Origin of the sequence: Pseudomonas sp. 37 R 15 (genome assembly GCF_900004865.1) — a bacterium.
Classification (GTDB): Bacteria; Pseudomonadota; Gammaproteobacteria; order Pseudomonadales; family Pseudomonadaceae; genus Aquipseudomonas; species Aquipseudomonas fluorescens_AM.
Window position 1 is genome coordinate 1 of record NZ_CVTV01000046.1, and the last position, 228,652, is coordinate 228,652.

The following is a 228,652-nucleotide window of genomic DNA, read 5'->3' on the forward strand; positions in this document are numbered from 1 at the left end:
AAGATTATCAGCATCACAAGTTACTCCGCGAGAAATCAAAGATGTAACCAACGATTGCTGAGCCAAGTTTAGGGTTTCTTAAAAACCCAAAGATGTTTGAACTGAAGAGTTTGATCATGGCTCAGATTGAACGCTGGCGGCAGGCCTAACACATGCAAGTCGAGCGGTAGAGAGAAGCTTGCTTCTCTTGAGAGCGGCGGACGGGTGAGTAAAGCCTAGGAATCTGCCTGGTAGTGGGGGATAACGTTCGGAAACGGACGCTAATACCGCATACGTCCTACGGGAGAAAGCAGGGGACCTTCGGGCCTTGCGCTATCAGATGAGCCTAGGTCGGATTAGCTAGTTGGTGAGGTAATGGCTCACCAAGGCGACGATCCGTAACTGGTCTGAGAGGATGATCAGTCACACTGGAACTGAGACACGGTCCAGACTCCTACGGGAGGCAGCAGTGGGGAATATTGGACAATGGGCGAAAGCCTGATCCAGCCATGCCGCGTGTGTGAAGAAGGTCTTCGGATTGTAAAGCACTTTAAGTTGGGAGGAAGGGCAGTTACCTAATACGTGATTGTTTTGACGTTACCGACAGAATAAGCACCGGCTAACTCTGTGCCAGCAGCCGCGGTAATACAGAGGGTGCAAGCGTTAATCGGAATTACTGGGCGTAAAGCGCGCGTAGGTGGTTTGTTAAGTTGGATGTGAAATCCCCGGGCTCAACCTGGGAACTGCATTCAAAACTGACTGACTAGAGTGTGGTAGAGGGTGGTGGAATTTCCTGTGTAGCGGTGAAATGCGTAGATATAGGAAGGAACACCAGTGGCGAAGGCGACCACCTGGACCAACACTGACACTGAGGTGCGAAAGCGTGGGGAGCAAACAGGATTAGATACCCTGGTAGTCCACGCCGTAAACGATGTCAACTAGCCGTTGGGAGCCTTGAGCTCTTAGTGGCGCAGCTAACGCATTAAGTTGACCGCCTGGGGAGTACGGCCGCAAGGTTAAAACTCAAATGAATTGACGGGGGCCCGCACAAGCGGTGGAGCATGTGGTTTAATTCGAAGCAACGCGAAGAACCTTACCAGGCCTTGACATCCAATGAACTTTCTAGAGATAGATTGGTGCCTTCGGGAACATTGAGACAGGTGCTGCATGGCTGTCGTCAGCTCGTGTCGTGAGATGTTGGGTTAAGTCCCGTAACGAGCGCAACCCTTGTCCTTAGTTACCAGCACGTTATGGTGGGCACTCTAAGGAGACTGCCGGTGACAAACCGGAGGAAGGTGGGGATGACGTCAAGTCATCATGGCCCTTACGGCCTGGGCTACACACGTGCTACAATGGTCGGTACAGAGGGTTGCCAAGCCGCGAGGTGGAGCTAATCCCACAAAACCGATCGTAGTCCGGATCGCAGTCTGCAACTCGACTGCGTGAAGTCGGAATCGCTAGTAATCGCGAATCAGAATGTCGCGGTGAATACGTTCCCGGGCCTTGTACACACCGCCCGTCACACCATGGGAGTGGGTTGCACCAGAAGTAGCTAGTCTAACCTTCGGGAGGACGGTTACCACGGTGTGATTCATGACTGGGGTGAAGTCGTAACAAGGTAGCCGTAGGGGAACCTGCGGCTGGATCACCTCCTTAATCGACGACATCAGCTGCTCCATAAGTTCCCACACGAATTGCTTGATTCATTGAAGAAGACGATAGAAGCAGCTTCAAGCTTTGAGCTACAAGCTTCAAGTTTGATTGCGTAACGCATCAAAATTGGGTCTGTAGCTCAGTTGGTTAGAGCGCACCCCTGATAAGGGTGAGGTCGGCAGTTCGAATCTGCCCAGACCCACCAATTTTAGTGTCGCAACCCGTTTAAAAGCGGGGCCATAGCTCAGCTGGGAGAGCGCCTGCCTTGCACGCAGGAGGTCAACGGTTCGATCCCGTTTGGCTCCACCATTAACTGCTTCTGCTGTTAGAGTTTAGAAATGAATATTCTGAAGTGAATATTGATTTCTAGTCTTTGATTAGATCGTTCTTTAAAAATTTGGGTATGTGATAGAAAGATAGACTGAACGTTACTTTCACTGGTAACGGATCAGGCTAAGGTAAAATTTGTGAGTTCTCTTAACGAGAAATTCGAATTTTCGGCGAATGTTGTCTTCACAGTATAACCAGATTGCTTGGGGTTATATGGTCAAGTGAAGAAGCGCATACGGTGGATGCCTTGGCAGTCAGAGGCGATGAAAGACGTGGTAGCCTGCGAAAAGCTTCGGGGAGTCGGCAAACAGACTTTGATCCGGAGATGTCTGAATGGGGGAACCCAGCCATCATAAGATGGTTATCTTACGCTGAATACATAGGCGTAAGAGGCGAACCAGGGGAACTGAAACATCTAAGTACCCTGAGGAAAAGAAATCAACCGAGATTCCCTTAGTAGTGGCGAGCGAACGGGGACTAGCCCTTAAGTGGCTTTGAGATTAGCGGAACGCTCTGGAAAGTGCGGCCATAGTGGGTGATAGCCCTGTACGCGAAAATCTCTTAGTCATGAAATCGAGTAGGACGGAGCACGAGAAACTTTGTCTGAATATGGGGGGACCATCCTCCAAGGCTAAATACTACTGACTGACCGATAGTGAACTAGTACCGTGAGGGAAAGGCGAAAAGAACCCCGGAGAGGGGAGTGAAATAGATCCTGAAACCGTATGCGTACAAGCAGTGGGAGCCCACTTTGTTGGGTGACTGCGTACCTTTTGTATAATGGGTCAGCGACTTATTTTCAGTGGCGAGCTTAACCGAATAGGGGAGGCGTAGCGAAAGCGAGTCTTAATAGGGCGTCTAGTCGCTGGGAATAGACCCGAAACCGGGCGATCTATCCATGGGCAGGTTGAAGGTTGGGTAACACTAACTGGAGGACCGAACCGACTACCGTTGAAAAGTTAGCGGATGACCTGTGGATCGGAGTGAAAGGCTAATCAAGCTCGGAGATAGCTGGTTCTCCTCGAAAGCTATTTAGGTAGCGCCTCATGTATCACTGTAGGGGGTAGAGCACTGTTTCGGCTAGGGGGTCATCCCGACTTACCAAACCGATGCAAACTCCGAATACCTACAAGTGCCGAGCATGGGAGACACACGGCGGGTGCTAACGTCCGTCGTGAAAAGGGAAACAACCCAGACCGTCAGCTAAGGTCCCAAAGTTATGGTTAAGTGGGAAACGATGTGGGAAGGCTTAGACAGCTAGGAGGTTGGCTTAGAAGCAGCCACCCTTTAAAGAAAGCGTAATAGCTCACTAGTCGAGTCGGCCTGCGCGGAAGATGTAACGGGGCTCAAACCATACACCGAAGCTACGGGTATCACGTAAGTGATGCGGTAGAGGAGCGTTCTGTAAGCCTGTGAAGGTGAGTTGAGAAGCTTGCTGGAGGTATCAGAAGTGCGAATGCTGACATGAGTAACGACAATGGGTGTGAAAAACACCCACGCCGAAAGACCAAGGTTTCCTGCGCAACGTTAATCGACGCAGGGTTAGTCGGTCCCTAAGGCGAGGCTGAAAAGCGTAGTCGATGGAAAACAGGTTAATATTCCTGTACTTCTGGTTATTGCGATGGAGGGACGGAGAAGGCTAGGCCAGCTTGGCGTTGGTTGTCCAAGTTTAAGGTGGTAGGCTGAGATCTTAGGTAAATCCGGGATCTTAAGGCCGAGAGCTGATGACGAGTTATCTTTTAGATGACGAAGTGGTTGATGCCATGCTTCCAAGAAAAGCTTCTAAGCTTCAGGTAACCAGGAACCGTACCCCAAACCGACACAGGTGGTTGGGTAGAGAATACCAAGGCGCTTGAGAGAACTCGGGTGAAGGAACTAGGCAAAATGGCACCGTAACTTCGGGAGAAGGTGCGCCGGTGAGGGTGAAGGACTTGCTCCGTAAGCTCATGCCGGTCGAAGATACCAGGCCGCTGCGACTGTTTATTAAAAACACAGCACTCTGCAAACACGAAAGTGGACGTATAGGGTGTGACGCCTGCCCGGTGCCGGAAGGTTAATTGATGGGGTTAGCTAACGCGAAGCTCTTGATCGAAGCCCCGGTAAACGGCGGCCGTAACTATAACGGTCCTAAGGTAGCGAAATTCCTTGTCGGGTAAGTTCCGACCTGCACGAATGGCGTAACGATGGCGGCGCTGTCTCCACCCGAGACTCAGTGAAATTGAAATCGCTGTGAAGATGCAGTGTATCCGCGGCTAGACGGAAAGACCCCGTGAACCTTTACTATAGCTTTGCACTGGACTTTGAATTTGCTTGTGTAGGATAGGTGGGAGGCTTTGAAGCGTGGACGCCAGTCTGCGTGGAGCCAACCTTGAAATACCACCCTGGCAACTTTGAGGTTCTAACTCAGGTCCGTTATCCGGATCGAGGACAGTGTATGGTGGGTAGTTTGACTGGGGCGGTCTCCTCCTAAAGAGTAACGGAGGAGTACGAAGGTGCGCTCAGACCGGTCGGAAATCGGTCGTAGAGTATAAAGGCAAAAGCGCGCTTGACTGCGAGACAGACACGTCGAGCAGGTACGAAAGTAGGTCTTAGTGATCCGGTGGTTCTGTATGGAAGGGCCATCGCTCAACGGATAAAAGGTACTCCGGGGATAACAGGCTGATACCGCCCAAGAGTTCATATCGACGGCGGTGTTTGGCACCTCGATGTCGGCTCATCACATCCTGGGGCTGAAGCCGGTCCCAAGGGTATGGCTGTTCGCCATTTAAAGTGGTACGCGAGCTGGGTTTAGAACGTCGTGAGACAGTTCGGTCCCTATCTGCCGTGGACGTTTGAGATTTGAGAGGGGCTGCTCCTAGTACGAGAGGACCGGAGTGGACGAACCTCTGGTGTTCCGGTTGTCACGCCAGTGGCATTGCCGGGTAGCTATGTTCGGAATAGATAACCGCTGAAAGCATCTAAGCGGGAAACTAGCCTCAAGATGAGATCTCACTGGAACCTTGAGTTCCCTGAAGGGCCGTCGAAGACTACGACGTTGATAGGTTGGGTGTGTAAGCGCTGTGAGGCGTTGAGCTAACCAATACTAATTGCCCGTGAGGCTTGACCATATAACACCCAAGCAATTTGACTACTCTAACGAGCATCAGATTGCGGTGTGTGAAGACGAGATGAACCGAAAGTTCGAAGACTCACAAAACACCGACAGCTGTCACATACCCAATTTGCTGAAGCGAGGCCATCAGGCCACGACTCAGTACCCGAATTTCTTGACGACCATAGAGCATTGGAACCACCTGATCCCATCCCGAACTCAGCAGTGAAACGATGCATCGCCGATGGTAGTGTGGGGTTTCCCCATGTGAGAGTAGGTCATCGTCAAGATTAAATTCCGAAACCCCAATTGCGAAAGCAGTTGGGGTTTTGTTTTGGGCGCTCGAAAAGTACCAAGGCGCTCATAGCCATGGTCTTCAGTGCTAAAGTCCACGCCTCGATTTTTGCTTTTCCAAGGAAGCCGTTATGCCGGGTGCAACGTCCCTCAGCGCAGGATTCATGGTGGTTCACGGTAACCGCCTGGACGAGCTGCGCAGCCTGGTAGTCAGCTGGATGCGTCGTTATCCCCTGGCGCCTTTGGAGAATGAAATTGCTCTGGTCCAAAGCAATGGCATCGCCCAATGGCTCAAGCTTGCCCTGGCCGAAGATCCCCAGGCAGACGATATGGGGGGCTGTGGCATCGCAGCGGCAATCGATGTGCAATTGCCCGGCAGTTTCATGTGGCAGCTCTATCGCATGGTGCTGGGGCGTGACGAAATCCCCCCCAAGTCTCTGCTTGATAAGGCCCCGCTGACGTGGCGACTCATGCGTCTGCTCCCGGAGCTTATTGATCAGCCCCATTTTGAGCCGTTGCAACGCTTCCTGACCCACGACACCGACCTGCGCAAACGCTACCAGCTCGCCGAGCGCCTGGCCGACTTGTTCGACCAATACCAGGTGTATCGCGCCGATTGGCTGGAAGATTGGGCTGCAGGGCGCCATCAGTTACGCAACGGGCGCGGCGAATCCAAACCCCTTAACCCTGCCAACTGCTGGCAAGCTGAGTTATGGCGCGCGCTGTTGCTTGACGTGGGAGCGCAGGGCATGGCCGAGAGCCGTGCCGGCGTTCACCAACGCTTTATCGAACGCATCAACACGCTTGAGCAAGCGCCGCCTGGCTTACCGTCCCGAGTGATCGTCTTCGGCATTTCATCGCTGCCCGCCCAGGCGCTCGAAGCACTGGCAGGCCTGGCCCGTTTTAGCCAAGTGTTGCTGTGCGTGCACAACCCTTGCCGCCATCATTGGTCGGACATCGTGGCCGACAAGGACCTGCTGCGTAACGAGTACAAGCGCCAGGCGCGCAAAGCAGGCATGCCCGTCACCATAGACCCACACACCTTGCACCAGCACGCTCATCCGCTGCTCGCCGCCTGGGGCAAGCAAGGCCGTGACTACATCAGCCTGTTGGACAGTTATGACGACCCCAACAGCTACCGCGCCGCCTTCCGTGATGGTCGTATCGACCTGTTCAGCGACAGCCAACCCACCACGCTGCTCAACCAGCTTCAGGACGACATCCTCGAACTGCGCCCACTCGATGAGACCCGTGAGTTCTGGCCGGCGGTCGATCTGACACGCGACGCATCCATTCGCTTTCACATCGCCCACAGCGCCCAACGCGAAGTGGAGATTCTCCACGACCAATTACTCCAACGTTTCAGCGCCGACCCCACTTTGCGCCCTCGGGACATCATCGTCATGGTCCCCGACGTCGACAGCTACGCGCCGCACATTCGCGCGGTTTTCGGTCAACTGGAAAGAAACGACCCACGCTTCATTCCGTTCACCCTGACAGACCAGGGGCAACGCGGTCGTGACCCGCTGTTGATCGCGGTCGAGCACCTGCTCAAACTCCCCGACAGCCGTTTTCCAGTCAGCGAAATTCTCGACCTGCTGGATGTCCCCGCCCTGCGCGAACGTTTCGCCATCAATGAGCGCGACCTGCCTACACTGCATCGCTGGATTGAAGGCGCGGGCATCCGCTGGGGGCTCAACGCCGAACAGCGTGCGGGCCTGGGGCTGCCCGCAGAACTTGAGCAGAACAGCTGGCGATTCGGCCTGCGGCGGATGCTGCTGGGCTACGCCGTCGGTACGGGTGTGGCGTGCGAAGGCATCGAGCCTTACGACGAGATCGGAGGGCTTGATGCGGCGCTGATTGGTCCACTGGTCGCCTTGCTCGACGCCTTAAACGACGCGCACCAGGCGCTGTCGCAACCGGCACCTCCCCACGTGTGGGGCGAGCGTCTGCAACGCTTGATGCAGCTGTTTTTCCTGCCCGGCAGCGAGCACGATGACTACCTGCTTGGCCAGCTTGAACAGTTAAGAGAGACCTGGCTGGAAACCTGCGAATCCGTCGGCCTGCAAGACGAATTACCCCTCACCGTGGTCCGTGAGGCGTGGTTGGCGGGGCTTGACCAAGGCCGCCTGTCCCAACGCTTCCTTGCGGGCGCGGTCAATTTTTGTACCTTGATGCCCATGCGCGCGATCCCGTTCAAGCTGGTCTGTCTGCTCGGCATGAATGACGGTGACTACCCGCGTGCCCAGCCGCCGCTTGACTTTGACCTGATGGGCAGCGACTACCGTCCCGGCGATCGTTCGCGCCGTGAAGACGATCGCTACCTGCTGCTCGAAGCCCTGCTTTCCGCGCGCGACCAGCTCTACATCAGTTGGGTCGGCCGCAGCATCCGCGACAACAGCGATCGCCCGGCCTCGGTGCTGATCGGCCAACTGCGCGACCACCTCGCCAGCGGCTGGCATAACGCCCAGAGCGATCACTCCCTGATCGACGCAATGACCCAGGAACACCCGCTCCAACCGTTCAGCGCCCGCTACTTCCATGAAGGCGACCCGCTGTTCAGTTATGCCCGCGAATGGCAATTGCTGCATCAAGCCCCTGCTGCAATCGCACATGACCAGGCGTTGGCACCGCACCACCAGGAAGAGCCCCTGAGTCTCGGCCAGTTACAGGATTTCCTGCGCAATCCGGTCAAACATTTCTTCAGTCAACGCCTGAAAGTGTTCTTTGAAGCCGCCGAAGTACCGCTGGCCGACGAAGAACCCTTCGTCCTCGACGCACTGCAACGCTACACCCTCAGCGACAGCCTGCTCAACGCTGCACTGGCCCGGCCCGACCAGCTTGATCAGGCGCTCAACGCCCAAGCCTTGCGCCTGCAAGGCAGCGGCCTGCTGCCGATGGTCGGCTTCGGCGAATGCCTGCGCCACGAGCTGATCGAGCCGTTGCCGGACCTGCTGCAACGCTACCAACACCTCCTGGCGCTCTGGCCAACCCCGCACATTGGCGCGCAACCGATCAGTTTCGCGTACCAGGGCATTCAGCTCGAAGGCTGGATCAGCGGCCTGCACCGGCGCAGTGATGGCGGCCTGTTAAGCGTGACCACCCTCCCCAACAGCATCGGCTCGATCAAAACGCGCAAGTGGCACCGCCTGATTCGCCCCTGGGTCAATCATGTGGTCGCCTGTGCCTGTGGCGTGCCGTTGAGTACCGGCTTGGTGGCCAGTGACGACACCTTGCTGCTCGCCCCGTTGGACACGGCCATCGCGCAGAACCTCCTCGGTGACTTGCTGCTCGCCTGGCACACCGGCATGAGTAAACCGCTGCCCGTCGCGGTAAAAACCGCCTTTGCCTGGCTCGGCCAGACCGATCCGGCCAAAGCCCAGGCCGCTGCCAGCAAGGCCTACGAGGGCGACGGTATCACCACCGACGGCGAACGCCGCGAAACGCCCGCGCTGACCCGCCAGTTCCCCGACTACACCACGCTGGTCGCCAGCGAAGAGTTCGAAGGCTGGTGCGAAACCTTGTATCGCCCGCTGATCAACGCGCCTTGGCGTTCATTGTCCAGCGAGGAGGCCGGCGCATGACCAGCAAACCCTTGGCCCTGGCCTTTCCGCTCAAAGGCAGCCAGCTGATTGAAGCCAGCGCCGGCACCGGCAAAACCTTCACGATTTCGGCCCTGTACCTGCGCCTGGTGCTCGGCAACGGTGGCGATGAGTCCGGTTTCGGCCGTGAACTGCTACCGCCGCAAATCCTCGTGGTGACCTTCACCGACGCCGCCACCAAGGAGCTGCGTGAACGTATCCGTATCCGTCTGGCAGAGGCCGCGCGGTTTTTCCGCGACGAAATCGAGCAGCCCGACGCCTTGATCGCCGACCTGCGTCACCAATACCCCGTGGAACAGTGGCCCGCCTGCGCCAATCGGCTGGACATTGCCGCGCAGTGGATGGACGAAGCCGCCGTCTCGACGATTCACAGTTGGTGCCAGCGCATGCTGCGCGAACACGCTTTCGACAGCGGCAGCCTGTTTACCCAGACCCTGGAAACCGACCACAGCGACTTGCTCGGTGAAGTGCTGCGCGACTACTGGCGCCTGTTCTGCTACCCGATGCGTGACGACGCGCTCAACTGGGTGCGTAACAACTGGGGCGGACCGGCCGCCTTGATGCCACGGGTGCGCGCGTTGTTCGGCAGTGAGCGGCCCGCCGAAGACAGCCGCGAGCCCGCCGAAATAATCTCTGCCTGCCTGCAAGAGCGTCGCGAGGCATTGGCCAGCATCAAGGCGCCTTGGCAACAATGGGCCGTCGAGCTGCGTGATCTGTGCCTGCAAGCCGTGGCCGCCAAAGCGGTCGATGGACGCAAAATGCAGGCGCGTTATTTCGAGCCCTGGTTTGAAAAAATCAGTGCCTGGGCCGCCGACGAAACCCTGGAGCAACTGGATATTGGCACCGGCTTTACCCGGCTGACCCCCGAGGGTATGGCCGAAGCCTGGAAAGGCGAGCCGCCACGGCATCCCGGCATCGACGCCATGGCCGGTCTGAAAGCGGCCCTTGACGCACTGCCGACCCCGGACGCCACGGTGTTGCAACACGCCGCCGCCTGGGTGGGCAAGCGCTTCGAAGAAGAGAAGCGGCGTCGCGCTGAAATGGGCTTCGACGACATGCTGATCCGCCTCAACGCCGCGCTCCAGGCTGACGGCGGCGAGCGCCTCGCCAGCGTGATCCGCGAGCAATTCCCGGTGGCCTTGATCGATGAATTCCAGGACACCGATCCGGTGCAATACAGCATCTTCGACAGTATTTACCGCATCGAAGAAAACCACCTGGACAGCGGCCTGTTCCTGATCGGCGACCCCAAGCAGGCGATCTACGCCTTTCGGGGCGCGGACATCTACACCTACCTGCGCGCCCGGCAGTCCACCACCGGTCGCCACCATACGTTGGGCACCAACTTCCGCTCCAGCCACGCAATGGTCGAAGCGGTAAACCACCTGTTCCAGCGCGCGGAAACCGGCCGCGGCGCGTTCCTGTTTCGTGAGCTCGACGGCCGTAACCCGGTGCCGTTCCACTCGGTGCTGTCCCAAGGCCGCAAAGAGCAGCTGCAGGTCGACGGCCAGACGCTGCCGGCAATGAACCTTTGGCATTTAGCCACCGACCAACCGATTTCCAATGTGCTGTATCGCCAACAACTGGCCGCCGCTTGCGCCACGCACATTGTCGAGTTGCTCAAGGGTGGCCAGCAGGGCACCGCAGGCTTTGCAACGGATGACACCTTCACAGGCGTGCTGCCGGCAGACATCGCCATCCTCGTGCGAGACGGCAAGGAAGCCCAGGCCGTGCGCGCCGAGTTGGCGGCACGGGGCGTGCGCAGCGTGTACCTGTCGGACAAGGACTCGGTCTTCGCCGCCCAGGAAGCCCACGACCTGCTGGCCTGGCTCAAGGCCTGCGCCGAGCCGGACGTCGAGCGCCCGCTGCGAGCGGCCCTGGCCTGCGTCACCTTGAACCTGTCACTGACGGAACTGGAGCGTCTGAACCAGGATGAACTGGCGTGGGAAAGCCGCGTGATGCAGTTCCGGGGCTACCGCTCGATCTGGCGCGCCCAAGGCGTGCTGCCGATGCTGCGTCGCCTGCTGCATGACTTCAAGCTGCCGCAAACCCTGATCGCCCGGAGCGATGGCGAGCGTGTGCTGACCAACCTGCTGCACCTCAGTGAGCTGCTGCAACAGGCCGGGTCGGAACTGGACGGCGAGCAGGCGCTGATTCGCCACCTTGCCGAGCACCTGGCGCTGTCGGGCCAGGCCGGTGAAGAGCAGATCCTGCGCCTGGAAAGTGACGAGCAGTTGGTCAAGGTGGTGACGATCCACAAATCCAAGGGCCTGGAATACGACCTGGTGTTCCTGCCCTTCATCTGCTCGACCAAACCGGTGGACGGCACGCGCTTGCCGCTGCACTACCACGACGCGCAGGGCAAATCCCACGTCAGCCTGCGGCCTACCGCTGAGTTGATCGCCCAGGCCGACGATGAGCGCTTGGCCGAAGACCTGCGCTTGCTGTACGTCGCCCTGACCCGCGCCAAACATGCCTGCTGGCTGGGCATCGCCGACCTCAAGCGGGGCAATAGCAGCAGCTCCGTGCTGCACCTGTCGGCGTTGGGCTATCTGCTGGGTGCCGGTGCGCTGTTGGGTGAGTCCGCCGGCCTGGCGCGCTGGTTGCTGGATGTGCAGCAGGGTTGCCCGGCCATCAGCTATGCCCAGGTGCCCGCAGCGCAAGACATCGTGTTCCACCCTCCGCGCAACGAAGCGACCTTGCTGGCTGCGCTGTTGCCCAAACGCAAGGCGGCGGAGAACTGGTGGATTGCGTCCTACAGCGCCTTGCGCATTGGCGACAGCATGAGCGCCGCCAGTCTCGAGGCGCCTGAAAGCCCGCAGGCGCAGAAACTGTTCGATGACGAACGCCTGGATCCCGACGCACCGCGTGAAGTGGTGGCGTCCGGCGGTGATATTCATCGATTCCCACGCGGTCCGAATCCAGGCACTTTCCTTCACGGCTTGTTGGAGTGGGCCGGTGAAGAGGCTTTCAACGTCAGCCCCGAGGCCATTGAAAAGGCCGTCGGAGCGCGTTGCAATCGGCGCAATTGGGAAGGCTGGATCGTCACCCTCAGCGCCTGGCTTGGCCACTTGTTGCACGCGCCGCTGCCCCTGTACGCCGACCGGGTCAGCCTCAGCGCGCTGCAGCACTACCAGATCGAAATGGAATTCTGGTTCGCCAGCCATAAAGTCGACGTGCTCGCCCTCGACAAATTGGTGTGCCAGTACACCCACCACGGCGTCTCACGCGTGGCGGCCGAGCCGGTGTTGCTCAACGGCATGTTCAAAGGCTTTATCGACCTGACCTTCGAGCACGATGGCCGTTATTACGTGGCTGACTACAAATCCAACTGGCTCGGGCCTGACGATTCGGCCTACACCATGGAAGCCATGGAACAGTCGATCCTCGAGCATCGGTACGACCTGCAATACGTACTTTACCTGCTGGCCCTGCATCGCCAACTCAAGGCGCGCCTGCCGGATTACGACTACGAACGCCACGTCGGCGGCGCCCTCTACCTGTTCCTGCGCGGAACGCAGTCGGCGACCCAGGGCGCGTACTTCACCCGGCCGCCGCGTGAGCTGATCGAAGGGCTGGACCTGTTGTTCCAGGGCAAGCCTATCCCGCCAAAAGCCGAGCCCGCCTGGGAACAAGGAGTGCTGCTATGAGCCTGTCGCCGCTGCTGCTGGAGGAACTGTCGCCGCTCAGTCGCGCCGCCGACCTGGTGCAACTGCTGGAGCGCTGGGTCGACCGTGGCTGGTTGCGGGCCCTGGACAAAGCGTTCGTTGGCTTCCTGCACGAGCTTGACCCACAGGCCGATCCCCTGGTGCTGCTGGCGGCGGCATTGACCAGCCACCAATTGGGTCACGGTCATGTATGCCTCGACCTGTTCGAAACCCTGCAGGCGCCGGATTTTGCCCTGTCGCTGCCGCCCGAGGGCGACCTGCAGACCGGCGCGATGCTGCTGCCGTCGCAATTGCTCGCGGGGCTGGACGGCGCCCACTGGTGTCATGCCCTGGCCACCAGCCGTTTGGTCGCGCTGGCGTTCGATAGCACTGAGTCGGCCCGGAGCCGCCCGTTGGTCCTGTCCGGAAAACGCCTCTATCTGCGCCGCTACTGGGCTTATGAACGGCGCATCGACAGTGCCTTGCGCCTGCGGCTGGCCAGCCACGAGAGCGTCGCCGCCGATTTGCCGCAGCGCCTGAATGGTTTATTCGATCAACCGGCGCCCGATGGCGCGATCGACTGGCAAAAACTGGCCTGCGCCCTGGCCACCCGGGGTGCATTCAGCATCGTCACCGGCGGCCCCGGCACCGGCAAGACCACCACCGTGGTGCGCCTGCTCGCGCTGTTGCAGGCGCCTGCCGTGGAAAGCGGCAATCCCTTGCGCATTCGCCTGGCCGCGCCCACCGGTAAAGCCGCCGCACGTCTCACCGAGTCCATCAGTCAGCAAGTGCTGTCGCTGAAAGTGCCCGATAGCGTGCGCGAAAAAATCCCGACCCAGGTCACCACCGTTCACCGTTTGCTGGGCAGCCGACCGGGCACTCGGCACTTCCGTCATCACATCGGCAACCCGTTACCGCTGGATGTGCTGGTGGTGGACGAAGCGTCGATGATCGATCTGGAAATGATGGCCAATCTGCTTGACGCTTTGCCACCCCATGCTCGCCTGGTGCTGCTGGGTGACAAGGACCAGCTTGCGTCGGTGGAGGCGGGCGCGGTGCTCGGTGATCTGTGTCGCGATGCCGAGGCTGGCTGGTACAGCCCGGCCACGCGCCAATGGCTGCAAGCGGTCAGCGCCGAAGACCTCAGCAACAGCGGCTTGCTTGAAGACCTCGACGGCAGTCATCCGCTGGCCCAGCAGGTGGTGATGCTGCGCCACTCGCGGCGCTTCGGCGAGGGCAGCGGCATCGGCCAGCTGGCGCGCTGGGTCAACCAGCAGAACGCTGAACAGGCGCGCACGCTGTTGGCCGCGCGCAGTCATGACGACCTGTTCTGTCTCAGCCTCAAGGGCGAGCAAGATCACGCGCTTGAGCGCCTGGTACTGGACGGGCAGGGCGAAGGTGCCCAAGGCTATCGCTTTTACCTGAACCTGCTGCAGTCGGCGCGCCCTGCACCGCAGACCCCGCGTGACGATCACGCCTGGACCCATTGGGCGCAGCAACTGCTGCAAGCCTTCGACGCGTTTCAGTTGCTCTGCGCCGTGCGCAAAGGTCCTTGGGGCGTTGAAGGATTGAACCTGCGCATTACCGCGGCCTTGCGCAAGGTGCGGCTGATCGAGGGCGACGAGCAGTGGTATGAAGGGCGTCCGGTGCTGATGACCCGTAACGACTATGGCCTGGGCCTGATGAACGGGGACATCGGTATCGCCTTGAAATTGCCCGAGAGCGACGGCGGCCCTCAGGTGCTGCGCGTGGCCTTCCCGCGCAATGACGGCCAGGGGGGCGTGCGCTTCGTGCTGCCCAGCCGGCTCAACGATGTGGAAACCGTCTATGCCATGACCGTGCACAAATCCCAGGGGTCGGAGTTCACCCATACCGCGCTGATCCTGCCGGACGCGTTGAATCCGGTGCTGACCAAAGAACTGATCTACACCGGTATCACCCGCGCCAAACGCTGGTTCAGCCTGATCGAACCGCGTGCCGGCGTCTTTGAGGAAGCGGTACGGCGGCGGGTCAAACGCTTGAGCGGGCTGATGCTGGAGCTGGACGCTTCACCCGAAGAAACTGACTGAACGGTCATGCGATATTTTTGATTCAGATGTCTGATTTTTCTGAAAAAATACTCAGCACTGAGAAAAGCCTCGCGTCATGGGGTTTTCCGCTGCTGTGCTATCGTTGCGGCATCACCCTGAAATTTCTTGAGAGAATTGCTGCATGAACGTGGCTGTCTCGCTCACAGAGCGTAGTTTGAGCTGGAGACGCCTGTTGCAGGTGGCGTTGCTATGCCTGCTCGCTCCGCAAGCCTGGGCTCAAACGCCCAGCCTGGCCGAGCAGCGCGCCCAGGCGGTGACCCAGGTCGTGCTCGGGATTCTCAGTTATGCCCGTTGGCCGGTGGAGCCTGCGCAACTGCGCTTGTGCATCGTCGGGCCCACCCAGTACACCGACGACCTGATCAAAGGCACTACCCAGGCCACCGGCCGACCGGTGGCAGTGCGACGCCTGCTGGCCAATCATCCGGACATCGTCAGCGCCTGCGACGCCGTCTACATCGGCAAACTCAGCGCTGACGAACGCACCGCGTTGTTTGCTTCATTGATCGGCCATCCGGTGCTCAGCATCAGCGAAGGCGGCGACCAATGCACCGTGGGCAGCCTGTTCTGCCTGCGGGTGAGTGATGCGCAAGTGTCGTTCGAGGTGAACCTGGACTCCGTCGCCCGCAGCGGCGTACGTATTCACCCCAGCGTGCTGCAACTGTCGCGCCGTCGAGCGCCGGCGCCATGAAGCGGGCCAAGGCGCGACCGACCCTGAGGTCGGTCATCGGCAGAGGGCACATGATCCTGGCCCTGGTGGCGGTGGCGCTGGCCAGTGTGTCCCTGACCCTGCTCGGCGTGCTGGCGCTGCGGGTGTATGCCGAACACAACCTGCACCTGATCGCACGCTCGATCAATTACACCGTGGAAGCGGCCGTGGTGTTCGACGACAGCGCCGCCGCCACTGAAGCCTTGAGCCTGATTGCTTCAACCGAAGAGGTGGCCCAGGCCGAAGTCTTCGATGCCAGTGGCAAGCTGCTGGCGCAATGGGTGCGGCCGAACACCGGGATGTTGTCGCAGGTTGAACTCAAACTGGCGCATGCGTTGCTCGAGCAACCCATCAGCCAGCCGATCCTTCACCAGGGGCAAACGGTGGGCAGCATCCACCTGACCGGTCATGGCGGCAGCCTGTTGCGCTTCCTGCTCAGCGGCCTGGCGGGCATTGTGATCTGCACCGCGCTCAGCGCCTGGGTGGCGCTGCATCTGGCGCGGCGTCTGTTGAACGGCATCACCGGGCCGCTGCAAAGCCTTGCTGCCGTGGCCCACGCCGCCCGCAGCGAACGCGACTTCGACCGCCGCGTGCCCCCGGCCCAGATTGCCGAACTCGACAGCCTGGGCAGTGACTTCAATGCCCTGCTGGGCGAGATGGAGGCCTGGCAAAATCATCTGCAAAGCGAAAACGAAACCCTCGCGCACCAGGCCAGCCACGACAGCCTCACCGGCCTGCCCAACCGTGCGTTCTTTGAAGGCCGGTTGATTCGTGCCTTGCGCAGCGCCGCCAAGGTCAACGAACGGGTGGGGGTGTTGTTTCTCGACAGCGATCGTTTCAAAGACATCAACGACAACTTCGGCCACGCCGCTGGCGATGCCGTACTGGTGGCCGTTGCCGAGCGCGTGCGTGCACAGCTGCGCGAAGATGACCTGGTGGCCCGCCTGGGCGGTGATGAATTCGCCGTCCTGCTGGCGCCGCTGCACAAAGTCGACGATGCGCAACGCATTGCCGACAAGATCATTGCCAGCATGGACCAACCGATCCCGCTGCCCGGCAACACCCAGGTCTTGACCTCCCTCAGTATCGGCATCGCCATTTATCCCGATCATGGCGCCACGCCCGGCACCCTGCTCAATGCCGCCGATGTGGCGATGTACCAAGCTAAACGGCTGTCGTCGGGCAGTCAGCAAACGGCGGAGCCTGCCCACCCTGTCGTCAACGTCCAGCACAGGAGTTAACCCTTTGTTCTCTAACTCACGCGTTCTATTCATCAGCTTGCTTCTCGCCTGCCTGGCCCTCGGCGGCTGCCAGACCGCACCGCCCAAAGGCCTGAGCGCGGCACAAGTGGCCGTGCTCAAGCAGCAGGGTTTCGAGCTGACTGACGAAGGCTGGGCCTTCGGCTTGTCTGGCAAAGTGCTGTTTGGCAGCGACGTCGAAACCCTCAACAAGCCCAGCACCGACATCGTCGAACGCATCGGCAAGGCCTTGGTGGGCGCCGGCATCGAACGCGTGCGCGTCGACGGCCACACCGACGCTTCCGGCAAGGAACTCTACAACCAGGCCTTGTCCCTGCGCCGTGCTGAAAGTGTGGGCAAGGTGCTGACCAGCGTGGGCATGAAAGAACAAAACATCCAACTGCGCGGCCTGGGCAGCAGCGAGCCGGTGGCCGCGAACACAACGGCGGCGGGGCGCACCGAAAATCGACGCGTGTCGATTGTGGTCATCGCGGACTAAGTGCCTTCACCGTCCTCAATCTGAAACCCATTCAAATGTGGGAGGGGGCTTGCCCCCGATAGCAGTGTCTCAGCCAATACATCTGGCAACTGACACACCGCCATCGGGGGCAAGCCCCCTCCCACATTGGTGCAGCGGTGTGCTTAAGACTGTGTTCGCTTAACGGCTCGGCGTCATCGCCTGCGTCAAGTCATCCACTACCGCCTTGCCCATCTCACACAGATAATGCGCGGCCCACGCGTATTGCTCGCCACGCACATCCATGGCGGCTTCCATTGCGAGTTTCTTGGAGTAAAAAAGCAGGGTAGAGGCGTGTTCCAGGGCTTCCTCAATCGGCATGTCGGCGTTGACGCGGAACAACGGTTTTTGGTTTTCGCCGTAGTCGCCGAAGGTGACTACGCCGAGGGTGATGATGGAGGAAAGCGGTGGATCAGGGATGATTTTGCTCATGGTGATTGCTTTCTGATGAATTAGAGCCGCCACATCACATCGCTAAACATGAAGAGGGTGGCAGCTGTGTGCAGGTTAGCGATCCGGGCCAGAGCGCATCCCGGGTAGACTCGAAAGTCTCCCGCACACAGCCGCCATAAAACGCTAAAAGCTGACTGACGCCAGCTAATACTGTTGGGGGCAGTGCCACGCTTGGAACCCGGATCGCTAAACCCGATCGCTGATATGCAGCGACCCAGGGAGGCTAGTGACCCAAACGTTACAGCGCAATAGGCCATGGATTCTCTAGGAAACGTCCTGCAATTTAAAGGGAATCGTCGTTGATGGCCCTTTAATCCGCGAGCGATCAAGAGAACAAAACATCCAGCTGCGCGGCCTGGGCAGCAGCGAGCCGGTAGCGGCGAATACAGCCACGGCGGGGCGCACCGACAATCGGCGCGTGTCAATTGTGGTCATCGCGGACTAAGGCCTCAACTTGAAATGCGATCCAAGTGTGGGAGGGGGCAAGCCCCCTCCCACATTTATCCGCGCGGCGCATTCAGTCTGCAAACCGCATCTCCCGCGTCTCCCCCATCAACAACCCCTGATTCTGCTCTGTCACTTCCCGGATGTAATCCCACAGCAACGTAATCCGCTTGAGCTTCCTCAAATCCTCCCGGCAATACATCCAGAACTGCCGCGTAATCGCGATCTGCTCCTCCAGCACCGGCAGCAGTCGCGGGTCCTGCGCCGCCAGAAAGCACGGCAATATCGCCATCGAACGCCCCTGCTGCGCCGCCACATACTGCGCGATGACACTGGTACTGCGCAGGCTGGCGCTGGCGCCCGGCACTACGTTCGCCAGGTACAGCAGCTCCGAGCTGAACGCCAGGTCGTCCACGTAGCTGATAAACGGATGCTCGGCCAGGTCCGTCGGGCGTTGGATCGGCGGGTGTTGGTCGAGGTAGTCCTGTGTGGCGTACAACTGCAGTTTGTAATCGCACAGCTTGCAGCATACGTACGGGCCGTGTTCCGGGCGTTCCAGGGCGATGACGATGTCGGCTTCGCGCTTGGACAGGCTGATGAAGTGCGGCAGGGGCAGGATGTCCACCGAGATCGCCGGATAGGTGTCGACGAAGTGGCTCAGTTGCGGGGTGACGAAAAAGCTGCCGAAGCCTTCGGTACAGCCCATGCGCACATGCCCGGACAGCGCCACGCCGGAGCCGGAGACTTGTTCGCACGCCATGTGCAGGGTGCTTTCGATGGACTCGGCGTAACCCAGCAAACGCTGGCCCTCGGCGGTGAGGACAAAACCGTTGGTCCGGGATTTTTCGAACAGCAGGGTGCCAAGCGACACTTCCAGTGAGCTGATGCGCCGTGACACGGTGGTGTAGTCAACCGCCAGGCGCTTGGCGGCGACACTGGCCTTGCGGGTGCGGGCCACTTCGAGAAAAAACTTCAGGTCATCCCAGTTCAGGGAGCCCAGTGATGTGATGTTTTTTTGCATATTGGACCGGCTTTTATGTGCGTTCTTATTAGAGATTTGCACATCTATACTCCAAAAACAGCCCGAACGCCTCCTTCTTCAAGGCGATTCACTCTCTGCATAACAACAAGATTCCGGAGACCCTCATGAACGCATCTGCCGATATTTCCATACAACAGGTCAAGTTGCTGATCAACGGCGAGTGGGTCGAGTCCAAGACCACCGAATGGCAAGACATCGTCAACCCGGCTACCCAGCAAGTGTTGGCCAGGGTCCCGTTCGCCACGGCCGATGAGGTCAACGCGGCCATCGACGCGGCCCAGCGCGCCTTCCAGACCTGGAAGCTGACGCCGATTGGCGCGCGCATGCGCATCATGCTCAAGCTGCAAGCCTTGATCCGCGAACATTCCAAGCGCATTGCCGTGGTCCTCAGCAACGAGCAGGGTAAAACCATTGCCGATGCCGAGGGCGATATTTTCCGTGGCCTGGAAGTGGTCGAGCACGCCTGTTCCATCGGCACCCTGCAAATGGGCGAGTTCGCCGAGAACGTCGCGGGTGGCGTGGATACCTACACCCTGCGCCAGCCCATCGGCGTCTGCGCCGGCATCACGCCGTTCAACTTCCCGGCAATGATTCCGCTGTGGATGTTCCCGATGGCCATCGCCTGCGGTAACACCTTCGTGCTCAAGCCGTCCGAGCAGGACCCGCTGTCGACCATGCTGCTGGTGGAGCTGGCGCTGGAAGCTGGCGTACCGGCTGGCGTACTCAACGTGGTGCACGGTGGCAAGGACGTGGTGGATGCGCTGTGCACCCACAAAGATATCAAGGCGGTGTCTTTCGTCGGCTCAACCGCTGTGGGCACTCACGTTTATGACCTGGCCGGCAAACACGGCAAGCGTGTGCAATCGATGATGGGCGCCAAGAACCATGCGGTGGTGCTGCCGGATGCTAACCGTGAGCACACTCTGAATGCCCTGGTCGGTGCCGGTTTTGGCGCGGCAGGCCAGCGTTGCATGGCCACCTCGGTGGTGGTGCTGGTGGGCGCGTCCAAGCAATGGCTGCCGGATCTCAAGGCGCTGGCGCAAAAACTCAAGGTCAACGCGGGCAGCGAGGCGGGTACGGATGTCGGCCCGGTGATCTCCAAACGTGCCAAGGCACGCATCCTGGAGCTGATCGAAAGCGGCGTGAAAGAAGGTGCCACGCTGGAGCTGGACGGGCGCGACATCAAGGTGCCGGGCTTCGAGCAAGGTAACTTCGTTGGCCCGACGCTGTTCTCGGGCGTGACCACCGACATGCAAATCTACACCCAGGAAATCTTCGGCCCGGTGCTGGTGGTGCTGGAGGTCGACACCCTCGATCAAGCCATTGCACTGGTCAACGCCAACCCGTTCGGCAACGGCACCGGCCTGTTCACCCAGAGCGGCGCGGCGGCGCGTAAGTTCCAGAGTGAAATCGATGTAGGCCAGGTCGGTATCAACATTCCGATCCCGGTGCCGGTACCGTTCTTCAGCTTCACCGGCTCCCGTGGTTCCAAGCTGGGTGACCTGGGCCCGTACGGCAAGCAGGTGGTGCAGTTCTACACCCAGACCAAGACCGTCACCAGCCGCTGGTTCGATGACGACACGGTCAACGATGGCGTCAACACCACCATCAACCTGCGCTGAAACCTGGGAGACGACCATGAAGATTGCATTTATCGGCCTGGGCAACATGGGCGCGCCCATGGCCCGCAACCTGATCAAGGCCGGGCACGCACTGAACCTGTTCGACCTGAACCAGACCGTGCTCAAGGAGTTGGCTGAACTGGGCGGCACCATCAGCAGTTCGCCCCGTGATGCGGCGACAGACGCTGAACTGGTGATTACCATGCTGCCGGCCGCCCCCCATGTGCGCAGCGTCTGGTTGAATGAAGATGGCGTTTTGGCCGGTATCGGCAAAGGCGTGCCCGCGGTGGATTGCAGCACCATCGACCCACAGACCATCCGCGATGTAGCAGTAGCGGCGGCAAAACAGGGCGTGGCAGTGGCCGATGCGCCGGTCTCCGGTGGCACCGGCGGCGCGCAAGCCGGGACGCTGACCTTTATGGTCGGCGCCAACCCGGAACTGTTCGCCACCCTGCAACCGGTACTGGCGCAGATGGGCCGCAACATCGTGCACTGCGGCGATGTGGGCACCGGGCAAATCGCCAAGATCTGCAACAACCTGCTGCTCGGGATCAGCATGGTCGGCGTCAGTGAGGCCATGGCCCTGGGCGATGCCTTGGGCATCGATACCCAAGTGCTGGCGGGCATCATCAACAGCTCTACCGGGCGTTGCTGGAGTTCCGACACCTACAACCCGTGGCCGGGTGTGATTGAAACGGCGCCGTCATCGCGCGGCTATACCGGTGGTTTCGGTGCCGACCTGATGCTCAAGGATTTGGGGCTTGCCACTGAAGCGGCGCGCCAGGCACACCAGCCGGTGATCCTCGGTGCGGTGGCCCAGCAGTTGTATCAATCGATGAGCCAGCGAGGGGAAGGGGGCAAGGACTTCTCGGCGATCATCAACAGTTATCGAAAGCTCAAATAAAGACGGTGGCGAGGGAGCAATCTCCCTCGCCTCAGGTTTGGCAGTTCAGGCAAACACAAAATACTTACGCACCGTCTCGACCACCTCCCACGTGCCCTTCATCCCGGGTTCCACCACGAAGATATCCCCAGCACGCAGATGGATCGGCGCCATGCCTTCGGCTGTGATCACGCAATAGCCTTCCTGGAAGTGGCAGTATTCCCATTTCACGTATTCCACGTACCACTTGCCCGGCGTGCAGATCCAGGTGCCCATGATCTTGCTGCCGTCATCACTGGTGTAGGCGTTGAGGTTGACGGTGTGCGGGTCGCCTTCGAGCTTTTCCCATTTGCAGGCATCCAGGACCGGCAAGGGATGGGTGTCGCGCAGTACGGTGATGGGTTTGGACATGATGACTCCGAGGCATGGGAATAAGAGTCGAACCCTATAGCGTCACAGCGGGGGCTGGTGGTCTGGACTCGACATCGGTATGCCCAGAAGCGCAGCCCAGTGCGAAGCGCGGTCAATGTGGGAGGGGCAAGCCCCCTCCCACATTGATTGCTGGTGGCCGCACCCCTGTGTTGAGAGGTGTTTCTGCGCGCAAACCAAGCGTTTTCTCGCAGTAACTGCGAAAGAATTCCCTTGCGGCGCCAGAATTCGCAAGAAAATTCACGTGCTGCCCTCGTATCATTCACCCAGGATGAGTGAGAGCCTTGAAAATGAACCCAATAACAACGTGGTGGGACATCAGCCCGCCCTTGAGTGCGGCGACCCCGACCTGGCCGGGCGATACGCCGTTCCAGGAAGAGCGCGTGTGGCAGTTCGGGCCGGAGTGCCCGGTGAATGTGGGGCGCGTGACGCTGTCGCCACATACCGGCGCCCATGTGGATGCACCGCTGCATTACAGCGCCGACGGCGCGCCGATTGGCGAGGTGTCGTTGGACGTGTACATGGGCCCGTGCCGCGTGTTGCACTGCCTGGGCAGTGGCGCCCTGGTGCAACCGCATCAACTGCAAGGGCGTGTGGATAACCTGCCCGAGCGCGTGCTGCTGCGCACTTATCCACAAGCGCCACTGACGCAATGGGATTCAGATTTCACCGCCATCGCCCCGCAAACCATCGAGCTGCTCGCCAGCCTCGGCGTGCGCCTGATCGGTATCGACACGCCCTCCCTGGACCCGCAACAGTCCAAGACCATGGACTCGCACAACGCCGTGGCGCGCCATGGCATGGCGATCCTTGAAGGCATCGTGCTCGACGATGTACCGGAGGGCGACTATGAGCTGATCGCGCTGCCGCTGCGTTTTGCCAACCTGGACGCCAGCCCTGTCCGCGCAATTCTGCGCCCGCTCAAGGAGCCCACGCGATGAGCCAGTGTCCCTTCTCGCCAGAATATAAGCCTGCCGACCACCAGTCCCCGGAAGAATGGCACAACGCCGAGCTGAATTTTTCCGAGTCCATGAGCTACGGCGACTACCTGGACCTGGGCAAAGTCCTCAGCGCCCAGCACCCGCTGTCGCCGGACCATAACGAAATGCTGTTCATCATCCAGCACCAGACCTCGGAGCTGTGGATGAAACTGATGCTGCACGAACTCAAGGCGGCCCGCGAACACGTGCGCCTCGGTGAGTTGCCGCCAGCCTTCAAGATGCTGGCGCGGGTCTCGAGGATCTTCGACCAGTTGGTACACGCCTGGGCGGTGCTGGCGACCATGACACCGTCGGAATACAAGGCGATCCGCCCGTTCCTCGGGCAGTCGTCGGGGTTCCAGTCGTTCCAGTACCGCGAGATTGAATTTATCCTCGGCAACAAGAGCCCGGCGCTGTTGCGGCCCCATGCCCATCGCCCGGCGTTGCTGGAGCAATTGCAGGTGGCGATTGCCACGCCGTCGCTGTATGACGAAGCGATCAACCTGATGGTCAAGGCCGGTCTGGCGATAGATCCGAAACGGGCCGAGCGCGACCCGACGGCGGCAACGGTTCACGATGAATCGGTGGAGGCTGCGTGGCGTGAGGTATACCGCGACCCGAGCCGTTATTGGGACTTGTATCAGTTGGCCGAGAAGTTCATCGACCTGGAGGATTCGTTCCGCCAGTGGCGCTTCCGGCATGTGACCACGGTGGAACGGATCATCGGCTTCCAGCCGGGAACCGGCGGCACTGAAGGTGTGGGGTATCTGCGCAAGATGCTCGACACGGTGCTGTTCCCCGAGTTGTGGCGGGTGCGTTCTACCCTCTGAACAAAAAAGCCCCGGACTACCGGGGCTGTTCATTTGGAATGCAGTTAAAAATGTGGGAGGGGGCTTGCCCCCGATAGCGGTGGGCCAGTAGACATATCAGTGGCTGACCCACTGCAATCGGGGGCAAGCCCCCTCCCACATGGGTTACTGCGCTGTCACGACTTTCGCGTTTCGGACGCGCAACCGATACGCCACATAGATAATCCCCACCCACACCGGCATCGCATACACCGACTCGCGAATCCCTGGAATCGCCAGCATCACGCTGATGATCATCAGCATGAACGCCAGGCACAGGTAGTTGCTGAACGGGAACCAGAAGGTCTTGAACGACGGCGTCACGCCTTGCTCGCCCATGGCCTTGCGGAACTTGATGTGGGTGATGCTGATCAGCGCCCAGTTGATCATCAGCGAGGCAACCACCAGCGCGAACAGCAACTCCAGGGCACTCTGCGGCGCGACGTAGTTGACCACCACGCACAGCATCGTCACCAGCGCCGAAATCGCCAGCGCCCGCAACGGCACGCCTTGCTTGTTGAGCTTCATCAACGCCTTGGGCGCGTCGCCTTGCTCGGCCAGGCCGAACAGCATGCGGCTGTTGCAGTACACGCCGCTGTTGTATACCGACAACGCCGCGGTCAGCACCACGAAGTTGAGGATGTGCGCAGCGGTGTCATTGCCGATCAGCGAGAAAATCTGCACGAACGGGCTACCGCTGTAGGGATCGCCCGACGCGCCGAGGGTTTGCAGCAGTTGATCCCATGGGTACAGCGACAGCAGCACGGTGAGGGCGCCGACGTAGAAAATCAGGATCCGGTACACCACCTGGTTGATCGCCTTCGGGATCACCTTGCGCGGCTCGCTGGCCTCGGCGGCGGTGATGCCCACCAGCTCCAGGCCACCGAACGAGAACATGATGAACGCCATCGACATCAACAGCCCCATGCCACCGTTGGGGAAGAAACCGCCGTGGCTCCACAGGTTGCTGACCGACGCCTGCGGGCCGCCGGTACCGCTGAACAGCAGGTAGCAGCCGAGCACGATCATGCCGACAATCGCCACCACCTTGATGATCGCAAACCAGAATTCGGCTTCACCGAAGAACTTCACGTTCAGGGTGTTGATCAGGTTGACCGCGACGAAAAACACCAGCGCGCTGACCCAGGTCGGGATTTGTGGCCACCAGAACTGGATGTATTTGCCCACCGCCGTCAGTTCGGCCATGCCCACCAGCACGTACAGCACCCAGTAGTTCCAGCCTGCGAGAAAGCCCGCGTAACCGCCCCAGTATTTATGCGCAAAGTGGCTGAAGGAGCCGGCCACCGGCTCTTCGACAATCATCTCGCCGAGCTGGCGCATGATCAGGAAGGCGATGAAACCGGCTATCGCGTAACCCAGGATCATCGACGGCCCCGCCGACTTGAGCACCCCGGCCGAGCCGAGGAACAGTCCCGTGCCAATCGCCCCTCCCAAGGCGATCAGTTGAATGTGCCGGTTCTTCAGGCCGCGCTTGAGGCCCACCGGGTTTACCATGTCATCCGCCATTAACGTTCCCTTCTACTTGTTTTTCTTAAGGGTGAGTGCAGGCGCATCAGCCCCTCAGAAGTGCTGAGGGTCAGATATTACTCTGCGTAAACTTTTCGTAATACAGCTGGACGCCATCAAGTGCCTGATCCGCCAGCCATTGTTGGATCGATTCGACCATCGGCGGGGGACCACAGACATACATGTCCACCGATCTGTCACGCAAGTGGGCCAGGTCGAAATGCTCGGTGAGGTAGCCGCGCTTGCCCGTCCATTGCGCTGAGGCGTCGCTGAGGACTTCGGTGTAGCGAAAATCGGCGATCTTCGCCGCGTAGCTGCGGATGCGCGCCGCTTCGCACAAGTCTTCTGCACCGCGCACGCCGTAGTAGAGGTGCACAGGGTGGTCGCAGCCGCCAGCTGCCAACTGATCGAGCATGCCCAGCAGTGCCGACAACCCGGTACCGCCGGCGACCAGCACCAGCGGTTGGCTGACGTGCCGCAGGTAGAACGCCCCCAGCGGCGCCTCCATCACGACCTCGTCACCCACCTGGCAGCGCTCGCGCACGTAGTTGCTCATCACCCCGTCGGGCAGCAGGCGCACCAGAAACTGCAACTGATTGCCTGGCAGGTTGGCGAAGGAATAGGAACGCCAGCTGTCAGTGCCGGGGACCGATAACCGCGCATATTGGCCGGGCAGAAAATCCAGCGGTGCGTCCATTTTAAGCTGCAGGATTGCCGTACTGGCCGACACCAACCGTAGCTCGCTCACCGTACCGCGCACCTGCACCGGCCCCGGCGCGTTGCACAGGCTTGAATCGAAGTCGAAGTAGAAGGTCGCATCGGACTTCACCCGCGTCTGGCAACTGAGCATTTTGCGCTGTTGCAGGTCGAGGCTCGACAGCGCTTCTTCGTCGACATAGTCCTGGGTGTAAGCGCCGGATTCGCAACGCCCCTGACAGGTACCGCACACGCCTTCGCGACAGTCCAGCGGGATCTTGATGCCATTGCGCAGGGCGGCATCCAGCAGGATTTCATGGGCGCCCACCGGGAAGAACAGGGTCTTGCCGTCGGCAAAACTGAAGGCCACTTTGTGGTTCATTCACATGACTCCGTGGATAGGTATGAACCTTGTAGGAGCGAGCTTGCTCGCGAAGAACGTCAACGATGACGCCATCCAGCCTGGATGCACGCGGTGTACTTGAGTTTTTCGCGAGCACGCTCGCTCCTACAGGGCGATGCGCCACCGTTACAGGTGGTAGAAGTCCAGCACCGAGTTGATGGTGTCGTTGAGCAGCAGCGCGTGCTTGCGGGTGATCAACCAGCTGTCGCCATCCGGCTTGAGACGGTAGGTCGCGTGCCCATAAAACTGCTCGGACGTCGCCAGCCGATAGAACAATGTGTGCCAGTTCAGCTTCACCGCCAGCGTGCCGTCGGCCTGTTCGGCGACGCGCACGTTATTGATCAAGTGCAGCGTGCGCGGCATCGGCGTGGCCGAGGCCGCCTTGCCGGTGCGCAGGCGGAATACGCGGTCCTCCAGCCCCGAGCGGTTGGCGTAATAGATCAACGACATTTCGCGCTTGGGGTCCTGGGTGTAGACATGTTCCGAGTCCCATTGCGGCAGGTGGAACTCGCTCTGCGGGTCGAATAACTGCACATAGGCATCCCAGTCCTGGGCGTCGCACAGTTCGGATTTACGGTAGAAGAATTGCTCGATCCGGTACTGCAATTGCGCATTCATCACTTCACCTCCCGCAGTTGCAGCGCCTGCCGGTCCAGGCCCTTGAGCAAAAACTGCTGCCAGTTGCGGTGTTGGTTGACGTAAAGGCCTTCGTGGGTGAATTCGGTGCCGGTCATGGCGGGCTGAATGCCGATGGCTTCGCTGTTCGGTGTCGGCCCGGTCTCCCAGCGATGGCTGCCGCGTGAGATATCGCTCCAGCGCTCCAGGCGGCCCTGGAAGCCGCGCTGGGCCTCGCGAAACTCCACCAGGTCATCCGGCGTGCCCATGCCTGAGACATTAAAGAAATCTTCGAACTGGCGAATACGGTTTTCGCGGTCGGCGTCGGACTCGTTCTTCACCCCCAGGCACTGGCTGATGATCTCGGTCTTGTTCCATGCCAGCGGGCGAATGATGCGCAGTTGGGAACTGATCTGGTCGAGAAAGAACAGGCTCGGGTAGATATTCAGGTTGCGCAGGCGGTGCATCATCCATTCGGCTTTCTGCTGGCCGTGTTCTGCCACCAGGCGCGGCATGATGGTGGCGTAGCCGGAGCGCACGCTGGGGTTGGGCATGTCGCTGAACAACAGGCTGTGGCCGTTGTTGAAGGCAAACCAGCCGTCATCGGTGTTGGCGTCGCCGGCGCCGAGCTTGCTGTAGTCCAGGGTAGTGCCGGCACTTGCGCCATTTTCGCTATTGACCTGCTGGCGATGCTGCACCGTGGCCACGTAGTTGTAGTGCACGGTGCTGACGTGATAACCGTCCAGGCCGTTTTCGTTTTGCAGTTTCCAGTTGCCGTCGTAGGTGTAGGCGGACTTGCCCGGCAGCACCTCCAGCTCGCCGGTTGCCGACTGCGCCACCATCATGTCGAAGAACACTTTGGCGTCGCCCAGGAAGTCCTCCAGGCTGTCGGTGCCGTTCACGTCGAGGCTGATAAACACAAAGCCCTTGTAGCTGTCGATGCGCGCCTTTTTCAGACCCCGCGTGGCTTTGTCGAAACCTTCCGGGTATTCCCCCGGCGCCTTGACCTTCACCAGCCGGCCATCGCTTTTGTAACACCAGGCATGGAACGGGCAGGTGAACGTGGATTGGTTGCCCTTGCCCACGCGGGTGAGGGTGGTGCCGCGATGCTGGCAGGCATTGATCAGCGCGTTGAGCCGGCCTTCGCCGTCGCGGGTGATGATCATCGGCTGGCGCCCGGCGCGCATCGTCACGAAGTCGTGGTGATTGGCCAATTCGCTTTCGTGACAGGCGTAGATCCAATTCTTCTCGAAGATCAGTTCCATCTCCAGGTCGAACAGTTCGGGTTCGGTGAACATGTCGCGGGCGATGCGGAACACTTCATCCGCCGGGCGAAAGTCCAGGCAACTGTCGATAAAGGTTTTCCACTGTTCGACGTTTCTTGCACCACTCATGGGAGGCACCTTTTTGATGGGGGCTGATCGGTGATGCATTAGAGGCAGTGGGGCAGGGCGTGGGCTATCCGCTTAATGGGGGAAGGCAGGCCGGATAATTGGGCAGCAAATACCCAACCCGGTGCGGGGCGGTGACGGGATGCGCTACTGTCTTGCAGGGCATCGGGCGAAAACCCCGGCTGCTTATCCACTTAGTCGGCGATTGCTATCCACCCGGTAGCCATTTCGCCGGCATGGCGCATTACTTGCTGTCCAACCCTAACGACGCGCCGTCAGAGCGCGCAAACGCCTAACCGCCGTGGGTGCACCTGATGAGCAGCCAAACGATTCAACGCTTCGACCTGGAAGGCGCACGTAGCTGGATGTCCGGCATCTGCGGGCCCCATCGCCTGGTCACCGCCACACCCGAACGCCTGCGTTTTCACCACAGTGCCAATAGCTTCAAGTCCCGCGCGACCACCCTGGGAGTGATCGAATACGGCACGGACGTGACCATCGACATCGAAGATGCCGAGCACTTCAGCAGTTACAGCCTGAGCCTGCCCCTGGTGGGCGAGCAGGAGCTGAGCAAGAACGGAGAACGGCTGCGCTCCAATCGCGAGCAGGGCGTCATCATCTCGCCCAACGAGCATCAGGTGCTGGCGATTTCCGGCGACTGCCGCAAGTTGCAGGTAGTGATTACCCGCGCAGCAATGAGTGAGTCACTGGAAGGTTTACTGCAGCGCCCCATCGAGGCGCCGTTGCGCTTTGAGTCGGTGATGGACGCGGTGGACGGCGCTTCGGCGTCGTGGTGGCGCATGGCGCGTTACTTCATTGCCGAACTGGAGCACGGCAGTGAGTTGTACGAGCAGGCCGCGTTTACCCGTGACCTGGAAAGCTCGTTGATCAAGGGGCTGATCCTGGCTCAGCCGAACAATTACTCCGAAGAACTGCGCGATGTACTGGGCGTGAAACTGCCCCACTATTTGATCCGTGCACGCCAGTACATCCACGAAAACGCCCGCGAAGCCGTGCACCTGGAAGACCTGGAAGCGGCCGCAGGGGTGTCGCGGTTCAAACTGTTCGATGCCTTTCGCAAATATTTTGCACTGTCGCCGATGGCCTATCTGAAGAAGTACCGGCTGAGCGCCGTGCGCCAGGAAATGCTTGAGCATGGCGCCCCGCGGACCATCTCCGAGATCGCCCTGGGCTGGGGCTTTACTCACTTGGGGCGGTTTTCGGCGGAGTATCGCAAGTCATTTGATGAGACGCCGAGCCAGACCTTACAGCGCAAGCGCCTGCGCAGTCTTTGAATCCATGGCGATTAAAATGTGGGGGGGGCTTGTTCCCGATAGCGGTGTGTCAGTCAATGAATAAGTTGCCTGATCCACAGCTATCGGGAGCAAGCCCCCTCCCACAAGGGAGTTGCAGTGTTTAAGAGCATTCAGATCAGTTCTTCAACCAGTTGCAGGCAATGAATCAGCCCCGGCGACTGATCATTCACCCGCCGGCTGAGAATGATCGGCGAGGTCGCGGTGGCTTCCACCACCGGCGCGTAACCGATATCCGCCCGATGCAGCACCTGCACCGACGCCGGCACCAGTGTCACGCCCATGCCTGCGCCCACCAGGCCCAGGGCGGTCTGCAATTCGTTGGTCCACTGCGCGACTTTGAGGCTCAAGCCGTGGGCGTCGAACAAGGCGATGACATGGTCGGCATAACTGGGGCGTGGATTGCCCGGATACAGCACAAAGGGCTCGGCGGCCAACTGCGCAAGGCTGGCGGGTGCGCCCAGCAACGGGTGACCGCTGGGCAACACCGCTACCAGGCGGTCTTGCACCAGTACGCGCTGGACGATGGCCGGGTCGTCGATGGGAATTCGCCCGAAACCCACATCAATGCGCCCGGCCTTGAGGGCTTCGACCTGCTGCAAGGTGGTCATCTCCGACAACCCCAGCTCCAACTCCAGCGCCTCATGGGTGCGCAGTCGCCGAATCAGTTCCGGCAGCACGCCGTACAAGGTCGACGGCGCAAAGCCGATGCCCAGCCAGGTCTTCTGGCCCAGGCCGATGCGCCGGGTGTTGTCGCAGACCTTGCCCAACTGCTCGAGCAGCCCATTGGCGTGCTCATAGAAAAATCGCCCGGCCTCGGTCAGCCGCAGCGGTCGACCGCGCTCGAGCAGCACCACGCCCAATTCGTCTTCCAGTTGTTGAATCTGCCGGCTCAACGGCGGCTGGGCGATGTGCAGGCGTTCGGCAGCGCGGGTGAAGTTGAGGGTTTGGCCCAGAACCTGGAAATAGCGCAGGTGACGCAGTTCCATGTTGCCTCCTTTAATACCTTCAAGGTATCGAACCAGACCAATTCTATATTGGAACCCACCAGCCACGCAGCACAGAATCGACGCAAACCTATAAAGAACCCAACGGGTATTGCCATGATTTGCCCCATCGAGTCGATCGAGACCATCATCGTCGACCTTCCCACCATTCGCCCGCACACGCTGGCGATGCATACGATGCAACACCAGACCCTGGTGATCATCCGCCTGCGTTGCGCCGATGGCATCGAAGGCCTCGGTGAATCCACCACCATCGGTGGCCTGAGTTACGGCAACGAAAGCCCCGAGAGCATCAAAGTCAACATCGACCGGCACTTCGCACCGCTGCTGATCGGCCAGGACGCAAGCAATATCAACGCCGCCATGGTGCGCCTGGAACGCTGCATCCGCGGCAATACGTTTGCCAAATCGGGTATCGAGAGCGCGTTGCTCGACGCCCTCGGCAAGCGCTTGAACCTGCCGGTCAGCGAACTGCTCGGCGGCCGTGTGCGCGATGCCTTGCCGGTGGCCTGGACCCTGGCCAGCGGCAATACCGCACAGGACATTGCCGAGGCCGAGAAGATGCTCGACCTGCGCCGCCATCGCCTTTTCAAACTGAAGATCGGCGCCGGTGAAGTCGACCGTGACCTGGCCCACGTGATCGCGATCAAGCGCGCGCTGGGTGATCGCGCCAGCGTGCGTGTCGATGTCAATCAGGCCTGGGACGAGGCCGTGGCCCTGCGCGCCTGCCGGGTGCTGGCGGACAACGGAATCGACCTGATCGAACAGCCGATCTCGCGCAACAATCGAGGCGGCATGGCGCGGCTGAACCTGTCGAGCCCGGCGCCGATCATGGCCGATGAATCGATTGAATGCGTCGAGGATGCCTTCAACCTGGCTCGCGAAGGCGCGGCCTCGGTGTTTGCCCTGAAAATCGCCAAGAACGGCGGCCCGCGTGCGGTGCTGCGGACGGCGGCGATTGCTCAAGCGGCGGGCATCGGCCTCTACGGCGGCACCATGCTCGAAGGCGGCATCGGCACCCTGGCTTCGGCACATGCCTTTGTCACGCTGAACACGCTGGCGTGGGGCACCGAACTGTTCGGTCCGTTGCTGCTCACCGAAGACATCCTCACCGAGCCGCCTGTGTACCGTGATTTCCACCTGCATGTCTCCACCGCACCGGGCCTGGGCCTGGCGATCGACGAAGAGCGCCTGGCGTTCCTGCGTCGTGACAAACACTAAGAGGCGCCTGCCATGTTGTTCCACGTAAAGATGACCGTGAACCTGCCGCTCGACATGCCCGCCGAGCGCGCCGCCAGTCTCAAGGCCGAAGAGAAGGCCCTGGCGCAGCGCCTGCAACAAGAGGGGAAATGGCGCCACCTGTGGCGCATTGCCGGGCACTACGCCAACTACAGCGTGTTCGATGTCGAGAGTGTGCAGGCGCTGCACGACCTGCTGATGCAACTGCCGTTGTTCCCCTATATGGCCATCGAAGTCAATGCGCTGTGTCGGCATCCGTCGTCGATCCACGCGGACGACCGCTGAGCCTGTTTTGCACCCAATAATTACAAGATGAGGATTGCACCATGTCCATCCGACTGTCCCAGACTGCTCACGCCCAGCAGTTTCTCGAAGAAGCCAGCGGTCACCGCAGTGAAGGCGGCAACCCGCGCACCAAGGCGCTGATCTATCGGATCCTGCGCGACACCGTGAATATCATCGAAGACCTGGACGTGACCCCGCAAGAGTTCTGGGCGGCGGTCAACTACCTCAACGAACTGGGGAAAAACCAGGAAGCCGGCTTGCTCGCCGCCGGGTTGGGCCTGGAGCATTATCTGGACCTGTTGATGGATGCCGCCGACATCGAGGCCGGCAAATCCGGTGGCACGCCGCGCACCATCGAAGGCCCGCTGTATGTGGCCGGTGCTCCGCTGTGCAAATACGAAGCGCGCCTGGATGATGGCAACGACGACGCCGTGCCGCTGTTCATGCGCGGGCAGGTGCGCGACACCCAGGGCAAACCGCTGGCGGGGGCGATTGTCGATGTGTGGCAGGCCAATACCGGCGGCACCTATTCGTGGTTTGACCCGACGCAATCGGAGTTCAACCTGCGCCGCCGCATCGAGACCGACGCCCAGGGCCACTATCGTTTTCGCAGCATCGTGCCGTCGGGCTACGGCTGCCCGCCGACCGGGCCGACCCAGCAGTTGCTCGATCAGTTGGGGCGCCACGGGCAGCGTCCGGCGCACATTCACTTCTTCATCTCGGCGCCCGGCCATCGGCACCTGACCACGCAGATCAACCTGTCGGATGATCCGTACCTGCACGATGATTTTGCCTATGCCACACGTGATGAGTTGATCGCCCAGATCCGCTTCAGTGACGATCCGCAGCTGGCACAGGAGTTCGGCGTGCAGGGGCGGTTTGCGCAGATTGATTTTGACTTTGAGTTGCAGGTGGCTGTTGCCCCCGCGGAGCAGCAGCGCATGCAGCGCGTACGCGCGCTCGAAGACTGAACACGGTTAAAAAATGTGTGAGGGGGCAAGCCCCCTCCCACATTGCACCGGTGTTGGATTTGGTTATTTGCGCACCACCAGATCCAGCACCTCATCCCGATCCTTGATTTTCTGCAGCACAATCTCCGAACGTATATCCATGACCCCCGCCGTGCGGTTGAGTTGGTTCACGATAAAGTCCGAAAAATGCTTGAGGTTGCGCGCCTGTACCCGCAGCACATAGTTGCTGGCGCCGGTGACCACATAGGCACTGGCCACCTCCGGCCAACCCTGCACTTTCTCGATGAATGTCTCATGCCAGTCTTGCACATCCTGGCGCAAGGACAGGTGCACGATGGCCTCAAGCTCAATGCCCAACTGCTCGGCATTGAGCACCGCCCGATAGCCGCTGATGACGCCTTCGCTTTCCAGCAGGCGCAAACGGCGCAGGCACGCCGAGGGCGACAGAGCGACTTTTTCCGCCAGTTCCTGGTTGCTGATACGGCCATCCTGTTGCAGGAAATGCAGGAGGCGCAGGTCGGTGGCGTCAAGAATCATGGGTTGAATAAATCCGCGTGTTTGGGAGTTAAATTCGAATTTCCTACAGCTTAAATAGCGCTTCACCTACCACTTTGCACGAAAATTCTCTAAAGCTTCGTTCATTATTTGCTCCATCTTCTCTTATAAAAACCAGGACAGACCATGACCACCCTAAGCCATTGCCAAGCCCTCGACGCCCAGGACCCGCTGGCGCCTTTGCGCGCTCAGTTCGCCCTGCCTGAGGGCGTCATCTACCTTGACGGCAACTCCCTCGGCGCGCGTCCGGTGGCCTCGCTGGCGCGGGCGCAACAGGTGATCGCCCAAGAGTGGGGCAACGGCCTGATTCGCAGCTGGAACAGCGCCGGTTGGGCGGACCTGTCCCTGCGCCTGGGCAATCGCCTGGCACCGCTGATCGGCGCAGGCGAGGGCGAAGTGGCGGTTACCGACACCACGTCCATCAACCTGTTCAAGGTGCTCAGCGCCGCGCTGAGCGTACAGCGCGAGCGTGTACCGGCGCGCAAAGTGATCGTCAGCGAAGCGAGCAATTTTCCCACCGACCTGTACATCGCCGAGGGCCTCGCCGAGCTGCTGCAACAGGGTTACACCCTGCGCTTGGTCAACAGCCCGGACGAACTGCCCCGCGCCATCGACCAGGATGTGGCGGTGGTGATGCTCACCCATGTCAACTACAAGACCGGCTATATGTATGACATGCACGCACTCACCGCCTTGAGCCATGAGTGCGGCGCGTTGAGCCTCTGGGACCTGGCGCATTCGGCCGGTGCGGTGCCCATCGACCTGCACGCGGCCGGGGCCGATTATGCGATTGGCTGCACCTACAAATACCTCAATGGCGGCCCGGGCTCCCAGGCGTTCGTGTGGGTCAGCCCGGCGTTGGTGGACCTGGTGCGCCAGCCGCTGTCGGGCTGGTTCGGGCATACCCGTCAATTTGCGATGGAATCGAACTACGCGCCGAGCGCCGGCATCGCCCGCTACCTGTGCGGCACCCAGCCGATCACCTCGCTGGCCATGGTGGAATGCGGGCTGGAGATATTTGAACAGACGGATATGGCCAGCCTGCGCGCTAAATCCCTGGCGTTGACCGATCTGTTTATCGAGCGGGTCGAAGCACGCTGCGCCGTCCATGGCTTGAAGCTGATCACCCCCCGTGAACACGCCAGGCGCGGCAGTCATGTGAGTTTCGAACACCCTGAAGGGTATGCGGTGATCCAGGCGCTGATCGCCCGGGGCGTGATCGGTGACTACCGTGAGCCGCGCATCATGCGATTCGGTTTTACCCCGCTGTACACCAGCTTCACCGACGTCTGGGACGCGGTGGAAATCCTCGGTGACATTCTCGACAACACCACCTGGGACCAGCCGCAATTCAAGGTGCGTAACAGCGTGACCTGATAGCACCACAAAACCAATGTGGGAGGGGGCTTGCCCCCGATAGCAGGGTGTCAGTGTTTTATCTGTTACTGATACACCGCCATCGGGGGCAAGCCCCCTCCCACAGGGGATCTGTGACAACAGCAGCAATCACAATAATAAAGGGGCACGCCACGTGACCACGCCAGACAACGGCTTTGCAGAAATCACCCACCGCGAACTGGGCCTCAAACGCCAGCTCACTTCCGCGCAAATGAGCATGATCGCCATCGGCGGCGCCATTGGTACCGGGCTGTTCATGGGCAGCGCCTACGCGATTGGCTATGCCGGGCCCAGTGTGTTGCTCAGCTACGCCATCGGTGCGTTGATTACGCTGATATTGATGGGGTGCCTGGCAGAGATGACGGTGGCCCATTCCACCTCCGGCTCTTTTGGCGCCTATGCCGAGTTTTACATCGGCCCGCTGGCCGGTTTCCTGGTGCGTTATGCCTACTGGGCGGCGATCGTGCTGGCAGTCGGGGCCGAGGTGACGGCGGTGGCGATGTACATGAAGTACTGGTTCGCCAACGTGCCGGAATGGATATGGATCGTGTCGTTCTCCAGCGTGTTGATCCTGCTCAATGCGATCAGCGTGAAGACGTTTGGCAACTTCGAATACGGGTTCTCCACCCTCAAGATCAGCGCGATTGTCGGCTTCATCATCCTGGCGGTGTACGTGGTGTTCGGCTCGGGCAACCCGGAGTATGGCGTGCAGAACTACACCGCTCATGAGGGGTTTTTTCCCCATGGGGTGAGCGGTATGTGGATCGCGGTGATCGTGTCGATCTTCAGCTACTTGAGTGTGGAGATGATCGCAGTGGCTGCCGGTGAAGCAGCCGATCCGGAGCGGGCAGTGAAGAAAGCCTTTCGCGCGACCATTGTGCGCCTGGTGGTCTTCTACCTGCTGACCCTGGCATTGATGCTCGCCATCGTGCCGTGGAACCAGGCGGGTCAGGCCCAGAGCCCGTTCGTCACGGTGATGCAGACCATCGGTATTCCCGGCGCCACCGGGGTGATGAATTTCGTGATTCTGATCGCGGCGCTGTCGGCGATGAACAGCCAGCTCTACATCACCACGCGCATGATGTTCAGCCTGTCCCGCGCAGGTTTTGCGCCCAGGTCCATGGGCGCGTTGAGCAACAGCGGCATCCCGCTCAATGCTTTGCTGCTGTCCAGCTCCGGTATCGCATTGGCGACCCTGCTCAACGTGGTGTACCCGGAAAGTTCGTTCACGCTGATGATGGCGATCTCGATGTTCGGGGCGATTTTCACCTGGTTCATGATCTTCCTCACGCACCTGTTTTTCCGGCGCTACCGCAAGCGTCATGGCGGGCCGAAGCTGTCCTTCGAGCTGCGCCTGTTTCCGTACAGCACCTTGCTGGGGCTGGTGCTGATGGGCGCGGTGATGATCACCACGTATTTCACTGACGCGTTCAAGATGACCCTGGTGTTTGGCGTGCCGTTCCTGCTGATCCTGAGCGCGGTGTATTACGGGTTTTTCCGCAAGGGCAGGGCCAAGGCATCGAACAAGGCCCTGGCATAACCCGGCAGGTGTTCGAACGAGCGCGCGCAGAGCAACAGTTGGCGACAGGCCCAGTCCTCCTTGAGGGGCCGGGCCTTGATGCGACCTTCCTGCGGCCTGCGGTCCAGGGCGGCCTGGGGCACGATGCCCAGGCCCGCGCCACGGGCGACCATGCGGATCACCCCATCGAAACCCTCGGCGCGGATGCGCGTTTGCAGGCGATAGCCTGCGTGCAAGGCCTGTTCCTCCAGGTACACCGCCAGCGCGCTATTGGCTGGCAGACCTACGTAGTCGTATTGCAGGCTGTCGATGAAATTCGCGGTTTTCAACGGATGGTCGAGGGGCATGATCAGCACCAACGGATCGTCGCGAAATGCCAGTTTCTGCAAGCCGTGGGTATCCACTGCATCGGAGATAATTCCCAGGTCGGCTGTGCCTTGGCGCAAGGCCTGGATAATGCGCAGGCTGGGCAACTCCTGCAGGTCGATATCGAGGTTGGGATGTTCGCGCAGAAAGTCGGCCAGCAGCTCCGGCAAATATTCGCTCAGCGCGGTGGTATTGCACAGCAGGCGCACCTGGCCTTTGACGCCCTTGGCGTATTCCGCCAGGTCTTGTTGCAGATGCTCGGCCTGTTGCAGCAGCAGGCGGGCGTGTCGGCCCAGGGCTTTGCCGGCAGGTGTCGGAGCGACGCCACGGCGGCCACGCTCCAGGAGTTCGATGCCCATCGAGGCCTCCATCGCCCGAATGCGCGCACTGGCGGCGGCCAGGGATAAATGGCTGCGGGCGGCGCCGGCGGTGATGTTGCCGGTGTCGAGGATGTGCAGGTAGAGGCGCAGGTCGATCAGGTCAAAGTGCATGGCTCAAGATTTCCTCAGCCTCATCCAAAACAAGAGGCTGCCTCAGTATATGGCGAATTTTCAACCGCTCGGCAAAACTGCACACTTTCGGCATGATGACTGTCCTGACGTTCTACCAAACCCTCGGCCCAGCCCTGACATTGCTGGTGATCGCCACGTTCCTGCTGGCCGGCACGGTCAAGGGCGTGATTGGTCTCGGCCTGCCCACGGTGGCCATGGGCATGCTCGGCCTGGCTATGTTGCCGGCACAGGCTGCGGCGTTACTGATCATCCCTTCGACGGTCACCAATCTCTGGCAACTGGCGTTGGGCGGTCACCTGAGTACCTTGCTCAAGCGCCTGTGGCCGATGTTGCTGCTGATTGTCTTCGGCGCCGGGCTGGGCACGCTGTGGCTGGGCATGGACGGTGGGCCGTGGGTGGTACGCGCGTTGGGCGCGGCGTTACTGGTGTATGCGCTGAGTGGATTATTCCTGCCGACCTTCACGGTGCAACCCCGAACCGAGCGCTGGCTGGGCCCGTTGTGCGGGGTTGTCACAGGCGTCATCACTGCAGCTACCGGCGTGTTCGTGATTCCCGCAGTGCCCTACCTGCAGGCATTAAGCTTGAGCCGCGATCAACTGGTGCAGGCGCTGGGGCTGTCGTTCAGCGTATCGACCCTGGCCCTGGCCGGCGGGCTGGCCTGGCGCGGCGCGCTCGGTGGCGGTGAAATCGGCGCATCGTTGTTGGCGCTGGTGCCGGCATTGCTGGGGATGTGGTTGGGCCAGGTGGTGCGCCAGCGCATCAGCGCGCTGTGGTTCAAGCGGGGATTTTTCGGCGGGATGGCGCTATTGGGAGGCCATTTGTTGCTCAGTGGTCAATAATGAGCCCGAGCCGATAACCAGGACAGCCCGTGAAAGCCCGATCCGATGAACTCCAGATCTTTGTCAGCGTAATCGAGTGCGGCTCGATTTCCGCCGCCGCCGAGCAGGTCGGGCAGACGCCGTCGGCGGTCAGCCGTACCTTGTCGCGCCTGGAGGCCAAGCTCGACACCACCCTGATCAACCGCACCACGCGGCGCATGGACCTGACCGAGGAGGGCCGGTACTTCTTCGAGCAGGCCAAGGTGATCCTGGCGCAAATGGAGGCGCTGGAAGAGCGTCTGTCGTCACGCCAGAAAAAACCGGCCGGGCGACTGCGTATCAATGCGGCGGTGCCGTTCATGCTGCACGCAATCATGCCCTATATTGGCGAATTTCGTCGTCTGTACCCGGACATCCAATTGGAGCTGAACAGCGACGACCTGATCATCGACCTGCTTGAGCAAAGCACCGACATTGCGATTCGTATCGGCACCCTGGCCGACTCCACCCTGCATGCCCGTGCGCTGGGCAGCACGCCGCTGCACATCCTGGCCAGCGCCGAATACCTCAGGCAACATGGCACGCCGACCACGGTCGCCGAATTGGCCGAGCACACGCTGCTGGGTTTCAGCCACACCGACACCCTCAACCATTGGCCGCTGCGCCATGCCGAAGGTGACCGCTGGCTGATCCAGCCGGGCGTTGCCGCGTCCAGTGGTGAAACCGTGCGCCACCTGGCATTGCAGGGGCAGGGCATTTGCTGCCTGTCCAACTTCATGACCCATCAAGACATCGATGCCGGGCGCCTGGTCCCACTCCTGGACACCTTCAACAGTGGCTACCGCCAGCCGATCCATGCGGTGTACTACCGCAACTCCCAACTGGCGTTGCGTATCCAATGCTTCCTGGACTTTATCCAGACCAAGCTGGCACGTTACGCCGGCTGATTCGTGACTGCCGCGCAAGAGTGAATTGGGCAACACGGGGTTATTCGCCGCCGGGGGCTGCTGGATACTGGGCTCATCCCTTACCCAGCCAGGAGCACTCTCCATGAATGTATTCGTTACCGGCGCCGCCGGTTTTATCGGCGGCTCCATCGCCACCGGTCTGGTCAAGGCCGGGCACGCCGTCACCGGTCTGGTGCGCAGCGCCGAGCAAGCCGCTGAAATGACGGCACTGGGCATTACCCCAGTGATCGGCACCCTCGATGACGCGGTGATATTGACCGAACAGGCGCAGCACGCCGATGCAGTGATCAATGCCGCCAGCAGCGACCACCGCGCTGGCGTCGAAACCCTGCTGGCTGCCTTGAAAGGCTCCCACAAGCCGTTCCTGCACACCAGCGGCTCGAGCATCGTCGGCGACGCGTCGGGCGGCAAGGCCAGTGATGTCATTTACTTCGAGGACCATCTGCCGGAGCCGACCGCCGACAAGGCCGCTCGCGTGGCGATCGATAACCTGATCCTGGCCGCCGCCAGGGAGGGTGTGAATTCGGCGGTGATCTGTAACACCCTGATCTACGGTCACAGCCTGGGCGTGAAGCGTGACAGCGTGCAATTGCCGCGCTTGCTCAAGCAGGCCCGCAAAAGTGGTGTGGTACGCCATGTGGGGCCGGGGCAGAACATCTGGTCCAACGTGCATATCGAAGACGTGGTTGCGCTGTACCTGCTGGCGCTGACGAAGAATGTGCCGGGCACGTTCTACTTCGTGGAAAGCAGCGAAGCGGCCTTTATCGACATGACCACTGCGATTGCCCAGGCGCTGAACCTCGGTGAGCCGCAGGATTGGCCATTGGCTGAGGCTGAGGCCGAGTGGGGGTATGAAATGGCCAACTACGGGCTGGGCTCCAACAGCCGGGTACGCGGCAAACAGGCCCGTGAACGGCTGGGCTGGGTGCCCAAGCGTACGTCGGTGGTGGAGTGGATTCGCAACGAGATGGTGTGATGTTCGCTTGATACCGAGGTGAGGCCACTCGGGGGCAAGCCCCCTCCCACCTTTGAACTGTGAATACATTCAGAGTGTGGGAGGGGGCTTGCCCCCGATGGCCGCGCCTCGGTCCCAAAGGCTAGCCCCGCGCCGCTCAATTCCGTACCATTCCCCGCCTTATCCCCCGCAACTCCCTGGTACTCCATGAACCTCACCCGTCTGCGCGCCGACGCCCTGGCCGGCCTCACCACGTCATTTGCATTGCTGCCCGAATGCATCGCCTTCGCCCTGGTGGCCCATCTCAACCCGTTGATGGGGCTCTACGGCGCTTTTATCATTTGCACCCTCACCGCGTTGTTCGGCGGCCGGCCCGGCATGGTGTCCGGTGCGGCCGGTTCCATGGCGGTGGTGATCGTGGCGCTGGTGGTGCAACACGGCGTGGAGTATCTGCTGGCGACCGTGTTGCTGGGCGGGTTGATCATGGTCGCCTTCGGCCTGCTGCGCCTGGGCAAGCTGGTGCGCATGGTGCCCCACCCGGTGATGCTGGGGTTCGTCAACGGCCTGGCGATTATCATTGCGCTGGCGCAGTTGGAGCACTTCAAAAGCGGTGAAGCCTGGCTCAGCGGTACACCGCTGTACGTGATGGTCGGGCTGGTCGCGGTCACCATGGCCATCGTCTACCTGCTGCCACGCCTGACCCGCGCCGTGCCGCCCGCCCTGGTGGCGATCCTCGGCGTAGGCCTGGCCGTGTACCTGCTCGGCTTGCCCACCCGCACCCTCGGCGATATGGCGCACATCGCAGGCGGCCTGCCGACCTTCGCGCTGCCGCAGCTCCCCTGGACCCTGGAAACCCTTGGGATCATCGCGCCGTATGCGTTCCTGATGGCAATGGTCGGCCTGCTGGAAACCCTGCTGACCCTCAACCTCACCGACGAAATCACCGAAACCCGTGGCTACCCCGACCGCGAAAGCGTGGCCCTGGGCGCTGCGAATATGGTCTCGGGCCTGTTCGGCGGCATGGGCGGTTGCGCGATGATCGGGCAAACCGTGATCAACCTCAGTTCCGGCGGACGTGGGCGATTCTCCGGCGTGTTTGCCGGGGTGATGATCCTGCTGTTCATTCTGTTTCTGTCGCCGCTGATCGAGCGGATTCCGCTGGCGGCCCTGGTGGGGGTGATGTTCGTGGTGTCCCAGCAGACGTTCGCCTGGGCGTCGTTGCGGGTGATCAACAAGGTGCCGCTCAATGACGTGCTGGTGATCATCGCGGTGACGGTCATCACCGTGTTCACCGACCTGGCGACCGCTGTGCTGTGCGGTATCGTGATCGCTGCGCTGAATTTCGCCTGGCAACAGGCCCGCGAGCTGTATGCCGATGAACACCTGGAAGCCGACGGCAGCAAACTGTATCGCCTGCACGGCACCTTGTTCTTTGCCTCGACCACGCCGTTCCTGAATCAATTCGACCCGGCCAACGACCCGGCCCAGGTGACGCTCGATTGCCGTCACCTGAGCTTCGTCGATTATTCAGCGATTGCCGCGCTGATGACCCTGCGCGAGCGCTACAGCAAAGCGGGCAAGCATTTGCGCGTGCTGCACCTCTCGGAGCGCTGCAAGAAACTGCTCAAGCGCGCCAGGGTTCAGCACGACTGACCTGCAGCAGCCTATGGCCCGACCAGGTTTTCGAGTTCCTGCGCACGGGTCTGGGTCATGTCCAGCACACAGCCGGAACCGTTGACCTGATCAATGGTGCCGCCGGTGGCGCTGCCCGCAAAGGCGCAATTGGCGTCGCGGTATTTGATCCACAGTCGTTGCAGATCCTGCAGTTGCTGCTTGCGGTTGCCTTCCTGGGCGGCCAGCGCGGTCTTGTAAGCCTTATTCAGCCGCGCATCCTGCACCTTGGCCTCCTTGACGTTGCAGCCGACCATGTCGGCGGTGGTGTCTGCGCTGTCCATGCATTTATTCAGCGCCGGGTTATCGGCGGCGGCAGCAGTGCCGCAGAGGGCAAGAAGCAGGGCGCCGGCGGCGAGTGTCGTGCGAATCATCAGTGTGTTCCTGGCATCGATGGGTGTGCAGTGTATGACTCGACCGTGCACGTTGAGTTTCCAGCCTTTATCCGAAGGTCATGTAAGAACACCCCCTGAATTTTCATGCGGCCGCGTCGGGCATATCCCACTGCGACAGCGCTTATCCCTGCGCGGTAATTACTTTCATAAAAATTGAAAACTCACCTTGGTAATGATTTATGAGTTTCACAACCTATTCGACGTGACCCTTTCCGAGGAGTACCGCATGGCCGCATCACCGGGCTTCGGGCTATTGGCATACGCCGCCATCGCCATCATTGCTTTGATCGTGCTGATTGCACGTTACCGGCTCAATCCGTTTATCGTCATCACCCTGGTGTCCATTGGCCTGGCGCTGATGGCCGGGATGCCGGCGGACACCATCATGGGCTCTTACGAGGCGGGCGTCGGCAAGACCCTGGGGCATATCGCCCTGGTCGTGGCGCTGGGCACCATGCTCGGCAAGATGATGGCCGAGTCCGGTGGCGCGGAGCAGGTGGCACGTACGTTGATCAACCGTTTCGGCGAGCGCAACGCCCACTGGGCCATGGTCTGCATCGCGTTCCTGGTGGGGCTGCCGCTGTTTTTCGAGGTGGGATTCGTTTTGCTGGTGCCGATCGCCTTTACCGTGGCGCGGCGCGTGGGCGTGTCGATCCTGATGGTCGGCCTGCCGATGGTCGCCGGCCTGTCGGTGGTGCATGCGCTGGTGCCGCCGCACCCGGCGGCGATGATGGCGGTGCTGGCGTATAACGCCTCGGTCGGGCAGACCGTGCTGTATGCGATCCTGATCGGTATTCCTACGGCGATCATCGCCGGCCCGGTCTATGCCAGGTTCATCGTGCCGCACATTCACCTGCCGGCGGAAAACCCGCTGGAACGCCAGTTTATCGAGCGCGAACCGCGTACCCGTTTGCCGAGCTTCGCGCTGACCATGGGCACCATCCTGTTGCCGGTCGTGCTGATGATGATTGGCGGTTGGGCCAATGTGATTTCCACGCCAGGCACCGGCTTCAACCAGTTCCTGTTATTTATCGGCAACTCAGTGATCGCACTGCTGGTGGCGACCCTGGTAAGTTTCTGGACGCTGGGCCTGGCCCAGGGCTTCAACCGTGAGTCGATCCTCAAGTTCACCAATGAATGCCTGGCGCCCACGGCAAGCATCACGCTGCTGGTGGGGGCGGGCGGTGGCTTGAATCGCATCCTGGTGGATGCCGGCGTCACAAACGAAATCCTCGGCCTGGCCCATGCATTCCAGCTGTCGCCACTGGTGATGGGCTGGTTGTTCGCCGCGCTGATGCGTATCGCCACGGGCTCGGCCACGGTGGCGATGACCACGGCGTCCGGTGTTGTGGCCCCGGTCGCCCTGGGCATGGGTTATCCACACCCTGAATTGCTGGTATTGGCGACCGGTGCGGGTTCGGTGATCTTTTCCCACGTCAACGACGGCGGCTTCTGGCTGATCAAGGAATACTTCAATATGACGGTGATCCAGACCTTCAAGACCTGGACCGTGCTGGAAACCCTGATTTCGGTGGTGGCCTTCGGTCTGACCTACGGTCTGTCCTGCCTTTTGTAACCGGGAACCGCCATGGACATCCTCTACCAGATCCGCGCCCGCCAGGATTCCTTCAGCGCCGGCGAAGGGCGTATCGCCAGGCTGATGCTCGACGACGTGGGCTTTGCCGCGTCGGCCAGCCTGGAAGAACTGTCGCAACGGGCTGAGGTCAGTACCGCCACCTTGTCGCGCTTTGCCCGCAGTGTCGGTTGTCGCGATTTGCGTGACCTGCGGCTGCAGTTGGCCCAGGCCAGCGGGGTTGGCAGCCGCTTCCTGGACCCGGCCGGGCTGCCGGAACAGTCGGCGTTTCATCGGCAGATTCTCGGTGATATCGAAGCGACGTTGCGCCAGCACCTGGCTGGCTTCAATCAGCACAGCTTTGTCGATGCGGTGAGCCTGCTGGGCAAGGCGCGGATGATCCACGCGTTCGGCATGGGCGGCCCGTCGAGCCTGTGCAGCGATGAATTGCAGGTGCGGCTGGTGCGCCTGGGCTATCCGATTGCGGCCTGCCACGACCCGGTGATGATGCGGGTGACGGCCGCGACCCTGGGGCCGGAACAGGCGCTGATCGTCTGCTCGCTGAGCGGACTTACCCCCGAACTGTTGGATGTGGTGACACTGGCGCGCAACTACGACGCGCGCGTTGTCGCCATCACCCTGGCCGATTCGCCGCTGGCCGGGCTGGCGGACGTGCTGCTGCCGCTGCAACCGGCTGAAACCCATTTTATCTACAAGCCTACGGCTGCGCGCTACGGCATGCTGCTGGCCATCGACCTGCTGGCCACCGAGCTGGCGCTGGCCATGCCCGACGCCAACCAGGAACGCCTGCGCCGGATCAAACTCGCCCTGGACGATTATCGCGGCGGCCCTGACAGCCTGCCGCTTGGAGACTGAAATGACGTACGACACGCTGATTCGCCAGGCGCTGATCATTGATGGCGGTGACACGCCTGGGTACCTCGCCGACGTGGGGTTGCGCAACGGGCGTATCGAGACGATCGGCGACCTGTCGGCGGCGACGGCCGTGCATGAAGTTGACGCCACCGGCTATGTACTGGCGCCGGGCTTTGTCGATGTGCACACCCACGACGACACCGTGGTGATCCGCCACCCGCAGATGCTGCCCAAGCTCAGCCAGGGCGTGACCACGGTGATTGTCGGCAACTGTGGCATCAGCGCTTCACCTGTGAGCCTGCGTGGCAATCCACCCGATCCGATGAACCTGTTGGGCAATGCCGAGGCTTTTGCCTACCCGCGCTTTATCGATTATCGCGCGGCGGTTGAACGCGCCCACCCCGCAGTCAATGTCGCCGCACTGATCGGCCACACGGCACTGCGCAGTAATCATATGGACGACCTGCACCGCACGGCCACAGCGCATGAAATCGCGGCCATGCGCATGCAGTTGCAGGAGAGTCTCGACGCCGGTGCCCTGGGTTTATCCACTGGCCTTGCCTACGCCAGCGCAGTCAATGCAGAGACCGATGAGGTGCTGCAACTGAGCGAAGAGCTGACGGCTTATGGCGCGGTGTACACCACGCATTTGCGCAGTGAGTTCGAGCCGGTACTGGACGCGATGGACGAAGCGTTTCTGATCGGCCGACGTGCCAGGGCGCCCGTGATTATTTCTCACCTCAAGTGCGCCGGTGCGGGGAACTGGGGGCGCAGCCCGCAATTGTTGGCGTCGCTTGAGGCCGCGGCGAAAACCCATCCGGTGGGCTGTGATTGTTATCCCTATGCCGCCAGTTCGTCGACGCTGGACCTCAAGCAGGTCACTGACGCGTTCCGCATCACCATCACCTGGTCCACACCCCATCCTGAAATGGGTGGACGTGACTTGCAGGACATTGCCGCCGAGTGGGGCATTGCGCTGATGGACGCCGCTCGCCGCCTGCAACCAGCCGGTGCGGTGTATTACGGAATGGATGAGGCGGATGTGCGCCGTATCCTTGCGCATCCGCTGTCAATGGTGGGTTCCGACGGGTTGCCGGAAGACCCGTTTCCCCATCCCCGATTGTGGGGCGCGTTCCCGCGGGTGCTGGGACATTTCAGTCGCGATGTCGGATTGTTCCCGTTGCACACCGCAGTGCACAAAATGACCGGGCTCTCTGCGGCACGCTTCGGCCTGGCAGAACGCGGCGAAATCCGTGAAGGGCACTGGGCCGACCTGGTGTTGTTCGACCCGTTGCGGGTGCGCGATATGGCGGATTTCAAGACGCCGCAGCGTGCAGCCGAAGGGATAGAGGGGGTGTGGGTCAACGGGGTGTTGAGCTACAGCGCAGGGCAGGCGAACGGCCAACGAGCGGGCCGGTTCCTGGCGCGTAACGGGGATTTGCGTCGGGGCTTTTCACCACTATAGTGGCTGCTTTCGAACATGGAGCGATTGCGATGCACTTAGGAAAAGTCACCCCCATTCTGCGGATGTTCGACGAGGCCAAGGCGCTGGAATTCTATGTCGGCTTCCTGGGGTTCAAGGTCGATTGGCAGCATCGCTTCGAGGCCAATTTTCCGTTGTACCTGCAGGTGTCGCTGGGTGAGTGCGTATTGCATCTGTCCGAGCATCATGGCGATGCGTCGCCGGGCGCTGCGGTGCGGATCCAGGCCCAAGGAATAGACGCTTACCAGCAGCAATTGCAGGCCAAGGACTACCGTTACGCAAAGCCTGATGTAGAGGACACGCCTTGGGGCTCGCGGGAGATGAGCATCAAGGACCCGTTTGGGAATCGGGTGGTGTTTGTCGAGGAAGGGGAGGATTGAATGAATGGCAGCCCCAGTCAGTGACTGGGGCTGCGTCCGGGGCGAGCTTTTCTGTTGTTTACACCCGGAAATGGCTGACCATCTGTTGCAACTGGCTACCCAGCCGCGCCAGCTCTACGCTCGACTTGGCCGTCTCATCACTGGCCGTAGCGGTCTGCTCGGACACATCACGCACATTCACGATGCTGCGGCTGATCTCTTCGGCCACGGCGCTCTGCTGTTCGGCGGCCGCTGCAATCTGCTGGTTCATCGACTGGATGTTCGACACCGTTCGGGTGATGTTTTCCAGCGACACACCGGCCTTGCGCGTGAGGTCCACGCTGCTGTCGGTGAGGCTGCGGCTATTGTTCATCACGTTGGCCACTTGCTGGGTGCCGTTCTGCAAACCGGCAACCAGGCCTTCGATTTCCTCGGTGGATTTTTGCGTACGCTGGGCCAGCCCGCGCACTTCGTCGGCCACCACGGCAAACCCGCGACCGGCTTCACCGGCCCGTGCCGCTTCAATCGCAGCGTTAAGGGCCAGCAGGTTGGTTTGCTCGGCGACGGCCTTGATCACGTCCATTACGCTGCCGATCTTGTTGCTCTCTTGCTGCAAGTGAGCCATGGCGTCAGTGGAGCGTGCCACTTCGGCGGCCAGGCGCTCGATCTGAGCGATGGCTTCTGCCACCACCTTGTCGCCCGCGCGGGCTTGCCCATCGGCCTCGGCTGCTGCAAGGGAAGCCTGTTCGGCGTTACGCGCCACTTCCTGCACGGTGGCGGTCATTTCGTGCATCGCCGTGGCGACCTGGTCGGTCTCGATCTTCTGGCTGTTGACCCCGGCGCTGGTCTGCTCGGTAACGGCTGACAGCTCCTCGGCAGCGCTGGCGATCTGGGTCACGCCGTCACGAATCCCGCTGATCAGTTCACGCAAGGTGGTGCCCATGCGCTGGATGCCTTGTTGCAGCACGCCCAGTTCATCACGGCGGGTAACCTGGATATTGTGGCTCAGGTCGCCGGAGGCAATGCGCTCGACGACAGCCAGGGTGTCTTGCAGCGGGCGGGTGATCTGGCGGGTGATGACCAGGGCCGCGATGATGCCCACCAGCAGGGCCAGCAACGTGCTGATCAATTGCAGGCTGCGGGCCTGGGCGCTTTCGGCGTCGCGGCGTTCCAGCTGGATGTCGTAGAGCTTGTCGCTGATGGTGACGATGTCGGCGCCTTGGGTGGTCATTTCGGCGCGGGCGGTCACGATGTTGGCGTTGGCGGCTTTATAGCTTTGTACAGCGCTGCGATAGGCACCCAGTGCGGTTTCCAGCGAGCCCAGCGCGGTCTGTTGGCTGCTGCCGAAGACGGCAGTGAGGCTTTTCAAGCCGGCGATGGCTTTCTCGATTTGTGCGGCGGCACGGGCTTCGTTTTCTGCGTTGACGTTGTTGGTGTAACCACGGACGTCGTAACGCGCCAGCAGGAACTCTTCCTTGGCATTGGTCACGGCCTGGAACTGTACGAAACGCTCCGGGCTGTCGGGCATCTGCTGCACGCTGGCGTCCAGTGCGTTGATCTGCGCGTTGGCGATGTCGGCCTTGTCGCCCATGACCTCGCGCGCAGCGTTGCCGTTGCGGTAGGCCTCGCGCATTTTGTTCAGGGACTGCTGATAGGCCGTGATGACCGCTTTCTGCTCATTGAGCAGCTTGAGGTTTTCCGGGCTCTTGAAACTGTCCAGCAGTTTTTGTTGCTGGGCAGCGAAGGCGTCGAGACTGGTTTGCACGTTCTGCGCCACGGCTTCATCGCCGTTGGCCAGCATGTATTGCAGGCGCACGATGCGCAGTTTGGTCAACGACGCATTGAGCTGGGTGATGTCGCTCATCCAGTTGCTGCGGTCGATCAAGCCGCCCAGGCTGGTCCAGCCGGTGAGTGCCAGGATCGAGGTGAGAACGAGCACCAGGCCGAAGCCCAGGCCGAGTTTGAGATTGACGCTGATGTTACCGAACCAGCTGTTCATCGAAAGCTCCTTGAAGAGTGATGTCTGTCTGCTGGACGGTGTGTTGTTGTTTGAGCCAGCCAAGATGTGTAGGGCTGTATCGGCGGCAAGGGAAAATTCTGAAGTGCTTTTCTTGCTCGGCGACGTGGGGGCGCCATCACCCTTGGGCAATGGCGACTCAGTGGGCTCAGGACAGCGCGGTGTTGGGCACCACGGTAAGCCGGAGGCAGGAGGCGGCGGCGTGGCTCAGATGCACACTATTGTGGGCAATCCGAGGGTGGCTGGCCTGGCCAGAAGGCTCGCCGCTGTTGGGGTTGACGTCAAAACGCGGAAAGTTGCTGCTGGCGATATCCAGGCGCAACCGATGGCCGCGCTTGAATAGGTTGCAGGTGGCGAACGGCTCGATCAGCACCTTTACTCGCTCACCCGGCGTCAGGGCCGTCGGCTGTTCCCATGAGTCGCGATAACGGCAGCGGCGGATGCCGTCGGTGATGTTCATCGCAAAGCCCTCGGGGTAGTCGGCACTGGGCGGATACACGTCCACCAGCTTGGCGGTGAAATCAGTGTCGGGCGTGTCGCTGTCGATCCACAGTTCGATCTGCACGTCACCGGCGACGATCAGGTCGTCGTCGAGGGGATCGGTCTGGAACACCAGCACGTCATCACGCTGGGCCAGGGGACGGTTATCCCCCAGGGTGCCGAAAAAGTCGGGACGCTCCCGTTGGTCGAAGGCACCGCCGGCAAACACAGGGGCGCCGGAGGTCAGCGCGCCGCCGATGGTCGGGACCGGATGGGCCGGGTCGGCACGGTAACTCAAGTGGGCGTCAGCCTCGACAGGTGCCGTGCGGCTCAACTGCCTGTGTGCATTCAGGTAGAGAGTCAATGTCTGGCTGCCGGGCAGTGGCCATTGCGTGGTGTGCAGCCAGCGGCCCCCATGGTGCAGGCGCCCGTTTTCGTCGCGATGGCCGCTGCCGCCGCCCATCACAAACACCTGCACGCAGGCCGTTGCGGTGCGGGGCGAAGGCTTCAGGGATTGCTCGAACCAGGCCAGGCGGCAACTGAGCCAGTCCTGATCGATCTGCCCGTCAAAGGCAGCTTGCGGGCCGAATTCCACATCGCCGCTGTGGCTGATATTGCGGTCGCCATGCAGCCACGGGCCCATCACCAGGCGTTGGCGGGCCGTACGGTTGTGTGTGAAGGCGCGGTAGTTGGCCAGGGTCGAGCTGACGTAGGCGTCGTACCAGCTGGACATGAACAGCACGGGGATATCGGGCAGTTGCGCGTAGTGGCCTTCGGCGTAAATTCCCGACTGTCGCCAATATTCGCTGAAGGTGCCCTGGGCCCACTGCTCCAGCACGTAGGCTTCATATTCCTGCACATGGCGCAGGGGCGATTGCCCGGGTTGCCACGGCATACGTGTGAACCATTGATGAATATCTTCCTGCTCCAACGCTTCGCGAATCAGCGGGTCGTCCAGGGCTGCCGGGCTTTCCTTGGCCTGGCGATAGGCCCACGTCGCCTGTTTGAGCTCGAAGGCGCCGCCCTGGCGAATCCCGCACTGGTAGGCGTTGGCGAAGCCGCCGCTGTCCAGCACCATGCTGCTCAGGCCCGGTGGGTGCAGGCAGGCCATCGCCAGTTGCGTGTGGGCCGCGTAGGACAGGCCCATGCTGCCGACCTTGCCGTTGCACCAGGGCTGTTGGACGATCCAGGCCAGGGTGTCGAAACCGTCTTCGCCCTCGGCGGTGTACTTGATGAACCTACCTTCGGAGGCGTAGCGGCCACGGCAGTCCTGGAAGATCGCGACAAAGCCTTGCTCGGTAAACCGTGCGGCCATTTGCTCGCGGGAGAGGTGGTGGCCGTCGAGCTGTTTTTCCGAGCGCGAGGGTTTGCTCTTGTCGTAAGGCGTGCGCTCGATCACCACCGGAAACGGTCCACCGCCTGCCGCCGGCAAGTAGATGTCGGTGGCCAGGTGGATGCCGTCACGCATCGGGATCATTTGGTTACGCAGGATGTGCATGGGGATAACACTCATCGATTCAGTACCCGCTCGTCACCGCAATGGCTAGCAACGCCATCGCCAGCACGGCGTAGATCAGGAACAGCGGCAGGATGTAGCGCGCCCATTGGCCCCAGCCGACATTGGCGGTGGCCAATAGAACCAGCAGGCCGCTGGAGGTAGGGGTGATCATGTTGGTCAGGCCATTGCCCATCAAGAATGCGAACACCGTGGTCTGTGGGCTGACGCCGGACAGCTGGCCCAAGGGCCCGAAGATCGGCATGGTCACCGCCGCCTGGCCTGAGGTGGACGGGATCAGCACATCCAGCCCCAACTGCGCGAAGAACATGCCGTAGGCCGACACAATCGGACCGTGGTCACCCACCAGGTTGGCCAGGCTGTTGACGATTGTGTCCAGTACCTGGCCGGTACTGAGGATGATTTCCACCGCGGTGGCCAGGCCGATCAGGACGCCGGCGATCAGCACCTTCTTCATGCCATCGACAAAGGCGCTGGCAGCAGCGCTCGCACCGAGCCCGGCGATCACACTGAAGGCCACCGTCAGCAGCAGGTAGAACGCCGACAGCTCATGGTATTTCCAGCCCCAGCGGTTGGAGGCGTAGACCAGCAAAGCGATACCCGTCAGCAGCACGATCAGGTTGATCAGATGGCGCAGGGGCAACGGTGTACTTTCGAACGTGATCTGCGCCGTCGCATCGAAACCGTGCTTGCGAATGCTCCACAGCACGAAGGCGATTCCCACCAGCAGGACGCTGCAGTAGGCAAGCACGCGCATGCTCAGGCCACTGAAGATCGGTAGCCCGACCATTGGCTGGGCGACGGATAGCGCTACCGGATTGGAGATTGAGGCCAGGTAGCCGATCTTCACCGAGATCGTGACGATGGCCAGCCCGATCAGGTTCGACAGCCCCAGCCGGTTGGCCATGGCGACCATCAACGGCACGATCAGGATAAATTCCTTGGCCAGTCCCATGAAGGTACTGCCGGCGGAAAACACCAGCATCAGGCACGGCACCAGCACATAGATATTGCCCCGTGTCAGACCCAGCATGCGCTCCAGCCCGGCGTCGATCACCCCGGCCTTGTTCAGCACGCCGAACATGCCGCCGATGAACAGCACCATGAAAATCAGCGCAGCACGCTTCTCGATGCCTTGGGGAATGGCCATGAAACCTTCCACCAGGGACACCGGGCGGGCCACGCTATCGCCGGCTTTGCGCGGCTCCAGGGCGAACAGTTGGCCCAGGGAATCGTGCTTTTCCAGGACCTGGTAAGAGCCCGGTATCACCAGGCCATTCTGGCGCTGGAACGTGCCCGAGTTCACCGCGTAGGTAAACGCCACTGCGAGCAGGACGATGCTCAGCAGGATGATGGCGGGATTGATCTGCTTGCGTTGCGTGGTATTTCCCACCGCTGCTTGGGTAGGGATGCTCTGGGATTCGCTCATGCTGGTGGCCCCGGCGTGCGCCGTTATTGTTATAGGGGTGACACGTGTGGGGCGGACACTAGGGCAAAGTTTTTACGACGACAATGTTATGCGTGAGGTGGGTTGGGCTATGCGTTTTGTGCGGTCAGACGCTGCTTGAGGTGTTCGGCAAACGCGTTCACCCGTTGCGACCTGGGCTCATTGGCGCGAAACGCCAGGCCGAATGCGTAGGGCAGCGCCGGGCGAAACGGACGGGTGACGATGGGCAAATGCAGGAAGTGGCTGGCCAGCAGACCATTGACGATCGACACCCCGAGGCCCTCGGCCACGAAGCTGCACGCAGCCCCGACCGAGTGCACCTCGACCCGCACCTGCGGCGTGAGGTTGGCGGCACGAAACACCTGGTTCAGCTCGGCCCGCAGCGCCCGTTGCCGGCCGAGCATCACCAGCGGCACGTTGCGCAGGTGCTGCACTTCGATGCAGGCGTGACGGGTCAACGGATGCTCGGCGGGCATTACACAGACACCTTCGGTTTGCAGCACCGGCTCGACATCGAAATCAGGGATTTGCGTGGGCAGGCGCACAAAACCCAGGTCGGCCGAACGGTCCAGCACTGCACGCTCGATCATGTCGTAGGAGCCGGTCAACAACTCAACGACAGTGTCGTCATGGCCCTTGAGAAACTGCGCCACGATGCGCGGCAACAGTTCCTGGGTCATGCTGGTGGGCACTGCGACCTTGAGCAGGCTTTTGCGTGAGCGCCCTACGCGCATTTCATCGGCCAGGCGCTGGATGCGCTGCATGCCATCCACCAGTCCGGCGACTTCGGCGAGCAATTCCTCGGCTTCCGGTGTGGCCATCAGGCGGCCCTTCTTGCGCAGGAACAACGCAAAACCCAAGTGCTCTTCCAGCTGGCTCAGCAAGCGGCTGACCGCCGATTGCGAGAGGCCCATGCGCGTCGCGGCGCCGATGGTCGAGCCCGTGGACATGATCGCCTTGAAGGCTTCGAGTTGCTTGAGATTCACCGTGTTTTTCCTGTCGGTTGGGAAGGGCGGCCGGTGCTTCACGCATAGCCTGATGCGCTTCTCGCATAACGTTGTGGGGCTGTCGACGAGCCGTTAGTGTCCTCTCCAACGCGACATGCCGTCCAGCCTGGCGCGCGGTGCAACTGCCCATAAAAAAACACAACATGGCATTGAGGAAGAGTGTATGCGTGAGTTTTTCACGAAGGGAGGAATGGTCTCGGCGGGGCTGCTGACGAGCCTGTCACCGGCCTTGATGGCCCAGGGTTTCTGGGAGGATTCCCATGGCCGATTGACCTTGCGTAACGTCTATTTCAACGACGGTTACCGCGACGGTGGTGAAGACCGCAAGGAATGGGCCCAGGGTTTTCTGCTCAACCTCCAGTCAGGCTATACCGAGGGTGCCGTGGGCTTTGGCCTGGATGCCTTGGGGCTGGCGGGCCTGCGTCTGGACTCCAGCCCGACGCATGCCGGTACTGGCTTGTTACCCGTGCACGACGACGGTCATGCGGCCAGTGAATTTTCCAGCCTGGGTGTCACGGCCAAAATGCGCTGGGGCGATGCGGTGGTGAAAACCGGCACGTTACTGCCGAAAATTCCGCTGCTGGTGCACAACGATGGCCGCCTGTTGCCGCAGACCTTCCAGGGCACCCAGGTGCAATACACCGGCCTTCGCGACCTGTACCTGCACGCCGGGCACCTGGACAAATTCAAGTTGCGTAACTCCACTGACAGTGTGGATATTTATCCCCAGGGCTACAGCGGAAAAAAGGGGAGTGATTTCGATTTTGCCGGCGCTAGCTACGCGTTTACGCCGAAGCTCAGCGGCACCTGGTACTACGGTGAAATGCGCCAATTCTATCGCCAGCAATTCTTTGGCCTGGTGCATAAGCAGCCGCTGGGTAGCGGCACGCTGACCAGTGACTTGCGCTACTTCATCAGCAACCAAGCGGGTGAAGCGCGTAACGGCGAGGTCGACAGTGATATGTTCAGCGGTCTGTTCACTTACCGCCTGGGCGCGCAGGCGCTGGGTGTTGGCTATCAGAAAGTCAGCGGCGAGACGGCGTTGCCGTATGCCAGCGTCTCGACCGTGTATTCCTTCAGTAACGCCGGCGTGGGCAAGTTCATTCAGGCCGGGGAACACACCTGGATGCTGCGCTACGACTATGACTTCGCGGCGGTACTGCCGGGCTTGAGTTTCATGACCCGTTACTACAAAGGGCAAAACGGCGAGTTCAAGGGACGGGAGGCGCGGGAATGGGAGTCCGACACGAATCTGCGCTACGTGGTCCAGGACAGCACCTTCAAAGGCCTGGGTGTGGAGTTGCGCAAGGCCACTTATCGCTCGACTTATGCCAGTGACCGGGACAACTACCGGTTGTACCTGACCTACGACCTGGCGCTCTGGTAGCCGGGGAGGGGGCTGATCATGGGCCGGTCTTGTGTGCTAGTCTGCGGGCCCTTTTAGTTCTGGATGGCGCAGTAAACAGCGTTGTCCTACAGCGGAGCCTCTTCATGTCCGAAGTTAATCTGTCCACCGACGAAACCCGCGTCAGCTACGGTATCGGCCGTCAGTTGGGCGACCAACTGCGCGACAACCCACCGCCGGGCGTCAGCCTCGATGCGATCCTGGCCGGCCTGACCGACGCGTTCGGCGGCAAGCCAAGCCGTGTTGACCAGGAACAGATGGCGGCCAGCTTCAAAGTGATCCGCGAAATCATGCAGGCCGAAGCCGCTGCCAAGGCTGAAGCCGCAGCAGGCGCGGGCCTGGCATTCCTGGCTGAAAACGCCAAGCGTGACGGCATCACCACACTGGCTTCCGGCCTGCAATTTGAAGTATTGACTGCCGGTGATGGCGCCAAGCCAACCCGTGAAGATCAAGTGCGCACTCACTACCACGGCACGCTGATCGACGGCACTGTGTTCGACAGCTCCTACGAGCGCGGTCAGCCTGCAGAATTCCCGGTCGGCGGCGTGATCGCCGGCTGGACCGAAGCCCTGCAACTGATGAATGCCGGCAGCAAATGGCGCCTGTACGTGCCGAGCGAACTGGCTTACGGCGCGCAAGGTGTTGGCAGCATTCCTCCGCACAGTGTTCTGGTATTCGACGTCGAGCTGCTCGACGTTCTGTAAGACCTGTTGTTGATTACCTGTTGGGGCGAACACGTTCGCCCCAACAGGGATTTGCCGGTTTCTTCATGGATGGAACTTGCCATTAAGCTCCGTCGCCGGGCGCAACGCTCGGGCATAGCAGAACAAAAACAGATTCCTTACCACTTCCTTCAGCACACCAGGCTCACTGGAGCTCAGGCCATTCACGTCCAGGTCGCCCTGGTCCTGCAGTTCATTCAGCGCTTCTTCTTCAAGCACCGCACAGACTTCGCCGGTTTCCCGATGCAGGATCCGCAGGTAAGGATGGGGGCGGTCCAGCCAGGCATCTATCAAATAAGTCATGGTCGTTCTCCTTGATGGGTTTCAATGAGAATAATTCTTATTCGTAGAATAGCAAGTATCTATTGGCGGTTTGCGATTTTTTTGTGTGGGTATTTGAGACAGGTCAACAGGAGGGCCAAGCGCCATCCCGCGGCGGGCGCGGGATGGATGCAGCAGATTCAGACTTTGCGCACGAACTCGGACTTGAGCTTCATCGGACCGATGCCGTCAATCTTGCAGTCGATATCGTGGTCGCCGTCGCACAGGCGGATATTCTTGACCTTGGTGCCGACCTTGACCACCAGGGAGGTGCCCTTGACCTTGAGGTCCTTGATCACGGTGATGGTGTCGCCGTCCTGCAGGACGTTGCCCACAGAGTCTTTCTTCACGGTTTCATCGCCCGCGACTTCGGCCTCGCCATTGGCGGACCATTCATGGGCGCATTCCGGGCAGACCAACTGGGTGCCGTCTTCGTAGGTGTATTCGGAATTGCATTTCGGGCAGGGTGGCAACGTGCTCACTAAAGCTCCTTGGGAGTCAGGATGGCTAAAAGTCGCACATTATATAGGGTTTTGTGGTCTTGCAGGCTGTATGACATCCAAATGTGGGAGGGGGCTTGCCCCCGATTGCGGCGTGTCAGCCACCTTATACGTTGGCTGACCTGCTGCTATCGGGGGCGAGCCCCCTCCCACATTGTCCTGCGTCGCTGGTGATTTTAGTGAGTGCGGGCGACCGCAAACTCACTCAGCTCAACCAGGGCATCCCGGTATTCGCTGGCGGGCAAGGCTTCCAGGCACTTGATCGCACGGGCCACGTAGTCACGCGCCAGTTGTGCGGTGTATTCCAGCGAGCCCGACGCCTCCACGGCGGCACGGATAGCCTCCAGGTCTTCGATCCCGCCTTTCTGGATCGCCTTGCGCACCAGTGCAGCCTGCTCCGGCGTGCCTTCGCGCATGGTGTAGATCAGCGGCAGGGTCGGCTTGCCCTCGGCCAGGTCGTCACCGACGTTCTTGCCCAGGGTCTCGGCGTCGCCCTTGTAGTCGAGCAGGTCGTCCACCAGTTGGAACGCCACGCCCAGGTGGTCGCCAAAGGTGCGCAGGGCTTCGGCCTGTTCGGCGGTGGCGCCGCACAGTGCCGCGGCGCTGTGGGTGGAGGCTTCGAAGAGCATCGCGGTCTTGCCGCGAATCACTTCCATGTAGGTTTCTTCGGTGGTGCTGGCGTCGCGGACCTTCGACAGCTGCAGCACTTCGCCTTCGGCGATGATGCGCGTGGCCTGTGAAAGAATCTTCATCACCGGCATCGAGCCCAGTTCAACCATCATTTCGAACGAGCGCGAGTACAGGAAGTCGCCCACCAGTACACTCGGCGCGTTGCCCCACATGGCATTGGCGGTCTCGCGGCCACGGCGCATGCCGGACATGTCGACCACGTCGTCATGCAGCAGGGTGGCGGTGTGCAGGAATTCGATGGTGGCGGCCAGCAGGCGCAGGTCATCGCCTTCGCGGCCCAGGGCCTTGCCGCACAGCAACACTAATAAAGGACGCAGACGCTTACCGCCGGCCGACGTAATGTAGTCGCCAATTTTGGAGACCAGCGGCACTTTTGACGTCAGCTGCTGCTTGATGATGCCGTCGACGGCGCTAAAATCGTCCGCGACCGCGCGGTAGAAAGCTTGGGGTTGCATCAGCGACAGTCGCTCCAGAAGGGTTGCGCGGCATGCTAGGACCCTGACCCCGCAGTGTCAAGGCGCGATAGACGGCCCCTTGCAACACCCCTTTACCTTGCGTACAATCGCGCACCCTGAACTTCCTGGGCAGCACCTGCCTTACGCAATTGCATTCGGGACGTCCATCCCATGCAGCCATGCCAGCCAATACCTCTTCTTATAAAGCGCTGGGTGAGCAGGATTATCGGAGAAATACCATGTCGTACGCAGTAATTGTTACTGGTGGCAAGCAATACAAAGTCGCCCCAGGTGAATACCTGAAGATCGAAAAACTGGAAATCGCCACTGGCGAATCCGTGACGTTTGATCGCGTTCTGTTGGTCGCCAATGGCGATGACGTGAACATCGGCGCTCCAGTTGTTGCTGGCGCTACCGTTGTGGCTGAAGTGATCTCCCAAGGTCGTCACGATAAAGTCCGCATCATCAAGTTCCGTCGTCGTAAGCACCACATGAAGCGTATGGGCCACCGCCAGTGGTACACCGAGATCAAAATCACCGGTATTCAGGCTTAATTTCAGCCTAATTCCTCACTAGGAGAATTGACTCATGGCACACAAAAAAGCTGGTGGTAGTACCCGTAACGGTCGCGACTCAGAAGCCAAACGCCTTGGCGTGAAGATGTATGGCGGCCAGAAAATCATTCCGGGCAACATCATCGTGCGTCAGCGCGGCACCCAATTCCACGCCGGTTACGGTGTTGGCATGGGTAAGGATCACACCCTCTTCGCTAAAATCGAAGGCGTGATCAAGTTTGAAGTAAAAGGCGCGTTCAACCGCCGTTACGTGAGCGTTGTCGCCGCTTAATTGCGCGATCGCTGGAAAAGCCCTGTCTCGCGACGGGGCTTTTTCGTTTATGGGGTGAGTCTCTTGCAAAGCTGTTTGTGATGGGCTCCGGGGCTGGATTTGCGGTCGCTGATTGAGGTCGCTGCGCTCATTTTTGCAAGAGTCTTATGTCTTGGTTTCTTAAGCTCGTCCGTGCGGCGAGAGGCGTTTTGTTATGAAGTTCGTTGATGAAGTTTCCATCCGAGTAAAAGCAGGCGACGGCGGTAACGGTTGCATGAGTTTCCGTCGCGAGAAGTTCATTGAAAACGGTGGCCCAAACGGCGGTGACGGCGGTGACGGCGGTTCCATCTACATGATGGCCGACGAAAACCTCAACACCCTGGTCGACTACCGTTACACCCGGCACTTTGATGCCGAGCGTGGCTCCAACGGCGGCAGCACCGACTGCACCGGTAAAAAAGGCGAAGACCTGGTACTGCGCGTACCGGTCGGTACCACGATTATCGACTCCGCTACCCAGGAAGTGATCGGCGACCTGACCAAGGCCGGCCAGAAGCTGATGGTGGTGCAGGGCGGCTGGCACGGTCTGGGTAACACCCGATTCAAGTCCAGCACCAACCGTGCACCGCGCCAGACCACCCCAGGCAAGCCGGGCGAGCAGCGCGACCTCAAGCTGGAAATGAAAGTACTCGCCGACGTAGGCCTGCTGGGCCTGCCGAACGCCGGCAAAAGTACCTTCATTCGCTCGGTCTCGGCCGCCAAGCCGAAAGTTGCCGACTACCCGTTCACCACCCTGGTGCCGAACCTGGGCGTGGTCAGCGTCGACCGCTGGAAGAGCTTTGTGATCGCCGACATCCCAGGCCTGATCGAAGGTGCTTCCGACGGCGCAGGCCTGGGGATTCGCTTCCTCAAGCACTTGTCGCGCACCCGTTTGCTGCTGCACCTCGTCGACATGGCGCCACTGGATGACACCAGTGCAGCCGACGCCGCCGAAGTGATCGTCAGCGAGCTGACCAAGTTCAGCCCGGCCCTGGCCGAGCGTGACCGTTGGCTGGTGCTGAACAAGTGCGACCAGATCCTTGAAGAAGAGCACGAAGAGCGCGTCAAGGAAATCGTCGACCGCCTGGAGTGGGAAGGTCCGGTCTATGTGATCTCGGCCATCGCCAAAGAAGGCACCGAGCGCCTGACCCGCGACATCATGCGCTACCTGGAAGACCGCGCCGACCGCCTGGCGGCCGACCCGGTGTTCAAGGCCGAGCTGGCCGAACTCGACCAGCAGATCGAAGACGAAGCCCGCGCCCAGCTGCAAGCCCTGGACGACCAGCGCGCCCTGCGCCGCAGCGGCGTGAAGTCGGTGCACGACATCGGTGACGATGATTGGGACGAAGAAGACGTGGATGACGAAGACGGTCCGGAAATCATTTACGTGCGCGACTGATTCGTTGCGATAAACTTGAACGCCGCTCCTTATAGAGCGGCGTTTTGGTATCCGGGTATAACGTTATGGGCGGCGCTGGGTCGCGCGGCCCTCACTCTAAGGTTGAAGATGATGCGGAGCAAAGTGACAGGTGCGCAGCGCTGGGTCGTGAAGATCGGCAGTGCGTTGCTGACAGCGGATGGCAAGGGGCTGGACCGTGCAGCCATGAGCGTCTGGGTCGAGCAGATGGTGGCCTTGCATGAGGCCGGTGTCGAGTTGGTGCTGGTCTCGTCCGGGGCGGTTGCCGCCGGGATGAGCCGCCTCGGCTGGACCGCGCGACCCAGCGCGATGCACGAACTGCAAGCCGCCGCCGCCATCGGCCAGATGGGCCTGGTGCAAGCCTGGGAGTCCAGCTTTGCCGAGCACGGCCGCCACACGGCGCAGATCCTGCTGACCCATGACGACCTGTCCGACCGCAAGCGCTACCTCAACGCCCGCAGTACCTTGCGTGCGTTGGTGGAGCTCAAGGTCATCCCGGTGATCAACGAGAACGACACCGTGGTCACCGACGAAATCCGTTTCGGCGACAACGACACCCTCGCGGCGCTGGTAGCCAACCTGGTGGAAGCCGACCTGCTGGTGATCCTCACCGACCGCGACGGCATGTTCGACGCTGACCCGCGCAACAATCCCGACGCCCAGCTTATCTACGAAGCCCGGGCCGATGACCCGGCGCTGGACGCCGTGGCCGGCAGCGTCGGCGGTGCCCTGGGCCGTGGCGGCATGCAGACCAAGTTGCGCGCCGCGCGCCTGGCCGCGCGTTCCGGCGCCCACACCATCATCGTCGGTGGGCGCCTGGAGCGCGTGCTGGATCGCCTCAAGGCGGGCGAGCGCATCGGTACGCTGCTGTCGCCGGAGCGTGGCATGCTGGCGGCGCGCAAGCAGTGGCTGGCCGGGCACCTGCAAACCCGTGGCACCCTGGTGCTGGACGAAGGCGCGGTATCGGCGCTGTCCCAGGGTAACAAGAGCTTGCTGCCGGTGGGCGTCAAGCGGGTGCAAGGCAGCTTCCGCCGAGGCGAGATGGTGGTCTGCGTGGCGCCGGACGGTCGTGAGATCGCCCGCGGCCTGGCGAACTACAGTGCCCTGGAAGCGCAGAAGATTATTGGACAATCGTCCGACGCGATTGTCGGACTCTTGGGTTACATGGCCGAGCCGGAACTGGTTCACCGCGACAACCTGATCCTGGTTTAACCAAAGGAATACACGATGCGTTTAGTGAAGGGATTACTCGGCCTGCTGTTGGCCATGCCACTGCTGGCCTCGGCCGAAGAAGTTGGCCAGGTGTCGACGGTGTTCAAGATTGTCGGCCCCAATGACCGGATCGTCGTCGAAGCATTCGATGACCCCAAGGTCGACGGCGTGACGTGTTACCTGTCGCGCGCCAAGACCGGCGGCGTGAAAGGTGGCCTGGGCCTGGCCGAAGACCGCGCCGAAGCCTCGATCGCCTGTCGCCAGGTGGGCCCGATCCACTTCAAGGGCGAGCTCAAGGACGGCGACGAAGTGTTCAAGGAGCGCACCTCGCTGGTGTTCAAGACCATGCAGGTGGTGCGTTTCCTCGACAAGAAGCGCAATACCCTGGTGTATCTGGTCTACAGCGACCGCCTGATCGAAGGCAGCCCGCAGAACGCGGTGACGGCGATCCCGATTTTGCCATGGCCAACCGCTCAGTAACCGGCGGGCGAGTTTTTCAATAGGCATCTATGATTGCAGGCCTGTGGTCTGTAATCTCGAACGGCCGCAATGCGAAGAACATGGGATATCTGGAGTTCGTCATGAGTGCTTTCCACGACCTGAAACTCAAAGCGTTGGACGGACAAGAGCTGCCGCTGGCGCCCTTGAAGGGCCACGTCGTACTGGTGGTCAACGTCGCCTCCAAATGCGGTCTGACCCCGCAGTATGCGGCCCTGGAAAACCTCTACCAGCAATACAAGGATCAGGGTTTCACCGTGCTGGGCCTTCCCTGCAATCAGTTTGCAGGCCAGGAGCCGGGTACCGAGCAGGAGATCCAGGCATTCTGCAGCCTCAATTACGGGGTGACGTTCCCCCTGGGCAGCAAGCTTGAGGTGAATGGCCCTGATCGTCACCAGCTGTACCGCCTGCTGGCGGGCGAGGGCGCCGAATTTCCCGGGGATATCACCTGGAATTTCGAGAAGTTCCTGCTCGGCAAAGATGGCCGTGTGCTTGCGCGCTTCTCGCCGCGTACGCCGCCGGAAGATCCTTCAATCGTTCAGGCCATCGAAAAAGCCCTGGCCTGAATCCCCCCTCTGTAGGAGCGAGCCTGCTCGCGAAAATCGCCAACGGTGACGCGTACACTCTGGATTTACGCGCTGCCCTCCGGCTCTTCGCGAGCAAGCTCGCTCCTACAGGTATTCGGTTGTTTTTATCGCCTTAATCACTCAGATCAATAGTGCTACCCAGCAAGCTTTGGCGTGCATATTATCCACATCATAAATTCGCCTCATGTGGAGTGCTCCATGCCCGCCCAAGCCTTGTTCAAACCTTTTCAGCTCGGTGCACTGCAACTGTCGACCCGCGTGGTGATGGCGCCCATGACGCGTTCGTTTTCACCCGGCGGTGTACCCAATTCCAAGGTTATCGAGTACTACCGCCGCCGCGCCGCCGCCGGTGTGGGGCTGATCATCACCGAAGGCACAGTGGTGGGGCATCAAGCCTCCAACGGCTACCCCAACGTTCCACACTTCTACGGCGAAGCGGCGTTGGCCGGCTGGAAGAAAGTGGTGGATGCGGTGCACGCCGAAGGCGGCAAGATTGTTCCGCAGTTGTGGCATGTGGGCAGTGTGCGCCGTATCGGGACCGAACCTGACGCCAGCGTGCCTGCCTATGGCCCGATGGAAAAACTCAAGGAGGGCAGCGTCGTTGTCCACGGCATGACCACCCAGGACATCCAGGACGTGATCAATGCCTTCGCCCAGGCGGCCAGAGATGCCCAGCGCATCGGCATGGACGGTGTGGAAATCCACGGCGCCCACGGCTATCTGGTCGACCAGTTCTTCTGGGAAGGCAGCAACCAGCGCACCGACGAATACGGCGGCAGCCTGGCCAATCGGTCACGTTTCGCCATCGAACTGATCCAGGCTACCCGCGCGGCGGTTGGCCCGGATTTTCCGATCATCTTGCGTTTTTCCCAGTGGAAGCAGCAGGACTACACGGCGCGCCTGGTGCAAACGCCCGAGGCGTTGGGTGAATTCCTCAAGCCGTTGTCCGACGCCGGCGTGGATATTTTCCACTGCTCCACGCGCCGGTTCTGGGAACCGGAGTTCGAAGGTTCCGACCTCAACCTGGCCGGCTGGACCCGCCAGTTGACGGGCAAGCCGACGATTACCGTGGGCAGTGTCGGCCTGGACGGCGAATTCCTGCAGTTCATGGTCAATACCGACAAAGTCGCGCAGCCGGCCAGCCTCGAGAAACTGCTGGAACGCTTGAATAACGATGAGTTCGATCTGGTCGCCGTGGGCCGTGCGCTGCTGGTGGACCCGGATTGGGCAGTGAAGGTACGCGAGGGGCGTGAGGCGGATATTCTGCCCTTCAGTCGTGAGGCGTTGACGAGCCTGGTGTAAGCGGCGACAAGACGGGGGCCGGTTGCCCGTCATTGCACGCACCGCGTAACTGACGCTCGAACTGCTCGATGATGGCCGGCCACCCCTGACGGCTGGCATGTTGTCGGGCATTCAAACGTGCTCGGCGTAAGGTCTCGCGTTCCTCCAGCAGCCACACGGCCGCATCGCAAAATGCGTTCTCATCCCCAGGCATCGCCAGTACCCCATTGTAGCCGTGGCGAACATGCTGGGTGGCGGCCGCCTGGTCGTACGCCACCACACCCAGCCCGGACGCCATGGCTTCCAGCACCACATTGCCGAACGTTTCGGTCAGGCTGGGAAACAGGAACAGATCGCCCGAGGCGTAATGCCGTGCCAGCTCCTCGCCGCGCTGGGCGCCGCAGAACACTGCTTCGGGCAAGTCGCGCTGCAAGAGGCCGCGCTGCGGGCCGTCGCCGACAATGACCAGCTTCAGCCGCCGCGAGGGGTAAGTGCTCTGCAAAGCATCGAAACAGCGTTTGAGCAGCCCCAGATTTTTCTCTTGGGCGAGGCGTCCTACGTGCAGCACCACAATATCGTCGCTCTCCAACCCCCAACTTTCGCGCAGGCTGTAGTCGCGTTTCGCCGGGTGGAACAGGCGGCTATCGACTCCCCGGGACAGCAGCCCAAGACGCTCGAAATGCCGACGTTCCAACTCAAGGCGTTGACTCGCGCTGGGAACCAGCGTCAAGGTCGACCGGTTATGAAACCAGCGCAGATAATGGGTGACCAGGCGACTCAACAGGCTCAAGCCGTACTGGTTCGAATACTGTTGAAAGTTGGTGTGGAAGCCGCTGACCACACTGATTCCCAGGCGTCGCGCGGCGCGTAACGCCGACAGGCCCAGCGGCCCCTCGGTTGCGATGTACAACACATCCGGACGCTGACGGGTCCAGCGTCGCAGCAGCTTGTGCATCGACGATTGGCCCCATTGCAGGCCTGGATACCCGGGCAGCGGCCAGCCACGGCACAGCAGCAACTCATCGTCACTCGGCCGGCTCTGGTCGGCACCCTGGCGCGGGCGCACCAGTTCGATTTGATGGCCGCGCGCGCGCAAACCGTCGCACAGGCGGCCAAGGGTGTTGGCCACCCCGTTGATTTCCGGCGGGAAGGTTTCGGTGATCAGGGTGATGTGAAGCGAGGCTGTCGTCATGACCCACAGTGTCGCTGCGGGCCATGTCGTCATTGTGTCACCGGGATGATGGATTTATGACCGGGCTACCTGCTGGCCCGCCATTGCCTCGGCACCTTGCTCGCGCACCCAGAACAACGTGGCCCCGGCGACCGCCGCCGGCATCATCAGCAGGTTGACCACCGGCACCAGCAGCACCAGGTAGACGATGCCGCCGAAGCTCATGCTCTGCCAGCGTTTCTGGCGCAGCCAGGCGAGCATTTCGTTCCAGCCCAGCTTGTGGTTGTCGGCCGGGTAGTCGATGTATTGGATCGCCATCATCCACACGCCGAACAGCAGCCACAACGGCGCGGCAATCAGGTTGACCACTGGAATGAACGACAGGATGAACAGGCCGACAGCCCGCGGCAGGAAATAGCCCAGCTTGCGCATTTCCCGGGCCAGGGTGCGCGGGACCATGGCGATCAATTCGGCCCAGCTGAACGCGGGGAAGTCGTCGGTGCCACGCACCACCACTTCGACTTTCTCCGATAGAAAGCCATTGAACGGCGCCGCGATGATGTTGGCGAGCATGGTGAAGGTGAAGAACACCATCAGCACCACCAGAGCGACAAATAAAGGCCATAACAGGTAATTCAGAAAGCTCAGCCAACTCGGCAGGGTGGGCATCAGGTGGTCAACCCATAAGCTGAACTGGTGCCCGGCAAAATAGATCAATCCCACAAACAGCAGCAGGTTGATCGCCAGCGGCAGCAGCACAAACAGGCGCAGGCCGGGGCTCAGCACCAGTTTGAGGCCTTCGCGCAGGTATTGCGGGCCGGAAAGAGCGGGGGCGGGCATGGAAAACTCCGAGCATAGTGACGAACGGGCCGACCTTACCGGCTTTGTATTCCGGGGGAAAGCGGCGACATCAGCGGTAACAATCACCTCGATTGGCCGAGCCGACTGCATAGAGACCACCTATGAGCTGGATTGTTATTGCGTATTTCCTTAATCTTGCCCCCCTCGATACGCTGCACCCATTATTTTCAGGGCCTGCGAGTTCAAGCCTTCCCCAAGTGCTTCGTGGTCCCTTTTTTATTCCAGCCGTCTTGTTGTGCGGACGGTCGATAGGAGTGAGTCATGTCTGATACCCGTCATTCGCGAGTGATTATTCTCGGTTCCGGCCCTGCCGGTTACAGCGCTGCCGTCTACGCTGCCCGGGCCAACCTCAAGCCGCTGCTGATCACCGGCATGCAGGCGGGCGGTCAGTTGACCACCACCACTGAAGTCGACAACTGGCCGGGCGATGTCCATGGCCTGACCGGCCCGGTGCTGATGGAGCGTATGAAAGAACACGCCGAGCGCTTTGAAACCGAGATCGTGTTCGACCACATCAACAAGGTCGATTTCTCCAAGAAGCCTTACAGCCTGACGGGCGACAGCGGCGTGTACACCTGTGACGCCTTGATCATCGCCACCGGCGCCAGCGCTCGTTACCTGGGCCTGCCCTCGGAAGAGGCGTTCATGGGCAAGGGCGTTTCCGCCTGCGCGACCTGCGACGGTTTCTTCTATCGCAACAAGCCGGTGGCGGTGGTCGGTGGCGGCAACACCGCTGTGGAAGAGGCGCTGTACCTGGCCAACATCGCCAGCACCGTGACCCTGGTGCACCGCCGCGAAACCTTCCGCGCCGAGAAGATCCTGATCGACAAGCTGCACGCCCGTGTCGCTGAAGGCAAGATCATCCTCAAGCTCAACGCCACGCTGGACGAAGTCCTGGGTGACAACATGGGCGTGACCGGCGCTCGCCTGAAGAACAACGACGGCAGCTTCGACGAGTTGAAAGTCGACGGTGTATTCATTGCCATCGGCCACACCCCGAACACGTCGTTGTTCGAAGGCGTGCTGGAAGCCAAAGACGGTTACCTGGTGGTGCAGGGCGGCCGTGAAGGCAATGCAACGGCTACCAACATCGAAGGTATCTTCGCTGCCGGTGACGTGGCTGACCACGTGTACCGCCAGGCCATCACCTCGGCCGGCGCCGGTTGCATGGCGGCCCTGGATGCCGAGCGTTACCTCGACGGTTTGAAAGACGCCTCGTTCTAAGCAACCCTGCAAAACAAATGTGGGAGGGGGCTTGCCCCCGATTGCGGTGGTTCAGTACCAGATGTACTGACTGACACACTGCTATCGGGGGCAAGCCCCCTCCCACATTTTGATCCGCGTCTGACTCAGGATTTGCGGGTCAGTGGCTGTGCGGTGAATTTCACGCCTGCCAGACCATGGGCGATCAACGCGCGGATATTCCCATGGTCACTGCCTTCAGGCGTCGCCACCCGCGCACGGTAATGCTCGCCAAACGCCAGCAACCCTTCCTGCAACGCCAATCTCAGGCTCTTGCACGAACTAAGCAACGCGGCAAAACAAATGTGGGAGGGGGCAAGCCCCCTCCCACATTTTGATCCGCGTCTGACTCAGGATTTGCGGGTCAGTGGCTGTGCGGTGAATTTCACACCGGCCAGACCATGGGCAATCAACGCGCGGATATTCCCGTGGTCACTGCCTTCAGGCGTCGCCATCACCGCACGGTAATGCTCGCCAAACGCCAGCAACGCTTCCTGATCGCTCAACCCTTCCAGCAACGCCAACCCCAGGGTCTTGCACGACCCTTCGTTCTGGCCGGCGGCATTTTCCACATCGCCGTTGGTGAAGGCTTGCGGCTGATAGTCGTAACCTTCGGCAACAAAGGCCAGGGTATCGGCAAAAGCGTGCTCGCCGCTGTTGAGGCGGGCGCGCAGGGTGTTCAGGTCAGTCATGGGGTTTTCCTTTGGCAAACGCCGCTTGCTGGTCGGCACTGGCTTCTTGCTGGTATTGGGCTTTCCACTGTGCGTACGGCATGCCGTACACCACTTCACGGGCGTCATCGAGGCTCAACTCGATCCGGCGCTCATCGGCCTCGGCCTTGTACCACTTGGACAGGCAGTTGCGGCAGAAGCCGGCCAGGTTCATCAGGTCGATGTTCTGTACATCCTTGCGGCTGTCCAGGTGTGCTACCAGCCGACGGAAGGCGGCGGCTTCGAGTTCGAGACGTTGTTGGTCGGTCATGGAATCTCTCTGAGATAGTTTCAAGCGGGTAAGCTTCAAGCTGCAAGTTGGAACGCGTCTAGCTTCTAGCTTGAAGCTTGCAGCTTGAAGCTTGAAGCTAACGACTTACAGCTAACGACTTACAGCTAACGACTTGCAGCTAACGTAATCGACACCGACTCGGCAAAGCGCAGCGCGTGGGGCTTGTCCACTTCGACTTCGGCATACAGCACCGATTCGTTGCTCATCACCAGGTCCAGCAGTTCCTGGGTCAGGCGCTCGAGCAGGGCAAAACGATTGCCTTCGACGTGGGCGATGATCGCCTTGGTGATGGTGCGGTAATTCAAGGCATGGTCGATGTCATTATCGCGCACGGCTTCCTGGGCCGCATACAGGACCGTGAGGTTGATCAGCACATCCTGCTTGTTGAGGATTTCGTCCTCGTTGATGCCGATAAAGGTGCGCAGGCGCAGGTCCTTGACGCGGATGCGCGCCATGCCTGGTTGAAGTTGTGGCATTGCTACTTGCTCCGTCCAATCAGTTGCAGGAACTCCATGCGCGTGGTGTTCGATTCGCGAAACGCGCCGAGCATCACCGAGGTGTTCATGGTTGAATTCTGTTTTTCCACGCCGCGCATCATCATGCACATATGCCTGGCTTCGATCACCACCGCCACGCCGGCGGCCTGGGTCACGTCCTGGATGGCGTCGGCGATCTGCCGGGTGAGGTTTTCCTGGATCTGCAGGCGCCGCGCGAACATGTCGACGATGCGCGCCAGTTTCGACAGGCCCAGCACCTTGCCGGTCGGAATATAGGCCACATGGGCCTTGCCGATAAAGGGCAGCAGGTGGTGCTCGCACAGCGAGTACAACTCGATGTCCTTTAGGATCACCATCTCGTCATTGTCAGAGGCGAACAATGCGCCGTTGACGATTTCCTGCAGGTTCTGCTCGTAGCCATGACACAGATACTGCATCGCCTTGGCGGCGCGCTTGGGCGTATCGAGCAGGCCTTCGCGCCCAGGGTCTTCACCCAGGCCCTTGAGGATCTCGCGGTAATGGTGGGGCAGGGACAAAGTCATACAACATCCTCACAAACGGCTTACTTGATGTGCCGCCCGCCGTTGACGGTCAGGGTGGTCCCGGTGACATAGGGGTTGTCCAGCAGGTAACGCACGCTCTGGTAGATCACCTGCGGCCCGGGCTCGATACCCAGTGCCGACTTGGCCAGAACCCTGGCGCGATAGGCCGCGTCGTCGCCTTCATTGAACATCACCATGGCCGGCGCGATGCCGTTGACCTTGATCAAAGGCGCGAACTGCGCGGCAAACGACAGCGTGAGGCTGTCGAGCCCGGCCTTGGTGGCGCAATAGGCGATGTGCTGACGGCTGCCCTTGCGCACCACATCGTCGCTGATATGTACGATGTCGGCCGGCGTCGAGCGCTGCAGCAGGGGTGAACAATGCAGGTTGATCAGGTACGGCGCAAGCATGTGCACGCTGAACATGTCGATAAAGGCACGGCTTTCGTCGCCCGGGGTTTCCTCGACCCAGGCCGAGGCATTGTGGATGATCGCGCGCAGCGCGTTGGTCTGCGTCTTCAGCTCAGCGATAAACGCCAGAATACCCGTCTCGCTGGAGAAATCGGCAAATACACCGACCGCGCCGCGTTCGCGCAGTTGCTGCACACCTGGACGTTCGCTGCGGTAGCTGAAGATCACCGGTTGCCCTTCGTCCAGCAGGCGCTCGGCGCAATACAGGCCGACACGCTGGCCGGCACCGGTGATCAGGATCGGGGCATTGGTTGCAGTCATGGGAGGCTCGAGTCGCTGGCAGATGCAAACTATACCAGCGACCCGTCTCCCCTGTACTCAGGCGGCGGCTTCGCCGGTCTTGCGCGACGGCGTCGGATGCAGCCAGTTCGCCAGCAGATGAGTCGATAACGGGATAAAGAAGTAAACCATCAGCGGTGTGAGCGCCAAGGTGCTGACCAGCACCCGGCTGAACAGGTCCAGCTCGCCGAGCAAGGGGGCCAGGCCGAAGTTGAACAACAGTGACACCGGAAAAAACGCCAGCCAGATCGCCACCGCCTGTTTCCAGCGCGGCGGACGTGCGCCCACGGCACCGAACCAGCCATCGATGCCGCTCACGCGATGTTCGGACGGGTCGGCGAACAGCTCGCTGCCACGGCTCAGCCAGGCACTGCGCGACGCGGAAAACTCCCAGGCATGCAGGGTCTTTTCATCGGCGAAGCGGAAGATGATCTGGAATTCATCATCATGGGGGGGCGGTGCGAGCACGCCCGAGCCCAGGTAACCGGGAAAGTCCGTGGCCAATTGCTCGCCTTCGCGCAGCCAGGCCATCAGTTCTTCGTAGCGACCTTTGGCCACACGGCGCGCAACCATCAAGGTGACGGGGGAGGTAGACATTGTGTATCTCCAGATAAACGGATGCGCTTGACCGGGTAGGCGGCGCACGAGCGCAGTGGCGGGTATTGCCACTGCGCTGAAAAAACAGGCAAGGATTATTCCTGTTTTGCGAAAATACGCCAGTGACGTTGGTCCGAAGTCCGAGGGCCTTGAAAAAGACAGGTTTAAGTGCGTTAAATGGGATCCCATTTCCGTTGTCTTTTTGTCAGAACCCCGTGATTACTGCACCGACTGATAGCACTTTGCAGCTGGAATCGATTGATTCGGAGCAACGCTTCCCCATTCGGGAAGTGGCGAGATTGACAGGCGTCAATCCCGTCACTCTGCGGGCGTGGGAGCGGCGTTACGGGCTGATCCTGCCCGTACGCACCGAAAGTGGGCACCGCCTGTACTCCAGGGCCGATATCGAGACAGTCAGTCGTATTATCGAGTGGACTGAACGTGGCGTCGCGGTGAGCAAGGTAGGCAGGCTTCTGGCCCGTGACGCTCAACAGGCCGACGCGATTCGTGCCGAGCGCGACGCGGTTGAAGACAGCGAGTGGCCGCAGTGGCGGGCTCGACTGCTGCAGGCCATCAGTGCTTTCGACGATCGCCAGTTGGAAAACGTTTATGGCCAGATTTTCTCGGCCTATCCCCTGAACGTCGCGTTCCAGGACATCCTGATGCCGCTGTGGAACGACTTGCTGCGCCATCAGGGCCGTTTCGGTCAGGCCAGTGAGTGGCTGTTTTTCGACGCCTTCCTTCGGGTGCAGACGTTCCTGCGCCTGCAGATAGCGAGCGCGTCGCCGGCGCCCCGCGTGTTACTCAGCGCTATGCCTGGTGAGTGCCGAAAACTGGAGCTGTTGGTGGCGGCGCTGCTGATGAGCGGGGAGGGTTTGACCGTGAAGGTACTGGGCCTGGGCCAGCCGGTCGATGAGTTGACCCTGGTCTGTGAAAAGATCCGCCCCCAGGCGTTGGTGATTTTCTCCAACCATTCACACAAGCAGGACCTGAAAGCGCGTTTGAACCGCCTGGCATTGACCCTCAATTGCCCGCTGTTTCTCGCAGGCGCTGCATCGCAGCTGTTGCAGGCCGATCTGGCCGGTACTCCCATCGGTTGCCTGGGCAGCGAAGGGCGCCAGATGCGCCAGCGTCTGCAGCAGTTTCTCAGTGGCGGCCTGCATACCTGATCTCAGGCATGTACATGCGGATGCACCAGACGATGCTGGTGCAGGATGAACTGGCGCAGGCGCTCGATTTCATCCGCGTCACTCTGATTCAGGCGGTAGGCGAACAATCCCCGGGCGGTTTCCCGCTCCAGCGTGCCGCGCAGCGCAATGCGTTCGTAACCGGACGGGCTGAACCACAACGAGAAGGATTTCGGCGGCCTGGCTCGGCCACGCCCTTCTACGAGCACACCTTTGAATGACACTTCATGCACCCACAGCGCGCTGGCGGAGCCCTTGATGTTCTCCAGGGCCACCGGCGCTTCAAGGGCCAGGCGCCATGGGCGAATCATCGGTCCGTCTTCAAAAATACTCGGCACGCCCAGCCGAAGATGCACCGCATGAAACTCATCCTCGACCAGGTGCAGAGGGAAGGTGAGCTGCTGATTGTCGAACTGCGCCTGGATGGTGACTTGATCATGAGCGGCCAACCGGGTCAGCAGATCGCGAATCTGTGCACCGCCATTAACCGTCAGGCTCGACCATGCGTCCCGCAGGTTGAGCTGCGGGTTGTGCTGCATGTTCTGGATAAAATCCAGCTCGTCCTGAGTCAATAGAGCATCGCGGCGCATTGATATAGCTCAAAGGTTGGGCATTAAAAGGCCATTATCGCTCTAAAGAACGCATTTGTTACAGCTTGTTAACTTGGCTGTTCGACTTGAGCGCCGCCAGCTCGGCTTTAAGCTCGGCTACCTGGGTTTCCAACTGAGCCACGCGTTGCTGTGCTTTGACCTGAAGGGTGACGTCTTTTTGCACGCCGACGAAATACGTCTGCTGGTCGGCCGCGTTGTACACCGTCGACACCGAGAGCTCGTTCCAGAAGTGCGTGCCGTCTTTGCGGTAGTTGCGCACGATCTCTCGGCAGGCGCCGCCACTGTCAAGCGCCTCGCGGATCGCCATCAGGGCCGGCTGGTCACGATCGCCCGACTGCAGGAAGCGGCAATCCTGATAGAGAATCTCGTCCAGGGTATAGCCGGTCAGCCGTTCGAACGCGGGGTTGACGTAGATCAGCGGCTTCTCTTCGCCCTCGCGTTCGGCAACGACGATGCCGTCGTTGGACGCATTGACAACCATCTGCAGCAACTTGGCGTTAATCATTGAGCGTTCCATGGCTTGTTCTGATGGTGCAAGTTTATGGCAAATCCTGAATGTTGCACGGCTCGCCCTGAAACCACGGTGCAACTGCTAATATTCTACGCTTTCGTTCAATGACAGGATCAGATTGATGAAAGTCGCCATCCTTTCCGGCTCGGTCTACGGCACGGCAGAAGAAGTCGCCCGCCACGCCCGGGACATCCTCAAAGCTGCGGGTTTTGACGCCTGGCACGATCCGCGCGCCACGCTGGCGGACGTGCAGGCCTTCGCCCCCGAGGCGTTCCTGGCGGTCACATCGACCACCGGCATGGGCGAGTTACCCGACAACCTGCAGCCGCTGTATTCGAGTATTCGCGACCAACTGCCGGCCGCCTGGCGCGGCCTGCCCGGTGCGGTCATTGGCCTGGGCGACGCCAGCTACGGCGACACCTTCTGCGGCGGCGGCGAGCAACTGCGCGAATTGTTCGGTGAGTTAGGCGTTCGCGAAGTGCTGCCGATGCTGCGCCTGGACGCCAGCGAAAGCGTGACCCCGGAGAGCGACGCCGAGCCGTGGTTGGCCGAGTTTGTGACGGCCCTGCAACCGTAGCAAGTGGGCGCGGCAACTGCGGGCACACTGTCCAGCGTGCTTTTATTGACGGCGCTTCTCTGACACCGATTTGTACTATTCTCTAGACTGACTCGTTCAGTCATCAAGCTGGCTGCGAAGGCAACTCCGCAAGCCAGGGCGTCTGACTAGACTGGCCCATCACTTAAAAAACAATAATAAGTGCGCCAAGGAGGTCAACATCGTGAGTCTAGCCCCGGTTTCATCGCCACAGAATGTCAAAGACCAGGTCAGTGCGGCCGAATGGCAGACGCGTATCGACCTGGCGGCCTGCTATCGCCTGGTGGCGATGCATGGCTGGGACGATCTGATTTTCACGCATATTTCGGCCAAGGTGCCGGGCACCGATGATTTCCTGATCAACCCCTATGGGCTGATGTTCCACGAGATCACCGCCTCGAGCCTGGTCAAGGTGGACCAGGCCGGCAACAAACGCATGGCCAGTCCCTACGAGATCAACCCCGCGGGCTACACCATCCACAGCGCCATCCACGAAATACGCCACGACGTGAGCTGTGTGCTGCACACCCACACCGCCGCCGGCGTCGCGGTGTCTGCGCAACGGCAGGGCGTGCTGCCGATCAGCCAGCAATCGCTGTTTGTGCTGTCCAGCCTTGCCTATCACGCCTATGAAGGTGTGGCCCTCAATCACGATGAAAAGGCACGCCTGCAGGCGGACCTGGGTGAAAACAATTTTCTGATGCTGCACAACCATGGCTTGCTGACGTGCGGCGCCACCATCGCCGATACCTTTCTGATGATGTTCACGTTCCAGCGTGCCTGTGACATCCAGGTGCTGGCGCAGAACGGCGCGGCCGAGTTGATTGCCATCGAGCCGCAGATTCTGGCCGGCGCCAAGGCGATGGTGGCGGCTGTCACAAAAAGTGCCCAAGGTATGGGCGGTGCGCTGGCCTGGCCGGCGCTGCTGCGCAGATTGGATCACCAGGACCCCGGGTATAAAAGCTGATGCCACTTGCCGAAATACCACTCAGCGTCTGGCGCAAACGCGGCCAGGACTTCGTCTTCCGCGGTCACACCATTCGTTATTGGGTGGCCGGGCAAGGCGAGCCGCTGCTGTTGATTCACGGCTTTCCCACGGCCAGTTGGGATTGGCATTACCTGTGGCAGCCGCTGGCCCAGCGCAATCTGGTGATTGCCTGCGACATGCTCGGTTTTGGCGACTCGGCCAAACCGCTGGATCATGGGTACTGCCTGCTGGAGCAAGCGGACCTGCAGCAGGCGCTGCTTGAACACCTGCAGGTCGTCAAGCCGGTGCATGTATTGGCCCACGACTATGGCGACAGCGTGGCCCAGGAACTGCTGGCCCGACATTATGAAGGCCGGTTTCAGATGGCCAGTTGTGTGTTTCTCAACGGTGGGCTGTTCCCCGAAACCCATCGTGCAACGTTGGTGCAGAAGTTATTGCTCAGCCCTTTGGGCTGGATGATCGGCCGAGCCTCTGGGAGAAGCGGCCTGGCCAACAGTTTCAACCAGATCTTTGGCCCACGGACGCGGCCCAGCGAAAGCGCCCTGGATGATTTCTGGAGCCTGATTGAACGCAATGATGGCACGCGCATCCTGCACAAGTTGATCAGCTATATCCCTCAGCGCCGTCGCCTGCGCGACCGCTGGGTGGCAGCGATGCAACGCGACGACGTGCCGTTGCGCGTCATCGACGGTGAGGTCGATCCCATTTCCGGCGCGCATATGGTGGAGCGCTACCACCAGCTGGTGCCGCATGCCGATACGGTATCGCTGGCCGGCATCGGCCATTACCCGCAGATCGAGGTGCCGGTCCAGGTGCTCAGGCATTACCAGGCGTTTCGTGAGCGTATTGGCCAGCAGTCGACGCGTGCGGCTTACTCCTGAGTCTGGTGTCTGCGTAACGCATCATCCCGCTGCCTTATCGAGCACCATTCAGCGTTGCCCGTATTTATTGTGACCCAAGGTGCTGTGCCCGACACTCTGGCCATTGCCATTTTCGCCAGAGGAGTTGGGTATGAATCAGTCAGTGCAGTTGCAGGATAAGGTCGTGATCGTCACCGGTGCCGGCGGTGGATTGGGCCGGGCCCATGCGCTGCTGTTCGCCCGGCACGGGGCCAAAGTACTGGTCAATGACCTCGGTGGTTCGACCCAGGGCGAAGGCGCCAATGCCTCGGCGGCCGACCGGGTGGTGGCCGAAATCCGCGACGCCGGCGGCACTGCCGAAGCCAACCATGATTCCGTCACCGACGGCGACAAAATCGTGCAGAACGCGTTGGACGCGTTCGGCCGTATCGATGTGGTGGTGAACAATGCCGGCATCCTGCGTGACAAGACTTTCCACAAAATGGACGACAGCGATTGGGACCTGGTTTACCGGGTGCATGTCGAAGGCGCCTACAAAGTCACCCGCGCCGCCTGGCCGCATCTGCGCGAGCAGGGTTATGGCCGGGTGATCTTCACCGCGTCCACCTCGGGCATCTACGGCAACTTCGGCCAGTCCAACTACGGCATGGCCAAGCTCGGCCTGTATGGCTTGACCCGAACCCTGGCGCTGGAAGGGCGCAAGCACAACATCCTGGTCAACGCGATTGCGCCCACCGGCGGCACGCGCATGACTGAAGGGCTGATCCCGCCGCAGGTGTTCGAGCGCCTCAAGCCGGAACTGGTCAGCCCGTTGGTGGTGTACCTGGGCAGCGAAGCCTGTCAGGAAACCTCCGGCCTGTTCGAGGTGGGCGGCGGCTGGATCGGCAAGACCCGCTGGGAGCGCAGCCTGGGCATGGGCTTCGATCCCGAAGCGGGCTTTTCGCCGGATGACGTGGCGGCACACTGGCAGCAAATCTGCGACTTCGACGGCGCGGCGCACCCCGGGGACAATATCGAGGCGCTGAAAGAGATGATGGCCAACTTACAGAAGTTCAGCCTCTGATCGTTGCCATAAAAATGGTGAATCCCACGGGGCGTCGACGACGCCCCGTTTTTATTCGAGGCATAAAAAAGGCCGCTGCATAGGCAGCGGCCGAAGTAAGACGTTGGATCAAGGAGCGATAAATCAACGTCAGTGAACACGGGTAACAGATTGAAAGTAGTCACAATCGGTTGAATTCGAGCTTTTCTCCCCCACTCGGGAGCGGGCTGTTTGCCCTGAGAGCGAGGTAAGAATAGTCGGTTGTAACAGAATGAGTAATAGCAGTTCAGGACAAGGACTGTTACCAAAACGACAATAATGACCTGGTCGTCATCGATTCCTCTGATACGCCACCATCCATCCAATCCATGACCGCGCCGAAACCTTGGTCGGCGCGGCTCGTCATCCTTTCGAGCGACAACACGAATACCTCCTTGGTGCGCTTATCGCTCTTCATGGGCGGCAGTAGGGTGGGGCCTTCTGTCACTCACCGGGGAAGACGCATGACAAAAACAACAATGCGCGCCATCTTCACGCCACAGGCGCTGGCCGCTGCGGTTGCCGTGGGCTGCTGTGCCCAGGCACAGGCTGTTTCGTTCAACATTGGCGAGATCGAAGGGCAATTCGATTCCTCGCTGTCGGTCGGTGCAAGCTGGGGCACGCGGGATGCCGACACAAGCCTGGTCGGCGCCGTCAACGGCGGCACAGGTCAGGCGTCCACCGGCGATGACGGACGTCTGAACTTCAAGAAAGGCGAAACCTTCTCCAAAATCTTCAAGGGCCTGCACGACCTTGAACTGAAATACGGCGACACCGGTGTGTTCGTGCGTGGCAAGTACTGGTACGACTTCGAGCTCAAGGACGAGGACCGCGAGTTCAAGCCGATCAGCGATCACAACCGCAAGGAAGGCGCCAAATCCAGCGGTGCGCAGATCCTCGATGCGTTCGTGTACCACAACTATTCCCTGGGCGACCTGCCCGGCACCGTACGCGCCGGCAAGCAGGTGGTCAGTTGGGGCGAAAGTACCTTCATCGGCAACTCCATCAACAGCATCAACCCTATCGACGTGTCGGCGTTCCGTCGTCCAGGCGCCGAGATCAAGGAAGGCCTGATCCCGGTAAACATGCTGTTCGCCTCCCAGAGCCTGACCAATCAGTTGACCGTGGAAGGTTTCTACCAGTTGGAGTGGGACCAGACCGTGCTGGACAACTGCGGCACCTTCTTCGGCGGGGACGTGGCGGCGGACGGCTGCACCGGTAACTACACGGTCGGCAGCCCGGGGATTGCGCCGCTGCAACCCATCGCGGCGGCACGCGGCCAGGGTTTTGTGGTGACCCGCGAAGGCGTGGTGGTGCAGCGCGCCGCGGACCGTGATGCGCGCGACTCCGGCCAGTTTGGCGCCGCCTTGCGCTGGCTGGGCGATGACACCGAATACGGCCTGTACTTCATGAACTACCACAGCCGCACCCCGACCGTGGGCACGATTACCGCCAATACCAACCTGGCGACCATCGGCGCCATTGGCGCCGCCGCCCCGGCGGGCTTTGGTGGGGCGCTGGCCCAGAGCACCATGCTCGGTCGCGGCCAGTACTACCTGGACTACCCGGAAGATATCCGCTTGTTCGGCGCCAGCTTCTCCACCACCTTGCCCACCGGCACGGCGTGGACCGGCGAGATCAGCTATCGGCCCAATGCGCCCGTGCAACTCAACACCACCGACCTGACCCTGGCGCTGGTCAACCCGATTGCCGGCAATACCGCGTCGCCTATCCGCAGCTCATTCGGCGCCGACAACAAAGGCTACCGCCGCAAGGAAATCACCCAGATTCAAAGCACCATGACCCAGTTCTTCGACCAGGTGCTGGGCGCCGAGCGCCTGACACTGGTGGGCGAAGCGGCCGTGGTGCACGTCGCCGGCCTGGAAGACAAAACCAGACTGCGTTATGGCCGCGACTCGGTGTACGGCGCCTATGGGTTCCAGGGTGACACCGACGGTTTCGTCACCTCCACCTCCTGGGGCTACCGCGCACGGGCAATCCTTGACTACAACAACGCAATTGCCGGGGTGAACCTCAAGCCCAACCTGTCCTGGTCCCATGACGTCGCCGGCTACGGCCCCAACGGGATTTTCAACAAAGGCGCCAAGGCCATCAGCGTCGGCGTGGACGCGGACTACCGCAGCACCTACACCGCCAGTCTCAGCTACACCGACTTCTTTGGCGGCGACTACAACACCCTGACCGACCGCGACTTCCTCGCCCTCAGCTTCGGCGTGAACTTCTGATTTGGCTTAAAGAAGGACAAGAACCTATGCGTAAGACAATTGCAGTGCTGGCCCTGAGCCTGTTGGCCGCCCACGTGATGGCAGCGGTATCGCCGCAAGAAGCCGACAGGCTTGGCACCACCCTGACCCCGGTCGGCGCCGAAAAAGCCGGCAACGCCGATGGCTCGATCCCGGCCTGGACCGGCGGCATCCCGAAAAACGCCGGCGCGGTGGACAGCAAGGGCTTTCTCGCCGACCCGTTCGCCGGTGAAAAACCGCTGTTCGTGATCACCGCCGCCACCGTCGACAAGTACAAGGACAAGCTCTCCGACGGCCAGGTGGCGATGTTCAAGCGCTACCCCGAGACCTACAAGATCCCGGTGTACCCGAGCCACCGTACGGTCAACCTGCCGGCGGATATCTACGCGTCGATCAAGCGCAGCGCACTCAACGTCAAGGCGATCAACGACGGCAACGGTCTGGAGAACTTCACGGGTAACCGTTACTACGCGTTCCCGATCCCCAAGAACGGCGTGGAAGTACTGTGGAATCACATCACTCGCTACCACGGCGGCAACCTGCGCCGCATCATCACCCAGGCTACGCCCCAGACCAACGGCAGTTACACGCCGATCCGCTTCGAGGAAGAAGTCGCGGTGCCACAGGCTATCCCCGATATCGACCCGGCCAAGGCGGCCAACGTGCTGAGTTATTTCAAGCAGTCGGTCACGGCGCCGGCGCGGCTGGCCGGCAACGTGCTGCTGGTGCACGAAACCCTCGACCAGGTGAAGGAGCCGCGCCTGGCCTGGATCTACAACGCCGGCCAGCGCCGTGTGCGGCGGGCACCGCAGGTGTCGTATGACGGGCCGGGCACCGCCTCCGACGGCCTGCGCACCACGGATAACTTCGACATGTTCTCTGGCGCGCCCGACCGCTATGACTGGAAACTGGTGGGCAAGAAGGAGCTGTACATCCCGTACAACAGCTACAAGCTCGATTCGCCCACCCTCAAGTACGACGACATCATCAAGGCCGGGCATATCAACCAGGACCTGACCCGCTATGAGCTGCATCGCGTCTGGGAAGTGGTCGGCACCGTCAAACCGAGCGAGCGGCACATCTACGCCAAGCGCCACATGTACATCGACGAAGACAGCTGGCAGGTCGCCCTGGTGGACCACTACGACGGTCGCGGCCAACTGTGGCGTGTCGCCGAAGGCCATGCACAGTTCTATTACGACCACCAGGTGCCGGCCTACACCGTGGAAACCCTGTACGACCTGATCGCCGGGCGCTACCTCGCGCTGGGCATGAAGAACGAGGAGAAGAGCAGCTTCGTGTTCGGCTTCGCGGCCAAGGCGGCGGATTACACCCCGGCGGCGCTCAGGTCCGAAGGCGTGCGCTGATCTCAACTGACACTGCAATCAACTTGTGGGAGGGGGCAAGCCCTCTCCCACATCGGGCTGTGTACACATCGGGTTCTGTGCATGGTCCTTAATCACCCCGCTGAATACTTCTTCAACAACCGCCCACCACAGGACTAGGGTTGCATCACAATAAAAAAGCAGGATGCAGCAATGACCGCCCTGACACGCTGCCTGGACCGTCCTGGATTCATGCCTCGGCTGTCCGCCCACCATGTGCTGCGCCCGCGTCTGGCCGCAGCGTTGCTCGCGGCGCCGGCACGTGTGAAGTTGTTGTGCGCGCCGGGCGGCAGTGGCAAGAGCGCGTTGCTCGCCGAATGTGCACTGCAGGCGCCGCCCGGGTGCCAGGTGTACTGGTTGGCGCTCAATGGTGGCGTGGCGTGCCCTGGTGATTTTTCCCGGCGCCTGGCGCACAGCCTGGGCCTGTCTTATACCGATGAAGCCACGTTATTGCTGGATCTTGGGCGCTGGCAACACCCGGCGTGGGTGTGCCTGGACGATTTCTGCCGCATGCCCGCTGCCGAGCTGGACGCCTTGCTGGATCGGTTGCTCACCGTCAGCAGCCCGGCGCTGACCTGGTGGCTGGGTGCGCGGCGCCGGCCATCGTGCAATTGGCCGCGGCTGTTGCTCGATGACGAATTGTTGGAGTGCGGCAGCAGCGAACTGGCCTTCAACGCTACGGAAATCCAGGCGTTGCTTGGGCCAGGGCAGAGTGTCGAGAGCGTCATGCAGTTCAGCGCGGGCTGGTGTGCCGGGGTGCGCATCGCGTTACTCAATGACGGCCATGCCGATAAAACCTTGCTCGATTATCTGCAACACGAAGTGTTCAACAGCTTGCCGGCGGAGTTGGCCGAAGCCTGGCGGGTGCTGGCCAACCTGCCGCGCTTCAATGCGGGCCTGTGTGAACATCTATTCGGCTTTGGTGACGGTGCTCAGTACCTGCGCGAGCTTCAAGCGCTCGGTGCGTTTATCCAGCCCTGGGAAGGCAGCACCGATTGGCTGCAGATATTTGCACCCCTGGCGCGCCTGCTGCGCGAAGAACCCTGGCCGGCCAAGCGCGCCTGGCACCGGCGCGCCTGCCAGTGGTTCAGTGCCGAGCAGGACTGGCAGGCCGCCTTCGAGCAGGCACTGCTGGCGCAGGAATACGAGGCGGCGGTGAGCCTGTTGCAGCACTTCAGTTTCGAAGACTTGTTTCGCGGGCAAAATGCCGTGCTGCTGTTGCGCCTGCATGAGCAGCAGGGCGATGAATTGATGCTCGGCTCGGCGCAATTGGTCGGGCTGGTCACGGCTGCACTGCTGTTTGCCGGGCGCTTCGAGCAGGCGGCGGTGTGCATCGACCAGTTGGCTCGATTCGCACCGCGACCCACGGCGGTGGCGCAGCGTCATCTGGTGGCGCGCTGGCAGGCGCAAGCCGGCTGGCTGCTGCACCTGAGCGGCGATGCCGAGGGGTCCCGCGCGCATTTCCTCGAGGCGCTGCAAGCCTTGCCCGAAGATGCCTGGACATCGCGCCTGATGTGCCTGTCGGGCCTGACCCAGCAAGCCCTGCTGCGCGGTGAACTGGATGTCGCCCAGACCTTCAATCGTGAAGCGCTGTGCCTGGCCCGCGCCCACGGTTCACTGGTGTTGGAGGCCTTGCTGGAGCTGGATCACGCCCAATTGCTGGAACAGCGCGGCGCGCCGTACCGGGCACAAAGCCTGTTGGAAAGCGTGCAGGCGATGCTGGCCGAGCAGCGCTTGCAGGCGGGGCCATTGATGGGGCGTATCGCCCTGCGACGCGGGCATCTGGCGTTGCGTCAAGGGCAGGATGCCCTGGCGGGCGAATGTTTCGAGGCCGGCATGAGCATCTGCCTGCACAGCCAGGACAAGCGCGTGCTCTACGGGTTTCTCGGGCTGGCGCTGCTGGCGGCCAATCGCGGTGATTACGCCCAGGCGTTCATCCAGCTGCGCGATGCCGAGCGGCTGATGCAGCAGCGCCACGTTCCCGTGCTGGTGTACCGCGCGGTACTGTTGTTGGTCAGCGGGCATTTCTGGTTGCAGCAGGGGCGCGCGGAATTGACGGTCGAAGCGGTGCGCCGCGTGCTGCGTCACTTTCACGGCCCCTGCGCCAAGCAGGCGCCGCCGGCCACACTGGAATTGATCCCGCGTCTTGAGTACCTGCTGGTGCTGGCCGAGGTCAGGCTGGGCTGCGCCGAACAGCCGCTCGAGCGCCTCGGCGCCTTGCTCGACAGCACTCGGCAACGCGGCATGCTGTGCCTGGAAACCGAATTGCAGTTGGTGCTGGGGGAGGTGGCCTGGCGCCTGGCAGAGCCGGCCCGGGCGCGCCTGGCCCTGCAAGCCGGCCTGGCATTGGCGGCGCGTTGCCAGGTGCAGCAGGCGGTGCGCGAGTTGCGTCTACGCGCACCGGGCTTACTGAGTGAGTTGGGGCTCGAACCGCAAGCGTCGCCCGTCGGCGTCACGCACAACCCGCTGAGCCAGCGCGAACTGGAAGTGTTGCAGTTGATCGCCCTGGGCAACTCCAATCTGCAAATTGCCGACCGCCTGTATATCTCCCTGCACACGGTCAAGACCCATGCGCGGCGTATCCACAGCAAACTCGGGGTGGAGCGGCGCACCCAGGCGGTGGCCAAGGCCAAGACGCTGGGCCTGATGGGCTAAGCGCGCAATGCCTGGCGATAGTCCCCAGGCGCCGCGCCCGTGGCTTGGCGAAAGCGCTGGTTGAAATGACTGGCGCTGGAGAAACCGCACCTCAACGCGATCTCCCCCACGGCCAGGGTGCTACCGCGCAGCAGGCTCTGCGCGCGGGCCAGCCGGCGCGCCAGCAGGTACTGGTGGGGCGGCAGGCCGAAGCTTTGGCGGAACATGCGCGCGAAATGGTACTCCGACAGTGCGCACATGCCGGCCAGTTGGCCGAGGCTGATGGCGTCCTGCAGGTGCTGGTCGATGTACTCCACCAACCGCCGCCGCTGGTGCGCGGCCAGCCCACCTTTTACCCGCAGCCCGTCGCGGGCGCCGACCTGGCTGAGCAGAGTGTGACTGAGCATTTCGTGGGCCAGGCTGCTGGTCAGCAGACGCTCGCCGGGCTCGTGCCAGTTGAGGGCAATCAACTGGTGAAAGCATCCGGACAGATGGGCGTCTTCGAGGAAGGTGCCTTCGCGCAATTGCAGTTCACGGGGTTCGCGGTCGAGCAGGGTGACGCAGCCGAGGGCAAATTGTTCGGGGCTGAAATACACATGGGCCAGGCGAATCTGGCCATTGATCACCCACGCCGATTGATGCTCGGCCGGCAGGATGCACAGTTTGTCCGGGCCGCCCTTGATGCCCGGCTGGTCACGGCGAAAGGTGCCGGTGCCGCCGCCGATGTAGCACGACAACGTGTGATGGCTGGGCGCCTGGTAATCCTGGGAATCGTGGTGGTTGCTCCACAATGCCGCGGACAGACCGTCACCGAGCTCGGCACAGGCTTGCAGGCGTGCGTTGGGCGAGCGGTTGAGGGCTTGAAAGACTTGCAGGGATTCCAGTGCTGGCATGCTGTGTTCTCCGACGTTTTGCATCCTACTCCGCCGTCATGGCGCTGTGAGCCCCGCGGCCGACAAAAGCGCAAGAATGTGCAAGAGAACTGCACGCGGTAAAAGCGACACTGGGACTCACTCGCCGGAGCCCGCTATGAACCTTTTCCTGTATTTACTCACGGTGCTGATCTGGGGCACCACCTGGATCGCGCTCAAATGGCAGTTGGGCGTGGTGGCGATTCCCGTATCGATCGTGTACCGCTTCGGCCTGGCGGCGCTGGTGCTGTTCGTGCTGTTGCTGCTCAGCCGCCGACTGCAGGTGATGAACCGGCGCGGGCACCTGATTTGCCTGGCGCAGGGCCTGTGCCTGTTTTGCCTCAACTTCATGTGTTTTCTCACCGCCAGCCAGTGGATCCCCAGCGGGCTGGTGGCGGTGGTGTTTTCCACGGCGACCTTGTGGAACGCCCTGAATGCCCGTGTGTTCTTCGCTCAGCGGGTCGCACGCAATGTGTTGATGGGCGGCGCGCTTGGGTTGCTGGGACTGGGCTGTTTGTTCTGGCCGGAGGTGGTCGGGCACACCGCCAGCCCGCAGACCTTGCTGGGCCTGGGCTTGGCCTTGCTGGGCACGATGTGTTTTTCGGCGGGCAATATGCTGTCGAGCCTGCAGCAGAAAGCCGGGCTCAAGCCGTTGACCACCAATGCCTGGGGCATGGCCTACGGTGCGGTGATGCTGGCGGCCTATTGCGCAGTGCGCGGTATTCCGTTCGAGATGGACTGGAGCGCGCGGTATATCGGCGCGCTGTGGTACCTGGTGATCCCGGGTTCGGTGATTGGCTTTACCGCCTACCTGACGCTGGTCGGGCGCATGGGGCCGGAGCGGGCGGCCTATTGCACGGTGTTGTTCCCGGTGGTGGCGCTGAACGTATCGGCATTTGCCGAGGGCTATCAATGGACCGCACCGGCGCTGGCGGGGTTGGTGCTGGTGATGCTGGGCAATGTGCTGGTGTTTCGCAAACCCCGGCCGGTAGCACCGACTTTTCATGCGAAACAAATCTGATGTGGGAGGGGGCTTGCCCCCGATAGCGGCCTTGCAGTTGACACATGCATCGACTGACACACTGCTATCGGGGGCAAGCCCCCTCCCACATTTGATACCAGGTGGCCTGTCTATTTCAGTCCAAGCCGCCTGGCCATGCGGCCGAGGTTGGCGCGGTCCAGCCCCAGTTCGCGGGCGGCGCCGGCCCAGTTGTGTTGATGGCGCTCCAGGCAGGCGCTGATGGTCCGGCGCTGGAAGTGCTCGGTGGCCTGGCGCAGGTCACCAGTGGCGTCGGGGGCAGTAGCGGGCGGTGTTTCGATGGCCGTTGCGCTGACATCCGGCAGGTCCAGGTCCAGGTCCACGGCGCTCAGGCTGAGAATTTTCGGCCGCTCGCGGCAGTGGCCCAGGGCTTTGAGCGCGCTGCGTCCGATCAAGTGTTCCAGCTCGCGCACATTGCCCGGCCAGTCGTAGGCCAGCAGCGCCGCCTGGGCATCGCTGGTCAGGCGCAGACTGCCCAGGCCCATGCGTGAGCGGTTCTGCTCCAGGAAGAAGCCGGCCAGCAACAGCACATCGCGCCCGCGTTCACGCAGCGCAGGCACTTTCAGAGGGTAGACGCTCAAGCGGTGGTAGAAGTCGGCGCGGTAGCGGCCATTGCGTACCTCAAGGGCCAGGTCACGATTGGTGGCGGCAATCAGCCGCACATTCACCTGATGCTCCTTGTCCGAACCCAGGCGCTGCAACTGGCCGCTTTGCAGCACCCGCAGCAGCTTGGCCTGCACCGTCAGCGACAGTTCGCCCACTTCATCCAGGAACAGCGTGCCGCCATTGGCCAATTCGAATTTGCCCCGGCGTTCATTCAGCGCACCGGTGAAGGCGCCGCGCACATGGCCGAACAGCTCGCTTTCCACCAGGGTTTCGGGCAGTGCGGCGCAGTTGAGGCTGATCAGGGGTTTGTCGGCACGCGCCGAGGCGGCGTGGATCGCCTGGGCGACCAGTTCCTTGCCGACCCCGGTTTCACCGGTGATCAGCACGGTCAGGTCACTGCCGCCCACCAGTTTGATTTCCTCCACCAGATGCTTGTGCGCCTTGCTCTGGCCGATCATTTCCTTGTGTTGCTGGCCGCTGGCTTGACGGTAGATCTCGGCACGCTGGTGCTCGTCCTCGGCGCGCAACGCCAGGCGTTCAATGCGCTCGGCGACGTTGACGGTGGCGGCGGCAAGGCTGGCAAAAGCTTGCAGGGCGTCCAGTTCGACCCGTTCAAAGCGCTCGGTGTCGAGGGCGTCCAGGGTCAGCAGGCCCCAGGGCTGGTCGTCGATAAACAACGGGCAGCCCATGCAATCGTGTACTTGCAGATGCCCGTGCAGGCCGTCCACCAGGCCGTCGTAAGGGTCGGGCAATTGGCTGTCGCTGTCGAAGCGGGTAGGGCCGGGGCTGCTCAGCAGCACCTCGAAACGCGGGTGTTCGCTGACCTTGAAGCGTCGGCCCAGGGTATCGGCGCTCAAACCATCCACGGCCAGCGGCACCAGCCACTCGCCATCCAGGCGCAGCAACGCGGCGGCATCGCACGGCAGCAGGGCGCGCATGGCTTGCAGCAGGCGTCGATAACGCTCGCCCTCGGGCAGTTCCCGTGACAGGTCGGCGACCAGCGGCAGCAGGGTGGTGAGCAACGGCTGTGCAGTCATAATGACTCCTTGTAGTCCTTATGACTATAAGTCGTAGGAGGTCATACTGACTACATAATATTTAACTATTTGAAAAATAACGTTTTATTTGTTGGCATGAATACTGACTACCTAAGGGTAATGAGTAAAAAGACCCAGGAGTCTGCCATGCTGAGTGCCCAAGACCGTGCCATCGTCAAATCCACCGTGCCCCTGCTGGAAAGCGGCGGCGAAGCGCTGATCACCCATTTCTACCGCATGATGCTGTCGGAATACCCGCAAGTTCGCCCACTGTTCAATCAGGCCCACCAGGCCAGCGGCGACCAGCCCCGCGCACTGGCCAATGGCGTATTGATGTACGCGCGGCATATCGACCAGTTGGACCAACTGGGCGACCTGGTGGCCAGGATCATCAACAAGCACGTGGCCTTGCAGATCCTGCCGGAGCACTACCCGATCGTCGGTGCGTGCCTGCTGCGGGCTATTTCCGAGGTGCTGGGCAGCGAGATAGCCACCCCTGAGGTGATGAGTGCCTGGGGCGCGGCGTACGGCCAGTTGGCGGACATCCTGATCGGCGCCGAAGCGGCTATCTACGACGAAAAGGCCCAGGCGCCCGGCGGCTGGCGCGGTGCGCGGCCGTTCCTGCTGGTCAAGCGTGTGGAGGAGAGTGACGAGATCATCTCGTTCTACTTCGCCCCGGTGGACCACGGCCCGATTCTCAACGCTGCCCCTGGCCAGTACATCGGCATGAAACTGGTGCTCGATGGCGAGGAAGTGCGTCGCAACTATTCCCTGTCGGCCTTGAGTGATGCGGGCCTGTATCGCATCAGCGTCAAGCGCGAAGCCGGTGGGCGGGTATCCAACTACCTGCATGACCAACTGCACGTCGGCGCGACCATCGACCTGTTCCCGCCGGCGGGCGAGTTCACCCTGGCCGCCAGCGATAAGCCGCTGGTACTGATCAGCGGCGGGGTGGGCATTACGCCAACCCTGCCAATGCTCGAAGCGGCCCTGGCCACCCAGCGCCCGGTGCACTTTATCCACTGCGCGCGTAACGGCGGCGTGCACGCGTTCCGTGACTGGGTGGATACGCTGGCGGCCAGGCACCCGCAACTCAAGCGCTTCTACTGCTATGCCGAGGACGACGGCGTGAGCCCGGCGGCGGACAAGGTCGGCCTGCTGAGCCAGGATCAACTGGCGGCGTGGTTGCCCGAGCAGCGCGACATCGATGCGTACTTCCTGGGGCCTAAAGGCTTCATGGCTGCGATCAAGCGGCATCTGAAGGCGCTGGGTGTACCTGAGAAACAGGCGCGCTACGAGTTCTTCGGCCCCGCTGCGGCGCTGGAATAATCCCTCAGCAGCCATGCTGTCCAATGTGGGAGGGGGCTTGCCCCCGATAGCGGTGGGTCAGTCAGCTTGTCTTTCGCTGATACATCGCATCGGGGGCAAGCCCCCTCCCACATTAGCTCTGCATTTTTCTCGATTAATCCGGCGTTAACCCTTCTCTGTTTTAACCACTGCCTGTGTGTAAACTTGTTGCCATTGAGCAAACAGACAAAGGAAACCGGAGATGAGTGACGAAATGCGTTTGGGCAGGGAGCGGCGCTTTCTGGTGTTGCTGGGCATCATCTGCCTGGCGCTGATCGGCGGCGCGCTGTACATGCAGGTGGTGTTGGGCGAAGCGCCGTGCCCACTGTGCATCCTGCAACGCTACGCCTTGCTGTTGATCGCGTTCTTTGCGTTCATCGGCGCCGCGATGCGCACCAAAGGGGCCGTCACGCTCTTTGAAGGGCTGGTGGTGCTCAGCGCCCTGGGCGGTGTGGCGGCTGCCGGTCACCATGTGTATACCCAGTTCTTCCCTCAGGTCAGTTGCGGCATCGATGTGCTGCAGCCGATCGTCGATGACCTGCCCCTGGCCAAAGTGTTTCCCCTGGGCTTTCAGGTCGACGGCTTCTGCAGCACGCCCTATCCGCCGATCCTCGGCTTGTCCCTGGCGCAATGGGCATTGGTGGCGTTCGTGCTGACCGTGATCCTGGTGCCCCTGTGCATTTATCGTAATCGCCACCCCAAAGCCTGAGCCCGCTCACGAAACGCCCCGGTCTGCTTGAGTGCAGGCCGGGGCGTTTTTGTTCGCAGGGATTTGTGAAAGAGCTGTGACGAGTGGCAACAAAAGCGGCGCGCAGCGTGCGACATGTTGTCACACGGAGGCTGTCGCAGGAGGGTCGTAACCGTCCGGACCGGCCTCTGGATTTGCATCTGGTGCGCAAACTGTGCTGTCAGTTCGGGGTTTGAACGGCGCCGCGAAACGCTCAAGGGTTCGGCAGGCGCGGGGTGAGTAAATGCCTTGTTTTATGGGGACTTTACTGCGTTTACCATGCCCTTACAGGTTGTAAGGGGAGTGGCAATCTGCCCAATAGCCCAGCAATTTTTGTGGTTTTTGTTGAGAATTGAACGCGATAAGATCGCGAACCATTGCAAGAATGGTGAAGGATTATTGCTGTAATCGATAAAAATTATTTCTTTATCAGACATGGTTTATACATCGCTAGCTAACTACAATCGCCCGCACTGAATGTCCGGTGCTGTTCAATATTTGAGCATTGGAGCGGTCGAGGAGCAGATGGAAGGCTCTGTGCGATCCCAGGTTCCGGCAGCCTTTCAACTATCCGCACCAAATGGAATTGGTCTGTAACAAGGCCTTTAGCCACGAAATCGAATAAGAACTCACCGCAGGTCCGTGAAACGTACAGCTATGACGTGGCGGGCAGGCTCTTATTCAATCGAAGAGAAATGCCAACCCTTGGCAGGGTGAAGTGTTGGCGATCAAAACCCAACTGCATTGCGCAAGCTGCTTTAGAGGTCGTGAGATGAGTAAAAACAGGTACCCCCGATTACTAGGCTTTTTGCCGCTGCTTGGCATGATGTTAATGCTGGGAGGCTGCAAGTGGACCTTGCTCGACCCAAAAGGACAGGTCGGTCTGGATGAACGAAACCTGATCATCACCGCCACCCTGCTGATGCTGCTGGTCGTGGTCCCTGTGATCATCATGACCTTCGCCTTCGCCTGGAAATACCGCGCGTCCAACACCAGCGCCACCTACGCGCCGAAGTGGTCGCACTCCACCAAGATCGAAATCGCGGTGTGGCTGGTCCCGATCCTCATCATCATTGCCCTGGGTTATGTGACCTACAAGTCCACCCACGCGCTGGACCCGTACCGTCCGCTGGAATCGGACGTCAAGCCGATCAACATCGAAGTGGTCGCGCTGGACTGGAAGTGGCTGTTCATCTACCCGGACCTGGGTATCGCCACTGTGAACCAGATCCGGTTCCCGGAACACACTCCGCTGAACTTCAAGATCACCTCCGACGCCGTGATGAACTCGTTCTTCATCCCAGCCCTGGGCGGCCAGATCTACGCGATGGCAGGCATGCAGACCAAGCTGCACCTGATCGCCAACCAGAAAGCTGAAATGGAAGGCATCTCCGCCAACTACAGCGGCGCTGGCTTCACCGGCATGAAATTCAAAGCGATCTCGACGAGCCAGGAAGAATTTGACGCCTGGGTAGCCGAAGTCAAGGCCGCACCTAAACAGCTTGATCAAGCTGAATACGACGCCCTGACCAAACCAAGCCAGAACAACCCTGTCGCGCTGTACTCCGCGTTTGAACCGAACCTGTTTCAGAAAATCGTCGACAAGTACGAAGGTATGAAGCCAGGCAAGCCGGTCAAGCACGAGAAGAAAGAAGTGGCCGTGGTTGAATGTTCTGACACAGGCGCGCATTCAACTGCTGGGGCAGAGGAGTAAACGATGTTTGGTAAATTAAGTTGGGACGCGGTCCCATTCCACGAGCCGATTGTGATGATTACCATCGCCATGATCGCGCTGGGTGGTCTGGCACTGTTTGCAGGTATCACTTACTTCAAGAAGTGGACCTACCTGTGGACCGAGTGGCTGACGTCGGTCGACCACAAGAAAATCGGCGTCATGTACGTCATCGTGGCCATGGTCATGCTGCTGCGTGGTTTTGCCGACGCCATCATGATGCGTACCCAGTTGGCCATGGCCACCGAGGGTTCGCCTGGCTACCTGCCACCTGAACACTATGACCAGATCTTCACCGCCCACGGTGTGATCATGATCATCTTCATGGCGATGCCTTTCTTCACCGGCCTGATGAACCTTGCCTTGCCGCTGCAGATCGGTGCGCGTGACGTTGCCTACCCGTTCCTGAACTCCCTGAGCTTCTGGCTGCTGGTGTCGGGCGTGGTGCTGATCAACGTGTCCCTGGGCGTCGGCGAATTCGCCAAGACCGGTTGGGTTGCGTATCCGCCATTGTCGGGCCTGCAATACAGCCCGGGCGTGGGTGTGGACTACTACATCTGGGCCCTGCAGTTATCAGGACTCGGGACGACATTGACGGGGGTCAACTTCCTGGCCACCGTCCTGAAGATGCGCGCCCCCGGCATGAAACTGATGGACATGCCGATCTTCACCTGGACCTGCACCTGGGCAAACGTGCTGATCGTGGCTTCGTTCCCGATCCTGGCCGCTACCATGGCGCTGCTGTCGCTTGACCGTTACCTGGATTTCCACATTTTCACCAATGAACTTGGTGGCAATCCAATGATGTACGTGAACCTGTTCTGGGCATGGGGTCACCCTGAGGTGTACATCCTGATCCTGCCAGCGTTCGGTATCTTCTCCGAAGTGATCTCGACCTTTACCGGCAAGCGCCTGTTCGGTCACCACTCGATGGTCTATGCATCGGGCGCCATCTCGGTACTGGGCTTCATGGTGTGGCTGCACCACTTCTTCACCATGGGTTCGGGGGCCAGCGTCAACGCCTTCTTCGGCCTGGCGACGATGCTGATTTCGATCCCGACGGGGGTGAAGCTGTTCAACTGGCTGTTCACCATCTACCACGGTCGTCTGCGCATGACCAGCCAGGTCCTGTGGACCCTGGGCTTCATGGTGACCTTCGCCATCGGCGGCATGACCGGCGTACTGCTGGCCATCCCGGGTGCTGACTTCGTCCTGCACAACAGCCTGTTCGTGATCGCTCACTTCCACAACGTGATCATCGGCGGCGCGGTATTCGGCTACATCGCAGGTTTCAGCTTCTACTTCCCGAAAGCGTTCGGCTTCAAGCTGCACGAAGGCTGGGGCAAGGCTGCATTCTGGTTCTGGATCTCGGGCTTCTTCGTCGCGTTCATGCCGCTCTATGCACTGGGCTTCATGGGCATGACCCGTCGTCTGAACGCCACTACCAACCCTGAGTGGGTGCCGTACCTGTACGTCGCCATGTTCGGTGCAATCATGATCGCCGTGGGCATCGCCTGCCAGTTGATCCAACTGTACGTCAGCGTGCGTGACCGCAAGCAGAACATGTGCGAGTCCGGCGACCCATGGAACGGCCACACCCTGGAATGGTCGACCTCGTCGCCACCACCGTTCTACAACTTCGCCGTGATCCCTACTGCGAACACCATCGATGCGTTCACCGAAGCCAAGGAAGACGGTACTGCGTACCAGCAACCCAAGCACTACGAGCCGATCCACATGCCAAACAACACCGCCACTGGCGTAGTGATGGGTGCGCTGTTGACCGTGTTCGGTTTCGCGATGATCTGGCACATCTGGTGGCTGGCAATCGTGGGCCTGGTAGGCACCATCGGTTACTTCATCATTCACGCTGCCCGTGATGATCAAGGCTACATGGTGCCGGTCGAAACGATCGAACGCATCGAAGCCGAGCAGCACGCTCGCCTGGTAGCCGAGAAGAAAATCCCGGCCAACCGTGTAGAAACCTCGTTGGAACAGGCTTAAACCATGTCGAACTTAGTGACCAATGCTGGACACGCCCATGTCGATGACCATGGGCACGATGACCATCACCACGACTCGGGGCCAATAACCGTCTACGGTTTCTGGCTCTACCTGATGACCGACTGCATCTTGTTTGCGTCGATCTTCGCGGTGTACGCGGTACTGGTAAACAACGTAGCGGGTGGCCCGTCGGGCCACGACATCTTCGAACTGCCGTACGTGCTCGGCGAAACCGCCTTGCTGTTGTTCAGTTCGATCACCTACGGCTTCGCCATGTTGGCCTTCTACAAGGGCAACAAGAAAGGCGTACTGAGCTGGCTGGGCCTGACCTTCCTGTTCGGCCTTGGCTTCATCGGCATGGAGATCAACGAGTTCCACCTGCTGATCTCCGAAGGCTACGGCCCGCACCGTTCCGGTTTCCTGTCGGCGTTCTTCACGCTGGTCGGCACTCACGGTCTGCACGTATCCGCCGGCCTGCTGTGGATGGCGGTGATGATGTATCAGGTCAATAAGCACGGCCTGACCAACACCAACAAGACCCGCCTGAGCTGCCTGAGCCTGTTCTGGCACTTCCTGGACGTGGTCTGGATCTGCGTATTCACCGTCGTTTACTTGATGGGGACTCTGTAATGGCTAATGCACACTCCCATGACAGCCACGATTCAAGCCACGGCAGCGTAAAGTCTTACGCCATCGGCTTCATCCTGTCGGTCATCCTGACCCTGATCCCGTTCGGCCTGGTGATGTACCCAACCCTGCCGAAGTCGATCACCTTGATGATCGTCCTGGCGTTCGCGGTGATTCAGGTCCTGGTTCACCTGGTGTACTTCCTGCACCTGGATCGTTCCAAAGAGCAGCGCGAGAACGTGATTGCGTTCGTGTTTGCAGGCCTGGTGATCGTTCTGCTGGTTGGTCTGTCGCTGTGGATCATGTTCAGCATCCACACCTACATGATGGCGAAGTGAGGTAAGACCCGATGTCGCTTAAGCACTTTATCCAAATCACCAAACCGGGGATCATTTTCGGTAACGTGCTTTCTGTGGCGGGCGGTTTCTTCCTGGCCTCCAAGGGACATGTCGATCTGGCCATCTTCCTGGCGGCGATGATCGGCACCTCCCTGGTGGTAGCTTCCGGATGCGTGTTCAACAACTGCATCGACCGTGACATCGACATCAAGATGGAACGCACCAAGAATCGCGTGCTGGTCCAGGGTCTTATCTCCCTGAAACTGGCACTGATCTTCGCGACCGTCCTGGGTGTTGCGGGCGTGGTGTTGTTGTACAAGGTGGCCAACCCGCTGGCGGCGCTGTTTGCCGTGATCGGCTTTGTCATCTACGTCGGCCTCTACAGCCTCTACCTCAAGCGCAAGTCGGTGCACGGCACGCTGGTGGGGAGTCTGTCGGGGGCGATGCCGCCGGTGATTGGTTATGTGGCTGTAACCAATAGCTTCGACATGGCCGCGCTGGTGCTGCTGGTGATGTTCAGCCTGTGGCAGATGCCGCATTCCTACGCCATCGCGATTTTCCGCTTCAATGACTACCTGGCTGCGTCGATTCCGGTTCTGCCGGTCAAGCGTGGTATCCAGGTGGCCAAGAAACACATCCTGCTCTACATCCTGGCCTTCCTCGTGGCGACCTTGATGTTGACCTTCAGTGGCTACGCCGGCATGAGCTACCTCGCCGTCGCCGCGGCCATGGGCATGTACTGGTTGTACATGGCCTGGACCGGCTACAAGGCGGTGGATGACACCGTCTGGGCGCGCAAGCTGTTCGTGTTCTCGATCTTCACCATCACCGCGCTCAGCGTGATGATGTCCCTGGATTTCCAAGTGCCGAAAGAGCTGCTGCTGACCTACGCGCACTGAGTGGTCCGAGCAGTAAAGGCCCCGCCTTCGCAAGAAGCGCGGGGTTTTTTATTGAGCGCTGCGCCAAACCGGATACGCTGCGTTATCGTTGACGTTTTTCGCGAGCAAGGGCTAGCCGCCTGCCTCGCTCCTACACCCAAATTCTTCGAATGCAGGAAGCAAAGCAATGAGTAAAAAAGCCGTTATGGTCTTCAGTGGCGGGCAGGACTCGACCACCTGCCTGATCCAGGCATTGAAGCAGTATGACGAAGTGCACTGCATCACCTTCGATTATGGCCAGCGCCATGTGGCGGAGATCGAAGTGGCTCGCACCTTGGCCAAGCAGTTGGGCGCCACCGTGCACAAAGTGATGGATGTGTCCCTGCTCAATGAGCTGGCGATCAGCAGCCTCACGCGTGACAACATCCCCGTGCCCACCGTGAACAGCTCAGGTGAAAGCCTGCCGAGCACCTTCGTGCCGGGGCGTAACATCCTGTTCCTGACCCTGGCCGCGATCTACGCCTATCAAGTGAAGGCCGAAAGCGTGATCACCGGCGTGTGCGAAACCGATTTCTCGGGTTACCCGGATTGCCGCGACGAGTTCGTCAAGGCGCTGAACCAGGCCCTCAAGCTGGGCATGGAATACGACGTACGCCTCGATACCCCGCTGATGTGGCTGAACAAGGCCGAGACCTGGGCCCTGGCCGATTACCACGGGCAGCTTGAGCTGGTACGCGAGCAGACGCTGACCTGCTACAACGGCGTCATGGGCACTGGCTGCGGCAACTGCGATGCGTGCAACCTGCGCGCCCGGGGGTTGAATGAGTATCTGCAGAATAAAGCGGATGTCATGCAGAGCCTCAAGCACAAGTTACAGTTGAAATAACTCGATCAGAGCCGGGTGAGATCCAAATGTGGGAGGGGGCTTGCCCCCGATGGCGGTGTGTCAGTTAAAAATGCACTGACTGACACTGCCTCATCGGGGGCAAGCCCCCTCCCACAGAGATAGCGGTGAACCAGTGAGTTTCATGCACTGGTCAGATAGCGCTTGAACAACGACCGCGCCCCATAGGCCGGCAGGATATTGAAAAACGCAAAGCCGACTTTAATCGCGATCTGCACATAGATCATGCTCAAGATATCGCTGGTCTGCATGACGCCATAGAAGGCGATAAAGCAGAACAGGACGCTGTCGATAATGACCGCAAAGAACGTACTGAGGAAAATTCGCAGATACAGGTATCTGGAGTTGGTCAGTTCCTTGATTTTGCACAGCAGATAAGAGTTGATGTTCTCCGACACCAGGAACGACACCGACGAGGCGATCAGCACCGACGAGACTTGCAGGATCACGTCGTTGTACGGTCCGTCCAGTTTCCAGCCCGGCAGCCCTGGCAGAAAGGTCGAACCGTAGAGCAGGATGATGATCATCGCGTTGCTGGCAAACGCAAACAGAATCGCCCTGCGCGCCAGGCGCAGTCCGAAGTTTTCGTTCAGCAGGTCCACGATCAGAAAGGTCAGGGGATACAGGAACGTGCCCGGCGTCACAATGATGCCCATCGATTCCAGGTAGATCGGTTTGGTCGCGGCGATACTGGTAAATATATAGAACGTGAACAGCAGCAGATTCAGGATGATGTAGATCATCCATGAGTTTTCATTGCGGTCGTTCATGTCGTAGGCCGTGAGTGCACCGCCTTGTGAATAGAACTTCTTGTAGAGGTTCTTGATTTCCATCCTGTTGAAGTTGTCCATCATTTCGCTGTTGAGCACTTCACTGAGCTTGATCCTGATGACCTTGCCCGTGGCAATCACCATGATCACCGCCAGGCGTTTGTCATTTTCGAACCCCAGCAGCTTGTATTTGCTGTTTTCAACCGGTGCTTCAAGCATGGTCATTGAAACGCTCCTCGAGGATATCGCCGATGACACACAGGCGATCTGAGTTCGCGCAGGGTTCGAGGGTAATGAAGAGTTTTTTGGTGGTGCGGTCGTACACCAGCTTTTCCTTGTCGTCGCTGCACGCGCCTTTTTGCACGATCAGCAGATCGCCTGGCTCATTGAGGCCGGCAATGGCGTGTTCCAGCAGTACGCCAATCAAGTTGCAGGACATGCCGAAGTAGTAAGTCAGCGGGAACAGCGTGGACAGTTCACCGATACGCTTACCCAGGTGCTGCATGACCTGGGTTTCCTTGAGCACCGGCACCGCCGCCGGGTTCATGTTGCCCAGGGGGGAAACATTGCTCTCGATGATTTCCTTGGCTTCAAAACTGATCGTCTCGATTTCTTCGTAGGAGACGCCGAAGAAGTCGGAGATTTTCCGGATGGTCGACTGCTGTACGTTGGCGACCTTGCCTTCCAGGATGTTGTAGATGGTGGTCCTGGTCAGGCCGGCGGCGCTGCTTAACGAAAGCTGGGTCTCACCGCGACTTTTGATCAAGTACCTGATGTTGCTCTTCAGGTGCTCGGTTTTTTCCCGTCTGTGCATCAAATGCTCACCACTTCCATTGAGTCATAATCGTCCATTCTTTTTTGCGAAACCGTGGATTTAGAGCCTTCCACGCGGCTTTTCAGCGTCGCGATCGCGAGTGTTACATGCGTGCCGCTCAACAATAAAGCGCTAAATCAGGCCGCGTTTTTCTCGTCATACTTCTCTGTACGACCCGTACGAATCTCTCGTCCGTCTACAAGGAGTAGTTGCCATGGTCAGCGTCAGTCGTCGATCTATTCTCGCCCTGGGCGCGGCCTTGCCCGTACTGGGGCATCTGGAGTGGGCAGTCGCAAGCGTCGCACCGGCGACCTCTGACAAGGTATTGCTGAACTACAACGAAAGCCCCTACGGGCCGTCGACTGCGGCGCTTGAGGCGATGCAGCGGGGCAGTGCGGCATCGGGGCGTTATCCTTACCGGCACATGTACGCGTTGGCTGCGCTGTTCGCCCAGCAGCAAGGCATTACCGAGGAGAGCGTGGCGGTGTTTGCCGGTTCCATGGCCGCCCTGCGCTATGCCGTGTTGGCATTCACCAGCCCAACTCGTGGCCTGGTGATGGCCACGCCGTCCTACGAAGTGCCGCGCCAGGCGGCCGCATCGAATCAGGCGCCGGTGCGCGAAGTCAACCTCGATGCCGGGCATGCCCATGATGTACCGGCCATGCTCGTGGCTGATCCCCAGGCCGGCATGCTGTACCTGTGCAACCCCAACAACCCGACGGGCACTGTGACGCCAACCGAGGCCATCCGCCAGGCCCTGGCGAACAAACCCAAAGGCTGCGTGCTGGTGGTGGACGAAGCCTATATCGATTTCTGCGATGCCCCCAGTTGCGTGAGTTGGACCAAGGACCACGACGACCTGCTGGTGCTGCGCACCTTCTCGAAAATCTACGGCATGGCCGGTGCGCGCCTGGGCCTGGCAATCGGCCACCCGGCATTGCTGGAGCAACTGGCGGTGTTCGGCGGCGACAATGTGCCGGCCGGTGCCAGCCTGCTGGGTGCCCATGCCAGCCTGGAAGACGTCAAGCTGCTGCCTCAGCGAAAAGCGCTCAATGCCACAGCGCGTGATGAGACGATCACTTGGTTGGCGGACCGGGGGTTCAGGTGCACGGCGTCGCAGAGCAACTGCTTCATGATCGACGTCAAGCAACCCGCGGAGCAGGTGATCGAGCGGCTGGCTGCACAGCATGTGTTGGTGGGGCGGGTATGGAGCAACTGGCCGCAGTGGGTGCGGGTGACGGTGGGTAGCCGGCAGGAGATGGAGCGGTTTCGCCAGGTGTTCGCCACGCAGATCGTGGGTGGCGGCTGAAAAAACATACAAAAGTGGGAACGGGCAAGCCTGTTCCCACCTTCGCGTCCTGTTGCGCGACCGCCAACAGCTTACTGTTGGGCGATGCTGTAGCCATCAAAGGCTGTCTGCTGTTGCAGTGCAGCAATCACGTTCTTGCGGCTCAGCGGCTGTTCAGTACCGGCATTATCCACAAAGCTTTCCACCTCCGGCTCGGCCTCATCACCCTCACCGACAAAGTTGAACCCCAGAAACTCGAACGCTTCACGGTCGACGTTGAGTTTGGAGCGCGGCGTACGCAGGGGCAGGGTGACGCTGCTGCCCTCCTTGCTGATCACAAACACCTCGGCTTCTTTCTTGACTCGCGCGGCCTTGCCCTTGCCGGCGCTCGGGTTGCTGATGGCCTGGTGCGACTGGTTCAACACCTTGAGAGCCAGGCCATAGACCAGTTCCTGGAACTCGGGATCGTCCTTGAAGCTGGACAGGATGCGGCTGATGGAGAACTTGCTGTTCAGGTCTTCCAGGGCGGCGTTATCGGCAGCCTCGGCGTCCTTCAATTGCTTGAGCTGGCCCATCAGATCGTAGGCCTTGTCATCGTCGAAGGCGTCATGGGCCTGACGGATAGCCATGCGCAACTCGCGGATCTGGTCGCTTTCCTTGGAGGTGTGAAACGCGTCCAGCACCATTTCGCTGATGATCTTGGCCGCTGGCACATGCTGTGAAAGATTGATGGCGTTCTCGTATTCGGCTTTGGCGTGCAAGGCGGTTACGGAGGCTTCGGCGGATTCAGCGGTGTACGAATCGGACATTGAAATTTCACTACTTCAGTAAACGGGGAGAGACAAAAAAGCGTCGGGCATTTTCAGGGGGCAGGGGAGTCAGGTCAAGACAACTCCCGGAGGTGAGACCGGTCAGTCGTGATAAGAAATGGGCGCTCAGGTTACCGATTTTATTCCGACACGCCATTCTTCCCCGCCGCCTTGGACCGATACAGCGCCTGATCGGCGCGTGTCATCAGGGCTGCCGGTGACTCACCGAGCCGCCGTTCCACCACGCCCAGGCTCAGGGTTATCCTGGCATCACTCACGGCAGGCATTTCCTGGATTTTATAACGCACCCGTTCGGCCAGTTCCTTGGCCGTCTCCAGCGTACTGTTGGGCAAGACCAGCATGAATTCATCACCGCCCCAGCGCGCCAGCAAGTCATCTGCTCGCACGCACGCTTCCAGCCCTTCAACGACCCGTATCAGCGTCTGATCACCTACGCCATGGCCATGTCGGTCATTGATCGGCTTGAAGTCATCGATATCCATGGCCACCAGCGCCAGTGGCAGGCGAAAGCGTTCGGCGCGGCTGCACTGCTCGAGCAATACTTTTTCCAGGCGATAACGGTTGGCGATGCGGGTCAAGGCGTCCCGTTCGGCCAGGGAGCGGTTTTCGTCCAATTGCAGTTGCAGCTGCTGATTGACGCGCGACAATTCAAGGGTGCGCTCGACCACCAGCGCTTCAAGAGACTGGTTACGCTTTTGCAGGCGTTCCATGGAGCATTTGCGAGTGTGGATGTCGCGGTGCGCGCCCACCATGCGCGCGACCGAGTTGTCTGGATTGCGCGCGATGACGTAGCCACGGTCTTCGATCCAGAGGTAGCTGCCATCGTATTTCCGACAGCGGTATTCGGCCCGGTATTGGGGCGCGCGTTGGCAGATATAGTCGTCAAATCCGGCCATCACCCGGGGGTAATCCTCAGGATGGATCAGGTTTTCCCAGGTGAATACGCTGTTTTCCAGGGAGTGGCGCGAGTGGCCCAGCATTTCGTACCAACCGGGGTTGCGGTAGACGAACCCGGTATTGGCATTCCAGTCCCATATCCCGTCGCTGACCAGCTCCATGATGGCATGCAGCAGGTCGGCGTTGAGGTCGGAAAAGTCATTACGCGGTATTTCGTTGCCGGCTGTATCGTCCATCGACGCGCTTCCTGCGTGAACTGGCTTCCAAGGCCAGCTGTGGTTGACGCCGATACTCCGTGGCTGACGCTACTGTACAACGCGGACGTTGCGCTTTGAATAGGGCAGATGTGTTGTTTCAGGGGCTTGGCGCCGTCATTTTCGTACGAGGCTTGCCATCCGCGTTGTGCTGATAAATCGTTTCAGGTTGGCCCTTTTCGTTGAAAAATACCTGGCCGATCCCGGCAGAATTCCATAAGCGCTCGCCTGCCTCGGCATGTTCCGGAATATGCGGCACCACCTGCATGGTACGGCGCCGCGTAAACCAGTTGAGCGGTGAGCGCGGGGAGTAGAGCCAGCGGTTGAGACGGTCGAACCATTCCAGCAGGCGCGGCGGGAACTCGTTCTTGATGCCGCTGCTGGTGATCTGCCAGATCCTGGGACCCGCATTGCGGTGGCGAATCAGCACTTCGTAGACGAACGAATAATGCACGTCACCCGACAGAATCACGTAATTACCGGGTGTACGTGAGTGGCGGAAGATATTGAGAATCACCTGGGCGCTGCCGCGATGGGCCATCCAGTTTTCGGCGTCCACCAATAAGGGGTGGCCGCACCAGCTGAAGATTTTCTGCACGGTCTCGATCAGCTTCACGCCAAAGATTGGCGCGGGCGAGACGATGATGGCCGAAGGGTGATCGAGCAGTTCCTGCTGCAGTTCGCTCAAGGCTTCCCAATCCAGCAGGCCGGAGGGTTGCTTGAGCGTGAACTCGCTGCGCCAGCGCCGGGTGCGGGTGTCGAGCACTACCAGCGCGGGTGTGGTCGGCAGTACGTAGTGCCAATGCTGGAATTTCAACAGCGCTTGCACCAGGTCATCCTGCGCGCCGGCGTCGAGGTGATTGTGGCGTGCCGTGGCGGTCAGGGCCTGGGTTCGCTTCACCAGTTCGTCAAACACCTGTGGTTGGTTGCCCCAGCCCTGGCACAGCATGTAGGCAAGCAAGGCATTGCCGATGATACGTTTGGAGAAGGGGTGGCCGTAGGCGGTTTCCTCCCATTGAGCGCTGAGGTTCCAGTCATCGGTGATGTCGTGATCGTCAAAGATCATCAAGGTCGACAGATGGGCGAATACTCGCGCGACACCCGGCAGGCCGTCGCGGAATCCCTCGACCCGGAGCTCCTCGCTGGCGTAACGCTGCTGTCGTTCCAGGCTCAAGGGCGGGCCTTGAAGCGTGATCAGCGCCCAGGGCGTGGGCGACCACACCAGCAGGTACATCGCGATGACTTCAGCAAAGGTCACCAGATGATTATCGGCGGTGCTGCTGGTAAAAATCGGCTTTTTCACACCACCGAAGAAGCGTTCGCGCAATGTCTCATTGCTGTCCAGTGCCGGCAGCAAATCGGCACGGTGATAATAACTGGCAGGATGCCGGTAGAGGCTTGCGCTGTCATCGACCACAGCGCCTTCCAGGTATTCATCGAACAGGCCCAGCCGTGCAATCAGCCCATGAATCGCGCGCAGCATCGGCCCGGCGACATCGTCGGCGTAAACCTGATCGCCGCTCATCATCAATAAGGCCGGACGCTCGGCCGGGGTCTGGGCGTCGGCCAGCAGACGGTCGATGCACAGCAAACCTTCGTTGGCACTGTGATGGGGTTTGCGGCATGAGCCGTGCACCAACTGATGGATACGGCTATGCAGTACGAAACTAGGGTAGTGATCGTTGGCGTACAGGAGGTGAGGTGCCCATTCGGCGATGCCAGTATTGGCAAAAACCAGGTCGTAGCCGATCGCCACGTCCAGCGGCAGCGCTTCGTCCAGCGACACATCGATCAAGTGAATAAATGCATGACGCCCGACGGTTACGACGGTGCAGTCAAGGGGAATCTCCAGTGTCTGCGTGGGCAGATGCAGCTTCAGCGTCAGTTCCAGTGCTCGACTTCCTACCAGCCACAACACCAGGCGCCGAGCTTCGAGGCGTCGCAGCAGAGGGCCGGCCAGAACGGCGGGCAGTGTGTCGGAAGGCGGCATGCAGGCAGTGGTCCCAGGCTGGATTGAACCGGTAAGTCTAAGCGAGTGAATGTCATGGTTTTGTTATCGGGGGTACGAAGGGCCGTACACTGCCCCTCGTACGCGCCGGGTTAAAGCACGTTGCCTCGACCCAGGCCGTCCAGGCCACCGCCCCTGTTTTTGCTTCGGTCATTGGCCGCCATGCCTTCAGGCTCGACGGCATTGCGTTGCGTGGAGGTGGGATCGATGCTGCGCTTCGTGCGTTGGGACGCTGCATCATCTTGCAGCAGAGGTGGGTATTGAAAGCTGCTCAGTGAGTGGTTGATTCCGCTGACCATGGATGTTTCCTTCTATGAGTAGAGGATGACTTCGCCTGTCGGAGCGAAGTAAGGCCTACCTTAATAGCGGTCCAGGGGGGGCCGCTATAAACGCGCTGCTGCAAGATATGACTGCAGATGACGAGCGTTTTTTGGAAACCTCACGCACATGCTTTACCGCATCAGGTGTACGAATCTTCAATCACCTTGGGCACCGTAAACCGGAACTCGCTCCCTCGGCCCACCTCACTCTCGGCTACGATCTTGCCGCCATGGGCCTGGATGATGCCCTGGGTGATGTACAGCCCAAGGCCGCTGCCGGTGGGGTTGTTTTCGGTCTGGGTCCAGTAACGATCAAACACATGCGGCAATTGTTCCGGTGCAATGCCGTCGCCGGAATCACGTACCGAGAACACGATTTCCGCGCCATTGCTCATGGCGCTGATGCCGATATTGCCCTGGCGGGGCGTGAACTTGATGGCGTTCCCGATCAGGTTCGACAGGACCTGGAACAGGCGCTCCGGGTCGGCGTTGATCTGCAGGCCGGGCTCGGCGTTGAACGATAGGTCAATGCCTTTATCCGACGCCAGCGGTGCGAGCAAGGAGTAGGCCTCTTCGAACATCTGGCTGACATCCAGCGCCACCGGCTTGACCACATACCGCCCGGCATCGATTTTCGACGTGTCGAGCAAGTCTTCCAGTAGCACATTCATGCGCCCGGCCGCCTGTTGCATGGTATCGATGGCCGAGGAAATCCGCCGTGACGTATGTGGGCCGTCGGAGCTGAAGGCCTTTTGCAGCATGCCGCAGAGCATGGAGATCACGGTCATGGGGTTGCGCAGGTCATGGGACACCACCGCCACCAGATCTTCACGCGCCCGCACGGCTTGTTGTTCGCGCAGCACCTGGCGGGCCAGGTCGTTTTCCAGGGCCGAGCGACGCAGGTCGTTGGCGGCAAACAGGTCGCCGTGGCTCCACTTGGTGGAGATGCCGGCCATTTCGACCTTCCAGATTTCAAATGACGTGCGGGGACGAAGGCGCAGGCCGGCGTCGGAGTTTTCCAGGTCCAGCGGCTTTTGCGGGTTGCCGCTCCAGTTGATGTTTTCTTTGACTTCCGGGCGGAACCACAGCACACCGTTGTCCACAGGCTTGGGCAGTTGCATGGCCAGGACGCCGCTGGCCACCTGCTGGAACGCAGCCGCCGGTGGGTACACCGAGACCAGGTTATGGCTGGAAAACACCGGTTCGGCGCTCTGCTGCAGCCACTTGTGCAACGCGCGGATCTGCGCCGGCTCCGGGCAGTTGCCGTAGCGGTGCAACTGCTTGTCTTCAATGATCGCCACGCCGCCGGCCATTGTCAGGTTCATCAGCAGTTGCGGTTGTTGGGCCAGGCCATCAAATACGTCGATCTGCGAGGCCTTCATGGCGTGATCCAAGCGCGCAAGGGCTTCAAGCTTTTCATAACGCTGGCGGCTCAGGTCCAGCGCTTCCATGGCGCTGATCTGCAACGACAACACCTGGCCAATGGTCTGGCAGGCGATGCGCAGGTCATTGGGCACCAGCAGGGGCTCACGGTTGCCGCAGCTGATAAGGCCCCAGAGTTTGTCGCCATTCATCAGCGAGATGCTCATGGACGACAGCACGCCCATGTTCTGCATGTACTGGCAGTGGATCGGCGACACACTGCGCAGGGTGGCGAAGCTCAAATCCAGCGGTTCGCCGGTGTCCGGCCGCAGCTTGGGCACCAACGGCACCGGCTCGTAGGCCGCATTGGGAATAATACGCAGCCAGTTGGTGCGATACAGCTCGCGAGCCTGCTCCGGGATGTCGGACGCGGGGAAGAACAACCCGTTGAAAAGCTCCATGGACGGCGCCGACGCTTCGGCGATCACTTGGCCATGGCCTTCGTCTTCGAAGCGGTAGATCAGCACGCGGTCGTAACCGGTCATGGCCTGGATTTCATTCACGCTGATTTCGTACAGCGCCTGCAGGGTTTTCGCCGCCTGCAAACGTTGCAGCATCTTGCCCAGGTCACTGGTGCGACCGTTCACGGCGCGTGGGCGAAAATCCTTGAGCCGCGGTTCGAACTCCAGCACCAGCACATTCTGGTGGCGGTGCAGCAAGCCTTCGAAGTCCGCGCCGTTCAGGGTGACGTGCAACGGTGGCATGTCGAAAAAGGTATCGGTCTGGGCCATGACCTGCACGGCCTGGGCGTGTTCGGTGCCGATCAAGCTGTGCAGCGGCTGGCCGAGCAGCGTTTGCGGCGCATGGCCGAACAAGGTGCCGACGTTGGCGCTGACCTGGATGATCTTCAGGCCGGGTTCCGACAGGGTCAGCAGCACACCGTGAGGCTGGATCGCCCCGGGAAAACGGATGGGCTCATTGGCACAGTTGGCAAGCAGCTCTTCAAAATCTTCGGGTTTCATAGCAGTACCTCCTGGCTGTCGAGCCATTGCTCAAAGCAGCTGAATGTCGAGCGGGCGGCGTCCACGGCGTATTGTTTGGCGGGTGCGTCCAGTGGCTGGTCGCCCAGGTAGACAAGAAAGTCTTTCCAGCGCCGCCCGGTCTCTACCCCGTAGATGTCGAGAAAAGCGCCGCCGTTGTCGGCATTGACGTCCAGGCGCTGAGCCATTTCACGGCGAAGCACCTGGCCACCCAGCGTCGCGCCCTCCAGTACATACAGGGCACCGAGGCAGGCGGCGGGGGTGTCGAGCGTTGGCAGTTGCGTGCAACGGGGCAGGGTGTCGATGGCGTGAGCATCCAGGCCCAAGGCGTAGAGATCCTTGACCAGTGTCGGTGTTTTCACACGCATTGCCGTATCGAACCCTTCGGGAATCAAGCCGCTGGCGTACAGTGCCGCTTCCATAGGCTGATAAAAACCGCAGTACGCCTGGAGCAGGCGTCGGTACCACTGCGCATCGAGGCGCTCAGAGAAAAACGGCAGGCGCTTTTCCAGGGCGGCATGCAGCGAGGCCGTGCCTGTGCGCAACGCTTCCAACAAGGTGTTCGCATCGACGTCATGGGCCTGAGAATGCATTCAGTAAGCTCGAACTGTGGGCCTCTCGGCCATGAATGACGCGCGCAAATGGGCGACGATTCTACACAACTCGCGGTCAGTAACTAAACGCGCAAGGCGAAAAGGCTGACTAACGGATCAGAAATGTCGCTCCTTGCGTCACAATGGACCAACGGGTTTACCGGGAAGTTCGCGCAAGGTGATATTGCGAGGCTATCAGTGCATAGCCAAACCCTGCTGATTGAGCGCGTTCTGCACACACTCAATCAAATGCTGGGTTCTCCACGGCTTGGGCAGAAACCGCACTGAACTGCCCAATTGAGCTGCCAGATGGGTATTGCCGGAGGTCAACACCACCTGCACCGTCGGCCAGCGGTGCGCCACGACCTTGCTCAGATCAAAGCCATTGAGCAAACCCGGCATTTGAATATCGCTGACAATCAGGTCCACCGGGTCATCGCCCCGTTCCAGGTAGATCATCCCTTCATCCGCCGAAGGGAACGACGTCACCGATGCGCCGAAGTCTTCCAACACATCCACCATTAACGCCCGAATGATCTCGTCGTCTTCCAATACTAAAATCGATGGCTGAGCCATGATCCTTACTCCACCATCAGGGTTCAGTAAGGTGGAGTGGAGGCTTGGCGCATAGGTTCGATTGGATGTTTTCTAAACGATGGGTGGTCGTTTGGCGGTGCGCAGGAGCGTGGTTGGGTGGCGCGGTCATGAGAATCGATTATGTTGAGCATGCCGGGTGGAGCGACTGGGGAGCGGCCGCTTAAACAGGCATAATCGAGCGCAACACTCGATGCGGAGCCGTACGATGAAGTTCGCCTTGTTGACCCTCGCCCTGATGCTCACCACCGCCCAGGTTGCCGCCGCCGGCGACGCAGAAGCGGGCGGCAAGCTCTTCGCCAAGACCTGCGGCGGTTGCCATAGCGTTGGCGAAGGCGCCCGTGGCGGCTTTGGGCCGCAACTGAACGGCATCATTGATCGGCCTGCCGGCGCCACTGCGGACTATCAGTATTCAGATGCGATGAAGAACTCGGGGGTGGTTTGGAACCGGGACAAACTGGCGGCCTACATTGAAGATCCGAAATCGGTTGTGAAGGGGACGCGCATGATTTTCTGGGGCATCAGTGATCCGCAGAAGATTGAAAATATCCTGGCGTACCTTGAGACGTTTCAGCCCGAGTGATGGCGTAAACGGTTGTCTCCAGCCGTCGCTTGGGTTTGTCGGCGCACGTCTAGCCTTCAGGCGCCATGTCCTCAACGATATGGATCCGCAAATCGTGACGACCGGGGGCAAGCTGCTGCTTAAGGGTCAACGCCGGAATTTCATAGTCCCCGGCGTTCTGGCGACGAAATGGCAGAGGTTTGTCGTCGAACAGGTTATCCAGCCGAGCAGCATAGGCCGCGCATAGCTGTTCGAATCGAGCGGCGTCCATTTTGCTGGTTTTATAGATGGGGAAGGGCGGCATGACAGTGAACCCTGGGTAGAACAGCACGCCATGCTGGATAGGAAATAGCAGGTCATCCAGCGCCCCGTTTACCCCTCGACCGCTGTAATGGGACTCCCACCCGCCCATGCTCACCACCAACATCGCCCGCTTTCCTGCCATGCTGCCCTCGCCGTAGCGATCGCCCCAGTGGCGTTCGCTGTGTTCGCCGACACCGTAGGCGAAACCACAGGCGTAGACGCGTTCGACCCAGCCCTTGAGAATTGCCGGCATCGAGAACCACCACAGTGGGAACTGAAAGATCACCGCGTCCGCCCACCGCAGTTTGGCCTGCTCTTGCTCGATGTCTGTCGGTTGGGTGCCGGCGGCGAATACACGTTGCGACTCCAGCGCTGGGTTGAAAGGTTTTCCATCGTCATAGCCTGGAGCGTCGTCCTTATCAATGGGCGCTTTCCAACGCATGGCGTAGAGATCGGAAACCTTGACCTCGTGACCCGCGCTTTTCAGGTGAGCGATCGCGAAGTCCCTGAGCGAGCCATTGAGCGAACGGGGTTCCGGGTGGGCGTAGATCAGTAGTAGCTTCATGAGGCGCTCCGAGTGGGTGTAGGCCTCACCGTAACGACGAACCCGGTATGATAGAAATGAATTTCCGAAACATATGGTATTTACATGCACAATACCTTGCGCCGTCTGGATCTTAATTTGTTGGTCACGCTGGATGCACTGCTGTCTGAGCAAAACGTTACTCGGGCGGCGCGCTTGCTCAACCTCGCTCAGCCGACCGTCAGCCTGCAACTGGGGCGGCTGCGAGAAATTCTGGACGATCCGTTGTTGTTGCCCGGTCCCCGAGGCATGTCGCCTACCGAGCGAGCCCGTGAATTGCGCGGGCCGCTGCGCGAAGCCCTGGTCGCGTTGGAAGGCGCGCTGAGTCCCAGTGCCGCTTTTGAGCCCGCATTGTCCAATCAGACGTGGAGGGTGGCTGCCAGTGATTACGCAGCAACTGCCTTAGTCTGGCCCTCGCTGGCGCTGCTCAGGCGCCTGGCGCCAAATACGCGCCTGGCGCTGTTGAACAAACATCCCGTCAGTCTTGCCAGTGATCTGGAAAACGGCCAGCTTGATCTGGCGTTGCATACTCGCGATGACGCGCCGCCAAAACTGCGTCAACGGTCTCTGGTTCATGAACGCTATGTGCTGGCAGGGCGGCGCGGTCATCCCGCGTTGACAGCCAAGCTTTCGCTCAAGGCGTTCTGCGGCCTTGAGCATGCCGTCATGTCACCCAATGGCGCCGGGTTCGTTGGCAGCACTGACCAGGCACTGGCAGCTAAAGGCCTGGAGCGACGAGTCGTATTATCAGTGTCTAATTTCAACTCGCTCATCTCAGCATTGGCGCACAGCGACGTGGTTGCGGTGGTGCCGGAAAGGCTGGTGCGAGATGAGCCCGCACTGCACGTACAAGCGCCTCCACTGGCCATTCCGGGCTTTGAAATGCTCATGCTTTGGCCCGAACGACTGCACCGGGATCCCGCTCATATGTGGCTGCGCGACCTTATCGCCTCGACGTTGGCAGGCACCTGTACGCATTGATCGTTTCTACGTTGCGCGTGGTAAAGCCTGGGCGAATACCACACCGTTGAAGGTATGGGTGCAGCAGTCGTAAAAGGGTTTCATAAGCTCGGGCGTCAATTGCGGGTCGACCTTCTGTAACAGGCCGGCCTCGTCCACCCACAAGCCGCTGTAATAGCTGTTCTCATCCGTTCTCACATACATTGCGTCAAGAGTCCTTCTTAGGTTGCTTTGGAGAGGGTGGCCACGCGCCTTGGTAACGGAAGGAAATCTGGTAGTCGAGGTGTTCGGGCTCAATCATGTGCTGGAAATACGGCTGAAGAGTCGTTATCCAGTCAGGTAACATGTCGAATACATCGGCGTATATCGCGGTTTCGTCACCTAAACCCAACGCTTCGAGAACACTGTCTGTGTCTTCGATATCCGCTGAATACTCATCCGCCTTCAAGTCATTGCTGTGTTTTTCGTACCACCGCAATCTGATTTTCATGATTATTTTTCCTGAGCTCGTCTTTTACCTGTCATTCGACGTCTTGGATTTGCAGTCCTCGACGTTCGGTGGAGTTGTGATCAATTGCGCCCATGCATTCTCTTAGCTTGGATTACTCGCGTGCCTCCTCGTAATCAAACGCGACGTAGTAGTCGCTCTCTGAAAGAGCAATCTCGTGGGAGAAGTAGGCCTGTACCTGCGATAGCCACTCCCGCCGCAGTTCAAACATGCCGTTATTGACGTCTTCGTCTACCGACAATCCGAGCTCAGAAATCACGGAGTAATCGTTTCCTAAGTCCGCCGAATCCTCGGTTCCGATTAGCCACTCTGTGGTTCTGTCGAACCATTCCAATCTCACTTTGAGTCCCATGTAACCCTCACAGATACTTTCTGATGTTTCGTTTCTTTTTTGGCCCTTTTAGCTGCTCACCGGTTAGATGGTTGAACGCACCCATATGGCGTCCGGCAATTGGCAGGGCTTGATAAAGACGCAGCCGGCAGGTTTGGCAATTGTGGGGGCTGGGGCAGGGAGGATTCGTATAGATCATTCGCCGGTGAATAAGGCGCCTGCGACGGTTGCGGTGTCAGGATTCGCTGTCTGCGTAGCGCTTCTTCATTAGGTGGATAAGAACGTTCTGACATGACCGGCTCACTTCCTTGTGCGAGGAAATGAGCCTACGGGGGCGAATGAGCGGGTGAAATTCGGCTTGTTCGATAGCCTGCGTGGGAAAAGTCAGCCAGCTACCCGCGACGCTTAAAATTGATATTTGAACCCTACCATCACAGGTCATTGTTGTGTAAGCCACGGCGGGCATGAGGGGGCGGGATGTAGGGGGTGGCTGCCGGGGGAGGCTGATGAAGAGGTAGGACGGTTCTGGTTTTGTTAGGATCCGATGAAAAAAGCCTTCTCTCGGTTGCCTGATAATTAGCAAGGTGGATATATGAATCCGGACAGTAATATTGAATAGGATGTTCGACGATGATTTATGAAAATGTTGATCCGCAACTGCTCGCCTTTTTGCAGAATCCCATGAAGTTTACATCGCCCCTTCCGCCCGCAGGCAAAAGCCTGAAATGGCATGCGCGAATGCTTTACAAGTTTACGATGCTGCGCAGGTTTATCAGTGCCGAGCAGGTACAGGCGTTGCTATGGGAGAAAATTAGGAATAATTTGGAGAAGGCTGAAAACTCTCTGCCTCAATTAATTTTTGAAGATCATGTGCCGCTCAATCAGGACACGGTGCATCGTTTTACTGATGAGTTGTATCGATATTTCAGAATTGTATTTTTACCGTGTGATGCTACGTCGGCATCGCAAAATGAAATGCTCGCTGCCTTTAGTAAATCTTATGCCTGGGCGGCGCTTGAATATACCTGTAATAGAATTTCCGAGAATCTTGAGCTTCGTGCAGTGCACAACTTATCGATCTTGGCGAATGAAAGGTTGTGGTTGGGTTACTACCTGAGTGAAGTGTATTTTCTGATAGGTCATGGGCTCTTGAGCGCCAAGCTGCACGGGAAAACGCTAAAGATAGTGCCTACCGCCAAGCTACAGGTGCGATTAAAGGCTTACTGGCTTGCGGAGGTCACTGAAGCTAATTCTAATATCGGTGATATTTTAAGTCGGCATGACATTGTACCTATGCTGCATGAACGAGGTCGTCTGACACCAGAATTACGCAAGCTGTTGGTGGATCAAACGTTGGATAAGTGTCTGTCCATACATTCGAACTACCTGTCACCGACCATGACGAACCATCCTAAGTATCAATATTTGCGAGAGGTTGTTGATTTTGCAATTCACCTTGAGCTACGTGCGATGTCAGGTGAACGCTCGACCCGCGAGGAGTACATGAGAAGTATCGTCAGCCCGGCAACGGTGGATATGATTAATAGCGCCCTCGCTGGACGATTACCGACGCTTGATTCGGCCAGCAGTTTTGTTGAGTACAAGGGCGGCATGTATCTAAGGGGCGCGCTGAATTTCAAGTACGGGCTGAGAAAATTTGTCAGGTATCTGCTCGGTGAGGTGCTGGTTAATCAGAAGGGCCCTGACTTTGGCCATCTACTGGGTGTTGGCTTCGAAAAAGACTATGTTTTAAATTATATTCGCAGTCTCAATGACCCTCGCCTGAAAATTTATGAGGAGTTCAAACCAGGTAATAATGCGAAAATCAAGGGGTATGATGTTGATCTGATTATTCAAGATGTAGATGAGGATATTTATTATTTCGTGCAGGTTAAGCATCAGCTGTCGGAAATTCCTACCTATCTTTCCGAGCAGTGCGAGTTGTTTCTAAATGCGAACTTTCGTAAGGGTTTTATTCAGCAATTAGGCGTTCTGAAAGATAACCTTTCTGACGATAGTATCAGGCGCAAGCTCAGTCAACATGGATTGGCCGGCGCTCGCCCGGATAATACCCACTTCATACTATTGCATAACGTCCCTTTCTTGAATTTCTATGAGCTTGATGGGATTTTTTTCTACGAGTGGAACTTGCTCAGGAATATTTTACAGGGTGGGCGGGTACAGATTCGTAAAAACCGAAACATCGCAGAGGAACGGGTCATTAGCAAACCACGTTTGCACCGGCCGCAGGAGATGGTAGAAGCTTATTTCAATGATTCGCAAAGCGGAAAGCAAATGAGGGAGCACTACGATATTTATCGAAGGGCCTACGTTAGCTTTGCTTTTGATGACCTTGATGTGATCTGCAAGCTATTGTGAAGGTAATCGCTGCGGTGACGTGGACGTATGACCATGCTATAAGTATTGATCAGCGTTCGCGCCACCAACCCTTTCGAATTTTTCAGAGTAAGTGCTTTGAAATCAACCGTGAAATCTCCACAATCGAAGTCTTCCCGGTAAATTCAAACTTCACCTTCCCCAGCGACGAAAAGTAAATCTCCAACTCCGAATCCAGGTCGAACGTCCCCGACGTTTCCACCGAATATGCCACGATGTTCTTGTACGGCAGCGACGTGAAGTCCTTCTTGCTGCCGGTAATCCCCTGCACGTTCACCGCGATGATGCGCTTGGTGGTGAACACGACGCCGTCGCGCATGGCCTTGTACGCGTCCACCACTTCTTCGCCGTCGAGCAGCAATGAAGCCACGCGTTCGGCGTATTCGTTGTTCTGTTTGAGCTTGAAGAAGCCTTTGTTGTTGAAGTCGATCATGTGCCTGCCCTCGGGTGAATGGTGCGATCGGTGTATGACGTTTTGATCACGGATCTGTATCTAACGCGCGCATTTTGAACGCCCTACCATGGTGTCCAACTCTACAACGTTGAGCAGATGTTTCGCGTCGACAGAACAACCGTCCAGGGAGCCCCACCATGCCCGAACTGTCCAGCTGGCTTGCCTATGCGCTGATATCACTGGGCATGGTGCTGACGCCCGGCCCGAACATGATTTACCTTATTTCCCGGTCGATCTGCCAGGGGCGCACCGCCGGGTTTATCTCCCTGGGCGGCGTGGCGCTGGGGTTTCTGGTTTATATGCTGTGCGCCGCCTTGGGTATTACCGCGTTGGTGATGGCGGTGCCCTTCGCCTACGATGCGCTGCGCTTTGGCGGGGCGCTGTACCTGGCCTATCTGGCCTGGCAGGCGGTCAAGCCGGGTGGCCGTTCGCCGTTTCAGGTGCAAAGCCTGCCCCAGGACAGCCCGCGCAAATTGTTCACCATGGGCCTGGTGACCAACCTGCTGAACCCCAAGGTGGCGGTGATGTATCTGTCGTTGCTGCCCCAGTTCATCGACCCGAATGGCCATGGCAGTGTGCTGATGCAATCCCTGGTGCTGGGCTTTACGCAGATTTTTATCAGCGTGAGCGTGAACGCAGTGATTGCCACCCTGGCGGGGTCTATCGCCGTGTTTTTCGTCACCCGGCCGGGGTGGCAGGTGGTGCAGCGCTGGCTGATGGGGTCGGTGTTGATGGGGTTGGCGGTGCGGATGGTGGTGGAAGGGCGTAAGTAGCTCAGCGCGCCATCACGTTTACGATTACATGCAAGATGAACTCAGGGCCGTAGCAAGGTTGCCCATGTTCATCCTCGATCCGCCAGATGGAAGTGACTGCGCAGGTTTCCTTGGGCGCGGCGAATTCCACCGTGATATGCACGGGTTGCCCAGGGAGTGTTTCTGCGATGAGGATTTCGTTGTTGAGGCTGCGCAGGTGCGTGTCCATGACGACTTCCAATGGCGCGCCTATGGCGGTGCGCCGTGCGATGACGTATTCACCGTCAACGCGCACCAGTCTTCGTCCACGCCATGGACGTGTGCCGAGGTTCTGGATCTCCCAGGTCTTATGGAAAATCTCACTGGGCATTACCACTGTTTGATCGGGGGTGGTGACGTCTGCATTGAATACAGCGATGTCGCCGGGGTCGCCTAGGCCGACGGCGCGGTTCGTGGCTGCAGTTGAATAAGCATCGACGGGTGCGCCAGCCAGGTCGGCAAAATAGCGAAACAGTAGCAGCGGTGAAACCTGGAGTGCCTTGGCGAGTTTGATCAGGGTGCGAACCGAGGGATCTTGAGATACGCCGCTGGCCAAGCCGTACAGATAGGTTCTGGAGATTGCGGCTTCCTTGGCCAAGGTGGTCATGGATTTGCCCAGCTCTCGACTGCGTCGTACAACGAGGGAGCGGAGGGTGTCGCGAGTTCGTATGCTCATGTTCGATTGCTATCCCTAGTGCTTGGAAAGGCCCACACGTTGTTCGCCAAAAAAGACAACCTGACCGCCGTCGCGGGTAATACGCAATGCACACTTGCGACCTGCTGGTGATGTTGTGAAGGACATGGATTGGTCGCTTTCTGGTTGGCTATATCCAGTGTCGTAGTTTCTCGCATGCTTGCGAACCTAGTGTTTGTTGCATTCCTTTACATCTACCTTTGGATATAGCGATGACTCAATTAAAGACGTGCTGCGCTTCCATTGCTCGATCAGGTTTCGGCACTTTGCAATTACCTGAAGCCATGCTGCAGGACTACAAACAAATTGTTGATGGATACTCAGCAATATCCCATGCCACCAAAGCGTCATTTTCTTTCAGCCAGGACACTGACGGTTTTTTCCCATTCGGTGCCGAATACTCAAGTGTTGAGGAACATCCTGACCTCTGTGAGCGATTCTGTTATTGGCAGGCGCATGCGTCGAAAAGAAAAGGTTTTGAATTCACTCGCAGCGATTTTTTTGCAGCTGTGGAAATTTTTGAGCGCCAGGTCAGCGAGTTGGCTCAAGAGTTGATGGACGGTATTTGCAGCGAGTTTGGTGTATCTCCACTTGCCCCTTTTCGCTCGGCGTCCTACGTGCAGTTGTGTGTTTATCGTGCGCAGAATGCAAGCATTGAACGGCGGTTCGCCCAGGACCCCCATGAAGATGGGCACATGCTGTCGCTTATCAAACCGAGCCGCGAAGGGCTGGTGTTGGTGAGGGGGCGCTCGCTTGAGCCGGTGCGTCTTTTGGAGAATGAGATTGCGGTGCTAGCGGGATCTTTACTGACTGAGCTGTCTGACCACGCCATTCCTGCGGCTTATCACGCGGTCCTCGCACCTCAAAAGCCGGTGGGCAGAAGCTCGTTGATCTATTTTGTCAACCCGAATCCGGAGCAAATGCTGACCAGCTTTTTCCGCAGGCAGAGAATCGATTTGAGTCGTTCCGTAAACGCCCGCCACACCGGCTTCGGTAATCAACCTATTCAACTCTTATAACTATCCCCTCTGGCATGGACACTCCATGGCTCCCTACTTCAGTGCGCTCTACCTCGAAGGCTTGCTTTTAGGTATGGGTCTGTTCGCCGCCCCCGGCCCCAAAGACACCTTGGTCATCCGCCAAGGTGTCAGCCGTGGTCCCGTCTGGGGCGTGGTTGCGATTTGCATATTGGCCGATGTCCTGCTGATCACTCTGGGCATCACTGGGTTAGGTTCGCTTTTAGAGAGTCGGCCAATACTGGTGGCGCTGTTGCTACTTTCCGGCGCGGCGTACTTGCTCTGGTTCGGTGCTCAGCGCCTGTTGGCCTGCCTGCGTGATCGATCGATGCCGGACACCCAAGGCGGGAACTCGCAACGGGGATTGTTGCGCACGGCAGTAGTGCTAGGGTTCGCCAACCCCTACGCATGGCTTGATACGGTCGTGCTGATCGGTTCCATTGGTGCTGCGAAACCGGCAAGTCAGCAAGCACTGTTTGCCACGGGCGCCATGACGGCATCGCTTATATGGTTCGTGGCGCTGGCGCTGGGCTGTCAGCGGTTGACGGGGTTGTTTCGAACGCCGGCCGTCTGGCGTTGGTTGGACGCGGGTGTCGCGATCTTGATGGTGTATTTGGCCAGTATGCTGATCGTCGATTCACTGGATGTCTTTGAGGTAGTCCTTAAGAGCGCTGAGTGGCAAGGACATTTCATCAAGGTGAGAGACGCCTTGAACATCAGCGGATAGTTTTTGCAGTTCTCGCCCCAGTACGGTGTCGGTACCGCCTAAGGCAATCAATGCTTGGGCAATGCACTCATCAAGCTTCAACCGAATCCCCGCCAAATCCCCCTGGCGCACCAACAACCCAAACACCTCGCGGTCGTACGCCTCCATCACCGGATCATCGCGCAAAACCGGGCTGCCGCCGTCCGTCTCGTGCACCAGCTTCAGGGCAAAGAGCGCAACCGCTTCCAGCGTCAATTCCATGGTTTGGGTTCCTGCGGTTTTGGGGGAGGGCGATGATCACTGTTCTGCGCGGGAAAAAAAAGACCCAATAGTGTGAACCGGTTGGCTTGCGCAGCCGTAGTGTCGGCTGCCCAAGGAACGATATTAATTAGCCATGCTCCAACTCGGCGTGCCAAGTGCACCCGGTCGCCAGAAGGATAGGGTGCAAGACCTAACCCACTACAAGGATGCAAACACTCATGCAGTCATCCCCCACCCAAACGCCATCCGCCACCGGCGAACTGATCGCCAGTTTTCGCCACGGCAAGGGTTTCCTGATCTTCAGTTTGATATTTGGCGTCGCGTTGCTGGGGCTCGCGGTGTTTGTGCTGTACCTGGGCACCATCCTGCCGGCGGGCAGTCACGGCCCCGTCGTCGGCCAGACGTCGCGCGGCCTGTCATTCAGCTTCAGCAGCCCCCAAACCCTAATCTACTTCACCAGCGCCTTGCTCACCGTTCTTGCGTTGGGCGTGTTTGCCGGTTACGCCTGGCACAGAAAACTGCGTGCGCCGCGTTACAACGTGTATGAGCACGGCATCGAGCGCTTCATCAACGACCAGCGCGACTACACCGCCTTCGCTGACATTGAAGACCTGTACCTGTTCGGCTCCGGGCAAACCGTGATGACCGGCATGATCACCAACCTGGCCTATCGTCGTAACGCGTCGGAGCCGTTTCACCGAGTGATTGAAACCCTCAAGGGCTTTTACCAGTTCCAGCAGTTGGTGCGCGAGCTGCATGTACGCGCGCGCATGCCGGTGGTGATCGCGACGCTGGAAACGGGTGGGTCGGTGACGTTCAACTGCATCAGCTCGGGGCAGCTCTGGGGTAAGCGCATGAGCGGCAACTTCCTGAACATCACCACCTCGCCGATTGTGGTCAGCCGCGCATTCCTGCAATACCAGGGCCGCACAGTGCCGATGTCTTCGCTGCGCACCGTGGACCTCAATGCCTGGACCGAAAAAGTGGTGATCAAGGACGAGAGTGGCAACGCCATATTGTCCACCATCGCCACCGGCATCCTGAGCCACGACCTGTTCCTCAACACCCTCGATGCGGTATTGGCGGTCGAAGAACAAACCCGCGAGCTGGCGTGAGCCGGCAGCGTTAAGGATGAGGACTGAACGATGATCTATCGCGGTGCAGGCTGGCTCACCTTGTTTACACCTGTGGCGATGGTGCTGCTGGTGATGTGGCTGTGGCCGGATCCGAGCGTCAAGCCTGGCAATACGTCGCTTACGCAAGTGTTGATGGGGTTCGGGATTGGCTCGGCGATCAACGTTGTGCTGGGCTTTGTATTGAATCGAAAGGTTCACGCCGACGGCGTGCGTCATCACTTCTTTTTCATGCCCATGCAATGGCCGGCGCTGGCGATCACGCTGGTGTGCGCGCTGATCGCCCTGTTGAAATAAGCTTACCGACCGCTCGGCAAGGGCGGTCGGGTTTCGACTTGTTCGAGGCTTATGCGATACGTGGTGTAAGTGTCGCCATCCCTCAGGTAAAGATCGCTGCGATAACGGCTGACGGCGCCCTTGAGTTTGATGTGCAGGCCGTTGGCGACGCGCTGGATGACCACGTCTTGCAAGTCGGTGTCCGAGACCAGGAACGGCGGGGTTTTGCCGAGGTACACCTTCATGGTTGCGTCTGTCGATTCACGGTAATCCATATAGAACTTCAGCGTCTTGGGCTCCGAACGGTCCCTGGCTTCCTCGACGATATAAAGCCATTCCCCCGGTATGAAGTTTTGCTTCAGGACTATTTGGGGGGGAAGCTCGGGTTTGTGCACATAGGCATAAATGAGAAACCCCGCAAGGCAGAGCGCGGCGATAATCGCCAGGTACTTTTTGAGCCTGAGCTTCAGGGCTTGCCATTGGCTTTTATTCATAAGTTTCAACGTTGGGTATGAAGACGGTGTCATTGCGGTGCATTGATGATAATCGTGTCCAGACCCAAAGGCAGTGTTCAAATCCACTGATCATTCAAGGCGGTACGGTCCCCACCTTCATGGCCAGTGTTTAAAATGCCCTTAGGCTCAATCATCATCAGCTTGGCTTCGCCTTCGGCGGCCGTGCGGTGCACTACGCCACGAGGGACCACATACAGTTCGCCTGGCGCCACATAGACCGGGCCGTCTGGCAGGTCGATACGCAGCGTGCCTTCCAGCACCAAGAATGCCTCGTCGGTTTCGGGATGGGCGTGCCAGATGAATTCGCCCTCGATGCGTACCACTTTGAATTGGTAGTCGTTCATCTCGGCGACGACGCGCGGGCTCCATTGTTGGTCGATGAGGGCGGCTTTTTGGGTGAGGTTTATGGGGGCGGCGGGAGGCTGAGCCATGACGGATACTCGGGTAGGTGAGGACAGTCAGGTTAGCCAGAAGAATGGCGCAGGGCTTGAACGATCATGCAATAGGCGTCATTGCGCTGTTCCGAATTCAAGCCTGCCGCAATTTGCCCGCGAGCCAAGATAGCGCCATCGCCGGAATCGAGAGAAAAGCCGCATACAGGATGCCGACACCCAGCAACGGGGAAGCACCTGAGGTGACCAACATCACTGGGATCTGAGCAAGCATTACGACGGCACCTGCGGACCACTGGGCGCTTTTTTGCAGGGCTCCAAGAATCACCGACAGAGCAAGCGCGGCGGGGTAGATGAGGGTCCAATAATTAGCCAGGTCCCATGGCTCTTTAGTCCCCGTGACTGCTGAAACAACAGTCCAAAAAAATAGGGAAACAACACAGGTGGCGATGAGTGCCATGATTTTCCTATTTCACTTTGTCGAAAGGCCGTTGGACGCAATCGAAATTTATTTCGATCGCAGTGAAGCCCTGCGCTTTACCACGTTGGCAAGCAAGCTGGAAAGCGATTCGATTGAATAAGGTTTCTGCAATAGCTCGAACCGCTGACCACCCGCTTCAATTTTGGCGAACTCGGAGCTGTAGCCTGTGGTGAGGACCACTGGCAACCATGGATAAAGTACTTCGATACGTTCGAACAACTCGATCCCGCTCATGCCGGGCATCGTGATATCTGAGAAGACGACATGAAAATTTTCCGGGTTAGTTGAGAGCGCGGTAAGCGCCTCCCGCGCGCCAGGTACCCAATGGACGGTATAACCCAGCTGCTGCAGAGTAGCAGAAGTGAAAGTCCCGATATCTTCATTGTCCTCTACAACCAGCACCGCATATCCCTCGCCGCACTCCGTAACTGCAGGTGCGGCATCAATGGTCTTTTGCACGAATGCCTCGACCCGTGGCAGATACAGAGTAAACGTGCTGCCAACACCCTCACAGCTACTGACCAGGACCTCTCCGCCTGATTGCTTTGCAAACCCGAAGACTTGAGACAGACCGAGTCCGGTGCCTTGCCCCACACCTTTGGTCGTATAGAACGGCTCAAAGATGCGCTCTAATTTGTCTGCAGAAATTCCCGTGCCGGTATCGGATATAGAAACCGTCACGAAATTTCCAGGACGTTCGGGGTGTGAGCGTACTGCGGGGAGCGATGTATTCGTATTAACGCTGATTGAAAGCTCCCCAACACCGCCCATTGCGTCCCGAGCGTTAACGAGCATGTTTACCAGCGCGGTCTCGAACTGGCTTAAATCGGCATTGATAAAACACGGCTCATCACAGATATCGATGGTCACACTGATCCGTGACCCAGTGAGCGTGTCCATCATTTCGCCTATTCGCACAACACTCTCGCCAGCGTTAAAGATTTCCGGTTGCAGCTTTTGTCGTCGTGCAAATGCCAACAACTGGCTGGTCAACCGCGCCGCGCGCTCTACCGTACTTGAAATCGCTTTGATGTATTTATCGCGGCGATCTTCTGATAGGACTGGGCTGCTGAGAAGATCTGTACAGGACTTGATAACCGTCAGTAGATTATTGAAATCGTGGGCGACACCACCCGTGAGCTGCCCAATAGCTTCCAGCTTCTGCGATTGCCGCAGCGCCTCCTCTGAACGCTTCAATGCCTCGTTGGCATCTTCCTCCGCTTGAGTATCCCGGCCAACAGCGTGGATAAAGTCTTTATCCGGCACAGCCGTCCAGGAGATGGTGCGATATGAGTTATCCGAATGCCGGTAGCGATTCTTGAAAGTAGGGAAATGCTCCCCTCGTTTCAGATCGGTCATCGCATCAATCGTCCGCTCCAAGTCATCAGGGTGAACGAAGTCAAGAAATTGGCTATTTATGAGATGTTCTTCAGGCCATCCCAGCGTTTTACTCCACGCAGGGTTGACCGCCGAGATTTTCCCATCGAAATGAGCGACCAGCATGAGGTCTGCGGAAAGCCGCCAAATTCGATCTCGGTCCTGGGTTTTCTCGACAACTTGCTGCTCCAACGACTCGTTGAGTTTGGCCAATGCATTTTGGGCATCACGCAGGGCTGTCATGTCGCGAGAAACGCTAAGGATTTTTTCGGGTTTCCCATCCGAGCCAAAAATAGGACTGACTTGAACGTGCCACCATTTCAGCGTCCCGCCCATGGTGAAAGCAGATCCCATAAAGCTGGCACTCTTACCTTCGCGAGCAGATTGCACCGCAGCCTTGGCATCCAAGTTTCCCTGATCCTGCCAGAAGTCAGGCCATGGACAGCCCCGTATTTCATTGAAATCACTGACTTCCATGATCTCTTTACCCAACTCGCTCATGAACGTCAGGCGGGCGTCCAGATCCAGTACCTTGATGCAGTCGTTTATGCTCGCGAGAACACGGTCGGTGAATGCCTCGTTCTCCTCCAGTTTCAGCGCTCCGTGAACCTGCGTCGTGGTTTCGTGGACAAGGCAGAACATTCCTTCAGGCTTTCCAGTATCCCCATGCAGTGGCGAAAACGAGAATGACCAGAAAGTCAGCTCGGTCACCCCCTCCCGAACAAGTGTAATCGGATGGTTTTCAAAGCGGCTTGCCTGCCCCTGAAGCGCGCTTTGCGCAATGGTGCGTACTTGCTCCCATGCTTGGCCCCAAATCAAATGAATCGGCGCGCCTAAGGCAACTTCTGGCGCGCACGGGAGATTGATGAGGTAAGCGTCATTGAAGAACAGTTGTAACGTGTCTCCCCACACGAGGTACATGCTGTCGGGGGAGTTCAGCATCAGACTGAGTGAACTTTTGAGCGCCATAGGCCAAGATTCTCTGGCCCCCAGAGGGGTTGCAGACCAATCCGTTTCGCGTATGAGGCGCCCCATATCTCCGCCACCGGCAGGGAGGTCAAACGAAACCATGTACTTGAAAGCTCCCTCGGCCAAAAGGTGGCCAATACGCTGCGAGAATAGAGCAGGCATGATGTCATTCATGCCCGCTGCACAGCCATCTATAAAAAAAACTGGAGGTGCCTTCGGTCGGTTTTGGAGTCAGGCTCTGGTGCTGTGTTCAACGTAATGCGTGAAGTGAATCGTCCCAGGATTCATGAGGTCGCCGAGTGAGCGTTTCTGGCCGGTTGCTGCCGGGCGCGAGCGGCAACTCTCAGTTGTTGTTGCCGACCCGAACTGGAATCAGGGGCAGATTACATTTGAAATAATCGTGGTTTGACCCCGGTTTTACATCTGGTTTTTTGGGGGGGCGGGCTGACCTGACCATTGATTGCCATTTTTAAGCCTGGTTTAAAAAGAAGAGATCAGTTTGAATAAAAACTCTACCCATCCAAATCATTAATTTCGGGCAACGAGTCAGTGAGTGGTAGTGATGAAGTTTTATCAAAGCTTTCAAGGGTTTCAATTAAATCATGTTTGATTCGATCTGCGGTGTTTAAGACAGAGCCATTAAGTTCGGCATCAACGTTGTGTACGATGATGTCGCGTGATAATTGTAGTTTTACTAACTCTTGAGCTAGTGTGGAAGTTATAATTCCTTCATCTACAAGCTTGTCAACGATGAGCCTGGTCGAGGTTTTATTTTTTATTAGCTTTCGAGCTTGTTCGTGATGTAGTGCATTCATCGCGATTTCGATGAGTAACTGCTGAATTGAAATCCAAATAGCAATGAGCTCTGCGTGCGTGCTATTTACCGTAGTTGCAATATTTTCTGCAACTTCTTCTTTCTGCTCGGGTGACATATAGATGCTGTCAAGCTTGGTTAATGCTTCGCTAAGTTTGTCCTTAACCTCTCCTGATATTTTTAGTATATGCTCAAAGTCATCGTGGCCAATAAAGTTATTGTGCGCCACAAGACATCTCAGCTCGTACAACTTGGCCCAGCGTGTTTGCAAATATTCGCTCTTACAGCTGACGATCGGCTGAAAATATCTTTCCCAATTTGAGGTTGGGACAAGTTCTTTTAGTTCGTCAATATTAATCTCGCTGGCCGAGACTGCCGAACGAACTTTCTCCATAAGTTTAGAAGAGCTGGCTGTTGAATAAGGTTTGAATAGAAAGTCCGAAAGCTGAATGAAGTCTGTTTCAAAAAGATAGTTGTTTCCTGTGGCATTCTTCTTCGTTTTTATGGATTCCGAAACTTCTCTCGGTACGGCCTCTTTCGTCCATCCCAAACCAATCTTCGTAAGCATAAATTTTGTAATAAGCTTGCGCATCATGTTTTCAATTTCATGTATCACGGGATAAGCAGCTGTAGAAAGACTGCTGCTAATATCGTCCCATAAAACTTCGACAGGTCTTTCGGCCGCTTTGGCCAAAATTGTCCTTATAGATTTTAATAATGACAAAAATACTGCTATCTCAGTTTTGTTTTGGCAGCCCAAGCGCACGTGAAAAAAAATATGGCTATTGTTTTGTATTTCTCCTTGCTGAACATCATAGTCAAACTTTACTCCGTCGAACACTAGTCCTTTGGCTTTTATCTCGATACTGCTATACGATTGAAGCAAATTGTTGAATGCAGATATTGAGTTGCAAAAACCTTCCTTAGAATTAACTATTGCAAGGTACTCGACTTTTAGGTTTTCCATTACCATTTCTTCGTTAAGGCGACATCGGCGATGGTAGCGTTTTGGTGTCGCCACGTCATCGACCATCGAACGACTGTTTTTGGCGGGGTGCGGCATGTCGTCGGAGTATCGGTTAAGGCGCAGTGGGGGCAGATACGATTTTGTTTGAACTGTTAACCTCAGCCTGTCTATCGGAAACTTTTCGCCACAGATCCGAGCTTTTAGAACCGCGCGCTTCTGAGCTACCTTCCCGCAGTCACTGCAAATTCAGTGACCGGGCCTGATAACCCGTGGAACAATAGGCGCTCAAGCGTCTCCAGCACAATGCCGACGCTTTTTTTGCGTCCGCACATCCGTGTTATGGCGGCTGTGTGCGGGAGGCCTTCGGGCCTGCCGGGTTCCTATTGTCCCGGTTTATCAGCCTGCGCACAGCTGCCACCCTTTCGCCTGATAACGAATGTGGCAGCTTCTCGACATTAGGAGCTAAAGCCATGAGCGTTTCTGACAGGTCGTACCCTCGCAATTTCCCACTCTGTACCTCCACCCACCTGGGAGGTGCCCAATGATCAACCCACCTCTCAACAAAACCCTCGGCGTCATCACCTTTTCCACCTGCGGCAAACAGCCCAACCTCCACCGCCTTTTCCGCGTCAATTCCGGCGTCCCCATCCGCGATGCCCTGCAGCATGCCTCCGAGCTTCTGCACTGTTCAAAAATGCTGGCATTGGATGCAGCGATGGATAACAGCGCAGATCGCTATGCCTGGGCAGCACATTATTTGGGGGAGATGGCGAAGGCGGTGGTGGATGATTTGGCGAATGGGATGTTGCCGAACGGGGTGACGGAGGAGGGGGATTCGGTTGGGGTGTAGGCAGGTGGTTTGAGGGTGTTGGGGCTGGCGCAATCGCAGGCAAGCCAGCTTCCACATTTGGATCGTGTTTCAGGTCGGTAATGGGCGACAAGCAATGAATCAGCTGTCGGCCACTTTTCTACAGACGAAAAAAAAGACCTTGAATTTCAAGGTCTTTTTTTAAGATGGTGCCCCGAGGGAGAATCGAACTCCCACTTCTTTCGAAAACGGATTTTGAATCCGCCGCGTCTACCAATTCCGCCATCAGGGCTCAATGGCGGCGAAGTATAGAGAGGTGATTACCGTTGGTCAATCACGTTTCATGGTCAATTTTGACTATTTCCGCTAGACTTCCCGGCCCTGCTAGACGAACCCCATCATGCGCGTTGCTGACTTTACTTTTGAGCTCCCTGATTCGCTGATCGCTCGCCACCCTTTGGCCGAGCGTCGCGCCAGTCGACTGCTGACCCTGGACGGGCCGAGCGGTGCCCTCGCACACCGTCAATTCACTGATTTGCTTGAGCATTTGCGCCCGGGCGATTTGATGGTGTTCAACAATACCCGGGTGATTCCGGCGCGGCTGTTTGGCCAGAAAGCTTCCGGCGGCAAGCTGGAAATTCTGGTGGAGCGGGTGCTGGACAGCCATCGCGTGCTGGCCCATGTGCGCTCCAGCAAGTCGCCGAAACCGGGGTCGAGCATCCTGATTGATGGCGGTGGCGAGGCCGAGATGGTCGCGCGCCATGATGCGTTGTTCGAGCTCAGGTTTGCCGAAGAGGTGTTGCCGCTGCTGGAGCGTGTCGGCCATATGCCGTTGCCTCCTTATATAGACCGCCCCGACGAAGACGCGGACCGCGAGCGCTATCAGACGGTGTACTCGCAGCGCCTCGGTGCCGTTGCGGCGCCGACAGCAGGGCTGCATTTCGACCAGATGCTGCTGGATGCGATTGCCGCCAAGGGCGTCGAAACCGCCTATGTGACCCTGCACGTGGGGGCCGGGACGTTTCAGCCGGTGCGTGTGGAGAACATCGAAGACCATCATATGCACAGCGAATGGCTGGAAGTCGGCCAGGACGTGGTGGATGCGGTTAACGCGTGCAAGGCGCGCGGCGGGCGGGTGGTGGCGGTGGGCACCACCAGCGTGCGCTCGCTTGAAAGCGCGGCGCGCGATGGTGTGCTCAAGCCGTTCAGTGGCGACACCGATATCTTTATTTTCCCGGGCCGGCCGTTTCATGTGGTCGATTGCCTGGTCACCAACTTTCATTTGCCGGAATCCACGCTGTTGATGCTGGTGTCGGCCTTTGCCGGTTACCCGGAAACCATGGCCGCTTATCAAGCGGCCATTGCCAACGAGTACCGCTTTTTCAGCTACGGTGATGCGATGTTCATCACCCGTAACCCGGCGCCGCGCGGCCCTGAGGACAACTTATGAGTCGTATGTCGTTTGAACTGCTGGCCACCGACGGCAAGGCCCGTCGTGGTCGCCTGACTTTCCCGCGCGGCACCGTGGAGACCCCGGCGTTCATGCCGGTCGGCACCTACGGCACCGTCAAGGGCATGCTGCCCCGTGACATCGTCGCCACCGGCGCCGAGATCATCCTCGGCAACACCTTCCACCTGTGGCTGCGCCCGGGCACGGAAGTGATCAAGAAGCACGGCGACCTGCATGACTTCATGAAGTGGCAAGGCCCGATCCTCACCGACTCCGGTGGTTTCCAGGTGTTCAGCCTGGGCGCCATGCGCAAGATCAAGGAGGAGGGCGTGACCTTCGCCTCGCCGGTGGACGGCTCCAAAGTGTTCATGGGCCCGGAAGAGTCGATGCAGGTGCAGCGCGACCTGGGCTCGGACATCGTGATGATTTTTGACGAGTGCACGCCGTACCCGGCTGACGAAGACGTGGCGCGCATCTCCATGGAACTGTCCCTGCGTTGGGCCCAGCGTTCGAAGAATGCCCACGGTGACAACACCGCGGCGCTGTTCGGCATCGTCCAGGGCGGCATGCATGAAAGCCTGCGCAAGCGCTCGCTGGAAGGTCTGGACAAGATCGGCTTCGACGGCCTGGCCATCGGCGGTTTGTCGGTGGGCGAGCCCAAGCACGAGATGATCAAGGTGCTCGATTACCTGCCGGGCCTGATGCCCGCAGAAAAACCTCGTTACCTTATGGGCGTTGGCAAACCGGAAGATCTCGTAGAGGGTGTGCGCCGCGGTGTGGACATGTTCGATTGCGTGATGCCAACCCGTAATGCCCGCAATGGGCATCTGTTCATCGATACAGGCGTGCTGAAGATCCGTAACGCGTTCCATCGCCATGATGATTCGCCGCTCGATCCAACCTGCGATTGCTACACCTGCCAGAACTTCTCTCGTGCTTATCTGCACCATCTGGACAAGTGCGGGGAAATGCTGGGTAGCATGTTGAATACCATCCACAATTTGCGTCACTACCAAGTCCTGATGGCTGGTTTGCGCGAGGCTATTCAACAGGGTACATTGGCCGCCTTCGTCGATGCCTTCTATGCCAAGCGCGGGCTCCCTGTGCCGCCCTTGGACTGAGTTTCCCGACCCTAAGATTCACTATTTGCAACTGGAGTGCTAAATGAGCTTTTTTATCTCTAACGCCATGGCTGACGCCGCCGCGCCTGCTGCTGCCGGCCCGATGGGCGGTGGTTTCGAGTGGATTTTCCTGGTCGGCTTCCTGGTCATCTTCTACCTGATGATCTGGCGTCCACAGGCCAAGCGCGCCAAAGAGCAGAAGAACCTGCTGGGCAGCCTGCAGAAAGGCGACGAAGTCGTGACCACTGGCGGTATCGCCGGCAAGATCACCAAGGTTTCCGATGCTTTCGTGGTTCTGGAAGTCTCCGACACCGTCGAAATGAAGTTCCAGAAGGGCGCCATCGCCGCCACGCTGCCAAAAGGCACGCTCAAAGCGATCTGAGTAACAACCTTTACCAATCGACGGGGCGCGCAAGGCGCCCCGCGTTATAAGCGGGCGGCGTGATGCTGAACAAATACCCTCTGTGGAAATACGTACTGATCCTGGCGGTGCTGGCGATCGGTTTTATTTATTCCGCTCCCAATCTCTATCCTGATGACCCGGCGATCCAGATCTCTGGCGCCAGCACTTCGCTGCAGGTCAATCAGGCTGATCTGGAACGCGCGAGCAAAGCGCTGACTGACGCGGGCATCCAGGTTAAAGCGGCAACCTTGGCAGCTGGTTCCAAAGGCGGCTTGTTGCGCCTGACCAAGCAAGAAGACCAATTGCCGGCCAAGGACGTCGTACGCAAGGTCATGGGTGACGACTATGTTGTCGCGCTGAACCTGGCACAGACCACGCCACAATGGCTGCGCAACATTGGCGCGCACCCGATGAAGCTGGGTCTGGACTTGTCCGGTGGTGTGCACTTCCTGCTGGAAGTCGACATGGACAAAGCCCTCGACGCACGCCTGAAAGTGTATGAAGGCGACGTCAAGAGCCTGCTGCGCAAAGAGAAGCTGCGGTATCGCAGCCTGCCGCAGCTCAACGGTGCCATCCAGCTGGGTTTTGCTGACGAAGCGTCCCGCGAACAGGCTCGTACGCTGATCCGCAAGAGCTTCAATGATTTCGACATCGTACCGGCCGACCTCAATGGTCAGGCGGTGCTGCGTCTGGCGATGAGCCCGGCCAAGATCGCGGAAATCCGCGAATACTCCATCAAGCAGAACTTGACCACGGTGCGTAACCGCGTCAACGAACTGGGTGTGGCCGAGCCGATCGTGCAGCGCCAGGGCGCCAACCGCATCGTGGTTGAACTGCCGGGCGTGCAGGACACCGCTGAAGCCAAGCGTATCCTGGGTAAAACCGCCAACCTGGAATTCCGCCTCGCGGCTGAGCCGGGTGCTACCCGTGCGACTTCCGAAGAGTTCGAGTTCCGTGAAGGCAACCGTCCTCCAGCCCTGATCGAGCGTGGCCTGATCATCACCGGTGACCAGGTCACCGATGCCAAGGCCGGTTTCGGCGAGCACGGCACGCCTGAAGTGAACATCCGCCTGGATGGCCACGGCGGCGAGCTGATGAGCCGCGCCACGCGCAGCAACGTCGGTCGCAGCATGGCGGTGATCTTCATCGAGCAGCGCCCGGTTACCACCTACACCAAGCAGATGGTCAACGGCGTCGAGAAAGACGTGCCGGTACAGACCTTCAAGGAAGAGAAGAAGATCATCAGCCTGGCGACCATCCAGTCGCCGCTGGGTGCGCAATTCCGCATCACTGGCCTGAACGGCCAGGGCGAATCTTCGGAACTGGCCCTGCTGCTGCGTGCCGGTGGCCTGGCGGCGCCGATGTACTTCGCTGAAGAACGCACCATCGGCCCGAGCCTGGGTGCCGACAACATTACCAAGGGTGTCGATGCGGCGCTGTGGGGCATGTTGTTCGTGTCGCTGTTCATCATCGCCATCTATCGCTTCTTCGGCGTGATCGCCACCGTGGCCCTGGCGGGTAACATGGTCATGCTGCTGGCGCTGATGTCGCTGCTGGGTGCCACGCTGACCCTACCGGGTATCGCCGGTATCGTCCTCACCATGGGTATGGCGGTGGACGCCAACGTGCTGATCTTCTCGCGGATCCGTGAAGAGATCGCGGCGGGCATGACCGTACAGCGTGCAATCAACGAAGGCTTCGGCCGGGCATTTACCGCGATTCTCGACTCCAACCTGACCACCTTGCTGGTCGGCGGGATTCTCTTTGCCATGGGCACCGGCCCGGTCAAAGGTTTTGCGGTGACCATGTCCCTCGGTATCTTTACCTCGATGTTCACGGCCATCATGGTGACCCGCGCAATGGTCAACCTGATCTTTGGCGGGCGTGACTTCAAGAAGTTGTGGATTTAAGGGGCTGCCATGTTACGTACAATCAACTTCATGGGCGTTCGCAACGTTGCGTTCGGCGTCACCGTGCTCCTTACCGTTCTGGCGTTGTTCAGCTGGTTCCATAAGGGCCTGAACTACGGTCTGGACTTTACCGGCGGTACGCTCATCGAGCTGACCTACGAGAAGCCGGCCGACGTCACCCTGGTGCGTGACGAGCTGGTCAAGGCCGGCTATCACGAGGCGGTGGTGCAGAGCTTCGGCGCCACTACCGACCTGCTGGTGCGCATGCCTGGCGAAGACCCGCAACTGGGCCACCAGGTGGCCGAGGCCTTGCAGAAGGTCGGCGGCGACAACCCGGCCTCGGTCAAGCGCGTCGAGTTCGTCGGCCCGCAAGTGGGTGAAGAACTGCGCGACCAGGGCGGCCTCGGCATGCTGATGGCGCTGGTCGGCATCATGATCTACCTGGCGTTCCGCTTTCAGTGGAAATTCGGGGTCGGCGCCATCGTGTCGCTGATCCACGACGTGATCGTGACCGTGGGTATCCTGGCGTACTTCCAGATCACGTTCGATCTGACCGTATTGGCGGCTGTGCTGGCGATCATTGGTTACTCGCTCAACGACACCATCGTGGTATTCGACCGGGTTCGTGAGAACTTCCGTGTACTGCGCAAGGCCACGTTGATCGAGAACATCAACATCTCCACCACCCAGACCCTGCTGCGGACCATGGCGACGTCGATCTCCACTTTGCTGGCGATCGCGGCGCTGATGATCTTCGGTGGCGACAACCTGTGGGGCTTCTCCCTGGCGCTGTTCATCGGCGTTCTGGCCGGTACCTACTCGTCGATCTATATCGCCAACGTGGTACTGATCTGGCTGAACCTCAACAGCGAAGACCTGATTCCTCCGGCCAGCACTGGCAAGGAGGTCGACGACCGTCCTTGATGGGCGTTTGTTGATCGGCGGTGCAAGAAAGGCACGAGATTGAACTCGTGCCTTTTTTTTGGCTCCAAGGCTGGGTATAGCGCGGATCTTTCGGTCCGCTTGTGATGGTCAGGAGGTTCAACGTGAACAAGTCGTTGCTGGTTGGTGCGGTATTGGGTGCTGTCGGTGTGACTGCCGGGGGCGCTGTTGCCACCTACAGCCTGGTAAAAAGCGGCCCTGAGTATGCGCAAGTACTGGCGGTACAGCCGGTAAAAACCCAGATCAAAACCCCGCGTGAGGTCTGCAAGGACGTCACCGTGACCCGGCAGCGTCCGGTGCAGGATCAGCATCAAATCGCCGGTACCGTCGTAGGCGCCCTGGCAGGCGGCCTGCTCGGCAACCAGATCGGTGGCGGGAACGGCAAGAAGCTGGCAACGGTTGCCGGCGCGGTCGGTGGCGGTTACGCGGGTAACAAGGTTCAGGAAGGTATGCAGAACCGCGATACCTACACCACTACCCAGACTCGCTGTAACACCGTGAACGACATCAGCGACAAGGTTGTTGGCTATGACGTGCGTTACAACCTGGATGGCAAGGAAGGTACTGTGCGTATGGAGCGTGATCCAGGCGGCCAGATTCCAGTGGACAAGGAAGGGCGTCTGATCCTGGGCCAGAACCAGCAGTGATCCCAGGCTTGGAACAGATTCAAAACCTGTGCAGTTCAAAATGTGGGAGGGGGCTTGCCCCCGATAGCGGTGGATCAGTCAGCTGGTTATTTGCTGACCCACTGCAATCGGGGGCAAGCCCCTCCCACATTTGATCTGTATTGCTGCTGATGGCTGGGGCTGGCTCAATCCCAGGCATAAAAAAAGCACCCCTCGGGGTGCTTTTTTGTGCTCGCTCGCTTAACGCTTCAGCGAAGCCGGCAGATGCGGCTGGATCGCCGTCAGCACTGCCTTGAAGCATTTGGTGTTGCCGGCAACCACGTGGCCTTTCTCCAGGAAGTCGTGCCCGCCGGTAAAGTCGCTCACCAGGCCGCCAGCTTCCTGAATCAGCAGGGCGCCCGCAGCCATGTCCCACTCGGACAGGCCCGACTCCCAGAATGCGTCAAAACGACCGGCGGCCACGTAGGCCAGGTCCAGGCTCGCTGCGCCAGCGCGACGGATGCCTGCAGTCTGGCCAACCAGGGCGCGGAACATGCCCAGGTAGTTTTCCAGGTTGTCCATCTGGTCGTCACGGAACGGGAAGCCGGTGCCCAGCAGGGCGCCGTCCAGGCTGGTGCGGCCGCTGACACGCAGGCGACGACCGTTCAGTTGGGCACCACGGCCACGGCTGGCGGTGAATTCTTCCTGGCGGACCGGGTCCAGAACAACAGCGTGTTCCAGGCGGCCACGGTATTTGCACGCGATGCTCACGGCAAAGTGCGGGATGCCGCGCAGGAAGTTGGTGGTGCCATCCAGTGGGTCGATGATCCACAGGTAGTCTTCGCCTTCGCCGCTACCTTTATGCAGGCCGGTTTCTTCACCGAGGATGCCGTGGGTAGGGTAGGCCTTGCGCAGGGCGTCGATGATTTTCTGTTCGGCGGCGCGATCCACCTCGGATACATAATCCTTGGCGTCTTTTTCGTCGACCTTGATGGTATCCAGGCGCTCGATAGAGCGGAAGATCAATTCACTGGCGCTGCGGGCGGCGCGCAGCGCGATATTCAGCATGGGCTGCATGGATAGGTCACCTAAGGTTGTTAAAGAAAGCCGGGCAGTTTAGCAGAAACTTTCTTCAGGTGAAGGGCGACGTTAGCTTTCGTGGCATAACCCTGGGCGCTTCTGTAAGATTTGCTCCCCTTTCCCGTGTCCGAGAGCGCCTCCCTTGCTGCAAAACATCCGTGTCGTTTTGGTCAATACCAGTCATCCCGGCAACATCGGTGGGGTGGCGCGAGCCATGAAAAACATGGGGCTGACGCGGCTGGTGCTGGTCGAGCCACGTGTGTTTCCGCACCATGAGGCCGATGCCCGCGCATCGGGCGCCAATGACATCCTGGAAAACGCCCAGGTTGTCGCCACCCTGGAAGACGCCCTGGTCGGCTGCAATCTGGTGCTCGGCACCAGTGCCCGCGACCGCCGCATTCCCTGGCCGCTGCTGGACCCGCGTGAGTGCGGCACCAAAGTGGTGGAAGAGGCGGCCGGTGGCGCAGAAATCGCCCTGGTATTTGGCCGTGAAGACTCCGGCCTGACCAATGAAGAGCTGCAGCGATGTCATTACCACGTGCACATTCCATCAGACCCTGAGTTCAGTTCGCTGAACCTGGGTGCGGCGGTGCAGGTGCTGACTTACGAAGTGCGCATGGCCTGGCTGGCGGCTGAAGGCCAGCCGAGCAAGATGGAGAAGGACGAAGTGGCGTCGACCAAAAGTGGCGAGCTGGCCACAATGGACGAGCTGGAGCGGTTCTATGAGCACCTGGAGCACACCCTGGTGGCCATCGAGTTCCTCGATCCTGAAAAACCACGGCACTTGATGGCGCGCCTGCGCCGCCTTTATGGACGCAGCTCGGTCAGCCGGGCGGAAATGAATATATTGCGTGGCATCCTCACGGAAACCCAGAAAGCGGCCCGTGGCGAGCTCCTTAAGCGGAAGGATTAAAGATGTTCGAGCGTTTGCGAGAAGATATCCAGAGTGTTTTCCACCGGGACCCGGCGGCGCGCAACGCCTTTGAAGTGCTGACCTGCTACCCGGGCATGCACGCGATCTGGATTCACCGCCTGTCCGGCGCCTTGTGGGGCATGGGGTGGAAATGGCTGGCACGGCTGGTGTCGAACTTCGGGCGCTGGCTGACCGGGATCGAAATTCACCCGGGCGCCAAGGTCGGTCGTCGCTTCTTTATCGACCATGGCATGGGCATCGTGATTGGTGAGACCGCCGAGATTGGCGATGACGTGACGCTCTATCAGGGGGTCACCCTGGGCGGTACCACCTGGAATAAAGGCAAGCGCCACCCGACGCTGGGCGACGGCGTGGTGGTGGGCGCAGGTGCCAAGGTGCTTGGTCCGTTCACTGTGGGCGCCGGCGCCAAAGTCGGCTCCAATGCCGTGGTCACCAAGGCAGTGCCGCCCGGCGCGACGGTGGTGGGTATTCCTGGTCGGATCATCGTCAAGCCGGAAGTCGGCGACGAGCAGGAGGCCAAGCGCAAGGCCATGGCCGAGAAGATCGGCTTCGATGCCTATGGCGTCAGCGAAGACATGCCTGACCCGGTGGCGCGTGCCATTGGCCAATTGCTTGATCACCTGCAAGCGGTGGATGGCAAGCTGGAGGGCATGTGTGGCGCACTGAAGGACTTGGGCAGCCCGTACTGTGCGAAGGATCTTCCTGAGCTGCGCGAAGAGGACTTCGCCGAGATCAAGGACGAAGCCGCTACCAAGGCAAGCTGAGATCTCGGAATCACCAGAGATCCCCTGTGGGAGGGGGCAAGCCCCCTCCCACATTTGACCTTTGTTGTGCCTGGCATCGCTGGTTGTCCGGTGCCGCTGTTCGACCCCGGCCCAGCCTGCTATGATTCGCGCGCCCTTTTTACGGGTAATCCTGACTAAAGTACTAGGTCTTATAGTTGACTTAAATACTCGGGAATCGCATACTTGCTCCCATTCTGAAACACCTTGGTACCTTGTCCATGAGACTGACTACAAAAGGCCGATACGCAGTGACTGCCATGCTTGACCTGGCTTTGCACGCGCAAACTGGGCCGGTGTCCCTGGCCGATATCTCCGAGCGCCAAGGCATTTCCCTGTCCTACCTCGAGCAGCTGTTCGCCAAATTGCGCCGCAGCAACCTGGTTTCCAGCGTGAGAGGGCCAGGTGGCGGCTATCAATTGTCCCGCGATATGCAGGGCATCCAGGTAGCCCAGGTGATCGACGCGGTCAACGAATCCGTCGATGCGACCAAATGCCAGGGCCTGGGTGATTGCCACGCCGGCGACACCTGCCTGACGCACCACTTGTGGTGTGACTTGAGCCTGCAGATCCATGAGTTTTTGAGTGGTATCAGCTTGGCTGATCTTGTGACTCGCCGTGAGGTGCAAGAAGTAGCCCAGCGTCAGGACCAGCGCCGTTGCAACACCAAGGCGCCGCGTCTGGACAAGATCGAAGCGTCCGCCGTCGAGTGACAGCCGCAGAGCTAACGGCACGCCAGCCAGCCTGATTTAGGAGAAAGTCCATGAAATTGCCGATTTACCTTGATTACTCAGCGACCACCCCGGTTGATCCGCGTGTCGCGCAAAAGATGAGTGAATGCCTGCTGGTTGACGGAAACTTCGGCAACCCGGCCTCCCGTTCCCACGTGTTCGGCTGGAAAGCCGAGGAAGCGGTCGAGAACGCTCGTCGTCAGGTCGCCGACCTGGTGGGCGCCGACCCGCGCGAAATCGTCTGGACCTCCGGTGCCACCGAGTCCGACAACCTGGCAATCAAGGGCGCGGCGCATTTCTACGCGACCAAAGGCAAGCACCTGATCACCACCAAGATTGAGCACAAGGCTGTCCTCGACACCATGCGCCAACTGGAACGTGAAGGTTTCGAGGTCACCTACCTCGAGCCGACCACAGACGGTATCGTCACTCCGGCCATGATCGAAGCGGCGCTGCGTGAAGACACCATCCTGGTTTCCGTGATCCACGTGAACAACGAAATCGGCACGATCAACGATATTGAAGCGATCGGCGAACTGACCCGTTCCAAGGGCATCCTGCTGCACGTCGACGCCGCTCAGTCCACCGGCAAGGTCGAGATCGACCTGTCCAAGCTGAAAGTCGACCTGATGTCGTTCTCCGCCCACAAGACCTACGGCCCCAAAGGCATCGGCGCCCTCTACGTAAGCCGCAAGCCGCGCGTACGTATCGAAGCCACCATGCACGGCGGCGGTCACGAGCGCGGCATGCGTTCGGGCACCCTGGCGACCCACCAGATCGTCGGCATGGGCGAAGCCTTCCGCGTAGCCAAGGAAGACATGGCTGCCGAAAACGTGCGCATCAAGGCCCTGAGCGACCGCTTCTACAAGCAGGTCGAGAACCTTGAAGAGCTGTACATCAACGGCAGCATGACCGCTCGTGTACCGCACAATCTGAATTTGAGCTTCAACTACGTCGAAGGCGAGTCGCTGATCATGGCGCTCAAGGACCTGGCGGTTTCGTCCGGTTCGGCCTGCACCTCGGCGTCCCTTGAGCCTTCGTACGTATTGCGTGCCCTGGGCCGCAACGACGAACTGGCACACAGCTCGATTCGCTTTACCTTCGGCCGCTTCACCACTGAAGAGCAAGTCGACTACGCCGCGCAGAAAGTCTGCGAAGCCGTCAACAAGCTGCGCGTTCTGTCGCCGCTGTGGGACATGTACAAAGACGGTGTCGACATTTCCAAGATCGAGTGGGCGGCACACTAAATATAGAAGCCGCCACCCCAGCTCTGTAGCAACGTGGCGGAAAACGCAGGCGTTACTACAGGGTTCCAGAGCGGCCCTGATGAGTGAGGATTCAGTACCATGGCTTACAGCGAAAAGGTCATCGACCACTACGAAAACCCGCGCAACGTCGGCAAGATGAACGCGGAAGACCCTGATGTCGGCACTGGCATGGTCGGCGCTCCGGCGTGCGGCGATGTGATGCGCCTGCAGATCAAGGTCAACGACGCTGGCGTTATCGAAGACGCCAAGTTCAAGACCTACGGCTGCGGTTCGGCCATCGCCTCCAGTTCCCTGGCGACCGAATGGATGAAAGGCAAGACCCTGGATGAGGCTGTCACCATCAGCAACACCCAGCTGGCCGAAGAGCTGGCCCTGCCGCCGGTGAAAATTCACTGCTCCGTACTCGCCGAGGACGCCATCAAGGCGGCCGTTCGCGACTACAAGCAGAAGAAAGGCTTGATCTAAGTATTTGGCGACGAGTAAGGAGTCAACGATGGCTATCAGCATGACAGAAGCGGCTGCGCAGCACATTCGCCGCTCCCTGAATGGGCGCGGTAAAGGTGAGGGGATTCGTCTGGGTGTTCGCACCACGGGCTGTTCCGGCCTTGCCTACGTGCTGGAGTTTGTCGACGAGGTGGTTGCGGAAGACCAGGTGTTCGAAAGTCACGGCGAGAAAGTGATCATCGACCCCAAAAGCCTGACCTACCTGGACGGCACCGAGCTCGATTTCGTCAAGGAAGGGTTGAACGAAGGCTTCAAGTTCAACAACCCCAACGTACGCGGTGAATGTGGCTGCGGCGAAAGCTTCAACATCTGAGGCTTCTTGTGGGTACTCCTTGTCATTTCGCTTTATTCGAGCTGCAGCCGAGCTTTCGGCTGGATCTTGAGCAGCTTGCCACGCGCTATCGAGAATTGGCGCGTGGCGTGCATCCGGACCGCTTCGCCGATGCTTCCGAGCGTGAGCAACGCCTGGCGCTGGAGCAATCGGCCAGCCTCAACGAAGCCTATCAGACGCTCAAAAGCCCCCCGAAACGCGCACGTTATCTACTGGCGATGAAGGGCGGCGAGTTGCCGATGGAAGTCACCGTGCATGACCCGGACTTCCTGATGCAGCAGATGCAATGGCGCGAAGAACTCGAAGACTTGCAGGACGAAGCCGACGTGGCTGGCGTCGCGGTCTTCAAGCGTCGTCTGAAAGCGGCCCAGGATGAGCTCAACGAAAGCTTCGCAGCCTGTTGGGATGATGCTGCGCAACGCGAACAGGCCGAACGCCTGATGCGGCGCATGCAGTTTCTCGACAAGCTCACCTACGAAGTGCGCCAGCTAGAAGAGCGCCTCGACGATTAACCCAGTGTGCTGCCCGTGATGCACGCCTGATAGACAGATAAGACCTGATTACCATGGCTCTACTGCAAATCGCCGAACCCGGCCAAAGCCCTCAACCGCACCAGCGTCGCCTGGCGGTCGGGATTGACCTGGGCACCACCAATTCCCTGGTTGCTGCCGTCCGCAGCGGCCTGTCCGAGCCGTTGCCCGATGCCGATGGTCAGGTAATCCTGCCGTCCGCCGTGCGCTATCACCCCGACCGTATCGAAGTGGGTGAGTCAGCCAAGCTGGCGGCGTCTAACGACCCATTGAACACCGTGTTGTCGGTCAAGCGCTTGATGGGTCGTGGCTTGTCCGACGTCAAGCAATTGGGCGACCAACTGCCTTACCGCTTTGTCGGCGGTGAGTCCCATATGCCGTTCATCGACACCGTCCAGGGCCCGAAAAGCCCGGTGGAAGTGTCGGCCGATATCCTCAAGGTGCTGCGCCAGCGTGCGGAAACCACCCTGGGCGGCGAACTCGTGGGGGCGGTGATCACGGTTCCGGCGTATTTCGATGATGCGCAGCGCCAAGCCACCAAGGATGCGGCAAAACTCGCCGGCCTGAACGTGCTGCGCCTGCTGAATGAGCCGACTGCCGCTGCCGTGGCTTACGGCCTGGACCAGCATGCCGAAGGCCTGGTCGCCATTTATGACTTGGGTGGCGGCACCTTTGATATTTCGATCCTGCGCCTGACCGGCGGCGTCTTTGAAGTGCTGGCCACCGGGGGCGACAGCGCCCTGGGCGGCGATGACTTCGACCACGCCATCGCAGGCTGGATCATCAGCAGTGCGGGCTTGTCCGCCGACCTGGACCCAGGCGCCCAGCGCAACTTGCTGCAAACCGCCTGTGCGGCCAAGGAAGCGCTGACCGACGCTGCTACCGTTGAAGTTTCCTACGGTAGCTGGTCGGCCCAGCTGACCCGCGAAGCCTTCGATGCGTTGATCGAACCGATGGTTGCCCGCAGCCTCAAGGCCTGCCGCCGTGCGGTGCGTGATTCCGGTATCGAGTTCGAAGAGGTCGGTGCCGTGGTCATGGTCGGTGGTTCCACCCGTGTTCCTCGGGTTCGCGAGGCGGTTGCCGAAGCCTTTGGTCGCCAACCGCTGACTGAAATCGACCCGGATCAAGTGGTGGCCATCGGTGCTGCGATCCAGGCCGATACCCTGGCCGGCAACAAGCGCGATGGTGGCGAGCTGCTGCTGCTCGACGTGATTCCGTTGTCCCTGGGCCTGGAAACCATGGGCGGCCTGATGGAGAAGGTGATTCCGCGCAACACCACCATTCCCGTCGCCCGCGCTCAGGACTTCACCACTTACAAAGACGGCCAGACGGCCATGATGATCCATGTGCTGCAAGGCGAGCGCGAGCTGATCAGCGACTGCCGCTCCCTGGCGCGTTTTGAATTGCGCGGTATCCCGGCCATGGTGGCGGGCGCGGCGAAGATTCGCGTGACCTTCCAGGTCGACGCCGACGGCCTGCTCAGCGTGGCGGCCCGTGAGCTGGGCTCGGGCGTCGAAGCCAGTATCCAGGTCAAGCCGTCCTATGGGCTGACCGACGGTGAAATCGCCAAAATGCTCAAGGACTCGTTCCAATATGCCGGCGATGACAAGGTCGCCCGCGTGCTGCGTGAGCAGCAAGTCGATGCCCAGCGCCTGCTCGAAGCGGTACAGGGCGCCCTGGATGCCGACGGCGAGCGCTTGCTGGACGCCGAGGAACGCATGGTCATCGACCTGCAAATGCAGGAGCTGGCCGAACTGATGAAAGGTAACGATGGCTACGCCATCGAGCAGCAGACCAAGCGCCTGTCACAAGTCACCGATGCCTTTGCCGCCCGCCGTATGGACCAGACGGTAAAAGCCGCCCTGGCGGGTCGCAACCTGAATGAAATTGAGGAATAACTGATGCCGCAGGTCATTTTTCTGCCACACGCCGAGCATTGCCCGGACGGTATGGTCGTGGAGGCTGAGACCGGCAAGTCCATCCTTGAGGTCGCCCACGACAACCACATCGAGATTGAAAGTGCCTGCGGCGGTGTGTGCGCGTGCACCACGTGCCACTGCATCATTCGCGAGGGCTTCAACAGCCTTGAAGAGGCTGATGAGCTGGAAGAGGACTTCCTCGACCGCGCCTGGGGCCTGGAAGCGACTTCGCGTCTAAGCTGTCAGGCAAAGGTCGGCACTGAAGACATCACGGTCGAAATCCCGAAATATTCGCTCAACCATGCGGCCGAAGCGCCGCATTGATTCAAGGAACTGTCATGAGCCTGAAATGGGTTGATGTACAAGAAATCGCTATACAACTTGCTGAAGCTCACCCTGAGGTCAATCCTCTTACGGTGAACTTCGTCAAGCTGCGCAACCTCGTAATGGCACTGCCGGATTTTGACGACATCCCGGATCGCGGTGGCGAAAAGGTCCTGGAGGCGATTCAAGGCCTGTGGATCGAAGAAGCAGACTGAGCCGCCTTATTACGCAGTTAGGCAATACCTGATAACCCGCGTATAATTCGCGGGTTTAATTTTTCGTAAATTACCGTTTCTGGAGTTACACCATGGCTGTTCAACGTACTTTCTCCATCATCAAGCCTGACGCTGTTGCAAAAAACGTCATCGGCGAGATCACCACTCGTTTCGAAAAAGCCGGCCTGAAGGTTGTAGCTTCGAAACTCAAGCAACTGTCCAAGGCTGAAGCTGAAGGCTTCTACGCTGAGCACAGCGCCCGTGGCTTCTTCGGCGACCTGGTTGCCTTCATGATCTCCGGTCCTGTTGTTGTTCAGGTGCTGGAAGGCGAGAACGCTATCGCTCTGAACCGTGAACTGATGGGCGCTACCAACCCTAAAGAGGCGGCTGCCGGCACCATTCGTGCTGACTTCGCCGAGTCCATCGACGCCAACGCTGTTCACGGTTCGGACTCCGAAGCCGCTGCTGCTCGCGAAATCTCGTACTTTTTCGCTGCTACTGAAGTAACCGCTCGCTAAGCATCGGCTTAAAGAGTGAGGGTGAATCCATGACTACATCGACTGTTAAAACCAACCTGCTGGGTCTGACTCAGCCGGAAATGGAGAAATTCTTCGACTCAATCGGGGAGAAGCGTTTCCGTGCCGGTCAGGTAATGAAGTGGATTCACCACTTTGGCGTCGACGATTTCGACGCCATGACGAACGTCAGCAAGGCCCTGCGCGACAAGCTCAAGGCCATTGCCGAAGTTCGTGGTCCCGAAGTGGTCAGCGAGGACATTTCCAGCGACGGCACCCGTAAGTGGGTGGTGCGCGTGGCGTCCGGCAGCTGCGTCGAGACCGTGTACATTCCCCAGGGCAAGCGCGGCACCTTGTGCGTTTCGTCCCAGGCAGGCTGTGCCCTGGACTGCAGTTTCTGCTCCACCGGCAAGCAAGGCTTCAACAGCAACCTCACCGCCGCCGAAGTCATCGGTCAGGTGTGGATTGCCAACAAATCCTTTGGCAGCGTCCCGGCGACCGTCGACCGTGCCATCACCAACGTGGTGATGATGGGCATGGGTGAGCCGCTGCTGAACTTCGACAACGTGATTGCGGCCATGCACCTGATGATGGACGACCTGGGCTACGGCATCTCCAAGCGCCGTGTGACCTTGTCGACCTCCGGCGTGGTACCGATGATCGATGAGCTGGCCAAGCACATCGACGTTTCCCTGGCGTTGTCGCTGCACGCACCCAATGACGCATTGCGTAACCAATTGGTGCCGATCAACAAGAAGTATCCGCTTAAGATGCTGCTCGAATCCTGCCAGCGTTATATGGCGACCTTGGGCGAAAAGCGTGTCTTGACCATTGAGTACACCATGCTCAAGGACGTCAACGACAAGGTCGAGCACGCGGTCGAGATGATCGAGCTGCTCAAGAACACCCCGTGCAAGATCAACCTGATTCCGTTCAACCCGTTTCCCCATTCTGGCTACGAGCGGCCGAGCAACAACGCCATCCGCCGTTTCCAGGATCAACTGCACCAGGCCGGCTACAACGTCACCGTGCGCACCACCCGTGGTGAAGACATCGACGCCGCCTGTGGCCAATTGGTAGGGCAGGTGATGGACCGCACCCGCCGCAGCGAGCGTTACATCGCCGTGCGTGAACTGAACGCCGCCGACGATCTGCCGCAAATTGCTGTGAATCGAATCTGAGAGAGGATCTCTATGCCCTTGCGCCTTGCGCTGCTTTTACTGGTTACCGGTCTCGTGGCCGGTTGTGTTTCATCGGGCCACGATAGCCCTTTGCAAACCGACAAGGGGCGTGAGGCGGCGCGAGTGGCGTATGTGCAACTGGGGCTGGGCTATCTGCAACAAGGCATGAGCGAGCAGGCCAAGGTGCCATTGAAGAAGGCCCTGGAGCTGGATACCGACGATGCGGATGCCAATGCCGCGCTGGCGCTGGTTTTCCAGGCTCAGGCCGAGCCCGAGTTGGCTGATCGCTATTTCACCAGGGCGCTGGCTTCCCGTCCTGGCGACGCGCGGTTGCTGAACAACTACGGCAGTTTCCTGTTCGAGCAGAAACGTTATGAACAGGCAGCCGCTTATTTCCGCCAGGCCAGCACCGACACTCTTTATCCCCAGCGTTCGCGCATCTTCGAGAACCTGGGGGTGACTTCGATCCACCTGGGACAGCGCGAGCTTGCGCGCCAGCAATTGGAAAAAGCCCTGCACCTGAACGCTCGCCAGCCACGCGCTTTGCTTGAAATGGCTGAGTTGTCCTACGAAGACAGGCATTATGTGCCGGCACGTGACTATTACGAGCGTTTCAGCCTGCTCAGCGGGCACAATGCACGTAGTCTATTGCTCGGTGTGCGCCTGGCGACGGTTCATGAAGAACGCGACACGGCCGCACGTTTTGGCCAGCAACTCGAGCGACTCTATCCCGGTACGCCGGAATATCAGCAATACCTGTCGGAGCAATGATGAAAGCCGCGCACCCGGAAGTTGTAGCAGCTAATCGCGTAAACCCAGGCGACACCTTGCGTGAGGCCCGCGAAAGCAATGGTTGGTCGCTGGCGCAAGTGGCCCTCAAGCTCAATTTGACCAGCACCTCCCTGGCCAACCTGGAAGCTGGCGCGTTCGACAAGCTGCCGGGGCACACGTTTGCCCGAGGCTATATCCGCGCTTATGCCAAGTTGCTGGGTATCGACCAGACCGTACTGGTCCAGCAGTTCGACCAGTTCACCGGCACCGACTCCCAGGGCAGCAATGTGCATGGCCTCGGGCGTATTGAAGAGCCAACCCGGGTGTCCCACACGATCCTGCGCATTGTCAGCCTGTTGCTGCTGATTGCCGTGATCGGGGGTGGCTTCGTCTGGTGGCAGGACCAGACTTCCCAACGCAATAAAGACCTGACCAGCAACGCGCTGGAGCACGTCGAAGTCGAGAGCGCCGACGGCACCACCCAGATTCATCCACTGGATGAGCCGGAAGACCAGGCAGTCGTCGAAGGACAAGCTGCGCCGCAAACGCCAGCCATCGCCGAACAGCCTGCTCCAGAAACCGGCAGCGCACCTGCTGCAACTGCCGCCGTCCCCGCTCCGGTTCCAGCAGCACCCGCCGCCCAGGCCCAGGTTCCCGCAGCGCCCGCTCCGGCCCAGGCTCCAGCGCCAGCCACACCGGCTGCGCCTGCGATTTCGCCGCCCACCACCCCCGCGTTGATCGCCGGTGACGGGCGCGTACAGATCACCTTCGTCGCTGACTGCTGGACGCAAGTCAGCGATGGTAATGGCAAAGTGCTGTTTAGCGGTCTGAAGCGTAAGGGAGATACGCTTGATCAGGGCGGCAAGCCTCCTTTGACGCTGCGTCTGGGCTTCGCCCGTGGCGCGCAAGTGGCCTACAACGGCCAGCCTGTGGACGTGGCGCCGTTCACCAGTGGCGAGACCGCTCGCCTCAAGTTGGGACAATAGTCATGCACGGCGAATCTCCAATCAAACGTCGCGTATCGCGCAAGATCTGGGTCGGCTCGGTGCCGGTGGGCGGCGATGCCCCCATCGCGGTGCAGAGCATGACCAACAGCGACACCAACGATGTGGCCGCCACGGTCGCCCAGATCAATCGTCTGGAAGCGGCCGGCGTGGACATCGTGCGGGTGTCCGTACCGGACATGGACGCTGCCGAAGCCTTTGGCCGTATCAAGCAATTGGTCAAGGTGCCGCTGGTTGCCGACATCCACTTCGACTACAAGATTGCGTTGCGCGTAGCCGAACTGGGTGTGGACTGCCTGCGGATCAACCCGGGCAATATCGGCCGTGAAGACCGTGTGCGCGCCGTAGTCGATGCGGCCCGTGATCGCGGTATTCCCATCCGCATCGGGGTCAACGCCGGTTCGCTGGAAAAAGACCTGCAAAAGAAATACGGCGAGCCTACCCCGGCGGCGCTGGTCGAGTCGGCATTGCGTCACGTTGAACACCTGGAGCGCCTGAATTTCCAGGACTTCAAGGTCAGCGTAAAGGCTTCCGACGTGTTCATGGCCGTAGAAGCCTACCGCCTGCTGGCCAAGGAAATCGTGCAGCCGCTGCACCTGGGCATCACTGAAGCGGGCGGTTTACGCTCAGGCACAGTGAAATCTGCGGTGGGTCTCGGTATGCTGCTCGCCGAAGGGATTGGCGATACCATCCGCATCTCCCTGGCGGCAGACCCCGTAGAGGAAGTGAAAGTCGGCTACGACATTCTCAAATCCCTGCGTTTGCGTTCCCGTGGCATCAACTTCATTGCCTGCCCGAGCTGCTCGCGGCAGAACTTCGACGTGGTGAAAACCATGAACGACCTGGAGTTGCGTCTCGAAGACCTGCTGGTGCCGCTGGATGTCGCGGTGATCGGTTGCGTGGTCAATGGACCGGGGGAGGCCAAGGAGGCGCATGTGGGCTTGACCGGCGGTACACCTAACCTGATTTACATCGACGGCAAACCGTCGCAGAAATTGACGAATGACAATCTGGTGGATGAGCTGGAAAAGCTGATCCGCGAGAAAGCGGCCGAAAAGGTCGCCGCTGATGCAGCGCTGATCGCTCGCGGCTGATTGAACGAATTTAAGGATTTGATGTGAGCAAGTCTCTGCAAGCCATTCGTGGCATGAACGACATCCTGCCGGAGCAGACGCCACTGTGGCGCTATTTCGAGGCCACGGTCGCGCGTCTGCTGGATAACTACGGTTACAAGCAGATCCGCATGCCGATCGTCGAGTTCACCGAGCTGTTCAAACGCTCCATCGGTGAAGTGACCGACATCGTCGAAAAAGAGATGTACACCTTTGAAGACCGTAACGGCGACTCCCTGACCCTGCGTCCGGAAGGCACCGCGGCTTGCGTTCGCGCTGTGCTGGAGCATGGCATCACCGGTGGTGGCCAGACCCAGAAACTGTGGTACATCGGCCCGATGTTCCGCCACGAGCGCCCGCAGAAAGGTCGCTATCGCCAGTTCCACCAGATCGGTTGCGAAGTGTTCAACCTGGACGGTCCGGACATCGACGCCGAGCTGATCGTCCTGACCTGGCGCCTGTGGGGCCAGTTGGGCATCCGCGATGCGGTCAAGCTTGAACTCAACAGCCTGGGCACCAGCGAGTCCCGCGGACGCTATCGCGAAGCCCTGGTCGAGTACCTGTCTGCCCACCTGGACAAGCTGGACGAAGACAGCCAGCGCCGCCTGAAGACCAACCCGTTGCGCGTACTTGATACCAAGAACGCCGATACCCAGGCCGTACTGGTCGGCGCGCCGAAAATGGCCGATTACCTGGACGAAGAATCGCGCACGCACTTCGAGGGCCTCAAGGCTCGCCTGGATGCGGCGGGTATTCCCTACGTGATCAACCCCAAGCTGGTGCGCGGCCTCGATTACTACAGCAAGACCGTGTTCGAATGGGTCACCGACAAACTCGGCGCTCAGGGCACGGTGTGTGCCGGTGGTCGTTACGACGGCCTGGTCGAGCAAATGGGTGGCAAGCCGACCACGGGCGTAGGTTTCGCCATGGGCATCGAGCGGCTGATCCTGCTGCTCGAGACCCTTGAGCAAGTGCCGCAAGAGATTTCCCGCCAGGTGGACGTGTATCTTTGCGCTTTTGGCGAGGCCGCCGAACTGGCTGCCTTGGCCCTGAGCGAAAAGGTGCGTGACCAACTGCCGAACCTGCGTCTGCAAATCAATGCCGGCGCGGGCAGCTTCAAGAGCCAGTTCAAGAAGGCTGACAAGAGCGGCGCGTTGTATGCGCTGATCCTCGGCGATGACGAGTTGGCCCAGCAAGTGATAGGTTTCAAACCCCTGCGTGGCCAGGGCGAACAACAGAACATTGCCTTTGATGCGCTCGCTGCGCACCTGGCCACCTGCGTCGTGCAGGGTTGAAGCTGTCGAACAGCCGAATTTAGCGATTAAGGAGTATTGGGGTGTCGAGTACTGATGATGAGCAACTGGCCGAGTTCAAGGACTGGTGGCAGCGTAACGGCAAGCCCCTGGTTACTGGCGGTCTGCTGGCTTTAGTGGTGGTGTTCGGCTGGCAAGCCTGGACCAAATATCAGGCCAACCAGTCCCAGGGCGCCTCGATTGTTTATCAGCAATTGCTGGAAACTACCCTGACGCCGGACGGCAAGCCGGACCCTGCCCGGGTGGCAGACCTGGCCGGCAAGCTGAAGAACGAATTTGGCGGCACGACCTACGCCCAGTACGGTAGCCTGTTCGTCGCGAAAGTCGCGGTCGACACCGGCAAGCTGGATGATGCAGCCACTGAGCTCAAGGCCATTGCCGACAAACCGACCAACCCGACCCTGGGTGAAATCGCACGTCAACGCCTGGCACAGGTATTGGCGGCACAGAACAAGGCTGACGAGGCACTCAAACTGCTCGACGGCGATGCTGACAAGGCATTTGTAGCCACTCGCGAAGAGCTCAAGGGCGACCTGTTGGTCCAATTGGGTCGTACCGACGAAGCCAATGCTGCGTACCAAAAAGCCAAGGCGGCGCTGTCTGATGAAGCGGCGGTCGGTGGCTTACAAATCAAGCTGGACGACTTGGCCAAAGGGGATGCGTGACGTGATCCGTTGGAAACATGCAGCATTGCTGGCTCTGGCCGTTCTGGCCGCGGGTTGCAGCAGCAACAGTAAAAAAGAACTGCCACCTGCGGAGCTGACCAGCTTCAAAGAGGAAGTGGTCCTGCAAAAGCAGTGGAGCCGCTCCATCGGTGACGGTCAGGGCGAAACCTACAACATGCTGGTACCGGCAATCGACGGTGACAACATTGTGGCCGCAGACGTAACCGGCATCGTGACCTCCATGGATCGAATGACCGGCGACGTGAAGTGGAAGAAAGACCTTGAACTGCCTGTCTCCGGCGCCGTTGGCGTGGGTTACGGCATGGTCATGCTCGGCACGCTCAAAGGCGAAGTCGTGGCGCTGGACTCCAGCACCGGTGAAGAGAAATGGCGCGCTCGCGTGACCAGTGAAGTGCTCGCACCGCCTGCCACCAACGGCGATATCGTCGTGGTGCAAACCCAGGATGACCGTGTGATCGGTCTGGACGCCAGCACCGGCGAACAGCGCTGGTTGTACGACAGCACCCCGGCGGTGTTGACCCTGCGTGGTACCAGTGGTCCGATTGTGACCAACAATCTGGCCGTTGCCGGGCTGTCCACCGGTAAAGTGGTCGCCCTGAATACCCAGAACGGCGTGCCGGTCTGGGAAACCCGTGTGGCTATTCCGCAAGGTCGTTCCGAGTTGGATCGGGTCGTGGATATCGACGGCGGCCTGTTGCTGTCCGGCGAGACCCTCTATGTCGCCACTTATCAGGGCCGTGTCGCGGCACTGGACCTGCAGAGCGGCCGGGTCAACTGGCAGCGTGATGCGTCCAGCTACGCCGGTGTCGCCCAAGGGTTTGGCAGCGTCTACGTGAGCCTGGCGTCCGGCACCGTTGAAAGTGTCGACGAGCGTTCCACCACTGCGCTGTGGAGTAACGACTCCCTGGCTCGCCGCCAACTGTCGGCGCCGGAAGTCTTCTCCAGCTACGTAGCGGTAGGTGACTTCGAAGGCTACCTGCACCTGCTGAGCCAGGTGGACGGTCGCTTTGTAGGTCGCGAGCGGATCGACAGCGACGGCCTGCGTGCGCGTCCGCTGGTGGTGGGTAACATGCTTTATGTGTATGGCAACAGCGGCAAGCTGGAAGCCCTGACCATCAAGTAAAGGTTTGACTATGCTTGGGGTAATCCCCCAGGCGGCCTTGTTTCAATGCTCTCTGTAGGAGCGAGCTTGCTCGCGAGGAACGTCAACGATAACGCGGGCTTGCTGAGTTAACGCGTCGTCCTTGGGTTTTTCGCGAGCAAGCTCGCTCCTGCAGTGGTGGTGTCAGAGCAGGGCATGTGGCATTCAAATGCCGCCCCGAGCACCAGCCGCTGCCCTGCAGCGGCTTTTGTATTTTCTGAAATAACGAAGTGGAGAGCCGCATGGTTCCCGTAATCGCCCTGGTGGGTCGACCTAACGTCGGCAAGTCCACCTTGTTCAACCGCCTGACCAGGACTCGCGACGCCATCGTCGGCGACTTGTCCGGTCTGACCCGTGATCGCCAATACGGTGAGGCAAAGTGGCAAGGGCGCTCCTACATTATTGTCGACACCGGTGGTATCTCCGGTGACGAACATGGCATGGACGAAAAAATGGCCGAGCAGTCGCTGCTGGCCATTGAAGAAGCCGATGTCGTGTTGTTCCTGGTGGACGCCCGCGCGGGCTACACCGCTGCCGACCAGATGATTGGCGAGCACCTGCGCAAGCGCAACAAGCGTTCCTATCTGGTCGCGAACAAGATCGATAACATCGATCCTGAGGCGGCCCGTGCCGAATTCAGCCCGATGGGCCTGGGCGACGCGATCCCGGTTGCCGGCGCCCACGGTCGCGGCATCACGCAGATGCTCGAAATTGCCCTCAGCACCTTTCCCAAGGATGACGATGAGGAAGAAGAGGGTGAGGAGGAAATCGTCGCCGAAGGCGAGGAAGCCAAGCGCATTCCTGGCCCGAGCGAAAAAGACGGTATCAAGATCGCCATCATCGGCCGCCCTAACGTCGGCAAGTCGACCCTGGTCAACCGCATGCTCGGTGAAGACCGGGTAATCGTCTATGACGAACCCGGCACCACCCGCGACAGCATCTACATCCCGTTCGAACGTAACGAGGAAAAGTACACGCTGATCGACACTGCCGGTGTGCGCAAGCGCGGCAAGATCCACGAAGAAGTTGAAAAATTCTCCGTGGTCAAAACCCTGCAAGCGATCAAAGACGCCAACGTGGTGATCTTTGTGATGGACGCGCGCGAAGGCGTGGTGGACCACGACCTGAACCTGCTGGGCTTTGCCCTGGAAGCCGGTCGCGCCCTGGTGATCGCGATCAACAAGTGGGACGGCATGACGCCGAGCGAGCGCGATTTCGTCAAGATCGAGTTGCAGCGTCGCCTGTTCTTCGTTGAGTTTGCCGATATTCACTTCATCTCGGCGCTGCACGGCACCGGCGTGGGCAACCTTTACGCCTCCGTACAGAACTCGTTCAAGTCTGCGGTCACGCGCTGGCCGACCAATCGCCTCACCCAGATCCTGGAAGACGCGGTGGGCGAGCACGCGCCGCCGATGGTCAACAACCGCCGCATCAAACTGCGTTACGCCCACCTGGGTGGTGCCAACCCGCCGATTATCGTGATCCACGGTAACCAGATCGAGAAGGTGCCCAAGTCCTATGTGCGTTACCTGGAAAACACCTACCGCCGTGTCTTGAAGCTGGTCGGTACGCCGATCCGTATCGAGTTCAAGGGTGGCGAGAACCCATACGAAGGCAACAAGAACACACTGACCGACCGTCAGGTGAACAAGAAGCGTCGTTTGATGACTCACCACAAGAAGGCCGACAAGAAGCGCCGCGACAAGAAATAACGGCCGCTTCGAGTTGTAAGCTACAAGCTGCAAGAGAGGGCGCCGTTGGCGCCCTTTTTTGTGCGCGGCGGTTTGCCCCTTGACCCGCTTGCAGCTTGCAGCTTAAAACTTGCAGCTCACCCGAAGGGGGCTCCCATGATCACCAGCAAGCTGCCGAATGTCGGCACGACCATTTTCACCAGCATGTCGCAGTTGGCGGCCGAAACCGGCGCAATCAACCTGTCCCAGGGTTTTCCCGACTTCAACGGCCCTCAAGACCTGCTCGACGCCGTGGGCCGGCACGTCGCCAACGGCCATAACCAATACGCACCGATGAGCGGCTTGCCCGCGCTGCGCCAGCAGGTGGCGGAAAAGATCGCCCGCAGTTACGGTGTCAGCGTCGATGCGGATCTTGAAGTGACCATCACGCCCGGCGCTACCCAAGGCCTTTTCTGCGCTATCCAGGCGGTTATCCGCACCGGTGACGAAGTGATCATCTTCGACCCTTGCTACGACAGCTACGCACCCTCGGTGGAGCTGGCCGGCGGGCGATGCGTGCATCTGCAGTTGGGCTTGCAGGATTTCAGCCTGGATTTGGAGCGCATCAAGGCCGCGCTGTCGCCGCGCACGCGCATGATTGTGCTCAATACACCGCACAACCCCAGTGGCGCGCTGGTCAGCCGTGAGGAACTGGACCAGTTGGCCGAGCTGATTCGCGGCCGCGATATCTATCTGCTCAGCGATGAAGTGTACGAACACCTGGTGTTCGATGACGTGCCCCACGTCAGCGTGCTGGCCCACGAGGAGCTGTACGCGCGTGCGTTCGTGGTCAGCTCGTTCGGCAAGACGTATCACGTCACGGGCTGGAAGACCGGCTATGTGGTTGCACCGCCGGCCCTCACTGCCGAGCTGCGCAAAGTGCATCAATACGTCAGCTTCTGTGGCGTGACACCGTTGCAGTACGCGCTGGCCGATTTCATGGCTGAGCACCCGGAGCACGTTGATGCGCTGCCGGCGTTCTATCAAGCCAAGCGCGACCTGTTCTGCCAGTTGCTGGCGCCGTCGCGGTTCAGCTTCAGCCCATCGGCGGGGACTTACTTTCAACTGGTGGATTATTCCCGGATCCGCCCGGACCTGGATGATGTCGCCATGTCCGAATGGATGACGCGCGAACACGGCGTGGCGTCGATTCCGATCTCGGTGTTTTACCGCAACCCACCCCAAGGCCAGCGCCTGGTGCGCCTGTGCTTTGCCAAACGCGAGGAGACGCTGCAACGAGCAGCGGAAAAACTATGCGTGATTTGAGTGCCTTGCCGAACCTGAACGTTGCCCTGATCCAGACCACCCTGGCGTGGCACGACCGCCAGGCCAACCTTGAGCATTTCGAGCTGCTGCTGGAGCAGGCCAACGGCGCTGACCTGATCGTATTGCCGGAGATGTTCACCACCGGCTTCTCCATGGAATCGGCCGCTCTGGCCGAACAGGAAAACGGCCCGACTCTGCGTTGGCTTCAAGCCCAGGCGGCGAAATACAACGCGGTGATCACCGGCAGTGTGATCATCCAGGCGGCGGACGGCAGCCACCGTAACCGCCTGCTCTGGGCGCGCCCCGACGGTGAGGTGCTGCATTACGATAAACGCCACCTGTTCCGCATGGCCGGTGAACACGACCACTACACACCCGGCGAGCGTCAGGTGCAGTTCGAGTTGAAGGGCTGGCGTATCCGCCCGCTGATTTGCTACGACCTGCGCTTCCCGGTGTGGAGTCGCGATGCCCAGGACACCGACTTGCTGCTGTACACCGCCAACTGGCCGGGGGCGCGGCGCCAGCACTGGAACCGTTTGTTGCCGGCGCGGGCCATCGAGAATTTGTGTTATGTGGCAGCGGTTAATCGAGTCGGCACGGACGGCAAGGGCTTTGCCTACACCGGCGATAGCCAGGTGTTGGATTTCCAGGGTGAGACATTGCTGAGCGCGGGGGAGGCTGATGGGGTATTCCAGGTGATTCTGAATGCAGCGGAGTTGGCGGCGTATCGCACCAAGTTTCCGGCGAATCTGGATGCCGATAGCTTTCAGTTTGTCTGACAGGCCGCCATCGGGGGCAAGCTCCCTCCCACATTTGAAGGTATTCACAAGTCAAAAAGTGGGAGGGGGCTTGCCCCCGATGAGGCCATCACCACCACCATAGCCCAAAGTAAAAAGGCCCCTGGATTCTCACCCAGGGGCCTTTTGCTTGTGCCGATAACGCTTACGCCGCCTTCGCTTCCTGCTGGCTCAACGAGCGGTTCAGCGCACTGAACAGCGCCTTGAAGCTTGCGGTGGTGATGTTTTCATCAATCCCCACGCCATGCACCGGACGCTCGCCATTCACGCGCAGTTCGATGTAGGCCGCCGCCTTGGCGTTTGTGCCTGCGCCAATCGCATGTTCGTTGTAATCCATGATTTCCACGCCGATCGGCAAGCCGGCCACCAGCGCTTCCAGCGCGCCATTGCCTTTGCCTTTCCAGTGCAGGTTGGTTTCGCCCTGGCCCTTGCCGGAGACTTCCACTTCCACATGGCTGTTGCCGTTCTCTTCCTGCAGGCGATGGCTGACCAGCGCGTACGGGGTGTTGGCCTGCAGGTATTCACGTTGCAGCAAGGCGTAGATCTGCGGCGCGGTCATCTCAAGGCCGACGCGGTCGGTCTCGGCCTGTACCACCTGGCTGAATTCGATCTGCATGCGGCGCGGCAAGCTGATGTCGTATTCCTGTTCCAGCAGGTAGGCAATGCCGCCCTTGCCCGACTGGCTGTTCACACGGATCACCGCCTCGTAGCTGCGGCCGATGTCGGCCGGGTCGATCGGCAAGTACGGCACTTCCCACAGCGCATCGTCTTTCTGCTGGGAGAAGCCTTTGCGGATCGCGTCCTGGTGGGAGCCGGAGAACGCGGTGTGCACCAGGTCGCCGACATACGGATGACGTGGGTGCACCTGGATCTGGTTGCACTCCTCGACGACTTTGCGCACGCCGTCGATGTCGGAGAAATCCAGCTGCGGGTCGAGGCCCTGGGTGTACATGTTCAGTGCCACGGTGACCAGGTCGACGTTACCGGTGCGTTCGCCGTTGCCGAACAGGCAGCCTTCGACACGGTCGGCGCCGGCCATCAGGCCCAGCTCGGTGGCGGCCACGCCAGTGCCACGGTCGTTGTGGGTGTGCAGGCTGATGATCACGCTGTCACGACGGTTGATATGGCGACCGAACCATTCGATCTGGTCGGCGTAGATATTCGGCGTGGCGCATTCCACGGTGGCCGGCAGGTTGAGGATCATCTTGTGCTCGGGCGTCGGGTTCCACACCTCGATCACCGCGTCACAGACTTCCTTGGCGAACTCCAGCTCCGTGGCGCTGAAGGTCTCGGGGGAATATTCGAAGGTCCACTGGGTTTCCGGCTGCTGCGCGGCGTATTTGACGAACAGCCTGGCGGCGTTGACCGCGATGGCCTTGATGCCGTCCTTGTCCTGGTTGAAGACAATGCGGCGAAACGACGGCGACGTAGCATTGTACAAATGCACGATGGCCTTTTTGGCGCCGCGCAGGGATTCGAACGTGCGCGCGATCAAGTCTTCACGGCCCTGGGTCAGCACCTGGATGGTGGTGTCCTCGGGGATGTGGTTGTCTTCGATCAGGGTGCGCACGAAATCAAAATCGGTTTGCGATGCGGCCGGGAAGGAGGCTTCGATTTCTTTCACGCCGACCGCGACCAGGGTCTTCCAGAAACGCAGCTTTTTCGCGGCGTCCATCGGCTCGATCAGCGACTGGTTGCCATCACGCAGGTCGGAGCTGCACCAGATTGGCGCGGCGGTGATGGTTTTCGACGGCCAGGTGCGGTCCGGGATATCGATGGTCGGGAACGCGCGGTACTTCGAAGACGGGTCTTTGAGCATGCTCATCGCAAAATCCTTTGTTGTAGGGCCGAGAAGAGGCGGCCTGCCGATTCACTATTATTGGGGGGCGACGCTTGGGGCGAGACAGATCGATTCAGCCTGGCAGTCGTGCGCTGACGAGGCACAGGCTGCGGTGCTGGCGGAGCTGAATGAGGGTGTGAGAGGTTTTCATAAGCCCAACCCTAATCGTGGGCAAGGCAGATGGCAAGTGATCTTGAAAAATCGATAGGATTTCTCCATTTTGTTATATTTTGAGAAATTTATTGTCAGCTTTATAAATTTTCTTTGGTTTTATTGCCGAGCCTTCTTGAGGTGCACAATTTAAAGAACGAGCGTCGAGGGCGCGCGCTCAGCAGCGTGGTGCAATGGTGAAGGACTCACCATTGCCTGCCGTACTTGCAGCGATGCTCCTTCAGGTGATTTTCTGAAAGGCTTGATAGTCTCCGGCCGTGTGGCTGCCCGTCACGACGCGTCCGGGGTCTTTCGGGATTGATGGACCGCTGATGGCAATGCTCTTGTTATAGGTCGTGGCCGGGTACACGCCTATCCCTACGCCACCGCTGAGTTCGGCCAGTCCTGGAACGTTTCGGGACGTATTCATGTGAGCCCTGCCTACCAGGGCCAGCACTTTTTCGCCGGGTTTGCGTCTCTGCATGATGCGCGTTGCGTAATAGTTGAATTCCTGCAAACGAGTCACGCCCTTGTCATTGTCGCCGATGTCGCGATAGAAGCCCGGCATGTCCTCCCGTCGAGTCAGGAAGCGATGGTCCAAGGCTCTTATCGCTATACCGTTTTCCTGGGCGAGACTGGTTAATTCCAAGAGTGTCGGCGACGCCCCGGGCGGGCGGCCACTGCCCATTCCAGCAGGCACGACTTGGCCCGCGGCGTTGGTTTGGACATTTTCCAGATAGATGGCTTTCACGCCGGCGTCTTTGAGGGTTTGCATGTTCTCTTTAAGCAGTTGAAAGCTGGCGATTTCGTTATGGCTCTCGCCCAGCACCACAACGTCACTGATCTGATAGGCATCCTTAAGGAGTCCAGCGGGCGATGTGTTGGGTGCCAGGTCAAGGCGAGGCGGGCGTGGCGGCATTTGTCCCCCTGCGGTCATAGCGTGGTAGAACCGTTGTGCATCTCGCCTGAACCAATGCCTGGCCACTGGCAGCGACTTGGGGGTGAAGTCGGCTTCCAACAGTTGACCGTTGTTGCGGCTGAGGTATTCGGTCTCGGGCAAGGCTTTTTTGACTGGCGTCTCTGCTCCCTGAGTCGGTGCTCCTCCCCGTAACGCATTCAGTCGCCATTCGCCGTTTCCAGCCGATTGCAGGGACGCCACGATTCGGCTCCCCCTGGGCGCTGTCAACGGGGCGTTGGGATCAACAATATTGACTTGTCCGCTGCGGGCGTGAAATACCGAGTCGATCTGGTAAACCCCATTCGTGCCGGTGCTGTCGGTAAAGCGTACGTACCAGTTGTCGTCAACGTTATAAGTACCATCAGGTCTCAAGGGGCGGCCACTGATGATCTCGCTGGGCACGGTAAACGCGCTTAAATCACGGCTTGGCAAGGCGACGGTGGTGGGGGTGTGCGAACCGATGCTGGCAATGCCACTGCTGGTGCCGGCGAGCGCGGGCGCCGCTGGTATGACTGGAGCAGTTAACGCCCTCGAGCCCGCCTGTGGGGTCAGTGTGCCCGCTGTCGTTGACGCTCTGAATACCGGACGCATCGGCGCCGCGCGAACATTGTAGATACGCGATCCCGCCAGAGTGAAGTCGCTGTAGATCGCGCGTGCCAGGCCGGGCTTTTTGATCAGGTGCGGCAAGATTCGGCTATTGGCGCGTAACGCGGTGACGCCGGCCTTGCCCAGACGAATCCCGGTGGATATCCCTTTGCCGGCCACCGGTATCAAGTCCGCGAAAATCAAGGCCACTTCAATGCCGAACTCGATTTTGTTGAGTTTTGATTGCTCTGCGACCTCGGCGCTGCTCACGGACTGGTGATCAGCTCGGTCGATCATCATCTGTACATGTTGTTGGTACAGATGATCCTGAGCATTGGCGTTGATGGGCTCAAGGCTCAAAGCGCCGCCCAATAGCTTGACCGATGAGATGACCAGCTTGGGGTCTATCATCTTCATTGGGTTGTAGGCGCGCTTTTTAAGCGCGTCCTTGAACTCCTCAATTTGATCCTTGCTGACCGGTGATTTTCTTTGCGCAATATAGGATGCCCATTCGCCCTTGGCCAACAGGGTGTCCAGGCTCTTGTGGTCAGCCACCTCACGAAAGGTGATGCCGTCAGGCGCTTTGGGGGTGTAGAGCACCAGTGACGCGTCGCTCTGGTTGCCGATCACCATCACGCCCTGCACCGCCAGCCCACGGTGGATAAGGCTGTTGGCAACAATGGTTTTCCCATCCACCTGGGGGCGCGTTGCAGGATCGGGGTGCTCCACCACCGCATCCACCCATTGCGCCGCACGCTTGGTGCTGGTGTCTTCGATTGCCGGTTCCGCGTAGGCCTCGGGATTAAGCTCTGCGAGAAACGCCTCTTTAGTCTGGGTGGCTTTCAGGCTGTCTTTCCAAGCCGTACGCAATTGCGCAGCGCTGCCCGACTCGGCATCAGTGGTCATCTCGCGTTTCAGCAGTTTGACGTATTCACCCCCGACATCAGTGACGCTGACCAGTTTTTTGAGGTCGTCGGTGCCCAGGGTTACCGGATTGCCCGCCAGATCGAGGACGGGGTTGCCTGTGGTGTCAACGAGCGGCAGGGTCATTTTTACATCGGTGAACGTGCCTCTCTCCACGGCTGGAAAGCCGCTGGGGTTCTTCAACGCCAGGTCTGTCAGGCTTACGCTTTGCTGGTTCGCGTAGAGAGGCTGGCCGGTTCCCCTGCCGCCCTGGACACCGGTCCGGGTGCGCACCTGAACCATGAGCTTATCGGCATCGATGTGTGCATTCGGGTATTGCTGCTTGATGGCGGCATTCATCCGCTCACGGGAGAAGCGCGGCAGTGAAGGGATTTTCTCCAGCAGCGGAGTCAGCTTGTCCAAGCTTTTTTCTTGCTCCTCTTCCAGGCGCGTGAAAAACGCTTCTTGCAGCGGATTCAGATTTTTTAACCACTCGGGTTGGTATTTGTCTGCCAGTTTGGCATCGCGAGCCTGCATGGCGTTGGTGCCATCAAGCAGATAAGACGCGTCGGCCGTATCGTCAATGCTCTGGAGTGAGGCGCTGTCGGTGAGTGGATTGATGCCGTCAGCGGGTGCCAGGGCTTTGCTCAGGTGGGTGTCGATCTCTGCCTGCTGACGTTTGAGCATCCAGGGTATGGCGTCTGCCAGTACATCCCCTGATGACGGCTCGACACTGCGCATCAGGTCTTCCCCGGTAAACGAACCAGGCCGGTTTTGCAGTGAGGGTGGCAGGGTCTGCAGTAACAGCTGCGCATCGGTTGCGCCTTGATCCAGGCGGTTGGCCAAGGCCTGGCGTGCCTGGGCCGGCGTGGCAAACTCTTCGAAACCTTCGCCGGGTGTGTAAAGCACCACCGGGCCATTAGCCTCGTTGAGCGTAAAGGTGCGCCCATTCGGCCAAGTCGGCGGGCTGCCATGGGAGCCGTCATTGTGGGTGATGAGAAATGCGCCGGCCAGCATCGCGCCGCGTTCTGTCTTGTTATCGACAGTCACGGGATATACGCCCAGGCGAGCGCCATGGGCGAATTTCTTTTCCCGGGCAGCCAAGGTGGGATAGCGCAGCGCGTTGTCGATCAGCTCCTTGCTTTGCGCACTCAGGGTGCCGTCGGCCACACGCAGCGCGGCCAGGATCGACAATTGTTTTTTATGCAGGATCAACAGATGGTCTTTTGGCGACAGCTGCAGTTTCGGCTCCCCCTCCGCTTGCCCGGGCGTACTCCAGAATTCTTCAAGTGCCTGGGGATATTGCGTGGCAATGCTTCGGGCAATCGATTGCAATGAGCTTGACGTAAGGGCGGGTGTTCCAGGTTCGTCAGCGGTTTGTCGCGTAGCAAATTCGGTGCGTATGTTGCGCTCAGGGCGCATCAGCGCGTTCGGATTGGCCAGGATTTTTTTCACCATTCTGGCCAACGCGGTCATCAGGGGTTCGGAAGATTCCGGCGACTGAGCGTCACCGCCGACGCGGTAGCGGTCGAAATACAGAAGGTGGGCATCGACAGGCCTGACGTCCGGAAACGCTTTTTCAAGCTGTGTCTGTACAAATGTTTCAAACTTCGGCTGCCTGCTGTGTAACCGTTGCATGTCTTCAGTCAGAAGACCGTGCTCAAGGCTCAGCGCTAATTGCTTGGTGGGCTTGAAATGCTTCACCAACTGCGCGTACCGCATTTTGGCGGGGTTCATGGCATACGAGTTGGGCGCGGCCGGGCTGTCTGGGGCATAGCTTGAGGCGGGCGCAGGTTCTTGTGCGGTGAAGGCGGGCGTTGGTAAAGCGGGGGGTGATACAAGGGGCGCAAGGGTGGCGGAAGAAGTCGAGGAGAGTGGCTGATGCCGCTCTGATAGCGGTGGGGTAAGGGAGAACATAGAGTGAGTCTCACTGGATTTGGATGTCCATGTGTCAGTTCATGCTCATTACGCTCCGTGTAATTCGTTGATTGGGTGAATATCGGGCATCAGACAGTTCCTGCCGAAAGTGTAAGGCGATGGCAGCGCATCGCATTGAATGTCACGCAGTGGAGGCGCCGGACAAGAGGGGCAGCTCTCGCCGGCGCCCAACGACTGACACGCCGGTCAGGGCTGAAACGCACCAATGAAAATGGCCGGATCAACCCGCGCGTCGTTCAGGCTGACGTTCCAGTGCATATGCGGGCCGGTTGCCCGACCCGTCGAGCCGACCTTGCCCACGACCGCGCCACGCCCCAACTGGTCGCCGACTTTCACGTCAATCTTCGACATATGGCAGAACATGCTGATAAAGCCCTGGCCATGGTCGACGAACACGGTGTTGCCGTTGAAGAAGTAGTTGCCGGTCAGGATCACCTTGCCAGCCGCCGGCGTCTTGATCGGCGTACCCGCGCCCACGGCAAAGTCCAGTCCCGAATGAGGATTGCGCTCCTCACCATTGAAGAACCGTCTTACCCCAAACTTGCTCGACAGCGGCCCGTTGACCGGTTTGTCCAGCAGCAGGTTGCTCGGTGTGTTCGGGCTGAAACTGCGGTAGGCCTTGAGCTGCACGGCCAGTTCGCCCTCGATGCGCTTGAGTTGCGCCGGTTGCGGGTTGACCTGGCTTTTGTTCTTCAAGGTGATGCGCTGCTCGGGGTATTTCTTGAAGCCCACCACGAACGGCAGTTGTCGCGCGCCACTGGTGATGCGTTCGGTGCCGGGCTTGACCGTCAGCGGGATGCCCACAATCGCCAGCCAGGTGTTTTGTTCCTTCACCACCAGCACCGGCCTGTTGAGGTAGGTGGCCTTGGGCGCGGTCGCCGCCGTGCCCAGGTCCACGACAGCGACGCCACCGGGCACCGGCTTGTTCAGCAAGCGGGTGATGTAGCTGTCGGCATGGGCATTGAAGGTCAGGCAAACGAGCATCAACAAGCTGAGAAAGCGTGGCATCGGTCAATCCAGTAGCGAAAGGGTTACGGGTGTCAGGTGGTTGTCTTCCACCCGTACTTGCAATTGGCCCTCACCGAGGCGTGCGGTCAGGCGCTGGCCGGTGTGGGTTTGCGCGGCGTTGCGAATCGCCTGGCCACGCTCGTCGAGCAGGATGCTGTAGCCACGGCCCAGGGTGGCCAGTGGGCTGACCACGTGCAGCGTCTGCACCTGGCTTTGCAGCTGCAGGCGCCGCGCCTTGAGACCTTCGCGCATGGCGCGGGGCAGGCGTTCGGCGAGGCTGTCCAGGCGCTGGCGCAGCAGGGCCAGTTGACGGCCCGGATGTTGGCCGGCGAGGCGGGTTTCCAGGCGAATCAGGCGTTCGCGACGGGTAGTGAGGCTGCGCTCGAAAGCGCGGCGCAGGCGCATGTCCAGGTCATCCAGGCGCTGGGCCTGCTGGCGCAGACGTTCGCCTGGGTGTCGCAGGCGTCGGGCCATGCCCTCCAGGCGCAAGCGATCATGGCGCAGGCGGTTGTGCATCAACAGCACCAGGCGGCGCTGCAGGTTTTCGACCTGGCGCACCAGGTGACTGGCGTCCGGTGCCAGCAGTTCAGCGGCAGCGGACGGGGTAGGGGCGCGCACGTCCGCCACGAAGTCGCTGATCGATACATCGGTTTCATGGCCGACCGCGCTGACGATGGGCGTGACACAGGCATCCACCGCGCGAGCCACGGCTTCTTCGTTGAAGCACCAGAGGTCCTCCAGCGAGCCGCCGCCACGGGCCAGGATCAGCGCGTCGAAACCGCGGGCGTCGGCCAGTTTCAATGCACGCACAATCTGCGCGATGGCCTCGCGGCCTTGTACGGCGGTCGGGATCAACGTCAGTTCAATGTTCGGCGCGCGGCGGCGGAATACGCTGATGATGTCGCGAATCACCGCGCCGGTCGGCGAACTGATAATACCGATGCGTCGAGGGTGCGCCGGCAATGGCACCTTGCGCTCGGCACTGAACAGGCCTTCGGCGCTGAGCTTTTCCTTCAAGGCATCGAAGGCCAGGCGCAACGCGCCATCACCGGCCGGCTCCACGGTGTCGAGGATCAATTGATAGTCGCCACGGCCCTCGAACAGCGAGACCTTGCCGCGCACTTTCACCGCAAGGCCATCCTTCAACGCCTGGCGCACCCGCGCAGCGTTGTTGCGAAACAGCGCGCAACGCACCTGGGCGCCGCTGTCCTTGAGGGTGAAATACACGTGGCCGGAAGCCGGGCGGGCGAGGTTGGAGATCTCGCCTTCCACCCAGATATTGGTGAACACGTCTTCCAGCAGCACCCGCGCGCGGCCGTTGAGCTGGCTGACAGTCAGGACTTCGCGGTCCAGGCCCAATCGGGCAAAAGGATCTTTAATCATGGGCGGCAGTTTATAGGCATTCGTGCCAGGTTTGACAGAACTGCTCCACCTGCGTGCGCCTTCGCGCTGGCGCAATGCTCACGGATGACTAAAGTGTCGGCATTCTCTTTCAAGGAATTACCCATGAGTCCGGTTGAGCTGATGAGCCAGTGGTCGTTTGGCGCGGTTGAGTGGCTGGTGATCGGCCTCGGTATCGTTGTGGCGTATATCGTTTTCGGTATCGCCGGCTTCGGTACGGCGTTGGTGGCAGGGCCTGTGCTCATTGTGTTCATGCCGTTGTCGAAGATCATACCGCTGTTGGTCTTGCTCGATTTTGTCGCCGCCTTCGGTGGCCTGCTGCAAACACGTCGGGATGTCAGCAAGCCGGAGTTGCTGCGACTGCTGCCGTGCATGGCCATCGGCTGCACCTTGGGTGTGGTGTTTTTGCTCAACCTGCATTCCGACTTGCTGCTGTTGTTGATGGGGCTGTTTATCAGTGCCTACGCGGTCTACAGCCTGGCGGTGAAGGCGCGACCTGCGCAATTGGCGGCGGGCTGGTCGATTCCCATGGGCACGGTCGGCGGCTTGTTTGGTGCGCTGTTCGGCAGCGGCGGCTTTTTATATGCGATCTACCTGAACAGCCGTCTGTCCAAGGAGGCGGCGCGGGCCACGCAAAGTGCGTTGATCAGTTGCAGCACCGTGGTGCGCCTGAGCCTGTTTCTGATTGCCGGGGTGTATGCCGAATTGCCGCTGCTGATGTTGGCGCTGTGCCTGTTGCCGGCAATGGCGCTGGGCTTGTGGTGCGGGCGCCGGCTGACGATGCGGATGTCCCGCGAGGCGTTTGTGCGGTTGGTGACGTGGCTGGTGCTGGCCAGTGGGATTGCGTTGATTGGACGGTATTTGAGTACTTGACCTGTGTGGGGCAGGGATTAAGCTGCCAGCCTTCAGGGCGCCATCCGGGGCAAGCCCCCTCCCACAGTTGACTGTGTTCACAATTCACAATGTGGGAGGGGGCTCGCCGCCGATGACGTCAGCAGCCCCACCGCAGGACTCCCATGAATTCCCAAAGCATCCTTGTCCCGAAAATCTCCACCTTGCCCGTCCACGAACCCCGCGCCCGGGCAATCGTGCGCTGGCTGGTGCGCAAGAACATCATCAAGGAACAGCTGACCACCTGCGGCCGCACCGGCAACCGCATGGCCTACGCCCTGGCCGACGGCGCCCGCGCGGTGGTGCTGCACCCTGAAGCGCTGCCGTTCAACGAGCCCGTCAATGGCCTTGAAATCATCTACAAACGCTGCATCTACACGCCGGCCAAGGGCTTTCTCGAAGAAGCCGGCTGCCCGGAGTGCCTGAAGGAAGTCGGCGAAGCGCTGTTCGAAAGCCTGGAAGACTGGATGCCCGGCCACACCGACAACTTCACCTGCCCGCTGTGCGGGCATGAAGATGACATCAACGGTTTTCTGTTCCTGCAGGCGTGCGGGTTTTCCAACCTGGGGTTTATCTTCAACAACTGGGCGGAGGCGGGGTTCAAGCAAAGTTTTATCGATGAATTTGCCGATTGGCTCGATCAAAAAATGAGTTGGGTCAAAGTCGAACTGTAGGCGCGAGCTTGCTCGCGAAAATCGTCAACGATAACGCGGGTTGCCTGGTTTTACGCGGTGCCTTGGCGTTCTTCGCGAGCAAGCTCGCTCCTACAGAAACGCAGCAGGTTTTCTCCATCTATCAGTATTACCAAGTTTGTCAGAGTTTTACATTGAGCCCGACAGGGTGCATGTATATAATGGCGCGCTTCCATTTTCCCGCTCGGGAGCCCCCGCGATGCTGCGTATCAGCCAAGAAGCTCTGACATTCGACGACATTCTCCTAGTGCCCGGTTATTCCGAGGTGCTTCCTAACGAAGTCAGTCTCAAGACCCGCCTAACCCGTGGCATCGAGCTGAATATTCCCCTGGTTTCCGCTGCCATGGACACCGTCACCGAAGCCCGTCTGGCCATCGCCATGGCTCAGGAAGGCGGCATCGGCATCATCCACAAGAACATGACCATCGAGCAGCAAGCTGCCGAAGTGCGCAAGGTCAAGCGTTACGAAGCCGGTGTGGTGAAAGATCCCATCACCATCGAAGCCGACGCTACCGTGCGTGACCTGTTCGAACTGACCCGCCTGCACAACATCTCCGGCGTTCCGGTACTGCACGATGGCGACCTGGTCGGCATCGTCACGTCCCGTGACGTGCGTTTCGAGAACCGTCTTGAAGTCACCGTCCGCGAAGTGATGACGCCTAAAGAGCGCCTCGTCACGGTCAAGGAAGGCGCCGACAAGAACGATGTGCGCGAATTGCTGCACAAGCACCGCATCGAGCGCGTGCTGATCGTCGACGACAAATTCGCCCTCAAGGGCATGATGACCGTCAACGACATCGAAAAAGCCAAGGCTTACCCGCTGGCCAGCAAGGATGACCAAGGTCGTCTGCGTGTTGGCGCTGCGGTCGGCACCGGTAAAGACACTGGCGATCGCGTTTCGGCGCTGGTCGCTGCCGGGGTTGACGTGGTGGTGGTCGACACCGCCCACGGTCACTCCAAAGGCGTGATCGACCGCGTGCGCTGGGTCAAGCAGAACTTCCCTGATGTCCAGGTGATCGGCGGTAACATCGCCACCGGCGCTGCCGCCAAGGCCCTGGCCGAAGCCGGTGCCGATGCGGTCAAGGTCGGTATCGGCCCTGGCTCGATCTGCACCACGCGTATCGTTGCTGGTGTCGGCGTGCCGCAAATCAGCGCCATCGCCAACGTCGCCGCGGCCCTTGAAGGCACCGGCGTTCCGTTGATCGCCGACGGTGGCATCCGTTTCTCCGGTGACCTGTCCAAGGCCATCGTAGCCGGTGCTTCCTGCGTGATGATGGGCTCGATGTTCGCCGGTACCGAAGAAGCGCCGGGCGAGATCGAACTGTTCCAGGGCCGCTCCTACAAGGCTTACCGCGGCATGGGTTCGCTGGGTGCCATGTCCCAGGCGCAAGGTTCTTCCGACCGTTACTTCCAGGACTCCTCGGCAGGCGCCGAGAAGCTCGTCCCGGAAGGCATCGAAGGCCGTGTGCCGTACAAGGGCACCCTGAGCGCGATCATTCATCAACTGATGGGCGGCCTGCGCTCCTCGATGGGCTACACCGGCAGCGCCGACATCGAAGAAATGCGTACCAAGCCAGAGTTCGTACGGATCACCGGCGCCGGCATGGCTGAATCCCATGTCCACGACGTGCAGATCACCAAGGAAGCGCCAAACTATCGGGTCGGCTGAGGCCGACAGCTCTAAGCCACAAGTTATAAGCTGCAAGCGGAGCTGTGTTGAAGCAGTCTCCGCGCGGCTTCCGATTACTTGCAGCTTGCAGCTTGAAGCTTGCAACTGCTTTTCAGAGTTTCTTTCATGGCCCTCGACATTCACGCCCACCGCATCCTGATCCTCGACTTCGGTTCCCAGTACACCCAACTGATCGCTCGCCGCGTGCGTGAAATCGGCGTGTACTGCGAACTGCATCCGTTCGACATGGACGACCAAGCGATCCGCGAATTCGCACCCAAAGGCGTCATCCTCGCCGGTGGCCCCGAGTCCGTGCACGAAGCCGACAGCCCGCGTTGCCCGCAAGCCGTGTTCGACCTGGGCGTGCCGGTGTTCGGCATCTGCTACGGCATGCAGACCATGGCCGAGCAACTGGGCGGCAAGGTTGAAGGCTCCGAGCTGCGTGAATTCGGGTATGCGCGTGTCGACGTGGTCGGCAAGAGCCGCCTGCTGGACGGTATCGAAGACCACATCGACGCCGATGGCCTGTTCGGTCTCGACGTGTGGATGAGCCACGGTGACAAAGTCACCAAGATGCCGGAAGACTTCCACATCCTGGCCAGCACCCCGAGCTGCCCGATCGCCGGCATGTTCAGCGACGAGCGTCGTTACTACGGCGTGCAGTTCCACCCGGAAGTGACCCACACCAAGCAAGGCGGGCGCATCCTGTCGCGCTTCATCCTCGACATCTGTGAGTGTGAAGCCCTGTGGACCCCGTCGAAAATCGCTGAAGACGCCATCGCCCAGGTTCGCGCCCAGGTCGGCACCGACAACGTGCTGCTCGGCCTGTCCGGCGGCGTCGACTCCTCCGTGGTCGCCGCGCTGCTGCACAAAGCCATTGGCGACCAACTGACCTGTGTCTTCGTCGACAACGGCCTGCTGCGCCTGCACGAAGGTGAGCAAGTAATGGCCATGTTCGCCGAGAACATGGGCGTCAAGGTGATCCGCGCCAACGCCGAGGAGCAGTTCCTCAACAACCTGGCCGGCGAGTCCGACCCGGAGAAGAAGCGCAAGATCATCGGCCGCACCTTCATCGACGTCTTCGATGCCCAGTCCAACAAACTGGACAACATCAAGTACCTCGCCCAGGGCACCATCTATCCTGACGTGATCGAGTCGGCCGGCGCCAAGAGCGGCAAGGCCCACGTGATCAAGTCCCACCACAACGTGGGTGGCCTGCCTGAGGAAATGAACCTCAAACTGGTCGAGCCGCTGCGCGAACTGTTCAAGGACGAAGTCCGTCGCCTGGGCCTGGAGCTCGGCCTGCCGTACGACATGGTCTACCGCCACCCATTCCCGGGCCCGGGCCTGGGCGTGCGCATCCTCGGTGAAGTGAAAAAGGAATACGCCGACCTGCTGCGTCGCGCCGACCACATCTTCATCGAAGAACTGCGCAAGGCCGACTGGTACCACAAGGTCAGCCAGGCGTTCGTGGTGTTCCAGCCGGTCAAGTCTGTAGGCGTGGTCGGCGATGGCCGTCGTTACGCGTGGGTCGTGGCCCTGCGTGCCGTTGAGACGATCGACTTCATGACGGCGCGTTGGGCACACCTGCCGTACGAACTGCTGGAGACTGTCAGTGGCCGTATCATCAATGAAATCGAAGGTATTTCACGCGTGACGTATGACGTGTCGAGCAAGCCGCCGGCGACGATTGAGTGGGAATGATGGGACGTCCGGCAGCGTCCGGCACCTACTAGCAAAAAATGCTCTGGAGCCCGTGTAATTGCGGGCTTTCGGCTTTTTGGGGGGACACATCAGATCGCCTAATCGTCGATGTAATTGGCGCCCGCGAAATCGTAAATTTCACTGCGCATCAAGCGAAAAGGGCAATGCCATGCGCACAGGGGCGATCCTTGTCGGGAGCGGTGCTTGCAGGCCACCCGCTGTCCGCTTTTGATTCATTCCTTTGCTAAACGAGGAACAGCATCTAGCCGATAGCCTTCAGTCGCAACTGGCCGCAACGTTTAAAAAACGTGAACAATGATGACATGCTGATGGGTGTCTCCCATACCCACCCCGTTATTGGAGACCCTTGAGAAGCAGCCACCTCGGCCTATCTCCCACCGCAAGCCTACGCCTCAGGGCATTTATTTCTGCGAACTTCGAAGGGGGTCGCCGTTCCATACGCCTTCGTCGGTCTCTAGGATCTGGCTAATCAGGTTGCACACAATTGGCAACTTCTCATGGCGGCGAAACAAAGCTCCCACCTCTGAAAAAATGGGAGGCCCAGCGATCTCCCTAAAGACCACATTGGGCAGTTGAACAGTTTGAATCAGAACGCTGGGAATGACGGCTATACCCACACCCAGTGCCACTTGTGTCAGCACGGCGACCAGACTTCCGGGCACCGAACCAATGTATGGATCGAATTTCCCGCGCTTGGCCACTTCACGCAACCCTAATCCTTGTTCAGGTAGCACAAACGACTCGCCAGCAAGCGCACTCGGGCGAATGTCATCAACTGTCTTTGCCAGAAAATGGTCCGCTGGCAACGCAACGCAGAATCGGTCTCGGGCCAATATACGGCTGGAGATAGCGTCGGGCAGATGCACCGGCATCCGTACAAAGGCCACGTCAATCCGACCGTCCTCAAGAAGTGCCGTGAGCTGCTCGGTAGGGAGTTCCTTGGTGTTCACCATGACGGCTGGCCACTGATTGCGAAAGCGCTGGACCTGGTCCTGGAGTACCCCGAAAAAGGCGGCTGAACCCACGTATCCGATTTCCACTCGGCCAACCTGGCCTCGGCCTGCACGTTGGCCCACGTTAACAGCTCTTTTGAATTGTTCGAGAGTGGCGCGCGCTTCTGTCAAAAACGCTTCCCCAGCTGGCGTTAAAGCGACAGTCCGCTTTGTTCTATTAAAAAGCCGAGCGTCTAACAAGCTCTCCACTTCCTGAATCTGCGCAGTGAGAGTTGGGGCAGAAACGCCCAGTTGCTCGGCCGAGCGTGAAAAATGTAGATTTTCCGCCACTGTTACGAAGGCGCGGAGATGGCGTATGTCCATGGCAGCGGAACCTGATATTCAGTTTTTCTGAATTATAAAGCCATAAAGCTTTGTTGTACTGAATTATCACCGCTGTTCCAATCATTGGACTCACGACATCAGGAGTTCACCATGTTCCGTCTTCCTCACCTCGCGACTGCCTTGGCTCTTGCTGGATCCCTTGCTCTGCTCTCTCTGCCAGCCGCAGCATCGAGTTTGCCCAGCCAGCCCGTTCTGACGCTTGCCGCGGCTCAACAAATCCTCACAGCAGCGCAAACAAAAGCGCAAACGGCTGGATGGCCGTGCGTGATCGCAGTTGTCGATAACGCCGGCTTGCCTGTTCTCCTCGCTCGAATGGACAACGCCGCTGTGCCGGCAGGCGTTGAGCTGGCCCCCGGAAAAGCACGCACAGCCGCTCTATTCCGTCGTCCCAGTGGTGCACTGGAAGATGCCATCAACGGCACTAGACCTGCCGCCATCACCGCCCAAGGCTTTGTGCTGATGCGTGGTGGTTTCCCGATCATCGTCAATGGATACACCGTTGGGGCTGTAGGGGTATCTGCGGACACACCACAGCACGATGAAGAGATCGCTCAAGCCGGGCTAGCTGCCTTTAAATAAAAGCCCTTTTCAAACAGTGCGGTTACCGTTCCCGTTATTAGAAGAGGCTGTCATTGCATGAGAAAAGAAGCGGCCATACTGGTTGTCGCATCGGCAGGCTGTGCCATGACAGTTCTGGATACGAACGTCGTGGGCATCGTTTTGCCAACCATTGCCAGGGATCTTCATGCGTCATTTGCAGAGATCGAGTGGGTCATAAGCACCTACGTGCTCTGCTTCGCTGCCCTCCTGCTTCCAGCCGGTTCCATCGCTGACCGATATGGCCGACGACGCGTTTTCCTGGTTGGAATAGCTCTCTTTGCAGTCTCTTCTCTGGCCTGCGGTCTGGCGCCTTCAGCGCCAGGCCTTTATCTGGCGCGAGCGGTGCAAGGAGTCGGCGCTGCTTTCCTGCTTGCTCCTGCCCTAGCCATCATTGGACACACTTTTCACGATGAAAAAGCACGCAGCCACGCTTGGGCGATATGGGGTGCAATCATGGGACTTACGATGGTTGTTTCGCCGCTCATTGGTGGAGTAATCAGCAGTTCACTGGGATGGCGTTGGGCTTTCTTTATTAACATCCCAGTCTGCTTATTGCTGGCGGCAGCGGTCGTGACGCTGGTGGATGAATCTCGTGACCCCACGCCCAGGACTCTGGACATACCGGGAATCGGGCTTTTCGCGCTAGGGATGTTCAGTGCCACTTGGGCACTGATCGCTGGTCCCGGTCGTGGATGGTCGAGCACCCCTGTTCTCCTGAGCATGATCGCAGGCCTGCTGTTGTTCGCCGTTTTTGTCTGGGTTGAAAAACGTCGCACCCACCCAATGCTTGATCTCCAATTGTTCAAAGCCCGACCCTTCGTCGGCGCCGTGCTTGCGATGCTCGCGTATGCCTCATCTGCACAGGTCATGGCATCGCTGCTGCCACTCTTTCTACAAAATGGCCGTGGAAACGGAGTAGTCGAAGCGGGTATCGCCATGCTTCCCTTTGCCACTGCGATGCTGGTCTTTCCGCAAGTAGGCAGGCGCCTTTCGCGCTATCTTGGGAGCGCAGAAATCCTGGCACTGGGCCTTTTAATCGTTGCACTGGGTAACCTTATTCTGATGTTCGCCGCCGTTCAGCAGGGACCACGGTTGCTGATTTCCGGCATGGCAATTCTGGGAGCAGGCGGTGGATTGCTGAATGGCGAAACCCAGAAGGCCATCATGGGCACAGTTCCTCGGAGTCGCGCCGGAATGGCGTCCGGCATCAGCACTACATCCAGGTTCACCGGCATCTTGCTGGGTTTCGCCGGGCTGGGAGCGGTGCTCGCCAGCGGAGTGAAATCTGCGATTGAAAACAAACTGATAGACGCGGGGGTTTCTGCTAAACCCGGATTTTTCGAGTACGTCATGGCAGGCGACTTCGAACGTGCTATCGCGATGTATCCCCACGAATTAACCGAAACGCTGAATGGGCTCGCTCAGCAGAGCTACAGCCAGGGATTCGCGGGCGCATTTGTGATTGCCGCTATGTTCTCGCTACTCGCATCCGCTGCGGTGTATGGGCTGATGCGCAGCGAACGAAGCTGTTTCCAGAGCCCTGCAATCTGAAAGGCGTTCTGCAAAACGTGAGTAAAATTCCATGTCGATAAGCGACCTGAACATTGCACATCCAGTAGAGACAGACGCAATCATTTTTGACCTGGACGGCACGCTCGTCGACTCTGCGGGCGACATGACAGCGCAACTGAACGCAATTCTTATCGAGCGGGATCTTGAGCCTCTTTTGGTCGCAACGGCTTCAACATTCCTCGGTGACGGAATGCGCTCATTTGCCGGGCGAGCGTTCTCCCTGCGAGGGGTGGATGATAGGGAAGAAGCGATTGATACCTTCATCTCGCGCTACAAACACACTGACCATCCGATGACAAAACCCTATGACGGGGTAATTGAAACCCTTGGCGCGTTGCGAGAAGCGGGCTGGCAAATATCTGTCTGTACGAATAAAGACGAATCCATTGCCATCGATATCCTTAGGCAAACCGACCTGTTGAGATTTATGGATATCGTTTGTGGTGGGGATACCGTGTCTTTCAAGAAGCCTGACCCCAGACACCTGGGTGCATTGGCCGCGCGTGCCTGTCACGCAAAGCTTCCCAAGATAATGATCGGAGACAATAGGAACGATTTTGAAGCTGCACGCGGATACGGAATACCGTTTGCTTTTGCCAGTTGGGGCTATGGATCCCTGCCTGACGATTGCAAAGCCGTTTATCTCACAAAATTTAGCGATATTCTTCACATCGTTGGCTTGCCTGGGCACTGAGCAGCCGCTATGGATGGACGCTTCTGCGCGGCGGTCCACCAAATTCCGGATGCTTTGCAGGCAGCAATGTCAGAGGTTTTCCAATGGTGTTTCATGGTGGAGTCCTCAGCGTCAGGAGAGGCCCAAGGTGGATCAGGTAAAGTATGCCGTGATCGCTATTCGTCCCGGTATTGCCGCTCACTGATTTGGCTTCAATTGCCTCCGTGCAGCACGGCCCTGAGGGGCGTCGGTTGAGTGCTCACTTCACTGACTAGCGGCTGACGTCTCTCGTTTCCCCGAGGATCCGCCCCGCATCTTTTGCAGGGGGTAGCCCGAACACCCGAGCATAATCGCGACTGAATTGCGTGGCGCTTTCGTAGCCGACCTCGAAGGCCGCAGCCATGACGCTTTTGGCATTTGCCACCATCAGTGTTCGCGCCTGGAGCAAGCGCACGCGTTTCTGATACTGCAAAGGGCTCAAGTTGGTAACCGCCTTGAAATGGCGATGAAATGCCGAGACGCTCATCGATGCTCGTGCCGCCAAGCGTTCTACGCCGATGGGCTCGGCGAAGTCGCGGCGAATCCATTGAATAGCCATGTTAACGCGGGCCATGGCGGTATCAGGCGCTGCGATCTCTCTGAGCATCCATCCATGCGGCCCTTGTAGGACGCGGAAGATGATCTCCCGTTCGTAAACCGGGGCCAAAGCGGCGATGGCATCTGGATCTCCCATCAGTCGGAGCATGCGTATCCAGGCGTCCATCAACTCGGTCGTAACCGAGGCCACCGAAAAGCCGGGATTATTTTCCATACGTACGGCAGGTTTGGGCAAGTCGGCGAATAATGTCGCCAGGACTGCCGGATCAAGCGTCAGACTGACTGCCAGGTATGGCTCGCCAGATGCGCAGGGATGTACTGAACCCACGGCTGGTAGATCGATGGACATGACAAAGTAGGTCGCAGGATCATACCTAAGCGTGCGATTACCCACCGTCATGCTTTTGCTGCCTTGCAGAATCAGATTGATCATGGGGTCATAGACCGCCGCGAGCAGGTGCTCGGGGATCTTGCCCTGAACCATGGCCACACGCGGGATGCCTGTTTCGGTTCGGCGATTTTCAGCACCGGCCGCCAGTAACCTGAGTTCTTTGAGTTGGTTGTCCATGGTTGGCATGCTGAAGGTATAACCACTCTTCGCGCAAGAAAAAAGTAGAAACAGGCAGGTTTCGAGTAGGAAACGATATGACCTGCCAGGCGCTGATTATTACTCTGGACGCACATTCCAACCACAGAGTAGACAGATATGAGCGTCATCGTGATCACAGGCGGCAGCCGCGGAATCGGTGCCAGTGCCGCCGAGCATATTGCCAAGAAAGGTATGGGTGTCATCCTGACCTATAACGCCAACCCCCAGGCGGCGGCTTCGGTTGTGGAGCACATCAAGGACGCAGGTGGGAAAGCCATCGCGCTCAAGCTCGATGTCTCGGATGTTGGCAGTTTCGGGGCATTTCGCGAATCAGTCGTGGTAACCCTGCGTGAAACGTGGAATGCCACGACGCTCAGTGGCCTAGTCAACAACGCCGGCTATGGCCTGTTCAACCCATTGGCCACCGTAAGCGAAGTGCAGTTTGACGATCTGTTCAACGTGCACCTCAAAGGGCCTTTCTTTCTGACCCAGGCACTGCTGCCCCTCCTTGCGAAGGGCGCCAGTATTGTCAATCTGACAAGCGCCACTACCCGAGTAGCTACAGCCGTAGTTGCACCGTACGCCGCCTTCAAGGGCGGGCTCGAAGTGCTCACTCGCTATATGGCGAAAGAGTTCGGCGAGCGGCACATACGGGCCAATGCCGTATCACCGGGTGCCATCCGTACAGAGCTGGGGGGCGGGCTGAACGATGAGTTCGAAGCGATGCTGGCGGCGCAAACAGCGCTAGGCAGGGTGGGTGAGCCTGAAGATGTCGCGCGGGTTATTGCCATGCTGCTGTCCGAGGAGAGCACTTGGATCAATGCCCAGACCATTGAAGTCGCTGGCGGCTACAACATCTGAAAAGACGAGGTTACCCCCATGCTTGATCATATTTTTTTGTCGGTAAGCGATATCGCACGTTCTATCAGTTTCTACGAGGCTGTACTGACGCCTCTGGGCATCACCGCGCGTTTGGACTACGACGGCAAGGACGGCCCACCGGGACACCCCGACCTTAAAGGTTTTGGCGCCAATGGCCGAATGTTTTTCTGGTTGCGTCAGGGGCTGCCTGAAGCGCGAACTGTCCACGTGGGTTTCGTCGCGACCAACAAGGCAGAAGTTGACGCTGCATATGCCGCCGCCATAGCAAAGGGCGCCGTCGACAATGGCGCGCCAGGGGCCCGCTTACACTACGACCCCGATTATTACGCGGCTAATGTACTGGACCCGGATGGGTACAGCCTGGAATTCGTTTATAAAAAGTGGCAGCAAGTCCAATGAGCGCACTACTGATCTACGGAGCCACGGGATATACCGGTCGTATGGCGGCCCAGCGGGCAAAAGCACTTGATCTGAATTTTATAATCGCCGGGCGAAGCCAGCAACGGCTTGCGACCCTTGCCGCGCAGTTGGACGTGCCCTATCGAGTGTTCGATGCTGGCGCAGTTCTCGAAACGGATCTGTCTGGCATCTCGGTATTACTAAACTTTGCGGGACCATTCGCGCAGACAGCAGAGCCATTGATGAGCGCGTGCATCAAGGCTGGGGTCGACTATCTGGACATCACCGCCGAGATCAACGTCTACCGGCTGGCTGAGAGACTGGGCGTTCAAGCCGCCGCCAATAAGGTCATGCTGTTGCCAGGCGTTGGTTGGGACGTCGTCCCCACTGATTCGCTGGCGGTGCAGGTTGCCAGGCGCGTTGAAAATCCGCTTGCAATGAGCATCGCACTTCAGGTCCCGGGATCAATGTCTCGTGGGTCGGCCATGAGCGTGAGTGAGATCATTGGTGCAGGCCTACTCGCAAGGGTGGACGGCGAATTGGTTGCGGCGCCTGATGCGATGCCACGGGACTTTGACTTTGGCCAGGGGCCGGTGCTTTGCGTGCCCCTATCTTTCGGTGACCTGGTCACCGGTTGGCATTCGACGGGCATTGCTAATATCGCGATGTATGTGCATATCGCGGGCGATGCGTTTCCAGAAGGTGATCTGTCGCAACTGCCTGACGGACCCACGGCAGAGCAACGGGATACGCATCGCGCACGCGCAGTGGTTGAGGTCATAGGTGCTGATGGAACAACCGCAACGTCTGTAATCGAAACCGTGAACGGTTATTCCTATACGCCACTGGCAGCTGTGGAAGCTGCGCGTCGGGTACTGAATGGCGAACGGCGCACGGGCTTTGCGACACCAACCGCAGTCTTCGGAGATGGCTTTGCCGAGAGCATTGCCGGGACGGTAATTACTCACTTCTAACTTTGGTGCTGCCAATTCAAATGGTTGATGCACGCGCTCTGGCGGAGGAGGGTGGCCTAAATTGCGCAGCGTCACGGGCAGACGGCAGGCCAGAAAGCCGTCCGTACGCTCGGTTGAATTGCGAGGCGATTTCATACCCCACCGTATTGGTGACCGGCCGCCGCTGGCCAAGAGCTGCCCCTCGCGAACAACGTCTGTCGCCCGCCAACGCCAGGGAATGATACTGACTGGCATTTTTGTTTCGGGTAGAACGCTGCGAAGCATGAACTGTCGTTTTCAAAGAACAGCAAAGGCTGGCATAGATGTTAGAGAAACTGAGATCGAATCAAATCCGTATCGAACGGTGTTATTCCTTGATCTTCGGCAAATACCGCCTGTGCTTGTTGCAGTGAAGCCACTCGTTCGCCCCGTGCTCGAACGTGTAAATCGAACAATGTCTCCAAATCCGGCCTTGGGGTATGCACCAGCGCTTTGAGCATCAACGATACCCCACTGAGGTTGTTCTGGACGTTGTTCCACCGCGGGGATGAAGTGAGCCCAAGATCGGCCCAAATCATGCGTCGTTCCTGCAAGTCCATCACGAATGGCAGACAGATCGCTGTATCGGATGCGATATCGATACGGTCGAACACGGAGCGCGGCTCAAAGACTTCACCCGACGCGGTGTCGGCGCGGGCCATCCAGCCAGCGAAGCATTCTGGAAGATCGCAGTACGGCTGTTCGGTGAATGAGTTGATAGACGTGACGACATAACGGATACCCTTTTCGGCAAGGACATCAAGGTCGAAGTCGATGAATTCCGAAGCCCCTTCGGGCGCGTCGACGATGTCGCCGCTGTGGTAGCCGCCGAAGCCCTTCAGGTTGTAGTACGCCACCGTTTGTTTGAACACGAAGTTGGCGTCGAAAAATGCGGCGGACAAGTCGATATCCGTGCGTTCACGGCCGTTCTTCCACCACAGGAACAGGCGTATGAAACGCGTGTCAGGCATAGGCAGCCGACTGCCCCGCACCAGCGTACGTAGCGACTTCGATGAGGCCCGCTGCGCCAGCGGCACTTTATATTCGCGTAATGCTGGATCGATGAAACAGCGGCCTAATGGCGCAAGCGATGCAAAACGCGCTACGAGAGCCTCCTCGCAGATTCTGGCCGCACTAGCCAATACGTCTGGGGCGAGATGTTCGCGTCGATCCTCAATACCATAGACCTTGGCGAATGCTCCTTTCGGTGTGAACGCTCGCAGGGGAAGTGGGCGGGGAGCGCGTACCTGAGCCAGCAACTGCAGCAGGACAGGTGAGGAGACTTGTGGCGCAACCGCCTCGAACGCGTCGAGAACCGATTCAGGTTCCGTCGCGCGCCGCAGGATTACATCCAGCCGTCGTGCGAACTCGCCAGGACGGTTTTGTAGTATGGGGATAAGCGTGGCGATGTGACGCTGGGCAAGTAATGTTTCGACACGTGATCCAAATGAGTCTGGCGCTTCATTGCGACGCGCCGCCGTGATGGCAGCTAGCGCTCGTGGGTACTTGTCGGCGTAATCGCCCGGATGCAGTACTTCAGCCAGGCGTTTCCATCGCTCAGCATGGCGCATTACGTCTTCTGCAGCGTTGGGTGCATGATCGAGCAGGCGCAACAGCAGGCGCCGCATCGAGCGCTTCATCGCCGTGAAACGTGTCGAGGCTGTCGCGAGTGACACGTCTCCACCATTCAGCGCGACAGCGAGCCGTAGCACGTCAGTCGCCGTGTCGACGTTTCGCTGCAGGAATGCGTCTACCCGTGCATCCCCAGCTACATTCTGAATAAGTGCACTGCCAACCTGCGCCCGGATCTCCCGGAACGGGACGGTGTCCGGCAGCAGCCGGAATACATCGCTCTTGTACTTTCGGATAAACCAGACGACGTCGGCAGTGTCCCTTTCGGAGAGCGAGGTACGCGCTGACACCAGCGGATCGAGCAGTGACTCGAACTCGGGGATGCTTCCCGGTTCGATCACGCGGGATATGAAGTTGCCCTCAAGCATTGCAGGTCGAGAGTTTTCAGTCGGCGTTAGGCGCTGAAGCGTGAGGTAATGCAGGACGGCATTCAGGTACAACTGCGCCTCTGAGGCCGACAGAACCTGCTCCGGAAAGTCAGGATAAAATGGCCTGTGGTGTATATGAGCGCCATTTTCCCGGCGAAGGACGCCGACAATTTCGCGTAGCCAGTACTTCAGTTCTGTCGGCGACAAAGTGCCGATTTGTTCAATCAGAGGCTCTGAAAATACGCATCGGAACGCCGCGACTTCGCGGACAGCCGACGCGACCTGAGCGTGCGTGGCACCACCAGTGCCCACCGGGACGTGGACTTTGCTACGACGGCGCAGGAACATATCTTGATTCATGCTTGAGTTTCTCCCTTGCGCCGCCATGGATGAGCTGCGTGGTTCTACAGCGGATATAAAAACGCCTGCAACAAGCAGGCGCGGTGTGGAGAGCGAAACCCCTAGGTCATAGGAGGTTAGAAGGAAGGAGTTCCATAGCCACGAAGGCATTCTACGAACGTTGTATTTTGTTGTCAGGCCGCTGGGGTATCTCAACGGTAACAATCTGCGTCGCCAGATGATTAGGCTGATTTCTTCGGATGTGAGCTTTCAGTCAAGAACGTATCCGCAGAAAACACTGTTCAGGATTTTATGCATCGTATAGAGTGCATTAATTCGCAAATGGCTATTTGTGCATTGTATAGGATGTATTTTGTATATGAGCGATCTAGGCACTCTGATCAAAAGTCTGCGCAAGGCCGCCGGCCTTTCACAAACCCAACTTGCGCAGCGGCACGGCATGAGCCGTGCCACTATCTCGGGGATCGAGAACAACACCATCCCGGAAGTGGGGATCCGTAAGGTCGCGGCGATTCTTGAGGGATTGGGGTATGAGTTGACCGCCATACCCAGGCATCGCCGCAAGACGCTCGATGAGCTGAAATCAGGAGGTATCCATGACTAGCCAACGTGACCGGTTGTATATCGGCGCGGGTGGTGTGTCTGCTGGAACGCTCGGGCGCGGTGAGGACGATCGGCGTGATTCGGTATTCTCGTATAACGAAAAGGTTGCTCCAGAGCATGCCGTTTCCCTGACCATGCCTGTGCGCCTGGAGAGCTACAACTGGAAGTATGGAGTCCACCCGTTGTTCGAGATGCATATCCCTGAGGGGTATCTCAAGGACGAACTTGTGCGACGGTTCAGCAAGTCGGTACGCGGCTTTGACGACTTCACCCTGCTGGGTATCGTAGGCCCGCACCAGCTAGGTCGTATCAGCATTGCCCACGATGCGGGTGGCGAGCCACTGCCTGAGCTCAAGCTCTCGGAACTGTTGGTCTATGACGGGGCGAAGCACCTGTTCGAAGATCTTCTGAAAACCTACGCGGCCTATTCCGGGGTGTCGGGTGTTCAACCCAAGGTACTGGTGCGCGACCTTGACGATACGGCCTCCGGCATTGAGCGTCTCACACACAGGGGCGCTACGCATCTGGTGAAGGCGTTCAACGAAGCTGACTTTTCACAATTGGCCGCCAATGAGTTTTTCTGCATGCGGGCCGCATTCCATTGCGGCCTGGAAGTGCCTGAGTTTCAGCTTAGTCAGCGCGGCAAATTTTTGGTGGTGAAGCGGTTCGACATCGGTGCAAGCGCCTACCTCGGATTCGAGGACATGTGTGTTCTATCCGGATGGGGGACCGCCAGGAAGTACGACGGCAGCTATCAGGGATGCGCGAAGCTGATCAGGTCATTTGTCACGCCCAATCGTGTCACCAGGGCACTGGAAGACTTCTTCCTGATGGTGGCGCTTTCTGCCGGGATCCAGAACGGTGACGCGCACCTGAAAAACTTCGGCCTGCTGTATGAGCACTGCGCAGAGGACGCGGACGTCTGGCTCGCCCCTGCTTACGATCTGGTGACCACCACGGTATACAGCAGCAACGACATCATGGGTTTGCTGCTCGGCGGTTCGAAAGCCTGGCCAAAGCGCGAGATGCTGGTCAAGTTCGGACGCAGTGCGTGTGGTTTGACACAAGCCCGTTGCAACGAACTGCTGGTCAGGGTGCGCGATGGCATGACCCGTGCGATGGCGGAGCTTTCGCAATACCGAAGCGCTCACCCGGAGTTCGAGGCAGTCGGGGAGAAGATGACGGCTGCCTGGGCAGCAGGACTGGCGAAGAGTATCGCAGTGCAGTGATCTTCGCGGCTCAGGCTCAGCGCCGCGCAATATCCGAAAAGTAAAACTTGTCCAACGTATGCCGCGACTCGGTGTACTCGAACTGCCGCCCGTCCTGCAAAAACGTCTGGTTACTCACCACGATCACATGGCTTTGCCCGTCAAGGTCCAGGTGCGCCTGATCGTCCTTGCTGCGCGGCAAGGCTTCGATGGTGCGTTGCGCGTAGCTGATCTGCAGCTGCAACGTCTGTTCGATAAACGCGTAGATCGACTGCTCGGCAATCGAGCGGTCCAGGCCGGGGATCAGTTCGGCGACGAAGTGGTTGATGTCGAGGATCACCCGTTTGCCGCCAATGCGCCGTACCCGCTTGATCCGGGTGATCAGCGTGCCGGGTTCGGCCTCGATGTGCTGTTGCAATGAGCCTTCCAGCGGCACTTGGGTGAACTCGACCACTTCAGTGTGTATGTCATCGCCCAGGTCGGCATGGGTTTCATGGAAGCTCACGATGCCACCCAGTTGAAACTCGATCGGGTTAGGCGACAACACAAAGGTGCCTTTGCCGTGGATCTTCTGCGCGAAACCGCGTTCCTGCAGTTGCTCGATCGCTCGGCGCACCGTGCCCCGGCTGGCCTGGTAGCTGTCCATCAGTTCGGTTTCGGAGGGAAGGCGCGTACCGCGCTGCAGGCGTTCAGTGGTGATGCTGGCAAGCAGATCGGTATAGATCTGGTTGTATTTGCTCATGGGATGGCTCGATGCCCGGCTCTATGAAGGTGAACGGCGCTTTCAAGGCAGGAACCTTAGTGGCACCGGTGGGGTTTGTCCATTCGCCACTGGCGCAGTGGGTGGAAATGTCTGACGGACGATTTACAAAAATTAAACAAATTGTAACTCGTATAGACGAGTTGTTGATTTAACTCGTACAGACGAGTACTTTTCCCTCTCGGCGTGCTGCCAATGACTGCCACCCATAAAAACAATCACAGTGGAAAACGAGCATGAGCCACGACTATTCGATGATTGCCCGCGAGATTCTCGAGAACCTCGGGGGGCGCGACAACCTAGAGCAAGCTGCCCACTGCGTGACGCGCCTGCGCCTGGCACTCAAGGACCCCAGCCTGGTCAACAGCAGTGCGTTGAACCAGGTCGATCTGGTCAAGGGATCGTTCTTTACCGGCGGTTTGTTCCAGGTGGTGATCGGCCCCGGAGAAGTGGAAAAGGTCTACGCCGCCTTGCGCGAAGTCACGGGCCTGGCGGCATCGACCATTGCTGATGTGAAGCGCAAGGGCGCCGACAAGACCAACCCGATGCAGCGCCTGGTGCGGGTGTTCTCCGACGTGTTCATGCCGATCCTGCCGGCGCTGATCATTGCCGGCCTGCTCATGGGCATCAACAACCTGATGGGCGCCAAGGGCATGTTCATCGAGGGCCAGACGCTGCTGGAGGCGTATCCGAACCTGGATGGCCTGTGGAGCCTGATCAACCTGATGGCCAACACCTCGTTTGTATTCCTGCCGGCACTGGTGGGCTGGTCGGCGGCCAAGCGTTTTGGCGGCAGTGAAATTCTCGGCATCGTGCTGGGCCTGATGCTGGTTCACCCGGACCTGCTCAACGCCTGGAACTATGGCAAGGCGGTCGCCGGTCTCGACGGTCAGAGCCTGCCGTACTTCGATATTCTCGGCTGGTTTCAGGTCGAGAAAGTGGGCTACCAGGGGCAGATCCTGCCCATCCTGATGGCGGCCTACGTCATGAGCGTGATCGAGAAGTGGCTGCGGGCACGGGTGCCCAACGCAATCCAGTTGCTCGTGGTGCCTATCACCACCATCGTTGTGACCGGCGTGCTGGCCTTGGCCATTATTGGCCCGGTCACCCGGCACCTGGGCATCCTGATTACCGAGGGTGTGGTGACGTTGTTCGACCTGGCGCCGATGGTCGGCGGCGCAATATTCGGCCTGCTCTATGCCCCACTGGTCATTACCGGCATGCACCACATGTTCCTCGCCGTGGACCTGCAGTTGATCTCGACCCAGGGCGGCACCTTTATCTGGCCGATGATCGTCATGTCCAACCTGGCCCAGGGCAGCGCCGCGCTGGGTGTGTTCTACATGAGCCGCAATGCGCGGGATAAGAGCATGGCGTCGACGTCGGCGATTTCCGCCTACTTCGGTATCACAGAGCCGGCGATGTTCGGCGTGAACCTGCGCTTCAAGTTTCCATTCTATGCCGCGCTGCTGGGCTCGGCGCTGGGCAGCATTTTCCTGTCGCTGAACAAGGTGCAGGCGTCGGCCATCGGCGTCGGTGGCCTGCCTGGATTTATCTCGATTGTGCCAAGCGCCATTCCGATGTTTGTGATCGGCATGGTCGTGGCGATTGTCGTGCCCTTTGTTGTGACCTGTGTGTTGAGCATGAAGATTGTTCGGCCTGGATACAGGGTCGCCTGATCCATCGCTATCGGGGGCAAGCCCCCTCCCACAGGGGAATGTATTTCAAATGTGGGAGGGGGCTTGCCCCCGATGAGGCCCGCACGGCCAGCACCCAATTCTACTGAAGGAACCCACCATGCAGACCTGGCAACACTCGGTGATCTACCAGATCTACCCCAAAAGCTTCCACAGCCACGCGGGTAACGCTACCGGTGACCTGCTGGGCATCGTCGACAAGCTCGACTACCTGCAATGGCTGGGCATCGATTGCCTGTGGATCACCCCGTTCCTGCGCTCACCGCAACGCGACAACGGCTACGACATCAGCGACTACTACGCCATCGACCCCAGCTACGGGACCATGGCCGATTGCGACCTGTTGATCAGCGAAGCGGCCAAGCGCGGCATCAGGTTGATGCTCGATATCGTGGTCAACCACACCTCCGTCGAGCATGAGTGGTTTCAGCAGGCGCGCAGCAGCCTCGACAATCCCTACCGCGACTTCTATATCTGGCGCGACCAGCCGAACACCTGGGAATCCAAGTTCGGCGGCTCGGCCTGGGAATATGAGGCGCAAACCGGCCAGTACTACCTGCACCTGTTCGACCACACCCAGGCCGACCTCAACTGGGACAACCCCAAGGTGCGCGCCGAAGTTTTCAAAATGATGCGCTTCTGGCGTGACAAGGGCGTTGGCGGCTTTCGCCTGGACGTGATCAACCTGATCTCCAAGCCCGCGGATTTCCCCGACGACCACACCGATGGCCGGCGCTTCTACACCGACGGCCCGAATGTGCACGACTACCTGCACGAAATGCACCGCGAAGTCTTCGAGGGCCATGACCTGATCAATGTCGGCGAAATGTCCTCCACCAGCCTGGAGCACTGTATTCGCTACTCCAATCCGGCGTCGAAAGAGCTGTCGATGACCTTCAATTTTCATCACCTGAAAGTCGATTACCCGAACCTGCAGAAGTGGGTGAAGGCCGAGTTCGATTTCCTGCAACTCAAGCAGATCTTCTCCGACTGGCAGTCGGGCATGCAGGCCGGTGGCGGCTGGAATGCGCTGTTCTGGTGTAACCACGACCAGCCACGGGTGGTCTCGCGGTTTGGGGATGACGGCGACCATCGCGTGGTGTCGGCCAAGATGCTCGCCACCGCACTGCACTTGCTCCAGGGCACGCCTTATGTGTACCAGGGTGAAGAGCTGGGTATGACCAATCCGGGCTTCGACAGGATCGACCAATACCGTGATGTGGAGACCCTGAACATCTTTCGCCTCAAGCGCAATGGCGGTGAGTCCGAGGCGTCGAGCATGGCGGCGATCATGCAGAAGTCTCGCGACAACGGCCGCACACCGATGCAGTGGAACAGTCAACCCAACGCCGGTTTCAGCAGCGGCGAGCCGTGGATCGACATCCCGGCCAATGCGGCGCAGATCAACGTCGAGCGCCAACGGGATGATCCTGATTCGGTGTTGCATCACTACCGCGCGCTGATCGCCTTGCGTCGCCGTGAACCCCTGATCCAGGAAGGCATTTACCGCGAACTGCTGCAAGGCCATCCCCAGGTCTGGGCGTACCTGCGCGAAGGCCGAGGCGAACGCTTGCTGGTGGTCAGCAACTTCTACGGAGCGCCGTGTGAAATCCAGTTGCCCGCGCAGGTCGTCAACGCGGCGAACGAACAGCGCCTGTTGATCAGCAATTACCCCGACTGCCCGGTGCGTACCAGCAAGGTGGTGTTGCGCCCTTATGAATCCTTCGTGCTGCACCTGACTGGGTGAAATGCCGCCTGTAGGAGCGAGCTTGCTCGCGAAGATCGTCAACGATAACGCGCCCTTCCAGGTGCAGCGTGGAGCCTTGAAGTTCTTCGCGAGCAAGCTCGCTCCTACAGGCGATCGCGTCACGCAAGACAGTAAGAAAAACAATAAAAATATCGGAGTGCTTTATGAAAACAACAATAAAGCTGGGCCTCGTTGCATCCTGCCTGAGCCTGCCCTTTGGCGCTCAAGCCCTGGAGTTTGGCGGTTACCTGCGCAGCGGCGCCGGCACCTCTACCGGCAGCGGCAAGCAGCAGTGCTTCCAATTGCCGGGCGCGCAAACCAAATATCGCCTGGGCAACGAATGCGAGCAGTACGGCGAACTGGAATTGCGCCAGGACCTGCTGACCTTCGACGATGGCTCTGTGCTCAGCGTCGATGCCATGGCGTCCCTCTATAACAAGTACGACCGCGCCCTGAAATTCCAGGGCGAGAACAACGGCTCTGCGCGTATGCCGCAGATGTACGCGCAATGGTCCAACCTGTCCGGTCTCAATGGCGGTTCGCTGTGGGCCGGGCGGCGTTACTACAAGCGTAACGACATCCATATCTCCGACTTCTACTACTGGAACCAGAGCGCCACCGGTGGCGGTATCGAGGATGTGTTGATCGGCGGCTTGAAATACAGCTACGCGCTGTCACGCAAAGACAACCTGTACCAGAAGGAATACGCCACCCGGCATGACTTCAATGTGGCCGGCTTCAACACCAACCCGGGCGGCGAACTGGAGCTTGGCTTGAGCTACATCCAAAAGGCCGGCGGGCGTGACACCAACAGCGGTTGGGCGTTGACCGCGCAGCATGTGCAAAGCGCGTTCCTGGGCGGCAAGAACAAGTTCGCTTTGCAGTATGGCGAAGGTCCGGGCACCGGCCTGGGTTACACCGGCAATACGCGGTTGGACAAGAGCAGCAAAAGCTACCGTGCCGTGGAGTTTTTCGACTGGCAATTGACCCCGCGTTTTGGTGGGCAGGTCCAGGCGGTGTACCAGAAGGATGTGCGTCCCGGGCGCCAGGACCTGAACTGGCTGTCGCTCGGCGTGCGCCCGGCGTATGCCATCAGTGAGCAATTCAAACTGGTCACCGAACTGGGGCACGATCAGGTCGAGGCCACGGGCGGTACGCGCAAGCTGAGCAAATTCACCTTCGCGCCGACCTGGTCGCCCAAGGGCCCGGAATTCTGGGCACGGCCGGAAGTGCGCTTGTACTACACCTATGCCACTTGGAACCAGGCGGCCAAGCGCGCGGCGAATGAGCTGGCGGCAGGTTCGGCGTTGTCCGACACCGGTGCCTACGGCACGGCGCGGCATGGGTCGAACATGGGCGTGCAGGTTGAATACTGGTGGAAATGACTCGTACTGATGGGGGAGGGGCCAAGCCTCCTCCCACATTTGATCTTCGTTTGCCATGAATTTAAAGAACAACAACAGGTGAAGCCATGAACCCCTCTCAACCCCTGGAACTGCTGGCACCCCTGTCCGGAATGCTGCTGGCGCTGGATCAGGTGCCGGACCCGGTATTTTCCAGCCGCATGATCGGTGATGGTGTGTGCATCGATCCCACCTCGCAGACCCTCTGTGCACCGCTGGCCGGAGTGATCAGCAATATTCAGGACAGCGGCCATGCGGTCAGCGTCACCGACGACAACGGCGTTCAGGTGCTGATGCATGTCGGCCTGGACACCGTGAGCCTGGCAGGCAAGGGCTTTACCCGCCTGGTCGAAGAGGGCCAGCGGGTGACGGCCGGCCAGCCGTTGATCGAGTTCGACGCCGACTATGTCGCGCTCAATGCGCGCAGTGTGTTGACCTTGATGCTGGTGGTCAGTGGCGAGCCGTTCGTGGTGCTGGCGGCGCAGGGCGACCTGATTGAAGAGGGCCGGCCGGTGCTGCGACTCTCGCCCGGCGCGGCAGCGGCAGACGCGAATGAGCAGCAGGGCTCGGCGCTGTTCTCCAAACCGCTGACCTTGCTCAATGCCCACGGCTTGCACGCTCGCCCTGCGGCGGTGCTGGCCCAGGCGGCGAAAGGCTTCAGTTCAAGCATCTACCTGCACAAGCAGACCCAGAGCGCCAATGCCAAGTCGTTGGTGGCGATCATGGCGCTGCAAACCGTGCAGGGCGACACCTTGCAGGTGAGCGCGGCGGGTGAAGACGCCGAGGCCGCGATCCGGGCGCTGGCGGCATTGTTGGCCGAGGGCTGTGGCGAAACGGTGGTGGCTGCGGCTGAACGGCTTGAGCCTGCCGCGCCGGTGTCGTCGGCTGCGCTGCTGCGCGGGGTATGCGCGTCACCGGGCTCGGCGTTCGGCCAGGTGGTCCAGGTGGCCGAGCCTGCGCTGACTATTACTGAAGCCGGCGCCGGCGAAGCCACCGAGCGCGATGCACTGGTGCGCGGCCTGCTGGCGGCCAACGAGGCCTTGCAACGCTTGCAAGCCGGCGCCGCCGGCAGTGCCCGGGCCGACATCTTCCGCGCCCATCAGGAGCTGCTTGAAGACCCGACACTGCTCGAGCAGGCCCACCTGTTGCTGGCCAAGGGCAAGAGCGCAGCATTTGCCTGGAACAGCGCCACCGCCGCCACGGCTAAATTGTTCCAGGGCCTGGGCAATGCGTTGCTCGCCGAGCGTGCGGCAGACCTGTCCGACGTCGGCCGGCGCGTGCTCAAACTGATTCTGGGTGTTGAGGACCGCGCCTGGACCCTGCCGGAGCGGGCTATCCTGATCGCCGAGCAACTGACCCCCTCGCAAACCGCGAATCTCGATACCCGCAAGGTGTTGGGGTTTGTCACGGTCGGCGGCGGCGCTACCAGTCACGTCGCAATCCTCGCCCGCGCGCTGGGCATTCCCGCCCTCTGTGGTGCGCCCGCTGACGTATTGGCGTTGGCCGAGGGTACGCACGTGCTTCTTGACGCCGATCAGGGCGAACTGCACCTGGAGCCGGACCAGGTCGACATCGACCACTCCCAGGCGGCCCGTGCGCGGCAGGGGGTGCGACGTCAACGCGAAGTGGCCGAGGCCGCCCAGGCTGCCGTCACCCGCGACGGCCATCACGTCGACGTCACGGCCAACGTCGCCTCGTTGCAGGACGTGGAGCAGTCCCTGGCCCTGGGCGGCGAAGGTGTCGGCCTGCTGCGTTCGGAATTTCTCTACCTGGACCGCAACCGCGCGCCCAGCCCCGCCGAGCAGGCCGGCACCTATCGCGCCATTGCCCGTGCCCTGGGCACCGAGCGCAATCTGGTGGTGCGCACCCTGGATGTCGGCGGCGACAAACCGCTGGCCTATGTACCGATGGAAGCCGAAACCAACCCGTTCCTGGGCTTGCGCGGTATTCGCCTGTGCCTGGAGCGGCCGGAGCTGTTGCGCGAACAGTTTCGCGCAATCCTCGCCTGTGCCGGGCTGGCGCGGCTGCACATCATGTTGCCGATGGTCAGCCTGCTTTCGGAGCTGCATCTGGCGCGCAAGGTGCTCGAGGAGGAAGCGCGGGCACTCGGGCTCAGCGAGTTGCCAAAGTTGGGCATCATGATTGAAGTGCCATCCGCCGCGTTGATGGCCGATGTGTTCGCGCCCCATGTGGATTTCTTTTCCATCGGTACCAATGACCTGACCCAGTACACCCTGGCCATGGATCGCGACCACCCACGTCTGGCCAGCCAGGCCGACAGTTTTCACCCGGCGGTGCTGCGCCTGATCGCTACCACGGTCAAGGCTGCCCATGCCCATGGCAAGTGGGTGGGCGTATGCGGTGCGCTGGCCTCCGAAACCCTGGCGGTGCCGGTGTTGATCGGACTGGGCGTGGATGAACTGTCGGTCAGCGTGCAGTTGATCCCGAGCATCAAGGCCACGGTGCGTGAACTGGACCTGGTCGACTGCCAGATCATCGCCCGGCAGGTGCTGGGCCTGGAAGAAGCCGGCCAGGTGCGTGAGGCTTTGCGCCTGTACCACGCCGCCACCGTTGAAACCTCATCTGTCGTGGAGCACTGAGCATGTTCGAGAAATTGCAGCGGGCGTTCTGGAAAGCCCTGACGCCGGATCTGATTGCGGAAACGGTCGCGGCGCCGGCGGGGGACAGCCTGTTACCGGTCGATGTGCTGAGCGCATTGGGCGGCGAGGCCAACCTCAGGTCGCAACAACGCGTGGCGCTGACGCGGGTGCGGGTGCAGTTGAAAGAGGCGGGGCGGTTGGATGAGTCAGCGCTGAAAGCGGCGGGCGTGCCGGGCGTCATGGTGTTGGCGGGGGGCGTGGTCCATCTGCTCACCGGTCTCCAAGCCAAGTAGAGGTCAAAATGTGGGAGGGGGCTTGCCCCCGATGGCGGTCTGTCAGTCAATCCATCCAGTGACTGACACTCCCTCATCGGGGGCAAGCCCCCTCCCACATTGCTCTATGGAGCATTGGGTTTACAGCTGCGGGGTTTCTTCCGGCGGCTTGGTCTTGTCCACACCCGGCACATGCAGGTTGCCTTCCACCACCTGGTTACCTTCCAGCTGCGGTTGGGTCACCCAGGTCAGAATGTCGTAGTAGCGCCGGATGTTCGCCACAAAATGCACCGGCTCGCCGCCCCGGGCATAACCGTAGCGCGTCTTGCTGTACCACTGCTTCTGCGACAGGCGCGGCAGCATTTTCTTCACATCCAGCCATTTGTTCGGGTTAAGGCCTTCCTTCTTGGCCAGAAGGCGCGCGTCGTCCAGGTGCCCGGTGCCGACGTTGTAGGCCGCGAGGGCAAACCAGGTACGGTCGGGCTCGGCGATCTTGTCGTCCAGCTCGTCCTTGATCTTGGCCAGGTACTTGGCGCCGCCCATGATGCTTTGCCTGGCATCCAGGCGATTGGACACACCCATTGCCTGGGCGGTGTTCTGGGTCAGCATCATCAAGCCGCGCACGCCGGTCTTGGATGTAACCGCCGGCTGCCACAGCGATTCCTGGTAGCCGATGGCCGCCAACAGTCGCCAGTCGACCTTTTCTTCCTTGGCGTAGGCGCGAAAGTGCTTCTCGTATTTGGGCAGGCGCTGTTGCAAATGCTGGGCGAAGGTATAGGCGCCGACATACCCCAGTACATCGACGTGCCCGTAATAGCGATCTTTCAGACGCTGGAGGGTGCCGTTCTTCTCGACCTTGTCCAGGTAACTGTTGATCTCGTTGAGCAGGCTGTTGTCAACGCCTGCGGCCACGGCCCAGCTCTGGTTGCTGGCATTGCCCAGATCGAACGCGACCCGCACGTTGGGGAAGTACACCTGGTTCATGGCGACTTCGTTGGAGTCCACCAGGGTCAGGTCGATTTGCCCTTCGTCGACCATGCGCAGCAGATCGACCACCTCAACGGCATCGGATTCTTCGTATTCGATGGCAGGGTTCTGTTTTTTAAGCGCCGCCAACTGCTCGGCGTGGGTGCTGCCCTTGAGCACCATGATCTTCTTGCCGACCAGGTCCGCCGCATTGGTCGGCCGTGACTGGCCGTTGCGGTAGATGATCTGCGGCGTCACTTCGAGGTACGGGTGGGAAAAGCGCACCTGCTGCTGGCGCTGCTCGCTGCTGACCAGGCCGGCGGCGGCGAGCACCGGACCGTTGGGCTTGCCCAACTGGCCGAACAGGTCATCGAGGTTGTCGGCGGTTTCGATTTCCAGCTTGACGCCCAGGTCATCGGCAAAGCGCTTGACCAGTTCGTATTCGAAACCGGTTTCACCGTTGCGGTCCTGGAAATACGTAGCCGGGCTGTTCCGGGTAACCACCCGCAATACGCCATCCTCCTTGATTCGCTCGAGCGTGCTGGGTTTATCAACACAGGCGCTGAGCATCAGGAAGAGTCCGGTGACGATGAGCCATTTGGCGCATCGCGGGCGCAAAGCAGTTGGGGAGAACATCTGCGCAGTATACGCAAACGGCCCACGGCGCCATATCTCGACAGCGGCACACTTGTCTGCTAGTCGCTGCGAAACTGTGCTGCATCCCGCAGAAACGCGGCCTGGCGCGTGATTGTGACGGTTAAAATATCTGCGCCCGATGCCATGGAATGCCCCTCGACACCGCGCAAACCGTGCCAACTGACGTTCGGCAGCGGCCACCGGTAGCGTTTCGGGTGCCGTGGGCGAAGGTTTACGCTAGAATGCACGGCCTCAAAGCACACCCCCTTCCCGAGGCTGTCCCGAAGATGTTGATCCTGCGCGGCGCTCCTGCCCTTTCTGCCTTTCGCCACAGCAAACTCCTTGAGCAACTGAGCCAGAAGGTTCCAGCTGTTACAGGCCTGTATGCTGAATTTGCTCACTTCGCCGACGTAACCGGCGTCTTGACCGCCGACGAACAGCAAGTGCTCGCACGCCTTCTGAAGTACGGCCCCAGCGTTCCCGTTCAAGAGCCGACCGGCCGCTTGTTCCTGGTGCTGCCGCGGTTCGGCACCATCTCGCCGTGGTCGAGCAAGGCCAGTGACATCGCCCGCAACTGCGGCCTGGACAAAATCCAGCGCCTGGAGCGTGGTATCGCGTTCTACGTGGCCGGCCAGTTCAGCGATGCCGACGCCGAGCTGATCGCCAGCAGCCTGCACGATCGCATGACCCAGATCATCGTCAGCCAGCTGGAGCAGGCTGCCGGGCTGTTCAGCCACGCCGAAGCCAGGCCACTGACGGCGATCGACCTGCTCGGCGGTGGCCGCGCCGCCCTCGAGAAGGCCAATACCGAACTGGGCCTGGCCCTGGCCGAAGACGAGATCGACTACCTGGTCAACGCCTTCACCGGCTTGAAGCGCAACCCCCACGACATCGAACTGATGATGTTCGCCCAGGCCAACTCCGAGCATTGCCGTCACAAGATCTTCAACGCCAGTTGGGACATCGACGGCCAGAGCCAGGAAAAAAGCCTGTTCGGCATGATCAAGAACACCTACGTGATGCACAGCGAAGGCGTTCTGTCGGCTTATAAGGACAACGCCTCGGTGATCGTCGGCTCCGTCGCCGGCCGCTTCTTCCCGGACCCGGAAACCCGCCAGTACGGCGCGGTGCAGGAGCCGGTGCACATCCTGATGAAGGTTGAAACCCACAACCACCCGACTGCGATTGCTCCATTCCCTGGCGCAGCTACCGGTTCGGGCGGCGAAATCCGTGACGAAGGTGCCACCGGCCGGGGCGCCAAGCCCAAGGCGGGCCTTACCGGGTTCACCGTGTCCAACCTGCAGATCCCAGGCTTCGAACAGCCATGGGAAGTGCCGTACGGCAAGCCCGAGCGCATCGTCACCGCGCTGGACATCATGATCGAAGGCCCGCTGGGCGGCGCCGCGTTCAACAACGAATTCGGGCGCCCGGCGCTGACCGGTTACTTCCGTACCTTCGAACAATCCATCACCACCCCTCGTGGCGATGAAGTGCGCGGCTACCACAAGCCGATCATGTTGGCCGGCGGCATGGGCAACATCCGTGAAGAACACGTCAAGAAAGGCGAGATCCTGGTCGGTTCCAAGCTGATCGTGCTCGGCGGCCCGGCCATGTTGATCGGCCTGGGTGGCGGCGCGGCTTCCTCCATGGCCACCGGCACCAGTTCGGCCGACCTCGACTTCGCTTCCGTACAGCGCGAAAACCCCGAGATGGAACGCCGCTGCCAGGAAGTCATCGACCGTTGCTGGCAGTTGGGTGACAAGAACCCGATCAGCTTCATCCACGACGTCGGCGCCGGTGGTTTGTCCAACGCCTTCCCGGAACTGGTCAACGATGGCGACCGTGGTGGCCGTTTCGAGCTGCGCAACATTCCAAACGACGAGCCGGGCATGGCCCCGCACGAAATCTGGAGCAACGAATCCCAGGAGCGCTACGTACTGGCCGTTGGCCCTGAAGACTTTGCGCGTTTCCAGGCCATCTGCGAACGCGAGCGCTGCCCGTTTGCCGTGGTCGGCGAAGCCACTGCCGAGCCGCAGCTTACTGTTACAGATAGCCACTTCGGCAACAGCCCGGTGGACATGCCGCTCGAAGTGCTGCTGGGCAAAGCCCCGCGCATGCACCGTTCGGCGGTACGTGAAAGCGAGCTGGGCGATGATTTCGACCCAAGCACGCTGGACTTGTCCGACAGCATCGAGCGCGTGCTGCACCACCCGGCCGTGGCGAGCAAAAGCTTCCTGATCACCATCGGCGACCGCACCATCACCGGCCTGGTTGCCCGTGACCAAATGGTCGGTCCGTGGCAGGTGCCGGTAGCCGACGTTGCCGTCACCGCCACCAGCTTCGACGTCTACACCGGTGAAGCCATGGCCATGGGCGAGCGTACGCCGCTGGCCCTGCTGGACGCTCCGGCGTCGGGCCGCATGGCCATCGGTGAAACCCTGACCAATATCGCGGCCTCGCGCATCGGCAAGCTGTCCGACATCAAACTGTCGGCCAACTGGATGTCCGCTGCCGGCCACCCGGGTGAAGATGCACGCCTCTACGACACGGTCAAAGCCGTCGGCATGGAGCTGTGCCCTGAGCTGGGTATCACCATTCCGGTGGGCAAGGACTCCATGTCCATGGCCACCCGTTGGAACGAGGACGGCACCGACAAGAGCGTCACCTCGCCGCTGTCGTTGATCGTCACCGGTTTCGCGCCGGTCACTGACATCCGCCAGACCCTGACCCCGCAATTGCGCATGGACAAGGGCACCACCGATCTGATCCTGATCGACCTGGGCCGTGGCCAGAACCGCATGGGCGCCTCGATCCTGGCGCAGACTCACGGCAAGCTCGGCAGACACGCGCCGGATGTCGACGACGCCGAAGACCTCAAAGCGTTCTTTGCCGTGATCCAGGGCTTGAATGCCGACGGTCACGTGTTGGCATACCACGACCGTTCCGACGGTGGTTTGCTGACCAGCGTCGTGGAAATGGCCTTCGCCGGTCACTGCGGCCTGAACATCGTGCTCGACAGCGTTGCCGAGGATGCCGCCGAGATCAACGGCATCCTGTTCAACGAAGAGTTGGGGGCGGTGATCCAGGTGCGCCAGGACGCTACCCCGGATGTGCTCGCACAGTTCAGCGCCGCCGGCCTGGACGACTGCGTGGCGGTGATTGGCCAGCCAATCAACAACGGTGAAGTCAATATCTCCTTCAATGGCGACACCGTATTTGCCGGCCAGCGCCGTCTGCTGCAACGCCAGTGGGCAGAGACCAGTTATCAGGTCCAGCGCCTGCGCGACAACGTCGACTGCGCCGAGCAGGAATTCGACGCAATCCTGGAAGAAGACAACCCGGGCCTGAGCACCATGCTCAGCTTCGACGTCAACCAGGACATCGCCGCGCCCTACATCAAGAAAGGCATCCGCCCACAGGTTGCCGTGCTGCGTGAGCAGGGCGTCAACGGCCAGGTGGAAATGGCGGCGGCGTTCGATCGTGCCGGGTTCAATGCGATCGACGTGCACATGAGCGACATCCTCGCCGGTCGCGTCGACCTCAACGAGTTCAAAGGCCTGGTGGCCTGCGGTGGTTTCTCCTACGGCGACGTGCTGGGTGCCGGCGAAGGCTGGGCCAAGTCGGCCCTGTTCAACAGCCGCGCCCGCGACGCGTTCCAGGGTTTCTTCGAGCGCAACGACAGCTTCACCCTGGGCGTGTGCAACGGTTGCCAGATGATGTCCAACCTCAGCGAACTGATCCCGGGCAGCGAGTTCTGGCCGCACTTTGTGCGTAACCGTTCCGAGCAGTTCGAAGCCCGTGTCGCCATGGTGCAGGTGCAGGAATCCAACTCGATCTTCCTGCAGGGCATGGCCGGTTCGCGCATGCCAATCGCCATCGCCCACGGCGAAGGCCATGCCGAGTTCGCCAGCGAAGAAGCGCTGCTCGAAGCTGACCTGTCCGGCACCGTGGCCCTGCGCTTTGTCGATAACCACGGCAAAGTCACCGAAAGCTACCCGGCCAACCCGAACGGCTCGCCGCGCGGGATCACCGGCCTGACCAGCCGCGACGGTCGCGTCACCATCATGATGCCGCACCCGGAGCGCGTATTCCGCGCCGTGCAGAACTCGTGGCGCCCGGAAGAGTGGAACGAAGACGGCGCCTGGATGCGCATGTTCCGCAACGCCCGTGTGTGGGTGAACTAAGGCCGTGTACAAGCTCGCCTTCTTCGTACCCGACAGCCACGTGGAGACGGTGAAAACCGCCGTCTTCGCCGCCGGCGGCGGGCGCATCGGCGACTACGACAGCTGCGCCTGGCAAGTGCTGGGCCAGGGCCAATTCCGCGCGCTGGACGGCAGCCAGCCGTTTATCGGGCAGGTGGGCCAGGTTGAAGTGGTTGAGGAATGGAAGGTTGAGCTGGTGGTGGCGGATGAGTTGATTGTGGCTGCAGTGGCTGCTTTGAAGCTGAGCCATCCGTATGAGACACCGGCGTATGAGGTGTGGCAGTTGGCGGATTTTTAATCGGTTGGCTGCATAAACAAGCAACCCGCTGGGCCAGTTTGGTCAGCGGGTTTTTTGTTGCCTTTCAAGGCCTCATCGGGGGCAAGCCCCCTCCCACATTTTGAATTGCGAATACCTTCAAGTGTGGGAGGGGGCTTGCCCCCGATGGCGTCCGCCCAGGCGCCTCAGACCTTTCCGACAAACCTTTCAGGTTGTCCCTCGGAACCTGTCTTCCTAGCCTATCGGTTTGAATTTTCTAGGCGGTGCAGTGATATGAGTCTGACGATCAAGACCGATATGCGGTTATTGCAGAGTGTGATGTATCACATCACAATCGCACCATGATCGTTAGTTGGAAACATAAAGGCCTTCGTGTTTTTTATGAAACTGGCTCAACCAAAGGGATCAATGCGAACCATGCAAATCGCTTGCGCCGTGTCTTGCTGATTTTAGACAGTGCGAGTCACTGGAGCGATCTGGAACTGCCAGGTTGGCGCTTCCATCGCTTGAAGGGAGACCTTGTCGACTATTGGTCGGTGAGCATCACTGGCAACTGGCGAATCATATTTCGTATGTTCGACGATCAGGTCGAGCTGGTCGACTATCTCGATTACCACTGAGAAGGGGTCTGTTTATGGGTATGCACAATCCTCCTCACCCAGGAGAAATACTGCTTGAGGATGTTATTCCGGGGCTCGGAATGACCATCACTGAAGTGGCAAGGCGCCTGGGTTTCGCCAGGGAGACCTTTTCCAGAATTCTTCACGGACACGCGCCGGTCAGTCCTGATCTGGCGGTACGGCTGGAGCGCGCTGGCATCAGTAAAGCTCAGATGTGGCTCTCAATGCAGAGCAGCTATGACCTGTGGCAGGCAGAACATCGAGAACAGCCTGTTATTGAGCGGTTTGCTCGGGTTGAGTAAATGAGGTCAAAGAGCCCGGCTTAGACCGGGTTTTTGTTGCGTGCTGGATCTACATCTCTCGGAGATTTCCGACAAGCCTTTCAGGTTGTCCGTCGGAACTCGCACAACTGACCTTCGCCAGTCGCTGCCAATTCAGCGACCGGGACTGCAAGCCCGCCGAAATAATGTTAGGAGCTCGCAAGCGCCGCTATAATCGTGGCGCTTTTCATGGTCATCGTTTTCTGGTGGCTGTGCGCGGGAGACCTTTGGGTCTGCCGAGGTGCTCCTGACTCGGTCTTGCAGAACCGCGCACAGCTGCCACCCATCATCTGCAAGTGATGCTGACAGCTCCTATTTTTCAGGAGTTTTACCATGATCAAAGATAGCCCAAACCTCCCATCTGACTCCCCGCCCACCGACCAAATCTTCACCGTCCTGACCCACCTGAACAGCGAAACCCTGCTCGCCAACGCCTCTCAAGACCTGGCATCGGTACAGGCACTGGCGAGTAATCTGGCATTTGATGTCGACGGTCCCCAGCGTGATGCCGTGCTGGGTATTCATCGAATGGTGGAGGGCATTCAGTTGATGGTGGAACGGGTGCTGGATCTTCGCGAAGTGTCAGCAGCCACCGCCAACTGATCATTCCCGCGCGGAGCATGGCGACGATCAATACTGCGTTGACAAGAAACCCGCTGGGCCAGTTTGGCCAGCGGGTTTTTTGTTGGCTGTAACGACCCTGTCGCGAGCAAGCCCGGCTCTCATGTTTGAGCGCATGGACATGGTGTATATCCATCCACGCTTGACGCCATTTCTTTCACATGGCACTGTATAAATGTACAGTATGTGAGGTGTTCGGTAATACGTGACGTTCAGTCGGTTGCGCCGCCAATCATCCCACTGTGCACATGACCAGGACGGTCATGTTTCATTCTTGACCCGATCATCGGGTCCCATGTTGAAAGAGAGGGAACTCCTATGTCTTATCCAGAAAGCAAACTCACCGGCATGACCGGCTTCGCCAAAGCCGCTAAGGTCACTGGCGGCTGGTCCGGTCCGGTTGTCAGCATCACTAACCTGGATCAGCTCAAAACCAATATTGCCGGTTCCACACCCCGCGTGCTGGTGATCAATAGCAATATCTCGGCGTCCAGTTTGACCAAGGTCTCCATGGGTTCAAATAAAACCCTGGTCGGTTCGTTCCAGAACCGCACGCTCAACAACATTCACTTGCGTGCGACACCTGAGTCGCAAAACATCATTTTTCAGAACATCGTTTTCCAGCACTCGGCGGGTATCAAGGCCAATGATGATATCCAGCTGTACCTCAACTACGGCAGCAAGTACTGGATCGATCACTGCTCCTTTGTCGGCCATGACTGGTCCGCCAACGATGGCAGCCTCGACAAGCTGTTATACATCGGCGACAAGGCCGACTACGCGACCATCAGCAACTGTTTTTTCGGCAACCACAAGTATGGCCTGATCCTGGGCCACCCGAGCGATGACAACAACACAGCCTTCAATGGTTTCCCACGGCTGACTATTTGCCATAATCGCTTCGAGAATATGGAAGTGCGCGCACCGGGGTTGATGCGTTATGGCTACTTCCATGTCTATAACAACTACATCAACAAGTTTCATCTCGGCTTTACGCTGGCGCAAAACGCCAACATTCTTTCCGAGAGCAACAACTTTGGCGAAGGCAGCGCAAGCAACGGCATGTTGGATGATAAAGGCAACGGTACGTTTACCGATATTGGCAGCGTGCCTGCTATCACGAATCAGAAGTCGCCCAAAGCGCAGTGGACCGCCTCGTCCAATTACACCTACACCTTGAGGACCGCCGCGCAGGCAAAGGATTTCACCGTCAAGAATGCGGGGGCCCAGTCGGTAAGCCTGGTATTCGGTGGCTAAAGCCTGGAAGCTCAGCCACCCCGATGAGATACCGGCGTGACGTGTGGCAGTTGGCGGATTTCTAATCTGTGGGCTGCATAAACAAGAAACCCGCTGGGCCAGTTTGGTCAGCGGGTTTTTTGTTGGCTGTCAGGGCCTCATCGGCGTCGTGACAGGCGCCCCCGATCTTTCTGACAATACCCAGCGGTTGCCGCTCGGAATCAGCCCCATTAGTTTGATCGACTCATTTAAGCTGAGCCACACTTCATGGACGATACCGAACACCTCAATCGCGAAAGCGACTTTCAAGAAGCCCTCAAAGACGCCAGGCAGGACGAAACCGTCATCTGGAATAAAGTCCAACAAGTCAGTTCCCACAGCCATGTCGCACTCTGTCTTTTGAACGGCACTGCACGCACATTTGAACTCACTGCTGCCAGCTGGGACATCGGTGCTGCGCCAGAGGCATACCTCCTCCATCCTTGGAGCTATCTGACATTCGTTCTGCGAGCACAAATACCTGTCTTTGCCCGAGGACGAGTGTCTACCCAGGCCACACACCGCTTTACCTGTAAAAGTGGTGACCAATCCTTCGAGTTCTCGACCTGGCTCAAGGTCAGGAAAAAATACCAAGCCTTCTCTTTTGCGCCGGATACCGTCGCTCAAAGAGAGCACTCAGTTCGCTCCACCGGTAAAGCCCAGTTGCCTTGTTTTTCAGCGATTACCCAAGCCATGGCCAATCAGCCCTATCACTACGCGGTGGCTGTCAGTCTTGGAGGGCAATACTGAGGCTACCGAAATTGTTGATGGGTCGGAGATTGTCGAAACCCGCTAGCCCAGTTTGGCCAGCGGTTTTTTTGTTGGCGGTTCTGGCCTCATCGGGGGCAAGCCCCCTCCCACATTTTGATCGGTGCCGGACTTGGCAATGCGGTCAAGTGTGGGAGGGGGCTTGCCCCCGATGAGGCCAGAACAACCACGACATCTCTAAACCCTGGCGCCGACCTCACGGCCACTGACCAACCGCTCCAACGCCTCACCCAACCCGGATGCCCTGTCGCCCATCAACAGATGCCAAACACCGCTGTCGAGCTGACTTACCCCTTGGCAGCCCAGCGCAGTGAGCTGAGCCTCAGACAACCGCGAATCATCCCCCAACTCCACCCGCAACCGGGTCATCGCCACTGCTTCCAGCTGGCGCACATTCTCTCGACCACCCAGCGCGCTCAGCCATTTCTCGGCCTCCTGCACATGCACCGTCACTGGCTTATCCACAGGCGCAACCGCTGCAGGCGCTGCCGCAACAAACCCCGGCATGGCCAAGCGAATTTCATCAGCAATGCTATCGGCCATGGGCCCGACGACCACCTGCAAGCTGCCGCCATTACCTGGCCGTACGACAGCCATGGCGCCCAGCGCTTTGAGTTCAGCATCCACCGCCTTGTTGCGATCCACCATGTCCAAGCGCAGCCGCGTGGTGCAAGCACCCACACTCAGCAAGTTCTCAGCACCGCCCAGCGCCTGGATGTAGGCCGTCGCACGCTGGTTGTCGCTCATGGCCTCGGCCTGCACCACCTGGATATCTTCACGACCCGGCGTCTTGAGGTTGAAGCGGCGGATGCAGTAGGTGAACACCGAGTAGTAGATCAGCGCGTAAGCCAAGCCAACCGGGAACACCAGCCAGCCATTGGTGGATTTGCCCCAACCGAGCACCATGTCGATAAACCCACCGGAGAAGGTAAAGCCGAGATGGATATTCAACAGGTTGGTGAGCGCCATCGACAGGCCAGTCAGCAGTGCGTGGATCAGGTACAGGAACGGCGCCAGGAACATGAACGCAAATTCAATCGGTTCCGTCACGCCGGTCAGGAATGAGGTCAGTGCCATCGACAGGAAAATCCCGCCCATCACTTTACGGCGCTCCGGCAACGCATTGCGGTACATCGCCAGGCACGCGGCGGGCAGGCCGAACAGCATCACCGGGAACATGCCGGTCATGAATTGGCCGCCTTTCGGGTCGCCGGCGAAGTAGCGGGTCAGGTCGCCGGTCACCACCGCGCCGGTTGCCGGGTCGGTGAAGGTGCCAAACACGAACCACGCCATATTGTTGAGGATGTGGTGCAGGCCGGTGACGATCAGTAAACGGTTGAACACGCCAAACACGAAGGCGCCCAGGCTGCCGCTTTCCATCAGCAACACGCCGAAGCTGTTGATGCCGTGCTGGATCGGCGGCCAGATCAAACCAAAGATCACGCCCAGGCCCACCGCCGAAAAGCCGGTGACAATCGGCACAAAGCGTCGCCCGCCAAAGAACGCCAGGTACTCCGGCAGCTTGATGTCCTTGAAGCGGTTATACAGCGCGCCCGCCATCAGGCCACTGGCGATACCGGCGAGCATGCCCATGTTGATGGAGGTGTCCATCACCTTGAGTGTGGAGATCATCACCAGGTAGCCAATCGCCCCCGCCAGGCCGGCCGTGCCGTTGTTGTCGCGGGCAAAGCCCACGGCGATGCCGATGGCGAAGATCAGCGCCAGGTTGGCGAAGATCGCCTGCCCGGCATCGTGCATCACCGCGATGTTGAGCAAATCGGTGTCGCCCAGGCGCAGCAACAGGCCGGCGATCGGCAGGATCGCAATCGGCAGCATCAGGGCGCGGCCCAGGCGTTGCAGGCCTTCGATGAAATGTTGGTACATGGCGTGTCTCCCTATTCTTGTTGTTGTCAGCTCAGCGGCCAGTGGTGTTGACAGGCGTGGCGAACGGCCTTGGCGCTGCTCAGGTCAAGCAGCGTCTGGCTCAGTTGCCGGCATTGCGCCGCGTCCAGGTGACGGACGCGGTCCTTGATTTCGCCGATCTGCGGCGGGCTTACCGACAGTTCGCTGACACCCAGGCCGACCAGTACCGGCGTGGCCAGCGGGTCGGAGGCCAGGGCGCCGCACACGCCGACCCAACGCCCGTGTTTTGCCGCACCGGCGCAGGTCTGGGCGATCAGCCGCAGCAAGGCTGGATGCAGCGCGTCGACGCGGGCAGCCAAGCCTGCGTGGTCGCGATCCATGGCCAGGGTGTACTGGGACAGGTCATTGGTGCCGATGGACAAAAAGTCCGCGTGTTCGGCCAACTGCTCAGCCATCAGCGCGGCGGCGGGCACTTCGATCATCACACCCAGTTCGGGGCGCTGCGTCAGGTTCAGTTCCACGCACAGTTGATCCAGGCGTTGGCGGATCTGCAGCAGTTCGTCCACCTCGCTGACCATCGGCAACAGGATGCGGCAACGCGCCAGCGGCGAGACTTGCAACAGGGCGCGCAGTTGCTGGTCGAGCAGTTCCGGGCGCACCTGGGCCATGCGAATGCCGCGCAGGCCCAACACCGGGTTGGCTTCGACAGGCAGCGGCAGGTAGTCGAGCTGCTTGTCACCGCCCACGTCGATGGTCCGAATGATCACGGACTTGTCGCCCATCGCATCCAGCACGGCCTGATAAGCCTGGCGCTGTTCCTGTTCATCCGGTGCGGTGCGGCGGTCGACGAACAGAAATTCGGTGCGCAGCAAACCGACCCCATCGGCGCCATTTTCAAATGCGTGCCGGGCCTCGTTGCTGGAGGCGACGTTGGCGGCGACTTCAATGCTCACGCCATCGGTGGTGCGTGCCGGTTGTTGCGCCTGGGCGTGTTGCTGCTGGCGACGGAGCTTCTGCGCGTCGCGAATCTGGTGGACTTCAGCATGACGCGCGTCACTGGGGGCCAGTTCCAGCCGGCCATTGACGGCGTCCAGCACCACACGCTGGCCCTGAGGCACATCCAGCACCTCGGCACCCAGCGCGACCACGCAGGGCAAGCCTTTACCCCGCGCAAGAATGGCGACGTGTGACGTGGCGCCGCCTTCGGCCATGCAGATACCCACAGCCCGCTGCTCACTCAACTGCAGCAGATCTGACGGCGTCAGTTCATGGGCACTGACGATCGACCCGGCAGGCAGTTCAAAGTGCCAGGCCTCGCCCAGCAAGGCGCGCAGTACGCGTTGTTGCAGGTCGCGCAGATCGTTGGCGCGCTCGGCAAACAACGGCTTGCCCAGTGCCAGCAGCACCGCGCACTGGGCCTGGATCGCATCGCGCCAGGCGTGGGTGGCAGCGCTGCCGTGGGTGATGGCGGCGGTGGCCGCTTCCAGCAGCGCCGGGTCTTCGAGCAGCGCGAGGTGGGCGGCGAAGATGTCTTCCTCCTCGACGTTCTTGCGTTGGCGGGCATGGTCGAGGGTGCTGCGGATTTCATCGCGCACCTGCTGCAGAGCCGTGTCGAGGCGCTGTTGTTGTTCGTCGGCCGAATGGTTGCCGGTGTCTTCCGGCAGCTCGATGCCGGTCAGGCGAAACAGCGGCCCGCACACCAGGCCGGGCGCTGCACAAACGCCTTGCAACACATCGGCTTCCACACTGGCACGACGGGGCGCAGCAGCGGCCACCGGCACGTGATGGACTTCGCTGACTGCCACGGACAATGCCGCGATCAACCCTTGCAACGCGGCCTCGGCGTCCTTGCCACGGCAAACCACGCGCACTTCGTCGCCTTCGCCAATGCCCAGGCCCATCAAGCCAATCAGGCTGTCGCACGATGCCGACTTGTCAGCGAAGTGCAGGTGCGACTGGCTGCTGAAACCCTGGGCCGTCTTGCGAATCAAGGCGGCGGGGCGGGCATGCAAACCGCCACGGTGGGTGATGCGCACGCTGGCGCTGGCTTCTGAGTCGGCTTCGGAGTCGGCTTTTGAGTCGGCTTTTGAGTTGTAGTTATCCACAGCTGCTTGAACGGTGCTGGTCGCGCGCGCGGCAATCTGCAGCAATGGCTCTCCGACCTTGACCGTTTTCAGCGCCAAAGGCGTCAGTTCAAAGCGATCACTGTTGGTCAGGATGATCAGGCTCACCAGGCTCTTGCACTGACGCGCAATGCGGTCCAGGTCAAACTGCACCAGCGCCTGGCCCTGGCTCACCCGTGCGCCTTCCTTGACCAGCAAGGCAAAGCCTTCGCCATTGAGTTGCACGGTGTCGATGCCCACATGCATCAGCACCTCGGCACCGTTGTCGGCGCGCAGGGTCAGGGCGTGCCCGGTGCGGGCGACATGGATGATCACGCCGTCACAGGGTGCCTGCAGACAGTCGTTCAATGGGTCGATAGCGATACCGTCGCCCATGGCGCCGCTGGCGAACACTTCGTCGGGGACGCTGTTCAGGGCCAGCACCGGCCCACTCAAGGGGGCGCTGAGGGTCAGTCGATTATTGTTGTTGGACATGGGCACGGTACTCATCAGGAAAACGCCGCTTTAGTGGGTGCGGGTGACTTTGCTCAGGTGGCGCGGCTGGTCCGGGTCCATGCCCCGGGCCTCAGCCAGGCCGGCGGCCATCACGTAGAAACTCTGGATCGCCAGGATCGGGTCCAGGCTCGGGTGTTCGGCGCGGCTCAGGGTCAGGTCGCGTTCGGCGATATCGTCCGGCGCGGCCAGCAGCACCCGGGCACCGCGTTGACGCATATCGGCGGCCAGGCTCAACAGCCCGGCCTGCTCGGCGCCCCGTGGGGCGAACACCAGCAGGGGGTAGTTCTCGTCGATCAGCGCCATCGGCCCATGGCGCACCTCGGCGCTGCTGAAAGCTTCGGCCTGGATCGCCGAGGTTTCCTTGAGCTTGAGCGCGGCTTCCTGGGCGACGGCGAAACCGGCGCCACGGCCGATCACCATCAAGCGCTGGCTGCCTTTGAGGGCGTCGACGGCCAGGCGCCAATCCTGTCTGGCGGCGTCGCGCAGGCCATCGGGCAGGGCCTGGCAGGCTTGCAGCAGGTCGGTTTCCTGGTTCCAGTGGCCGATCAACTGCGCGCTGGCGCTGAGGGTGGCGATAAAACTCTTGGTCGCGGCCACGCTGAGTTCCGGCCCGGCGCACAGCGGCACATGGAATTCACACGCGGCTTCCAGCGGCGAGTCTTCGGCATTCACCAACGAAATGCTCAAGGCCCCGCGTTTGCGCAACAGGCGCAGGCTGTTGACCAAGTCCGGGCTCTGCCCCGACTGGGAGAACCCGAACGCCACCTGGCCGCTGACTTTCATTGGCGCCTGCAACAGGGTCACCACCGACATCGGCAACGACGCCACCGGAATGCCCACATGCTGCATGGCCAGGTAGGCGAAGTAGCTGGCGGCATGGTCCGAGCTGCCGCGGGCGATGGTCATCGCCACTTGCGGCGGCTGGCGGCGCAGGCGACCGGCGACTTCCGCCAGCAGCGGGTCCAGGCGTTGCAGTTGTGCGGCGACGGCGTCGCAGGAGGCCAGGGCCTCTTCAAGCATTTTTGAAGTCAATGGTTTCTCCTTCGACCATTACGTCGGTGAGTGTCAGGGAGCGGTCCAGGCGCACGCAGTCGGCGAAGCTGCCGGGTTGCAGGCGGCCGCGCGCTTCCAGGCCCAGGTAGTCCGCGGGAAATTGCGACAAGCGTTGTGAGGCTTCGCTGATAGGCAGGCCGATTTTCACCAGGTTGCGCAGCGCCTGGTCCATGGTCAGGGTGCTGCCGGCCAGGGTGCCGTCGGCCAGGCGTACGCCGCCCAGGCATTTGGTCACGGTGTGGCTGCCCAGCTTGTATTCGCCATCGGGCATGCCGGCGGCGGCGGTGGAGTCGGTGACGCAATACAGGCACGGGATCGAGCGCAGTGCCACGCGCATGGCACCGGGATGCACGTGAAGCAAGTCCGGGATCAACTCGGCGTATTGGGCATGGGCCAGCGCGGCGCCGACGATGCCCGGCTCGCGGTGATGCAGCGGGCTCATGGCGTTGTACAAATGCGTGAAGCTGGTAGCGCCGGCGGCGAGGGCGGCGACGCCTTCTTCATAGCTGCCCAGGGTATGGCCGATCTGCATGCGCACGCCGCGTTCGCTGAGGGCGCGGATCAATGCATCGTGGCCGGCGATTTCCGGGGCGATGGTAATCACCCGGATCGGCGCCAGGCGCAGGTAGGCTTCGACTTCCGCCATCAACGCGGTGTGGGCGAAGTTGGGTTGGGCGCCGAGTTTGCCCGGATTGATGTAAGGGCCTTCCAGGTGCACGCCCAATATCCGGGCGCTGCCCGTCGGACGTTGTTCGCAAAACCTGCCGAGTTCACCGAGGACGCTGGTGATTTCTTCCACCGGCGCCGTCATGGTGGTGGCCAGTAGCGAGGTGGTCCCAAACCGCACGTGGGTACGGGTAATGGTCTCGAAAGCGTGCGCACCTTCCATGATGTCCGCACCGCCGCCGCCGTGCACATGCAGGTCGATAAAGCCCGGCAGCAGGTAGGGCAGGTCGTTGTCGGCCGGGTCGCACGGCGTGCCTTCAATGGCGACCACCTTGCCGTGCTCGTGCACCAGGCGGCCGCGCATCCAGCCGCTGGGCGTGAGGATATTGTCTTCTGACATGGGCAGTTCTCTAGATTCGCAATTCGGCGGAATAGTCATGACGGCGCAGCTCTGCGACAAAGTCGTAGTAGTCGTTGCGGCAGTAGGTGTCGGTGATTTCAATCGGCGTGTTGTCGGCGGTGTAGCCCACGCGGGTCATCAGCAGCATGGCGGTGCCGGGGGCGATGCCCACCAGCTTGGCGAACTCGTCCGAGGCATTGATCGCCTGGATATGCTGCAGGGCGCGCACGATGGGCTTGCCGATCCCTTCCAGGTATTCGTACAGCGAATTGCCGATGGCTTGCGGCTGTGGCAGTACCGAGGCGGGCATGGCGGTCATTTCAATCGCCATCACCGTGTCATCGGCTTTGCGCAGACGCTTGAGGCGCGCCACTTTGTCGGTAGGCGACAGGCACAGGCGGATCAGCTCTTCGTGGGTTGGCGGGGTGATATCGCGTTCCAGCCATTGGGAAGTGGGTACAAAGCCTTTGAGCCGCAACATTTCGCTGAACCCCGACAGGCGCGACAACGGTTGTTCCAGGCGCGGCGTGATAAAGGTGCCGGAGCCCTGGCTGCGGCGGATCAGGCCCTGGGCAAGCAACACCTCCAGCGCTTTGCGGGCGGTCACCCGCGAGATGCTCAACTGCTCGCTGAGGGCGCGTTCCGAGGGCAGGGCCTGCTCGGATTTCCACTGGCCGGCATGGATCGCCGCTTCAAGGCTGCGGGCCAGTTGCAGGTACAGCGGCGTGGATTGCTTGTCGTCGGGGCGCAAGGCCAGGATGGGGTTCATCTGTCAGGTTTCCGATGCGTTATTGGAATGTTGTCGCCCGGTAATGGCCGGAAATTAATACCACTTAAATACCATGTCAATGCTACCAAAACGGTGCGTGCCCCGGTTTCAGGGCTCCTTAAGGGTGCCTGGTATCAAGTGGTATTAGAGAGGTCTTTATTGCGCGCACAAACGCACAGCCTGCGCGGTGAACTGGTATTCACCGGCAGGCGCTGCTTGAGGGCAGGAAATATTTTCGAATTATTTTACGAGCGGTCGCCGATCAGGGCCGAATCTCGATCAGGGTGCCGTCCTTGACCAGGGTCCAGACTTCGCGCATGTCCACATTGCGCATGCCGATGCAGCCGTCGGTCCAGTCCAGGGTGTGGAACCACTGCTCCGGGTAGTCTTCGGTGTCGGGCGTGCCGTGGATCATGATCATGCTGCCCGGTTTAACCCCTTCGCGGCGCGCGCGGGCGGCGTCGCTGATATTGGGGTAGGAGATGTGCATGGCCAGGTTGAAGCGCTCGCTGGTCTTGCGCCAGTCGATCCAGTAGAAGCCTTCAGGCGTGCGACGGTCGCCCTCGATCAGTTTGTGGCCTTTCGGGTTTTTACCCAGGGATATGCGATAGGTCTTGAGGGGCTTGCCGTCGTTGATCAGTTGCAACTGATGGGCGGATTTGAGCACCAAAACTTTTTCGACAGGTTTGCCGCCGAGGGTTTCCACCGTGGAGGCCGAGGACAGGGCAGCGAACAACACACAGATCAGAGCAAGCAACCAACGCATTGAAACGATTTCCCTTTGGCGACGATTGGCCGGCTTGTTATTGGGCGGGCTTGGACAGGGGAGGCACGGACTCGCTGCGCACCGGGAACAGCTGTTGCGCACGGTCAGCGAAGAAGCATTCTAAGGTACGCCCGACCGTGCGGAAAGCCAGCTCGGACCAAGGGATATCGGCGTGTGCGAACAGCTTCACTTCCAGGCTTTCCTGGCCTGCGGCGAAGTCCAGGTCGGCCAGCTCGGCGCGATAGAAAATATGCACCTGGTTGATGTGCGGCACATTGATCAGGGTATAGAGGCTCAGGTTGCGCACGCGGGCGCAGGCTTCTTCCAGGGTTTCGCGCATGGCGGCCTGTTCCACGGTTTCGCCGTTTTCCATAAAACCGGCGGGCAGGGTCCAGTACCCCAGGCGTGGCTCGATGGCGCGGCGGCACAGCAGCACTTTGTCTTCCCAGACCGGCACGGTACCGGCGACGATATTGGGGTTCTGATAGTGAATGGTCGAGCAGTGGTCGCACACATAGCGCAGGCGTGCGTCGCCTTCGGGAATGCGTTGGGTGACCGTTTTACCGCACTGGCTGCAGAAGTTCATGCTGGGGTTCCTGGAGAGTGGGCCTATCTTGGCTTGGCAGGCAGGGCCCTGCAAGTTGTCGTTTAGCGACACACCGGCGGTTTTGGGGTTGGGCGCCCGTGCGCTTTGGTGCATGATGCAAGGTAGCCAACAGATCGAGATGACTCATGCTGGACGAGCTACTTCGCCGGGTAAGCAATCACACCCCCCACACCCTGGAGACTGACGGGCGTTTCCCCGAGGCCGCGGTGCTGGTACCGATTACCCGCAGCGACGAACCCGAGCTGATCCTGACCCTGCGCGCCAGTGGCCTGTCGACCCATGGCGGCGAAGTGGCCTTTCCAGGCGGGCGCCGTGACCCCGAAGACCCGGACCTGATCTTTACCGCCCTGCGCGAAGCCGAAGAAGAAATCGGCCTGCCGCCGGGGCTGGTCGAGGTCATTGGCCCCTTGAGCCCGCTGATCTCCCTGCACGGCATCCGTGTAACGCCCTACGTGGGCGTGATCCCCGACTATGTCGAGTACCTGGCCAACGACGCCGAAATTGCAGCTGTCTTCAGCGTCCCCCTGGAGTTCTTTCGCCAGGACCCCCGCGAGCACACCCACCGCATCGACTATCAGGGCCGCAGTTGGTATGTGCCAAGCTACAGGTTCGGCGAATACAAGATCTGGGGCCTGACGGCAATCATGATCGTCGAGCTGATCAACCTGCTCTATGACGACGCCAAGATCAGCCTGCACCAGCCACCCAAGAGCTTCATCAATATCTAAGCCATCCTTTGAATGGCAAGCCGTGAGGGACAACCATGAAATACCGTCTGGGCGATGCCCGCGTCGAGACTCATCCACAAAGCTGGGTAGCACCCAATGCCACGCTGGTGGGCAAGGTCAAGCTGGAGGAGGGCGCCAACGTCTGGTTCAACGCGGTATTGCGTGGCGACAACGAACTGATCCTGATCGGCAGGAACAGCAATGTGCAGGACGGCAGCGTGATGCACACCGACATGGGCTACCCGCTGACCCTCGGCACCGGCGTGACCATCGGCCATAACGCCATGCTGCACGGCTGCACTGTCGACGACTACAGCCTGATCGGCATCAACGCGGTGGTTCTCAATGGCGCCAGAATTGGCAAGCACTGCATCATCGGCGCTAATTCGCTGATCGGCGAAGGCAAGGAAATTCCCGATGGCTCGCTGGTGATGGGGTCGCCGGGCAAGGTGGTACGTGAGCTGACCGAGGCGCAGAAACGCATGCTCGAAGCCAGCGCCGCGCACTATGTGCATAATTCGCAGCGGTATGCGCGTGATCTGGTTGAGCAGGAGCAATGAGTGCGGTTGAACGGCCTGTGGCCTCGCCTTGCGTGAGCATTTGCGCGTTGGACGAGGACGATATCTGCACCGGTTGCCAGCGTACGGTTGACGAGATTACGCGTTGGAGCCGCCTGGACAACGCCGAACGCCGGGTGGTGTTGGGGTTGTGTCATGAGCGGGCGGTGGCCAGTGGTTTAGTGTTTATGGCTTCTGGCAAATCCGGCGCCTGATAGACCGCCATCGGGGGCAAGCCCCCTCCCACCTTTTTGATCTGTGAACACAGTCAAGTGTGGGAGGCGGCTTGCCCCCGATGAGGCCCTTCCAGACGGCCTCCCTGTAATTGTGTACTCTGTGCGGCATCACCCACAGGTCCATCCCCATGCTCTTCCTGATCGCCTATATCAGCAGCGTCGTGCTGATCAACTTCGCCTTCTCCACCGCCCCGCACCTGGACGTGATCTGGTCCGCCTGGGGTGGCCTGGTCTTCATCCTGCGCGACATGGTGCAAACCCGCTTCGGCCACGGTGCGATCATCGCCATGCTGGCAGCGCTGGTGCTGTCGTATATCACTTCCGATCCGTCCATCGCCCTGGCCAGCGCCACGGCGTTCGCGGTGTCCGAATGCATCGACTGGCTGGTGTTCAGCATCACCCGGCGCCCGCTGCACGATCGCCTGTGGATCAGTTCGGCGCTGAGCATTCCCCTGGATACCTTTATCTTCTTCGGCCTGATCGGTGCGCTGACGCCGGCGGTGGCGGGCACGGCGCTGGTGTCGAAATTCGCCGGGGTCACCGTGGTGTGGCTGGTAATGGCCTGGCGCATCCGCCGGCGCGCCGTCGCCAACTGAGGCCAATTTTTACAGTTCATGTAAAATGCCGGCCTTTCTCCCCCATGATCCGCTCCCCTGAGGACCTGAGATGACCCGAATCGGAACTCCATTGTCGCCAACCGCGACCCGCGTTTTGCTGTGTGGCTGCGGTGAGCTGGGCAAGGAAGTGGTAATCGAGCTGCAGCGCCTGGGCGTTGAAGTGATTGCCGTGGATCGCTACGCCAACGCGCCCGCCATGCAGGTGGCGCACCGCAGCCACGTGATCAACATGCTCGACGGCGCCGCCCTGCGCGCCGTCATCGAGGCGGAGAAGCCGCACTTCATCGTGCCGGAAATCGAAGCGATCGCCACGGCGACCCTGGTCGAGCTGGAAGCCGAGGGATTCACCGTGATCCCGACCGCGCGCGCCACCTCGCTGACCATGAACCGTGAAGGCATCCGTCGCCTGGCCGCCGAAGAGCTGGACCTGCCGACCTCGCCGTACCACTTCGCCGATACCTTCGAAGACTACAGCAAGGCCGTGCAGGACCTGGGTTTCCCGTGTGTGGTCAAGCCGGTGATGAGTTCGTCGGGCAAGGGCCAGAGCCTGTTGCGCAGCGCTGACGATGTGCAGAAAGCCTGGGACTACGCGCAGGAAGGCGGGCGGGCCGGCAAGGGCCGGGTGATCATCGAAGGCTTTATCGACTTCGACTACGAAATCACCCTGCTGACCGTGCGCCATATCGGCGGCACTACGTTCTGCGCGCCGGTCGGCCATCGTCAGGAGAAGGGCGACTACCAGGAATCCTGGCAGCCCCAGGCCATGAGCCCGGTTGCCCTGGCCGAGTCCGAGCGGGTTGCCAAGGCGGTGACCGAAGCCTTGGGCGGTCGTGGTCTGTTTGGCGTGGAACTGTTCATCAAGGGCGATCAGGTGTGGTTCAGCGAAGTCTCGCCGCGCCCCCATGACACCGGCCTGGTGACCCTGATTTCCCAGGACCTGTCGCAGTTTGCCCTGCACGCCCGCGCCATCCTCGGCTTGCCGATTCCGTTGATCCGCCAGTTCGGGCCTTCGGCTTCGGCGGTGATTCTGGTGGAGGGGCAGTCGACCCAGACCGCATTCGCCAACCTGGGCGCCGCGTTGAGCGAGCCGGATACGGCGTTGCGTCTGTTTGGCAAGCCCGAAGTGAATGGCCAGCGTCGCATGGGCGTAGCGCTGGCGCGGGATGAGTCGATTGCAGCGGCTCGGGCCAAGGCGACCCGGGCTTCCCAAGCCGTTGTGGTCGAGCTTTAAAAGCATCGGGGGCAAGCCCCCTCCCACACTTGAATGTGTTCACACATCAACATGTGGGAGGGGGCTTGCCCCCGATAGCGGTCTATCAGGCGACCTTGTTCAAATCATTATCCCGCGTCTCTTTCAAACACAGCACCGCAATCAAACTCAGCAACGCTGCCGCCGACACATACCCCCCGACGTAACTCAGTCCGCCCATCGCCACCAGCTTGGTCGCGAAAAACGGTGCCGCCGACGCGCCCACGATCCCCCCCAGGTTATATGCCGCCGAAGCGCCGGTATAACGCACGCGGGTCGGGAACAGTTCCGGCAGCAGCGCACCCATCGGCGCGAAGGTTACGCCCATCAGGAACAGCTCCAGCGCCAGGAACAGCGCCACGGCCCAGGTCGAACCGTGGGTCAGCAGCGGCTCCATGGTAAAACCCGACAGAATCGCCAGGATCGCGCCGACAATCAGCACCGGCTTGCGCCCGTAGCGGTCGCTGGCCAGCGCCGCCAACGGCGTCGCCAGGCCCATGAACAGCACCGCGAAACACAACAGGCCGAGGAAGGTTTCACGACTGTAGCCGAGGGTCGACACCCCGTAACTCAGGGAAAACGCCGTGGTGATGTAGAACAGCGCATAGCACACCACCATCGACGCGGCGCCCAGCAATACCGGCAGCCAATGCTGGCTGAACAGCTCCACCAACGGCACCTTCACCGGTTTTTCATGGGCCACGGCATTGGCGAACACGGGCGTCTCGTGCAGCTTGAGCCGTGCGTACAGGCCCACCATCACCAGCGCCGCGCTGAGGATGAACGGAATGCGCCAGCCCCAACTGCGGAACTGCTCGTCGTTCAGGCTCATGGCCAAAATCAGGAACAAACCATTGGCCGCCAAAAAGCCAATCGACGGGCCCAGTTGCGGGAACATGCCGAACCAGGCGCGTTTGCCTTTGGGCGCGTTCTCGGTCGCCAGCAAGGCCGCGCCGCCCCATTCCCCGCCCAGGCCCAAGCCTTGGCCGAAGCGCAATACACACAGCAGGATCGGTGCCCAGGCGCCAATGCTGTCGTAGCCGGGCAGCAAGCCGATCAGGGTGGTACACACGCCCATCAGCAGCAGCGAGGCCACCAGCGTCGACTTGCGACCGATACGGTCGCCAAAGTGGCCGAACAGCGCCGAGCCCAGCGGGCGGGCGATAAACGCGATGCCGAAGGTCAGGAACGACGCCAGCATCTGCGCGGTGCCGGACGTCTGCGGGAAGAACACCGGGCCGATCACCAGCGCGGCAGCCGTGGCGTAGATATAAAAGTCGTAGAACTCGATGGCGGTGCCGACGATGCTCGCGGTCGCCACGCGAGCCGTCGAGTTGGTCGGGGCAGCGGTTGCCGCCTCGTTATAGGTGGTGCTCATGGCGGTAATCCCTGACGGTCATTGCGCGTTTGGACGCGGATTATTATTGGTCGTACACCCATGGATCAGGGGTGTGCTCGGAGCGGCTCGGGATGGGAGCAAACACCGGTCAGACAGGGTAAAGCGCTGCCTGGACGCGCTGAGTGCGGGTAGCACGCGGTCGGGCGGGGCTTGGGTAAGCCGCAGGGATTATAGGAAGGGGTGTGGAATTACAACAAGTGGTTGGAGTAACACCGATCCAGTGTGGGAGGGGGCTTGCCCCCGATAGCGGTGTATCAGCCACCTGATGCAGTGACTGGCATTCTGTTATCGGGGGCAAGCCCCTCCCACATTGGATTGTGGTTTATCAGAACGTCAGGCGGCGACGGGCACATGGCTGGTATGCCAGATCAGTACCTTGCTTACCCGGTTGTCCTCGGTCTCGAGGATTTCCAGGCGATAGCGGCCAATTTTCAGGCATACCGCGCAGTCCGGGATAGTCTCCAGCGCTTCGGTCACCAGGCCGTTGAGGGTCTTGGGGCCGTCGCTGGGCAGGTGCCAGCCCAGGCTTTTGTTCAGTTCACGGATCGAAGCCGCGCCGTCGATGATATAGCGGCCGTCCGGCTGGGCTTCGATGTGCGGGTTATCCACAGTCTGGTCGCTTTCGAATTCGCCGACGATTTCTTCCAGGATGTCTTCCAGGGTAACGATGCCCAGCACTTCGCCGTACTCGTCCACCACCATGCCCAGGCGGCGCTGCTGCTTGTGGAAATTGAGCAGTTGCAGCTGCAACGGCGTGCTTTCCGGCACGAAGTAGGGTTCGTGGCAGGCGGCCAGCAGCGCTTCCTTGGTCAGGCTGGCGTCGGCCAGCAGGTGCTGGATCTGCCGTGTGTTGAGCACCGCTTCAACCTGGTTGATGTCGCTGTGGAACACCGGCAACCGCGTGCGCTGGGAAGTGCGCAGTTGCTCGATGATGTCCTCGATCGCGTCATCCAGGTTGATGCCGTCCACTTCGCTGCGTGGCACCAGGATGTCATTGACGGTGATGTTGTCCAGGGCATGGATGCCAGGCATGCCGGGCATAGGCTCTTCATCGGCATCATGTTGCGGTTCGTCGTTAGGGTCGGACGAAGGCTCGTCGCTGTTTCTCACCACGCCGGCCTTGCGCGAGAACGGGCGCAGCAACATCAGGCTGATGCCATTGAGCAGCCAGGCAACGGGATAAAGGATTTTCAGCGGCACCCCCAGCAGCGCATTGCCGAAACCCAGTATGGCGTGCGGATAGCGGGTAGCCAGGGCGCGGGGCAGGTAATCGGCGAGGATCAGCAGCACTGCGCAGGCGATCAGCCCGCCGAGCCATGGCCCGTTCTGTACCCAGGCATGGATCGCCAGCAGTGTGCAGAGAATGACCACCGCTGCGCGGCACAGGCTGTTGCACAGGATCAGGCTGTGGCGCGGAAAGCTCAGGCGTGCGGCAGCCTTGTCACCCTGGCGTGTGCCCGGGCGCAGGGCCAGCAGGTGTTGTTGTGCGGCCTCGATGGCGGTAAACAGCGCCGCCCATAAAACCAGCAGGGCAATTACGGCGAGCATCGGCCCAAGGGGCAAGTTGTCCATGATCGCCGCTCGTCAGATATGCAGGATGTATTCGCGAACCAGCTTGCTGCCGAAATAGGCCAGCATCAGCAGGCAGAAACCGGCCAGGGTCCAGCGGATGGCCTTGTGCCCGCGCCAGCCGAGGCGGTTGCGGCCCCACAGCAACACGCTGAACACGATCCAGGCCAGGCAGGCCAGCAAGGTCTTGTGCACCAGATGCTGGGCGAACAGGTTCTCGACGAACAGCCAGCCGGAAATCAGCGACAGCGACAACAAGGTCCAGCCGGCCCACAGGAACCCGAACAGCAGGCTTTCCATGGTTTGCAGCGGCGGGAAGTTCTTGATCAGCCCGGACGGGTGCTTGTGCTTGAGCTGGTGGTCTTGCAGCAGTACCAGCAGCGATTGGAACACCGCAATGGTGAACATGCCGTAGGCAAGGATCGACAACAGGATATGCGCGAGAATGCCCGGCTCTTCATCGATCACCTGTACGGTGCCGGTGGGCGCGAATTGCGCCAGCAGCACCGTGAGCATGCCCAGCGGGAACAGCAGCGCGAGCAGGTTCTCGACCGGAATCCGATAGCACGCCAGCAGTGTCAGTGCGATCACGGCGGCGGCGATCAGGCTGGCGGCGCTGAAAAAATCCAGGCCCAGGCCGACCGGGGTCATCAGGTGCGTAAACAGACTGGCGGCATGAGCCAGCAGGGCGAGGACGCCAAGGCCGGTCAGCAGACGTTTGTCCGCTTTGGCGCCTTGGGCCAGACGAGTGCCCTGATAGAGGGTCGCAGCGGCATACAAGATGGCGGCGGCGAGGCTGGGTAGCAAACTGGGTGACAAGGGGAGCATAAATCCTGATAGACAAGCCCGAAAGGCGCTGAGTTTGGCACACACCCGCGCCGCACGAAAGACTCCCCCGCCAGACAGCGGGTGTGCATGGGCGCAGTCTTCGCTATAATCCGCGACCTGCCCACGCCGCAGGCTTGCCGAGCGCTATGTTTAATAGCGATTTACCACAGCCTGGGCCGCCATTACCTCGGTCTACCAATGCATTTCGTTGAATAGGGCCTGAAAGGATCGCGCATGTTTGAAAACCTGACTGACCGTCTCTCGCAGACGCTGCGCCATGTAACCGGCAAGGCCAAGCTGACCGAGGACAATATTAAAGACACCCTGCGTGAAGTGCGCATGGCGTTGCTGGAAGCCGACGTGGCCTTGCCGGTAGTGAAGGACTTCGTCAACTCGGTCAAGGAACGCGCGGTCGGCACCGAAGTGTCGCGCAGCCTGACGCCGGGCCAGGCGTTCGTGAAAATCGTCCAGGCCGAACTCGAAAGCCTGATGGGCGCGGCCAACGAAGACCTGAACCTCAGCGCCGTGCCTCCGGCCGTTGTGCTGATGGCCGGCCTGCAGGGTGCGGGCAAGACCACCACCGCCGGCAAGCTGGCGCGCTTCCTTAAAGAGCGCAAGAAGAAGTCCGTGATGGTGGTGTCGGCCGACGTTTATCGTCCGGCGGCCATCAAACAGTTGGAAATGCTCGCGGGCGAAGTGGGCGTGACCTTCTTCCCGTCGGACCTGAGCCAGAAGCCGGTCGACATTGCCAACGCGGCCATTAAAGAAGCCAAGCTGAAATTCATCGACGTGGTCATCGTCGATACCGCCGGTCGCCTGCACATCGATGAAGAGATGATGGGCGAGATCAAGGCGCTGCATGCCGCGATCAGCCCGGTCGAAACGCTGTTCGTAGTTGACGCCATGACCGGCCAGGATGCGGCCAACACCGCCAAGGCCTTCGGTGACGCACTGCCGCTGACCGGCGTGATCCTCACCAAGGTCGACGGCGATGCCCGTGGCGGTGCCGCGCTGTCGGTACGTGCAATCACCGGCAAGCCGATCAAGTTCATCGGCATGGGCGAGAAGAGCGAAGCGCTCGAGCCGTTCCACCCCGAGCGTATCGCCTCGCGCATCCTCGGCATGGGCGACGTGCTCAGCCTGATCGAGCAGGCCGAAGCCACGCTCGACAAGGACAAGGCCGACAAACTGGCCAAGAAGCTGAAGAAGGGCAAGGGCTTCGACCTCGAAGACTTCCGCGATCAGTTGCAACAAATGAAGAACATGGGTGGCCTCGGCGGCCTGATGGACAAGTTGCCGAACATCGGCGGCGTGAACCTGGCGCAAATGGGCAACGCCCAGGGCGCGGCAGAGAAGCAGTTCAAGCAGATGGAAGCCATCATCAACTCCATGACCCCGGCCGAGCGCCGCGACCCTGAGCTGATCAGTGGTTCGCGCAAACGCCGGATCGCCATGGGTTCCGGCACCCAGGTGCAGGACATCGGTCGCTTGATCAAGCAGCACAAGCAGATGCAGAAGATGATGAAGAAGTTCTCCGCCAAGGGCGGTATGGCCAAGATGATGCGCGGCATGGGCGGTATGTTGCCCGGCGGCGGCATGCCCAAGATGTAAAGAATTCGAGCGCAAGCCCTGCTTGCGCTCCGACCCGCAGGGATGCGGGATCTCCAGCAAACCCGCCATTGGCGGGCGCTGACCTGCCGTTTTAACCGACGGCTCTATAGCAGATCTGAATGGCACGCTGGTAGGCGCCGGAAAAAGACATTTGCAAAAGTCCGGATATTCCTTAGAATATGCGGCCTTTCGGGCACCTATGCCCGCTGTGCATTTAGATTTGCAGCACCGACTACAGGAACGATGTTCACATGCTAACAATCCGTCTTGCCCTTGGCGGCTCCAAAAAGCGCCCGTTTTACCACTTGACCGTAACTGACAGCCGCAACCCACGTGACGGCTCTCACAAGGAACAAGTTGGTTTCTTCAACCCGATCGCTCGCGGTCAGGAAGTTCGTCTGTCCGTGAACCAAGAGCGCGTAGCCTACTGGCTGAGCGTTGGTGCACAGCCATCCGAGCGCGTTGCCAAGCTGTTGAAAGACTCGGCTAAGGCCGCAGCCTGAGCAATATGAACGCGACGCCAGCTGTTGCTGATGATTTGATCGTTATCGGCAAGATTTACTCTGTTCATGGCGTTCGCGGCGAAGTGAAGGTGTATTCCTTTACTGATCCGACTGAAAACCTGTTGCAGTACAAAACCTGGACGCTCAAGCGCGAAGGCAGCGTGAAACAGGTCGAGCTGGTCAGTGGACGCGGGAGCGACAAGTTCCTGGTCGCAAAGCTCAAGGGTCTTGATGATCGTGAAGAAGCTCGGCTTCTGGCTGGTTATGAGATCTGCGTGCCGCGCAACCTGTTCCCTGAATTGACCGACGGCGAGTACTACTGGTACCAGCTGGAAGGTTTGAAGGTTATTGATCAACTCGGGCAACTGCTCGGGAAAATCGATCATCTTCTGGAAACCGGCGCCAACGATGTAATGGTGGTCAAGCCTTGCGCTGGCAGCCTGGATGATCGCGAACGCCTGTTGCCCTATACCGGGCAGTGCGTGTTGGCCGTCGACCTGGCAGCGGGCGAGATGAAGGTGGAATGGGATGCGGACTTCTAGGCGTGGCTAATTTGCGCATTGAAGTGATCAGTTTGTTTCCCGAGATGTTCTCCGCCATCAGCGAGTACGGCATCACCAGTCGGGCGGTGAAACAGGGGCTGTTGCAGCTTACCTGTTGGAACCCGCGAGACTACACGACGGATCGACATCACACTGTGGACGATCGCCCATTTGGCGGTGGCCCGGGCATGGTGATGAAGATCAAGCCCCTGGAAGACGCGTTGGCCCAGGCCAAGGCAGCGGCCGGGGAGAAGACGAAGGTAATTTACCTGTCCCCTCAAGGCCGTCAGCTGAAACAGGCTGCGGTAAGCGAACTGGCGAATGAGGAGGCACTGATCCTGATTGCCGGTCGCTATGAAGGCATTGACGAGCGTTTTATTGACGCTCATGTCGATGAAGAGTGGTCGATTGGGGACTATGTCCTGTCTGGCGGCGAGCTGCCGGCGATGGTCCTGATAGATGCGGTTACACGACTGCTGCCTGGAGCTTTAGGGCATGCGGACTCTGCGGAGGAAGATTCCTTCACGGATGGTTTGCTGGATTGCCCGCACTACACCCGTCCGGAGGTGTATGCGGATCAGCGTGTTCCCGACGTATTGCTAAGTGGCAATCACGCACACATCCGGCGTTGGCGTTTACAGCAGTCCCTTGGTCGGACCTATGAACGACGCGCCGATCTTCTGGAAAGCCGCTCGCTTTCTGGAGAAGAGAAGAAGCTGCTCGAGGAATACATCCTCGCGCGGGACGATAGTTAACAACGTATCGATGGTAGGTCCGTTGACTTACCTTAGGAGCACAGCATGACTAACAAAATCATCCTTGCACTCGAAGCAGAGCAGATGACCAAAGAGATCCCTACCTTTGCCCCGGGCGACACCATTGTCGTTCAGGTGAAAGTGAAGGAAGGCGACCGTTCGCGTCTGCAAGCGTTCGAAGGCGTGGTAATCGCCAAGCGTAACCGTGGTGTGAACAGTGCTTTCACTGTTCGTAAAATCTCCAACGGTGTTGGCGTAGAGCGTACTTTCCAGACCTACAGCCCGCAAATCGACAGCATGGCTGTGAAACGTCGCGGTGACGTACGCAAAGCCAAGCTGTACTACCTGCGTGACCTGTCCGGTAAAGCAGCTCGCATCAAGGAAAAACTGGCTTAAGTCCAGCTTCCCGATGCAGAAAAAAGCAGCCTACGGGCTGCTTTTTTGTGCCTGCGATTTAAGCGGTGCGCCCCTAGGCCTGACCAGGCTGAATGACTGCCAGTAATGTCCATCCCGCCAGCGGTTTCATATCGCTCTGCGGCGTGACCACATGCACCCAGCCGCTGTTATCGCGGGCAAACAGCAGTGTCGCCCGCTCCCCATGCAGTGCCTGATAATCGCTCCAGCCAAACCCTTCGGTCAGGTGGGTGGTATACAGCTCGGCGCCTTGCCCCAGCAGGCTGGCGAGCTTGGTGTAGCTCAGCGGCTGGCTGCCCAGCAAGTGCCCGCGATGCTCGCCGCTGGCCCGGTGCTTGTCGGTGCGACGGCTTTCCTGGCTGTTGGCCAAGGCGAACAGGCGATGCCCGAAGTCGTGACGAAAGCGCATGGTGGCCAGGGTGTTCAATTCGCCGGAAGGTGACAGCGCGAGCAAATGCCCGAGACCGACCAGGTCCAGATGGGACTCGGCATGCTGTGAGGCCGGGTTGCCGAAGTACGTCGGCAGCCCTTCCATACGGCTGGCGCGAATGTTCTCCCAGCTCGAATCGGTCAGCAGCACGCGGCTGCCCAGCTGTTGCAGGGCTTTGCCGAGAATGCGTGCCGGGCCGTTCGCGCCGACGATCAGAAAGCCGCTTGGCGCGGGCTCGGCTACTTTCAGCAAGCGCGCCAGAGGACGCGCTGTCGCGCTTTGCAGCACCACCGTGCCGATGATCACCGCAAACGTCAGCGGCACCAGCAACAACGCACCTTCGTGGCCGGCCTCATCCAGGCGAATCGCAAAAATGGCCGACACCGCCGCGGCCACAATCCCGCGCGGGGCGATCCAGGCCAGCAGTGCGCGTTCGCGCCAGTTCAGTTTCGAGCCGACGGTCGACACCGCAACGTTCAGCGGGCGCGCAATGAACTGAATGATCAGCAGCAGAATCAGTACGAACGGCCCCAGGGCGATCAGTGCGTTCAGGTCCAGGCGCGCTGCCAGCAGGATAAACAAGCCGGATATCAATAGAACACTGAGGTTTTCCTTGAAGTGCAGGATGTGACGCACGTCCACGCCCTTCATGTTGGCCATCCACATGCCCATCAGCGTCACCGCCAGCAGGCCCGACTCATGCATCACCTGATTGGAGGCGATGAACACCCCCAGCACCGCCGCCAGGGTGGCCAGGTTATGCAGGTATTCCGGCAACCACTGGCGGCGCATGACCAGGCCCAGCACCCAGCCCCCGGCAATCCCGAACAGACTGCCGCACAGGATGACGCCGCCAAAGGTCAGCAGGCTGTGACTCAGTCCATCGCCCGAGGCGCTGGCGATGATAAAGCTGTAGACCACCACGGCCAGCAGCGCGCCGATAGGGTCGATAACAATGCCTTCCCAGCGCAGGATGTTGGCGATGGACGCCTTGGGGCGTACCACGCGCAACATGGGCACGATGACGGTCGGGCCTGTCACCAGCGTCAAGGTGCCGAACAGCAGCGCCAGCATCCAGTCGAAACCCAGCAGCCAGTGGGTTGCCAGGGTGATCACCGCCCAGGTCGTCAGCGCACCAAGGGTCACCAGTCGGTGCACCACGCTGCCGATTTCCTTCCATTCCGACAGATGCAGCGTCAGGCTGCCCTCAAACAGGATCAATGCGACGGCCAGCGACACCAATGGCATCAGCAACGGGCCGAACATTTCCTGCGGGTCGAGCCAGCCAAGTACCGGCCCCGCCAGAATTCCGCTCAATAACAGAAACAGAATCGCCGGCAATTTCAGGCGCCAGGCCAGCCATTGGCAGCCGAGCGCGGCCACACCGATACCGCCGAAAGCCAACAAGATCTGTTGTTCGTTCATTAAAGCTTCCTGTTCCTAGAAGTAGCGGGCTATGAAAGACTAGTGGCCCTTGCCACAGTTCACTAAATAAAATGGCGCCAAGCCCCTTGCCGCGTCGCTTGAGTAACCATGCCCGCCATTGACCACCCGCTGATCGACCGCTTCCTTGACGCCCTTTGGTTGGAAAAAGGCCTCTCGGACAACACTCGCCAGGCTTACCGCAGCGACCTGGCCCTGTTCAACGGTTGGTTGCAGGAGAAAAACCTGGAGCTGATCAATGCCGGGCGCGAGCTGATCCTCGATCACTTGGCCTGGCGCCTCGAGCAACATTACAAGCCGCGTTCCACCGCGAGATTTCTCTCCGGTGTGCGTGGCTTTTATCGCTATCTGTTGCGTGAAAAACTCATCGCAATCGATCCAACTCTACAAGTCGATATGCCGCAATTAGGTAGGCCTCTTCCTAAATCTTTGTCGGAAACTGACGTGGAGGCTCTGTTGGCCGCGCCGGATCTCAGTGAGGCCATCGGCCAGCGTGATCGCGCCATGCTGGAAGTGCTCTACGCTTGCGGGCTGCGGGTCACCGAGCTGATCAGCCTGACCCTGGAGCAGGTCAACCTGCGCCAGGGCGTGTTGCGGGTGATGGGCAAGGGCAGCAAGGAGCGCCTGGTGCCGATGGGGGAGGAGGCGATTGTGTGGGTCGAGCGTTACCTGCGCGATGCGCGTCACGAGCTGCTCGGTGGCCGTCCCAGTGATGTGCTGTTCCCCAGCCTGCGCGGCGAGCAGATGACCCGCCAGACCTTCTGGCACCGGATCAAGCACCAGGCCAAAGTGGCCGGGATCGGCAAGTCCCTGTCGCCGCATACCTTGCGTCATGCGTTCGCCACCCACTTGCTCAATCATGGCGCGGATCTGCGCGTGGTACAGATGCTGCTCGGCCACAGCGACTTGTCCACCACCCAGATCTACACCCATGTGGCACGGGCGCGCTTGCAGGAGATGCACGCCAAGCACCATCCACGCGGCTGAAAAATCCCAATTTGTTCGGCTGCGGGCTGCCCTGCGGCCCAACTGTGGTAGGCTTTGCCGGTTCGCAAAGGCGACGGTCCACACCCCCGGTTTCCAATCGGCGTAGCTGCACCCGTCCCTGCATCTGCCTTCAGGAGTTACCATGCGCTTGACCCAGATTATTGCCGCCGCAGCCATTGCGTTGGTTTCCACCTTTGCCGTCGCCGACGATGCGGCTGAGCAGGCCATTCGCAAGAGCCTGGTCAACCTGCAACTCGATACCCCCATCGAAAGCATCAGTGCCAGCCCCATGGCCGGTCTGTACGAAGTCAAGCTCAAGGGCAGCCGCGTGCTGTACGCCAGTGCCGATGGCCAGTACATCGTTCAGGGCTACCTGTTCCAGCTCAAGGACGGCAAGCCGGTCAACCTGACCGAGAAAGCCGAACGCCTCGGCGTATCCAAGCTGATCAACGGTATTCCCGTGGCTGAAACCGTGGTGTACCCGGCCATCGGTGAGACCAAGACCCACATCACCGTGTTCACCGACACCACCTGCCCGTATTGCCACAAGCTGCACGCCGAAGTGCCTGCCTTGAACAAGCTGGGTGTGGAAGTGCGCTACGTCGCATTCCCGCGCCAGGGCCTGGGTTCGCCGGGTGATGAGCAGTTGCAGGCGGTCTGGTGCTCGGCCGACAAGAAAGCGGCCATGGACAAGATGGTCGATGGCAAGGAAATCAAGGCGGCCAAATGCGCCAATCCGGTTTCCAAGCAGTTCGCCCTGGGCCAGTCCATCGGCGTGAACGGCACACCGGCCATCGTCTTGGCCGACGGCCAGGTGATTCCGGGCTACCAGCCGGCACCACAAGTTGCCAAACTGGCACTGGGTGCCAAGTAAGCATTAATCGTCGAGCCTTCGACGAGCATGATCCGCCGAACCGTCGGCGGGTCATTAATTGAGAGCCGCAGTTGTGCGGCTGTGTTCCACGGCCGACCTCGCGTCGGCCGTTTCATGGGGAGTTCTTCAGTGAAACCGGTCAAAGTAGGCATCTGTGGGTTAGGGACCGTCGGTGGCGGCACCTTCAACGTACTTCAGCGTAACGCTGAAGAAATTTCCCGCCGTGCAGGGCGTGAGATTGAAGTGGCGCAGATCGCCACGCGTTCGCCGAAGCCTCAGTTCGAAACGACCGGTATTGCGATTACCAACGATGTGTTCGCCGTGGCCACCAACCCTGACATCGATATAGTCATCGAGCTGGTAGGCGGCTATACCGTAGCCCGCGAGCTGGTGCTCAAGGCCATCGAGAACGGCAAGCACGTGGTCACCGCCAACAAGGCGCTGATCGCCGTGCACGGTAACGAAATCTTCGCCAAGGCCCGTGAGAAGGGCGTGATCGTGGCGTTCGAAGCCGCCGTGGCCGGCGGCATCCCGGTGATCAAGGCGATTCGTGAAGGCCTGTCCGCCAACCGCATCAATTGGGTCGCCGGCATCATCAACGGCACCGGTAACTTCATCCTTACCGAAATGCGCGAAAAGGGTCGCACGTTCGAAGACGTGCTGGCTGAAGCCCAGGCCCTGGGTTATGCCGAAGCCGACCCGACCTTTGACGTGGAAGGCATCGATGCGGCCCACAAGCTGACCATCCTGGCGTCCATCGCCTTTGGTGTCCCGCTGCAGTTCGACAAGGCCTACACCGAAGGCATCACCAAACTGACCACCGCCGACGTGAACTACGCCGAAGCCCTGGGCTACCGCATCAAGCACCTCGGTGTGGCGCGCAGCACCCCGGCCGGTATCGAATTGCGTGTGCACCCGACACTGATCCCGGCCGACCGCCTGATCGCCAACGTCAATGGCGTGATGAACGCGGTGATGGTCAACGGTGATGCCGCCGGCTCCACCCTGTTCTACGGCGCCGGTGCCGGCATGGAACCGACCGCTTCCTCGGTAATCGCCGACCTGGTGGATGTGGTTCGCGCCATGACCAGCGACCCGGAAAACCGCGTACCGCACCTCGCCTTCCAGCCGGACTCGCTGTCGGCCCACCCGATCCTGCCGATCGAAGCCTGCGAAAGCGCCTACTACCTGCGCATCCAGGCCCAGGATCATCCGGGCGTGCTGGCCCAGGTGGCGAGTATCCTGTCGGAGCGCGGGATCAACATCGAGTCGATCATGCAGAAGGAAGTCGAGGAGCAGAACGGCCAGGTGCCGATGATCCTGCTGACCCACCGCGTGCTCGAGCAGCATATCAACGATGCCATCCGAGCACTCGAAGCGCTCCAGGGCGTGGTTGGACCGGTGGTCCGTATCCGCGTCGAGCATTTGAATTAATTCAGCTGCAAGCGGTTAGCTACAAGCTGCAAGTAAAAGCCGATTCGCTCTAACTTGCCGCTTGTAACTTGAAGCTTGAAGCCCAAACCGAAGGTTTGCCCCTATGCGCTATATCAGCACCCGCGGCCAGGCACCGGCCCTGAATTTCGAAGATGTTCTGCTGGCAGGCCTTGCCACCGACGGCGGCCTGTACGTGCCGGAGAACCTGCCACGCTTCACCCAGGAAGAAATCGCTTCCTGGGCCGGCCTGCCGTACCACGAGCTGGCATTCCGAGTGATGCGCCCGTTCGTCACCGGCAGCATTCCGGATGCGGATTTCAAGAAGATCCTGGAAGAAACGTACGGCGTGTTTTCCCACAGCGCCATTGCGCCCCTGCGCCAGTTGAACGGCAACGAGTGGGTGCTTGAGCTGTTCCACGGCCCGACCCTGGCGTTCAAGGACTTTGCCCTGCAATTGCTGGGTCGCCTGCTCGACTACGTACTGGAAAAACGCGGCGAGCGCGTAGTGATCATCGGCGCCACTTCCGGTGATACCGGCTCGGCGGCCATCGAAGGGTGCAAGCACTGCGAAAACGTCGACATCTTCATCCTGCACCCGCACAAGCGCGTCTCGGAGGTGCAGCGTCGCCAGATGACCACCATTTTCGGTGAGAACATCCACAACATTGCCATCGAAGGCAACTTCGATGACTGCCAGGAAATGGTCAAGAACAGCTTTGCCGACCAGAGTTTCCTCAAGGGCACGCGACTGGTGGCGGTAAACTCGATCAACTGGGCGCGGATCATGGCCCAGATCGTCTACTACTTCCACGCCTCCCTGCAGTTGGGCGGCCCGGCGCGTTCGGTGTCGTTCTCGGTGCCGACCGGCAACTTCGGCGACATCTTCGCCGGCTACCTGGCGCGCAACATGGGCCTGCCGATCAATCAGTTGATCGTCGCGACCAACCGCAACGACATCCTGCACCGCTTCATGAGCGGCAACGGGTACGTCAAGGAAACCCTGCACGCCACGCTGTCGCCGTCGATGGACATCATGGTGTCGTCGAACTTCGAACGCCTGCTGTTCGACATGCACGGTCGCAATGGCGCGGCGTTGGCCGAGCTGATGAACAGCTTCAAGCAAGGTGGCGGTTTGAGCGTCGAGCAAGAGCGCTGGACCGAAACCCGCAAGCTGTTCGACTCCCTGGCGGTGGACGACGCGCAGACCTGCGAAACCATCGCCGAGGTCTACGCCCAGACCGGCGAGCTGCTTGACCCGCACACGGCCATCGGTGTGAAGGCCGCCCGCGAGTGCCGTCGCAGCCTGGATATCCCGATGGTGATCCTTGGCACTGCACACCCGGTCAAATTCCCCGAGGCGGTGGAAAAGGCCGGTGTTGGCAAGGCCCTGGAGTTGCCGCAGCACCTGGCTGATCTGTTCGAGCGCGAAGAGCGTTGCACGGTGTTGGCTAACGACCTGAAGACTGTGCAGGCGTTTGTCAGCCAGCATGGCAATCGGGGCAAGCCGCTGTAAGGCGCACCGCGTAGACAACAACGCCGCTTTCCCTTCCCTGGGTCAGCGGCGTTTTTTGTTTCTGGCAGGCCCGGCAACGTGCTGTTTACAGGAGCAGTTTAATAGCCACTCCAGTGATTGAGGCAATCGTTGCGACCACGGCCATCGCTACGCCCATGGGGTACCAGAAAGTTTCGCAATTTATCTTCAGTGATTCCGATTTGAGCTTATCTTGCTCAGCCTGCATGCGTGATATTTCGGCATAGATGCGCCTTACATCGGCATGCATCCTCTCCATCGATGCTTGCTGTTCATTTTGTTCCAACATCATTTTCATCCTTCGCAATAAGGGCCTTATGACATGCACTCTGCCTGCACGGCAGGGTGATCAGCGCTCACCGAGTATAGGATTCACGCCTGGCCTGCGCGCTCGGCGTAGCCCAAAACCGCAACCCATTGCGTAAGCACTTATGTGTCGCCGTTTTTTGCCTGTCATGTTGCAAGCGCATGCTGGAGACGTCATCCCCGCACAACCCTTGAAAGACGAAAAAGCGAACTTTCCTACGTCACAACCAGTCACTAGGAAAGATGCAGCACCCGTTGAAACGATTGTTCCCGAACTATTGAGTGGTGATCGAGATGGAAAGTATCAGCCTGTTGCTCGAAGAAGCACTGAGCCCTTATCTGGTTACGCTGACCACCTCTGGTGCGCAGGGCGAATGCCTGGTGACCGTGAAGAACCCCGGTGGCGCCATCATGGTCGAGCGCGAATTCAACCGCGCACAGTTGACCGACAAGCGCGCGCTGGTGGATGTGGTGGATTGCCTGCTGCGCGATTTGAAAATTGCCGAAGGTCGACTCGAGCCCTCGGTCATCGCAGCCCTGCGAAACGCCGCCATGACACGAACCCCGGTGTGCGCATGAAGAATTATTTATCCTTCGAAACTTCCTACGGCATGGCCGGTCAGAGTTTGTAACAGCAAGAGCAAACATTGTGCTCCGGTGTTTGTGGCTTGTTGTACTGGTCTTTGTAGATCACGTTTAACCCCGAGTTGTCTCCCCACTCCTCGGGGTTTCTTTTTGCCTGGGATTTGGCACGGCGCGCGCTCAGATCGCGCCATCGGCACGCAGGCGGGCGATGGCCGCCGCGTCATAGCCCAGAGCGTTGAGCACCACAGTGTTGTGCTCGCCCAATTGCGGTCCTACCCATTCGCAGCTGCCTGGCGTATCCGACAGCTTGGGCACGATGCCGGGCATCTTGAAAGCCTTGCCACCCGGCAGTTGCGCGCTGAGGAACATCTCCCGGGCCAGGAACTGCGCGTCACCCAGCATGTCTTCGGCACTGTAGATGCGGCTGGCGGGCACCTGGGCCTGATTCAACTGCGCCATGACCTGCTCCAGCGGCAGGGCGTTGACCCAGCGATCGATCACCCCGTACAGCTCATCGCGGCGGCTGTCACGCCCGTCATTGCTGGCAAGCGCCGGGTCGTTCGCCAGATCGTCGCGGCCGATGGCGACCATGAAGCGCTTGAAGATCGCATCGCCATTGGCGCCAATCTGCACATGTTTGCCGTCGGCGCTGGTGTGGATCGAGGAGGGCGTAATACCCGGCATGATATTGCCGGTGCGTTCGCGAATGAAGCCGAACACGTCGAACTCGGGAATCATGCTTTCCATCATGGCGAAGATGGCTTCGTAAAGCGCCACGTCCACCACCTGGCCGAGGCCACCGTTGACTTCACGATGACGCAGGGCCATCAGCGCACCGATCACCGCCCACAGCGCGGCAATCGAGTCACCGATGGAAATCCCGGTGCGCACGGGCGGGCGGTCTTCGAAGCCGGTGATGTAGCGCAAGCCGCCCATGGACTCGCCCACCGCGCCAAACCCCGGTTGGTCTTTCATTGGCCCGGTCTGGCCGAAGCCGGAAAGGCGCACCATCACCAGCCTGGGGTTCAGTGCGTGCAGGGTCTCCCAGCCCAGGCCGAGTTTTTCCAGCACGCCGGGGCGGAAGTTTTCGATCAGGATGTCGGCGTCGGCCAGCAATTGCTTGAGGATCGCCAGGCCATCCGGGTGCTTGAGGTTGAGGGTTAGCGACTGCTTGTTACGCGCCTGCACGAACCACCACAGCGAGGTGCCTTCATACAATTTGCGCCATTTGCGCAGGGGGTCGCCGCCGTCCGGGGATTCGACCTTGATCACCTCGGCGCCAAACTCGGCGCAGATACGTGAGGCAAACGGGCCGGCAATCAGGGTGCCGAGTTCGATGACTTTCAGGCCGGCAAGTGGTTTGGCATTAAGCGACATGGGGATCCTTGAGCGCGCGGGACGGTGACGTACTGCTTTTTAACATAGGCGGGCAGCCTGGATGCAGCGCAGTATTCGTTGATTGGCCTCGCCATCGGTTAGACTGGCCGCCTTTCCTTGTCTCCAGAGCCCGTTCATGGCCCAGCCGTCCACGACCTACAAATTCGAACTCAACCTCACCGACCTTGACCGTTCGGTGTACGAGAGCGTCAAACAGACCATCGCCCGCCACCCTTCGGAAACCGAAGAACGCATGACCGTGCGCCTGCTGGCCTACGCCCTCTGGTACAACGAGCAGTTGGCGTTCGGCCGTGGCTTGTCGGATGTCGACGAGCCGGCCCTGTGGGAAAAGAGCCTGGATGATCGGGTGTTGCACTGGATCGAAGTCGGCCAGCCGGATGCAGACCGCCTGACCTGGTGCTCGCGTCGCACCGAACGCACCAGCCTGCTGGCCTACGGCAGCCTGCGGGTGTGGGAAGGCAAGGTGGTGCCGGTGGCGAATAACCTGAAGAACGTGCATATCGCTGCCGTGCCGCAGGAAATTCTGGAGGTTCTGGCCAAGGACATGCCGCGCGTGATCAAGTGGGACGTGATGATCAGCGAAGGCACGATCTTCGTTACCGATGACCGTGGCCAGCATGAAGTGCAACTGCAATGGCTCGTTGGAGAGCGCGATTGAAGAGTTGCAGCTACAAGCGGCAAGCTTTTAGCTGCAAGCTTGAAGCTTGAAGCTTGAAGCTTGAAGCTTGAAGCTTGAAGCTTGAAGCTTGAAGCTTGAAGCCTGAAGCCAGCTATTATTCCCCTACAGAGAACCCCCCAGCGTCCCATGCGTATCGATCCCCGTCCCTTGCCCGCCGTCCTGCCATTCCTCGGTGAATTGCCCCCGCTGCTGACCCGTCTCTACGCCGCGCGCGGGGTGCAATCGGAAGCCGAGCTGGACAAGAGCCTGGCGCGGTTGATTCCCTATCAGCAGCTCAAGGGCATCGATGCCGCCGTCGACCTGCTGGTGACGGCGCTGGAACAACGCCAGCGCATCCTGATCGTCGGTGACTTCGATGCCGACGGCGCCACCGCCAGCACCGTAGGTACACTGGGCCTGCGTTTGCTCGGTGCGGCCCATGTCGATTACCTGGTGCCCAACCGTTTTGAATACGGCTACGGCCTGACGCCGGAGATCGTTGCGGTGGCGCTGCAGCGCGAGCCGCAGTTGCTGATCACGGTGGACAACGGTATCTCCAGCGTCGAAGGCGTGGCGGCGGCGAAGGCGGCGGGGCTGAAGGTGCTGGTGACCGATCACCACTTGCCGGGCGACGAACTGCCGGCGGCGGACGCGATCGTCAATCCGAACCAGCCAGGCTGTGCGTTCCCCAGCAAGGCACTGGCCGGTGTGGGCGTGATCTTCTACGTACTGATGGCCCTGCGCGCGCGTTTGCGCAGCCTGGGCTGGTATGACAGCAGCCCGCAGCCGAACATTGGTGAACTGCTCGACCTGGTGGCCCTGGGCAGCGTCGCCGACGTGGTGCCGCTGGACGCCAACAACCGCATCCTGGTGCATCAAGGATTGGAGCGTATCCGCGCTGGCCGCGCGCGGCCGGGGATCAAGGCGATCCTTGAAGTGGCCAAGCGTGACCATGCCCGCATCACCTCCACCGACCTGGGCTTCATTCTCGGCCCACGGCTCAATGCGGCCGGGCGCCTGGACGATATGAGCCTGGGCATCGAATGCCTGCTGACCACCGATGTTGCCGCGGCGCGGGAAATGGCCGCGCAGTTGGACGGCATGAACCAGGACCGCAAATCCATCGAGCAAGGCATGCAGCGCGAAGCCCTGGCTCAACTCAAGGATTTGCCGGTGGAGTCAATGCCGTACGGCTTGTGCCTGTTCGACCCGGAGTGGCACCAGGGTGTGATCGGGATTCTGGCCTCGCGCATGAAAGAACGTTATTTCCGTCCCACCATCGCGTTTGCCGATGCCGGTGATGGCCTGCTCAAGGGCTCCGGGCGTTCAGTACAGGGCTTTCATATCCGTGACGCGCTGGCGGTGGTGGCCAGCCAGCACCCCAACCTGATCGCCAAATACGGCGGTCACGCGATGGCGGCGGGCCTGACCCTGCCCGAAGCGAACTTCCCCTTGTTTGCCGAGGCTTTCGATGCCGAAGTGCGTCGGCAACTGCGCGAAGAAGACCTCACCGGGCGGCTGCTCTCCGATGGCACCCTGGCGGTGGAAGAGTTTCACCTGGAACTGGCGCGCGCGCTGCGCCATGCCGGCCCGTGGGGGCAACACTTTCCCGAGCCGTTGTTTCACGGTGTGTTCCAGTTGGTGGAACAGCGGGTGGTCGGCGAGCGGCACTTGAAGGTGGTGCTCAAGAGCGAATGCGGGTCGGTGAAGCTTGATGGCATTGCGTTTGGGGTAGACCGTGAAGTCTGGCCGAACCCGACCGTGCGCTGGGTGGAGTTGGCCTACAAGCTGGATGTGAATGAGTTTCGTGGCAATGAGACGGTGCAGTTGATGATTGCGCATATCGAGCCGCGCTAGATCCAGCTGACAATGCAATACAACTGTGGGAGGGGGCTTGCCCCCGATAGCGGTGGATCAGTCACAACATCATTGACTGACACCATGCTATCGGGGGCAAGCCCCCTCCCACATTTGGTTTTGTGTATAGCCTGGGATTACTCGGTCTTGGCCTGGTGCTTGACGATGATATCCACCAACCGCTTGGCCAGCGCCGGATAGTTCTCATCGAAGTGATGCCCACCGGGCAGCTTCATGGCTTCGCCCACGGCAGTCTTGTCGGTGCAGCCACTCTCGTCGACTTCTTCCGCGCCATAGATGCACACCACTTTTTCGGGGGGCAGCTTGGCCATTTCCGGGCCGGTCGCGGCTTCTTTGCCGGCGTTGCCCAGCCAGCCTTCCACTTCAATCTCAAAACTGCCGGTGCGGGCGAAGGCCAGCAGAATGATCGCGTCGACGCGTTGCTGTTCGTTTGCCGGCATACGGTTGTAGATGGCCGGCAGGACGTCGGCGCCGAACGAGTAACCGGTCAGCACGAAGCGCTTGGTGCCCCATTTCTGCCGGTAGTGCTGCATCAGTTCGGTAAGGTCCTTGGCGCTTTGTTCCGGGGTTTTGTGCTGCCAGTAGTAGCGTAGGGTGTCGATGCCGACCACCGGGTAGCCGATCTTCGCCATTTCGCCGGCCACGTCGCGGTCCAGGTCACGCCAGCCGCCGTCACCGGAGAGGAACAGGGTCACGGTGTCTTTGGCCTGACCGGCCGGCACTTCCACCACTGGAATCGCCAGGCCCCCGTTGTCCGAACCTACCAGCTGCTTGCGCAGCTCGTTGTTCAGCACTTGCGGGTAATGAATGTCGTAGTCGCTGATGCTGGTGGTGGCACGCGGTGTGTCACGTACGAAGCTGGCGCTTTCATCGTCAGGGTTGTCATTCCAGGCCACCAGCCAGTTGCCATGGGCGGCGGTTTTCGGCAGCGGGTCGTTGCAGCCTTCCTGTTTCAGGGCAAAGCCGACGGAAATGGCGTTGGCCTTGTCGTCGTTCTGTGTGGCCAGCCAGCGCCAGGCGAGCGCTGCGCCAGGGCCAATGCCGCTGACCAGGGTCGCCGGGCCTTTAAGCTGGGCCAGGGCGCTCTGCAGCGCTTGCGCCTGCAGCTTGCAGTCATCCTTGGGCAGAATCACCTGAACGAGCTGCGCCGAGCCACCCTGGCTGAGGGCGATCAGTTGGCTGTCGGTGAGGGTTTCGTCGGCCATCACGGCCACTGCCACGCGGGCCTTCACCGCGCCGGCAGGGCTGACGCGGGTCATCACCGAGCCATCGGCCTGGGGCATTTGCTCCAGGGTCGGCTGTGGAGCAGGGCGGTTCCAGTACCAGTAACCGCCGCCCAGGATCAGCGCGAGCAGCACCACAACAGCCAATACATACCGCCAGGAGCGTCGAATCATCAGCGTTTCACCAATCCAGTCAAGCCGCCCGCGATCAGGGCGGCGGTATCGGCCAGTGCCACCAGCGGATCAAGTCCTGCGGGCACGGCCATGTAACGGGGTTCCCAGTCAGGCTGGAACTTGTCTTTGAAGCGGCGCAAACCTTGGAAGTTATACAGTTGCTCGCCACGGCGGAACACCATCGAGCCCAAGCGTTGGGTCAGTGGCGCGCCACGCCGGGGTTGCAGGCCCGACAACGGCACCATGCCGAGGCTGAAGCGGGCGTAGCCGTGACTCTTATAATGTTGAATCAGACCGACCATCATGAACTCCATGGTCAGCTTCGGTGCGTCCGGGTGGGCGCGCATCAGGTCGAGACTGGCCAGGTCATGGTTGTACGTCTCGAGCAGGTTGGCGAAGGCCACCGGGCGCCCTTCGAAGCGAATGATCGCGATACGGAAGTGCTTGAGGTAGTCGTCGCTGAAGCGGCCCAGGGAGAAGCCCTTTTCGCGCACATTCTTACCGGTTAGCCAGGCGTCCGAGATAACTTTTAATTCATCCATCGGCGCCGTGCCTGGCTCGCAGATTTCCAGGGACAGACCGTCGCGGGTGCCACGGTTCCAGGTGTAGCGCAAATCCTTCATTTCCTTGCCCTTGGCTTCCAGGTCAAAGCGTTTCAGGTCGACGCGGGCTTCTTCGCCCAGCTTGATCGCGGTGAGTCCGATATCCATGTAGTACGGCAGGTTCTCGGCGCGCACTTGATAGAACACCGGCCGTGCGTGGTGAATGTCGCACAGGTCGCGGAACTGCCAGATCATCTCGGCGCGCGGCTGGGTCGGCCCGATCGGATCATACAAGGCCACCAGGCTGCGCCCTCGACGGGCATACATCAGGAAGGCTTCATCATTAGGGTGGAACAGCAACGCCTTGTCGCCGGTCAGCGCCAGGCCGCCGTCGGGTTGCGAGGAGGCCATCAGGATTTTGGAGGCGCGCTCGAGTTCGTCCGGGGTCGGCAGATGGATGACCGGGCGTGCGGTACGCAGCAGCCAGGTCAGCGACACGATCACCAGCAGGACGGCGGCACCCAGCAACGAACGCAAGCCGCGTGGGGCGTTGGCATCGAGGGTGAACTGCCACCACAGTTGATGACTGTAGGGCACGTCCTGATAGGCGAACAGCAGCAGCCAGATCGACGCGCCCAGCACGCACACGCTGGCCACCAGGTACAGCGGCGAGAAGGGCAGTTCGGTCAAGCGGCTGGCGCGGTAGAACGAGCGTCGGAAGATCGCCAGCAGCACGGCGGTCATGGTCATCAGGCTGGCTTCTTCCCAGTCGAAGCCCTTGAGCAACGAGAGCAGGGCGCCTACCAGCAGCAGCACCATGGTCAGCATCCAGGCCGCCGACAGACGTCGACGCAAGCCTTGGGCCAGCAGCAGGCACAGCACGCCGATCAGGCTGGCACCGAAGTGCGACGCGTCAATCAGGCGGTGGGGAATCAGGAAGCCGATGTTTTCCAGGCGTGAATCGATCTCCGGCGTGGCGCCGGAAAACAGCAGGACCACGCCGGACAAAAAAACCAGTACGGCCAGCACCGGTGCCGCAAGGCCGGAGGCGACGCGCAGGCTCTGCTGGGTCTGGAACAGGCGCTGGGCCTCGTTGACCAGCAGGAAGATACAGGCGATCAGCAGCGGCAATACCACGTAGATCATCCGGTACAGCAGCAGGGCGGCGGCCAGTGGCGCCGCGCCGAGTTTGTCGGCGAAGGCCGCCAGCAGGATCGCTTCGAACACCCCCACGCCACCCGGTACGTGGCTGAGTACGCCGGCGGCCAGGGCCAGCAGGTACACCAGCAGGAACGGGCCGAAGGGTGGCGCTTCCGGCAGCAGCAGATAAAGGACGGTGGCCGCGGCGGCGACATCCAGTGCGGTGATGATCAACTGCAGGAACGTCAAGCGCCGGCCAGGCAGGCGCAGGGTACGGCGCCCGGCCTTGACCAGCAGGTTATCCGGGTAGGGTTGTTCCGGCAGGCGACGGCGATAGATGCCGATGCACAGCATGGCCGACAACAGCAGTACAGCACCGGCAACACCGCCCAGCAGGCTTTGCGATAAATGCAGGTAGGTCGATGCCGCCGGCAGGTTGCTCAGTGTGGCCAAAGCGGCCAGGGGGGGAAGCGCGCAGCCCAGCGCCAGGCTGGCGAACACGGTCATGTGCGCGACTTCCGAAGCACCGATGCCGTGGCGTGCATAGAGACGGTAGCGCACCGAGCCGCCCGAGAGCATCGACAAGCCAATGGCGTTGCCGATGGCAAAGGCGGTGAAGCCCCCCAGTGCCAGGGTCTTGGCGGGCAGTTTCACGCCGGCATAACGTGCGCCGGAAAATTCATAGCCCAACAGAATGATGAAACCGGCCACCGCCGCCGCAAACGCGCCGAGCAAGGCAGGCTTGGGGACTTCCAGGATCGAGTCGTGGAGGGCGTAGAGATCGAGTTCCAACAACAGATGTCGGCAGGCGATCAGAGCAATGGCAAACAGCAGCAAGGTCACGGCCAGGCCGATGGGCTGACGGTATTTGCTCAACAGATCCAACCAACGCAAACGGGTGGGAGGGATCGGTTGTTCCGCTGTGACAGTGTCTTGTGGTTCAGACGAGTTGGCGCGCATCAATCACCTCGTGGATTGTGCGCGACAGGATGGGGGTATCCAGCCAAGTTACCAATCCCTATGGACAAAATAATTACAAATATTAACGCGGATCACCGAGTGCGGCGACTGCGGCCATTGGTCGTAGAGGGTAGCGCTTGAGCATTGAGCATAGCGTGCAATGAGATGGACTCTGCAAACCGTCTACGGTTTCATGAAAGATGCCATGCCATTGTTTCAGAAGAACTTTTTCACCGGATACAAAAAAGGCCACTCTTTCGAGTAGCCTTTTTTGATGTTTGGTTGCGGGAGCCGGATTTGAACCGACGACCTTCGGGTTATGAGCCCGACGAGCTACCAGACTGCTCCATCCCGCGTCTGTGGGCGGCATTCTACAGTCCAGCGCCGAGGTGTCAACCGTTAATGCTGCAATGGCTCAAATAAGTGGGTTTTATTCAAAATCAAGGCCTTGGCACCGCCCATTGAGGGGAGGGGGTAAAAACAGGCACGCACAAAAAAGGCCACTCTTTCGAGTAGCCTTTTTTGATGTTTGGTTGCGGGAGCCGGATTTGAACCGACGACCTTCGGGTTATGAGCCCGACGAGCTACCAGACTGCTCCATCCCGCGTCTGTGTGTCGGCATTCTACAGAGGAACGCGAGTGTGTCAACCCTAAAATCGAACAAAAGCGCTTGTGGTTCAATTGGTTAGCTCTCCAAGGCAGGCTTGCGAAGGGCGCGGGGCCAGTCAGGCCAGGGCTTTCAGCTCTATTGGAAGGTCGAACTCGATTGAGAAAACCAATTCATCTTGGATATTTCCTACCGCTCAGGCGGAAGATTCAAACTACTGGTGCTATATACAGGGGTGAATGCGATACTGGCCACCCGTTGATTCACACCCCGT

At 59.9% G+C, this 228,652-nt stretch carries 206 protein-coding genes, 5 tRNA genes, 3 rRNA genes and 2 pseudogenes; 134 read left to right on the forward strand and 82 right to left on the reverse strand.

Translation table 11 applies throughout. The annotated features are described in order from the left end of the window. Positions 1–98: 98 nt before the first annotated feature. From BFQ04_RS12825 to BFQ04_RS12875, 11 genes are all read left to right on the forward strand, one after another. Positions 99–1,635 (forward strand): 16S ribosomal RNA (locus BFQ04_RS12825). A 125-nt stretch (positions 1,636–1,760) separates the two neighbouring features. Beyond that, a tRNA-Ile gene (locus BFQ04_RS12830) sits at positions 1,761–1,837 on the forward strand. A 28-nt stretch (positions 1,838–1,865) separates the two neighbouring features. Then, positions 1,866–1,941 (forward strand) — tRNA-Ala (locus BFQ04_RS12835). Positions 1,942–2,177: 236 nt separating this feature from the next. Then, positions 2,178–5,069: ribosomal RNA gene (locus BFQ04_RS12840) — 23S ribosomal RNA — on the forward strand. Positions 5,070–5,227: 158 nt separating this feature from the next. Further along, positions 5,228–5,343: ribosomal RNA gene (gene rrf / locus BFQ04_RS12845) — 5S ribosomal RNA — on the forward strand. Together the 16S, 23S and 5S rRNA genes with 2 tRNA genes alongside form the textbook arrangement of a ribosomal RNA operon. 135 nt (positions 5,344–5,478) lie before the next feature. Beyond that, the gene (gene recC / locus BFQ04_RS12850; RefSeq protein ID WP_065951147.1) at positions 5,479–8,931 is read left to right on the forward strand and encodes an exodeoxyribonuclease V subunit gamma; all 3,453 of its coding nucleotides are present in this window, start codon (positions 5,479–5,481) and stop codon (positions 8,929–8,931) included. Continuing rightward, positions 8,928–12,599 carry an exodeoxyribonuclease V subunit beta gene (gene recB, locus BFQ04_RS12855; RefSeq protein ID WP_065951148.1) on the forward strand — a complete coding sequence of 1,224 codons (3,672 nt, stop codon included), beginning with the start codon at positions 8,928–8,930 and terminating at the stop codon, positions 12,597–12,599. The genes recC and recB overlap by 4 nt, the downstream gene beginning before the upstream one ends. Continuing rightward, on the forward strand, positions 12,596–14,665 hold the full coding sequence (recD, locus tag BFQ04_RS12860) for an exodeoxyribonuclease V subunit alpha (protein ID WP_065951149.1): 2,070 nt from the start codon (positions 12,596–12,598) through the stop codon (positions 14,663–14,665). The genes recB and recD overlap by 4 nt, the downstream gene beginning before the upstream one ends. A 142-nt stretch (positions 14,666–14,807) precedes the next feature. Beyond that, the gene (locus tag BFQ04_RS12865; RefSeq protein ID WP_065951150.1) at positions 14,808–15,374 is read left to right on the forward strand and encodes a YfiR family protein; all 567 of its coding nucleotides are present in this window, start codon (positions 14,808–14,810) and stop codon (positions 15,372–15,374) included. After that, complete coding sequence (locus BFQ04_RS12870) at positions 15,371–16,633, forward strand: diguanylate cyclase domain-containing protein (RefSeq protein ID WP_065951151.1); 1,263 nt, start codon at positions 15,371–15,373, stop codon at positions 16,631–16,633. The genes BFQ04_RS12865 and BFQ04_RS12870 overlap by 4 nt, the downstream gene beginning before the upstream one ends. Positions 16,634–16,637: 4 nt before the next feature. Further along, entirely contained in the window at positions 16,638–17,129 is a 492-nt protein-coding gene (locus BFQ04_RS12875) for an OmpA family protein (protein ID WP_065951152.1), read from the forward strand. A gap of 159 nt (positions 17,130–17,288) precedes the next feature. Here BFQ04_RS12875 and BFQ04_RS12880 read toward each other — a convergent pair whose 3' ends face one another. Further along, positions 17,289–17,579: a DUF3077 domain-containing protein gene (locus BFQ04_RS12880; protein WP_065951153.1), complete on the reverse strand. Its 291-nt coding sequence runs from the start codon at positions 17,577–17,579 to the stop codon at positions 17,289–17,291. Between the two features lie 538 nt (positions 17,580–18,117). Next, entirely contained in the window at positions 18,118–19,065 is a 948-nt protein-coding gene (locus BFQ04_RS12885; protein WP_065951154.1) for a LysR family transcriptional regulator, read from the reverse strand. A 125-nt stretch (positions 19,066–19,190) separates the two neighbouring features. Between BFQ04_RS12885 and BFQ04_RS12890 the strand changes: the two genes are divergently transcribed. Together BFQ04_RS12890 and mmsB are read left to right on the forward strand one after the other, a co-directional pair. After that, positions 19,191–20,708, forward strand: coding sequence for a CoA-acylating methylmalonate-semialdehyde dehydrogenase (locus BFQ04_RS12890; RefSeq protein ID WP_065951155.1), 1,518 nt, complete (start codon positions 19,191–19,193; stop codon positions 20,706–20,708). A gap of 16 nt (positions 20,709–20,724) precedes the next feature. Further along, positions 20,725–21,612, forward strand: coding sequence for a 3-hydroxyisobutyrate dehydrogenase (gene mmsB, locus BFQ04_RS12895; protein WP_065951156.1), 888 nt, complete (start codon positions 20,725–20,727; stop codon positions 21,610–21,612). A 45-nt stretch (positions 21,613–21,657) separates the two neighbouring features. On the opposite strand, the gene BFQ04_RS12900 is transcribed toward mmsB, so the two are convergent. Next, the gene (locus BFQ04_RS12900) at positions 21,658–22,002 is read right to left on the reverse strand and encodes a cupin domain-containing protein (RefSeq protein ID WP_065951157.1); all 345 of its coding nucleotides are present in this window, start codon (positions 22,000–22,002) and stop codon (positions 21,658–21,660) included. Between the two features lie 308 nt (positions 22,003–22,310). On the opposite strand from BFQ04_RS12900, the gene kynB reads away from it, so the two are divergent. Together kynB and kynA are read left to right on the forward strand one after the other, a co-directional pair. Further along, a complete protein-coding gene (gene kynB / locus BFQ04_RS12905; RefSeq protein ID WP_065951158.1) occupies positions 22,311–22,961 on the forward strand; it encodes an arylformamidase in 651 nt (216 codons plus the stop codon). Beyond that, positions 22,958–23,830 carry a tryptophan 2,3-dioxygenase gene (gene kynA / locus BFQ04_RS12910; RefSeq protein ID WP_065951159.1) on the forward strand — a complete coding sequence of 291 codons (873 nt, stop codon included), beginning with the start codon at positions 22,958–22,960 and terminating at the stop codon, positions 23,828–23,830. Before kynB ends, kynA begins: the two co-directional genes overlap by 4 nt. 144 nt (positions 23,831–23,974) lie before the next feature. Here kynA and BFQ04_RS12915 read toward each other — a convergent pair whose 3' ends face one another. The 4 genes from BFQ04_RS12915 to antA all read right to left on the reverse strand — a co-directional run bounded on the left by BFQ04_RS12915 (position 23,975) and on the right by antA (position 28,483). Beyond that, positions 23,975–25,375 carry an amino acid permease gene (locus tag BFQ04_RS12915; protein ID WP_065951160.1) on the reverse strand — a complete coding sequence of 467 codons (1,401 nt, stop codon included), beginning with the start codon at positions 25,373–25,375 and terminating at the stop codon, positions 23,975–23,977. Positions 25,376–25,445: 70 nt separating this feature from the next. After that, positions 25,446–26,453 carry an anthranilate 1,2-dioxygenase electron transfer component AntC gene (gene antC / locus BFQ04_RS12920; RefSeq protein WP_065951161.1) on the reverse strand — a complete coding sequence of 336 codons (1,008 nt, stop codon included), beginning with the start codon at positions 26,451–26,453 and terminating at the stop codon, positions 25,446–25,448. 147 nt (positions 26,454–26,600) lie between these two features. Then, on the reverse strand, positions 26,601–27,092 hold the full coding sequence (antB, locus tag BFQ04_RS12925; RefSeq protein ID WP_065951162.1) for an anthranilate 1,2-dioxygenase small subunit: 492 nt from the start codon (positions 27,090–27,092) through the stop codon (positions 26,601–26,603). Further along, complete coding sequence (antA, locus tag BFQ04_RS12930; protein ID WP_065951163.1) at positions 27,092–28,483, reverse strand: anthranilate 1,2-dioxygenase large subunit; 1,392 nt, start codon at positions 28,481–28,483, stop codon at positions 27,092–27,094. The genes antB and antA overlap by 1 nt, the downstream gene beginning before the upstream one ends. A gap of 311 nt (positions 28,484–28,794) precedes the next feature. Between antA and BFQ04_RS12935 the strand changes: the two genes are divergently transcribed. Next, positions 28,795–29,775 carry an AraC family transcriptional regulator gene (locus BFQ04_RS12935; protein WP_065951164.1) on the forward strand — a complete coding sequence of 327 codons (981 nt, stop codon included), beginning with the start codon at positions 28,795–28,797 and terminating at the stop codon, positions 29,773–29,775. Positions 29,776–29,906: 131 nt separating this feature from the next. On the opposite strand, the gene BFQ04_RS12940 is transcribed toward BFQ04_RS12935, so the two are convergent. Further along, positions 29,907–30,782: a LysR family transcriptional regulator gene (locus tag BFQ04_RS12940; protein ID WP_065951165.1), complete on the reverse strand. Its 876-nt coding sequence runs from the start codon at positions 30,780–30,782 to the stop codon at positions 29,907–29,909. Positions 30,783–30,896: 114 nt separating this feature from the next. On the opposite strand from BFQ04_RS12940, the gene BFQ04_RS12945 reads away from it, so the two are divergent. Genes BFQ04_RS12945 through catA form a run of 3 tightly spaced genes read left to right on the forward strand, consistent with a single transcriptional unit; the run spans position 30,897 to position 33,295 of the window. After that, a complete protein-coding gene (locus BFQ04_RS12945; protein ID WP_065951166.1) occupies positions 30,897–32,021 on the forward strand; it encodes a muconate cycloisomerase family protein in 1,125 nt (374 codons plus the stop codon). A gap of 12 nt (positions 32,022–32,033) precedes the next feature. After that, entirely contained in the window at positions 32,034–32,324 is a 291-nt protein-coding gene (gene catC, locus BFQ04_RS12950; protein WP_065951167.1) for a muconolactone Delta-isomerase, read from the forward strand. 41 nt (positions 32,325–32,365) lie between these two features. Then, positions 32,366–33,295: a catechol 1,2-dioxygenase gene (catA, locus tag BFQ04_RS12955; RefSeq protein WP_065951168.1), complete on the forward strand. Its 930-nt coding sequence runs from the start codon at positions 32,366–32,368 to the stop codon at positions 33,293–33,295. A gap of 63 nt (positions 33,296–33,358) precedes the next feature. Here catA and BFQ04_RS12960 read toward each other — a convergent pair whose 3' ends face one another. Further along, the gene (locus tag BFQ04_RS12960; RefSeq protein ID WP_065951169.1) at positions 33,359–33,832 is read right to left on the reverse strand and encodes an Lrp/AsnC family transcriptional regulator; all 474 of its coding nucleotides are present in this window, start codon (positions 33,830–33,832) and stop codon (positions 33,359–33,361) included. 144 nt (positions 33,833–33,976) lie between these two features. Between BFQ04_RS12960 and kynU the strand changes: the two genes are divergently transcribed. Continuing rightward, complete coding sequence (kynU, locus tag BFQ04_RS12965) at positions 33,977–35,227, forward strand: kynureninase (protein WP_065951170.1); 1,251 nt, start codon at positions 33,977–33,979, stop codon at positions 35,225–35,227. A 154-nt stretch (positions 35,228–35,381) separates the two neighbouring features. Continuing rightward, positions 35,382–36,788, forward strand: a complete 1,407-nt coding sequence (locus tag BFQ04_RS12970; RefSeq protein ID WP_065951171.1) for an amino acid permease — start codon at positions 35,382–35,384, stop codon at positions 36,786–36,788. Here BFQ04_RS12970 and BFQ04_RS12975 read toward each other — a convergent pair. After that, entirely contained in the window at positions 36,734–37,624 is an 891-nt protein-coding gene (locus tag BFQ04_RS12975; protein ID WP_065951172.1) for a LysR substrate-binding domain-containing protein, read from the reverse strand. The two genes, BFQ04_RS12970 and BFQ04_RS12975, sit on opposite strands and share 55 nt — an antisense overlap. Before the next feature lie 92 nt (positions 37,625–37,716). Here BFQ04_RS12975 and BFQ04_RS12980 point away from each other — a divergent pair, with 92 nt between their 5' ends. From BFQ04_RS12980 to BFQ04_RS12995, 4 genes are all read left to right on the forward strand, one after another. After that, positions 37,717–38,484 carry a sulfite exporter TauE/SafE family protein gene (locus BFQ04_RS12980; RefSeq protein WP_065951173.1) on the forward strand — a complete coding sequence of 256 codons (768 nt, stop codon included), beginning with the start codon at positions 37,717–37,719 and terminating at the stop codon, positions 38,482–38,484. 29 nt (positions 38,485–38,513) lie between these two features. After that, entirely contained in the window at positions 38,514–39,410 is an 897-nt protein-coding gene (locus BFQ04_RS12985; RefSeq protein WP_065951174.1) for a LysR family transcriptional regulator, read from the forward strand. 103 nt (positions 39,411–39,513) lie between these two features. Next, positions 39,514–40,407, forward strand: coding sequence for an NAD-dependent epimerase/dehydratase family protein (locus tag BFQ04_RS12990; RefSeq protein ID WP_065951175.1), 894 nt, complete (start codon positions 39,514–39,516; stop codon positions 40,405–40,407). 186 nt (positions 40,408–40,593) lie between these two features. Then, positions 40,594–42,039 carry a SulP family inorganic anion transporter gene (locus BFQ04_RS12995; protein WP_065951176.1) on the forward strand — a complete coding sequence of 482 codons (1,446 nt, stop codon included), beginning with the start codon at positions 40,594–40,596 and terminating at the stop codon, positions 42,037–42,039. 11 nt (positions 42,040–42,050) lie between these two features. On the opposite strand, the gene BFQ04_RS13000 is transcribed toward BFQ04_RS12995, so the two are convergent. Then, complete coding sequence (locus tag BFQ04_RS13000) at positions 42,051–42,431, reverse strand: lysozyme inhibitor LprI family protein (RefSeq protein WP_065951177.1); 381 nt, start codon at positions 42,429–42,431, stop codon at positions 42,051–42,053. A gap of 247 nt (positions 42,432–42,678) precedes the next feature. Between BFQ04_RS13000 and BFQ04_RS13005 the strand changes: the two genes are divergently transcribed. From BFQ04_RS13005 to BFQ04_RS13020, 4 genes are read left to right on the forward strand one after another with little or no spacing between them, the layout of a single operon-like run. Further along, a complete protein-coding gene (locus tag BFQ04_RS13005) occupies positions 42,679–44,028 on the forward strand; it encodes a GntT/GntP/DsdX family permease (protein WP_175413282.1) in 1,350 nt (449 codons plus the stop codon). A 12-nt stretch (positions 44,029–44,040) separates the two neighbouring features. Next, complete coding sequence (locus BFQ04_RS13010) at positions 44,041–44,901, forward strand: MurR/RpiR family transcriptional regulator (protein WP_065951179.1); 861 nt, start codon at positions 44,041–44,043, stop codon at positions 44,899–44,901. A gap of 1 nt (position 44,902) precedes the next feature. Beyond that, positions 44,903–46,366 carry an N-acyl-D-amino-acid deacylase family protein gene (locus BFQ04_RS13015; protein WP_065951180.1) on the forward strand — a complete coding sequence of 488 codons (1,464 nt, stop codon included), beginning with the start codon at positions 44,903–44,905 and terminating at the stop codon, positions 46,364–46,366. A 29-nt stretch (positions 46,367–46,395) separates the two neighbouring features. Beyond that, positions 46,396–46,764 carry a glyoxalase superfamily protein gene (locus BFQ04_RS13020; protein ID WP_065951181.1) on the forward strand — a complete coding sequence of 123 codons (369 nt, stop codon included), beginning with the start codon at positions 46,396–46,398 and terminating at the stop codon, positions 46,762–46,764. A gap of 58 nt (positions 46,765–46,822) precedes the next feature. Here the strand turns inward: BFQ04_RS13020 and BFQ04_RS30410 are convergent, their stop codons facing one another. From BFQ04_RS30410 to BFQ04_RS13040, 5 genes and pseudogenes are all read right to left on the reverse strand, one after another. Then, complete coding sequence (locus BFQ04_RS30410; protein WP_371914502.1) at positions 46,823–47,686, reverse strand: methyl-accepting chemotaxis protein; 864 nt, start codon at positions 47,684–47,686, stop codon at positions 46,823–46,825. A 39-nt stretch (positions 47,687–47,725) separates the two neighbouring features. Next, positions 47,726–48,742: pseudogene (locus tag BFQ04_RS30415) on the reverse strand (methyl-accepting chemotaxis protein); the annotation flags it as partial. Positions 48,743–48,908: 166 nt separating this feature from the next. Next, positions 48,909–50,738, reverse strand: a complete 1,830-nt coding sequence (locus BFQ04_RS13030; RefSeq protein ID WP_065951183.1) for a CocE/NonD family hydrolase — start codon at positions 50,736–50,738, stop codon at positions 48,909–48,911. 19 nt (positions 50,739–50,757) lie between these two features. Further along, positions 50,758–52,185, reverse strand: a complete 1,428-nt coding sequence (locus tag BFQ04_RS13035) for a YfcC family protein (protein WP_065951184.1) — start codon at positions 52,183–52,185, stop codon at positions 50,758–50,760. A gap of 107 nt (positions 52,186–52,292) precedes the next feature. Next, a complete protein-coding gene (locus BFQ04_RS13040) occupies positions 52,293–53,189 on the reverse strand; it encodes a LysR family transcriptional regulator (RefSeq protein WP_065951185.1) in 897 nt (298 codons plus the stop codon). 184 nt (positions 53,190–53,373) lie between these two features. On the opposite strand from BFQ04_RS13040, the gene BFQ04_RS13045 reads away from it, so the two are divergent. Next, the gene (locus BFQ04_RS13045; RefSeq protein ID WP_065951186.1) at positions 53,374–54,597 is read left to right on the forward strand and encodes an OprD family porin; all 1,224 of its coding nucleotides are present in this window, start codon (positions 53,374–53,376) and stop codon (positions 54,595–54,597) included. Between the two features lie 104 nt (positions 54,598–54,701). After that, positions 54,702–55,319, forward strand: coding sequence for an FKBP-type peptidyl-prolyl cis-trans isomerase (locus BFQ04_RS13050; protein WP_065951187.1), 618 nt, complete (start codon positions 54,702–54,704; stop codon positions 55,317–55,319). Positions 55,320–55,382: 63 nt separating this feature from the next. Here the strand turns inward: BFQ04_RS13050 and BFQ04_RS13055 are convergent, their stop codons facing one another. From BFQ04_RS13055 to BFQ04_RS13065, 3 genes are all read right to left on the reverse strand, one after another. Next, entirely contained in the window at positions 55,383–55,640 is a 258-nt protein-coding gene (locus BFQ04_RS13055) for a PA4570 family protein (RefSeq protein WP_003194088.1), read from the reverse strand. Positions 55,641–55,798: 158 nt separating this feature from the next. Continuing rightward, the gene (locus tag BFQ04_RS13060) at positions 55,799–56,140 is read right to left on the reverse strand and encodes a zinc ribbon domain-containing protein YjdM (protein WP_005791320.1); all 342 of its coding nucleotides are present in this window, start codon (positions 56,138–56,140) and stop codon (positions 55,799–55,801) included. 194 nt (positions 56,141–56,334) lie between these two features. Continuing rightward, positions 56,335–57,303, reverse strand: coding sequence for a polyprenyl synthetase family protein (locus BFQ04_RS13065; protein WP_057724030.1), 969 nt, complete (start codon positions 57,301–57,303; stop codon positions 56,335–56,337). A gap of 239 nt (positions 57,304–57,542) precedes the next feature. On the opposite strand from BFQ04_RS13065, the gene rplU reads away from it, so the two are divergent. The 7 genes from rplU (at position 57,543) to BFQ04_RS13100 (ending at position 63,183) form a co-directional block, all read left to right on the forward strand. Next, positions 57,543–57,857 carry a 50S ribosomal protein L21 gene (gene rplU, locus BFQ04_RS13070; protein ID WP_003176051.1) on the forward strand — a complete coding sequence of 105 codons (315 nt, stop codon included), beginning with the start codon at positions 57,543–57,545 and terminating at the stop codon, positions 57,855–57,857. A 34-nt stretch (positions 57,858–57,891) separates the two neighbouring features. Next, positions 57,892–58,149: a 50S ribosomal protein L27 gene (gene rpmA, locus BFQ04_RS13075; protein ID WP_003176049.1), complete on the forward strand. Its 258-nt coding sequence runs from the start codon at positions 57,892–57,894 to the stop codon at positions 58,147–58,149. Between the two features lie 193 nt (positions 58,150–58,342). Then, positions 58,343–59,566 carry an Obg family GTPase CgtA gene (gene cgtA, locus BFQ04_RS13080; protein WP_065883536.1) on the forward strand — a complete coding sequence of 408 codons (1,224 nt, stop codon included), beginning with the start codon at positions 58,343–58,345 and terminating at the stop codon, positions 59,564–59,566. Positions 59,567–59,677: 111 nt separating this feature from the next. Next, positions 59,678–60,796, forward strand: a complete 1,119-nt coding sequence (gene proB / locus BFQ04_RS13085) for a glutamate 5-kinase (RefSeq protein ID WP_065951188.1) — start codon at positions 59,678–59,680, stop codon at positions 60,794–60,796. A gap of 15 nt (positions 60,797–60,811) precedes the next feature. Then, positions 60,812–61,276 carry a CreA family protein gene (locus BFQ04_RS13090; protein ID WP_065951189.1) on the forward strand — a complete coding sequence of 155 codons (465 nt, stop codon included), beginning with the start codon at positions 60,812–60,814 and terminating at the stop codon, positions 61,274–61,276. A 101-nt stretch (positions 61,277–61,377) separates the two neighbouring features. Further along, complete coding sequence (locus tag BFQ04_RS13095; protein WP_065951190.1) at positions 61,378–61,860, forward strand: glutathione peroxidase; 483 nt, start codon at positions 61,378–61,380, stop codon at positions 61,858–61,860. Between the two features lie 219 nt (positions 61,861–62,079). Beyond that, positions 62,080–63,183: an NADH:flavin oxidoreductase gene (locus BFQ04_RS13100; protein WP_065951191.1), complete on the forward strand. Its 1,104-nt coding sequence runs from the start codon at positions 62,080–62,082 to the stop codon at positions 63,181–63,183. Here BFQ04_RS13100 and BFQ04_RS13105 read toward each other — a convergent pair. Next, positions 63,152–64,354, reverse strand: coding sequence for a glycosyltransferase family 4 protein (locus BFQ04_RS13105; protein WP_065951192.1), 1,203 nt, complete (start codon positions 64,352–64,354; stop codon positions 63,152–63,154). The two genes, BFQ04_RS13100 and BFQ04_RS13105, sit on opposite strands and share 32 nt — an antisense overlap. A gap of 54 nt (positions 64,355–64,408) precedes the next feature. Beyond that, on the reverse strand, positions 64,409–65,173 hold the full coding sequence (gene cysZ, locus BFQ04_RS13110; RefSeq protein ID WP_065951193.1) for a sulfate transporter CysZ: 765 nt from the start codon (positions 65,171–65,173) through the stop codon (positions 64,409–64,411). Between the two features lie 282 nt (positions 65,174–65,455). Here cysZ and trxB point away from each other — a divergent pair, with 282 nt between their 5' ends. Further along, on the forward strand, positions 65,456–66,418 hold the full coding sequence (trxB, locus tag BFQ04_RS13115) for a thioredoxin-disulfide reductase (RefSeq protein WP_003194076.1): 963 nt from the start codon (positions 65,456–65,458) through the stop codon (positions 66,416–66,418). 125 nt (positions 66,419–66,543) lie between these two features. On the opposite strand, the gene BFQ04_RS13120 is transcribed toward trxB, so the two are convergent. The 7 genes from BFQ04_RS13120 to BFQ04_RS13150 all read right to left on the reverse strand — a co-directional run bounded on the left by BFQ04_RS13120 (position 66,544) and on the right by BFQ04_RS13150 (position 69,823). Beyond that, positions 66,544–66,726, reverse strand: a complete 183-nt coding sequence (locus tag BFQ04_RS13120; protein WP_371914501.1) for a HopJ type III effector protein — start codon at positions 66,724–66,726, stop codon at positions 66,544–66,546. Between the two features lie 60 nt (positions 66,727–66,786). Further along, on the reverse strand, positions 66,787–67,128 hold the full coding sequence (locus BFQ04_RS13125) for a HopJ type III effector protein (RefSeq protein WP_065951194.1): 342 nt from the start codon (positions 67,126–67,128) through the stop codon (positions 66,787–66,789). Then, positions 67,121–67,417 carry a DUF1244 domain-containing protein gene (locus BFQ04_RS13130; protein ID WP_065951195.1) on the reverse strand — a complete coding sequence of 99 codons (297 nt, stop codon included), beginning with the start codon at positions 67,415–67,417 and terminating at the stop codon, positions 67,121–67,123. The genes BFQ04_RS13125 and BFQ04_RS13130 overlap by 8 nt, the downstream gene beginning before the upstream one ends. Before the next feature lie 125 nt (positions 67,418–67,542). After that, positions 67,543–67,914 carry a dihydroneopterin triphosphate 2'-epimerase gene (folX, locus tag BFQ04_RS13135; RefSeq protein WP_065951196.1) on the reverse strand — a complete coding sequence of 124 codons (372 nt, stop codon included), beginning with the start codon at positions 67,912–67,914 and terminating at the stop codon, positions 67,543–67,545. A gap of 2 nt (positions 67,915–67,916) precedes the next feature. Beyond that, positions 67,917–68,477, reverse strand: coding sequence for a GTP cyclohydrolase I FolE (gene folE / locus BFQ04_RS13140; protein WP_065951197.1), 561 nt, complete (start codon positions 68,475–68,477; stop codon positions 67,917–67,919). Between the two features lie 20 nt (positions 68,478–68,497). Further along, positions 68,498–69,208 carry a dihydromonapterin reductase gene (folM, locus tag BFQ04_RS13145; protein WP_065951198.1) on the reverse strand — a complete coding sequence of 237 codons (711 nt, stop codon included), beginning with the start codon at positions 69,206–69,208 and terminating at the stop codon, positions 68,498–68,500. Positions 69,209–69,265: 57 nt separating this feature from the next. Then, positions 69,266–69,823 (reverse strand): antibiotic biosynthesis monooxygenase, encoded by a 558-nt coding sequence (locus tag BFQ04_RS13150; protein ID WP_065951199.1) that lies wholly within the window; start codon positions 69,821–69,823, stop codon positions 69,266–69,268. Positions 69,824–70,041: 218 nt separating this feature from the next. Here BFQ04_RS13150 and BFQ04_RS13155 point away from each other — a divergent pair, with 218 nt between their 5' ends. Beyond that, on the forward strand, positions 70,042–70,992 hold the full coding sequence (locus tag BFQ04_RS13155) for a MerR family transcriptional regulator (RefSeq protein ID WP_371914503.1): 951 nt from the start codon (positions 70,042–70,044) through the stop codon (positions 70,990–70,992). A 2-nt stretch (positions 70,993–70,994) separates the two neighbouring features. Here the strand turns inward: BFQ04_RS13155 and BFQ04_RS13160 are convergent, their stop codons facing one another. Together BFQ04_RS13160 and BFQ04_RS13165 are read right to left on the reverse strand one after the other, a co-directional pair. Beyond that, complete coding sequence (locus tag BFQ04_RS13160; protein WP_065951201.1) at positions 70,995–71,600, reverse strand: hypothetical protein; 606 nt, start codon at positions 71,598–71,600, stop codon at positions 70,995–70,997. A gap of 58 nt (positions 71,601–71,658) precedes the next feature. Next, positions 71,659–72,126, reverse strand: a complete 468-nt coding sequence (locus tag BFQ04_RS13165) for a PAS domain S-box protein (RefSeq protein ID WP_065951202.1) — start codon at positions 72,124–72,126, stop codon at positions 71,659–71,661. Between the two features lie 127 nt (positions 72,127–72,253). Between BFQ04_RS13165 and BFQ04_RS13170 the strand changes: the two genes are divergently transcribed. From BFQ04_RS13170 to BFQ04_RS13200, 7 genes are all read left to right on the forward strand, one after another. Beyond that, entirely contained in the window at positions 72,254–72,709 is a 456-nt protein-coding gene (locus tag BFQ04_RS13170; protein ID WP_065951203.1) for a flavodoxin, read from the forward strand. Between the two features lie 202 nt (positions 72,710–72,911). After that, entirely contained in the window at positions 72,912–73,694 is a 783-nt protein-coding gene (locus BFQ04_RS13175; protein WP_065951204.1) for a class II aldolase/adducin family protein, read from the forward strand. Further along, positions 73,694–74,596 carry an alpha/beta fold hydrolase gene (locus BFQ04_RS13180; RefSeq protein ID WP_065951205.1) on the forward strand — a complete coding sequence of 301 codons (903 nt, stop codon included), beginning with the start codon at positions 73,694–73,696 and terminating at the stop codon, positions 74,594–74,596. The genes BFQ04_RS13175 and BFQ04_RS13180 overlap by 1 nt, the downstream gene beginning before the upstream one ends. A gap of 130 nt (positions 74,597–74,726) precedes the next feature. Next, complete coding sequence (locus tag BFQ04_RS13185) at positions 74,727–75,638, forward strand: SDR family oxidoreductase (protein ID WP_065951206.1); 912 nt, start codon at positions 74,727–74,729, stop codon at positions 75,636–75,638. Positions 75,639–76,120: 482 nt separating this feature from the next. Beyond that, positions 76,121–77,902, forward strand: a complete 1,782-nt coding sequence (locus BFQ04_RS13190) for a DUF1302 domain-containing protein (RefSeq protein WP_065951207.1) — start codon at positions 76,121–76,123, stop codon at positions 77,900–77,902. A 26-nt stretch (positions 77,903–77,928) separates the two neighbouring features. Beyond that, positions 77,929–79,287: a DUF1329 domain-containing protein gene (locus BFQ04_RS13195; RefSeq protein ID WP_065951208.1), complete on the forward strand. Its 1,359-nt coding sequence runs from the start codon at positions 77,929–77,931 to the stop codon at positions 79,285–79,287. A 171-nt stretch (positions 79,288–79,458) separates the two neighbouring features. Beyond that, positions 79,459–81,960 carry a LuxR C-terminal-related transcriptional regulator gene (locus BFQ04_RS13200; RefSeq protein WP_065951209.1) on the forward strand — a complete coding sequence of 834 codons (2,502 nt, stop codon included), beginning with the start codon at positions 79,459–79,461 and terminating at the stop codon, positions 81,958–81,960. Here the strand turns inward: BFQ04_RS13200 and BFQ04_RS13205 are convergent. Then, complete coding sequence (locus tag BFQ04_RS13205; protein ID WP_065951210.1) at positions 81,957–82,832, reverse strand: helix-turn-helix domain-containing protein; 876 nt, start codon at positions 82,830–82,832, stop codon at positions 81,957–81,959. The two genes, BFQ04_RS13200 and BFQ04_RS13205, sit on opposite strands and share 4 nt — an antisense overlap. Before the next feature lie 136 nt (positions 82,833–82,968). On the opposite strand from BFQ04_RS13205, the gene BFQ04_RS13210 reads away from it, so the two are divergent. Further along, entirely contained in the window at positions 82,969–83,871 is a 903-nt protein-coding gene (locus BFQ04_RS13210) for a DMT family transporter (RefSeq protein WP_065951211.1), read from the forward strand. Positions 83,872–83,981: 110 nt separating this feature from the next. Here BFQ04_RS13210 and norR read toward each other — a convergent pair whose 3' ends face one another. After that, positions 83,982–85,532: a nitric oxide reductase transcriptional regulator NorR gene (gene norR, locus BFQ04_RS13215; RefSeq protein WP_065951212.1), complete on the reverse strand. Its 1,551-nt coding sequence runs from the start codon at positions 85,530–85,532 to the stop codon at positions 83,982–83,984. Positions 85,533–85,679: 147 nt separating this feature from the next. On the opposite strand from norR, the gene hmpA reads away from it, so the two are divergent. After that, the gene (hmpA, locus tag BFQ04_RS13220) at positions 85,680–86,861 is read left to right on the forward strand and encodes an NO-inducible flavohemoprotein (protein WP_065951213.1); all 1,182 of its coding nucleotides are present in this window, start codon (positions 85,680–85,682) and stop codon (positions 86,859–86,861) included. 220 nt (positions 86,862–87,081) lie between these two features. After that, a complete protein-coding gene (locus tag BFQ04_RS13225) occupies positions 87,082–87,588 on the forward strand; it encodes a disulfide bond formation protein B (RefSeq protein WP_065951214.1) in 507 nt (168 codons plus the stop codon). A 472-nt stretch (positions 87,589–88,060) separates the two neighbouring features. Here BFQ04_RS13225 and BFQ04_RS30420 read toward each other — a convergent pair. After that, a pseudogene (locus BFQ04_RS30420) lies at positions 88,061–88,351 on the reverse strand (hypothetical protein). A 27-nt stretch (positions 88,352–88,378) separates the two neighbouring features. Here BFQ04_RS30420 and cyoA point away from each other — a divergent pair. The 6 genes from cyoA (at position 88,379) to queC (ending at position 94,071) form a co-directional block, all read left to right on the forward strand. Beyond that, a complete protein-coding gene (gene cyoA, locus BFQ04_RS13230; RefSeq protein ID WP_065951215.1) occupies positions 88,379–89,320 on the forward strand; it encodes a ubiquinol oxidase subunit II in 942 nt (313 codons plus the stop codon). A 3-nt stretch (positions 89,321–89,323) separates the two neighbouring features. Beyond that, positions 89,324–91,342, forward strand: a complete 2,019-nt coding sequence (gene cyoB / locus BFQ04_RS13235; protein WP_065951216.1) for a cytochrome o ubiquinol oxidase subunit I — start codon at positions 89,324–89,326, stop codon at positions 91,340–91,342. A gap of 3 nt (positions 91,343–91,345) precedes the next feature. Beyond that, complete coding sequence (locus BFQ04_RS13240) at positions 91,346–91,972, forward strand: cytochrome o ubiquinol oxidase subunit III (RefSeq protein ID WP_003194052.1); 627 nt, start codon at positions 91,346–91,348, stop codon at positions 91,970–91,972. Beyond that, positions 91,972–92,307 carry a cytochrome o ubiquinol oxidase subunit IV gene (cyoD, locus tag BFQ04_RS13245; RefSeq protein WP_003194051.1) on the forward strand — a complete coding sequence of 112 codons (336 nt, stop codon included), beginning with the start codon at positions 91,972–91,974 and terminating at the stop codon, positions 92,305–92,307. The genes BFQ04_RS13240 and cyoD overlap by 1 nt, the downstream gene beginning before the upstream one ends. An 11-nt stretch (positions 92,308–92,318) precedes the next feature. Then, positions 92,319–93,206, forward strand: coding sequence for a heme o synthase (cyoE, locus tag BFQ04_RS13250; protein ID WP_003176002.1), 888 nt, complete (start codon positions 92,319–92,321; stop codon positions 93,204–93,206). A 166-nt stretch (positions 93,207–93,372) separates the two neighbouring features. After that, positions 93,373–94,071 carry a 7-cyano-7-deazaguanine synthase QueC gene (queC, locus tag BFQ04_RS13255; RefSeq protein WP_065951217.1) on the forward strand — a complete coding sequence of 233 codons (699 nt, stop codon included), beginning with the start codon at positions 93,373–93,375 and terminating at the stop codon, positions 94,069–94,071. A gap of 140 nt (positions 94,072–94,211) precedes the next feature. On the opposite strand, the gene BFQ04_RS13260 is transcribed toward queC, so the two are convergent. Continuing rightward, the gene (locus tag BFQ04_RS13260; protein WP_065951218.1) at positions 94,212–95,084 is read right to left on the reverse strand and encodes a queuosine precursor transporter; all 873 of its coding nucleotides are present in this window, start codon (positions 95,082–95,084) and stop codon (positions 94,212–94,214) included. Beyond that, positions 95,071–95,673 carry a helix-turn-helix transcriptional regulator gene (locus BFQ04_RS13265; RefSeq protein ID WP_065951219.1) on the reverse strand — a complete coding sequence of 201 codons (603 nt, stop codon included), beginning with the start codon at positions 95,671–95,673 and terminating at the stop codon, positions 95,071–95,073. The genes BFQ04_RS13260 and BFQ04_RS13265 overlap by 14 nt, the downstream gene beginning before the upstream one ends. Positions 95,674–95,887: 214 nt before the next feature. On the opposite strand from BFQ04_RS13265, the gene BFQ04_RS13270 reads away from it, so the two are divergent. Further along, positions 95,888–96,982: a pyoverdine biosynthesis transaminase PtaA gene (locus tag BFQ04_RS13270; protein WP_065951220.1), complete on the forward strand. Its 1,095-nt coding sequence runs from the start codon at positions 95,888–95,890 to the stop codon at positions 96,980–96,982. Positions 96,983–97,053: 71 nt separating this feature from the next. Here BFQ04_RS13270 and BFQ04_RS13275 read toward each other — a convergent pair whose 3' ends face one another. From BFQ04_RS13275 to BFQ04_RS13305, 7 genes are all read right to left on the reverse strand, one after another. Continuing rightward, positions 97,054–97,770, reverse strand: a complete 717-nt coding sequence (locus tag BFQ04_RS13275) for a hypothetical protein (protein WP_065951221.1) — start codon at positions 97,768–97,770, stop codon at positions 97,054–97,056. Between the two features lie 140 nt (positions 97,771–97,910). Continuing rightward, on the reverse strand, positions 97,911–98,924 hold the full coding sequence (locus BFQ04_RS13280) for a sensor domain-containing diguanylate cyclase (RefSeq protein ID WP_065951222.1): 1,014 nt from the start codon (positions 98,922–98,924) through the stop codon (positions 97,911–97,913). Positions 98,925–99,042: 118 nt separating this feature from the next. Beyond that, positions 99,043–100,932, reverse strand: coding sequence for an alkaline phosphatase D family protein (locus BFQ04_RS13285; protein WP_065951223.1), 1,890 nt, complete (start codon positions 100,930–100,932; stop codon positions 99,043–99,045). Positions 100,933–101,042: 110 nt separating this feature from the next. Beyond that, positions 101,043–101,249, reverse strand: a complete 207-nt coding sequence (locus tag BFQ04_RS13290; protein WP_065951224.1) for a hypothetical protein — start codon at positions 101,247–101,249, stop codon at positions 101,043–101,045. A gap of 161 nt (positions 101,250–101,410) precedes the next feature. After that, entirely contained in the window at positions 101,411–103,654 is a 2,244-nt protein-coding gene (locus BFQ04_RS13295) for an ATP-binding protein (RefSeq protein WP_065951225.1), read from the reverse strand. Then, a complete protein-coding gene (locus BFQ04_RS13300) occupies positions 103,651–104,265 on the reverse strand; it encodes a biliverdin-producing heme oxygenase (protein ID WP_065951226.1) in 615 nt (204 codons plus the stop codon). Before BFQ04_RS13300 ends, BFQ04_RS13295 begins: the two co-directional genes overlap by 4 nt. Before the next feature lie 195 nt (positions 104,266–104,460). Then, the gene (locus BFQ04_RS13305) at positions 104,461–104,841 is read right to left on the reverse strand and encodes a response regulator (RefSeq protein ID WP_065951227.1); all 381 of its coding nucleotides are present in this window, start codon (positions 104,839–104,841) and stop codon (positions 104,461–104,463) included. 226 nt (positions 104,842–105,067) lie between these two features. On the opposite strand from BFQ04_RS13305, the gene BFQ04_RS13310 reads away from it, so the two are divergent. Beyond that, positions 105,068–105,442 (forward strand): c-type cytochrome, encoded by a 375-nt coding sequence (locus tag BFQ04_RS13310; protein WP_065951228.1) that lies wholly within the window; start codon positions 105,068–105,070, stop codon positions 105,440–105,442. Positions 105,443–105,491: 49 nt separating this feature from the next. Here BFQ04_RS13310 and BFQ04_RS13315 read toward each other — a convergent pair whose 3' ends face one another. After that, positions 105,492–106,289: an NAD(P)H-dependent oxidoreductase gene (locus BFQ04_RS13315; RefSeq protein WP_065951229.1), complete on the reverse strand. Its 798-nt coding sequence runs from the start codon at positions 106,287–106,289 to the stop codon at positions 105,492–105,494. Positions 106,290–106,373: 84 nt separating this feature from the next. Between BFQ04_RS13315 and BFQ04_RS13320 the strand changes: the two genes are divergently transcribed. Beyond that, positions 106,374–107,288: a LysR family transcriptional regulator gene (locus tag BFQ04_RS13320; RefSeq protein ID WP_065951230.1), complete on the forward strand. Its 915-nt coding sequence runs from the start codon at positions 106,374–106,376 to the stop codon at positions 107,286–107,288. Positions 107,289–107,294: 6 nt separating this feature from the next. On the opposite strand, the gene BFQ04_RS29670 is transcribed toward BFQ04_RS13320, so the two are convergent. From BFQ04_RS29670 to BFQ04_RS13330, 3 genes are all read right to left on the reverse strand, one after another. Further along, the gene (locus BFQ04_RS29670; RefSeq protein ID WP_161594770.1) at positions 107,295–107,471 is read right to left on the reverse strand and encodes a hypothetical protein; all 177 of its coding nucleotides are present in this window, start codon (positions 107,469–107,471) and stop codon (positions 107,295–107,297) included. Positions 107,472–107,475: 4 nt separating this feature from the next. After that, positions 107,476–107,763 carry a colicin E3-like toxin immunity protein gene (locus BFQ04_RS13325; protein WP_065951231.1) on the reverse strand — a complete coding sequence of 96 codons (288 nt, stop codon included), beginning with the start codon at positions 107,761–107,763 and terminating at the stop codon, positions 107,476–107,478. Between the two features lie 106 nt (positions 107,764–107,869). After that, positions 107,870–108,127 (reverse strand): colicin E3-like toxin immunity protein, encoded by a 258-nt coding sequence (locus BFQ04_RS13330; RefSeq protein WP_065951232.1) that lies wholly within the window; start codon positions 108,125–108,127, stop codon positions 107,870–107,872. A gap of 609 nt (positions 108,128–108,736) precedes the next feature. On the opposite strand from BFQ04_RS13330, the gene BFQ04_RS13335 reads away from it, so the two are divergent. Then, positions 108,737–110,485: a hypothetical protein gene (locus tag BFQ04_RS13335; RefSeq protein ID WP_065951233.1), complete on the forward strand. Its 1,749-nt coding sequence runs from the start codon at positions 108,737–108,739 to the stop codon at positions 110,483–110,485. Positions 110,486–110,567: 82 nt separating this feature from the next. Here BFQ04_RS13335 and BFQ04_RS13340 read toward each other — a convergent pair whose 3' ends face one another. Continuing rightward, positions 110,568–110,936, reverse strand: a complete 369-nt coding sequence (locus BFQ04_RS13340) for a PH domain-containing protein (protein WP_065951234.1) — start codon at positions 110,934–110,936, stop codon at positions 110,568–110,570. Positions 110,937–111,094: 158 nt separating this feature from the next. Here BFQ04_RS13340 and BFQ04_RS13345 point away from each other — a divergent pair, with 158 nt between their 5' ends. Continuing rightward, complete coding sequence (locus BFQ04_RS13345) at positions 111,095–111,730, forward strand: LysE family translocator (RefSeq protein WP_065951235.1); 636 nt, start codon at positions 111,095–111,097, stop codon at positions 111,728–111,730. Between the two features lies 1 nt (position 111,731). On the opposite strand, the gene BFQ04_RS13350 is transcribed toward BFQ04_RS13345, so the two are convergent. Beyond that, complete coding sequence (locus tag BFQ04_RS13350) at positions 111,732–112,424, reverse strand: NBR1-Ig-like domain-containing protein (RefSeq protein ID WP_065951236.1); 693 nt, start codon at positions 112,422–112,424, stop codon at positions 111,732–111,734. Positions 112,425–112,654: 230 nt separating this feature from the next. On the opposite strand from BFQ04_RS13350, the gene BFQ04_RS13355 reads away from it, so the two are divergent. Both BFQ04_RS13355 and BFQ04_RS13360 read left to right on the forward strand, forming a co-directional pair. Beyond that, positions 112,655–113,461 (forward strand): 2OG-Fe(II) oxygenase family protein, encoded by an 807-nt coding sequence (locus BFQ04_RS13355; RefSeq protein ID WP_065951237.1) that lies wholly within the window; start codon positions 112,655–112,657, stop codon positions 113,459–113,461. A gap of 25 nt (positions 113,462–113,486) precedes the next feature. Further along, on the forward strand, positions 113,487–114,185 hold the full coding sequence (locus BFQ04_RS13360; protein WP_083217982.1) for a LysE/ArgO family amino acid transporter: 699 nt from the start codon (positions 113,487–113,489) through the stop codon (positions 114,183–114,185). Here BFQ04_RS13360 and BFQ04_RS28615 read toward each other — a convergent pair. After that, the gene (locus BFQ04_RS28615) at positions 114,096–114,425 is read right to left on the reverse strand and encodes a hypothetical protein (protein ID WP_083217983.1); all 330 of its coding nucleotides are present in this window, start codon (positions 114,423–114,425) and stop codon (positions 114,096–114,098) included. The genes BFQ04_RS13360 and BFQ04_RS28615 overlap by 90 nt on opposite strands. Before the next feature lie 218 nt (positions 114,426–114,643). Between BFQ04_RS28615 and BFQ04_RS13365 the strand changes: the two genes are divergently transcribed. Continuing rightward, positions 114,644–115,540, forward strand: a complete 897-nt coding sequence (locus BFQ04_RS13365) for a hypothetical protein (RefSeq protein ID WP_065951238.1) — start codon at positions 114,644–114,646, stop codon at positions 115,538–115,540. Between the two features lie 30 nt (positions 115,541–115,570). Then, on the forward strand, positions 115,571–115,855 hold the full coding sequence (locus BFQ04_RS13370; protein WP_065951239.1) for a hypothetical protein: 285 nt from the start codon (positions 115,571–115,573) through the stop codon (positions 115,853–115,855). 2 nt (positions 115,856–115,857) lie between these two features. On the opposite strand, the gene BFQ04_RS13375 is transcribed toward BFQ04_RS13370, so the two are convergent. From BFQ04_RS13375 to BFQ04_RS13395, 5 genes are all read right to left on the reverse strand, one after another. Further along, on the reverse strand, positions 115,858–116,328 hold the full coding sequence (locus tag BFQ04_RS13375; RefSeq protein ID WP_065951240.1) for a hypothetical protein: 471 nt from the start codon (positions 116,326–116,328) through the stop codon (positions 115,858–115,860). 77 nt (positions 116,329–116,405) lie between these two features. Then, a complete protein-coding gene (locus BFQ04_RS13380; protein WP_065951241.1) occupies positions 116,406–116,780 on the reverse strand; it encodes a cupin domain-containing protein in 375 nt (124 codons plus the stop codon). Positions 116,781–116,877: 97 nt separating this feature from the next. Next, positions 116,878–117,201, reverse strand: coding sequence for a hypothetical protein (locus BFQ04_RS13385; RefSeq protein WP_065951242.1), 324 nt, complete (start codon positions 117,199–117,201; stop codon positions 116,878–116,880). 48 nt (positions 117,202–117,249) lie between these two features. Further along, positions 117,250–119,634 carry a PAS domain-containing protein gene (locus tag BFQ04_RS13390; protein WP_065951347.1) on the reverse strand — a complete coding sequence of 795 codons (2,385 nt, stop codon included), beginning with the start codon at positions 119,632–119,634 and terminating at the stop codon, positions 117,250–117,252. 446 nt (positions 119,635–120,080) lie between these two features. Then, on the reverse strand, positions 120,081–121,349 hold the full coding sequence (locus tag BFQ04_RS13395; RefSeq protein ID WP_065951243.1) for a HEPN domain-containing protein: 1,269 nt from the start codon (positions 121,347–121,349) through the stop codon (positions 120,081–120,083). 541 nt (positions 121,350–121,890) lie between these two features. Here BFQ04_RS13395 and BFQ04_RS13400 point away from each other — a divergent pair. Continuing rightward, the gene (locus tag BFQ04_RS13400) at positions 121,891–122,199 is read left to right on the forward strand and encodes a DUF3077 domain-containing protein (protein ID WP_065951244.1); all 309 of its coding nucleotides are present in this window, start codon (positions 121,891–121,893) and stop codon (positions 122,197–122,199) included. A 165-nt stretch (positions 122,200–122,364) separates the two neighbouring features. Here the strand turns inward: BFQ04_RS13400 and BFQ04_RS13405 are convergent. Continuing rightward, positions 122,365–122,449: transfer RNA gene (locus tag BFQ04_RS13405), tRNA-Leu, on the reverse strand. 108 nt (positions 122,450–122,557) lie between these two features. Between BFQ04_RS13405 and queA the strand changes: the two genes are divergently transcribed. From queA to BFQ04_RS13435, 6 genes are all read left to right on the forward strand, one after another. Beyond that, on the forward strand, positions 122,558–123,607 hold the full coding sequence (gene queA / locus BFQ04_RS13410; RefSeq protein ID WP_065951245.1) for a tRNA preQ1(34) S-adenosylmethionine ribosyltransferase-isomerase QueA: 1,050 nt from the start codon (positions 122,558–122,560) through the stop codon (positions 123,605–123,607). A gap of 5 nt (positions 123,608–123,612) precedes the next feature. Continuing rightward, a complete protein-coding gene (tgt, locus tag BFQ04_RS13415; protein ID WP_162303237.1) occupies positions 123,613–124,728 on the forward strand; it encodes a tRNA guanosine(34) transglycosylase Tgt in 1,116 nt (371 codons plus the stop codon). Positions 124,729–124,771: 43 nt separating this feature from the next. After that, positions 124,772–125,110: a preprotein translocase subunit YajC gene (gene yajC / locus BFQ04_RS13420; RefSeq protein WP_003175975.1), complete on the forward strand. Its 339-nt coding sequence runs from the start codon at positions 124,772–124,774 to the stop codon at positions 125,108–125,110. 62 nt (positions 125,111–125,172) lie between these two features. Then, entirely contained in the window at positions 125,173–127,041 is a 1,869-nt protein-coding gene (gene secD / locus BFQ04_RS13425; protein WP_065951246.1) for a protein translocase subunit SecD, read from the forward strand. Between the two features lie 9 nt (positions 127,042–127,050). Beyond that, a complete protein-coding gene (gene secF / locus BFQ04_RS13430; RefSeq protein WP_065892375.1) occupies positions 127,051–127,965 on the forward strand; it encodes a protein translocase subunit SecF in 915 nt (304 codons plus the stop codon). Positions 127,966–128,087: 122 nt separating this feature from the next. Beyond that, complete coding sequence (locus BFQ04_RS13435; RefSeq protein ID WP_005791197.1) at positions 128,088–128,630, forward strand: glycine zipper 2TM domain-containing protein; 543 nt, start codon at positions 128,088–128,090, stop codon at positions 128,628–128,630. Positions 128,631–128,849: 219 nt separating this feature from the next. Here BFQ04_RS13435 and suhB read toward each other — a convergent pair whose 3' ends face one another. Continuing rightward, on the reverse strand, positions 128,850–129,665 hold the full coding sequence (gene suhB / locus BFQ04_RS13440) for a type III secretion system regulator SuhB (RefSeq protein WP_003175971.1): 816 nt from the start codon (positions 129,663–129,665) through the stop codon (positions 128,850–128,852). 145 nt (positions 129,666–129,810) lie between these two features. Between suhB and trmJ the strand changes: the two genes are divergently transcribed. The 21 genes from trmJ to BFQ04_RS13545 all read left to right on the forward strand — a co-directional run bounded on the left by trmJ (position 129,811) and on the right by BFQ04_RS13545 (position 148,704). After that, on the forward strand, positions 129,811–130,581 hold the full coding sequence (trmJ, locus tag BFQ04_RS13445; protein ID WP_065951247.1) for a tRNA (cytosine(32)/uridine(32)-2'-O)-methyltransferase TrmJ: 771 nt from the start codon (positions 129,811–129,813) through the stop codon (positions 130,579–130,581). A 2-nt stretch (positions 130,582–130,583) separates the two neighbouring features. Continuing rightward, entirely contained in the window at positions 130,584–131,366 is a 783-nt protein-coding gene (cysE, locus tag BFQ04_RS13450; RefSeq protein ID WP_065951248.1) for a serine O-acetyltransferase, read from the forward strand. Between the two features lie 239 nt (positions 131,367–131,605). Further along, positions 131,606–132,097, forward strand: a complete 492-nt coding sequence (iscR, locus tag BFQ04_RS13455; RefSeq protein WP_003194020.1) for a Fe-S cluster assembly transcriptional regulator IscR — start codon at positions 131,606–131,608, stop codon at positions 132,095–132,097. 50 nt (positions 132,098–132,147) lie between these two features. Beyond that, positions 132,148–133,362 (forward strand): IscS subfamily cysteine desulfurase, encoded by a 1,215-nt coding sequence (locus BFQ04_RS13460; protein ID WP_065951249.1) that lies wholly within the window; start codon positions 132,148–132,150, stop codon positions 133,360–133,362. Positions 133,363–133,461: 99 nt separating this feature from the next. Next, the gene (iscU, locus tag BFQ04_RS13465) at positions 133,462–133,848 is read left to right on the forward strand and encodes a Fe-S cluster assembly scaffold IscU (RefSeq protein ID WP_003175965.1); all 387 of its coding nucleotides are present in this window, start codon (positions 133,462–133,464) and stop codon (positions 133,846–133,848) included. Positions 133,849–133,876: 28 nt separating this feature from the next. Further along, a complete protein-coding gene (gene iscA / locus BFQ04_RS13470) occupies positions 133,877–134,200 on the forward strand; it encodes an iron-sulfur cluster assembly protein IscA (RefSeq protein WP_003175963.1) in 324 nt (107 codons plus the stop codon). Between the two features lie 8 nt (positions 134,201–134,208). Next, on the forward strand, positions 134,209–134,730 hold the full coding sequence (gene hscB, locus BFQ04_RS13475; RefSeq protein WP_065892372.1) for a co-chaperone HscB: 522 nt from the start codon (positions 134,209–134,211) through the stop codon (positions 134,728–134,730). A 53-nt stretch (positions 134,731–134,783) separates the two neighbouring features. Beyond that, on the forward strand, positions 134,784–136,646 hold the full coding sequence (hscA, locus tag BFQ04_RS13480) for a Fe-S protein assembly chaperone HscA (RefSeq protein ID WP_065951250.1): 1,863 nt from the start codon (positions 134,784–134,786) through the stop codon (positions 136,644–136,646). 3 nt (positions 136,647–136,649) lie between these two features. Beyond that, positions 136,650–136,991: an ISC system 2Fe-2S type ferredoxin gene (fdx, locus tag BFQ04_RS13485; protein WP_003175958.1), complete on the forward strand. Its 342-nt coding sequence runs from the start codon at positions 136,650–136,652 to the stop codon at positions 136,989–136,991. A 14-nt stretch (positions 136,992–137,005) separates the two neighbouring features. Then, complete coding sequence (gene iscX, locus BFQ04_RS13490; RefSeq protein ID WP_032879605.1) at positions 137,006–137,206, forward strand: Fe-S cluster assembly protein IscX; 201 nt, start codon at positions 137,006–137,008, stop codon at positions 137,204–137,206. 92 nt (positions 137,207–137,298) lie between these two features. Further along, the gene (ndk, locus tag BFQ04_RS13495) at positions 137,299–137,724 is read left to right on the forward strand and encodes a nucleoside-diphosphate kinase (protein WP_003175956.1); all 426 of its coding nucleotides are present in this window, start codon (positions 137,299–137,301) and stop codon (positions 137,722–137,724) included. A 29-nt stretch (positions 137,725–137,753) separates the two neighbouring features. Then, the gene (gene rlmN / locus BFQ04_RS13500) at positions 137,754–138,902 is read left to right on the forward strand and encodes a 23S rRNA (adenine(2503)-C(2))-methyltransferase RlmN (protein WP_065951251.1); all 1,149 of its coding nucleotides are present in this window, start codon (positions 137,754–137,756) and stop codon (positions 138,900–138,902) included. Positions 138,903–138,914: 12 nt separating this feature from the next. After that, on the forward strand, positions 138,915–139,673 hold the full coding sequence (pilW, locus tag BFQ04_RS13505) for a type IV pilus biogenesis/stability protein PilW (protein WP_065951252.1): 759 nt from the start codon (positions 138,915–138,917) through the stop codon (positions 139,671–139,673). Then, entirely contained in the window at positions 139,673–140,659 is a 987-nt protein-coding gene (locus BFQ04_RS13510; protein WP_065951253.1) for a RodZ domain-containing protein, read from the forward strand. Before pilW ends, BFQ04_RS13510 begins: the two co-directional genes overlap by 1 nt. A gap of 2 nt (positions 140,660–140,661) precedes the next feature. Further along, positions 140,662–141,771 (forward strand): flavodoxin-dependent (E)-4-hydroxy-3-methylbut-2-enyl-diphosphate synthase, encoded by a 1,110-nt coding sequence (gene ispG, locus BFQ04_RS13515; protein WP_003175952.1) that lies wholly within the window; start codon positions 140,662–140,664, stop codon positions 141,769–141,771. A 23-nt stretch (positions 141,772–141,794) separates the two neighbouring features. Further along, positions 141,795–143,084, forward strand: a complete 1,290-nt coding sequence (gene hisS / locus BFQ04_RS13520) for a histidine--tRNA ligase (protein ID WP_065951254.1) — start codon at positions 141,795–141,797, stop codon at positions 143,082–143,084. A gap of 41 nt (positions 143,085–143,125) precedes the next feature. Continuing rightward, positions 143,126–143,767 (forward strand): YfgM family protein, encoded by a 642-nt coding sequence (locus BFQ04_RS13525; protein ID WP_065951255.1) that lies wholly within the window; start codon positions 143,126–143,128, stop codon positions 143,765–143,767. Further along, on the forward strand, positions 143,760–144,911 hold the full coding sequence (gene bamB, locus BFQ04_RS13530) for an outer membrane protein assembly factor BamB (RefSeq protein ID WP_065951256.1): 1,152 nt from the start codon (positions 143,760–143,762) through the stop codon (positions 144,909–144,911). The genes BFQ04_RS13525 and bamB overlap by 8 nt, the downstream gene beginning before the upstream one ends. A gap of 260 nt (positions 144,912–145,171) precedes the next feature. Then, positions 145,172–146,641 (forward strand): ribosome biogenesis GTPase Der, encoded by a 1,470-nt coding sequence (gene der / locus BFQ04_RS13535; RefSeq protein WP_057723953.1) that lies wholly within the window; start codon positions 145,172–145,174, stop codon positions 146,639–146,641. A 135-nt stretch (positions 146,642–146,776) separates the two neighbouring features. After that, complete coding sequence (locus BFQ04_RS13540; protein WP_065951257.1) at positions 146,777–147,925, forward strand: pyridoxal phosphate-dependent aminotransferase; 1,149 nt, start codon at positions 146,777–146,779, stop codon at positions 147,923–147,925. Next, on the forward strand, positions 147,913–148,704 hold the full coding sequence (locus BFQ04_RS13545; protein ID WP_065951258.1) for an amidohydrolase: 792 nt from the start codon (positions 147,913–147,915) through the stop codon (positions 148,702–148,704). The genes BFQ04_RS13540 and BFQ04_RS13545 overlap by 13 nt, the downstream gene beginning before the upstream one ends. Positions 148,705–148,867: 163 nt before the next feature. On the opposite strand, the gene leuA is transcribed toward BFQ04_RS13545, so the two are convergent. From leuA to xseA, 4 genes are all read right to left on the reverse strand, one after another. Next, positions 148,868–150,547, reverse strand: coding sequence for a 2-isopropylmalate synthase (gene leuA, locus BFQ04_RS13550; RefSeq protein WP_065951259.1), 1,680 nt, complete (start codon positions 150,545–150,547; stop codon positions 148,868–148,870). A 406-nt stretch (positions 150,548–150,953) separates the two neighbouring features. Continuing rightward, complete coding sequence (locus tag BFQ04_RS13555) at positions 150,954–154,895, reverse strand: membrane-targeted effector domain-containing toxin (RefSeq protein WP_256544582.1); 3,942 nt, start codon at positions 154,893–154,895, stop codon at positions 150,954–150,956. Between the two features lie 387 nt (positions 154,896–155,282). Continuing rightward, positions 155,283–156,104, reverse strand: coding sequence for a peptidoglycan DD-metalloendopeptidase family protein (locus BFQ04_RS13560; protein WP_065951261.1), 822 nt, complete (start codon positions 156,102–156,104; stop codon positions 155,283–155,285). Between the two features lie 3 nt (positions 156,105–156,107). Then, a complete protein-coding gene (xseA, locus tag BFQ04_RS13565; RefSeq protein WP_065951348.1) occupies positions 156,108–157,487 on the reverse strand; it encodes an exodeoxyribonuclease VII large subunit in 1,380 nt (459 codons plus the stop codon). Positions 157,488–157,610: 123 nt separating this feature from the next. Between xseA and BFQ04_RS13570 the strand changes: the two genes are divergently transcribed. From BFQ04_RS13570 to guaA, 4 genes are all read left to right on the forward strand, one after another. Next, on the forward strand, positions 157,611–158,378 hold the full coding sequence (locus BFQ04_RS13570; RefSeq protein ID WP_065951262.1) for a sulfite exporter TauE/SafE family protein: 768 nt from the start codon (positions 157,611–157,613) through the stop codon (positions 158,376–158,378). A gap of 143 nt (positions 158,379–158,521) precedes the next feature. After that, entirely contained in the window at positions 158,522–159,070 is a 549-nt protein-coding gene (locus BFQ04_RS13575; protein ID WP_065951263.1) for a sugar ABC transporter ATPase, read from the forward strand. A 217-nt stretch (positions 159,071–159,287) separates the two neighbouring features. After that, positions 159,288–160,757, forward strand: a complete 1,470-nt coding sequence (gene guaB, locus BFQ04_RS13580) for an IMP dehydrogenase (protein ID WP_015885726.1) — start codon at positions 159,288–159,290, stop codon at positions 160,755–160,757. A 126-nt stretch (positions 160,758–160,883) separates the two neighbouring features. Next, complete coding sequence (guaA, locus tag BFQ04_RS13585; RefSeq protein WP_065951264.1) at positions 160,884–162,461, forward strand: glutamine-hydrolyzing GMP synthase; 1,578 nt, start codon at positions 160,884–160,886, stop codon at positions 162,459–162,461. 422 nt (positions 162,462–162,883) lie between these two features. Here the strand turns inward: guaA and BFQ04_RS13590 are convergent, their stop codons facing one another. After that, entirely contained in the window at positions 162,884–163,798 is a 915-nt protein-coding gene (locus tag BFQ04_RS13590) for a LysR family transcriptional regulator (protein WP_065951265.1), read from the reverse strand. A 111-nt stretch (positions 163,799–163,909) separates the two neighbouring features. Here BFQ04_RS13590 and BFQ04_RS13595 point away from each other — a divergent pair, with 111 nt between their 5' ends. From BFQ04_RS13595 to BFQ04_RS13605, 3 genes are read left to right on the forward strand one after another with little or no spacing between them, the layout of a single operon-like run. After that, the gene (locus tag BFQ04_RS13595) at positions 163,910–164,398 is read left to right on the forward strand and encodes a GlcG/HbpS family heme-binding protein (RefSeq protein ID WP_065951266.1); all 489 of its coding nucleotides are present in this window, start codon (positions 163,910–163,912) and stop codon (positions 164,396–164,398) included. Between the two features lie 57 nt (positions 164,399–164,455). After that, entirely contained in the window at positions 164,456–165,970 is a 1,515-nt protein-coding gene (locus BFQ04_RS13600) for an MFS transporter (protein ID WP_065951267.1), read from the forward strand. Positions 165,971–166,001: 31 nt separating this feature from the next. Continuing rightward, positions 166,002–166,685: an HAD hydrolase-like protein gene (locus tag BFQ04_RS13605; protein ID WP_065951268.1), complete on the forward strand. Its 684-nt coding sequence runs from the start codon at positions 166,002–166,004 to the stop codon at positions 166,683–166,685. A gap of 250 nt (positions 166,686–166,935) precedes the next feature. Here the strand turns inward: BFQ04_RS13605 and BFQ04_RS13610 are convergent, their stop codons facing one another. Further along, the gene (locus BFQ04_RS13610; RefSeq protein ID WP_101219705.1) at positions 166,936–167,829 is read right to left on the reverse strand and encodes an AraC family transcriptional regulator; all 894 of its coding nucleotides are present in this window, start codon (positions 167,827–167,829) and stop codon (positions 166,936–166,938) included. A gap of 138 nt (positions 167,830–167,967) precedes the next feature. Between BFQ04_RS13610 and BFQ04_RS13615 the strand changes: the two genes are divergently transcribed. From BFQ04_RS13615 to BFQ04_RS13625, 3 genes are read left to right on the forward strand one after another with little or no spacing between them, the layout of a single operon-like run. Then, the gene (locus BFQ04_RS13615) at positions 167,968–168,711 is read left to right on the forward strand and encodes an SDR family NAD(P)-dependent oxidoreductase (RefSeq protein ID WP_065951269.1); all 744 of its coding nucleotides are present in this window, start codon (positions 167,968–167,970) and stop codon (positions 168,709–168,711) included. Positions 168,712–168,729: 18 nt separating this feature from the next. Next, positions 168,730–169,131 carry a VOC family protein gene (locus tag BFQ04_RS13620; protein WP_065951270.1) on the forward strand — a complete coding sequence of 134 codons (402 nt, stop codon included), beginning with the start codon at positions 168,730–168,732 and terminating at the stop codon, positions 169,129–169,131. Further along, the gene (locus tag BFQ04_RS13625) at positions 169,128–170,105 is read left to right on the forward strand and encodes a saccharopine dehydrogenase family protein (RefSeq protein WP_065951271.1); all 978 of its coding nucleotides are present in this window, start codon (positions 169,128–169,130) and stop codon (positions 170,103–170,105) included. The genes BFQ04_RS13620 and BFQ04_RS13625 overlap by 4 nt, the downstream gene beginning before the upstream one ends. Positions 170,106–170,410: 305 nt before the next feature. Here BFQ04_RS13625 and BFQ04_RS13630 read toward each other — a convergent pair whose 3' ends face one another. Continuing rightward, complete coding sequence (locus BFQ04_RS13630; protein WP_065951272.1) at positions 170,411–172,483, reverse strand: TerD family protein; 2,073 nt, start codon at positions 172,481–172,483, stop codon at positions 170,411–170,413. Between the two features lie 358 nt (positions 172,484–172,841). Here BFQ04_RS13630 and BFQ04_RS13635 point away from each other — a divergent pair, with 358 nt between their 5' ends. Next, the gene (locus tag BFQ04_RS13635; RefSeq protein WP_065951273.1) at positions 172,842–173,087 is read left to right on the forward strand and encodes a helix-turn-helix domain-containing protein; all 246 of its coding nucleotides are present in this window, start codon (positions 172,842–172,844) and stop codon (positions 173,085–173,087) included. Then, complete coding sequence (locus BFQ04_RS13640; protein ID WP_065951274.1) at positions 173,080–174,315, forward strand: type II toxin-antitoxin system HipA family toxin; 1,236 nt, start codon at positions 173,080–173,082, stop codon at positions 174,313–174,315. Before BFQ04_RS13635 ends, BFQ04_RS13640 begins: the two co-directional genes overlap by 8 nt. 16 nt (positions 174,316–174,331) lie before the next feature. Here BFQ04_RS13640 and treR read toward each other — a convergent pair whose 3' ends face one another. Further along, positions 174,332–175,036, reverse strand: a complete 705-nt coding sequence (treR, locus tag BFQ04_RS13645) for a trehalose operon repressor (protein ID WP_065951275.1) — start codon at positions 175,034–175,036, stop codon at positions 174,332–174,334. A 254-nt stretch (positions 175,037–175,290) separates the two neighbouring features. On the opposite strand from treR, the gene treP reads away from it, so the two are divergent. The 5 genes from treP to BFQ04_RS13670 all read left to right on the forward strand — a co-directional run bounded on the left by treP (position 175,291) and on the right by BFQ04_RS13670 (position 182,794). Continuing rightward, entirely contained in the window at positions 175,291–176,733 is a 1,443-nt protein-coding gene (treP, locus tag BFQ04_RS13650) for a PTS system trehalose-specific EIIBC component (RefSeq protein ID WP_065951276.1), read from the forward strand. Positions 176,734–176,851: 118 nt separating this feature from the next. Beyond that, the gene (treC, locus tag BFQ04_RS13655) at positions 176,852–178,498 is read left to right on the forward strand and encodes an alpha,alpha-phosphotrehalase (RefSeq protein ID WP_065951277.1); all 1,647 of its coding nucleotides are present in this window, start codon (positions 176,852–176,854) and stop codon (positions 178,496–178,498) included. A gap of 164 nt (positions 178,499–178,662) precedes the next feature. Continuing rightward, positions 178,663–179,883 carry a maltoporin gene (locus tag BFQ04_RS13660; protein ID WP_065951278.1) on the forward strand — a complete coding sequence of 407 codons (1,221 nt, stop codon included), beginning with the start codon at positions 178,663–178,665 and terminating at the stop codon, positions 179,881–179,883. Between the two features lie 86 nt (positions 179,884–179,969). Next, positions 179,970–182,501 (forward strand): phosphoenolpyruvate--protein phosphotransferase, encoded by a 2,532-nt coding sequence (gene ptsP, locus BFQ04_RS13665; RefSeq protein WP_065951279.1) that lies wholly within the window; start codon positions 179,970–179,972, stop codon positions 182,499–182,501. Between the two features lie 2 nt (positions 182,502–182,503). After that, complete coding sequence (locus BFQ04_RS13670; protein ID WP_065951280.1) at positions 182,504–182,794, forward strand: PTS transporter subunit EIIB; 291 nt, start codon at positions 182,504–182,506, stop codon at positions 182,792–182,794. Positions 182,795–182,914: 120 nt separating this feature from the next. Here the strand turns inward: BFQ04_RS13670 and mltF are convergent, their stop codons facing one another. Next, on the reverse strand, positions 182,915–184,375 hold the full coding sequence (mltF, locus tag BFQ04_RS13675; RefSeq protein WP_065951281.1) for a membrane-bound lytic murein transglycosylase MltF: 1,461 nt from the start codon (positions 184,373–184,375) through the stop codon (positions 182,915–182,917). A 287-nt stretch (positions 184,376–184,662) separates the two neighbouring features. Between mltF and purL the strand changes: the two genes are divergently transcribed. The 7 genes from purL to BFQ04_RS29305 all read left to right on the forward strand — a co-directional run bounded on the left by purL (position 184,663) and on the right by BFQ04_RS29305 (position 192,440). Continuing rightward, positions 184,663–188,559, forward strand: coding sequence for a phosphoribosylformylglycinamidine synthase (gene purL / locus BFQ04_RS13680; RefSeq protein ID WP_065951282.1), 3,897 nt, complete (start codon positions 184,663–184,665; stop codon positions 188,557–188,559). A gap of 4 nt (positions 188,560–188,563) precedes the next feature. Next, the gene (locus BFQ04_RS13685) at positions 188,564–188,875 is read left to right on the forward strand and encodes a hypothetical protein (protein ID WP_054897795.1); all 312 of its coding nucleotides are present in this window, start codon (positions 188,564–188,566) and stop codon (positions 188,873–188,875) included. A 320-nt stretch (positions 188,876–189,195) separates the two neighbouring features. Next, entirely contained in the window at positions 189,196–189,474 is a 279-nt protein-coding gene (locus BFQ04_RS13690; RefSeq protein WP_065951283.1) for a type II toxin-antitoxin system RelE/ParE family toxin, read from the forward strand. Positions 189,475–189,488: 14 nt separating this feature from the next. Next, positions 189,489–189,776, forward strand: coding sequence for a HigA family addiction module antitoxin (locus BFQ04_RS13695; RefSeq protein ID WP_057013199.1), 288 nt, complete (start codon positions 189,489–189,491; stop codon positions 189,774–189,776). A 351-nt stretch (positions 189,777–190,127) separates the two neighbouring features. Continuing rightward, the gene (locus BFQ04_RS13700) at positions 190,128–190,397 is read left to right on the forward strand and encodes a DUF6124 family protein (RefSeq protein WP_065951284.1); all 270 of its coding nucleotides are present in this window, start codon (positions 190,128–190,130) and stop codon (positions 190,395–190,397) included. Between the two features lie 336 nt (positions 190,398–190,733). Continuing rightward, positions 190,734–191,672 (forward strand): pectate lyase family protein, encoded by a 939-nt coding sequence (locus BFQ04_RS13705; protein ID WP_065951285.1) that lies wholly within the window; start codon positions 190,734–190,736, stop codon positions 191,670–191,672. A 246-nt stretch (positions 191,673–191,918) separates the two neighbouring features. Then, positions 191,919–192,440, forward strand: coding sequence for a hypothetical protein (locus tag BFQ04_RS29305; protein WP_139111930.1), 522 nt, complete (start codon positions 191,919–191,921; stop codon positions 192,438–192,440). 195 nt (positions 192,441–192,635) lie between these two features. On the opposite strand, the gene nagE is transcribed toward BFQ04_RS29305, so the two are convergent. From nagE to BFQ04_RS13745, 7 genes are all read right to left on the reverse strand, one after another. Continuing rightward, positions 192,636–194,342 (reverse strand): N-acetylglucosamine-specific PTS transporter subunit IIBC, encoded by a 1,707-nt coding sequence (gene nagE, locus BFQ04_RS13715; protein WP_065951287.1) that lies wholly within the window; start codon positions 194,340–194,342, stop codon positions 192,636–192,638. Between the two features lie 26 nt (positions 194,343–194,368). After that, on the reverse strand, positions 194,369–196,918 hold the full coding sequence (gene ptsP / locus BFQ04_RS13720) for a phosphoenolpyruvate--protein phosphotransferase (RefSeq protein WP_065951288.1): 2,550 nt from the start codon (positions 196,916–196,918) through the stop codon (positions 194,369–194,371). A 30-nt stretch (positions 196,919–196,948) separates the two neighbouring features. Further along, complete coding sequence (locus tag BFQ04_RS13725; RefSeq protein WP_139111931.1) at positions 196,949–197,971, reverse strand: SIS domain-containing protein; 1,023 nt, start codon at positions 197,969–197,971, stop codon at positions 196,949–196,951. After that, complete coding sequence (nagA, locus tag BFQ04_RS13730) at positions 197,952–199,058, reverse strand: N-acetylglucosamine-6-phosphate deacetylase (RefSeq protein ID WP_065951290.1); 1,107 nt, start codon at positions 199,056–199,058, stop codon at positions 197,952–197,954. The genes BFQ04_RS13725 and nagA overlap by 20 nt, the downstream gene beginning before the upstream one ends. Positions 199,059–199,068: 10 nt before the next feature. Next, positions 199,069–199,827 (reverse strand): GntR family transcriptional regulator, encoded by a 759-nt coding sequence (locus BFQ04_RS13735; RefSeq protein ID WP_065951291.1) that lies wholly within the window; start codon positions 199,825–199,827, stop codon positions 199,069–199,071. A 262-nt stretch (positions 199,828–200,089) separates the two neighbouring features. Beyond that, on the reverse strand, positions 200,090–200,593 hold the full coding sequence (locus tag BFQ04_RS13740) for a L,D-transpeptidase family protein (RefSeq protein ID WP_065951292.1): 504 nt from the start codon (positions 200,591–200,593) through the stop codon (positions 200,090–200,092). Between the two features lie 37 nt (positions 200,594–200,630). Continuing rightward, complete coding sequence (locus BFQ04_RS13745) at positions 200,631–201,179, reverse strand: NUDIX hydrolase (protein ID WP_065951293.1); 549 nt, start codon at positions 201,177–201,179, stop codon at positions 200,631–200,633. 146 nt (positions 201,180–201,325) lie between these two features. On the opposite strand from BFQ04_RS13745, the gene BFQ04_RS13750 reads away from it, so the two are divergent. The 5 genes from BFQ04_RS13750 (at position 201,326) to purT (ending at position 204,569) form a co-directional block, all read left to right on the forward strand. Continuing rightward, positions 201,326–201,928, forward strand: a complete 603-nt coding sequence (locus BFQ04_RS13750; RefSeq protein ID WP_017736785.1) for a CoA pyrophosphatase — start codon at positions 201,326–201,328, stop codon at positions 201,926–201,928. Between the two features lie 35 nt (positions 201,929–201,963). Further along, on the forward strand, positions 201,964–202,488 hold the full coding sequence (locus BFQ04_RS13755) for a gamma carbonic anhydrase family protein (protein WP_065951294.1): 525 nt from the start codon (positions 201,964–201,966) through the stop codon (positions 202,486–202,488). After that, positions 202,485–202,700 carry a DUF1289 domain-containing protein gene (locus BFQ04_RS13760; RefSeq protein WP_065951295.1) on the forward strand — a complete coding sequence of 72 codons (216 nt, stop codon included), beginning with the start codon at positions 202,485–202,487 and terminating at the stop codon, positions 202,698–202,700. The genes BFQ04_RS13755 and BFQ04_RS13760 overlap by 4 nt, the downstream gene beginning before the upstream one ends. A gap of 149 nt (positions 202,701–202,849) precedes the next feature. After that, the gene (locus BFQ04_RS13765; protein WP_065887519.1) at positions 202,850–203,317 is read left to right on the forward strand and encodes a VUT family protein; all 468 of its coding nucleotides are present in this window, start codon (positions 202,850–202,852) and stop codon (positions 203,315–203,317) included. Positions 203,318–203,387: 70 nt separating this feature from the next. Then, positions 203,388–204,569, forward strand: coding sequence for a formate-dependent phosphoribosylglycinamide formyltransferase (gene purT, locus BFQ04_RS13770; protein ID WP_065951296.1), 1,182 nt, complete (start codon positions 203,388–203,390; stop codon positions 204,567–204,569). A gap of 85 nt (positions 204,570–204,654) precedes the next feature. On the opposite strand, the gene BFQ04_RS13775 is transcribed toward purT, so the two are convergent. From BFQ04_RS13775 to BFQ04_RS13785, 3 genes are all read right to left on the reverse strand, one after another. Then, on the reverse strand, positions 204,655–205,965 hold the full coding sequence (locus tag BFQ04_RS13775; protein ID WP_065951297.1) for an MFS transporter: 1,311 nt from the start codon (positions 205,963–205,965) through the stop codon (positions 204,655–204,657). A gap of 354 nt (positions 205,966–206,319) precedes the next feature. Continuing rightward, positions 206,320–207,558, reverse strand: a complete 1,239-nt coding sequence (locus BFQ04_RS13780) for a transporter associated domain-containing protein (RefSeq protein ID WP_065951298.1) — start codon at positions 207,556–207,558, stop codon at positions 206,320–206,322. A 12-nt stretch (positions 207,559–207,570) separates the two neighbouring features. Continuing rightward, positions 207,571–208,383, reverse strand: a complete 813-nt coding sequence (locus tag BFQ04_RS13785; RefSeq protein WP_065951299.1) for a cytochrome C assembly family protein — start codon at positions 208,381–208,383, stop codon at positions 207,571–207,573. Positions 208,384–208,617: 234 nt separating this feature from the next. Between BFQ04_RS13785 and ffh the strand changes: the two genes are divergently transcribed. The 5 genes from ffh to rplS all read left to right on the forward strand — a co-directional run bounded on the left by ffh (position 208,618) and on the right by rplS (position 212,190). Further along, a complete protein-coding gene (gene ffh, locus BFQ04_RS13790; RefSeq protein ID WP_065951300.1) occupies positions 208,618–209,994 on the forward strand; it encodes a signal recognition particle protein in 1,377 nt (458 codons plus the stop codon). Between the two features lie 251 nt (positions 209,995–210,245). Beyond that, positions 210,246–210,497, forward strand: a complete 252-nt coding sequence (gene rpsP, locus BFQ04_RS13795; RefSeq protein ID WP_003238923.1) for a 30S ribosomal protein S16 — start codon at positions 210,246–210,248, stop codon at positions 210,495–210,497. A 5-nt stretch (positions 210,498–210,502) separates the two neighbouring features. Further along, complete coding sequence (gene rimM / locus BFQ04_RS13800) at positions 210,503–211,039, forward strand: ribosome maturation factor RimM (RefSeq protein WP_056858695.1); 537 nt, start codon at positions 210,503–210,505, stop codon at positions 211,037–211,039. Continuing rightward, positions 211,021–211,794: a tRNA (guanosine(37)-N1)-methyltransferase TrmD gene (gene trmD / locus BFQ04_RS13805; RefSeq protein ID WP_175413284.1), complete on the forward strand. Its 774-nt coding sequence runs from the start codon at positions 211,021–211,023 to the stop codon at positions 211,792–211,794. Before rimM ends, trmD begins: the two co-directional genes overlap by 19 nt. A 45-nt stretch (positions 211,795–211,839) precedes the next feature. Next, a complete protein-coding gene (gene rplS / locus BFQ04_RS13810) occupies positions 211,840–212,190 on the forward strand; it encodes a 50S ribosomal protein L19 (RefSeq protein WP_003175895.1) in 351 nt (116 codons plus the stop codon). 73 nt (positions 212,191–212,263) lie between these two features. On the opposite strand, the gene BFQ04_RS13815 is transcribed toward rplS, so the two are convergent. Then, on the reverse strand, positions 212,264–214,063 hold the full coding sequence (locus BFQ04_RS13815; protein ID WP_065951301.1) for a cation:proton antiporter: 1,800 nt from the start codon (positions 214,061–214,063) through the stop codon (positions 212,264–212,266). Positions 214,064–214,171: 108 nt separating this feature from the next. On the opposite strand from BFQ04_RS13815, the gene xerD reads away from it, so the two are divergent. From xerD to thrC, 4 genes are all read left to right on the forward strand, one after another. Continuing rightward, the gene (gene xerD, locus BFQ04_RS13820; protein WP_065951302.1) at positions 214,172–215,068 is read left to right on the forward strand and encodes a site-specific tyrosine recombinase XerD; all 897 of its coding nucleotides are present in this window, start codon (positions 214,172–214,174) and stop codon (positions 215,066–215,068) included. A 142-nt stretch (positions 215,069–215,210) separates the two neighbouring features. Next, positions 215,211–215,942 carry a thioredoxin fold domain-containing protein gene (locus BFQ04_RS13825; RefSeq protein ID WP_057723916.1) on the forward strand — a complete coding sequence of 244 codons (732 nt, stop codon included), beginning with the start codon at positions 215,211–215,213 and terminating at the stop codon, positions 215,940–215,942. A gap of 129 nt (positions 215,943–216,071) precedes the next feature. Next, the gene (locus BFQ04_RS13830; protein WP_065951303.1) at positions 216,072–217,376 is read left to right on the forward strand and encodes a homoserine dehydrogenase; all 1,305 of its coding nucleotides are present in this window, start codon (positions 216,072–216,074) and stop codon (positions 217,374–217,376) included. Positions 217,377–217,479: 103 nt separating this feature from the next. Further along, the gene (thrC, locus tag BFQ04_RS13835) at positions 217,480–218,889 is read left to right on the forward strand and encodes a threonine synthase (RefSeq protein WP_065951304.1); all 1,410 of its coding nucleotides are present in this window, start codon (positions 217,480–217,482) and stop codon (positions 218,887–218,889) included. Between the two features lie 85 nt (positions 218,890–218,974). On the opposite strand, the gene BFQ04_RS13840 is transcribed toward thrC, so the two are convergent. After that, positions 218,975–219,196, reverse strand: a complete 222-nt coding sequence (locus BFQ04_RS13840) for a hypothetical protein (RefSeq protein WP_065895132.1) — start codon at positions 219,194–219,196, stop codon at positions 218,975–218,977. 311 nt (positions 219,197–219,507) lie between these two features. On the opposite strand from BFQ04_RS13840, the gene BFQ04_RS13845 reads away from it, so the two are divergent. Further along, a complete protein-coding gene (locus tag BFQ04_RS13845; RefSeq protein WP_065951305.1) occupies positions 219,508–219,792 on the forward strand; it encodes a DUF3509 domain-containing protein in 285 nt (94 codons plus the stop codon). A gap of 183 nt (positions 219,793–219,975) precedes the next feature. On the opposite strand, the gene BFQ04_RS13850 is transcribed toward BFQ04_RS13845, so the two are convergent. After that, positions 219,976–221,175 (reverse strand): CaiB/BaiF CoA transferase family protein, encoded by a 1,200-nt coding sequence (locus tag BFQ04_RS13850; RefSeq protein ID WP_065951306.1) that lies wholly within the window; start codon positions 221,173–221,175, stop codon positions 219,976–219,978. Positions 221,176–221,311: 136 nt separating this feature from the next. On the opposite strand from BFQ04_RS13850, the gene BFQ04_RS13855 reads away from it, so the two are divergent. Beyond that, entirely contained in the window at positions 221,312–221,854 is a 543-nt protein-coding gene (locus tag BFQ04_RS13855; protein ID WP_065951307.1) for a YaeQ family protein, read from the forward strand. A gap of 147 nt (positions 221,855–222,001) precedes the next feature. Further along, positions 222,002–223,711 (forward strand): single-stranded-DNA-specific exonuclease RecJ, encoded by a 1,710-nt coding sequence (gene recJ / locus BFQ04_RS13860; protein WP_065951308.1) that lies wholly within the window; start codon positions 222,002–222,004, stop codon positions 223,709–223,711. Between the two features lie 137 nt (positions 223,712–223,848). Here the strand turns inward: recJ and BFQ04_RS13865 are convergent, their stop codons facing one another. The 4 genes from BFQ04_RS13865 to BFQ04_RS13880 all read right to left on the reverse strand — a co-directional run bounded on the left by BFQ04_RS13865 (position 223,849) and on the right by BFQ04_RS13880 (position 228,378). Continuing rightward, the gene (locus BFQ04_RS13865; RefSeq protein ID WP_065951309.1) at positions 223,849–225,129 is read right to left on the reverse strand and encodes a virulence factor family protein; all 1,281 of its coding nucleotides are present in this window, start codon (positions 225,127–225,129) and stop codon (positions 223,849–223,851) included. Beyond that, positions 225,129–227,771, reverse strand: coding sequence for a bifunctional lysylphosphatidylglycerol flippase/synthetase MprF (mprF, locus tag BFQ04_RS13870; RefSeq protein WP_065951310.1), 2,643 nt, complete (start codon positions 227,769–227,771; stop codon positions 225,129–225,131). The genes BFQ04_RS13865 and mprF overlap by 1 nt, the downstream gene beginning before the upstream one ends. A 279-nt stretch (positions 227,772–228,050) precedes the next feature. Then, positions 228,051–228,127: transfer RNA gene (locus BFQ04_RS13875), tRNA-Met, on the reverse strand. Between the two features lie 174 nt (positions 228,128–228,301). Next, positions 228,302–228,378 (reverse strand) — tRNA-Met (locus BFQ04_RS13880). Positions 228,379–228,652: the final 274 nt, after the last annotated feature.

Coding starts and splice junctions, on each gene's coding strand:
- mltF (WP_065951281.1), bottom strand. CDS start 184,375: ATGTTCTCCCCAACTGCTTTGCGCCCGCGATGCGCCAAATGGCTCATC.
- BFQ04_RS13755 (WP_065951294.1), top strand. CDS start 201,964: ATGAAATACCGTCTGGGCGATGCCCGCGTCGAGACTCATCCACAAAGC.
- BFQ04_RS30410 (WP_371914502.1), bottom strand. CDS start 47,686: ATGGGCACCACCTTGCGTGAACTGATCAGCGGGATTCGTGACGGCGTG.
- BFQ04_RS13555 (WP_256544582.1), bottom strand. CDS start 154,895: ATGAACCCCGCCAAAATGCGGTACGCGCAGTTGGTGAAGCATTTCAAG.
- hscA (WP_065951250.1), top strand. CDS start 134,784: ATGGCTCTACTGCAAATCGCCGAACCCGGCCAAAGCCCTCAACCGCAC.
- BFQ04_RS13225 (WP_065951214.1), top strand. CDS start 87,082: ATGAGTGACGAAATGCGTTTGGGCAGGGAGCGGCGCTTTCTGGTGTTG.
- BFQ04_RS13745 (WP_065951293.1), bottom strand. CDS start 201,179: ATGAACTTCTGCAGCCAGTGCGGTAAAACGGTCACCCAACGCATTCCC.
- BFQ04_RS13295 (WP_065951225.1), bottom strand. CDS start 103,654: ATGAAACCCGAAGATTTTGAAGAGCTGCTTGCCAACTGTGCCAATGAG.
- BFQ04_RS12935 (WP_065951164.1), top strand. CDS start 28,795: ATGAGCAGCCAAACGATTCAACGCTTCGACCTGGAAGGCGCACGTAGC.
- BFQ04_RS13335 (WP_065951233.1), top strand. CDS start 108,737: ATGATTTATGAAAATGTTGATCCGCAACTGCTCGCCTTTTTGCAGAAT.
- recD (WP_065951149.1), top strand. CDS start 12,596: ATGAGCCTGTCGCCGCTGCTGCTGGAGGAACTGTCGCCGCTCAGTCGC.
- der (WP_057723953.1), top strand. CDS start 145,172: ATGGTTCCCGTAATCGCCCTGGTGGGTCGACCTAACGTCGGCAAGTCC.
- ptsP (WP_065951279.1), top strand. CDS start 179,970: ATGAACCCCTCTCAACCCCTGGAACTGCTGGCACCCCTGTCCGGAATG.
- rplS (WP_003175895.1), top strand. CDS start 211,840: ATGACTAACAAAATCATCCTTGCACTCGAAGCAGAGCAGATGACCAAA.
- BFQ04_RS13765 (WP_065887519.1), top strand. CDS start 202,850: ATGCTCTTCCTGATCGCCTATATCAGCAGCGTCGTGCTGATCAACTTC.
- guaA (WP_065951264.1), top strand. CDS start 160,884: ATGGCCCTCGACATTCACGCCCACCGCATCCTGATCCTCGACTTCGGT.
- purL (WP_065951282.1), top strand. CDS start 184,663: ATGTTGATCCTGCGCGGCGCTCCTGCCCTTTCTGCCTTTCGCCACAGC.
- BFQ04_RS13690 (WP_065951283.1), top strand. CDS start 189,196: ATGATCGTTAGTTGGAAACATAAAGGCCTTCGTGTTTTTTATGAAACT.
- BFQ04_RS13265 (WP_065951219.1), bottom strand. CDS start 95,673: ATGCACAGACGGGAAAAAACCGAGCACCTGAAGAGCAACATCAGGTAC.
- cyoD (WP_003194051.1), top strand. CDS start 91,972: ATGGCTAATGCACACTCCCATGACAGCCACGATTCAAGCCACGGCAGC.
- BFQ04_RS13320 (WP_065951230.1), top strand. CDS start 106,374: ATGCACAATACCTTGCGCCGTCTGGATCTTAATTTGTTGGTCACGCTG.
- BFQ04_RS13030 (WP_065951183.1), bottom strand. CDS start 50,738: ATGCACATCCTGCGTAACCAAATGATCCCGATGCGTGACGGCATCCAC.
- rpsP (WP_003238923.1), top strand. CDS start 210,246: ATGCTAACAATCCGTCTTGCCCTTGGCGGCTCCAAAAAGCGCCCGTTT.
- purT (WP_065951296.1), top strand. CDS start 203,388: ATGACCCGAATCGGAACTCCATTGTCGCCAACCGCGACCCGCGTTTTG.
- BFQ04_RS12880 (WP_065951153.1), bottom strand. CDS start 17,579: ATGAGCAAAATCATCCCTGATCCACCGCTTTCCTCCATCATCACCCTC.
- BFQ04_RS13545 (WP_065951258.1), top strand. CDS start 147,913: ATGCGTGATTTGAGTGCCTTGCCGAACCTGAACGTTGCCCTGATCCAG.
- fdx (WP_003175958.1), top strand. CDS start 136,650: ATGCCGCAGGTCATTTTTCTGCCACACGCCGAGCATTGCCCGGACGGT.
- BFQ04_RS13185 (WP_065951206.1), top strand. CDS start 74,727: ATGAATCAGTCAGTGCAGTTGCAGGATAAGGTCGTGATCGTCACCGGT.
- BFQ04_RS13125 (WP_065951194.1), bottom strand. CDS start 67,128: ATGACTGACCTGAACACCCTGCGCGCCCGCCTCAACAGCGGCGAGCAC.
- mmsB (WP_065951156.1), top strand. CDS start 20,725: ATGAAGATTGCATTTATCGGCCTGGGCAACATGGGCGCGCCCATGGCC.
- BFQ04_RS13380 (WP_065951241.1), bottom strand. CDS start 116,780: ATGGCTCAGCCTCCCGCCGCCCCCATAAACCTCACCCAAAAAGCCGCC.
- secD (WP_065951246.1), top strand. CDS start 125,173: ATGCTGAACAAATACCCTCTGTGGAAATACGTACTGATCCTGGCGGTG.
- BFQ04_RS13670 (WP_065951280.1), top strand. CDS start 182,504: ATGTTCGAGAAATTGCAGCGGGCGTTCTGGAAAGCCCTGACGCCGGAT.
- BFQ04_RS13190 (WP_065951207.1), top strand. CDS start 76,121: ATGACAAAAACAACAATGCGCGCCATCTTCACGCCACAGGCGCTGGCC.
- BFQ04_RS13290 (WP_065951224.1), bottom strand. CDS start 101,249: ATGGTCAGCGGAATCAACCACTCACTGAGCAGCTTTCAATACCCACCT.
- BFQ04_RS13180 (WP_065951205.1), top strand. CDS start 73,694: ATGCCACTTGCCGAAATACCACTCAGCGTCTGGCGCAAACGCGGCCAG.
- BFQ04_RS12885 (WP_065951154.1), bottom strand. CDS start 19,065: ATGCAAAAAAACATCACATCACTGGGCTCCCTGAACTGGGATGACCTG.
- BFQ04_RS13865 (WP_065951309.1), bottom strand. CDS start 225,129: ATGATTCGACGCTCCTGGCGGTATGTATTGGCTGTTGTGGTGCTGCTC.
- BFQ04_RS13360 (WP_083217982.1), top strand. CDS start 113,487: ATGGCTCCCTACTTCAGTGCGCTCTACCTCGAAGGCTTGCTTTTAGGT.
- leuA (WP_065951259.1), bottom strand. CDS start 150,547: ATGAGCATGCTCAAAGACCCGTCTTCGAAGTACCGCGCGTTCCCGACC.
- BFQ04_RS13035 (WP_065951184.1), bottom strand. CDS start 52,185: ATGAGCGAATCCCAGAGCATCCCTACCCAAGCAGCGGTGGGAAATACC.
- BFQ04_RS13160 (WP_065951201.1), bottom strand. CDS start 71,600: ATGCGCCGCGATGCTCTATTGACTCAGGACGAGCTGGATTTTATCCAG.
- BFQ04_RS13165 (WP_065951202.1), bottom strand. CDS start 72,126: ATGATTAACGCCAAGTTGCTGCAGATGGTTGTCAATGCGTCCAACGAC.
- BFQ04_RS13390 (WP_065951347.1), bottom strand. CDS start 119,634: ATGGGGCGCCTCATACGCGAAACGGATTGGTCTGCAACCCCTCTGGGG.
- ptsP (WP_065951288.1), bottom strand. CDS start 196,918: ATGTCCAACAACAATAATCGACTGACCCTCAGCGCCCCCTTGAGTGGG.
- antA (WP_065951163.1), bottom strand. CDS start 28,483: ATGAGTGGTGCAAGAAACGTCGAACAGTGGAAAACCTTTATCGACAGT.
- BFQ04_RS13010 (WP_065951179.1), top strand. CDS start 44,041: ATGGACATCCTCTACCAGATCCGCGCCCGCCAGGATTCCTTCAGCGCC.
- BFQ04_RS13705 (WP_065951285.1), top strand. CDS start 190,734: ATGTCTTATCCAGAAAGCAAACTCACCGGCATGACCGGCTTCGCCAAA.
- cyoE (WP_003176002.1), top strand. CDS start 92,319: ATGTCGCTTAAGCACTTTATCCAAATCACCAAACCGGGGATCATTTTC.
- recB (WP_065951148.1), top strand. CDS start 8,928: ATGACCAGCAAACCCTTGGCCCTGGCCTTTCCGCTCAAAGGCAGCCAG.
- BFQ04_RS13280 (WP_065951222.1), bottom strand. CDS start 98,924: ATGGACGATACAGCCGGCAACGAAATACCGCGTAATGACTTTTCCGAC.
- BFQ04_RS13595 (WP_065951266.1), top strand. CDS start 163,910: ATGTTCCGTCTTCCTCACCTCGCGACTGCCTTGGCTCTTGCTGGATCC.
- BFQ04_RS13065 (WP_057724030.1), bottom strand. CDS start 57,303: ATGCAACCCCAAGCTTTCTACCGCGCGGTCGCGGACGATTTTAGCGCC.
- BFQ04_RS13845 (WP_065951305.1), top strand. CDS start 219,508: ATGGAAAGTATCAGCCTGTTGCTCGAAGAAGCACTGAGCCCTTATCTG.
- BFQ04_RS13285 (WP_065951223.1), bottom strand. CDS start 100,932: ATGCCGCCTTCCGACACACTGCCCGCCGTTCTGGCCGGCCCTCTGCTG.
- BFQ04_RS13785 (WP_065951299.1), bottom strand. CDS start 208,383: ATGCTCCCCTTGTCACCCAGTTTGCTACCCAGCCTCGCCGCCGCCATC.
- BFQ04_RS28615 (WP_083217983.1), bottom strand. CDS start 114,425: ATGGAATTGACGCTGGAAGCGGTTGCGCTCTTTGCCCTGAAGCTGGTG.
- queA (WP_065951245.1), top strand. CDS start 122,558: ATGCGCGTTGCTGACTTTACTTTTGAGCTCCCTGATTCGCTGATCGCT.
- BFQ04_RS13090 (WP_065951189.1), top strand. CDS start 60,812: ATGCGTTTAGTGAAGGGATTACTCGGCCTGCTGTTGGCCATGCCACTG.
- iscA (WP_003175963.1), top strand. CDS start 133,877: ATGGCTATCAGCATGACAGAAGCGGCTGCGCAGCACATTCGCCGCTCC.
- catA (WP_065951168.1), top strand. CDS start 32,366: ATGTCCATCCGACTGTCCCAGACTGCTCACGCCCAGCAGTTTCTCGAA.
- trxB (WP_003194076.1), top strand. CDS start 65,456: ATGTCTGATACCCGTCATTCGCGAGTGATTATTCTCGGTTCCGGCCCT.
- BFQ04_RS13560 (WP_065951261.1), bottom strand. CDS start 156,104: ATGCCACGCTTTCTCAGCTTGTTGATGCTCGTTTGCCTGACCTTCAAT.
- BFQ04_RS13340 (WP_065951234.1), bottom strand. CDS start 110,936: ATGATCGACTTCAACAACAAAGGCTTCTTCAAGCTCAAACAGAACAAC.
- guaB (WP_015885726.1), top strand. CDS start 159,288: ATGCTGCGTATCAGCCAAGAAGCTCTGACATTCGACGACATTCTCCTA.
- BFQ04_RS13625 (WP_065951271.1), top strand. CDS start 169,128: ATGAGCGCACTACTGATCTACGGAGCCACGGGATATACCGGTCGTATG.
- BFQ04_RS12900 (WP_065951157.1), bottom strand. CDS start 22,002: ATGTCCAAACCCATCACCGTACTGCGCGACACCCATCCCTTGCCGGTC.
- BFQ04_RS13205 (WP_065951210.1), bottom strand. CDS start 82,832: ATGCCAGCACTGGAATCCCTGCAAGTCTTTCAAGCCCTCAACCGCTCG.
- treC (WP_065951277.1), top strand. CDS start 176,852: ATGCAGACCTGGCAACACTCGGTGATCTACCAGATCTACCCCAAAAGC.
- secF (WP_065892375.1), top strand. CDS start 127,051: ATGTTACGTACAATCAACTTCATGGGCGTTCGCAACGTTGCGTTCGGC.
- norR (WP_065951212.1), bottom strand. CDS start 85,532: ATGACTGCACAGCCGTTGCTCACCACCCTGCTGCCGCTGGTCGCCGAC.
- BFQ04_RS13630 (WP_065951272.1), bottom strand. CDS start 172,483: ATGAATCAAGATATGTTCCTGCGCCGTCGTAGCAAAGTCCACGTCCCG.
- BFQ04_RS29670 (WP_161594770.1), bottom strand. CDS start 107,471: ATGTATGTGAGAACGGATGAGAACAGCTATTACAGCGGCTTGTGGGTG.
- BFQ04_RS13600 (WP_065951267.1), top strand. CDS start 164,456: ATGAGAAAAGAAGCGGCCATACTGGTTGTCGCATCGGCAGGCTGTGCC.
- BFQ04_RS13370 (WP_065951239.1), top strand. CDS start 115,571: ATGATCTATCGCGGTGCAGGCTGGCTCACCTTGTTTACACCTGTGGCG.
- BFQ04_RS13605 (WP_065951268.1), top strand. CDS start 166,002: ATGTCGATAAGCGACCTGAACATTGCACATCCAGTAGAGACAGACGCA.
- BFQ04_RS13020 (WP_065951181.1), top strand. CDS start 46,396: ATGCACTTAGGAAAAGTCACCCCCATTCTGCGGATGTTCGACGAGGCC.
- BFQ04_RS13375 (WP_065951240.1), bottom strand. CDS start 116,328: ATGAATAAAAGCCAATGGCAAGCCCTGAAGCTCAGGCTCAAAAAGTAC.
- BFQ04_RS13620 (WP_065951270.1), top strand. CDS start 168,730: ATGCTTGATCATATTTTTTTGTCGGTAAGCGATATCGCACGTTCTATC.
- recJ (WP_065951308.1), top strand. CDS start 222,002: ATGCGTATCGATCCCCGTCCCTTGCCCGCCGTCCTGCCATTCCTCGGT.
- BFQ04_RS13760 (WP_065951295.1), top strand. CDS start 202,485: ATGAGTGCGGTTGAACGGCCTGTGGCCTCGCCTTGCGTGAGCATTTGC.
- xerD (WP_065951302.1), top strand. CDS start 214,172: ATGCCCGCCATTGACCACCCGCTGATCGACCGCTTCCTTGACGCCCTT.
- ffh (WP_065951300.1), top strand. CDS start 208,618: ATGTTTGAAAACCTGACTGACCGTCTCTCGCAGACGCTGCGCCATGTA.
- BFQ04_RS12980 (WP_065951173.1), top strand. CDS start 37,717: ATGATGACTGTCCTGACGTTCTACCAAACCCTCGGCCCAGCCCTGACA.
- recC (WP_065951147.1), top strand. CDS start 5,479: ATGCCGGGTGCAACGTCCCTCAGCGCAGGATTCATGGTGGTTCACGGT.
- ndk (WP_003175956.1), top strand. CDS start 137,299: ATGGCTGTTCAACGTACTTTCTCCATCATCAAGCCTGACGCTGTTGCA.
- nagE (WP_065951287.1), bottom strand. CDS start 194,342: ATGTACCAACATTTCATCGAAGGCCTGCAACGCCTGGGCCGCGCCCTG.
- iscX (WP_032879605.1), top strand. CDS start 137,006: ATGAGCCTGAAATGGGTTGATGTACAAGAAATCGCTATACAACTTGCT.
- BFQ04_RS13855 (WP_065951307.1), top strand. CDS start 221,312: ATGGCCCAGCCGTCCACGACCTACAAATTCGAACTCAACCTCACCGAC.
- BFQ04_RS13345 (WP_065951235.1), top strand. CDS start 111,095: ATGCCCGAACTGTCCAGCTGGCTTGCCTATGCGCTGATATCACTGGGC.
- BFQ04_RS12865 (WP_065951150.1), top strand. CDS start 14,808: ATGAACGTGGCTGTCTCGCTCACAGAGCGTAGTTTGAGCTGGAGACGC.
- BFQ04_RS13590 (WP_065951265.1), bottom strand. CDS start 163,798: ATGGACATACGCCATCTCCGCGCCTTCGTAACAGTGGCGGAAAATCTA.
- BFQ04_RS13750 (WP_017736785.1), top strand. CDS start 201,326: ATGCTGGACGAGCTACTTCGCCGGGTAAGCAATCACACCCCCCACACC.
- bamB (WP_065951256.1), top strand. CDS start 143,760: ATGCGTGACGTGATCCGTTGGAAACATGCAGCATTGCTGGCTCTGGCC.
- BFQ04_RS12915 (WP_065951160.1), bottom strand. CDS start 25,375: ATGGCGGATGACATGGTAAACCCGGTGGGCCTCAAGCGCGGCCTGAAG.
- BFQ04_RS13210 (WP_065951211.1), top strand. CDS start 82,969: ATGAACCTTTTCCTGTATTTACTCACGGTGCTGATCTGGGGCACCACC.
- BFQ04_RS13825 (WP_057723916.1), top strand. CDS start 215,211: ATGCGCTTGACCCAGATTATTGCCGCCGCAGCCATTGCGTTGGTTTCC.
- iscU (WP_003175965.1), top strand. CDS start 133,462: ATGGCTTACAGCGAAAAGGTCATCGACCACTACGAAAACCCGCGCAAC.
- BFQ04_RS13350 (WP_065951236.1), bottom strand. CDS start 112,424: ATGAGCATACGAACTCGCGACACCCTCCGCTCCCTCGTTGTACGACGC.
- BFQ04_RS13050 (WP_065951187.1), top strand. CDS start 54,702: ATGTCCGAAGTTAATCTGTCCACCGACGAAACCCGCGTCAGCTACGGT.
- thrC (WP_065951304.1), top strand. CDS start 217,480: ATGCGCTATATCAGCACCCGCGGCCAGGCACCGGCCCTGAATTTCGAA.
- folM (WP_065951198.1), bottom strand. CDS start 69,208: ATGACTGCAACCAATGCCCCGATCCTGATCACCGGTGCCGGCCAGCGT.
- BFQ04_RS13305 (WP_065951227.1), bottom strand. CDS start 104,841: ATGGCTCAGCCATCGATTTTAGTATTGGAAGACGACGAGATCATTCGG.
- kynU (WP_065951170.1), top strand. CDS start 33,977: ATGACCACCCTAAGCCATTGCCAAGCCCTCGACGCCCAGGACCCGCTG.
- ispG (WP_003175952.1), top strand. CDS start 140,662: ATGCACGGCGAATCTCCAATCAAACGTCGCGTATCGCGCAAGATCTGG.
- BFQ04_RS13635 (WP_065951273.1), top strand. CDS start 172,842: ATGAGCGATCTAGGCACTCTGATCAAAAGTCTGCGCAAGGCCGCCGGC.
- BFQ04_RS13740 (WP_065951292.1), bottom strand. CDS start 200,593: ATGCGTTGGTTGCTTGCTCTGATCTGTGTGTTGTTCGCTGCCCTGTCC.
- BFQ04_RS13780 (WP_065951298.1), bottom strand. CDS start 207,558: ATGGACAACTTGCCCCTTGGGCCGATGCTCGCCGTAATTGCCCTGCTG.
- proB (WP_065951188.1), top strand. CDS start 59,678: ATGCGGAGCAAAGTGACAGGTGCGCAGCGCTGGGTCGTGAAGATCGGC.
- BFQ04_RS12990 (WP_065951175.1), top strand. CDS start 39,514: ATGAATGTATTCGTTACCGGCGCCGCCGGTTTTATCGGCGGCTCCATC.
- tgt (WP_162303237.1), top strand. CDS start 123,613: ATGTCGTTTGAACTGCTGGCCACCGACGGCAAGGCCCGTCGTGGTCGC.
- BFQ04_RS13330 (WP_065951232.1), bottom strand. CDS start 108,127: ATGGGACTCAAAGTGAGATTGGAATGGTTCGACAGAACCACAGAGTGG.
- cysE (WP_065951248.1), top strand. CDS start 130,584: ATGTTCGAGCGTTTGCGAGAAGATATCCAGAGTGTTTTCCACCGGGAC.
- BFQ04_RS13640 (WP_065951274.1), top strand. CDS start 173,080: ATGACTAGCCAACGTGACCGGTTGTATATCGGCGCGGGTGGTGTGTCT.
- BFQ04_RS13105 (WP_065951192.1), bottom strand. CDS start 64,354: ATGACGACAGCCTCGCTTCACATCACCCTGATCACCGAAACCTTCCCG.
- BFQ04_RS13400 (WP_065951244.1), top strand. CDS start 121,891: ATGATCAACCCACCTCTCAACAAAACCCTCGGCGTCATCACCTTTTCC.
- BFQ04_RS13815 (WP_065951301.1), bottom strand. CDS start 214,063: ATGAACGAACAACAGATCTTGTTGGCTTTCGGCGGTATCGGTGTGGCC.
- BFQ04_RS13005 (WP_175413282.1), top strand. CDS start 42,679: ATGGCCGCATCACCGGGCTTCGGGCTATTGGCATACGCCGCCATCGCC.
- BFQ04_RS13170 (WP_065951203.1), top strand. CDS start 72,254: ATGAAAGTCGCCATCCTTTCCGGCTCGGTCTACGGCACGGCAGAAGAA.
- BFQ04_RS13385 (WP_065951242.1), bottom strand. CDS start 117,201: ATGGCACTCATCGCCACCTGTGTTGTTTCCCTATTTTTTTGGACTGTT.
- mprF (WP_065951310.1), bottom strand. CDS start 227,771: ATGCGCGCCAACTCGTCTGAACCACAAGACACTGTCACAGCGGAACAA.
- BFQ04_RS13735 (WP_065951291.1), bottom strand. CDS start 199,827: ATGAACCCCATCCTGGCCTTGCGCCCCGACGACAAGCAATCCACGCCG.
- BFQ04_RS13195 (WP_065951208.1), top strand. CDS start 77,929: ATGCGTAAGACAATTGCAGTGCTGGCCCTGAGCCTGTTGGCCGCCCAC.
- folX (WP_065951196.1), bottom strand. CDS start 67,914: ATGCCACAACTTCAACCAGGCATGGCGCGCATCCGCGTCAAGGACCTG.
- BFQ04_RS12960 (WP_065951169.1), bottom strand. CDS start 33,832: ATGATTCTTGACGCCACCGACCTGCGCCTCCTGCATTTCCTGCAACAG.
- BFQ04_RS13200 (WP_065951209.1), top strand. CDS start 79,459: ATGACCGCCCTGACACGCTGCCTGGACCGTCCTGGATTCATGCCTCGG.
- treR (WP_065951275.1), bottom strand. CDS start 175,036: ATGAGCAAATACAACCAGATCTATACCGATCTGCTTGCCAGCATCACC.
- BFQ04_RS13575 (WP_065951263.1), top strand. CDS start 158,522: ATGAATTCCCAAAGCATCCTTGTCCCGAAAATCTCCACCTTGCCCGTC.
- trmD (WP_175413284.1), top strand. CDS start 211,021: ATGGGATGCGGACTTCTAGGCGTGGCTAATTTGCGCATTGAAGTGATC.
- BFQ04_RS12890 (WP_065951155.1), top strand. CDS start 19,191: ATGAACGCATCTGCCGATATTTCCATACAACAGGTCAAGTTGCTGATC.
- cyoB (WP_065951216.1), top strand. CDS start 89,324: ATGTTTGGTAAATTAAGTTGGGACGCGGTCCCATTCCACGAGCCGATT.
- yajC (WP_003175975.1), top strand. CDS start 124,772: ATGAGCTTTTTTATCTCTAACGCCATGGCTGACGCCGCCGCGCCTGCT.
- BFQ04_RS12940 (WP_065951165.1), bottom strand. CDS start 30,782: ATGGAACTGCGTCACCTGCGCTATTTCCAGGTTCTGGGCCAAACCCTC.
- queC (WP_065951217.1), top strand. CDS start 93,373: ATGAGTAAAAAAGCCGTTATGGTCTTCAGTGGCGGGCAGGACTCGACC.
- rplU (WP_003176051.1), top strand. CDS start 57,543: ATGTCGTACGCAGTAATTGTTACTGGTGGCAAGCAATACAAAGTCGCC.
- BFQ04_RS13045 (WP_065951186.1), top strand. CDS start 53,374: ATGCGTGAGTTTTTCACGAAGGGAGGAATGGTCTCGGCGGGGCTGCTG.
- BFQ04_RS13055 (WP_003194088.1), bottom strand. CDS start 55,640: ATGACTTATTTGATAGATGCCTGGCTGGACCGCCCCCATCCTTACCTG.
- BFQ04_RS13095 (WP_065951190.1), top strand. CDS start 61,378: ATGAGTGCTTTCCACGACCTGAAACTCAAAGCGTTGGACGGACAAGAG.
- catC (WP_065951167.1), top strand. CDS start 32,034: ATGTTGTTCCACGTAAAGATGACCGTGAACCTGCCGCTCGACATGCCC.
- hmpA (WP_065951213.1), top strand. CDS start 85,680: ATGCTGAGTGCCCAAGACCGTGCCATCGTCAAATCCACCGTGCCCCTG.
- BFQ04_RS12995 (WP_065951176.1), top strand. CDS start 40,594: ATGAACCTCACCCGTCTGCGCGCCGACGCCCTGGCCGGCCTCACCACG.
- BFQ04_RS29305 (WP_139111930.1), top strand. CDS start 191,919: ATGGACGATACCGAACACCTCAATCGCGAAAGCGACTTTCAAGAAGCC.
- folE (WP_065951197.1), bottom strand. CDS start 68,477: ATGACTTTGTCCCTGCCCCACCATTACCGCGAGATCCTCAAGGGCCTG.
- BFQ04_RS13695 (WP_057013199.1), top strand. CDS start 189,489: ATGGGTATGCACAATCCTCCTCACCCAGGAGAAATACTGCTTGAGGAT.
- kynA (WP_065951159.1), top strand. CDS start 22,958: ATGAGCCAGTGTCCCTTCTCGCCAGAATATAAGCCTGCCGACCACCAG.
- cysZ (WP_065951193.1), bottom strand. CDS start 65,173: ATGCCCGCCCCCGCTCTTTCCGGCCCGCAATACCTGCGCGAAGGCCTC.
- BFQ04_RS12945 (WP_065951166.1), top strand. CDS start 30,897: ATGATTTGCCCCATCGAGTCGATCGAGACCATCATCGTCGACCTTCCC.
- BFQ04_RS13775 (WP_065951297.1), bottom strand. CDS start 205,965: ATGAGCACCACCTATAACGAGGCGGCAACCGCTGCCCCGACCAACTCG.
- antB (WP_065951162.1), bottom strand. CDS start 27,092: ATGAATGCGCAATTGCAGTACCGGATCGAGCAATTCTTCTACCGTAAA.
- BFQ04_RS13395 (WP_065951243.1), bottom strand. CDS start 121,349: ATGGAAAACCTAAAAGTCGAGTACCTTGCAATAGTTAATTCTAAGGAA.
- BFQ04_RS13310 (WP_065951228.1), top strand. CDS start 105,068: ATGAAGTTCGCCTTGTTGACCCTCGCCCTGATGCTCACCACCGCCCAG.
- BFQ04_RS13700 (WP_065951284.1), top strand. CDS start 190,128: ATGATCAAAGATAGCCCAAACCTCCCATCTGACTCCCCGCCCACCGAC.
- BFQ04_RS13570 (WP_065951262.1), top strand. CDS start 157,611: ATGAGTCCGGTTGAGCTGATGAGCCAGTGGTCGTTTGGCGCGGTTGAG.
- BFQ04_RS12870 (WP_065951151.1), top strand. CDS start 15,371: ATGAAGCGGGCCAAGGCGCGACCGACCCTGAGGTCGGTCATCGGCAGA.
- xseA (WP_065951348.1), bottom strand. CDS start 157,487: ATGATTAAAGATCCTTTTGCCCGATTGGGCCTGGACCGCGAAGTCCTG.
- BFQ04_RS13100 (WP_065951191.1), top strand. CDS start 62,080: ATGCCCGCCCAAGCCTTGTTCAAACCTTTTCAGCTCGGTGCACTGCAA.
- cyoA (WP_065951215.1), top strand. CDS start 88,379: ATGAGTAAAAACAGGTACCCCCGATTACTAGGCTTTTTGCCGCTGCTT.
- suhB (WP_003175971.1), bottom strand. CDS start 129,665: ATGCAGCCCATGCTGAATATCGCGCTGCGCGCCGCCCGCAGCGCCAGT.
- pilW (WP_065951252.1), top strand. CDS start 138,915: ATGCCCTTGCGCCTTGCGCTGCTTTTACTGGTTACCGGTCTCGTGGCC.
- BFQ04_RS13315 (WP_065951229.1), bottom strand. CDS start 106,289: ATGAAGCTACTACTGATCTACGCCCACCCGGAACCCCGTTCGCTCAAT.
- BFQ04_RS13365 (WP_065951238.1), top strand. CDS start 114,644: ATGCAGTCATCCCCCACCCAAACGCCATCCGCCACCGGCGAACTGATC.
- kynB (WP_065951158.1), top strand. CDS start 22,311: ATGAACCCAATAACAACGTGGTGGGACATCAGCCCGCCCTTGAGTGCG.
- BFQ04_RS13355 (WP_065951237.1), top strand. CDS start 112,655: ATGACTCAATTAAAGACGTGCTGCGCTTCCATTGCTCGATCAGGTTTC.
- BFQ04_RS13015 (WP_065951180.1), top strand. CDS start 44,903: ATGACGTACGACACGCTGATTCGCCAGGCGCTGATCATTGATGGCGGT.
- cgtA (WP_065883536.1), top strand. CDS start 58,343: ATGAAGTTCGTTGATGAAGTTTCCATCCGAGTAAAAGCAGGCGACGGC.
- BFQ04_RS13840 (WP_065895132.1), bottom strand. CDS start 219,196: ATGTTGGAACAAAATGAACAGCAAGCATCGATGGAGAGGATGCATGCC.
- nagA (WP_065951290.1), bottom strand. CDS start 199,058: ATGTCAGAAGACAATATCCTCACGCCCAGCGGCTGGATGCGCGGCCGC.
- BFQ04_RS13540 (WP_065951257.1), top strand. CDS start 146,777: ATGATCACCAGCAAGCTGCCGAATGTCGGCACGACCATTTTCACCAGC.
- BFQ04_RS13610 (WP_101219705.1), bottom strand. CDS start 167,829: ATGGACAACCAACTCAAAGAACTCAGGTTACTGGCGGCCGGTGCTGAA.
- BFQ04_RS13615 (WP_065951269.1), top strand. CDS start 167,968: ATGAGCGTCATCGTGATCACAGGCGGCAGCCGCGGAATCGGTGCCAGT.
- BFQ04_RS13270 (WP_065951220.1), top strand. CDS start 95,888: ATGGTCAGCGTCAGTCGTCGATCTATTCTCGCCCTGGGCGCGGCCTTG.
- BFQ04_RS13130 (WP_065951195.1), bottom strand. CDS start 67,417: ATGACCGACCAACAACGTCTCGAACTCGAAGCCGCCGCCTTCCGTCGG.
- BFQ04_RS13460 (WP_065951249.1), top strand. CDS start 132,148: ATGAAATTGCCGATTTACCTTGATTACTCAGCGACCACCCCGGTTGAT.
- iscR (WP_003194020.1), top strand. CDS start 131,606: ATGAGACTGACTACAAAAGGCCGATACGCAGTGACTGCCATGCTTGAC.
- antC (WP_065951161.1), bottom strand. CDS start 26,453: ATGAACCACAAAGTGGCCTTCAGTTTTGCCGACGGCAAGACCCTGTTC.
- BFQ04_RS13240 (WP_003194052.1), top strand. CDS start 91,346: ATGTCGAACTTAGTGACCAATGCTGGACACGCCCATGTCGATGACCAT.
- BFQ04_RS13510 (WP_065951253.1), top strand. CDS start 139,673: ATGAAAGCCGCGCACCCGGAAGTTGTAGCAGCTAATCGCGTAAACCCA.
- rimM (WP_056858695.1), top strand. CDS start 210,503: ATGAACGCGACGCCAGCTGTTGCTGATGATTTGATCGTTATCGGCAAG.
- BFQ04_RS13000 (WP_065951177.1), bottom strand. CDS start 42,431: ATGATTCGCACGACACTCGCCGCCGGCGCCCTGCTTCTTGCCCTCTGC.
- rlmN (WP_065951251.1), top strand. CDS start 137,754: ATGACTACATCGACTGTTAAAACCAACCTGCTGGGTCTGACTCAGCCG.
- treP (WP_065951276.1), top strand. CDS start 175,291: ATGAGCCACGACTATTCGATGATTGCCCGCGAGATTCTCGAGAACCTC.
- BFQ04_RS13275 (WP_065951221.1), bottom strand. CDS start 97,770: ATGTCCGATTCGTACACCGCTGAATCCGCCGAAGCCTCCGTAACCGCC.
- BFQ04_RS13260 (WP_065951218.1), bottom strand. CDS start 95,084: ATGACCATGCTTGAAGCACCGGTTGAAAACAGCAAATACAAGCTGCTG.
- BFQ04_RS13150 (WP_065951199.1), bottom strand. CDS start 69,823: ATGTCTACCTCCCCCGTCACCTTGATGGTTGCGCGCCGTGTGGCCAAA.
- BFQ04_RS12975 (WP_065951172.1), bottom strand. CDS start 37,624: ATGCACTTTGACCTGATCGACCTGCGCCTCTACCTGCACATCCTCGAC.
- BFQ04_RS13300 (WP_065951226.1), bottom strand. CDS start 104,265: ATGCATTCTCAGGCCCATGACGTCGATGCGAACACCTTGTTGGAAGCG.
- BFQ04_RS13850 (WP_065951306.1), bottom strand. CDS start 221,175: ATGTCGCTTAATGCCAAACCACTTGCCGGCCTGAAAGTCATCGAACTC.
- rpmA (WP_003176049.1), top strand. CDS start 57,892: ATGGCACACAAAAAAGCTGGTGGTAGTACCCGTAACGGTCGCGACTCA.
- BFQ04_RS13660 (WP_065951278.1), top strand. CDS start 178,663: ATGAAAACAACAATAAAGCTGGGCCTCGTTGCATCCTGCCTGAGCCTG.